Raw genomic sequence first — 230686 nt, forward strand, 5'->3', positions numbered from 1 at the left:
GGGACGTTGGGGAACTCCTGCTGGAGGGTGTTGATCACGCGCAGGTTCAGCTCGTCGGCCTTGGCCGGGTAGGTGGACGTGGCGTGGCAGAGCAGGATGTTGTCCGAGCCGAGCACCTCGACGGCGTGCCGGATCTGCTTGGGCGTGGACATCCCGGTGGAGAGGATCACGGTCCGCCCGGTGGCGCGCAGGGCGCGCAGCAGTTCGTCGTCGGTGAGGGACGCGGAGGCGACCTTGTGGGCGGGGAGGTCGAACCTCTCCAGGAACGCGACGGCCTCGGTGTCCCACGGGGAGGCGAACCAGTCGATGCCGCGCTTCTTGCAGTAGGCGTCGATCGTCCGGTACTCGTCCTCACCGAACTCGACGCGGTGGCGGTAGTCGATGTAGGTCATCCGGCCCCAGGGGGTGTCGCGTTCGATGTTCCACTGGTCGCGGGGGGTGCAGATCTCGGGGGTGCGCTTCTGGAACTTCACGGCGTCGCATCCGGCGTCGGCGGCGGCGTCGATGAGGGCGAGCGCGTTCTCCACGTCGCCGTTGTGGTTGATGCCGATCTCACCGGTGATGTAGACGGACCGGCCGGGGCCCGCGGTCCGGGAGCCGAGGGTGCGCAGACGGGAGGGGTTCGGGGACATGAGGGGTTCCTTTACCTTTCGGTGTGTACGTGGGTGGGTACTTGGGTCTGTACGTCGGTGGGTACGGACGGGACGGGGTGGTCGGGGGAGTCCCGGCGGCCCTGCGGGTGCCGGGGGGTGTGGGGGTCGAGGGACGGGCCGAGGAGCCAGGTGGCCAGCTCCCGGACCGCTCCGGCGCCGCCGGGCGCGGTGGTGACGGCGCGTGCGGCGCCGCGCACCACCTCGTGGGCGCTCGCGACGGCCACGGGCCAGCCGGCGACGGTGAAGCACGGGAGGTCGTTGACGTCGTTGCCCGCGTAGAGCACCCGCTGCGGGGCGATGCCCTGCTCGTCGCACCACTGCTTGAGCGCGAGGTCCTTGCGTTCGACGCCGTGCAGGACGGCGATCCCCAGCTTGCGGGCGCGTGCCGCGACGACCGGGTTGCGCTCCGAGGAGAGGATCAGCAGCGCCAGCCCGGCCTCGCGCAGGGCGGCGACACCGAGCCCGTCCCCCCGGTGGACGGAGACGAACTCCCGTCCGTCGGCGTCGATCAGCACCCGGTCGTCGGTCTGGGTGCCGTCGAAGTCGAGGACGACCGCGTCGATGTCCGCGCGGCCCGGCAGGGCGGCGGGGCGGTCCGCGTCGAGGAGCGGCGCGAGGGCGCGGGCCCGGGTGAGGTCGTGCGGGTCGTCGATCTCCAGGACCCGGGACGCGTCGGTGCGGACGAGTCGGGTGCGGCCGAAGAAGCGGTGGCGGTGCGCGCGGAAGCCGGGGGCGGTCATCGCGTAGGCGGCGCCGGTCTCCAGGAGGTCCTGGGGCCGGTCCTGGCGGCGCGGGCGGACGGACTTGTCGTGGTTGACGCCGTACCCGTCCCAGGCGGTGTCGCTGCCGCCGTCCCCGTCGCTGTCACGCCAGACGAAGCCGTGGAAGGGGGCGACGGTCACCGCGGTGTCGGCGCCCTCGTCGGTGACGGCGGCGGCGACCGCGTCCAGGTCCCCGGAGGTGAGGAAGGGGCTGGTGCACTGGACGAGCACGACCACGTCCACGGGGTGTCCGTGACGGGACTCATGGGCGTCCAGCGCGTGCAGTACCGCGGCCTCGCTGGTCGCGGTGTCGTCCGCGAGGGCGGCGGGGCGCAGGACGACCTCCGCGTCGGCCGCACGGGCGGCGGCGGCGATCGCCGGGTCGTCGGTGGAGACGACGACGTGGGTGACGCGGGGTGCCGTGCGGCAGGCGTGGACGGCCCTGGTGACCAGGGGGATACCGCCGACCGGGGCGAGGTTCTTGGCGGGGACGCCCTTGGAGCCGCCCCGCGCCGGGATCACGGCGAGGACGACCTGCGGCCTTCGCTGCGTGCGCTGCGTTCGCTGCGCGGGGGCTGTTGTCACGGTCATCGTCCGGTGCTCCTCGTCGTCCTCATATGCGTTTCCGGTGCCGGGCCCGTTTGTTCCCGTGCGGGTACTCGGTGGTGCGGCGCGGTCCCGTCCGGAGTGCGGTTCCGCAGCCGGAGAACCGGCGGCCAGGGGCGCCCCAAAGGGGCGCGGGGAACTGCGCACCCCCGGACAGCCCGCACAGGAACAAGTGCGCTCAGGTGCACAGACCTCAGGGGCGCGGGGAACTGCGCCCCCACGAACGACCCGCACAGGAACAAGTGCGCCGAGGTGTGGAACCCCGGACCCGCCAGCGAAGGCGAGGTGTGGAACCCCAGCGGCGCAAGCGAAGGCGACCCGCCGGGGGCTCACAGTTCCCCCATGCGACGGATCGCGGGCGCGACCCGCTGCACCCCGTGCCGGTAGGCACCCCGCGCGGCGCGCCGGACGACCCGCCGGACCGGCCCGGCGGACCCCGGGGACACCCGCGCCGCGCCGGGCAGCACCGCCCCGTCCACCGCGAGGTGGTACCGCCGCAGCACCCCGGGCAGATACCCGGGCGCGGTCGCGGCCGTGTAATAGGGCGCGATCCCCCCGGGCCCCGCCCCGCCCCCCAGCCGCGCGATCCGCTCCCGCGCCGCGTCGTACGCCGCCTCGTACGAGCCGTCCGCCGCGACCCCCTGCCGTGCCACCCAACCGGGGTCCGCGACGGGCACCGCCCCCGCGTCGAGCGCGTCCCACGACATCAGGCAGCCGGACCCCACGAAGTGGTGGTTGCCCAGCGCCTCACGCACCCCGAGATCCGTGAGCACCGCCGTCGGCACCCGCCGGTGCAACGCTTCGAGCGCCGCCGTGGAACTCACCGTGACCAGCAGGTCAGCGCCGTCCAGCACCTCGCCCATGTGCCCGTACACCAGCCGCAGGTTGGGCGGCAGCCGCAGCGGTCGCGCGAGCTTCTGGTACGGGGTCTCCTCGATGTGCGTGGTGTGTTCACCGGGGCGCGAGCGCAGCTTCAGCAGCACCTCGCGGTCCGGGTGGCGCCGGGCGTGCCGGACCAGCCGTTCCAGGAGGTACGCGCGGCCGGCCCGGTCACCCGGTACGGAGGGCTGCGCGGCGAACACCACCCGGTAGGGGTCGGCCGCCCGGTACGGTTCGCCGCCGAGGAACGGCAGCGCGACCTCGACCACCCCGGAGGCGTCCGCGCCGACGCCCTCGTACACCGCGCGGAACCGTTCCGCGTCCTGACGGGAGTTGGCGAGGACGAGATCGGCGCCGTGCCGCAGCAGGAGTCCGTCGGCCAGCTTCTCGTAGACCACCCCGACATAGCCGGTGACGACGACCGGGCGGCGTCCGGCGCCGCGCCAGGTGTGCGCGAGTCCGTGCAGCATCGCCTGGACCCCGCCGCCGACGAGCGCGAGGAGCACCACGTCGTACCGTTCCTCGGCCATCGTCCGCAGGAACCCCGCGGTGGTGACCTCGGTGAGGGAGTCCGCGGGGACGCCCACCTCCTGGAGCTGACGGGCCGTGGGCGTGGCGCGGCCCCGCAGCAGGAAGCCGTCGAGCCGGCCCCCGGGGACGAGGCGGCCCGCGGTGAGGGCGCCCCATTTCCATCGGGTGTCGGAATCGGCGAGTACGGCGACCCGCGGGGACTTCGGAGTACGTGAAGGCACATCGCAGACGCTAGGAAGCAATTCCGATGCGCGGCCCAACCGGAACGCAACAAAGGGTTAACAGCACACCGCCGAACGGGGAATCGGCCGCCGGGAAGCACAGGAACGCGTCCGGTTCACCGTTCCGCCGCGCGTCGTTCACCTGGTATCCGTTCCCGGGCCAAGACGAATGCCGGACCGGCGCCTAACGTCACTCGGGTGGTCAAGCTCTCCGTCATCGTGCCGTTCTACAACGTGCGGCAATACGCGCCCGACACCCTGCGGAGTCTGCGGGCGAACACCCGCGAGGACTTCGAATTCCTCCTGGTGGACGACTGTTCCCGGGACGGGACCCGCGACGTCCTGGAACGTGCCGCGCGGGACCTGCCCGGCGCGGTCGTCCTCGGGCACGAGCGGAACGGAGGTCTGGCCACCGCCCGCAACACCGGGATCGACGCGTCGCGCGGCACGTACCTCACGTTCCTCGACGGTGACGACTGGGTCGCCCCCGGCTACTACGCACAACTCGTCTCGTACATCGAGGCGTTGGGCTGCGACTTCGTACGGACCGATCATGTGCGGACGACCGGCCGCGCCCGCTCGGTGCAGCGGGTCCCCCACGGGCGGCGCGGGGAGGTGCTGCGGCCCCGGGACGTGATACTGCCCGCCGACCGGTCGACCCCGGTGGACTATCCGTACGCGTGGGCCGGGATCTACCACCGGCGGCTCGTGGACGGCGGACTCTTGCATTTCACCGACGGACTGCGCACCGCCGAGGACCGGCCCTGGATCTGGCGGCTGCACCGCGAAGCGGAATCCTTCGCGATAGCGGGACTTCTCGGGGTGTTCTACCGGCGCGGGGTCGCCTCCTCGCTCACCCAGATCGGCGATGTACGGCAACTCGACTTCATCCGGGCATTCGACCAGGTGGTGGCGGAAACCGCCGCGGACCCGGAGGCGGAGAAACTGCTCCCGAAAGCGGTCCGCACCTATTGCGCGATCATTTCCCATCACCTCGGCCGGCTGGACAAGTTCGAACCGCCGGTGGCGCGCGCCCTGAAGTCGATGAGCGCGGACGCGCTGCGCCGGATGCCCCAGCACGTCCTCGGCGCCACGCTGGACGGGATGGACCTCCAGCGCGCCACCCGGCTGCGCCGACTGCGCCGCCGCCCCCTGACCCCGGGAGCCGCCGCGTGACCACCCGAGTCCTCCTGGCGTCCACCCTGTACGGCGCCGCCACCCTCGCCGCCGCCCTCGACGCGGGGCGGCTGGCCCCGGCGGACCGCGATGTCCTGCTGGTCTGCAACAACGCGGCCGTCCCCGAGACCACCCCCGCGCTCAACGGGGCGCCCGGCTTCGGCCCGCTGCGCGACCGCTTCGACTCGGTGGTCTCGTGGAACGCGACGATCGCCCCGTTCCATCCGGGCGGCTGGTCCCCGCGCGCGGACGACCTCCCGCTGTGGGAGAGGTATCTGCGCCTCGCCTGGGACCTCGGGGACGACGACGTCGAACTCGTCGTGGAGTCCCTCCAGGTCAACCCGGCGCTCGCGGTGACCCGGATCTTCACCGGAGCCCCCGTGCACGTCTACGCGGACGGCCTGATGAGCTACGGCCCCACCCGCGACCGTATCGACCCCCTGGTCGGCACCCGGGTACGCCGGCTGCTGCATCTGGACCTGGTACCGGGCCTGGTGCCCCTGCTGCTCACCGAGTACGGCGTGCCCGCGGAGATCGTCCCGACGGACGCCTTCCTGAAGGTGCTCGCCGAACTGGACGACGCGGGCGGCCCCGGCGTCCTGAAGGCCCTCGCCGGACCGGACGGCGAGGACGGCACGAACGGCACGGACGGCAGGGGCAGCGCGGACGGCCCCGGCCAGGAACCGGCGGACGGCCCCGCGCCCGCGCTGCTGCTCGGGCAGTACCTGTCCGCGCTGGAGATCCTCACCCCCGACGAGGAGGAGGACCTGCATCTACGGATGCTGCGCGGCACGGTCGCGCTCGGGCACCGCCGGATCGTCTTCAAACCGCACCCCACCGCGCCCGCCGACCGGTCGCGCAGGCTGGAGGAGGAGGCCGAAGCGCTCGGCGCGCGGCTGACCGTGCTGGACACCCCGGTCCTCGCCGAGGTGCTGTACCGGCGGACCCGGCCCGCGCTCGTGGTCGGCTGCTTCTCGACGGCGCTGCTCACCGCGTCCGCGTTCCACGGTCTGCCGGTCGCCCGGGTGGGCACGGAGCTCCTGCTGGAGCGGCTCGCCCCGTACCAGAACAGCAACCGGGTCCCCGTCACCCTCGTGGACGCGCTGCTGCCGGAACTCGACGACCAGGACGCCGTCCGGGCCCAGGCCATGGACCGCTCCCCCGCGCGGACCGCGGAGCTGAACGACCTGGTGACGGCCGTCGGTTACGCGATGCAGCCGAAGCTGCACCCCGGCCGCCGCGCCGACGCCGAGCGGTATCTGAGCCGTCACCTCGACGAGCGGACCCGGCGCTACTTCAAGCGGCGCAGGCTCACCGCGCTCGGGCTGCCGGGCGCGCTCCCGGCCCAGTTCGCCTTCATCCCCCGCAGCGCGGCCGTGCGCCGGGTCGCCCGCCGCGCGCGGGCCGTCAAGCGCGCCACCCTCGGATGAGCGCCACGACCGGGACCGCTCCCGGGCCGGTGCCGGTGGAGGGGGCGGTGCCGGTGAAAGGGGCGGTGCAGGTGAAGGAGCCGGCCGGGCCGCGTCCCGCGCGGGTCCCCCGGCTCCGGGCGCTGGACGGACTGCGGCTGCTCGCCGCGCTGATGGTCGCCGCCTACCACTACGGAGGCCGTGACGGTGAGGTCTCCACGGCCTGGGGCACCTCCCCGAGGCTCCAGTTCCCCACCGCGTCCGAGTGGTTCGCCTACGGCTGCCTCGGGGTGCAGGTCTTCTTCGTGATCAGCGGGTTCGTGATCTGCATGAGCGGCTGGGGCCGCACCCCGCGCGCGTACCTCGCGTCCCGCGTGTCCCGGCTGATGCCCGCGTACTGGGCCGCGATCGTGCTGGTCACCGTCGTCTTCGCGCTGCCGCCCGTGGTGTACCGGGCGGTGTCCCCGAGCGACGCGCTGCTGAACCTGACCCTGCTCCAGCAGCCGCTCGGCGTCGACCGGGTGCTCGGGGTGTGCTGGACGCTGTGGGCCGAGGTCCGCTTCTACGCGCTGTTCGCGGTGGCCGTCGTCCTGCCCGGGGTGACCCGGCACCGGGTCGTGCTGTTCTGCGCGGTGTGGACGCTGGCGGCGGCGATGGCCCAGGCGTCCGGGGAACCGTTCCTGAAGACGCTGCTGATGCCGGAGTACGCGCCCTTCTTCATCGGCGGTATCGGTCTGTATCTGGTGCACCGCGACCGGCGGGACGCGACCGCCTGGGGCATCGTCGTGGTGAGCTGGCTGACCGGCCAGCACCACGCGGTGGCCGACCTGTGGCACGCCCCGGACCCGGACTTCTTCTCGTACCGTTCCGCCGGGGTGATCGTACTGATCGTGACGGCCGGGTTCGCGCTGGTCGCGGCGATCGCGCTGGGGTGGTTCTCCTGGGCCAACTGGCGCTGGCTGACGGTCGCGGGGGCGCTGACGTACCCGTTCTACCTGGTCCATGAACACCTCGGCTGGGTCGTGATCGGCGCATTGCACCGCACCCTCGGCGTCCCCGCGTACGCGACCCTGCCGCTGACGGTCACCGCGATGCTGGCACTGGCGTGGCTGCTCAACCGCTTCGTGGAGGACAGGGCCACCCCGTGGCTGCGGAACGCGCTGACCTCGGGGGCACGGGTACGGGGAACGGGCGCCGGGCAGGCTCCTTGACCTCAAGGTTGCTGGAGGTTCTACGGTCGCGGCATGGACTACTCGCACAACGACGAAGAACTCGCCACCCAGCCCATCGGTTACTGGGGCCGGGCGGCGTCCGACGCCGTGGTGGCCTATATCCGTGAGGGTCTGGCCACCCATGATCTGACCCAGCCGCAGTGGTGGGTCCTCAACCAGCTCGCGGAGTCACCGCAGGGCCGTGAACTCGCGGAACTCGCCCGGTTCCTCGGCGGCTACCTCGATGTCGGCGACCCGGCGATCGAGGAGGCGGTCGGGAACCTCGTACACCGCGGCCTCGTCACCACCGACGACCACGACCGGCTGCACATCACCCCCGAGGGGGAGGCCCTGAAGGCCGCGGCGGTGAAGACCCAGACCGCGCGCCGTGAGGTCATCCACGACGGCGTCACGGACGAGGAGTTCGTCCGGGCCCTGAAGGTGCTGCAACGCATGATCCACAACGTGGACGGCAAGGCCTGGCACCACTGACCCGGCCGCGCCGGACACCCGGCCCCCGTACCCGTACCCGTACCCGGCACCCGGTCCGGCGCCGCACCCGGCGCTTACACCCCGGCGGTGGACAGCTTCGCCGCGAACCCGAGGAACAGCGCGCCCGCCAGCGTGGTCGCCCCGGCGGACAGCTTGCGGCGGCTGCGGAAGACGGCGGCGAGCCGGGAACCGCCGAAGATCAGCGCCGACAGATACAGCGCGCTCGCGACCTGGAGACAGGTGCCGAGCACGACGAACGTCACGGCGGGGTACGCGTACGCGGGGTCCACGAACTGCACGAAGAAGGAAATGAGGAACAGGATCGCCTTCGGGTTAAGCACACTGATCACGAACGCCCGGCGGAACGGCCGCTCGGCGGACGCCCCGGGCGCCTGCGCAGGGTCGGCCGCGTCCGCCCGCTCGGTACGGGCGTCCCGCTCGCGCCACATCGTCCACGCGGCCCGCAGCAGCCCGATCGCGAGCCAGGCGAGATACCCGGCGCCCACGAACTTCACGATCCCGAACAGCACGGCGTTGCTCGTGAGCAGCGAGGCGGCACCCGCGGCGGCCAGGACCATCAGCACGATGTCCCCGGCCCAGACCCCGGCGGCCGCCACATACCCGCGCCGCACCCCCTGCCGTGCCGCGACCGACAGCACGTACAGCGAGTTCGGCCCCGGCAGCAGGATGATGAGGACGAGGCCCACGAGGTACGTGGGAAGGTCTGTGACACCAAGCATGAGCCGGAGTGTCGCATGAAATTACGACAATCAGACAGAGGCGCGGGGGGTCGGGTGGGACACATCCCGTCCGCCTCCGAAGCGGGTCCGGGGTCCCGCTCCGTACCCGAACGGCCACGCGTTGTCAGTGGGTGCGCCTAGGTTGGTGGGTGCGGGGGCGTGCGGGTCCCCGGGGGCGGGTTCACGGGGCGGGGGCGGACGTATGACGAGGGCCTTGGGGAGCGGGCGGGCGGCCGAGGAGAACTTCCTGGCGTCGGAGTTGATCCAGGAGAGCCGGGAGACGGGGAATCCGGACCTGGATCTGTCCGAGGCCGGGCTGACGGAGCTGCCGGAGTCGATACGAGAGCTGTCCCACGTCACCTCGCTGGTGCTGGACGACAACGATCTCGTCGAACTGCCCGACTGGCTCGGTGATCTGTCGCAGCTCACCAGCCTCTCCTTGGCGAACTGCGGGCTCACCACGGTCCCGGAGACCATCGGCGGCCTCACCGGGCTCACCGACCTGTTCCTCGATGGGAACCCGCTGGGCGTCATGCCCGCACAGGTCACGGATCTCACCGCGCTCGTCACCCTGTACCTCGCCGGCACCAGGCTCGTCGAACTCCCGGCCGGGATCGCCCATCTGCGGCACTTGCATCACCTTTCACTCAACGACAACTGCCTCACCGGTCTGCCCGCTGGACTGAGCCAACTGACCGACTTGGAGTTGTTGTACCTCGACTGCAATGACCTGGAGTCCCTGCCGGACTCCTTGGGCGGGCTCACCTCCCTGAAACTGCTGGCGCTGGAGGCGAACCGTCTCACCGAGGTACCCGGCTGTGTCACCCGGCTGCACGGTCTGGAGTACCTGTCCCTCCACAACAATGCCCTCGCCTCGTTGCCCGACGGCATCGGCGCACTGGAGCGGCTTATCGAGCTCCATCTAGGGGGAAACCGCCTCACCACTCTTCCGACCGCGCTGGGCCGACTGCGACGGCTGACCGTCCTGGGTCTGGAGGGCAACCCCCTGACCACCCCGCCGCCCGAAGTGGTCGCCGGTGGGACCAACGCCGTGCGTACCTTTCTGCGGGACCTCGGCCAGGACCCCGTCCGGCAGTGGGCGTCCAAGGTCGTCGTGGTCGGGGAAGGGCGGGTCGGGAAGACCTCGCTGCTGAAGGCGCTGCGCGGCGAGGCGCACGATCCGCAGGAGAGCACCACCCATGGGCTGACCGTCAGCGGGCTCGACCTCGCGCACCCCGATCCGCCGGACCCCGCCGAGCCGGTCACCATGCGGCTGGCGACCTGGGACTTCGGCGGGCAGGAGATCTACCACGCCACCCATCAGTTCTTCCTCACCGACCGGTCCCTGTTCCTGCTCCTGTGGGACGCGCAGATCGGCTGGGAGGCCAGCAAGCTCCACTACTGGCTCGACATGATCAAGGCACGGGCCCCGCACGCCCCGGTCCTGCTGGTGGCCACGCATCTGGGCCCGCGCCCGCCGGACCTCCCGCTGAGCGAGCTCCAGGAGACGTATCCGGGGCTGATCGCCGGCAGTCTGAGCGCGGACAGCGCGAGCGGGCGGGGCGTGGCCGAGGTCCTGGAGCGGGTCCGCCAGGAGGTCGCGCGGCTGCCGCTGATGGGGGTGGCCTGGCCGCGTACCTGGCTGCGCGCGGCGGAGGCGGTCCGCACGCACCCGGACGACCACGCCGCCCCCGAGGAGCTCGGCGAACTCCTCGCGGAGGCGGGCGTACGGGAGCCCTCGCACCAGTCCTCGCTGGTCGCCGCCCTGCACAGCCTCGGGGACCTGCTGCACTACCCGGACGACGAGGAGTTGTGCGATCTGGTGGTGCTGCGCCCGCAGTGGCTCACCGGGTACATCAGCCGGGTCCTGGACTCCGAGGAGGTGCTGAACGAGGGCGGGCTGTTCCGCCATACGTTCGGGAGCACGCTGTGGAGCGACGCGCCGCGTCCGCTGCGCCACCATTTCGTCCGGATGATGGAGAACTTCGACCTCTCGTACCGCACGGAGGACCGGACGGCGAGCCTGGTGGTGGAGCTGCTTCCGTGGAACCCGCCGCCGTTCCAGGAGGACTGGGACACCCACGGCGGGGCCGGGACCCGCGAACTGCGGCTGCGGTACCGGCTGCACACCGTCCCGCCGGGCATCCCGACCTGGTTCATCGCACGGGAGCACCGCTTCTCGACCCCGCTGCGCTGGCGTTCCGGCGCGCTGCTGAGGCACCCGGACGGCGCGCACGCCGCGCTGATCACGGTCGACCGGCACGCGAGGACGGCGGAGCTGCGGGTGCGCGGCCCCTATCCGCAGGACTTCTTCGCGGTGCTGAAGGACGGGTTCGAGCAGACGCTCCAGCGCTATCCGGGGCTCGACATCACCCGGCTGGTGCCCTGCCCCACCCGGGACGGCGAGGGGCGGGCGTGCAGGCACGAGTTCCGTCATGAGCAGTTGGTGAACCGGCTGGCGATGGACCCGCCCCGGGAGCGCATCGAGTGCCCGGAGCATCTGGAGGACGTCGAGGTGCCGTATCTCCTCCAGGGCATCGAACGGCCCGGCGGGAGACGGTCGGAGGAGCTGCTGCGGCAGCTTGTGTCCAAGGTGGACTCGCTGGAGGTGGCAGGGCGCCGCCGGCATGCCGAGCTGAGCGCGCGGGTCGCGGAGCAGCAGCGGGGCTTTCTGCATTCGCTGCGCCGCGAGCAGAGCCGTCAGGAGGTGCTGTGCCCGAGCCTGGTGTGGGTGCGGCGGCTCTCGCGACGGGCCGCGGGCCGCAAGCTGCTGCCCGGTGAGGTGTTCCAGCTCCATCTGTGCTGCGAGGCGCCCGGGGAGTGGCATCTCCTGGAGGGTGTGGAGCCGTACGAGCTCCCGGCGCGCAAGGAGTTCACGGAGACGGTCCTGCCGTATGTGCACCGCACGCTCCAGGTGCTGAAGTTCGTCGTCCCGGTGTTCGGCGCGTCCCTCGGGGTGGCGTCGGAGGGGCTGAGCAAGGCGATGAAGGACGACATGGATCTGATGAAGGCGCTGCTGGACGGGGCGCCGGGCGAAGCCGGGCGGCGGTTCGCGGACGGGGAGTCCCGTACGGCGGTCCGGGCCGCCGACCACGCGGAGTACCGCCGGATGCACGCGCTCCTCAAGGAACTCGACCCGGCGGAGGAGTGGGGCGGCCTGAGCAAGGTCACCACCCCGGAGGGCCCCACGTACTGGCTCTGCGCGGCCCACGCCCGCACCTACGAGCAGGGCTCCCGCGCGGTCCCGTACACCACCCCGGTACGGCTTCCCCATCAGCTGGCCGGTGAGCAAGCGAACGGAAGGCATTCGCGCGGTGGCGAGTTGGGCCCTGGTGAGGGGGACGGTGACGCGGGCCGGCGCGCCCCGGGGTGAGGGAACGGGGTGAGGGGCGGCGGGTCCCGGATGCGCTCGTCCCGGTCCGTACGTGTGTGCCATCGGGTGACGTACGCCTTCAGGACATCGTTGCCAGGCGGTTCGGGGAAGCCCGCCGCCGGGCGTGCCCCGCTCCCCGGGGACGGGTGGGCGATGTGGCAGCGGCGGGGCGGCCGGGGTGGGGGCCGTCGGCGGGGTGGGAGACCTGGTGGGGCGGGATGCCGTGGAACCGGACGCGTGTGTCCTCAGGGGTAGGCGCCCCCAGGTGTGCGGGGAGGTTCCCGGCGCCCGGGTCGGGTGTGCGGGGCGCGGTCCTTCGGTCCGGTGGGCCCGTACCCCCGTTCGGCCGTCGGCCAGGAGTCCGGTGCGCGGGCCGTTCCCGCACCTCCGGGGGGTCGCGGTGGCCGATCCGGAGCCCGGCCCCGGGTGCGCGGACTCCCGGTGGACCCCCTCGCCGTCAACATTCGGCGCATGGCGCGAAACCGCCTGCGCCCGCAACCAGTTGGGGATGCGAGGCCTCTTGGTGAGCAGCCGGGGGCAGTAGATCGGAAGGCGATGGCCGTACGGCGGACCGGCCGGGCCGGAAGGGCGAACGGGCGCACGGAACGGACAGGACGGGGACGACGAACCGGTGGTCCGACAGCCGGTGGGAGTGTGGTCATGCGTCAGTACAGGGGTGAGGGCCGAAGCGGCCGGACCGCGGCCGACGGCGGACGGGTCCCGCCACCGGGAACCGTGGCCGCCGGCGGTCGGGTCGCGCCGCCAGGCGCGCGTACGCGGGCCTGGCGGACGTCCCTCGCGGTGGTCACCGCGACGGCGTTGGCGGGCGGCTGTTCCGCGTACGTCGCGGACAGCGGGGAGACCACGGTCAGCGACCGGCGGGGGCCGGGCGCCGCACCGGTCAGCCGGGCTCCGGCGTACTCCCAGCCGAGGGGGGCGACGGCCGCGTCCCCGGGGAGCACCCCGTCCGGTACGGCGCACCCGGGCCGTACGGCGGCCCCCACCCGTCCCTCCGGCACCGCACCGGCCGACAACAAGCCGAGGCGCGGCACCCAGAGCCGGATACCGGAGGTGCGGGAATCCGGCACCGGGGACCCGGTGCCGGTCCCACCGCCACGGCCGCCCCGGACGACCCGGGTACCGGCGCCCCCGGCGAGGGTGCTGTGGCGGCCGGGCGACCGGGGGCCGAAGGTCCGGGAGATCCAGGCCCGGCTCCGCCGGATCGCCTGGCTCCTCGAAGGACCCAGCGGGACGTACGACGTGGCGACCACCACGGCGGTCCGGGGCTTCCAGGGCAAGCGGGGGCTGCCCCGCACCGGGACGGTCGACACCGTCACCTGGCAGCGGCTGACCGCGATGACACCGCGCCCGACGGACGACGAGCTGTACGCCGACGGGGGCCGCCCCGCCGACACCCCCGACCCGCGGTGCCTCACGGGCCGGGCCCTGTGCGTCAGCAAGACCTCGCGCACCCTGAGCTGGCTGATCGACGGCAAGGTCCGCACCACGATGGACGTCCGCTTCGGCGGCCGGGAGACCCCGACCCGCGAGGGCGCGTTCCGGGTGCTCTGGAAATCGCGTGACCATGTGTCGACGCTGTACGACACCCCGATGCCGTACGCGATGTTCTTCAGCGGCGGCCAGGCGGTCCACTACTCGTCGGACTTCGCGGCGACCGGCTACGGCAGCGCGTCGCACGGCTGCGTCAACGTCCGGGACAAGGCGGCGATCGCGGCCCTGTTCGAGCAGGTGCGCGACGGCGACAAGGTGATCGTCCATTGGTGACGGTGTACGTCACCGGGGGGATGTCACGGTGGCGCGGGCGGGACCGGGGGAACGTGTCCCGCCCGCGCCAGTGGCGACGAGCCGAAGGTACGGGGGGAACCCCGGCTCGTGCATGGCCGATGACCAGTCGGCCCACTTGATACTGCGCCATGCTTCGGCAAAACGTCACACCTGGCGGGAAAAACCTCTCCCATGACGGGAACAGTGCAGGTGGGAGGGGGGACAGTTGGGATATATGGGGCGAATGTGCGGGAGTGATGTGGCTGGTACTCGCCGTTACCGGGCGCGGGTCGCGTCCACGCGGACGGGATTGCGTCCCTGCGGAAGGGACTGCGCCCCCGCGGAAAGGGGTGGCCGTCGCGGGGACGGGTCGCGGCTACGCGGAAGGGGTGGCCGACGCGGGAGCGGTCGGCGCGGGAGGTGTCGGTCCGGGAGTGCCTGACGGGGTGACGCCGCCCGAGGGAGAGGCGCCAGGGCCGGGGACCGGCATCGGTACCGGGCCGGAGGTGGGCGCGGTGGCGGGCGCGGACGGCTCGTGGCTGATCAAGGGGTCGGGATCGGGCGACTGCCCCACCACGGGTCGTCCCCCCACGGGTGCGCCGCCCCCGCCATGACCGCCGCCCCGTCCCCGGCCCTCGCCGCGGCCTTCCCCCCTGCCGTCCCCCTCGCCCTTGCGGCCGTCGGTGCCGTGGCCGTGGTCGTGGCTGCCGCCGGCCCCCTTGCCGCCGGAACCGGGTTGATCGCCCCCGTCCCCGTCACCGTCCGTCTCGGAGGAGTCGTCCGAAGGGTCGTCCTCGCCGGGCCGGTCGTCCTCGCCGTGGCGGGCGAGCAGACGTTCGCAGAACCGGGCCACCCGGTCCGGGCCCCGGGCGGCGCTCTCCAGTCCGCGCCTGCCCTCGGCGTCCAGCTTTCCCCGCTCGTACGCGCGGCACGCGGTGACCTGACCGCTGCGCCAGTCCGTGGGGACCCGCATCCGCTTCTGGGTGCCCCCGGCGGTGCGGCTCGGCCCCGCGCTCAGGCCCGGGGGCGGTTCCGGTGAGAACTTCGGCACGCTCTTGCCCGTACCGGACGCGGGCGGGCGGGACGGGTCGGCGGCGGACTGCGAAGGGCTCGGGACCGGGGGCGACGGTGTCCGGGCGGGGGCGCCCTCCGCCGCGGCGGTGGGCCGCCGGTCGTCGCCGTCGAACGGCAGGGGGAGCACTCCGGTGCCCGCGGCGAACGCGGCCCCGCCGATCATGCCGACGGCCAGTGTGGCGGCGAGGGCGAAGCGGACCGGCTTCGCCCAGCGCGGCCGACGGCGGCCCGGCCCCGGCGCACCCGTGATCCGGATCGTCCCGGCGTCCGTGCCGAGCTCCGGGTCCGGGTCCAGGTCGGGGTTCGGATCGGGGTCCAGGTCGGGGCCTGCGTCCGAACCCCGCCCGGAGAACCCGTCGAGGGCGCCGGGTCCGATGATCCCGCCGGGTCCGCCGAGTGCGCCGGGCCCTTCGAACCCGGCGAATCCGCCGCGCGCACCGAGCGGGTCCCGGGCGCCGCGTCCCCCGCTGCCGCCGTCCCGACCGTGGATACCGCGTCCGCCCTGGGTACCGCGTCCACCACGAGCGCCACGCCGATCCCGCGTGCCGTGGGTGCCGTGGGTGCCGAACCCGCCCAGCGCGTCCCGGTCACCGACCCCGTCCCCCTCACCGGACCCGTCCCGGTCGCCGGACGTTCCCGGGGCCCCGCTCGGCCGCGGCGTTCCGTGCGGCACGGCACCGCCGCCCGTCCCGGCGGCGCGGAACCGGTCCGCGCCGGGGAGTCCCAGCCCGGTCCAGGAGTCGACGCGGGCCCCCGCGATCCCGGGCCGGCCGCCGTACCGGAAGGCGCGGGCCGCGCGGAACGCCGCCACCGCCGCCTCCTCGCCGGGCAGTTCACCGCCGGACGCCGAAGGGCCGGAGGGACGGGAGGAACCAGAGGGGCCGACGGAACCGGAGGAACCCGAGGAACCAGGAGAACCAGGAGAACCAGGAGAACCGAAGAGACCGGAAGGCGTGGAGGGGCTGGAAGGACTGGAGGGGCCGGAGTTGCGGGAGTGGCCGGACCGGAGTGGGGCGTTCGGGCCGGGGGGCCGGGCCGCCTCCGCCGCCAACGCGTCGAGAAGGCGGGCGAGCCGGTCGGCACGCTCTCGTGAGTGATCGCCGACGGCCTTCGGGGGCTCCCCGCGCAGCAGGCGTTCCGCCGCCTCCCGGTCCAGCCACCGGTCCTGCTCGTCGGGCATCACATGTCCTTCAGCGTCCGCGTTCGCGAATGCGTCACACCGGCGGGCGTGCCCGCGCGGGCCGGTGGGCGGCGGGGTGGGGGCACCGCGTCAAGGCGCCCCCCGAGGCGTCCGGTCGGCGCCGGATCATCCTCTTCGGGCTCGTCGCCGAGCAGTTCGGCGAGACGTTTCAGCCCGCGATGGGCGGCCGTGCGGACGGCGCCGGGACGTTTGCCGAGGGTCTGCGCGGCGGTCTTCGCGTCGAGCCCCACGACGACCCGCAGCACGACCGCCTCGGCCTGGTCCTGCGGAAGGCGCGCTATCAACGACAGGGTGCGGCTGGTGGCCAGTGCCTCCATCGCCTCACCGGCGGTGTCCGACTCCGCGGGCTTACCGGTCAGCTCCGTCTCGTCGGCACCTATCGCGGGTCTGCGTCCGCGCATGCGTATGTGGTCCAGGGCGCGGTTGCGCGCTATCCGCGCCGCCCAGCCCCGGAAGCGGTCCGCGTCGCCGCTGAACCGGTCGAGGTCGCGGGCGATCTGGAGCCACGCCTCGGAGGTCACGTCCTCCGCGTCCGGGTCACCGACCAGCGTGCGGACATAGCCCAGCAGCCGTGGGTGCACCGAGCGGTACACAGTACGGAACGCCCCGTCATCCCCCTGCTGAGCCGCCAGCACCGCGGCGGTCAACTCCGCGTCGTCCCCCAGCACTCAACGCACTCCCTCGTTGCGCCCGAACCGGCGCCGCTTCCGCGGAACCGGCTGTTCACCGTCGTGGTACTCCCCTCAATGGTCGCGGTCCCTGAATGACCGCGGCCCTTGATGGCCCGCACTCGGCGCGAAACGCACGCTACGGCCTGAAATGGGTTCGCGTCCATGTTTGTACAAGACGCAACTACCCCTCGGACGAGTGGGGTGTGACACAAATCGAGCCGTTGGCGCAGTACTAGATACGGGCCGCCGCGCGGCCCGTGCCGTGCGGCGACCGGGGCCTCTCCTGTGGGGGGTGGCGGCCCCGGTCGTCGTTACTAATTCTGCGGCCCTGACCTGCGGCTTTACTGGTCCCACGGGGGTGGCATGACCAGCAGCGTGACCAGCGCGTCAGGCGACTCACGTGACCTCCCCCAGGCCGATGCGCCGGGCCGTTCCTGACGCCAGTTTTCGGGCACCTGCGACGCGGGGCTTGCCATACTGGGCCATCGTGTATCCGGGTGAGTGGTGCCTCACATTTGCCGATACTTCCACCGGGTTCTCCCCGGCGTCCAGGTCGTTGGTCACCTTGCTGTGTCTCCAGTCGTGAACACGGAACCGCTCCGGCAGGCCCAGCCTCTTCCGAACCGTCCGCCACCGGGCGCTCACCTGGCCGGCGTCCTGCGGATCGCCGGGTCTCAGGCCGCCCTTGCGGGGCATGTACCCGTCGCGGGCGAAGACAAGGCCGTGGTCGGTCCAGAGCGGGCCAACCTTCTCCTTCCACATCTCCTGACGCTCGCGCTGAACCTTCAGCACACTCATCAGGGCTTGATCAACGTAGATGATCGCGTTGTCGTCGCCATCCTTGGTCAGGCGGCGCAAGACGCTCTGGTTGCCGACTTCGACGACGACCCACTCCAGCTCTATCGCGCACTCGTCCCAATGGACGAGGTCCCACATCATCCCCAGAGCCTCGCTACGCCGGACGCCGGTCGCGGTGTAGACGGTCCACAGCGGCGCGTCGCGCGTGCAGCCGTGCAGGGGGCCGCACCCCCGCCTTCCGCAGGGTGCCCAGATGTCGGTGAGGAAGCGGGAGGTGTCCGCATCGTCGAGCGTCTGGAATTTGCGTCCCTGCGACTTGATCTGCCGAAGCGTGGGCGGGTTGGCCGTGGCCGCCGGGTTCGCCGGGATCAACTTCTTTTGGACTGCGGCGTCGAAGGCACCCGAAAGGATGTTGTGAATGTGGCGAACCGACTTTGCCCCCAGGGGCTTTCCCCCGTTCGACGAGCAGGGCGCAGTTTCGAGCATTCGATAAAGGGCATCCAGATCGTCATCGGTAATGTCCCTGAGCTTCTTGGACCCGATGTGCGGCTTGATGTGGAGCCTGATCTTCGGCTCGTAACCGGAGCGAGTGGTGTCCTCAACTCGATGTCCGGCGAACCACTTGTCCAGCCAGTCGCCCAACTTCATGTCGGAGCGAGGTACGACAGCTCCGCTGTCGTGTTCTGCCATCCACTTGTTGAGGGCTCGGCTCGCCTCGGTCTTCGTCGAGTAGTCGCGGCCGATCCAGAAACGAATCTTCTTCCCCTGCACCGGATCGTAGTGGAGGGGCGTCCTCACCCCCCAGGTGTTCGGCCGGCCGCTCCTTATGATCTCGACCGGGGAGCCTCCCAGGCCGTTACCCTTTCTCGCCACCCATGGGCCTCCTTACTCTCGCGCCCGATTGCCTCGGACTGATTTACGCTCGACCGCTGCCTCTCTCTAGGGGCTTTGGCGGTCGAGCCACTCATCCAGGTCTGAAGGTCGGCAGCGAAGGGCATTCCCGACCTTCTTGAACGGGATTCCCCGCCCCTTCCAGTTGCCGTAGACCCAGCTCTTCGGTACTGCCAGGTACCTGGCAACCTCATCGAGCGACATAAGCCCGGAAGGTTCGGCAGTGCTCACGCGGTCTCCCCCCTTCCCTCCTGGAGGAGATGGTGTACGGCTGACCAAGCTTTCGCCGCTGATTCGAGAGCCCGCTTCCGATCCTGCTGAAGCTGACGGACGACGGCCGGAACTCGCGCCGGGTCGTCGACGCCGAGGAGTTCCGCGACCTGGGCAAGGGTCTGCACGGGGCTGGGGTCGGGGTGCCGCCGCACGCGACACTCCTCGCCCGACAAGCCGAGAACCCAGCTCCATCCGTTGTTGATGGCCTGGGGGGTGGGCTTCATGCGACTACTCCTCGGTGACGCCGGTTCTGCTTGGTGAGGTGGAAAAGGCCGTGTTCGCATCCGTAGATGCGGTGTTCGCGGGCGAGTCCTCGGCGGACGCCCAGGCGCTCGGCGTGCCGATCGCGCTTCGCCTGCGCTCTGCCAAGGGCCTTCTCGGCGGCGAAGAGGTCGGCAAAGCCGCGCTTCGGGCTGCACCCGCACGACCGCCACTCGACGGGCTTCATCAGGGGGCTCTCTGTTCTACGCGGGCTGGTACTTGTTACAGGGGCAGGTGGGGATCTGACAGGCGCCCCGGGCCGCCGTGGCGGCGGAGTGAGTGAACGGGGCGTGAGTGCACTGCTCGTTCTGGCAGTAGCCCTTCCACTTCTTGCCCTTGCCGTCGTGGTTGGCGAGCATCACCCCTGGGGAGTGGAGCGGCACCAGGCGGCCCGTGCCGCCGAACGCCATCTTGGAGGCGAAGGAGCGAGCCTCGGCCTCGGAGGCGAAGGGAGCGAAGTTCAGTCCGCGGTGGCCGCTTTCCCAGGTGTGGACCAGGGCGACCCAGTCCCTCATCTGGAGGATCTCGCCGACTTCCTTGATTACAGCCTTCGCCAGGTGGCCGGCGCTCTCGAAGGAGTCGTCCTCCAAGAGCGCCACCACGGCGGCCACCTCCTCCTTGCGGGGGGTGATTCTCACGCAGCCGCCAACGGATCGTCCGACTCCGGCTGCCAACGGGCATCTACGTCAGGTGACAGGTACACGGGTCTTCCTTCTTCAGCCGTCTCTGCTGGGGGTCGCTTTCACGACCCCTTCCTTCTTGTCACAGGTTAACACATCAGTCACAGGTTGACATGCTGGTGAGACTGATCACGGATCGACGGAGGCTTCCGATGTCGCCGCCGTTGATCACAGTGGCGTCGAAGGCCCAGCCCCCGAGTGCGTTCTCGCTGACATGGTCCGACCCGTCGATGAGCAACTGTCCCGGGCGGTGAAGGAGGACAACGAGCCCTCCCCTGCTCTTGATCGCCTCCGCCTCGTTGGGAAACCGCACGTCGGTGACCACAGTCGGCCGGCCCCGCCATGTGTCGAGGTCGCGGAAGAGCGCATCGACCCATACGTCCTGGCCGAGGACTTCCCGCCCTCCCTCGGTGCCGAGGCGCTGGTGGTAGCCGCGCACCTCCGGGTGGACCTGCTTGACCTTCTCCCAGCCGTACGCGTCCACCAGCTCACGCAGGCCGCGTCCGCCGAAGGCGTCATGCCGGTCAATAAGGACCGGGTCGAGGGCGTACAGCATGTCCCGCACTTTGTCCGCGAAGGCTCTCCGTTGCCAGCCGCGCTCGACGAGAACGGAGGCGGCGGTGTCCTTCCCTGAGCGGGCGGCGCCCGCGAAGCCGATGAGAGTGGGGGTGCCTGTGATCACGTTCATGTTCCCTACTTCTGCGTCCTTGCCTGCCGCGGCCGGGGATGGTTGCGGACGGCGAGCTGAGGGGCTCGATCCCCGCGCCGACCGATGATGAGGTCCCGGGAGGTGTATCCGTGCCGTGCCTTGTCTAGCGAGTCCGGCTCGAACAGCTCGGCCGCCTCCGGGAACGCGCCGCTGCGGCGGAGGCCGTCGAACCATTCGAGCGCTTCTTCGGGGCTGCTGAACGGCGGGAGGTGGAGGCGGTACTTCGGGGTGGGCATGGTGGTCCCTTTCGGTGTCAGACTTCGCGGCTGTCGATGAGCCGGTACAGGCCGGGGGCGGTGGCGCGGCCCTCGCACACGTCGCAGTCGCAGTCGTGCAGGCAGGTGCCGCAGGCGGTCTCGTCGCAGAACGGGTCGGGCCCGTGGAAGTCGTGGGCGGGGTCGGGGTCGGGGCAGCCCCAGGTTGAGCAGGAGCGGTCCTTCGACCAGGTCGGGTACACAACGTGCTCGCGCTGGCCAAGGAGTCCGTGCGCCAGCGCCTCATCGGGGCAGTCGAAGCGAGCCCGGCCGGCGCTCTCGCGGGTGACGAAAGCCGCCCGGCATCGGGTGCACTGAAGGCGGCCTTCGGGGCGCTTCCGCAGGTGATGACTCACTTGGCCTTCATTGCGCGGATGATCGAAGCGAAGTCATCAGCGTGCAGGCCGCAGCAGTCAGCCAGCCCGCACCTGCCGTCGTCGGTGTAGTCGAGGACACTCGCGGCCTTCTCAAGAATCGCGTTGCGAAAGTCCTTCATCAGCGTCTGGCGCTCGTCTTCGCTCAGGTGGTCCAGCGCCGCCGCGAGCTTCTCGTGCACGTTCACGATCTCTCTCTTCAGGGTGTAGGGGGTGCGGGGGGTGTCAGGCGGGAGCTGACTAGGAGGCTGCGTCACCGGGAGGGGACGCCTTGCCCGCTGACGGCTCGCGGGGCACCCTCTTCTGCACGGTGACGAGGTCGCACCAGAGGAAGGCGACGATCTCCCTCTCAGGTTCGTCGGTCGCGCTGGGACTGTCGTCAATCAGTGCGACTGCTATCCATCTGTTCCCGGCGCGGCTGATGATCCCGAAAACCTGCTGGAGCGCTGGGTCCCAATCGCAAAAGTCGTACGTGGGGTCGTCGTTCCAACGGTAGTGATAGAGCACCTCGCGCCATCGTCCAGCCAAGAGGGCCACATCGTTGGGCTGGAGGTCTTCGGCACGGATCTGTTCGGTGGTCCAGGTGTCGCGGTTCGGGCTCATGTAAACCTCGCGCTTGTTACAGGTTGACATAGTGGGCGTAGCAGTGCTCAACGGGGATGCCTTCGGCTCGGGCGTGCTGGATGCTGACCTCTGCGCACTCCGCGAAGAAGGCGATGGCCAGCTCTGCGGCGTCATCGGCGGTACCCGCAGTCTCGAAGCGAGGGTTCTTCATGGGGATGAGGGGGGTCTCGTCGCCCACCGCTAGGTGGAGCCTGCCGCCGCACCAGTAGATCCGGCTGCGGCCGGCCAGGTGGTATGGATTCCTCTCGTGAAGCATCACGTCCCCGGCAAGTCCCTGCTCGACGCGGACGCCGAGGAAGGCTCCGGTCGAGAGGGGGACGGTCTGATGAGATTCGCGATGGACGGTGATGGGCGGGCACTCGTAACCCCAGCATTCGCAGACTTGGAACTCACCCCATGTGCCGCCGTACGAGCAGGCGGCGCAGCGGGCCCACTCGCGGGGCTGGAGGGCAATGGCGGTTGATCGGCACTTCGGGCAGCCGAGGTGTGCAGTGGTGTTCATGCGGCCAGCTCCGGGGTGCCGGCGTGGCGCGCGAGGGTTCGCCGGGCTTCGGCGGACGCCCAGGTGTACCCGTAGTACCCCCAGGTGGAGTCGACTTCGGCCCAGGTGGTGAGGGCCCCGCTGCGGCCGTCCGTCCGCTGCCATTCGACGGACTGCTCGATGATGATGCCGAATGCCTCTCCTGCGGCCCATGCCTCGTACTCTTCGCGCTCGGCGTTGAGGTACGCCTCGGGCAAGAGCCCGAGGTCTTGAGCGTCTTCGGGCATCAGGTACCAGAGGGAGACGGCGCCCTGCGGGGGACGGGACTCAACAACGATGGCGCCGTGGAAGATCCGAGCCCAGCGAGTGAATATCTCGACTCCCTTCCACCGGTTCCAGCTCACCCGGCTCCAGCCGTGCGCCAGGGGGCCGCCTTCCTCGTCCACGGGGGCGTAGTGGCCAAGATGGGTGTCGATAGTGATCACGTAGCCCAGGTGGTCGTGGTTCTGCCGCGGGTTCGTGGCGTACTCGTCGGTGACGAGTCGGGCCCGGAGTCGGGCATCGCCAGAGGTGATGATCTCGGTCATGGCGTTCCTCTCGATCAGGGGGTGGGGTAGTGAACGACGCAGTTGTCCCTGCGGCACGGACGGCCGAGGGCGGCGACGTGCTCGCGGTGGGCGTCGTACGCGGCGGTCAGCCAGTCGTCCTCGACGAAGTCGGCGCGTATCCCGGTCCACTTATCGCGGGCCTCGGCGATGTCGCAGACCTCGTGGAACTCGCTGGCACCGTGCTGGCGTATGAGGTCGATCCAGGACTGCCGCGCACGCCGGTACGCGCTGTGGGAGTGGTTGTAGCCGGTGGTCGGGTCGATGGCGTCGATGGCGACGCCGGTCGCCGTACAGATCGCTGTACGGGCGTCGGCCATGGATGTGAGGCGGTCGGCCTCACACACAGCGCAGTCCAGCGGGGCTCGGGCGATGGACATGAGCAGCAGGTTCGGGCGGTGCCGGAAGCCGGACATGATCCCTCTTCGGTCATGCGGCGAGCGCGTGTCCACGCTCGCTGGGCGTGTGGTCATAGATGTCGGCGAGGTACTGACGGAGCCGGTCTTCCCACGGGCGTGAGAGGAGGCTGCCGACAACGACGGCGCCCATGGGCGGAGCGACCACGTCGCCGATCTGCTGGGTACAGCCGGACCGGGAGCCGGTCCACGGGTATCCAGGGCGGAAGCCGACGAGAAGGGCGGCCTCGTCAAGGCTGAACCTGCGTGCCGGGTCGTGCTCCCAGTACCAGCCCCTGATCTTGCTGGTGATGGCGGTGGCGGGCTTGTCCGCCGACCAGCAGTTCCCGCCAGCCGTCTTGCGCTCGCCCCTCGTGTTGACGCGGATGCCTTCGGGCCAGCCAAGGGCGCTGGCCGCGCTGGTGGTGGGGATGTCCGCGACGGGCTTGACGTGGTCAGGGTCGAGGAAGGTGTGCCGGGAGGCGAGCATGAACGCCCGCTTCCGGCGGCTGGCAAGCCCGTAGTCGACGGCGTCGAGGACGTGGAAGTCGGTGGAGAGCCACCCGGCGCAGACGAACTCGTCGCGGATGCCTTCGATGATCTCCTCGGGAAGGGCGCTGGACTGCTCCATGGCGATCCAGCGGAAGTCGTCGCTGGCGACGGAGAGGCCGAGGCCCCAGATGACCACTTCGGCGAGGAGGCCAATGCGAGCGTCGGTCAACTCGACTGCCATACCTCGTACTTCATCGAGCCCATAGATCGGGCCCGACCAGCCTTCAAAGCAGTCGAAGCAGGTGGTCGGGCAGTCTTCGGAGCACTCCTGGTCCTGCCAGACACCGATGGTCGCCTCCCATGCGCAGGTGAGCATGTCGAGGAAAATCTGCTGGTTGTGAGGGTCGAGTCCGGCGCGCTTGCCGGCCGGGGTCCAGCACTGGCACGGGGCAGTGAGCAGGAGTCCGGTAGTCCATCGGAGGGCCGGATGGTGGGGGTCAAGTGTCCGGATGTCCGCGACGATCCGCTGGAACCCGGCGCTGACGGCGGTGGCGGATGCGTCGGCCTTCAGTTCGATGCCGACGATGTCGAGGTCCATCCCAAGCACGTCCCTGATGCCGGTCTCCAGGCCGCCGGGTCCGCTGAAGGGGTACACGACCCGTGGCGGGTCGCCGGGATTCGGGGGGAAGAGCCAGCGCACGGGCCATGGTCCGGCGACGGCTTCGAGCTGCTTGGTGGTCCACTGTTCCGCCAGCCAGGGCGCGTCCGGGCAGGGGGCATTGACAAGGGTGAACATGAAGGGCTTCTCCAGCGCGGCCCGCCCCTCCATGCCTCCAACGCGGGAGGGGCGGGCCACGCGCGGTGTCGATCAGACGGGGTACATGGCAATCTGGACGCGGAGTCTGACAGCGCGAGACTCCGCCTTCACCACGGACTCTCGGGCGATGCTGATGGCGGCCTCGGCCTCACGGAGTTCGTTCTCGATCTCCAGGCGTTCGCTGGTGAGGCGCCATTCGGGGTGGTCGTTCTCGAAGCGCAGGGCGGCTTCTGCGGCAATCTCCGCCAAGCGCTCCCGGGCGGCGGTGTTCCAGCCCAGCTCCTTGCCGTCCCCGTTCGTCATCGACCAGCGCCGGAGGGAGTTGTCCCACTGGAACAGCTCGGGCTCGTCGCTCCGGGCTCGTAGCCAGACCTCTGCCTGGGCGGGAATTCGAGCGAAGGCGATACCGAGCTGGTAGCGGCGCCCGCGGATCTTGAGGGGCTCATCGTCCCGGCCGGACGAGCTGACAGACAGCCGGTGGTTTGTCACGCGCTGCCACTCGTCGCCCCAATGCTCCTTGCCGGACCTCGCAGGGAGGATGTTGATGTAGAGCTTCCCCTCGGGGAACTCGTACACGGCTTCGTACTCGGGGTCAGTCATGGGCGGGTCCTCGGTGTGGCGCTAGGGCAGGGCGCAGGCCGACGTGTAGCGACGCGGACAGTTCGGCGACGAGGCGCCTGTAGTGACCCAGGGCTTCTTGGGCCTTGGCCCAGTCCCCCGTGTCCCAGCGGGCGATGTCGTCCAGCGCGGCCAGGCAGGCATCTGGGTTGAGGTACTGCTGAAGCAGCATGGAATCGGACACGTCCCAGGTCGTGTCGGGGTTTTGGTAGAGGTCGCTGATGGCCGTCGTTCGCCTGCACTCGGTGCATTGGACTAGGCCGCCGGGGCGTACCAAGTACCCTCCGAGGTCACAGTCTCGGCAGGTCATCTCGCTCATGGGTATCCTTTCGGGCAGCCCTCGTCCTTCCCTCCTCCAACGGGAGGGACGAGGGCGTGTCGGTTTCAGGGGAAGAGCAGCCGGTGAAGCTCGCCGACTGTCGGCGTTTCGGCATCGGCATCGGCATCGGCATCGACATCGACATCGACGGAACGTTCCTGCGACTCGGTTTCCGGCTCGACGAACCATGACGACGGCCAGATGCCGGAGGGGAGGGCGAGGATCAGCGCCTCAGCCGCGTCGGCAACATTCAGCCCCGCCGCGTGCTCGTCCGCCCAGGACCAGGACTGCCCTTCTTCGGGCTCCTGGCGCATGGCCTTGATGGTCTCGTCCAGCTCGTTGACGAGATGCTTGATCTGTTCGGTCACGGGGATCGCCGGGCGCATCAGTAGACGTTGGCGATCTCGATGACTTCCTGGGACTGGATCTCCTCGAAAGCCGGGACGATGTCATGCCATGTGCTCGGGTTGTCGTTGAGCCAGTCGCGGAGGCCGTCTTCGTCGAAGACCTCGCCTTCCTCGGTGAGGAAGTCCTCGGGCACTGCGACGGTGATCTCGATCTCGCCGTGTGTGACGATCTCGACCGGGAACTTGACAGTCTTCTTCACAGGGATTCCCTCCAGATGGATGCGGGTGCGGCAAGGGGTGCAGGTCAGGTCTTCGTCAAGCAATTCGGGCGTGTGGCCGCACTCGACGCAGGGCTCGGTGATCATTCGCACCAGAAGACGTGGACGCCGCCGGCCGACGCCTCGGCGTGAAGGTCGGCAAAGAGGACTTCGGCAGCGCGGTCCCAGTCGATCTCGCTGAACGGCCAGGTGTTCATACGGGCCACCTCCTCCGGGCTGGCCATCTCCTCGGCCCACTCCTGGGCATATTCGGCCTCGCTCCGATGGAATCCGCGGTAGGCGTCGCGGAATTGATCCACCCACTCGTCTCGATCCGCGTACATGCCCCAATGGCGCATCCAGATGGCGAACGCCTCCGCATCCCCTTCGTCGAGTTCAGCCAGGGCCTCGGCGACCTCTGCGGCGTGCGAGGGAGAGCACTCGCCCGTGATCGCGCCGCAGTAGTTCTCGTGGTCCATGACCCACATCTCTTCGTGGGTGGTGGGGCGGCCATGGAGGTCTTCGGGCGTGACAAGACCGGCTACATCGCCGTCGTGCCAGTCGCCGACGAGTCGGCCCGCGTTGTAGCAGGCCAGACAGCCGATCCAGGCGCGGGGCCGGACGGTGGTGGTTGTGGACATCGCATGTTCCTCGCTTCGGTACAGGCCCGCCGAGCACGGCGGTATGCGGGCTGGCATCTTCAGGGGGGAGGAACCGCCTCCCGCCGACCCCCGAAGGGGGTTTCGCCTTTGCGCCTGTGATCAGTTGGCCGCGAGGTGGTTAGCCAGGTCGCGGCGGATTCCGCCCCAGGCTGCGATGGCGAAATCGGCCACCGTGCGGTCCTTCTCCGCGAGGCTGCGGGAGAAGGCGGTCCGGGCAGTGGAGAATCGATGCTCGGCCTCGGCGTGGGCGGCCTCCAGCTCGGCGGTGATGGCCGCCTCTGGCCTTCCGTTGATCCGAGCCACGGCGAATCCGTTCAAGATGATGGGCAAGCCGTCGCGGAGGAGGCGCGCTGCCTCGGCCCGGCGCATCCGGCCTTCACGGACGAGACGCTTGGTGACCTCGCGGGCGGCCTTCTCGGCCTCGGGGGCAGGGGGGTTCATGTTCTTCTCCTGGCTCTGTCGGGAAACAGCCCCTCCCTGCCTCCAACGCGGGAGGGGCTGTTGTTACAAGTTGACACCCTGGTCAGAGGTCGACCTTGCTCGTGCCCTCGACCATGAGGGGGGCGTATTTGCCGATGAGAAGTGCGTGGAAGAGGGGGTCCTCGACAAACGCCACTCGGCGGGCACGGGCGCTGGCGAGGACATGGGCCAGCAGCCCAGCCATGTCCTTCCGATCCACAAAGGACGCGCAGGTGGCGCAGGCCGCCCACAGACCGTCGTCAGCGGGCAGGGCGACGGCACTCGACTGGCCCTCCGCGACCAGGAGTGGGATGTTCTCCTCGGGCACGGTGTAGAGCAAGGTCGCGGACCGGGAGCCGCAGAAGTCGCAAGTGGTGACAGTCATCTCAGGCCGCCACGGCGTACTCGGCGGGCTCCTTGATGTGCAGGTCACCCTCGTCGGTGTCGCCTTCCGCGTGGCAGGTCAGCCAGAGATCGGCGATGTCCTCACGCCCGGCGGCAAGGAAGCCGTCGGCGAGCTGATCCACCTCGGCACAGGTGAGCCCTGCGGCAAGATGGCACGCGAGCATGGAGTCGTCAAAGAGGGCGGAGAGGGTGTCCGTCGCGGTGCGCAGGCTGCTGATCTCCCGCTCGTAGCTGTTGACGATCTCGCCGGAAGCGCGGACCAGCGCCATGATCGCCTTGCGCTGTCTGCGCAGCTCAGCCCAGGGGTTCAGGGTGAGGTTAGATCTAGCCGTGGCGGCCGACGCGATCCCCACCAGGTGCTTCAGCTTGGGGAAGAGCGAGTAGGACCAGGCGCGCTTGAAGTTGCGCACAGGTATGCCTTTCTTTCAGGGAGAGTTAGAGGCAGAGCAACGGCGGCGTGATCAGCGAGACCTCGCCGTCCACTTCTTGGACCGAGATGCCGTGCGGCTCCCACACGCCACACTCGGGGTCGCCTTCACACGGGCAGTCTCGGCGGGAGGTCTCGGCGAGCGCCTCCGCGCCGAAACGGGCGAAGTCCAGCGCGGCACCCTCGTCTTCGAACGGGGTCTCCTCGTGCCGATCGTCGGTGACGACGTACCGGCCGCGTCCGGCTCGCCGGATGTTCCACAGGCCGATGAGGTCCGAGGATTCGTTCCAGACGCGGACCTCGTAGGGGCGGGCGATGGTAGGCATATGTCCTCACATTCGTGGCTAGGGGCCGCCCCTCCCGACGGGGGCGGAAGGGGCGGCGGAACAGGGGAGTCAGGCGGGCATGAGGGCGGTCTGCCCGGGAATCTCGTTGCGCAGGACTGTGCGGCCCAGGTCGAGGAAGTGCTCCGAGCGACCCTGGTCATACGCGTCTCGCGCGGCGTCCCAGTCCACATAGCCGTCTGGCTCGTAGTGGTACAGCTCCCACAAGGCATCGGAGGCGTGCTCGACGATGCTCCGATGGTCGCCCTCGGTGTCGTACGGGTAGTGCAGCTTGACGTCTTCCAGCACCTCGTCGAGGTTCGCCTCAAATACGTCGCGCCGCTGCTCGTGGTAGTCGTCCTCACTGAGGAACGGATGATCGTTCTTGACGTACTCGGCGAGGGCAACGGCCGTGCGGAAGGCGGGGGTGAACGTCTGGGTTCCGTGGCAGTCCCCCTCGCATTCCTGCCCGTGGCAGAAGTCGACGTACGGGTCACACCCAGGCCGGCATTCCTCCGTGTGTGTCCCGGGGCATTCCGCGGGACACCCGCCCTCGTAGACCTGGACGTAGAGCTGTGCCACGTCCCATGCGGAGGAGCCTCCGCCGCATTCGTAGACCTGCTCGTCCGACAGCTCCGTATCGGTGCGGCGCTCATCGGCTACCCCGCGAATCAGGTCGCGGGCAGTCTCGAAGTTCGACTTGTCGCCGATCCACCCGGCCTCGTCGCCGCGCCAGAAGAACATCTCGACGTGCGTGGGCTCGTCTCCGGGGAGCGGTCCCGTGTAGTACGAAGGCCAGGAGCGGTTAGCGTCGCTGAGCAGCTCGGCGTATTGGGCCATCGCCTCGTCGGATGGCGGATCAGTCCTGAAGTACATGGGGTCGCAATCGTTCGGGGCCCGCCCCTCCATGCCTCCAACGCGGGAGGGGCGGGCCATGACGGCTAGGAGGAGGACGCGAGCGCCCGGTAGCACTCCAGCTCGTCGCGGAGTACCTGTTCCCGCTCGTCGCGGGTACGGCGGACCTCGACCAGGACATCCCGAAGGATCGCGATCACGCTCTCAGCCTCGGCCAGTGCGTCGCTGAGAGCCGCGACCTCGGCCTCCGCGTGCGTCAAGTTCGAGTCGGAACGGTCGAGTTCGGTGACCAGACACAAGCCCGCCAAGCGGTGCAGGTCGAGCAGTGCCTCGGCGCCCTCAAGCTCGCGGCGGGTGGCGTCCAGTTCCCGACCGAGCTGGAATGCACGCTCGCTGGTGTTGTGCGCGGACTCCATGGCCACGTCCAGCAGGGAACGACCGGAGTATGCGAGGGGGTTGTCCTTGATCAGGGAGACAGCCATGTGAACCAAGCCTTTCAGTTACAGGTTGACACTTTGAATCGAAGAAAAGGGGCCGCGAGGCCCGGCTCGAACCCCCGCCCGAAGGCGGAGGGAGCCCGTACCCCCCAGAGGTGTGACCCTGTGGGGGGCTATGCGGCCACTCGCCAGAGGCGAGCGACCCCGGCCGCTGTCGCTGACCGGTAGAACAGAGTGAGTGATTTCGCTTTTGGGACGGACGCCCACTCAGCGCCCGTCTCACCGTCCGCAGTCTTGCCGTTCACGTTCCTTCCAGGTGGTTTCCCTCCCGGTCGGTCCGTATCCGGCCGTCCGTTGGACGGTGAGCCCTGGATCGACAATCAGGCCCCTACCTCACGCACCCCTCGACCCCATACCGCGCCTGCATCGGGTGCCCTCCGCAGGTCAGCATGGGTTCAGCCAAAGAAGTACGCTCCCGTCGCGCCGGGATGGATAGTCCCGGCCGGTACGGCAGTTGCGTTCACTTGCGATCTGTACCCGAACCTCGTACCCGAACAGTCCAGCGCGCTTCCAGTCCGTACTACGCAGGGTCACCCCGCTAGACCTTCCACGCCCCTTGGCCGGGCGATGATTCCTCAGACCCCGAAGGGTCCGCGAGCTTGAGCTACACCCCCGGAGGGGTGCGGCTTTCAGCCCTTACGCTCGATCCACACCGGAGAGACCCGGTTGCGACATCCGGTGTCCCGCTTGCGGGACAGGGGCCGGATCGAGCGCCCATGCAACGTTGGTGCGCTGGGCTGTGAAGCCCGGCGATTTAATCAGTTACAGGTTAACACCTGCGGCCGATCGATACCCCCGAGGGGGCGGTTTCCCGTGGGACCAACCGGCGGCGACTCTCAGGAGCCCCGTTCTCAGCGGCCTTGCGGTGGTTCCGACTCTAGGCGGTCGGTCCGGCGAGTGTCAACCTGTGACTCCTGCCTGCCTTGGCTGACCAGCGTAAACGCGCTCCGGTTGCCCGTGGGTACTGGCTGCGTAGGACGCTCCCTGTGGGCGGTCTGCCTGCCGCTTCCCCCTGTCTGCCTTTCGGCCGGTCGGTGGTGGCGACATGGAGAACATTAGTCACATGTTGGCACTCTGTCCAAACGTGCAGGTCAGAGCTCCTTTTCGTTAGCTCGCTTGACCTCATTTCCACCCCTCGCGGAGCAAGAACGGGCCGCAAACGGCACTGCACCCCATCCCCGCCCCACGGTGCCCAGAGTGCGCGCGTTCCTCGGCACCGCGCGTCGCGTACGCGCACGCGTTCCCCCTGGGGGGTGTGGGGGGTGACCCCCGACGGCCGAAAGCCCGCACCGCCATGTCTTAGCAGCTCGAAAACTGCCACGGTTCCAAGGTCGCCGAATCACTCCGAACGCTACGCCCCGCACAGCGAAACGGCAGGTCAGGGGACCTTGGTGGCCTTTTGCACTGCCGCCATCACTGCACGGGAACGCTCACAGCCGGAGGCCGGCCGAAGGGCCACTCACTCGCCGGCCTCGCCATAGAAGCCATCCAGGCGAACATTCAGCTCGGCCAGGTCCGGATGCGCTGCCACCTGTTGAGCTTCGGCGGCGGTCTGAATGTCGACGACCTTTTTCATCGAGGCGGCCATGGCGATAGCCGTCGCTGAGAGGTCGTGTGCGGAGGCCGCCATGCGGTGCGCCGCCGCCCTCGTGCGATGGATTTGCGCATTGAGATTGGCGTCATCTTCCATGAGTTCCCTCTCCTTGATCCCCAGGGTGTCAGCGGGCCGCCGGCCGGGCGGTGGCGCCGAAGGGCCATCCTGCCCGAAGGACGGTCGCCGAAGCCTCAAGCACATATGTACGTTGGGCGACTTGCCTCTGCGCCGCCCTCCGGGCGGCCCTTCGTCTTCGCTGCTGGGCACCCTTCGGGTGCCACTGCTCTTCGCCGCTGCCTCACGTGAGTGTGAGCACGATCACGCACGTTCCCGTTTCCGAAATCAAGATCGTTTAGCGACTTATAAGTGTAAGTACGTTAGCCGCAAGGCTTGAGCCCCTGACGGGGCTCGCCCGATGAAGACGAAGTACGTATGTACGTACTTCGCAGGCTGGAGATCGTCATCCCAAACTGGGAGGGCTCCAGCAGGCGTGACGGACTTCCGCAGGACTGGCCGGAGAAACGCGTGCGCGTTCTGCGGCGAGACGGCCACCGTTGCACTCACCGCGATCAGTACGGGGACCGCTGCGAGGAGTTGGCCACGGACGTTGACCACATCGTGCCTGGTGATGACCATCGAGAGATCAACCTACGAGCGCTCTGCGGGCATCATCACCAGGCCAAGTCCTCTCGCGAGGGAGCCCTCGCACTCGCGGCGCGGCGGCGCCAGATGAACAAGCGCTTCAGGCGGACGGAAGCCCACCCGGGCCTGATATAGGGGGTGGCCGTGTTCACTGCCGCATGGGCCGGGTGGATCGTCGCGTTCTGCGTGATCGAGGGCATCGCCCTCTACCGGAAGCAGCCGGGCGACACCCTGTCCGAGCACGTCTGGCGCTGGTTCCACACCGCGAAGGACACTGCGCCGGACCGGACCACCCGACTGCGCCGCTTCGTCCTGGTCGCGTTCCTCGCTTGGCTCTCCGCGCACTTCCTGACGGGCGGGACGTTCTGATGTCAGTTCAGTGAGCGCGCCTCCGTGAGCCTAGACACAAGGTCTCGGCCCTTCTCGGTGATGGTGTAGAACTCCTGGGTCTTCCCCGTGAAGTCGATCGTTGCGCAAGCCCCGTTGGCGATCATGATGCCCAAGTTGGGCTTCAGCCCGCGCGCAAAAAGCCCGTCTTTCACCAGGTGCATCATTGCGATGTCGGAGGCAGCGGGCATCGGCACCGAGTTGATCTCTGGATTCTCGGCGAACAGCGCCAAGACACGGCGCTCGATCTCTCCGTACCGTCCGTTGATCACGCCGAGGTTCGCCTTGTACTGGAGCATCGCCTTGCGATCGATCTCTCCGCCGTCGAAGCGCGTGTGACACGTCGGGCAGAGCGCAATGAGGTTCTCGAACTTGTGCTCGCGCACGACGCGCCACGGCTTGATGTGCGCGATCTCCGTCGTACTGGTCTTGCACGTTGGGATCGCGCATCGGTGCCCCGCCTCAACGAGCACGGCCCGCTTCACTTCCGCGGGGACAGCCTTTCGAACTTGTGCCATGCCGTGAGGCTAACGCGCACCACTGACAACCAGGCCCCGGCCAGGACCGCTTGCACGCTTGGGGGTGAGGCTCATGCCCGGCCCCGTACCCAATCGCGAGGACGACCTCGCCCGCCCCCGCGAGCGCAAGGGTGGCGATGTCCAGTCGGTGTCGCGCGGGGTCGCCCGGCCCGCGAAGGTCCCGAACGGCGACCGCTCCTGGCACCCGATCGCGAAGCGCTTGTGGGACTCCCTGAAGGAGTCCGGTCAGGCGGATTTCTACCAGGCGAGCGACTGGGCCCTCGCCTACTCGCTGTGTGAAGACCTGTCCTACTACAAGGCGTCGGGGAAGCGCAGTGGTCAGATGCTTCAGACGATCTACTCCGCTTTCGAGCGGCTCCTCGTTGCCGAGGGCGACCGGCGCCGTGTGCGTATCGAACTGCACGAGCCTGTGCCCGACGAGCAATCTGCGGCGGTCCTCGCTATCGCTGACTACAAGAAGGATCTCGGACTCGCCGAGTAAGGCACCAGGTCAGAGCCCGAAGACGCTCTTGTCGTAGCGCGACTTGCACTTCGTGCACTGCAACTTGTTGGTGCTGACCCGCTGAACGGTGTTCGTACCGCACACGGGGCACTTGAATCCCTTAGGCATTTGGGCTCTCTCCAGCTCAAGGTCTGCGCCACCTCTCGTCACGCATTAGCTCCGAGCGTAGCGCCTGAGCTGCGGCTTACGGATGGAAATCGGCTAATGATTAATCGGGCAGTAGGTTGTGCGCCTGTGAGGGGGGAGGAGTCTCATCCCTACCCTCACCGACGAAGAGATCGAGGCCCTGGAGCCCGAGTTCCACGGGCCGACCTGGCGGAAGGATGCCTTCGGACAGTGGAAGTTGCCGGCGCGCACTCTCGGCTGGCAGGTCGCCGGCTGGTGCGCGGAGTACCTCGACGGCGAGGGCTCGACCGACGAGAAGCGTGTCCCCTGGCGCTTCACCCGCGAGCAGCTCCGCTTCCTCCTGTGGTGGTACGCCATCGGCGAGGACGGCGAGTTCGTCTACAGAACCGGCGTCTTGCAGAGACTCAAGGGCTGGGGCAAGGACCCGCTTCTCGCGGTGATCTCGCTCGTGGAGTTCGTCGGGCCGTCGCGCTTCTCCCACTGGGACGAGAACGGCGAGCCGGTAGCCAAGCCACACCCACAGGCGTGGGTGCAGGTGACGGCCGTCAGCCAAGAGCAGACGGTGAACACCATGGGCTACCTGCCGGTCCTGATGTCCGAGAAGCTGATCTCGACGTACGGCATCAAGCTTGGCGCCGAGCTGATCCGGGCGGACCGGGGGCGCAAGCGCCTCCAGGCCGTGACCAGCTCGTATCGCGCGATCGAGGGCAAGAGAACAACTTTCACCTTGCTCAATGAAACTCATCACTGGGTCTTGGGCAACGGCGGCGTCAAGATGTACGAGACCATCGACGGCAACGCCACAAAAATGGACTCCCGCTATCTCAGCATCACCAACGCCTTCATGCCGGGCGAGGACAGCGTCGCCGAGCGGATGCGCGAGGCGTACGAGAAGGTCCGGGAGGGCTTGGCGGCCGATGTCGGCGCGCTGTACGACTCGATCGAGGCTCACCCTGCGACGCCCCTGACGGCCGAGGCCCTGCGCATCGTCATCCCGAAAATCAGGGGTGACGCGGTGTGGCTCAAAGTCGAAACGATCATCAAGTCTGTCCTCAACCTGACGATCTCCGCCGCGCGTTCGCGGCGCATGTACTTGAATCAGATCGTCGCCGAAGAGGACGCGGTGCACGGTCCGGCCGAGTGGGATGTCCTACGGGACACCTCGCTTTCGCTGAAGCCCGGCGACGAGATCACAGTCGGCTTCGACGGCGGCCTCCGGGACGACGCGACCGCCTTGGTTGCCGTTCGCGTCTCCGACATGGCCGCCTTCCTGATCGGCCTGTGGGAGAAGCCAGACGGCCCGGCCGGGGCGAACTGGGAGGTTCCGAAGGCCGAGGTTGACTCGGCCGTGCACGACACCTTCCGTGTCTTCTCGGTGCAGGGCATGTATGCCGACGTTGCCCTCTGGGAGTCGTACATCTCCGAGTGGTCGGAGGCGTACGGCGAGGGCCTGGCCGTGAAGGCGCCCGGCAAGGACGCGATCGGCTGGGACATGCGGTCGAGCCTCAAGTCCTCGACCCTCGCGCACGAACGGCTCATGCGCTCCATCTTCGACAGGAAGCTCCGCCACGACGGCGACCTGAAGCTGCGTCGGCACGCGCTCAATGCGCGGCGCCGGGTGAACAACTACGGCGTCTCGTTCGGCAAGGAAAGCCGGGAGAGCCCGAAGAAGGTCGACGCGTACGCGGCGCTCATGTTGGCGCACGAGGCTCTCACCGATCTCCGTGCCCGCGGCAAGCGCGTCCGCAAGCGGACCGGCCGGGGCTTCTTCATTTGAACCAAGTGTCAACATGTAACTAGAGGTGGTGAACCGTGGCCGCTTCTTCCCCCATGTCGCTCGCTCGACAGCTTCTCGGCGTCCTTCATCGTGACGGTGACCGGCTGCGCCGGATCGACGACTATCTGCACGGTCGACATGGCGATCCGTACATGCCGCCCCAGGCGGACGACGAGTATCGGCTGCTGGCTCGCAGGTCGGTGTCAAATTGGATGCCCCTGCTCGTCTCGACCCCGGCGCAGGCCCTCTACGTGGATGGGCACCGGCCGGGTCGGAGCGGAGAGTCTGCGGTGCAGCCGGATTCGGCGACGCCGGAGTGGGAGCACTGGCAGCGGTCCCGGCTGGATGCTCGGCAGGCCGCTGTATATAGGGGTGCGCTCGCGTACGGGCACAGCTTCACCGTGACCGAGCGGTCCCGGGACGGCCAGGTGCGTACACGGGGTCTGTCCGCGTTGCGGACGAGCGCGCTGTATGAGGACCCGGCGAACGATGACGTGCCGGCCGCCGCACTGACGGTGACCGCCTGGCCGGTGGGTGAGTCGCTGGGCCGGGCCCGGCTGTGGGACGCCCGCCGGGTGTACGAGGTGGTCTTCCGGTCTGCGGCTGACGAGGACTCGGTGCGGGTCGACGGTGGGCTCGTCCACGGGGCGAGCGAGTGTCCGGTGACCCGGTTCGCGGCCTCCGTGGATCTGGAGGGTCGGACTGTCGGCGTGATCGAGCCGATGATCGCCACTCAAGATCGAATCAATCAAACGTCGTTCGACTTGCTCCTGGCGCAGAGTTACGGCTCCACCAAGGTCAGGACCGTTACGGGCATGGCGCCGCCAGTCCGGCGGGACCCCGAGACTGGTGAGCCGGTCCTCGACGAATCCGGCAACCCCATACCCCTGTCGATCAACCACAACGCCCGCCGATTCTTGTTCGCCGAAGATCCCGACACAAGATTCGGGAGCCTCGACGAGACGCCACTCGCTGGTTTCGTTGAGTCCCTGGAGATGAGCATCCGGCATCTCAGCGCGCTCGCGCAGGTGCCTCCCCACGCGATGCTGGGGCAGATCGCCAACTTGAGCGCCGAGGCGCTCCAAGCGGCCGAGACTTCGCTGTCCCGGATGATCGCGGAGTTCCGGACGGGCTTCGGCGAGTCGTGGGAAAGAGTTTTCAGGCTCGCGGGCGAGCTGTCCGGCAACACGGCGTCGGCCGAGGACCACCGGGGCGAGGTCGTGTGGCGGGACATGGAGTCCCGGTCGCTCGCCCAGGCCGCCGACGCCCTCGGCAAGTTGCGCGAACAGCTCGGCATCCCTGAGCGGGGCCTGTGGCGCCGCGTGCCGGGTGTGACCCAGACCGAACTTGAGGACTGGGAGGAGATGCGGGAGGACGACGACTCGGTGGGGCAGCTCGCGGGCGCGATCACCCGCGCGACCCCCGAGTCCCGCCCGGTTGAAGCGGTGGCGGCGTGACGGTGTCCGCCGCCCGGTCCACCGAGACGGACGAGGCCACCGCGGCTTTCCATGTGGCGCTGGCGCAGATCGGCGCGGAGACGGCCGTCGGGGCGATGGCCCTGTGGGCGGATGTGCCGACCGATCTGCGTGCGGCGACGGCCGGGGGCTGGCTGCGGCGGGCGATCACGCTCGTCATGGGTCAGCGGCGGCGGTCGAGGGATCTCGCCAGGGCGTTCTACCGTCTCGCCCGTGCTCTCCAGACCGGCCGTACGGTGGCCGATCCCTACCACCCCGAACCGACGCACGTCACCCTGGCCGATCTGCGCCGGGAGTTCGCGGCGCTGGCGGGGGCCGCTCGTCCCATGGCTCCGGCCGGGGGTGGGGCCGCGACCGGCGAGTCCGGGGAAGCCCCGCGTCCGGCCGTCGAGGACGAGCGGGTTCTTGTCGAAGAGCTGCCTGGTCTCCGGGAGGCCGAGGAGGCGATCGAGCGCCAGGCCGAGGAGGAACTCGCCACGGTCCTCGAAGCGCTCGGCATTCTGAACCTGCATCGCAAGGTGGCCGAGGTAGACGACGGGCAGCCCGCCCGGGTCGCCGACCGCGAGCGGGCCGAGGCCCATCGGCAGGCCGGTGCGCAGCAGGCCGCCGCCGCGTCCCGGGTCGCGATGAACGGTGCCCGGTCAGCGACGTGGAACCACATGCGGCGGGATGGGCGGGCCCTCGGCTACGTCCGGCTTTCCAAGTCGGGCACGCCGTGCGGCTGGTGCGCGATGTTGATCAGCCGGGGCGCCGTCTACAAGTCCCGCGAGTCCGCGACCTTCGCCGACGGTGACCGCTACCACGACAACTGCGTCTGCTACGCCGCCCCGGTCTTCAACCGGCAGCAGTTCCAGGGCTCCGAGCTGATGGCCCTGTCCCGCGAGTACGGGGCCCTGTGGCCCAAGGTCACCAAGGGTCTGTCCGGCAAGGCCGCCGTCTCGGCGTGGCGCCGGTTCATCCGCCAGAAGCACAGAGCCGCAGAAGCCCAGGAGGCCGAGCGGCAGTCCACGATCACAGCCCAGGAGGCGTGACCCCTGTCTGAACAGAACACCCCCGCGCCCGACGATGAGACCTCCCCGGCCGAGCAAGCGCCCGAGGCCGCCGCCATCCAGGATGAGCAGCCTGCGGCCGGCGCTCCGGAGGATGCCCTCCCGGAGTGGGCCCGCAAGGAGCTGACCAAGATTCGGTCGGAGGCCGCGTCGTACCGCACCCGGCTCCGTGACGCCGAGAACCGGCTGTCCGGCGCGAAGTCGGCCGAGGAGTTCGAGACCGCGCTCACCGAGGTCAAGGCGCAGAACGCCGCCCTGGAGCGTTCCCTCGTGGTCGCTTCGGTCGCTCGGCGCTTCGACCTCCCCGACGAGCTGGCCGGCCGTCTGCGCGGCGAGTCCGCCGAGGAGCTGGAGGCCGACGCGAAGGCGCTTCAGTCGCTTCTCGCTCCGGTCGCCCCTCCGGTCCTGTCTGGCGGGCTCGATCCCTCCGACGAGGACGACGGCGAGATGGACCCGCGCAAGCTCGCGCGTCTCACCCGCCGCTGACCCTTCCCCTTTCCATTAGCTCGCCTCCGGTATCCGGGGGCTTTTTTCATGCCCCCAGGAGGCTAAGTGACAGCCGAACACCAGGTAGTCAAGCCCGAAAAGCTCATTGCGACCGCCATCGGAATGCTTGAGCAGGAACTCACCGTTCCGAACCTGTTTATAAAGGAAGGCGTCGACCGGTTCAAGGGCGCCAAGAACGACACGGTGAATGTCACCGTGGAGGGTGTTCTTCCCTTTCACGACTACGAGTGGCGCTCCGGTTCGGCGGGCAGCTCGACCCCCGGTGTCCGTCAGCGGGTTGTGTTCGACGAGTACGCCGAGCGCACCATTCCCGTGAAGTTCGGCGGCAACGTCTACAACGGCGTCAAGCTGACGGACGAGCAGAACGATTTCGATATCACGCAGTGGGGCAAGCTCCTGCGCCCGCAGGTGAAGGCGGTGGCACGCGGCCTCCAGCGCAGGGCTGTGAAGACCCTGGTCGACCAGCCCTACGCGGTCACCATCGGCAACACTGCTCAGGCTATGCGGAAGGCACTCATCGAGGCCCGCCGTGTCCTGCGGAAGTTCAACGTCCCCGAGGGCGCCTGGTACATGGTCGTCGGCTCGGATTTCGAGACCGTGCTGCTTTCCGATCCGGATCTGAATCTGGCCTCGAACGTCGGCGACAACCAGGCCGAATCCGCTCTCGTGAACGCGACTCTCGGCAGCCGGTACGGCTTCAAGTTCATCGTGGACCAGACGATCCCGGCTGACTCGGCATTCGCGTTCGCGTCCTCGGCGTTCATTTTCGCGTCCGCCGCTCCTTCGGTGCCGCAGAGCGTTCCTTTCGGCGCTACCACATCCTTCGAGGGCCTGGCGCTGCGCTGGCTCCGGGACTACGACTCCGAGTATTTCCAGGACCGCAGCATCGTGAACTGCTACCAGGGTTTCCGCTCCGTCGAAGACATTCTCGTCGGCTGGGACCCGGTCGCGGAGAAGGAAATCATCTCCACGGACGAGCACTTCGTTCGCGGCATCAAGCTCACCCTCGACGGCAAGTCGGACTACCCGCCAGCCGCATCCGAGCTGGCGACGATCACCGGCATCAGTGACGCGAAGGTGTGGACCCCGACCGGCTCGAAGCCGGAGAACGACCCGGCCAACGCGTGACCTCCGCCCGGCAGGCCCGGCGCCCCTGGCGCCGGGCCGTAGCCGTCTGCTTGAAGGGAAGCTGCCGTGTACGCGACTCTCGATGAGCTGACGGATCGGATGGACTGGGAGCTGGACGCCGACGAGCTGCGGATCGCCGCCTCGGCGCTCCAGGACGCGTCCGACCTGGCAATGTCCTACGGCCGCGAGTGGCCGGCGCCCACCGTTCCCCGCCTGGTGAAGACTCTCGTCCTCAAGGCCGCTGCCCGCTACCTGCGCAATCCGAACGGATACGTCCAGTCGAGGGCCGGTGACGAGACGCTGGCCTGGGGCGACGCCCACGGCCGTGACGCCGGGTCGGTGTACTTCACCCGCGAGGAGATCCGCCTTCTGGAGGAGCTGGCTGGGCGTCGGCCGACCCTGGCGAGCGTCCCCGTGATGGCCTGGGGCACCGTCCTCGGCTCGGCCGTCGGCACCGGCCGCGTCCCCGTTGAGGGACCCGGGTCCTCGTTCCCGTTCTTCTCCGACGACCGGGGGCCGTGGTGAGCGTGCAGCGCCGCCGAGGCCAGAAGGCTCGCGTGTGGCGCACGGTCGAGGTCACCGATCAGCGCGGAAACACCGTCGCCATGGCCGATCCAGCCGGGCCCATCTCGGTGCGGGCCGCGTTCGTTCCCCAGCGGTCCGCCCGCGCGGAGGTCACCGGTCAGCAGCAGATCAACGTTGTCCGGATGATCGTCGACAGCCACCTGCCGGGCGTATCGCTGTGGTCCCGGGTCGAGTACGCGGGCCGCCAGTGGGACATCGTGTCCCCGCCCGCCTACCACCACGGGGACCGCCGCACCCGGCACTGGAGCATGGACCTGCGGGAGCGTCCCTGATGGCTGAGGTCTACGACCGAGTCCGCGGTGGACAGTTGGAGAAGGTTCTCGCCCTGCTGCCCGGCGTCCAAGACGCGCTCGACGCAGCGCGGTTCGAGATTGCCGCCCGCGCTGAGGAGCTACTCCTCCAGCACCGCAGGGAGGGCCACGCCTCCATCGACGTGGAGGACGGCCGGGTCGACAAGTACGTGGTCCTCGACGACGAACGCGGCAAGCGAGCCGCCCTGTCGATCGAGTTCGGCCGCGCTGAGTCGATCGTCGTTCGCCGCGCCCGTGACGGCTCCACCTACCTCGACGTGCTGCCGGCGAGCGAGGGCCTGTTCATCCTGGCCCGCGCCGCGAACCTGCCGAAGAAGCGGAAGGGGAAGGTGCACCTCTGATGGCCGGCATCCCCGACCACATCAAGGCCCTCGCCGAACTGTCCCCGGTCGAGGATCTTCTCCTGGCCGTGCTGAGGGATGGCCTGCCCGGCGTCCGCGTGAAGTCCCTGATCGACCGCCACGAGAAGTTCCCGCTGGTCCTGGTCCGCCGCGACCCCACCTGGGGCGAATGGGCCGGTGACCCCCGGTTCACCGACGCCGCCCGCGTGGTGATCAACGCGTTCGCGCCGGACCCCGACGGCGACCAGGACGCCGCGATCCTGAGCGAGGCCGTGCGGGTCGTCCTCCGCGACGCCTGGCTCAACCAGCAGGTCTATCCCCAGCTCGGCCACATCATCCGCGTGGACATGAACAGCGCTCCGCGCCGGTCGGCGGACTGGGCCTCGGCGACAGGTCCGGTGCAGTACGCGGACCTCCCGACCGGGGTCTGGCGCTACGAGGCCATCTTCGACGTACAGATCCGCAAGCCACGCCGCCGCCCCTACCCCCTCCCCTGAACGACTTACACAACACGAAGGGCCCGACGCTCCCCGTCGGGCCCTTTTTTGTGCCCGATTGAGGAAACGTTTCTTCTTGCCGATCAATGATTCTGCAACGCTCGTCGTTGGCAGTGGCAACTACCTTACGGCGCCCGTCGGGACGCCTATGCCCGCCGACCTTCTGACCCCCACTTCCCCCTGGCAGACCGTCGGCCATACCTCACTTGAGGACGTTTTCGGCATCACGTCAGAGGGCGGCGAAGCGACCACCATCGGATCGCTCCAGAACAAGTCTCTCCGCACGAAATATTCGGCGCGCACGGAGACCATGACTTTCACCCTCCAGCAGTTCGACACCGCCGCCCTTCGACTGTACTTCGGCGCCAACTCACCTATTCTCCCGGATGGTTCGGTGGGCGTTCCCACGAATCCGGAGCCGACACAGTCGGGGTTTCTCGCCATCTTCGTCGACGGCGAGAACCATTTCGCCTTCTACGCGCCGCGTTCGGAGATTTACCGGGCGGACGACATGGCAATCGCGGATACGGAGTCCCTTGCGGGCCTCCCCCTCGGCGTGAAGCCCATGGCTCACGGCTCGAATTCGTGGACGTATGCGATCACGCCGCTCGGCGGCGTCCTGGCGACCGGCGCGACCGCAGGGTCCCCGGGTGCATTCACCCCGGACGGGGCCACCGTTCCGGCCGATCTCGGAGCCCTCGCGTCCGTGATCGCCACCCCGACGGCGGCATGGGCCACCGGTCAGCACGTCGTTCTCGGCGACGCCGCGAAGGCCCACTGGACCGGCACTGCGTGGGCCGCCGGCCAGGCCGTCTGACAGCTCCCTGCGCGGACCCCTGCGGACCAGGGCCTGCGCGGACCCCTCCCCCACCAGGTCCGCAACACCTCACCCCCTTCCCCCAGCTCCCGGAGGTCTGCCCCCTTGGCTTCGTACACCCTCGACGACATCCGCTCCGCCGCCGACCGCAAGTACGGCTCCACCGACATCGAGGTGAGCGGGGAGACCGTCCGGCTCCTCAACCCCCTGCGGCTGACCAAGGCCAAGCGGGACTCGCTCCTCGGCCTCCAGGAGGAGATGGTCCGCGACGACGCCGACCAGGCCGCGCTTCTGTCGGAGGCGATCCGCACCGTGGCCCAGTCGGAGACGGCCGCGGATTCCCTCCTCACCGAGATCGGCGGCGATCTCGCCGTCCTCGCCGAGGTGTTCGGCCGATACGGGGAGAGCACCCAGGCGGGGGAAGCCTCGGCCTCGCACGGCTGATAGACGAATACGGGGAGGGGCTCTATCCGGACCTGCTCTTTCATTTCGGCGTCGATCTCCTCGAAGTGATAGCGGGCCGGGGCCCCACCCCCGCCCTCGTCCTCCTGCTCGTGCAGAGGCTCCCCGACACCTCTTTGACAACCGCCCTCGCGTCCGGGGGCCGTGAGCAATTCGGCTGGGGCCAGGACCGCCACCTGGCCGCCGACTTGTACGACGCAATCAACCAGAACACTCGGGCGACCGGGCAGTGGGAAAAGGGCAAGGCCCCGAAGATTCCCGCCTACCCGCGCCCGCAGGCAAAGACGGCTTCGGAGGAAACTCCGGCCAAGCCGCGCTCCGTTGCGGAGATTTACCAGCACTTCCAGCGGAGGTAGGCGCTTTTGTCGGACGCGAACATAGTCGGCCGGGTCGCGGTCAAGGTCATGCCGGACACCGCCGGGTTCAAGGACGACCTCAAGGACAAACTCAAGAGGATCGAGCGGGACCTTGATGTCACGGTGGACGCCCGCCTCGACGGCGAGGAACTCGGCCGGCAGGCCCGCTCCGCCCGGCGCGACGCCCAGCGGGAGATGAAGGATCTCCGACTGCGGGTCAACCTCGACAACCAGGACTCCGTCCGGGCTGCCATCGCCCGCACACGCCGGGCGCTCGACACCCTGCGCGAGACGACCATCGAGGTCGACCTGAACGAAGCCTCGTTGCAGGCAGCCGTCGACATGTTCGAGGAGCAGCTCGACGACATCGGGACGGTCTCCGTCCAGGTCGACCGCGCCTCCGAGTCGTCCGTCCGCAGCGCGGTCGCCCGTCTCGACCGCGAGCTGGAGCGGATCGCCGAGACCGAGCTGACCGTACGGCTCGACCGGGATTCGCTGGAGGAGGCCAGGCGGGATCTGCTGGCCGCTTCGCGGGCCGCCGCACAGCAGGCCGCCGACGAGATCCAGGCCGAGCTGGACGGCATCGACATCCGCCCCGAGCTGGACCACGCGCACGTCGCCAAGACCAAGCGCGAGCTGGAGGCGGCGTTCGCCCGGATGCGGGAGCTGCGCGCCAAGATCACGCCCGAGCTGGACGCGCTCGCGGTCCGCGCCGTCGAGCGGGACATGGAAGACCTCCAGGAGCGGATCGACGGGCTGCGGGCCGAGATCGAGCCCGAGGTGTCCCGCACCGGGATGATGGCGGCCTTCGCCCACATTGCCGCGCTCGCCCGGGACCGGATCGTTCATCTGGTCCCCCGGGTGCGGCTGTCGGCTGCGGCTACCGCGTCCTCCATGCTCCAGGCCCTCTCCGGCGCTCGGGTCATCAACAGCATGTTCGAGCGTCTCGGCCGGACGATCAGCAACCTCGACAAGAGTGTGCCGGTCATCGGGACGATGGCGACCGCCATCGCGGGCCTCGCCGGGTGGGGCATCGCCGCCGCGTCCAACCTGGCCGCCCTCTCCGCGTCGCTGGCGCAGATCGGCTACACCGCCCTCCTTCTCCCCGGTCTCCTCGGCGGTATCGCGGTCGGCCTGGGTGTCACGGTCGCCGCCCTCAAGGACTTCAACAAGGAGATCCCGGAGGCGAAGCAGGCGCTCGCCGGTCTCCAGGACGCGATCTCGGGCAACTTCTGGGAGAAGGCGCGGGAGCCGATCCGCTCCCTCGTCGAGGAGCTGCTCCCGAAGTTCCGGGACGGGGTCGAGCAGACCGCGACTCAGCTCGGCGGCTTTTTCGGCGGCCTCGCCACCGGCCTCGAAGGCGCACTCGTTCCCGCGCTCGGCCAGATGTTCTCGGACCTTTCCGAGTCCATCGGAATTGCGACGGCCGGGACGGATACTTTCGCGTCGGTCATCGCCATTCTGGGGAAGGTCGGCACTTCCTATCTTCCCGAGCTGGCGCAGTGGTTCGTCACCATTTCGGAGAAGTTCGACGCCTTCCTGAAGCGCAAGGGTGAGATCGGGCTCAAGAAGGAGATCGACGAGGGAATTAACGCCCTCAAGGATCTCGGCTCGGTCCTTTTCCACACGGGCGGAATCCTCGCCGGGTTCTCCCGGGCCGCGACTGCGGCCGGGGGTTCCACGCTCGACTCCATGGCGAGCGGGCTGGAGCGTGTCCACAGGACTGTGGACAGCCCGTCGTTCCAGTCCGGACTGACGCAGCTCTTTTACGCCGCCCATGAGGCGATGCGGGAAATCGCCACCGTTTCCGGCCCAGCGGTCGAAGAGTTCTTCAAGACGTTCGGCCGTCTGCTGCGGGACATCCTCCCGCAGGTCGGTGCGATCATCGGAACCGCGCTCGGCGCCATCGCCTCGGCGCTGTCCCAGCCCGCGGTGGTCGACGGGGTCAAGTCCCTGTTCGACGGGATTCAGTCCGCCGTCGAGGCGCTCGCCCCCGCGATGATGCCGGCCGGAGCCGCCCTCGGCACCCTGCTGGAGATCGCGGGCGCCCTCGCGGCCATCCTCGGCCCCCTCGCAGCCGCCGTTCTAACCCCCCTTGCAGAAACGTTCACTCTGCTCGGAGCTGCGGTTCTTCCGCTGATCGGGCTGCTCGGTGACGGGCTGATGGGGATCGTCGCGGCGCTGACCCCGCTTTTCATGACGGTGGTCGCGGCCGTCGTCCCGCTCGTCGAGGCCCTCGTCGCCGGGCTGGCCCCGATCATCCCGCTGATCACTGCCGCCTTCGCGGTGATGTCGGAGGCGCTTCAGCCCGTCGTCGAAATCCTGATGCAGATTTTGACGGCTGCGATTCTGCCGCTGATCCCGGTCGTCCAATCGCTCGCCGCCGAATATCTGCCTCAGATTTCGGCCGCTTTCTCGGCCGTCATGGAAGCGCTCCAGCCCTTCCTTGAGGCGCTGGAGGCGATAGTCGATTTCCTGATGCCGATCCTGGCTCCGGCGATCGAATTCATAGCCGGGCTCTTTCTGGACGTGCTGGTGACCGCCATCAACGGCGTAGCCAATGTCCTTGAGGGATTGCAGAAGATTTTCGTCGGCGTCTGGGACTACATCGTCGGCTACTTCAAGGTGGTCGTCGGATTCTTCAAGGGAACCCTGACCGGCGACTGGTCGATGTTCTCCGACGGCCTGAAGCAAATCTGGAACGGAATCAAGGGATTCCTCTCCGGCCTGTGGGACACCATCAAGGGTTTGTTCATGGTCTTCCTGAGCGTCGGAATCCTCGGCGTCGGGAAGAAGATCCTCTCCGGAGTGAAGTCCCTGTGGGACGACATCTGGAACGGAATCAAATCCTTCGCGATCGGCCTGTGGAACAGCATCAGGGGTGCGGCGGGCGTCTTCATGACGGGCGTCCGTGGCTACATCGACGACGGGCTGAATGCGATCAAGGGCATCTGGTCCTCGATCTGGAACTCGATCAAGAGCTTCTTCTCCAGCACCTGGGACTCGATCAAGTCCGTCGCCGGAACCGCGATGACCTCTCTGCGGACAGCAGTCTCGGACGGCATCGGCCGCGTGCTCACAGTCCTCAAGGAGCTGCCGGGCAAGGCGAAGTCGGCCCTCGGAAGTCTCGGCTCAACTCTCATCGACGCGGGCAAGAAGCTCATCCAGGGACTCATCGACGGCATCAAGTCGATGTTCGGGGCCGTCAAGGGCAAGCTCGGCGAACTCACCGACAAGCTGACCGACTGGAAGGGCCCTCCGAAAAAGGACGCCCGACTCCTCTACGACGCGGGACGGCTCATCATCTCCGGCCTCGTCAAGGGTCTGGAGTCGCAGTACGACAAGGTGAAGCAGTCCCTCGCCGAGCTGACGGCGAAGATCCCGAAGGACGCGTCCAAGGGGCTCAAGGACCGGGTGAACCGGGACCGCACCGAGCTGCTCAAGCTGGCCGCCCAGTGGGAGGCCGGAGCGAAGCGGCTGGAGGCCGCCCGCGACCAGCTTGACCGGCTGCGCGAGGAAGCCCGGGGCTACGCGGCCCAGGTCGCCGACCGGGTCCTAGCCACCGGGGACGTGACCAAGGTCAAGGACGCTTCCTTCTCCTCGATCACCGACTCGCTCAAGAACGCGGTCGAGCAGGCGAAGAAGTTCGCGGCCGTCCTGGCGAAGCTCAAGAAGCTCGGCCTCAACCAGGCCACCTTCGGCCAGATCGCCATGGCCGGGCCGGAGGCGGGTCTCGCCGCAGCCGACGCCATCGCCAACGCGGGCCACAGCGGCGTGAACGAGATCAACCAGCTCCAGAAGGAGTTGGAGAAGCACGCCAACGCTGCCGGGGCGACCGCCTCGAAGCACATGTACGAAGCGGGCCTCGCAGCCGCCGAGGGCCTGGTGAAGGGCCTCGAAGCCAAGCAGGCCGTCATCGAGAAGACCATGCTCAAGATCGCCACGAGCATGGTCGCAGCGATCAAGAAGGCCCTCGACATCCGCAGCCCATCCCGGCTGCTGCGCCGGATCGGCTCCTTCGCGGGGCGCGGGTTCGGCCTCGGTGTCGAGGACGAGACGCAGCGCGTCGAGCGTGCCGGCCGGGCACTGGCCCACGGCGCCGCGACCGGCGCGTCCGGCGAGATCACAGCGGCCGTGTCCACCGGTCTGGCCCGCCCCGGCGGCCAGCAGGCCCCGGTGTCGAAGGTACTCAACTACTACGCGGGCAACGCCAGTTCCTCTCTCTCGTCCGAGGAGGAGCTGTTCGCGGCTGCCTCGCGGGCAAGGATGGTCGGTTGGTAACGCTCTCACTCAACTCCCCCTCGGATTCGCTGGACCTGTCCGAGGGGGAGGCGGGCGGAGTGGGCTATCAGGCCCTTGCCGGGATCACCGGCATGGGTCTGCCCCAGCTCTCCGCGCAGTGGCTCGAAGGCGCCGGGGACGGCGCGTCTTACCGGGGCCGCAGGGTTCTGCCCCGGGACATCGATATCCCCCTCGACATCGTCGGCCGCGACCGGGCGCACCTCTCCGAGCTGGTGACCCGGCTGGTGCGCGTCCTGGCCGACGAGTGCACCCTCACGGTGACCGACAGCACCGGCACCCGCTGGAGCACCCCCGTGCGATGGACCGGTGGAGGAGCGATCGACCCGGGCGCCGGGCAGCGGGACACCCAGACCGTCATCACGCTCCGCGCCCCCAGCCCGTACTTCCTGGCGGAGGCCGGGCAGACGGTCACCATCGGCGGCGCCACCGCCGCCCCGTTCCTTTCCGCGCTCGCTGCCATGCCGCTCGCCGCCTCGCAGGCGATCGGCGACGTACAGCTCACCAACGATGGTGACGTGGCCGCCTACCCCGTGTTCCAGGTGTACGGGCCGGGCGACAACTTCAAGGCCATCGGGCCGGACGGCCAGGCCCTCCACTACACCGGGGCGATCACGTCGACCGGGAGCATCACCGTCGACATGGGCGCGGGCATCGTCCGTGACGGCTCCGGCGCCAACGTCTACCGCTACCTCGCCACCGCCCCCCGGTTCTGGTCGGTCCCACCGGGGACTTCGACAGCCTCTGTCGCTCTGCTGAACACGACGGCCGCCTCGCGGATCGTCGTCTCCTGGCGTCCCCGGAAGTGGGTGGTCATCTAATGAAGCAGGATGACCTCCTGGTCGAGGTGCGCGACAAGTCTCTGTCGCGCGTCGGGACCATCCCCGCGGATCTCCTGCTGCTCGAAGCGGAGAACATCCACAACAACGTCGGCACCTGGAAACTCCAGCTCGGCGCCGATCACCCCCTGGCCGACGTGCTGTCGACGCCCGGCGCGGGCCTGATCGTCACCGGCCCGACGGACGTGCTGTTCTCCGGACCGGTCACCCGCACCGAGAGCGCCGTCACCGCGACCGACCCGCTCGGCACCCTGACGGTTGAGGGCGTGGACGACACGGTGATCCTGGCCGACATGCTCGCCTGGCCCCAGCCGTCCAACGGCGACGCGGCCACGCAGACGGTCGGAACCGACGACAAGACGGACGCGGCCGAGACGCTGATGCACTACTACGTCTCGGCGAACTGCGGCCCCAACGCCCCGGCCGCCAGGCGCCGGGCCGGTCTGACCCTGGGGACCAACGGCAAGCGCGGCGGCATCGTCTCCAAGAGCCCGCGCTTCCAGCCGCTCGGCGAGCTGTGCAAGGAACTGGCCGAACCGAACAACCTCGGCTTCCGGATCGTCCAGCGGGGGCCGCAGCTCGTGTTCGAGACGTACGCGGTCGCCGACCGCACGAAGGACACCCGGCTCGGCGTCGTGAACAACACCCTCGCAGGACAGCGGACCTCCACCTCCACTCCGCAGAAGACGCGGGTGATCGTCGGTGGCGACGGAGACGGCTCTCACCGCGTCGTCGTCCCCGTCGACAACCCGGGCTCCATCGCCTCCGAGGCCGACTGGGGCCGCCGCATCGAGCGGTTCATCGACGAGCGCTCCTCCAAGGACACCGCCGAACTCACCCAGAAGGGCACCGAGGCCCTCGCCGACGGGGGCGCCACCCTGAGATCGGCGCAGGCCGTACCCATGGAGGACTCCGCGCTGACCTTCGGGAAGGACTGGGGTCTCGGGGACCGGGTGACGGTCATTGTCGGCGGCACCGAGATGGCAGCCGTCGTCACGGGCATGGTCCTGAAGGTCACCGAGGACGGATACCGGCTCGGCGCGGCCCTGGGGGACCCGGCGCCGCTGTCGGCCGACGCGGCAGCCGCCTCCGCTCACACGGGGCTGGAGTCGCGGGTCTCCTCGCTGGAGCGGACGGCGGAGGCCACTCCGCCCGGTCCGCGCGTGATCAGTCCGTCGTACACGGGCATCACCCAGGCCACTCCGCCCAGCGGCTACCCCCAGGGTGAGACCGTCCAGTTCTACTTGAGCGCGGAGGCGTCCACGGTCGGCGGATGGGACTTCGCCGGCAAGTGGGGCATCGTCGAGACCCAGGTGTGGGCAGGCGGCGACGCTCTCCAGACCTGGCGCCGCGTCCACTCCGGCAGCACGTCGCACGAAGTGTGGGTACGCGGTGGCCAAGCCTCCGGCTGGTCGCCCTGGCGGCAGACCGCCTTCGAGCACACGCTGACCCCGACATCCGTCACGCAGTCGTCCTTGCCGTCCGCGTACCCCTTCGGCACATCGACCCTCGTGCTGGAGTCCGCCGAAGCAGCGGCCGGGGGCTGGGCCTTCGGCACCGGCAGCCGGTACGGCGTCCTGCGCACCATCCGGCCCGCGAGCGCGACCTACGCCCACCAGACCTGGCTACGGCTCAGCCCCACCGTCACCGAGGAGTGGACCCGTTCCGGGAGCAGCGCCTCCGGCTGGACCGCGTGGCGCACCTCGGCCCACAACGAGAAGTCGGCCAAGGGCGTCGTCGCCATGCAGGAACTCGGTACCACCCCGTATGTCGGGGACTCCGCGACCGTCGTCTATACCCAGCAGTTCACCGCAGAGGCGGGCCGCTGCTACAAGGTCGCGCTCCGGGTCGCGTCCGTCGACACCGACGGCACCGGAGACCACGCCACGCTCCGGTACGCCAAGCAGACTGCCTACACGACTGTCCGATGGGCGTCCGGCACCTCCGTGACCACCAACAGCCGGATGGTCGGCGACTTCTACAGCACGACCTTCGACGACGACTCGCTCACGTCCACAGGTCTCGACATGGCCTGCTACATCAACAACCCCCCGCCCGGCCCCGTGACCATCGGAGTCACCCTCTACGCGCGCCGCCCGGCAGCCACCTACGGGCAGGTCCGTTTCCTACCGGGCGGCCTCTCCACCCTGGTCGTCGAGGACGCGGGCGCAGCCCTCTAAGGAGCCCCTCTTTGGCGATCACCGCCTACCCCTTCGACGGCCAGGCCGTCACCGAGACCGAGTTCAGCCGGTTGTTCCGGGAGTTCCAGGACTCCGGCGTAGTCGCCTCAGCCGACTCGGCCGGATTCCAGGTCGCCCCCGGTAGCGGGCTCGCGGTCACCGTCCAGTCCGGTACCGCCATCCTGCGCGGGCACATGGTGCACTCGACGGCGACCGAGACCCTCCCCGTCCCGGCGGCCGGCACCTCCAGCCGCGTCGACCGGGTCGTTCTGCGGCTCGACCCCGCCGCCAACTCGATCGGCCTCGCCGTGAAGACGGGTACGGCCGGGACATCGGCCCCGCCGTCCCTGACCCAGACCGACACCGCCGTCTTCGAGCTGCCGCTCGCCCAGTTCACCGTCGCCGCGAACGCCACCACGATCAGCGCCGGGGACATCGTCTCGACCCGTCCCGTCGTGGGACACCGGATCGGTACATGGACGACCGCGACCCGCCCGACCGGACCCCGCCGGGGACGCCTCGGCCTGAACACGGACAGCTCGACCTGGGAGTTCTGGACCGGCACCGCGTGGTCGCCGCTCGTCTCCACGGTCGACTGGGCCAGCCTCACCGGCAAGCCGAACAGTTTCGTCCCCACCGCCCATACACACAGGTGGGCGGACATCAGCGATGCCCCGTCGAGTCTTCCTCCCGCCGCGCACACCCACAGCTGGACCCAGGTCACCGGCAAGCCGTCGTCCTTTCCCCCGTCTTCGCACGGGCACGACTGGGACAACATCACCGGCCGTCCCTCCACTTTCGCCCCTTCCTCCCATGCGCACTCGTGGTCCAGCATCACCGGCAGGCCCGGCAGCTTTCCCCCGTCCTCGCACTCGCACGGCTCGTATCTGGAGTCCGGGGACACGATCGCGTGGGCCAACGGAACGAAGCGCGTTCACAACGACAGCGTGAGCGGCTCCGGGACGTATTACGCCGTCTGGGTCCAGGGGGACGGGACCTTCGCCCGCAACGTCAGCTCGCGAAAGTTCAAGCAGAACATCAGGGACTACGAGATCAGTCCCGACGCGGTTCTGTCCCTTCGTCCCGTGATCTACGACCGGAAGGACCAGACGGCCGAGGACGGCACGGTCGCCAAGGGCCGCGAGGGCGAGGTGGGACTCATCGCCGAGGAGGTCGAGACACATCTCCCCTGGCTCATCAACTACCTGGACGGGGAGGTCGACGGCCTGCGGTACGACCTCCTGTCTGTCGCCCTCGTGTCCGTCGTGAAGGCCCAGGAGGCCCGCATCGCGGCACTGGAGGCCCGCATCGGGGAGTCGTCCTGACCCTCGACCCCACCGTGCAGGTCGCCCTCGTCTCTGCCGGAGGAGTCGTCACCGCCGCACTCGTCGGCGTTCTCGTCGAGCTGGTGCGCCGCCAGGGCGCCGCCCTCGGCGAAGTCCGCGACCAGGTCTCCAACGACCACTCCAGCAACCTGCGGGACGACCTCGACCGCGTGATCGCCGGACTCGACCAAGTCCTCGAAGGCCAGGCCGAACACGGCCGGGACATCCGGCACCTGCGTACCGAGGTGGCCCACGAACGCGCCGAGCGGCTCGCGGTCGCCGAACGTCTCGACCAACACCTGACTTCTGTCCCACGGGACATCTAACCCCCGCCCCACCCCGCCAGGCCCCCGGATGCCCCGGGGGCCTTCTTCATGCCCGGAGGCACCCCTGACCATCAGCATCACGTCCCGAAAGACCTGGGGCGCAAAGCCCTGGACCAGCACCCCCGGCTCTGTCCCGCTCCAGGAACGACGCGAGTTCTTCATCCACTACGACGGCGCCCACTCCGTGGGCCGGACCGGACCGTCGGTGCCGAAGGCCATCGAGCGTGCCCACCTCGCCCAGAAGTGGTCCGGCATCGGCTACAACTTCGTGATCGACCAGAACGGGACCATTTACGAGGGGCGCGGCTGGGGCCATCAGGGCGCACACTGCCCCGGTCACAACCGGACCGGGATTGGTGTCCAGATCGCGATCGGAGGTGACCAGAAGCCGTCCGACGCGGCTCTCCGCTCGGCGCGGACCCTGTACGACGAGGCGTGCCGGCGCACCGGCCGGACCCTCGCCAAGCGCGGCCACAAGGACGGCATCCCCACGCTCTGCCCCGGCGGCCCCCTCTACGCCTGGGTCAAGGCCGGAATGCCCGCCCCGGGCGGAACGGTGAAGCCGAAGCCACCCGCCCCGAAGCCCTCCTCGAAGATCGTCGCTCTCCACAGCGGCGTACGGCCCGGGGCCCGGCACGCCCAGGTCCGCGACCTTCAACAGCTCCTCATCAAGACCGGCCACGGGCCGATCAAGGGCGCCGTCACCGACCTGTACGGCCCGGAGACCCAGCGTGCCGTCGCCCGCTGGCACGACCGAAACCCGAAGCACCGCTCGGCTGGCGTGGCCCACGACCCGCGGATCGGGCCGAAGGGCTTCGCCGCCCTCCAGAAGCAGGCGGGACGCCGATGAGTAAGCTGCGCGGTCCGATGGCCGCTCTCGTAGCCTCCTTGCCTGTCCGCTACCGCTCTCGCGTCGGAGCGGCTCTCGCCGCTCTCGGCGTGCTCGTCAGCGTCGCCGCCATCGTGTACGCAGACTCTCCGGAGGTGGCTGTCATCATTCAGCTCCTTACCGCCCTCGGTGTCGTGGCGCCGGACGAGAGCGAGCCCCAGGGGTAGAACCCTCAAAGCCCCCGCAGACCAGTCAACGGTCGGCGGGGGCTCTTCTTCTGTTTCAGTCGTCCGACGGCGCGGTCCCCTTCTTCATGGCCTCGATTTCCTCCAGGGTCATGACCGGGGCCCCGCCCGGCCCACGACGGCTCCCTCTCCGGCTTGCGTTGGCTGCCGTCTTCTTCGCGGCGGCCTTCCGTGGAGAGGTCTTCTCGGCCGCTGTCTTGCTGACTGCGGCCTTCCTCGCGGCGGCCTTCTTCGGGGCGGCGGGTGCTGGCTCTTCGTCATCGGCCGACGCTCCCTCCGTGTCGGTGATGTCAGGCTGGTCGTCTGGCAGCGCCGAGAGCGCAGCCTCCGAGATACGGAGGCCGAACACCGCCACGATGGGCTCGGCGTCCTGTGCGCAGAGGTCCCGCCGTACTGGTGGACTGTCTCCGACTGTGATCGTGTACCGGTAGGCGGGAGCATCGCGCCGTTCGCAGACGTCGCAGATGATCAGGGTCGTGGTCACTTCGATTTCCACTCGTGATGTCTCCTCGCCGTACGGATCGGGTCTGGATTGTCCCGTACGGCGAGGGGGCGTGCGGTCAGGCTGCCTTGTTGAGCTTTGTCAGGTATCGGGAGCCTTGGCGGCGGTCTCGGCCCATGAACTTCGCGAGGGCGGGGCCGGTGACCTTCTCCCCGGCCTCTGCGATGGCCTCGGCAGCCGCACGTAGTTCGTCAAGGCTCGGTCCGGGGCGGCCGGGGCGCCTCTTTCGTGCCCGCGTCACCTCGTCGGCTTCGCACTCGCCATCCAAGGTGGGCTGCACCGGCGCTTCGCCTGTCTCGTGGCTCTGGTCCTCCTGCTCTTCTGGTTCCTGGGGACGTGCGTCCCCCGGCACCCGGGCGCGGATGATCATGTGAGCGACATGGCCCGCGACTATGCCCGGAACGGTGGAGACTGCGGCCGTCAACGTCATGGACGAGTACATGTACCCAGCGGCTATCCAGTGGGCGACGATCTGCCCGACAACGACCATGGACAGGGCGCCTACCGCGCCCGCGACGGCGGTGCTGTGGCCCTTCTCGCCCTTCTTCCGGGTCTCGACGAACCAGACTGCGAAGCAGGCGTAGACGCTCATGCAGGCCGGCATTCCGGCAGCGGTCAGAGGCCCCCATCCGGCGGCGCGAGCGAGTTGGTACTCACCTGGCGCGGACATAGCGAGAGCGATAACGAGTACAAAGCGACCCACGGCGGGGGCGTAGCGGGGCAGGCGAGTACGTTCGGGCATGGCGCTGGTCCTGTCGAGCTGCGGGGCGTGCGGGGGGAGGCTCAGGCGCGTGCGGTCAGCGCTCGGCGGGCGCGGATGGACGCGACGAGTTGCGCCCCGGCTCCGGTGAGGTCGGCGGCGGAGCCCGGTGTGGGCGTCGGCTCAGGGGTGGGGGCGAGTCCGGCGCAGGCCGCACAGATGCCCTGGTCCTGGTTTGCGGGGAGGGGTCGACCGCAGTCACCTGCGCAATCGGCGTAGCTCTGCCACTGGCGGCGAGGGTCGGGCAGTTTTCTGTGCAGCCGGTCGCCGACGAGCCGTGCCGCGGAGTACACGCGGGTGGGAAGGCCCTGGCAGAGGGCGTCCGTCAGCTCCGCAACGGTGGCACCACGGCGCAGCCACTCAGCCGCAAAGGGTGCGAGGGCGGTCACCTGCTTGCCTGAGAGGCGGAGTCGGCTGTCGACCGCCGCGAGACGGGCGAGGAGTCGGGACGCCTGGGTCAGGTGCTCGTCTCCGCCCTCCCTCGGAGGGGAGGCGGGAGGGGTCTTGTCCTCGTTCTTTCCGGAGTTCTTGTCGACCGAAGGGAGCGTTCCTGCGGCCTGGGTTCCCGGATCACCGGTTCCCGGCTGGTGGTCGGATGCGGCGACGCGGACCTGCGGGGTGTCGGTCACGAAAGTCTCGGTGCGCAGACGGCCATGGTCATCCCGTCGGGTGCGCCGGACGTAGTAACCGGCCGCGATCAGCTCGTCCACGGCGGACTGCACTCCGCGTCGGCCAACGCGAGGGTGTCGGTCGGCCAGCTTGCGGACATCGATGTCAGCACCGTCCGGAAGGCTCAGCAGGTAGACCAGGATGCCCCGGGCGGTGAAGGACAGTCGGGAGTCGCGAAGCACGTCGTTTCCCAGGACCGTGAAGGATGCACGCCTGGGGGTACGCTTGATACGCACTGGGAGGTCTCATCTCCTACGTGTGGTGACCGGCCAGCGTTCCAGCGCAGGTCGGTCGGGGCCCCGGGTAGGCGTTTCCAGCGCTTCCGGGGCCTGCTCTGTTTCTCGCAGCGTGTTGTGCCGCTGACGATCTTGTGAGGTTACAGCTTGACACAGCCGTCAACTTTGCGCAACCATGAGTTGATCACAGGCTGACACCGAGGGAGGAGGGCCCGTGGGTGCCAAGAAGGTGCAAGACGACAACGAGGCTATGAAATGGCTGAGGTCGGGCGTCCCCTACGACGAGATTATCGAGCGATACAAGACGAAGTACAACGTAGAGACCACGCGATCCATGTGGTCGACCTATCGTCGGCGCAAGAAGATCCCCACCCGGAACGTACGCAACACCGACTTGATCCCGTGGAAGGTGCGGGAGGAGCACCGGTACGAGTACCCGGTGATGATGCTGAGGGCCGAGGGTCGACGCCTGGCAGGCAAGGAGCTGACCAAGGAGGACGAAAAGCGTCTGGCCAGCTGGAAGACTGAGTTGGAGCGGAAGGATCTCGTCGTCCATTACGACCCAGACACCGAGTCGGGTTGGTTCTACGTCCCCCGATCTGATGGGGATGACGAGCTGATCCACCCTCCCGAGTGACGCCTATCCCCCTCCCCCTCGCATCGTCCCCCCGTCGGAGCCCCGGCGGGGGGTTTTTCATTCTTGAGGCGGAGAAACGGAAGCTCATATTCCCCTTACGGTGGATCAGCTCAGCCGGATGCCGCCAGGCGATCCGTCAGAAGACTTGGAGCGAGGGGGTCAGGATCGTGCTACAGGTTGACACCTGACTAACGCAGGGCATAGAACGGTGTTAGTTACAGGTTTACAGAAAGACCACCACCTGATGAGCGCAACCGTGCCCCTGGCGGGCACCCTGCACATTGCACCTGTTCCGGGCGCAGTGCTGTATGTCGACGAGGACCAGTGGCACTACCACCTGACCCTCGACCGGGGCGTAAGGCCGAAGGCGGTGCGCTCAGCCCTCCAGGCCGCCCAAGCCCTCGGTCTGGCGCCACTGGAGGAAGGCGAGGGGGACCCGTACTTCCTTGACGACGGCCGCATCCGCATGGACCTGGCCCGCGTGTTCAACTTCGAAGGAGCCGCTTAACCTTGCTGCGCATTGTGAACATCGCACCGGCAGCGCCGGACATCCCCCGGGACGGATGGGGGCGCCCACTCGTCATACCGAAGCAGGGGGGCAAGCCGGTACCCCTCACCAGGACCACGACCTTCATCGACTGCATAGAGGACAAGGCCGCGTTGTCCGACTGGCGGTCCCGCATGACCCTGCTGGGGGCAGCCGCCCGGCCCGCCCTTTTGGATGCGGCGCGGCAGCTCGACCCGGCCGCCCCTGCGGACAAGCGCAGGCTGAACGCACTCGCCCAGCAGGCGCAGGACATCGCGGGAGCCAGCGTGAAGCGCGAACGAGGGACCCATCTGCACACCCTCTCCGAGCGTGTCGACAGGGGCGAGCCGTTGCCTCTCGACACTCCGGACAGTGATCTCAGCGACATGGCGGCATACCTGACGAAGACCTCCGTCTTCGAGGTGAAAGCTGTGGAGAAGTTCGTCGTCGTGCCCGAGCTGGGGACGGCCGGCACCCTCGACCGGGCCCTTGCATACGCAGGGCCGGGCCCGCACGGCGAGCACATCGAGGGCCTGTTCATCGGCGACATCAAGACCGGCAGCGTGGAGTACGGGAAGCTGAAGATGGCGATGCAGCTCGCCGTCTACAGCCGAGGCGAGGTCTACGACCACACCCTCTGGCCCGTCGACCCCGCAGATCCGAAAGCGTTCGCGACGTGGAAGAGGCGGATCGTCCCCCCGCAAGAGGCGGCGCGGGCGTACAGCGCACTCCCCAAGGTGTCGCAGCAGTGGGGTGTGATCATCCACCTGCCCGCAGGCTCCGGCCACTGCACACTGCACTGGGTCGACCTTCAGGTCGGATGGGCCGCCGCGCGCCTGGCCCTGGAGGTGCGGACCACCCGAAGCCGCAAGGATGCGATGCTCCCGTGGGTGACCGGCGTCACCGCGCCTGCCGCCGCATAGCCGCGCCACAAGTGTTAACATGTAACTAGCAGAGAGAGGGAGCGAGTGAGTCAGCAGCACCACGGCGTGAGCGTGACCATCAAGTACGGCCAGAGCTACCAGGACACGCAGGTCGCCTTTCATGGCCCACCGGCAGATGTGCGCGCCCAGATCATCGACTTCTTTGGCTTCGAATGTCAACATGTAACTAACCTGACACTCTCAGAGCTGATCGTCGAGGCAACCAGCATCGCGCACGGGACGGGGGATATCGCCGGCATTCTCGGCGGTCGGATCGTCCCGCCCGAAGCCCCCGCCGACCCGGAAGGGAAAGAGGACCCCTGGAACCAGGCCCAGGAGTCCGCGCCCTCCAGCGGAAGCGCCTGGATCGTCGCCGAGATCGAGCGTCAGAAGAGCGTCGCTGACCTCCAGCGACTCTGGGCCGCGAACCAGGCGGCGTTCGCAGAACCGTCGGTGATGGCCGCCTACAAGGCCAAGGGGCGAGCCCTCACGTGATCCGCCATCCCGCCCTGCCTGTGGCCTTCGCCGCGACCTGGCTCGCGGCCTCGATCTGGGCCCGGGGCGCGACCGTTCGCCAGCGCCATCTCGCCCCAGAGCGGGTTGCCGCCCGTCCCTCAAACGAATAACCCAAGGAGACAAACCTTTGACCCTCACCTTCAAGGACATCCCCACCGTCGGTGGCGGCTGGTTCAAGCCCGTCGACCACCAGGGCGCCCCGGCCATCCTGGTCGAGGTCGCCGACTTCGAGCGCCAGCGCCCCACCCCCAACGGCCCGAAGGACTCGGCGCTGTGCACGATCTCCGTGTTCAAGGACCGCGAGGCTCTCGACGCCCTCGCCCCCGAGATCAACGCGTCCACGCGAGTTGAGCAGACACTCCTCGCTCGTGACCTGGAAGGCATGGTCGGCGCCGCGACCATCGTTACGGTCGACCAGATTCCGCCGAAGCGTCCGGGGTCCCACCCCGCGTGGGTGTGGAGGCCCGTGAACGACGCAGCCGTGCGCCAGAAGGTCATCGACTACGCCACCCGTCGCGAGAGCGCTGTGACGCAGGCCGCGGCGACCGCGCCCGCCTTCGACTGAACGACTGGATAGACGGGGCGGGCCGCCGTCCGCGGCCCGCCCCTCCCTGTAAGGAGAATCCCCTGCTTACCCCAGCAAGATCGCTCACGATGAACGCGGAAAGCGGCAAGGAGCTGCCCCGGGTCCCCGCCTTCGAGGCGCTGTACGGCCTGGGCTGTCGCCCTCGCCATGGAGAGGTGGTGATGATCGCGGGGAGAAGCGGCACGCAGAAAAGCGGCTTCGCCCTCTACTGGGTCACTCAGATGCGCTTGCCCACGCTGTACCTCAGCGCGGACATGAGCGCATTCACAGCCAGCTCCCGACTCGCCTCAATGATGACAGGCGACACGACCGCGATGGTGGAGGCAGGGATGGCGGCCGGCGGCCGACACCGCGCCCACTACATCGACGCGCTCAGCGGCATCCCTTTGACGCTCGCGTTCGGCAGCCCGATCACCTGGGAGGCCATCGACGAGGAGCTGGAGGCCCACGTCGAGCTGTGGGACGCGTTCCCCCAGGTCGTTGTCTGCGACAACCTCATGGACTTCGCCGAGGCCGAGTCGGACTACACCGCACAGATGGCTGTGATGAGCGGACTGACCGAGCTGGCCCGCGCGACCGGTGCCACGGTGATCGTTCTGCATCACGCTTCCGACAAGTCGTGGGAGGCCAAGAGTGATCCGTGGGCTCCGCCATCCCGCGACCAGGTCAAAGGTGGGCTCAGCGAAAAGCCTGAGCTGAGCTTGAGCGTGGCCCTTGACCCGACCTCGCACGAGTACCGGGTGGCCGTGATCAAGCAAAGGATGGGCCCGTGCGACCCGACAGGGAAACGCTACGCGACCATGCGCTGTCACCCGGAGATCACTCAGTTCTCCAGGCTGGAGAAGCTGGTACCCGCCGCGTCGCCGACGCGGCCTTGGTCCCCCACGAAGATCCTCGACGCCGCTTAGCCTGTTAACATGTAACTCGCCCGCAAGTGCGGGCATTATTTCGAGACAAGGTGTCAACCTGTGACTAATGTGACAAGCCGCAACCGGTCGAACCGGCGCAAGGGCGCCCAGTGGGAGACGGACCTCCGGGAGGGGCTGCGGGCCGCTGGAGAGGACGTCGAGAGCCTGCGCCTGGCCGGGGCGGAAGACGAGGGAGACCTCGTCATTCGGGAAGCGGACGGCGCCTTCCTGCTCATCGAGGCCAAGAATGCGAAGTTCGAGCCGGGGCCTTTTCTTGACGAGGCAATGCGCGAGCGGGAAAACTTTTCCAAGCACCGTGGGATAGACCCTGAAATCGTAGAGTCCATCGTCGTGGTCAAGCGTCGCGGAAAGAGCTGGAGGAAGGCTTTCGTCCTCACTACGGTCGAAGAGTATTTCGACCTGGACCCCGAATGATCAGAATTCTCACACGAGACCGAAAGACCCCCTCGGTGACGAACATCGGGGGGTGTCAGCTAGACGCTCCCGATTGGGCTTTCGAGGCATTCCTCGACTGCCTCAATGACCCTGAATTCGACGGGCCGCTGATGATGGCTGTCGAGGAGCTATACCAGGTTCCCATTGCCGACCTGGATTGGATGCTCCCGTGAAGTACACCCGCGTTGACCACGACAGAGCGCCAGCCGACGAGAAGCCTCTGCTGGAGGCCGCCTACGAGCACTACGGGCTCGACTTCAACCCGGAACGAGCCATCGGGATGGCGTGCTGCCCCTTCCATGAGGACGGCACGCCGTCATTCTCGTACAACCTCAACCGACAGCTCTGGAAATGTCACTCCTGTGGCGCCGGAGGGGACGTGTACGAGTTCATCATCCGCTATGAAACCGTCGTGAACCAGAAAGAGATCACCTTTGTCGGAGCGAAGTCCCTTGCAGCCTCTCTCGGACTCGCAGCGCGAGATGATGGAGGAAGCAACGGCGAGCTATCAGGAAGCTCTTACGCGGGAAGCCGCACGGTATCTGCTCGACCGAGGAATAGGCCGCGATCAGGCGGCTATACACCGGCTTGGCGTCGTCGCTGACATCCCCTTCCCCGGCCATGAGCGTTTCCGCGGAATGCTTGCCATCCCATACATCGGTCACGACGGCCGAGTCCTCACGCTGCGATTTCGCTGCCTGGAGGACCACGACCACCGGGCGCACTTCCACGGCAAGTACAACTCCATCAAGGACGATCCGCCAAGGCTCTACGGCATCGCCGACGTACACCGCGCCGGAGACACCATCGACGTGACCGAGGGCGAACTCGACGCCGTCGTCCTGCGAATGATCGGCCTCCATGCCGTCGCCGTCCCCGGCGCCGCTCTGTGGCTCGGCCGGCATCGCCGAATGCTCGCCGGGTTCTCCCGCGTGCGCGTCTGGGGAGATCCCGACGACGCGGGTGCCGAGTTCGCCTCGAAGGTGTGCCGGTCGCTTCCACGATCGTCTCGCAGTATCCGGCTGCGGCTCGGCGATGTGTCCGAGACCTACCAGCAAGAGGGTGCTCCGGCCCTCCTCGCCCTGGCCGAGGCGGGAGCGCTCACCACCACCTCGGGCGCCAACCGCCTCGACAGGGAGGTGGCATGAGCACGGCCCTGACCTGCCCTGACTTCATGGACGGCCGAGGGTGCGGCCACATTCAGCCGATCGACGGCGACCTCGCAGCCGCACGGGCCGCCCTACGGAATCACCTGCAAGGTAGGCACGGCGGTTACATGTGGACGAGGGAGCAAGCCGAACGAGCTGCCCGCCAAGCCAAACCGAGATCGCTGGACACCGCCCGGCGGCTTCTCGCCAAGGCGCACCGCGATCACCTCGCCAAATGGGGCCGATGAGTGCCGCGCTGCCGGGAAGCCCCGGCCCCCGCCTCCTCGGCATATGGGAATCGCTCGACCCTGACGAGCGCGCCGTCTTCGAGCGGCACCTCCTCGAAGGCACTGCGGCCGAGGATCTCGTCTGGATTCTCGCCCGCTACGGACACCGCGTGTCCGCATCCACGATCCGTACGTACCGGCGCCGACTGCGCCAGGAAGAGAGCAAGCAAGCTTGAGTGACACCCTCCTCGACGACCTGCTCGCGAAGCCCGTGGGCCCCTCCACGCCAACTCGCCAGACCGACCCCGAGCGCGACTTCACTCGACAGATCGAGGTCACCGAGGACGCGGCCGAGGTCACCGTTCGAGGCCCTGCCGAGATGGACCCCAAGGGCACTGCGGCCACCGTCCTGCGATCGCAGGGCCTCGACCCGGAGCACTGGGAGGTGAAGGGCTTCCGCTCCTCGGAGTGGACCATGCCGAACGGCGAGATCGGCCTGAGCACACGCTTCTCCTTCACTCGCCGCCCACTCACCCTGGAAGGAGACCGGGAGGACATCTCGGAGCTGATCAGCGCGGTGGAGGCGTACATACCCCGCTGGCCAGTTGGAGGCCCTCCCGACGGCGACCACACCTTCGTGATCGCGCTCGGAGACATGCAGTTCGGCAAGGCGGACGGCGACGGCCCGGCCGGCACTCTCCGGCGCACGATCGACTGCCTGAACCGCGCGGCTGACCTCTTGGAGGTCTACCGCGACCGGTTCTCCATCGGCCACGTGCACGTCGCCTGGCTCGGAGATCACATCGAAGGGTTCGTGTCCCAGGGGGGCGCGCAGAGCTGGCGTACCTCGCTCACCCTCACCGAACAGATCCGCCTCGCCCGCAGGGTCATGCTGCACGCAGCCATGACCCTGGCCCCCCTTGCCCGGCGAGTCACGATGGCCGCCGTACCCGGCAACCACGGCGAAGCCGTGCGCTTCAACGGCCGGGGCATCACCCGCTACGACGACTCTCACGACACGGAAGCCCTTGTCGCGGTTCGCGACGCTCTCGCCCTGGCCCCGGAGGTGTACGGGCACGTCGAGTGCTTCGTGCCGGACTCCGACGAACTGACCGTCGTCGTCGACTGCTCTGGCACCGTCGTGGCCCATGCCCACGGCCATCAGTGGCGGCCTGGCAAGCACTGGGAGTGGTGGCGCGGCCAGGCATTCAACAAGCAGTCCGCGATGCACCAGGCCGACGTGCTCCTCGCAGGACATCTGCACCACGAACACGTCGACACCGACGGCCCGCGGACCTTCATCCAGCCCCCGGCCATGGAGTCCGAGTCGACGTGGTGGCGGCACGCGAAGGGCACCACGGGCGCCCCCGGCCTGGTGGTTGCCGTGACGAAGGACGGCTCGGTCCCTGTCAAGGAGGTGGTCCGATGACCGATGTCGCGGACTGGACGGTTCTCACGCCCGAGGTGACGGCGCTCGCGGGCCGGGCCGCCCGCCGAATCGCGGATGGCTACGAGGACACGCTCACCATGGAGTACGAGGACGCCCGGCAGGAGGCGCTCATCATCCTGGCAACGAAGCCGCACATGGTGAGCCAGTGCCTCACCGAACCCTCCCTCGGGCTCGGCGTCCTCTACCACCGCCTGGTCCTCGACCTCGTCGACCGCGTGAAGACCGAGGCCACACGCCGTATCTGGCACACCTCGTACGAAGCGGCCTGCGACGCAGCCGAGCGCGGTCGCCTGTGAGCGGGTACGATCGTCGGCTCGTCGAGACCCTGCTGCCGGCCGTCTGGAGCACGGAGACCGCGTACGGACTCCGCTCCCCCACTGCCCCGGACGCCGACATGCCGAAAGGGACGACCGACCCACGAAGCGCAGATGCCCTCTTCGCGCACCTTGCAGATATCCGGCGAGCGTGGAAGTCCTGTCCCCTGTCGCGCGGCGAACGTCGCGCCCTGTTCCTGCGGTACGCGCTCGACTGGCCGGACGAGCTGATCGCCGCCCGCGACCGCATCACGGGGCGAGCGGTCCGGTACCGACTGGAGCGGGGAATCGGGAAGATGGCCTGCTGGCTGTCCGGGCGGGACTACGTGGACGGGTACGAGTCGCTGGAGCAGGAAGGAGACTGAGCCCCTGAAGCCCTACCGTCGACGGCGCCCCGCGGACCATCGGGCGAGTCGTCGGCGGTAGGCACTAAGACGCCAACCGGCGACGCCCACTCTCCTACGGAAAGTGGGCGCTTGCGCAGTTCCAGTAGCGCGGTCAGGGAAGAAGGGTCGCCTGCCCCGCCCGCACACTCGTCGTAAAGAGCCGGTAGTCCTCCATGGACACGATCAGGACCTTTGCATCGGGGTCCCCGACGTCCTTGGAGTCACGCAGCGCCACAACGCCATCGACGAAGGCGACTTCCAGGCAATTGTTGCCGCCGTTGCTCAGTTCACTCTTGGCCCAGTCGGCAGAGGTCAGGTCAACCTGCTTTTTCATGAGTAGCAATCCTTGATCAAGTCGCTGATGAAGCGACGGGTCTGGTCCGCAGGGAGCGTCTGTTCAGTCAGAGAGTCGAGGGCAGACCGATACCGGTCCACGTCTCCCGCCTCCTCCAGGTAGACCGATCTCGTCTTGCCTTCGATCACGACGACCGGTGGTCCCGCAGAGAAGTGTAGAAGCTGGAATGGGCCGTCCGAACTGGCGTGGGCGCCAACATCGAACGGCAGGACGCGCACATCCACATTGTTGCGCTGTTCGGTCACTTCGAGGAGTCGTTCGAGTTGGGCTTTCATGACTGCCCGTCCTCCGACGACCCTCCGAAGGGCGGCTTCATCCAGAATGCAGGCGAAGGTGAGCGGCGTCTCGCGAGTAAGCGCGGCCTGGCGCGCCATCCTCAGCTCGACGAAGCGGGCCACCTCGCGCCGCGAAGGCCACACCTGACTCCGTTCCACGATCGAGAGCGCGTAGTCCTCGGTCTGGAGCAGGCCAGGGACAACCGTGAGGTAGCCCTCGGTCGCACAAGCCAGCTCCTCCAGGTGCAGATACTCCTCAAACCCTTCGGTCACGACGGCTTCGCGGTACTCGTCGAGCAGGCTCGTGCGCCGACCGCTGGCCGCGAGAGTGGCCATGGCCTTGATCGCCTGCCGGGTCGCTTCCTCCCGCACCCCGTAGACCTCAAGGAACGCGGTCAGGGCGAGCCCCTGAACCCTCTGCTTGCCATTCTCGATCTTGCTGAGAGTGGGTTTGCCCGAGAGTGCCAGACGATCTGCGGCTTCTTCCATCGAAAGCCCGGCGGCGCGGCGTAGAGACCGCAGGGCCGAGCCGAGCCTCCTGCGGTGGACGTTCGGTCTCGCTTCGGGCATGGCGCACCTCCTCGCGAGGCAGCGTACCGCCACGCCCGACCCTGCCCCACGTCAGGTCTTCGCTTTGAGCAACGTTTCGAATACTGGGGGGTTGCGCGCAACGTTTCTAATAGAGCATCGTTGCCCAAGTCGAGACAACGTCCCTGAGCCGCAGGGCAGTTGTCGCCGGTCCCGCCTGCCCTGCCCCCAGGGCTTCGGCATGACCTTCGGAGGCCCCGTGAGTACGACGGCGATCCGCAAAACCGCCATAGGAGAGCCCAGCTACAGGCAAGTCGTGGCGTGCAGCCCCGAGGCCGCTTCCACTGCACGACGCCTCGTTGCCACCGCCCTGGAGATGTGGGGCATACAGGATCTGTGCAGCGACGCGGCGCAGATCGCCTCTGAGCTGGCTACGAACGCCGTCGTTCACACGAAATGCCAGACGTTCCGGTTCTCCGTGGAGCTGCAAGAGGGTGGGGTCCGCATCAGCGCCGAGGACTCTGCGCTCGATGTTCTTCCCGCCCGCCGTGCCGCTGACGACAGCTCGTTGGGCGGACGGGGCCTCCACCTCGTCGACGCCCTATGCGCCCGCTGGGGATACGAACTACACCCCCAGAGCAAGACGGTGTGGGCTGAGCTGTGCGTCCCGGAGGCGGAGGGCTGATGGGGCAACAAGGCCAACGGTTCTTCCTGATCGGCCAGCCCGCCCGCCGCGGAATCGCCCCTCCGTTGGAGCAGCGGCCGACAGGCGAAGGCTGGACGCACCGACTCCCCGAGCCGGGCTTCGCGGTAGCTCCCGGGGTCGCTGCGGAAACAGGGATGTTACGCACGTTCCTGGAAGCGATGCGGCGAGACCTGACAGCCGGTAGGACACCGGTCCGTGTGACCGTCGTCGCGATCGAGGAAAGCGTTGAGTACCTGTTGAGCAGCCACCTCGACGAGGTGAAGGAGGGCGACCTCGACGCTGCGGTGGTCACACTCCGGGGATACCTGGGAGCGCTGGTCGAAGAGGCCGATGCAGTTCTGGACTTCGGCCGGGTGGTCGTGCGGGCCATGGTCGACCGGGCCCGGGGCGTCGCGGGCCGGGAGGGGGGTCGCAACAGCGCGGAGGTGCGCGAAGCGGCGAAGACGGCCCGCGATCTCTTGACCCTCATGAAGCAGGAGGGGTGGGAGGGCCCTAGAGCAGTCGACCCGGGGAGCAGTCCGTGATCAGCATCGTCGTCCCTGGAGCCGCGCCCAATGCTGTACTCGCAAAACGGGAGAGACCGTGTCCACTTTGTACCGCCAGGAACCGTCGGCCTACGACGGGGAGGACCCGAGCCGGGACGTCCCGGCCCTCCTCGCCTACCAGTTTGACCAACTGGGCATCGGGGATCACCTGACTCTCGTGGGCACCACGTACGGGTTGCCCATGGTGGACAACTTGGTACCTCCTGGGCTGGGCTGCTGCCGGGCCCGCGCGGTCGATGAGGCCCTGTGGCCGAAAGGTGCCGATCTGTGCGCCGTGGTCACCTGGAGCCCCGACCACGCCATCTCCCGGCGAGGCAATGCGGAGGAGTTGGCGGAGCACCGTCAGAAACGGACACCCGCCGTCTTGGAGGCTCTGGAGTCGCTGGGCTACACGGTGCGAATCCCGGGGCCACTCCAGGAGCACGAGACGCCGTGGGCTCCATCCAAGTTCTTCATCTATCGCTTGATGGAGGGCGCGGACCCAATTGAGTGGCCTGATGACGGGTGGGACCACCATGCGAAGCCAGGTGTCCGGCGGAGGATTTGGGAGCCGGATGAGTCGTCCCTGTGGCACCTGGAAAGCCTGATGGAGAAGGCCGGCCTCGCCGGACGGGACACCTACCTGCGGCGCTGGACGCCGATCTCCGGGGGGACGTACGGCTGCGCGGAGGTGGACCGTATCGAGTGGCCGCCGTACGCCTTCGTGTGCCTGCGTGTGTTCTGGAGGGCCTCGCAGGATGCCACCGCCAAGGACTGGGCTGCGGCCATGGTGAAGATCAAGCACTTCCTGCACGAACACGGCTACCTGACCAAAGAGCGGGCCCGACCGTGGAATCTGACCTTCGACCGGGACAGGCCGGAGGTCTTCGCCTACCGCACCGTCAAGCAGTCCAAGGAGGCAGGATGAGCCGCCAGCGGGCTCGCTGCCCCATCCATGGCCGGGCTCAGTCCAACGTGCAGAGGAACATCTGCCTGATCTGGTGCGAGCCGCCCCCGGTCCCCCTGGCCGAACGCATCCGACGCACCGCGTGGCGCTTGGAACAGTTCTGGGCTCGGCACGTCACGGACAGGGAAGCGTGCCGTCGGCTCGACCGCCTGCGTCTCCTGGCGCCTGAGCATCCCTGGTCCCCCGAAGAGGGCCTGGGGCGGGCTCGAAGGAACACCTCCGCCCGCGCGGAGGGCCTCCCCAGCGAGCCGCCTGCCGACTGAAAGGACTTCCGCTGCTGGGGGAAGTCCCGGGCGTGGGGGCCACACTCACACCTCGCGCCACCGGCAGCGGATGCCCGACCTGGCGTGACGGCCAGAGTCGGGCGCACGTCAGAGAAACCGATTACGAAGGAAAAGCGCAGTGATAGGCAGGACATCACTCTCCCAAGAAGGGCGCGCTGAAGGATGCCGCCAGCGCGGGCAGAGCTAGAGCAGAGGTGCGGAGGCCGGTCGTGCTCACCAACTTGATCCCGTTTCCGTCGCGACGCCGCAGCCCGCGCGAGTCTGAAGGCCCCCTGGCTGAAGGGGCAAGGCGGCGTCTGTTCTCCGTCTCGTCCGAGTCGGCCATCGTCGGCCGGGAAACCGGCCGGATGTGCGGCGCGCTCCGGAAGCTCTCACCGGCTCAGATCGAGTGCGCGCGGAAGCTCTTTCCGGTCTTCAGCAATACGGAGCACGGCGACATCACCACAGCCGCGCTCTGCGAACTGGAGGAGCACGACGGCCCGCACCGCGGCTTCGTCGTACCCCTCATGCACGCCGCCGCCGTCTGGGCGGAGTGGACCGACACGTCCACCAGGACCATGTTGCGCGCCCGGCCGGACTGCGGCTCACGCATCTGGGTCGACGGGCAGCCCGACGACTGCGTCCTGTTCGCCAGCCACCCCGGCTTGTGCACCCACAGCTACGCCTCACTGGACATGACGGCGTATTGACCGCCCGGCCCACCGTGGGCCGAGTCGAGAATGGATGGAAGGAAGACAACTTCGTGGAACTCATCGCACAGTTACCCCTTCAGACCGTACTTCCCATGGATGCCGCCCCCACGGGCGCGCGCCCGTACGCGCTGGGTGGCGCACGCTTCACCGCAGCCTCCCCCGCGTCGGCGTCGAGCCTGGGTCTGCCGGCATACGATCCCGTACGGCAGACGGCCGCCTACCAGGACGGCACTCCGCTGACCACGATGGCGACCTCCAAGAAGACGAACCCGGACGGGGACATCAAGAACCCTCCGCCGCATGACGAAGGCGCGGACCCTGGCTGCTTCGAGTGAACTCAACAGTCCTGATCGTGGACGGCCCCTTCGAGGCGGGTACCGACCTCGTCGCGGAGGGGCTGTCCGCAGCCAACGTTCCGGTTTTCCGGATGGACACGGCTGACTTCCCGCACGCACTGGAGCTGAGCGCCTCGTTCACGGACGGCGAATGGTCGGGGCGCCTTAGCAACCCCCACCGCCGAGTCGATCTGGCCGAGGTGCGGGCGGTGTACTGGAATCGGCCGCGCCTGTTCGAGTTCCCCGAGTTGTCAGCCTCGGACGCCCACTGGGCGCGAGGGGCTGCCCGGATCGGGCTGGGCGGAGTGCTGACAAGCCTGGAGGCCCGGTGGATGAATCATCCGGCCAGAGCGTCGGCCGCCGAGTTCAAGCCCCGGCAGCTCAAGGTGGCCCGCGCGTCCGGGCTGTCCGTGCCACGCACCCTGATCACCAACTCAACCGACCAAGTCCGGGCATTCGCGGCCGGGCTTGGCGGGGCCCCGGTCATCACCAAACCGCTCGGAATGCCGACAGTTGTTCACCAGACCGGATTGGAGACGATGTATACCCGGGCCGTCGACTTGGGCGACTTGAAGGGAATCCACCTGACCGCGCACCTGTTCCAGGAACAGGTCCCCAAGGAATTCGAAGTTCGCACCGTCGTCATTGACGGGGCATGTCACAGCGTGCGGATCGACACCGACAGCGCCGCCGCCGAGCACGATTGGCGAGCGGATTACGACTCGCTGAAGTACACCCCCATCAGAACCCCGTGCGCCGTCCAGGAAGGCGTCCGCCGGTACATGGACGCGATGGGCCTCGCCTATGCGTCACTGGACTTCATCGTTCGACCGGACCGGGCTTGGATCTTCCTGGAGGCGAACGCCTCGGGCCAGTGGGCCTGGCTACACAACGAACTGCCCCTCACTTCCATGTTCGTACACACACTGGAGAAATGGTGCAAGACATGAGCTGGCGAACTCTCGCCAATGCGCTCGCCGACTCCCTGGAGGCGAGTGGCGATCTCTCCTCTGCCCACTGGCGCCGGGCTGTGGAGGAAACCCCACGGCACTACTTCGTCCCCTCGTACTACCTCCCCGATGCCGGCACGCTCACCACCTGGCGGAAGCTCACCGAGGCGGATGGTGACGAGTGGCTGACGACGGCCTACAAAACCCGCACGCTGGTCACCCAGTTCAGCGAGCCGGGCAGCGGAGTACCGACTTCGTCGAGCACCACTCCGAGCCTTGTAGTGAGGATGCTCGAACTCCTGAATGTCCGGACCACCGACGATGTCTTGGACCTGGGAACGGGAACCGGCTATCAGACCGCGTTGCTCGCTCACCGGCTCACCGGCTCCCAGCAGCTCGTGTCGGCGGACATCGACCCCGCGCTGACGAGCGCCGCCGCCGAGGTGCTCTCGCGGCTCGGACACACTCCGCAGCTCCGGACCGTGGACGCGATGGTGGAGGAGTGGGGGTGCACCTTCGACAGGGTCATCGCGTCCTGCGCGCTCCCCCGGATCAACGGCTCGCTCCGGAACGCGGTCCGGGACGGGGGGCGCCTGATCGCCAACCTCTTCCCTCCACTGAACAACACACTCGTCGTTCTGGACCGCCAGCCGAACGGCTGCCTGGAGGGACGCTTCCACGGGGACGGCGGCTCATTCATGGCCGCCCGCTCTCGCGGCGGCCCCCCAGCCCCCAACGCTGGGCAGTCGTCGTACGCCAGTGGCACGACGAACGTTCCGATCGCGGCGTTCGACAACTACCACTTCCAGTTCCTCTTGGCGGCCCATCTTCCCGGAGCGGAACTTCAGTACGGCTACGAAGGGGACGTCGCCACGAGGCGGGTAGTCCTGCCCGGTGACAATTGGGCCGAGGTGACGTACGACGGCGCGAAGCCCTCGACGTGGTCGGAGGCCGGAGGGCAAGGCGTCTGGGAATCCGTCGAACGCTGGTGGAGGTGGTTCACCGACCACGGCCAGCCGACATGGGACCGGTTCGGCCTGACCGTGACACCTGAAGATGCCCACGTGCTGTGGTTCGAGGACCCTGCGGGAGCGGACGTCTGGGCACTGGTCTGACGGTCCCAGCGGGCCACGCTGCAACCACTGCGAAGGGGCCTAGGCGGGGCCATGCGCACTCGTGACACCGCCATGAGCCGCCGCCCCAGCCTCGGCCTCCTGGACACCCCCGGGCGCTCCACCTTCCACCGGTACCGCGTCCGGGGGTGCGGCGGTCAAGCCCGCTGGTGCCGAGCTTCCGATTCCGGCCTGGCCTGAATCCTTGGACGCCCGCATCACTGCATTCGGGTCTGGAAAGGAGCGCCTGGTGGTGGCGGGCGGCTCGGTCTCAACGAACAGGTCAGGAAGCACCGCGTCTATGAGTGCAGAGAGCGTGGAGCCCGACGAGTGATCTTCTGCTGCGGGGCGATGCCCGCCCCGCTCATTCGACTCGCCCGAATCGGAACCGGCCGAATTGCCGTGCGATAGGGCGTCCTCGCCGGGCGCCATTTCTCGATAGGTCACCTTGGAGGTCGCGTCATCTCTATGAAGAAGCTTTGGCACCTTTGGCTGTGGGCGGGGTGGGTGTATTGGGTACACAAGGCGAGTCGGGGGGTCGCTCTCCCCATACGCGAGGAGGCGAGCCTCCTGCTCTGAGGCTCCTCTGCGATCCGCCTCGGCCATCACAGCTCGCCGCTGTTCGTCGGTGAGCGGGACTCCGGCGATTCCGCCCGCGCCGTCAAAGTAGGTCGGCACATACCCTGCGGCCGAGTCATTACGGTATACGCCAGCCTCGGCAGCTTCCTCGGGTCGAGGGCTCGGAGACCCTTCTTCCGTTCGAGCCTGGGCGAATCCGAAAGTACCGACGTAAAGGATCACTGCGCCTAGCGCCCCCCAGGCCGCAGTTCTGCCCCTCCCTTTTTTCTTGCACTCGTCCACCGTGCGGTCCTCTGCGGGTAGGGGGGTGTGCGAACGTGACACGGGAGAGCCTTTCAAGCGGATTTCGTAGCTCCACTTCTAGCACCCGGGGGCGGCTTTAAAAAGGGCCTTCCGATATTTGATCTTTCGCTTCGCCTTAAGGGGTCCCTCAGCTTTACTGAACGCCAAGTGAGTCCGTCGCGACTTGCGAGGACTCCAGTTGGGCACCGTGACCAACGCATGACCAGCAGCGGTCACGAGCGGCCGAAAAGACCCAGAAACAGGCCGCACCCGCAACGGTTGAAGCCCCCCGACCAGGGCGCAAAATGCCTGCTCAGGGGGCCTCTAGGGGACTACTCAGGCCGGGGGTGGCGGCCCCGGTCGTTGCCACAGCGGCGGTAGGACGGGCTTCGGAGCGCATGAGCGCACGGCCCCCACCAGCGGTTATTCCTCTTCCGACCGGCCGCGCGCCGGTGCGCGCCACCCGCGCGATCCAGTCGGCGCCGTGCCCGGCGGAGCAGGTCGCACGGGTCGGAACCCACCGCTCAGTTCCGGCCACGGGCCCGCCGTGAGACCACGGCACGCAGTATGCGCCGCCCCTCGGTCGTCGCCCCGTGCACCTGACGCAGCCCGGCGGCACCCCGGCCCGCGAGCAGCTCCAGGATCACGATCTGTCTTCGCAGTTCGGCGGCGGCCAGCGGGGACAGTCCGTCGGCCCCGCCGGCGCGGGACGCGGTGAGCCGGTCGTCGGCCGGGTCCGCGCCGTCCCCGGAGGCTTCCCCCCGGTCCCCGACCGGATCGAGGAGCCGGTGCACACGGAGCGCGGACAGCGAGCAGAGGTCGGCCCACTCCCGCAGCCGCGCGTCCGGCGGGCCGCCGCCCTGGAGCTTGTCGGGGAGGTCGGCGGGCGCGGCGGCCAGCATCCGCAGCGCGAGCACGGCCGCCCCGTCCGCGACGGGCGCCGCTTCGCCGGGGCCGGGCTCCGGGACCAGCACGGCCCGCGCCCGTTCCAGCCGGTCACCCCACTCGACGGCGTCCCCGCCCTCGCCGAGGCTCGCCCACAGCGGGCGGAGCACCTCGTCGTCACCGCCGAGCAGCGGGACGCAGCGGTCCAGGCAGCCGAGGCCGCTCGCGGCGAGCCCCCGCTCGTCCGCTCCTGAGATCAGTTCGACCAGGCTCATCACGCCTCCAGTGGCACCGGAGCGGCGCCCTCGGGCGGAGGCCGCACTTGTCCTTTCTGCGTGCGACGCACCGGTAGCGTCACAGGCGTACCACTCCGAGGCGGTCCAGGAACCGGAAGAAGAGTTGCTCGGCGGACGGATCGGCGGGCGCGCCCAGCACCTCCGCGATCGGTCCGGCCGGTACGGTCGCGCCTCCCTCGGCGGCCCAGACGACCGCGCGTCGCGCCGCGTCGGCGGGGACCAGGAAATAGTCCTCCAGCGCGCGCTCGTCGCGTCCGAGGTGGTCGGCCATCGCGTTCCGGTCGAGACAGGTGGTCCAGCCGCCGCTGTCCGGGGCCGCCGCCTCCACCACGACACAGGCGCTGTCCATGACGTACCCGAACAGTGCGGGCGACCCGGTCTCCAGCGCGAGGGCGTTCATACTGCCGATGGTCGTGCCGTCCTCGCCGCCCCGGCACTCCCACACCTGCCAGCCGTCGGCGCGCCGTTCGAGGAGCGCCAGTTCGTCACGTACGGAGGCGAGCGCGTCCGCGCTGTCGAGCGCCTGCCCGCTCCGGCCCACGACGTAGTAGCCCCAGTGACCCATCCGATCCGTCCCCCGTCGCCGTGCTCGGTGCGCCGTACCGTCGGCGCGGTGTTCCGCCCGGTGCGTGTTCCGTCGGCCGCTCGTTCCGTGGCCGCGGTGCTCCGCCCGGTGCAGCGACCAGACCACCACAGCGGCGGGGCGTACGCCACCCGAAGTGCGCTTCCGGTGGATCGGACGTGTGAACGTCACCGTTCCTTGTGCGCTCCCGGCGCCCGGTGGCGGGATTCGTACGTTCCCGGGGGGAGCGCGGCTGCGGAGAACCACGTCACCGGGGGTACGACGATGATCGCGAGCGGGACGGGCCGTCCGCCGTAGCCGGATGTCGTCGTCCCGGGGGTGGCGGCCGGACGGCGTGCGGGGCGGACGGTGCCATCCGTGCGGCGGCCGGTGGACGGCATCCCGCGTGGCGACGCCCGGGGGCCGGTCCCGCCGGAGACCGGCCGTACGGGGAGCGGTCTCAGTCGACGCGGTCCGCGAGGGCCACGAAACCGTCCCAGGGCAGGGGCGGCTCGTCCGGCTCCCACAGCTTCTGCGCCGTCGCGCGCAGCGGCATCCGGACCCCGGCCGCCACCTGTCCCTGGCTCTGGGCGTTCGCGAGGTCGCACCAGACGGCGAACACCCCGCCGAGGATCTGCCCGGCGTAGCGCTGCTCGACCGGCCGGGTGCCCCGCAGCACCAGCGGCGTCCACTCCTCGTAGATCCGCCGTCCGGTCGGGTACGTGAAGTCGTTGGGCTCGCCGAGCACGTAGTAGAGGTACTCGTCGTTGTAGTTGATCACCTCACGGCCCTCGGCCAGATACTCGGCGGGCGGCCGGGCGCCGATCTCCTTGCCCGTCCAGTACGCGGTCACGATGTCCTCGGCGGGCTGGACCGTGCCACCCCGGTAGAAGCCGTCGTTCCAGGCGCGCGGCACCCGCTCGCGGTCGCGCACCACGTCCGCGCGGTCGTCGAGCCAGCCCGTGGCGAGGTCCTCGACGGTGGCGTCCGGCCCGTACTTCTCCCGGGCCGCCGCCGCGAGCGCGGGATAGCGGGCGGCCGGGTCGCCCGCGAACAGCGCGGGGTACTCGTCACCGCCGACATGCCAGTACGGACCGGGGAACAGTTCGGTGTACTCGGCCAGCAGCTCGTCCACGATCCGCGCGGCGGCGGGGTTCGCGATGTCGACCGCGCCCTTCGGGGCGGCCCCGCCCGTGCCGCGGAGCTGGAGCTCGGGGTAGGCGGCGATCACCGCGCCGAGATGTCCCGGTGAGTCGATCTCCGGGACGACCGCGATGTGCCGGGCGGCGGCGAGCGCGAGGATACGGCGCACCTCCGCCTTGGTCAGATGGTCCCGGGACACCACCTCGGGATGGGAGTCCGACGCGATACGGAAGCCCTGGTCGTCGGAGAAGTGCAGCCCCAGCTCGTTGTACTTGAGGTCGCCCAGCTCCTTTATCCGGTCCTCGATCCAGTCCGCGGTGAACGGTTTGCGGGCGATGTCGAGCATGAAGCCGCGGCGCGGCTTGGCGGGCTCGTCCCGCACTACCCCCTCCGGGGCGGCGCCCGTGGCGCGGACCTCCTGCTTGAGGGTGCGGGTGCCGTAGAAGACACCGCGTTCGGTGGACGCGGCTATCCGGACCCGGTCGTCCCGCACGGTCAGGGTGTACGCCTCGGCGCCGTCCGTGCCGCCGGTGTCCTCGGTGCTCCCGGTGTCCCCGGTGAGCGCCAGTTCCACGTCACCGGCGCGGGCCGGGGCCCGTCCGGCGTACGTCAGCCCCAGTTCGGAGGCGGTGAGCCTGCCCTCGTCCGCGAGGGACTGCCCGCCCACGACGAGCCGCGCCCCGTCCCTCGGCCGCCACCCCGGACCACGGGCCGCGGAGTGCTCACGGACGGACGGTATGACCTGCGGCGCCTTGGAGAGCGGGTACGTGGGGGCGGGCGAGGTGGTGCCGGAACGCTGCGGAGCCGTCGTCCCGGACGAGCGGGCCGGGGTGGGACCGCTCCCGCCGGTGGACCACAGGGCGACCAGGGTGCCGCCCCCGGCGACGAGCACGGCCAGCACCAGGGCGACGACGAGCACCCGGCGCGAACGCCACCGGGGGCGGCCGGGACCGCCCGGCCCACCGTGTCCGCCCCCGCCACCGGGGCCGCCTGGGCCATCGGGACCGCCGGGAGCACCTGGCCCGCCGGGGTCACGCGGACCGCCGGTACCGCCCGGACCGCCAGGGGCACCGGGACCGCCGGGAGCACCCGGGTCACCTGGACCGCCACGGCTGCCCGCTCCCGTACCCGTACCGGCTCCCGTACCCGTACCCGCTCCTGTTCCCGATCCCCCGTCCGTGCCGGAACCTCCGTGGTCCACCTCGTTCATGCGTACGACCCTCTCCCGCCCCCGGGTGAACCGCACTTCGGGGGCGTCCCTATCATCGGCAGGTGGCCACGATCCACGAGCGTCCACACGGCAAGGGCAAACTCTTCCGTTCGGGTGAAATTCGCGCACCCGTCGGACACCCCGGGCCCCGGCTCGCTAGCGTTGCCGCACCGAACCCGCGTCGCCCGTGCTTCTTCCCGTACCCGGTGCACGCCCCGCTCCTCGCGTTCGTTCGCTTCCCCGAGTCGCCGCGTTCCCCGCATTCCCCGTATCCGCAGTCCCCGCACATCCCGCAGTTCCCGTAGGTCCCGCAGTTCCCGTACGTCCCGTACGTCCCGCAGTTCCCGTACGTTTCGCGACACCCCCGCCGACACCAGGCACCGCCGAACCCGGCACCGCCGCCTCGCGCCTAGGAGCAACACTGCCCTCCCAAGGGTTTCCACGACCGCCCGGTCGCGCCGCCGTACCGTCCCAGCAGCGGACCCCCGCGCCCGCTCCGCCGCCCGTCACGCCCGCCGGACTCGTGCGGCTGAACACCGCCGCCCCGGCCGACGCGCTGACCGCCTTCCTCGGCTGCTGCGCCAGCCACCGCTGGGCCCAGCGGCTCACCGCGCACCGGCCCTACCGCGATCTGGAGACCCTGCTGGCCGCGGCCGACGAGGCGGCGTACGACCTCGCCCACGCCGACCTCACGGAAGCGCTCGCGCGCGAGTCCCGCACGCATCCCGCGGGCGGGCCCGGCCAGGGGTACTCGGCCGCCGACACCGCGCTGAGCGCCGCGCACGCCGCGTACGAGAGCCGGTTCGGACACGCGTTCGTGCTCTGTCTCGACGACTGCCCGCCCGAGGAAACCCTCGACCGGGTCCTCGCGGCCATCCGCACCCGGCTCGGCCACGACCCCGACGACGAGCGGGCGGTGACCGCGGAGGAACTGCGGCGGCTCGCCCGGGGCCGGCTCACCCGGCTGTCGCGTACGGGTCCGGTGGACGACGACAGGGTCTTTTCGGACACCGGCCCGGCGGACCCGGCGATTCCGGAGGGGACGGGGTCCGGCCAGGAAGGCCGGAAATCGACCGGTTCGGGCCGTCCCGATAGCCCGTACGCATCAGTTTGATTGCCTGTTTGATCACACCGCCGGGCCCCGCGTGAACGTTCCGACAACACGTCGCTACGATGGCCGGGGCCGGTGGACCGTACCCGGCCGGGCCAGACCGACACCCCAAGCCGGCAGGCCCTGATCCCCGCTCCCGGAGGGTTCTTCCGTGCCGGCTGGAACGCTGTACCGCGGCCGGGAAGGAATGTGGTCCTGGGTGGCTCATCGAGTCACCGGCGTCCTCATCTTCTTCTTCCTGTTCGTACATGTGCTGGACACCGCCCTCGTGCGGGTCTCCCCCGAGGCGTACGACGAAGTCGTCGCCACCTACAAGACGCCGCTCGTCGCGCTGCTGGAATACGGCCTCGTCGCCGCAGTCCTCTTCCACGCGCTCAACGGCCTGCGGGTCATCGCCGTCGACTTCTGGTCGAAGGGTCCCCGCTACCAGAAGCAGATGCTGTGGACCGTGGTCGGCATCTGGGCCGTGCTGATGGTCGGGGCCCTGTACCCCGTGCTCGGCCACGCCGTACGTGAAGTCTTCGGGAGCTGACGCGCATGTCGACCGATCTCTCCGCACAGTCCCCCGGCACCGCCGGGGTGGGCGCCGTCGAGGGCGCGCCGCTCTACGACGCCGACAACCCGGCGCCGCTGATCGAGGCCCCGCGCAAGCGCACCGGCCGCACCCCCAAGTCGACCCGCGGCAACTTCGAGCTGTACGGGTGGCTGTTCATGCGCCTGTCCGGCATCGTGCTCGTCGTGCTGGTCCTCGGACACCTGCTGATCCAGCTGGTGCTCGACGGCGGTGTGTCCAAGATCGGCTTCGCCTTCGTGGCGGGCCGCTGGGCCTCCCCGTGGTGGCAGACCTGGGACCTGGTGATGCTGTGGCTCGCCATGCTGCACGGCGGCAACGGCCTGCGCACGGTCATCAACGACTACGCCGAGCGCGCCGGCACCCGGCTGTGGCTGAAGGGCCTGCTCTACACCGCGACGGTGTTCACGATCCTGCTGGGCACGCTGGTGATCTTCACCTTCGACCCGAACATCCGCTAGGCACGGGGCTGAGGCAACCGCTATGAAGATCCACAAGTACGACACCGTCATCGTCGGCGCCGGCGGCGCCGGCATGCGCGCCGCCATCGAGGCGACGAAGCGCAGCCGCACCGCCGTGCTGACGAAGCTCTACCCCACCCGCTCCCACACGGGCGCCGCGCAGGGCGGTATGGCCGCCGCGCTCGCCAATGTGGAGGAGGACAACTGGGAGTGGCACACCTTCGACACGATCAAGGGCGGTGACTACCTGGTCGACCAGGACGCCGCCGAGATCCTCGCGAAGGAGGCCATCGACGCCGTCCTCGACCTGGAGAAGATGGGTCTGCCGTTCAACCGGACCCCGAACGGCACCATCGACCAGCGCCGGTTCGGCGGGCACTCCCGCAACCACGGCGAGGCCCCGGTGCGCCGCTCCTGCTACGCGGCCGACCGCACCGGCCACATGATCCTCCAGACGCTGTACCAGAACTGCGTCAAGGAGGGCGTCGAGTTCTTCAACGAGTTCTACGTCCTCGACCAGCTGATCACCGAGGTCGACGGCGTCAAGCACTCGTCGGGCGTCGTCGCCTACGAGCTGGCGACCGGTGAGATCCATGTCTTCCAGGCGAAGGCCGTGATCTACGCCTCCGGCGGCACCGGCAAGTTCTTCAAGGTGACCTCCAACGCGCACACCCTCACCGGTGACGGCCAGGCCGCCGTGTACCGGCGCGGGCTGCCGCTGGAGGACATGGAGTTCTTCCAGTTCCACCCGACCGGCATCTGGCGCATGGGCATCCTGCTGACGGAGGGCGCCCGCGGTGAGGGCGGCATCCTGCGCAACAAGGACGGCGAGCGCTTCATGGAGAAGTACGCGCCGGTCATGAAGGACCTCGCGTCCCGTGACGTCGTCTCCCGGTCCATCTACACGGAGATCCGTGAGGGCCGCGGCTGCGGTCCCGAGGGCGACCATGTGTACCTGGACCTCACGCACCTCCCGCCGGAGCAGCTGGACGCCAAGCTCCCGGACATCACGGAGTTCGCGCGTACCTACCTGGGCATCGAGCCGTACACGGACCCGATCCCGATCCAGCCGACCGCGCACTACGCCATGGGCGGCATCCCGACGAACGTCGAGGGTGAGGTCCTCTCGGACAACACCACCGTCGTCCCGGGCCTGTACGCGGCCGGCGAGGTCGCCTGTGTCTCCGTGCACGGCGCCAACCGTCTCGGCACCAACTCGCTCCTGGACATCAACGTCTTCGGGCGCCGCGCGGGCATCGCCGCCGCCGAGTACTCGGCGAAGAGCGGTTACGTGGAGCTGCCGGAGGACCCGGCGCGTCTGGTCGTCGACCAGGTCGAGCACCTGCGGGCGTCGACCGGCACCGAGCGGGTCGCGGAGCTGCGCCGGGAGCTCCAGGACACGATGGACGCCAATGTGATGGTGTTCCGTACGGAGCAGACCATCAAGACGGCCGTCGACAAGATCGCCGAGCTGCGCGCGCGGTACCGGAACGTGTCCGTCCAGGACAAGGGCAAGCGGTTCAACACGGACCTGCTGGAGGCCATCGAGCTGGGCAACCTGCTCGACCTGGCCGAGGTCATGGCCGTCTCCGCGCTGGCCCGCAAGGAGTCCCGGGGCGGCCACTACCGCGAGGACTACCCCAACCGCGACGACGTCAACTTCATGCGCCACACCATGGCGTACCGCGAGGTCGGCGCCGATGGCTCCGAGACCATCCGTCTCGACTACAAGCCGGTCGTCCAGACCCGCTACCAGCCGATGGAGCGTACGTACTGATGGCTACTCCCGTACTCGACAAGGTGGAGGCCGAGTCCGCCGCCTCGCACCTGATCACGGTCACCTTCCGCATCCGCCGCTTCAACCCCGAGGTCGCCGCGGAAGCCGTGTGGGAGGACTTCCAGTTCGAGATCGACCCCAAGGAGCGGGTCCTCGACGGGCTGCACAAGATCAAGTGGGACCTGGACGGCACCCTGACGTTCCGCCGTTCCTGCGCCCACGGCATCTGCGGCTCGGACGCGATGCGGATCAACGGCCGCAACCGGCTGGCGTGCAAGACGCTGATCAAGGACATCAACCCCGACAAGCCGATCATGGTCGAGCCCATCAAGGGTCTGACGGTCCTCAAGGACCTGATCGTCGACATGGACCCGTTCTTCCAGGCGTACCGCGACGTCATGCCGTTCCTGATCACCAAGGGCAACGAGCCGACCCGTGAGCGCCTCCAGAGCGCGGAGGACCGCGAGCGGTTCGACGACACCACCAAGTGCATCCTGTGCGCGGCGTGCACGTCGTCCTGCCCGGTGTTCTGGAACGACGGCCAGTACTTCGGCCCCGCCGCGATCGTGAACGCCCACCGCTTCATCTTCGACTCGCGCGACGAGGCCGGCGAGCAGCGGCTGGAGATCCTCAACGACAAGGACGGCGTGTGGCGCTGCCGCACCACGTTCAACTGCACGGACGCGTGCCCGCGCGGTATCGAGGTCACGAAGGCGATCCAGGAGGTGAAGCGGGCGTTGATCACGCGCCGCTTCTGACCTGACCGGTCGGGCCTCAGGACGTATGCGAGGGCCGCCGTATCCCCGGGTGGGGGTGCGGCGGCTTTCGTGTGGGGCGGCACGCCCGTAGTCATCGCCGTCGGGGTTCGGCCCACGGGGTTGGCACCGCCTTCACCGCTGGGCGCGCCGGGCCACCGTGTACGCGGTCGGGCCGGTGAGCCCCGCCCCTGTGCCGTCGGACATGTCCAGGACCTCGAAGCCGGACGCTTCCGCACAGCGTTCCAGCTCCTGCGGGAACAGGACCCGCCGGGGGATCTCGTCCTGGGCCTCGTCGCCCGAGGGGAGCACCCAGTGCCGATGCGTGGTGTTGATGCGGGTCCGCGGGTCCCACGAGTGCCGGACGGTGACCGTGGCCGGTCCCCCCGGGGTGTCGACGGTGGCCGTGGTCGGCCCGGCCCGGGTGATCGGAGCGATGGGAGAGCACAGCACGAGCAGCGCGCCCGGTCCGGCGTGGGCCGCGAAGGTGTCGAAGACCTGACCGATCCCCTTGTCGTCACGCACATGGGCGAGGCTGTTGCCGATACAGGTCACCACGTCCATGAGCATCCGGAGCCGTACCGTGCGCATGTCCCCGGTGCGGACGTCCAGCCCCGGCCGGATGTGGCGGGCGTGGCCGACCATGCCGGGCTGGAGGTCCACGCCGACGCATGCGAAGTGCTGGGCGAAGACCTCCAGGTCCCGTCCGGTACCGCATCCGAAGTCGATCAGAGTCCGGGCGTCCGGCCGGTACCGCCGGATCAGCTCGTGGACTCTCTCGGCGCTCGTACTGTCGGACTGGACGAAGTCGTAGAGGGCCGGGTCCCGGTACAGGAGGTTGGTGACTTCCAAGGTGTTCGGCTTCCCTGCGGGGGGGGCTGGTCACATGAGGCTTCTCAGTCCGATCTCCAGGGCGAGTACGTCGCACAACAGGTCGGGGACGAGCGGGACGGCATCGGCCCTCCGTGCGTGCCCGGGCGAGAGTCTTGCCGTCAACGTAGCCGAGGTCCACCAGGACCGATTCCTTCAGCATCTCGTCCAGTGCGGGCAGACCGTGGCAGCGCAGGCCCTTCTCCAGCACGGCGAGGAAGTTCTCCGGCTCGGCCGGACTCGCCACCCATGCGGGCAGGCCGACCCGTCGCATCCGCTCACGGAACAGGGACTTTCGACGTTTGTGCTCATGTGGCAGTTGCTCCATGAACCGAACGATCCGAGGGTGGACCAGCGGGCTCACCGGCCAGACTCCGGCCCGGAGGTATCCGGGGTTGTGCATTACGAACGCCATCAGGTCGGCACGGGCAGCACGGGGATGGGCGCAAGGTGTTCATCGACAGGCTGGACAGACAACGGGCTCGTCTTCACCACCCCACCGGTAGACCTCTCGATCCCACCAACCTCACCCGCCGCTTCCGCCGTCTCCTCCACCGCGCGCAGCTCCGGACCATCCGCTTCCACGACCTTCGACACTCGACCGCGACCCTGCTTCTGGAACAGGGCATCGACCTCGTCGTCATCAAGGAACTCCTCGGCCACGCCCACATCGGCGTCACCACCGGCGTCTACGCCCACGTCCGACTCCGCCTCCAGCGCCAGGCCATCGACACCCTGAGCGACGCACTGGCTGAGGGCGACGACTCCGAAGAGCCGCCGCCCTCAGCGGTGGTCGTCCGCTGACGTTGCCGTCAGCGTTGCCGTCAAACGGCGTTACGCGGGACTCTGGCCATCTGCTTCCACAGGAATATGGGCCACAGTCACTACGCCAGAGAACGAACTTTCCACCACAATGCGGTCACCTGGAGAATAGACCCAGAATTCCGGTACGGATTCTGCGATATCCGGCAGGTGAGAGATGGAGAATTCAAGCCCCATCTCTACACTCGGAACCGCCAAGCTCTCCCAGAAAAAGATTAGGCTACCAGCCTTCGGGGCGAACTGTTGGATTACGGTGCTCAGCTCGATGGAACCCGACTCCATCGAGCTGAGCACCAAACCATCAGCCACCGCGCCCCACGCGATCGCACCGTCGGAGCTGCGCGGGTAATGACTGAGGCTTTCGCGCTCGTACTGGAGATGCCGATCCAGGTTCAGCAGCTGCACACCCGGCCGGCCAACCCACGTTAGCCGTCGGTCACCCTGCTGATCTGCACGAACCACTCGAACCATAGATTTGGGCAGGAGGTCCGGCCTGGTTCCGTATACATCGTCGAGCGTCACGAATTACCGCCAAGCATTCTCGCGAAATCGTCTTCTGTCCCATTCCATGGCACTGCCCACTTACGCGCCGAGTCCCCCTTGCCGACTTCCACGTTGACATGGGGACCCTTCACTGGATCGTAATCCATCCTGAACCTCTTGAATTCACCGTTAACCCGAGTAGTGAATCCCACTACCTTGCCGTAGGTCGTCGGCGCAGATTCGAGACGTCCGATGTACGGCTGCCGAGTAGCTGGATCAACCTCACCCAACAGATCAAGCGCTTTGTTGCGGGCTTGTTCGAAGCTGTCAAAGCTAGGCAGGGTTACTTCCTTGCACGCCCCTCCGGAATTGTGAACCAGGACCGGAGTCTGCCCCGCCAGTACATAGTACGAGTGCAGGTCCTCGACCGTCAGGTTGTACGTGCGTGCGTGGCGGGTGTACTCGTGGTTGCCCGTGACGATGACCGTGTCGCCGTCGTCCGTGCTCAGGGTCATGCCGGGCTTGAGCTGGCGGGCCTCCAGCCAGGCGTCCTCCGAGGGGGACCAGAAGGGGTGGTCATGGGTGGCGGCAAGTTTCCGGACGCCATCCTCGGTGGCTATCGACAGGTCGTTGAAGAACTTTTCGCCCTGAGTGCGGATCAGTGCCGTGACTTCCCTGGGCCCTGCCTCCCCGGTCTCGGGGTCCGCGGCCAGGACCTGGTCGCCGATCTCTATTTCCTCGATGTTCTTGGCCGATGCATCGGCCAAGAGAACCGCGGTTCCGGCCAGAAAACACTTGCTGCACGGAGGGTTCGGTTTGCCCTTGAAGAACTTGGAGACCCTACTGCCTCCCTCTGTCGCGATCTTTACACCCTTGAGTGCAGGGATCGGGAGTTCAAGAGTGGCGTCAATGCAGTTCCCCAGACCTGGGTTGCTGAAGCACTCCCCTATGGTGTCGAAGTCGGGAACAAATACATCGACGGCCATATCTTTGGTGCCGCCCAGGAAGGAGACGCCCATGTTCCACAACTTGTTGGTCTGCTTCTTGGCCGGCGCTGACGTTCCGCCACCGCCCCCTTGATTACCCAGGTGCCCGCTGCTGTTCCCGTATCCACGGCCCGAGCCTCCACCACCGGTCGCGCCGCCACCAGCGCCGCCAGTGGCTCCGCCACCGGCGTTGCCGATTGAACTGCCACCGGATGGCCTGCCGCAGGTGTGATAGCAGCCTCCGGGACCTGTTCCGCCGCGCGGGATGCCTATGTTGGAGCGCTTCTCGCCTTTCTCCTTGGGGTGCGGCTCGCTCTTGCCTGCGCCGTCGTCCGTCCACAGCCCGGTGGGGTCGCTGGAGGTTACGGGGGTGTTGTTGGCGTACGCGTAGCCGTTCATCTGGAGCGGGTCGGCGAAGTCGATGATCGGGTCGGCGGAGAGGAAGCGGCCGGTGGACTGGTCGTACTCGCGGGCGCCGATATGGGTCAGGCCCGTGACCTTGTCGTCGATGCCGACGCCGAGGTAGCCGCGCTTGTTGGGCCAGCTCGTGGGCTGGGGGCCGCGGGCCTCGCCGTACGGCTTCGACGCGCGGCGGGTGACCGGCTGGTTGCCGGTGAGTTCGACGGTGGTGTTGGCCGTCCCGAGGTGGTCGGTGATCAGGGCGCTGCGGATGTGGGCCGTGGTGGAGCCGTTGTTGGTGGTGCGGGTGACCGACGGGGCGCCCGGGTGGGCGTAGGTGCGTGAGGCGCGGGTGATGGAGCCGGTCGCGTTGGTGGTGAGTTCGGTCTCGCCGAGGTACAGGGTGGAGCCCGCGGAGGAGTTCTCCAGGAGACGGTTGCCGGACGCGTCGTAGACGTAGCGGGTCGTCGTCCCGGAGACGGTGTCCGTGACGGAGTCGAGCTTGTTCTCCTGGGTCCAGTCCAACTGCTGTGTCGTGGCGGGCAGATCACGTGTCGTGGTGCTGCCGAGGGCGTCGTACGCGTAGGTGCTGCCGTCGCCGGTGGACCGGGTGACCGAGGTGAGGGTGTGCGGCTGGACCCACGTGGCGGGGGCCGTGCCGTTGCCGGGGACCTGCTTGCCGTACCGGTAGGTGTGGGTGACGCCGCTGGTCGCGTCTGCCGGGGTGTGTTCGACCATGGTGGCGCGGTTGCCGATGGCGTCGAAGGTGAACGACTGCCGGTAGCCGTTGGCGCCGCCCGCCACCGTGCCCGTGGCGGGTGCGGCGGCGGCCAGGGACGTGGTGAGGGTGCTGCCCGGGGCGGCGGGCTTGCCGAGGGCCTCGGCGACCGGGCCGCTGGAGGGCGCGCCGTCCGTGCGGTGGCCCCAGGTGGAGCCGTTCTGGGCCGCGCAGCCCTTCCCGGTGCCGGTCGGCTCGGTCTTGGAGGTCCAGGCGTGGGTGACCTGGCGCATCGTGTCGTACGTGAAGCACTGGTTGTCCCAGGGACCTGTCGAGTCACCGAGTTTGCGGGCGTGCGAGGTGATCGCGCCGGTGACGTCGTAGGAGTAGTAGCCGTCGGACACCCGGTGCGGTCCGGCGGTCTCGCGGTCGGTGACGGTGCGCTGGAGGCGTCCGGTGGCCCGGTCCAGGAAGTTGGTGGTCCACAGCCGGTCGGGCTGGGAGCCGCTGACCACCCGCATCACCTCTCCGTACGGGGAGTAGGTGACGTCGGAGGTGTACCAGTTGGCGCCGGACGTGGTCTCGGGGAGCCCGTCCTCGTTGTAGCGGGTGACGACCTTCTCGGCGGCGAGGCCGCCCTTGGCGGGCAGCGTCACGGAGTGGGGCTTGCCGGTCGGCGTGTACGCGTACCCGTACGTGTAGGTGCCGTGCAGGCCTGTCGTCATCGGGTTCGACGGGATCACCGTCTGCCGGCCGGTGGGCCGGTACTCGGTGTCGTAGCCGGTGACCCGGTCGATGTAGTCGCCGGCCGAGGTGTGGCGGATCGAGGCGACGGGCAGCCCGAGGGCGCCGGCCCCGTCGAAGGTGAACTCCTTGGCGGGATCGGCCGTGGCGGAACCGTGGCGGATCTTCGTGACGCGGCTCAGCTCGTCGTACTCGGTGTGGGTCGTGCGCTGCTTCGCGTCCCGGACGGACACGGGCCGGTCCGCGTCGTCGTACTCGGTGTGCGTGGTGCCGCTGTCGGGGTCGACGGTGTCGGTGAGGCGTCCTCGGGTGTCGTGGGTGAACGCCCAGACATTGCCCTCGGGGTCGGTGACCTTGCTGCGGTTGCCGCGCGGGTCGTAGGTGTAGCTGGTGGCGCGCCAGGTGGACTCGCCGGAGCCGGTGTGGTGCCGGACGGCCTCCACCCGGCCGAGCGGGTCGGTGTAGGTGCGGATGGCGGGGGTGGAGCTGCCGGGCGGGTCGACGTAGGTGCTGGTGTCGGCGTACTTGGTGGTGGTCGAGTACTTCTGGCTGCGGCCGTGCTCGACGGTCTGCCGGGTCACCCGGTTCCGGGCGTCGTAGGTGTACTTCACCGTGCTGGGGATCAGCGTCGGGGACCTGACCTGGAAGGGATCCGTGCTGGGTTCGCCCTTGGCGACATAGCCGCCGGTCTGTTCGGAGACGAGGCCCCGCTGGTCGTACTTGGTGTCGGTGATGATCCGGCCGGGGCCGTGTGCCTCGGTCTGGGTCTGGATCTGGCGCAGGAGGCCGTCGTAGAGGGTGACCTGCCGGCCGTATCCGCCGTCGTCCTTGAGGGTGCGCACGGTGACGGCGGCCGGTGAGGTCTTGCTCGCGGTGGCGGTGGCGTTCTGGTAGGAGACCTCGACATTCGCGTTCTGGGCGCCGGCTGATCGGGAGGCGGACCAGCCCTTGGTCAGCCGGCCCAGGTCGTCGTACTCGGTGCGGGTGACGCGGCCGTTGGGGTCGGTGACGGTGAGCGGGAGTCCGCGGGCCGGGTCCAGCGTGGTGACGGTGGTGTGGCCCTTGGCGTTGATCGTCCTGGTGGAGGTGACGGGGCCGCCCGCGTCGCCAGGGGTGTACTGGGTCTCGGTGGTTCCCACCAGCGGGTTGGTGACCTTGCGGGGTCGGCCGAGCGGGTCGTAGGTGAGCGTGGAGGTGACGGAGTGGGCGGTGCCGTCGCCGTTGATGCCGGCGACGGAGGTGGGGGAGCCCTTGGTGGGGGTCGCCCCGTGGGCGAGGCCGTCGTAGCTGGTGCGGACCGAACCCGTCAGTTCGGTGGCCGGGTCGGCGCCCGCGAAGCCGGCGCACGGCGTGGCGGTGCTGCGGACCTCCTTGGCCAGTCCGATGAGCCAGTCCGTGGTGTTGTGGACGTAGGAGGTCCTGGCGCAGCGCTGGTCGGACAGGGTCTCGCCGCCGCCCGCGGTGGGCTTGACGACCGAGGTCTCGGTCTCGACGGGCAGCCCATAGGTGTCGTCGACCTCGCTGGTCTCGCGCACCGCCTGCCAGCTCCCGTTGTCCAGGTTCTGGATGGTGTCGTTGCGCCGGATGCCGGTGCGGTGGGCCTTCAGATCGGTCAGCGCGGTGCCGCCGTCGGCCTCGCGTGCGCGGGACGCCGTCTCCTTGGACCACAGACGGTTGACCGAACGCTGTACCACCTTGCCCTGGGAGTGTTCGTGGACGATGGTCTCCGCGGTCATTCCGGCGTACTGGCGCTCGTCCTTGCCCAGCGGGGCGTCCTTGGAGTCCTTGAGATCCTCGCCGGTGCCGAGGTAGTAGCGGCTGCGGGTCAGGGAGTGGGACTTGGGCTCGTCATCCGCGGCCGGGGTGATGCTCTTCATGCCCTTGGTGGTGCTGACCTGCCGGTAGCCGCGCCAGTCGCTGTAGGTGCGCAGGGCGAGGGGCTGGAACTCGTCGTCGGCCCGGGACCAGGCGGGCCCCTCGTAGGTGTACTTCGTGTGGACGGGGTTGCCGTGGGTGGTCACCTTGTCGAGCTCGGTGACGGCGGCGACCACGTACTTGTTGAACCACGCCTTCGCGGGCTTGTCGACCTCGCCGTCCGGGGACCAGCGGACGGGGTAGCAGGTGTCGTTGCCGCGGCCCTTGTCCGTGGTGGGTTCGGTCCGGCAGCCGCCGGTGTACTCGACGGATATCTCGCCGCCCGCCTCGGTGGCGACGGAGCCGATGCGGGGCCGGGTGAACGACGGCCGTTCGTCGCGGCCCGGCTTCTTCACCAGATTGGGCAGTTGCCGGTCCCTGAGCCACTTGTTGAGGGGGGAGCCCGAGCCGACGGTGTAGCGGGCGAAGTTGACGCCGTCCTTGGACTGGGGGGTGCCCTCGGTGTCCCCGGGGCCGAAGCCCTTACGGGAGATCGAGTCCAGCCACAGGCCCGGCGCCATGCTGTACCAGTCCTGCGGGAACGACTGGCCGAGGGTGTACGTGTCGGTCTTCTGGAGGGCCGCCGATCCGGGGCGCTGGCCGTACGTGGTGATCTCGGACAGCCGGACCCGGCTCCAGAACGACGGGAAGGAGGGGCAGAGGTCGGAGGTGGCCTTGCAGTTCAGATTGCCCGGGGTGTCCCACCAGGCCAGGTACGCACCCGGGTCACCGGTCTGGTCGAACTTCGACGGGGCGCACACGGTCGCCGAGGCGAGACAGCGTTCGGCGACCACGAAGTCGACCTTGGCGGACGGCTTGGTGAGGTTGTCGGCCCGCATGCCGTACTCGATGTGATCGGGGTAGGCGCCGCGGTCGTATGCCTCGGGGGTCTTGAACTTCTTCTTCACCGCGTAGTGGTTGGTGGCCTGCTGCCAGTCGATCACCATGGCGTTGCCGTGGACGTCGACGACCTTGTCCAGGCCCCAGCGCCAGGCCTGCTGCTTGCCGGTGCCGCAGCGGGACGCGGCGAAGGTGGCCTCGTGGCAGGGCTCGCCGGGGTGGTTGCCGAAGACCGGCACGGTGGAGACGGAGTCGGTGACGGCGTGGCCGCCGCCGACCTCGTGCAGGCCGTAGTAATGGACCGTGCCGTCGGTCGTGGTGACCACCCAGTACTCGCCGTTGTTGTCACCGTTGGTGGCGCCGACACGCCGCTCGACGCGGGTGCCGTCGTCGTTCTGCGGACGGTAGATCTCGGTGGCGGTCTCCGGGTCGCTGCCCGCGGGGGCGTCCCGGACGAGTTCGGTGGTCTTGCCGCCGAACGACATCACGGCGTTGTACGAGACCCAGCACAGGTCGCTGGTCTTGTCCTTCTTGGCCGTGTTGTTGGGCGCCTTGGGATTCGTGGTGCCCGGGTCGAGGGGCTTGCGGTCGTCCTCGCAGGGGCGGTACCGGCGTTCGATGTGGCCCGGGTCGTAGTCCCAGCCGTCGCCGATCCAGGACGCCTGCGGGGAGGTCACCGAGGTACGCCCGTCCACGGACTGCGAGTTGTAGCCGAGGGCGATGGACGGGGCGGGACCGGCGGGTGCGGCCGGGACGGTGACCGGGTAGGTCCAGGCGAAGCCGCCCGAGGAACCACCCGCCTCCCACTTGCCGCTGGAGGCGAGGGGGGTGGCCTTGAAGGAGCCGCCCGCGCCGCTTCCCGAGTCGACGGCGCCGATGACGGTCCGGTCCCCGGTGGCGGCGGCCCGGGTGGCCCCGGCGCTGCCGGTCTTCCGGTACAGGGCGGGTACGGCGCCCGCGGCGTCGCCGGAGCGGGCAGAGGCGCCCGAGAGCGGCGGGGCGGGGGTACCGCTGCCGTCGGCCGTGGTGTCGACCGTGGCCGTGAGCGACCGGGCCAGCGAGTCGTTGGCCGTCTCCAGCGGCTCGTACTGCTGGCACTCCTCTTCGGCGGGCGTCGTCAGATAGCACTCGGGGAACTGGACGAGGCGCAGCCGGGACGACCAGTCGGCGCCGTACAGGTTGGTGAACTTGGTGTAGTCCAGCTTCACGCGGACGGGCACCGAACCGGTGGCCGGGGCCTGGATCGTGAGGACCGTCCCGTCGATGCCCGCCGACACGGGAGCGGTGCGGTCGGCGATGGCGACCTGCCAGGTGCCGGTGGGCGCGGGCTGGTCGGGTGCCTGTCCGAGGCTGACCGGCAGGGTGCCCACGGGGACCGGAGGTGGCGGTTCGGCCGCCGCGCTCCGGGCGGCCCCGCCGACGGGCGCCTGCCGTGGGGCCGTGGCGGGGCCGGCCGGGGAGCCGAAGGAGACCGAGGCACCGGCCGCGGGCGGTGGTGTGGCGGTGCCTGCCGGCACCTGCTGCTGGTCGGCGGGCGCCGCGTCGGCCCGGAGGGTCTCGATGTCCCGGTTGCTGGTCGCGCCCGAAAGCGGGACTTCCTTGGTGAGGCTTTCGAGGCTCAGGGTGTCGCGGCCCACCACCTCGCCCGTGGCCGGAACGGGCGGCACCGCGAACGCGGTGGCGGGCAGCAGCCCCACGAGCAGTGCGGCGCTGACGGCCGGGACGACGGCCAGGCGGTAGCGGCGGGCCGGGCGCGGGACAGACGAAAGAGGACGACCGAACACGGCGAGATCCCTCCGGACCGTTCGGAGCGGGCCGGAGAGGACCACGCGTGATGGCGGTAGCAATGGCGCAGATTGTGTGTCCGTCGTGTGGAGGTACGCCAGAGATGTCGAGACTCTGTGATCATCATCACGGTGCGTAAGGATTCGAACACACACTGACGGTTCATCAGGTGATATACGCCATGAAAGTCAGGTGTAGCCGACTGATCGTGCATGTACGACTGATGACTGCATAGCTGGACCAACAGCCCGTCAGTTCGTCACGAATACGCCCACTTCACAGTGTTTCGTTCGCCCGTCGCCCCAGGTCGGCCGAGCGTCGTTCCCCGCCCTCAGGAGTGAAGGGAGGCCCGCTCGGTTCCCGCACGGAGCGCGCTCCGCCGATGACCGGAGGGTGACGGGGGGCCCGGATTGAGCCATCATCGGCTCGCCTCGCCACGCCCAGTTCACGGATCGGGGAGATCCAGGGGTGCGGCCGGTCCACAGCTCCGGCCGCCCCGCGCTCCGGACTCCAGGGGGAAGAGGAACCCATGACGCGTACGACGCGCACACCTCGCGCATGGCTCCGCCCGCGCGACCGGCCCGGCACACCCGGCGCCCGGGCCCCGGGCCGGGCCACCACCGCCGCCGTGCTGGCGGCCGCGGTCGTCGCGAGCGGTCTCGCGTACACCGCTCTGCGCCCCGACGATTCCCCGCCGGACCGTGACGGCCCCGGCACCGCCGCGCGCAAGCCCGCCGCCGCCCCGGTGACGGAGCCCGACGCGGCGGCCGAGGCCGCGCGCACGGGACGGAAGACCGAGGCCACCGCGGCGCGGACGGCCAACTCCCGTACATGGGCCCGGCCGGACGGGCTGATGGCCACGCAGTTCCACTCGGCAGCCGTGCACGCCAGATCGGGCGACAGCTGGCTCCCGATCGACCTCGATCTGCGGCGCACCGGCCACGGCTGGGAGCCCACCCTCTCCAACACGCGACTCGTCTTCTCGGCGGGTTCACGGTCCGGAGGCTCACCGGCCGCGGGCCCACCGGTCGCAGGTTCACCGGCTGCGGGCTCACCGGCCGCGGGCTCTTCTGCCATAGGCTCTTCTGCCACAGGCGGACAGCGGAGCGGGTCCGCCGACCGGGCGTCCAGGACCGCGCCGCGCGGCCCGCTCCAGCACGCCGTCCCCCGGCAGGGCCCCGGGCAGGCGCCCGCGAACACCGCCTCCGCCAACCCGCTCGCCACGATGTACGTCGGGACGCACACGATCCAACTCACCTGGCCCGGCACCGTGCCCGTGCCCGTCATCGACGGCAACCGCGCCCTGTACCCGGAGATCTTCCCGGGCGCCGATCTGGTGCTGACCGCCGACGACATCGGCTTCGCCCCCGTCCTGGTGCTCAAGAACCGCCAGGCCGCGGCCCATCCGCTCGCGCAACGACTCGACTACGGACTCAGCTCGGAGACGCTCTCGTTCCGGCTCGACCCCCTGTCGGGCGTCGTCAGCGCACACGACGCGGACGGCGAGGAAACCGCCCTCTCCCCCTCCCCCCTGATGTGGGACAGCAGCGGACTGCCCGCGGTCACCGACGGCGAGGTGGGGGCCAGCGCCCAGCCGACCGAAGCGGAGACGTCCGGACCGGCGGACCCCGGCCCCACCGTGCCGGAGCAGAGCCCGAGCCCCTCGGAACTGCCGCCCGAATCCGACGAGCAGGCCGACCCTGAAGGGGAGGTCCTGCCGACCGCGACGGACGGTCCGCAGACCGAGCCCGCAGAGCCGGTACTGCCGACCGCCCCGGCCGAGCCGACCCCCGAACCCTCCCGGACGGGCACCACCGAGACCCTCGGTCTGCCGTCCCTGAACGGACCCGCGCCCGACTCCCGCGGCGAGGTGATCGAGTCGGACCTCGGCGAAGCGTCCTGGACCCTGACACCGGACCAGGAGTTCCTTGCGGACCCGGCCACGACCTATCCCGTCTTCGTCGACCCGGCCTTCACCAAGCCGACCGTGAGCTGGACCACCGCCTACAGCAGGCACCCCAACGCCACGTTCTACAACGGCAAGGGATTCAACAAGGGCGGCACGCACGAGGCCCGCGTCGGCTACGAATCCGACACCTGGGGCACCTCCCGCTCGTTCTTCAACATCGGCCTGGGCGGCCGGCTGGACGGCGTCCAGATCAAGAGCGCCGTGCTGATCACCCTGTCGACCTACTCCTGGTCGTGCAGCCCACGGTCGATGAGCGTCCATCTCACGAGCGAGGTCAACGGCCGCACCAACTGGCGCAACGCCCCGAAACTGCACGACGGCAACAAACAGGTGACCCGCAGCTTCGCGAACGGATACAAGGCCGCCTGCCCGGACAAGCATGTGAACTTCAGTCTGCGCGCCGCCGTGCAGAAGCGCGTCGACGCCGGCGACGACGACACCATCACGTTCGGGATGCGGGCCCGTGACGAGAACTCCCAGTACGCCTGGAAGAAATTCCGGGCCGTCAACGGCGGGCCGGTTCTGGAGATCGTCTACAACCGCCGGCCCGACACCCCCACCCACCTCGACCTGGGCCCCGAGGCCAAGTGCACCACCACAAAGCCGTACGTCGCGGTCGGCGCGGACGCCGTGACCCTCACCGCCAGGGCATCCGACAAGGACGGCAATCTCGACTACCTCGACTTCGACCTCTGGCCCACGGGCAGCTGGGACAACGGCGGTGACCGCCTCGGCTCGGCCGGCAGGATCGACGTCGGCGGTGACCGCGACGCGGCGCTGCGCACCACCAGCGCCCACTCCATCAAGAACTTCGCCAGCGGCACCGTGTTCTCCTGGCGTGTGCGGGCCGTCGACGACGCGAAGGCGACCTCTTCCTACACACCCGCACAGACCCCGTGCCGGTTCGTCTACGACAAGAACGCGCCCAAGCCTCCCCGGGTGAGCTCCACCGACTTCCCGAACGCGGACAGCGCGGAGAACGGGTTCGGCAACGACGGCGAGGACAGCAACTGGTCGGTGAAGAAGTTCGGCACGCCCGGCACGTTCACCGTCCGCGCCCTCAACAGCGACGTCGTGCGCTACGAGTACGGGTTCAACTCGGAGGTCTACACCGGATCGGTGAACCGGACCGCCGGGTCCAGCACCAGCACCGGCGCGACCATCTCCAACGCCAAGCCACCGGCCGCCGGCCCGAACGTCCTCTATGTCCGGGTGATCGACCAGGCGGGCAACGTCTCCCAGCCCACGAAGTACTTCTTCTATGTGACACCCCGCGACCAGGCCGACGCCGCCGGGGACTTCTCCGGTGACAGGCTGCCCGACATGATGGTCGTCACCGAAGGAGGCAACCTCGCGCTCTACCCGTCCCAGGGACACAGCGACCAGGTCGAGCGCGGCACCGGGGACCTCGACTACTCGATGTCCGGGGCCTACCGGGCCAACCCGGACAAGGACCCCAACGGGGACGACAAGCCGCCCTACGTCCCCGCCGCGTCAGGACACTTCAAGGGTGCGCTGATCACCCACAACGGGGACCTGTACGGCGGGGACGGTCTCCAGGACCTGGTGGTGAGGGTCGGGGGCCGCCTGTGGGTCTACCCGGGCGACGGGTACGGCGCCGTCAACATCGACCGGCGGCGCGAGATCCTGCTCCCGGGAAACGCGCCCTCACCCGCGTCGTTCACCCAGATCGTGGCCGCCGGTGATGTGACGGGAGACGGCCGGACCGACTTCTTCGTCACCGTCGGCGACGCCCTGTGGGTGTTCACCGGGTACCACGGAGCGACCGTCGAGCAGGCGACCCGACTGACCTCCGCGCCCTGGCTGGAACGGGACATCGTCTCCGGGCACGACGTCAGCGGCGACGGGGTCGCGGACCTGGTCTACCGGTCCGACGTCGGCAAGCTGCGGCTCCGCAAGGGCAAACCCGCCACCGGCGGCGGGACGGACCTCGTCTCCCTCGCCAGCGAGGCGAACTCCCTGGGCGGGGTGGACACGGTCTATGGCTCGGCCAACTGGACGGTCGCGAGTGTGCCGTTCGTGATGGGCACACCGGACGCCGACGGGGACTCCGTCCCGGACATCTGGGCGGTGCGCTCCGACGGGTCCGTGCGGTTCCACCCCGGCTCGCGGACGGCGCTGACCGGGGACGGAGGAATGATGATCGTGCCCAACAGCCGCTGGAGGACACGGATCGCCGTGGGATGACGGACGAAGGGTGACCGAGGGGCGGTCGGCCGTACGCCGACCGCCCCTCGGTCACCCGGCGAAGCACCCCGTACCGAGGACCGCCCGGACACACACCGTCCGGGCGGTCCTTCGCGTTCCCGGGCACTCCGCGTCCCCGGACGCCCTGGGCACTCCGCGCTCCCCGCGCTCCCCGGACTCCCCGGGCTCTCCGGACTCCCCGGACTCCCAGGGCACGCCGGGCACGCCGGGCACGCCGGGCACTTGGCGCTCCCCAGACCCCCCGCACAGCTCACTTGAACGTGTTCAAAAACGGGTCTACAGTCTCCACTGTCAGCGTTTTTGAACGTGTTCAAGATGCGCCATGGCCTGGCATGGGCATGGCCTTGAAGGGGTGGGGACCGTGGAACAGGGACAAGACCTCACGTGGATCGCGTATCTCGTCTACATCGTCGTCAGCATCGGACTGACGGTGTGGGTCGCGCGCACCCTGAGCCGGAACGGGCGGATCTTCCTGTCCGACGTGCTGCGGGGCAACGAGAGGCTCGCGGACGCCGTCAACCATCTGCTGGTGGTCGGGTTCTATCTGATCAACCTCGGTTTCGTCGCGCTGTATCTGACGCAGGAGGAGCGGATCACCGAGGCCCGGGAGGTGTTCGAGGCGCTCTCGACGAAACTCGGCGTCGTCCTGCTGGTCCTCGGGGTGCTGCACCTCGGCAATGTGTGGGTGCTGAACAAGATCCGGCGGCGGGGCATCATGGAGCGGGAGCAGCTTCCGCCGGTGCCTCCGCAGGAGTACACCGGGAACCAGGGTCCGTGGGCCCCGCCCACCGCCAAGGCGTGACGGCCGTGTCCACGGACGCGCGACCGCCCACCGACCCGCGTACGCCGCACACGCCCGGACGGGCAGATGCACCGCGCACACCCGGACCGCCCGACTCACCGCACGCGCCAGGAACGTCGGACTCACCGCACGCACCCGGACGGGCAGACGTACCGCTCACGCCCGGAACGCCGCTCGCACAGACAGGCGTACCGCACACGCCCCGCCGGGCAGGCGTACCGCAAAGGCCCGCACCGCCGGCCCCACCCCAGCCGGACGCACCGCCGGCCTCACCCCCGCCGGACGCGCCGCCGAGCGCACCCGCGCCCGGCGGGTACCAGCGGCCACCCGCCGTCCGGGGGCTGACCGTCCTCTACGACGCCGGGTGCCCGCTCTGCGGGTTCCTGCGTGACTGGCTGGCGCGCCAGCCGCAGCTGGTCCGGCTGGACTTCGTACCGGCCGGGTCGCCGGAGGCGCGGCGGAGGTTCCCCCGGCTGAACCACGCGTCGACCCTGGTCGACATCACCGTCGTCGCGGACGGTGGCCAGGTCTACCGGGGCGCCAACGCCTGGGTGGTCTGCCTCTGGGCCCTCGCCGAGTACCGGCCGATGGCCCACCGGCTCAGCACCCCGCAGGGCGCCAAGCTCGCCAAGGGCGCGGTGGTCGCGGCCTCGAAGTACCGGGAGGCCCTGTTCGCCCAGCGCAAGCGCAACGCGGGGAGCGCTTCCGGCGGAAGGAGGGGAGCGGGTCCCGTCGGGGGGCGGGACCCCCTCGCCAGGGGCCAGGCCCCCTACCGGACCACCGACGGCTGGCAGTACCGGCCCGACGAGGGGTGGGTGTTCATGGGGCAGCCGCCGCGGAGCACTCCGGCGCGGGCCAGGGCCGACACACGGGGTGGCTCCCCGGCCGACGTCCGGCACGGGCCCTCGGCCGGCGCGTGGGACCCCGGTGGCACGGGTGCGCAGGGGGGCGGGGTCCGGCCGGGTCCCTCCTGTGCCGACGGTTCCTGTGCGACTGACTAGGCTCTGACACCGTGCCCGCACGAAACGATCCCCCGGCGAAGCCCACGAATCCCCCGAAGCCGACGCAGCAGCCGTCCGCCGCACCCGCACCCGCACCCGCACCCGCACCCGCCGGGGAGCGTCCCGGGACGGGTACCCCAGCGGCTCCGGGTGCTCCGGGTGCTCCGGGTGCTCCGGCTACAGGTACAACAGGTACAGGTGGGGGCGCGGGCACAGGTACCAGTGCGGGCGCGGGTGCGGAGAAGTCCGCGAAGAGCGAGCAGACCCGCACCCTCATCCTGGAGACCGCGCTCCGGCTGTTCCAGGAGCGCGGCTACGACAAGACGACGATGCGGGCCATCGCCAAGGAGGCGGGCGTCTCCGTCGGCAACGCGTACTACTACTTCGACGGCAAGGAACACCTGATCCAGGGGGTCTACGACCGGATCTCCGTCGAGCACGCGAGAGCGGTGCGCCCGATCCTCGACAGGGAGACGGACTTCGAGGCCCGGCTGGCCGGGGTGCTCACCGCCTGGGTGGACATCTCGGAGCCATACCACGAGTTCGCCGCGCAGTTCTTCAAGAACGCGGCCGACCCCGAGAGCCCGCTCAGCCCCTTCTCACCGGAGTCCGAGGGCGCCCGGGACGCGGCGATCGACGTGCACCGGGAGGTACTCGCCGGATCGAAGGCGAAGGTGCCGGACGACCTCGCCGACATCGTCCCCGAGATGTTGTGGCTCGCCCAGATGGGACTGGTCCTGTACTGGGTCTTCGACCGCTCCGAGGGGCACGAGCGGAGCCGCAAGCTGGCCCGGCGCGGGGCCAGGCTCACCGCCCGGGGCGTGTCGCTGGCCCGGTTCCGGGTACTGCGCCCACTGGTCCGCGAGGTGTACGAACTGTTCGCCGACTTCCGTCCCGAGGCCGAGCGCGACACGCGGCCCGAGCCCGGGGAGCCGGAGCCCGCGGACGGGACCGGCAGCCGATAGCCAGCAGACGGGAGTCGGAGCTTCGGGCAGTCGGGCAGTCGGGCAGTCGGGGAAACGGGTTCGGGGGATCGAGGCTCGGGGGACCCAGCAGTCGCGAGGGGTAGGACGATCGGCGGCCCGCCATGGCGCGGGCCCGTCCGGGCAGGAGGCGCGGGCATCGCCACACGCACCGACCCGGACAGGCCGCCGCGACACCTCCCCCACGGCCCCGCACCGACCCGGACAGGCGACCGCCCACCTCCCCGACGGCCCCGCACCGACCCGGACGGGCCGCCGCCCGCCTCCCCGACGGCCGCACCACCCGCACCACCCGCACAAGTCCGCCCACCTCCCCCACGCCCCCGCACCTCACCCGGCCGCGCGGCTCACCCCCGTACCCCCTCCCCCGCCAGTTCCACGTCGTGGACCATCGGGGCTGCGGGCACCATGACCCGCAGGGTCCGTTCCCCGAGTCCCTCCGCGCCCGTGACCAGCAGATACGGGCCGGGGGCCGGGGCCGCGAGGATGTACGAGCCGTCCGCCGGCGAGGTCACCCGGTCCAGCCGGTCGCCCTCGACCGAGCGGAGGGTCACCGTCGCCCCCGCGACGGGTCCGCCCTCCGTCGTACGGATGAACCCGTGGAGCACCGCGCCGCCCTTCGCGAGCGCTCCGGCCGCCTCACGCCCCGCCTCCCGTACGGGGGCCTCCGGCGCTTCGACCGCCAGATGCGGAAGGCGCCGTTCCAGCCACGCGGGCAGCCACCAGTTGGCCCGGCCCAGCAGATGCATCACGGCCGGGACCAGCGCCGTCCGCAGGACGAACGCGTCCACGGCGACCGCCACCGCGAGCCCCACGCCCGCGACCGCACCCTCCATGTCCCCGCTCAGCACGAACGCGGAGAAGACGCAGATCATGATGAGCGCGGCGCAGTTGATGACGCGGCTGGTCTCGGCGAGCCCCACCCGGACCGCTCGCGCGTTGTCCCCGGTGTGCACCCACTCCTCGTGCATCCGGCTGACCAGGAACACCTGGTAGTCCATCGACAGCCCGAACAGCAGCGACAGCATGATGACGGGCAGGAACGCGCTGATCGGGCCCTCCTTGCCGACCCCGATCAGCTCGGTGCCCCAGCCCCACTGGAAGATCGCGACCAGCACCCCGAACGAGGCCGCCGCCGCGACGAGGTTCATCAGGGCCGCCGTCAGCGGGACGACGAGCGAACGGAACGCGATCATCAGCAGGACGAAGCCCAGGCCGATGATCGTCCCGACGAAGTACGGCAGCCGGTCGGCCGTCTGCGCGGCGAAGTCCTTGAACACCGCCGTGACCCCGCCGACATGGCCCTCCACACCCGCGTCGGGCAGCAGATCCCCGCGCAGCCGGTCGATCAGCCGGTCGGTCTCCACGGACTGCGGTGACGTGGTGGGGACGATCCGGACGACGGACACCCCGTTCGCGGGCGGCGCGAGAGCGGCCCGCGCCACCCCTTCGTCGGCCTGGACACCGCTCACCAGCCGTTCCAGCGCGGCCGGTTCGGCGCCCTGCGCGACAACGACCAGCGGACCGTTGAAGCCCGGCCCGAAACCGTCCGCCAGGATGTCGTACGCCTGCCGGGTGGTCAGATCCTCCTGGTGGTTGCCCTGGTCGGTGGCGCCGAGCCGCATCGACAGGACCGGTACGGCCAGCGCGGCCATCACCACCAGTGCGACCGCCGCGATGGCCTTCGGCCGCCGCTCCACCCGCACCGACCAGCGCGCGGCGAGTCCGCTCGGCTCCGACCGCTCCGGACCGTCCACCGCGAGCGCGCGCCGCTGACGGCGGCCGAGCACGCGTGTGCCGATGAACCCGAGCAGCGCGGGCAGCAGCGTCACCGCGGCGAGCACGCTGAGGACCACCGTCAGGGACGCGGCGATGACGACCCCGTCGAGGAACCGCAGATTCGTGACGAGCATGCCCGCGAGCGCGATGCAGACCGTGGCGCCCGCGAAGACGACGGCCCGCCCCGAGGTGTCCAGCGCCGCGACGGCCGACTCCTCGGTCGCGTCGCCGCGCAGCAGACCCCGCCGGTGCCGGGTCACGATGAACAGCGCGTAGTCGATACCCACCCCGAGCCCGATCAGCGAGCCCAGCAGCGGGGCCAGGTCCGGGATCGGGGTGCCGTGGCTCAGCAGCATCGTGCCGAGCATCCCCGTACCGACACCGAACACGGCGACGACGATGGGCAGCAGCATCGCGAACAGCGAGCCGAACGCGAGGAACAGCACGACGGCGGCTGCCACGATGCCGACGAGTTCCGAGGTCCCGGCGTGCGGCTGCTGGATACGGGCGATGGCCTGGCCGCCGACCTCGACCTCCAGCCCGTCGACGCCCGCGCCCCGCGCCGTGTCCACCACGTTCTGCGCGGTGTCCACCACGTTCTGCGCGAGTTCCGTCGGCACGGAGTTCGCCTGCTCGGTGAAGCTGACCTCCGCGAAGGCCGTCCGGCCGTCGTCGCTGATCCGCGCGACGGCCGCGGGATCGTCCCCGTACGGACCGGCTACCGCGCCGATGCCCTTCATCGCGGCGATCTCACGCAGCGCGGGTTCGATCCGCGACCGTACGCCGTCGTCGCGCACCGAGCCGTCGTCGACCCGCCACACCACCGTGCCCGCGTCCCCGGCACTGTCCGGGAACGCCTTCTCCAACAGGTCGTACGCCTGCGCGGAGTCGGTACCGGGCAGGGAGAAGTCGTTGGAATAGTCGGTTCCGGCGGAGGAACCCGCCGTACCGAGGCCGAACAGCACCCCCACCCACAGCACCAGGACCACCAGCCGGTGCCGGTAGCACCAGCGCGCCAATGCCGCCACGTCGTCCGCTCCTTCTGTTCACGCGGCACGGCGGACACCGGCGGCCCAGGTCGCCGCCGATCACCGCCGCGCCGCACTCGGGCCCCCGGGTCGGACCCAGCATCGGACGGTGAGGAGGCACGCGGGACGCCCCGGACGGGACTCCCAACCGACTCCCAGGGTTCCCAACCGGCTCACAGGCTTCCCAGCGGACTCCCAGGCTTCCCAACGGACTCCCAGGGTTCTCCACCGCTCGGGGGCGACGGCGCCAGGACGACAGCTCGCGTGGGCGCCGGTACGACGGGCAGCCATGACTGTCCCCGGCCGTCCGGTGTCGTCCCCCGTGCCGTCCGGTGCCATTCGCGCCGCCAACTCCCCCTATTTCTCAGGGAACTCCCAAGCTCTGAACAGTCACCGGGACGGTCACGGGACCGATACTGAGGGCATGAGCGAGCCCGGTCAGCAGCGCGGCGCCGGTGCGGTGGAGGGACGGGACCCGGGCGGTTCCGGCGGCTCCGCCGCGGCCGGTGCCACGAGCGAGGGCCCGCCAAGGAACGCCGGAGGCACAGGCGACACCCGGCCGGGGAGCCCCGGAGGTACGAGCGACGCCCGGCCAGGGAACCCCGGGGGCAACAGCGACGCCCCGCCAGGGAACGCCGGGCCCACAGGCGGCGACCCGACAGGGCTCCCGGGCGCCGGGGTGCTCGTCGTCGAGGACGAGCCGAGCATCGCCGACGTCCTGTCCATCGCCCTGCGCTACCACGGCTTCGAGGTGTCCACCGCGGCCACCGTCCGCCAGGCCCGGTACCTCGTCGAGCGGGTCCGCCCGGACGCCGTGCTCCTCGATGTGATGCTCCCCGACGGCGACGGCCGCGAGCTCGGACGGGAACTGCGCACCGCGCAACCGGAGACGGCGATCGTCTTCCTCACCGCCCGGGACGCGCCCGCCGAGATCGTCGGTGCCCTCGGCGTCGGCGACGACTACATCACCAAACCGTTCCACATCGACGAGGTGGTCGCCCGGATCACCGCCGTCCTGCGCCGCACCCGCCCCGCCGACGTCCTCCCCCGCCGCCCGCCGCTGCGCCACGGCGACCTGGAGCTCGACGAGACGACATACAGCGTCCGCCGCGCCGGCCGCAGCACTCAGCTCACCCCCACCGAGTACGCGCTGCTGCGCTTCCTCGTCCGCAACGCCGGGCAGATCGTCCCGAAGGAACAGCTCCTGCGTCATGTGTGGCAGTACGAGCACGCGGCCGAGTCGACCGTGGTGGAGACGTACATCAGCTATCTGCGCCGCAAACTCAACGCGCTGGGGCCGCCGTTGATCACGACCCGGCGCGGGGTCGGCTACGGGCTCGTCTGACGGCCATGGTCTCTCGCGCGTACCGGCGCCACCGGCCGCACCGCGGGGCACGGTCCCTGCGCGCCAAGCTGACCCTGCTCAACGTCGGACTGCTCGCCCTCGGGATCGTCGTCGCGAGCGCCGTGAGCATGATGGGGATGCGGCACTTCTTCCTCGACAGCATCGACGACCAGCTGCACGCCACCCGCTCCGCCCTCCAGCACTCCCGGCTCACCCTCCAGCAGATCGAGACCCTCAGCGAACTGGGCATCGCCCTCGACCAGCTCTCCCCGAAGGGCGACCAGCCGGGTGCGCTGCCCCACTCGAACTCCCTGTTCGTGGCACTGGACACGACCGGCGGACCCATCCGGGTGGCGGCCCTGGAGCCCACCGGGCGCCAACGCGCCCTCGCCGCCGCGGTCGACGACGCCGCGGGCCTCGCCCGCGAAGCCCGGGTCCAGGACGTGACACTGGACGGCGAGCCGCACCGCGCGGTCGCCGCCATGCTCGACGACGGGACGACGGTGCTGCTGGCCGCGTCGACCGAGGCCGTGCACGCCAACATCCGCAAGGCCCTACGGGCCGATCTCGGGCTCAGCGCGGTGCTGCTGGGTCTGCTCGCGGTGCTCACGATGATCGGCGCGCGCCACCGGCTGCGTCCGCTGGAGGACATGGTCGAGACCGCGTCCGCGATCGCCGACGGCGATCTGACCCGCCGGGTCCCGTCCAGCAAGCATCCGGCCACGGAGGTCGAACAGCTGCGGCTCGCGCTCAACTCCATGCTCCAGCAGGTCGAGACCGCGTATCTGACCCGGGAGCGCAGCGCGGAGCAGCTGCGACGGTTCGTCGCGGACGCCTCGCACGAGCTGCGCACCCCGCTGTCCGCGATCCGCGGCTATCTCCAGCTCTACGAGAAGGGGATGCTGATCGCCCCCGGTGAACGCGCCCGGGCCTGGACCAGGATCAACTCCGAGGTGGACCGGATGCACCACCTGGTGGACGAACTGCTCACCCTCGCCCGCCTGGACCAGCGGCCCGAGCTACGGCTGCGCAACGTCGACCTGTGCGCCCTGGCCCGCGAGGCCGCGGCGGACCTCCGGGTGCAGCAACCCGAGCGGCCCGTGACGGTAGCGGCCGACGGGGTGCTGCTGGTGTACGCGGACGAGTCCGGGTTGCGTCAGGTGCTGGGGAACCTGGTCGGGAACGTCCGCGTGCACACGCCCGCCTCCACGGCGGTCACGCTGACGGTGGAACGGGTGGACTCCGTGGTCCGGCTCTCGGTGGCGGACCGTGGCCCGGGGCTGGCCGAGGAGGACGTGTCCCGGGTGTTCGACCGCTTCTTCCGCGCGGGCGGTGGCGCGGGCGGTGGCAGTGGCAGTGGCACGGGCGGAGGCGCGGGCAGCGGCCTGGGCGGAGGCACGGGCGGAGGCGCGGGCAGCGGCCTGGGAATGGCCATCGTCCGCGGGGTCGTCGAGGCACACGGAGGCCACGTGACGGTACAGCCCCGCCCGAACGGCGGCCTCACGGTACTGGTGTCCCTCCCGGTGCAAGGCGCGGCCCGGTAGGGGGGTACATCAGCGCGGCCCGAGGCTGGGGTGTCACGAGGCTGGGGTGTCACGGAGGGGGCGTGTCACGGGGCGGGGGTGCCCCCTGGCAGAGGTGTGGGCGTCACGGGCACCAGGGCCCACACCGTCGTGCCACCGCATCCCCGATGCCAGACGCCCCACGCCTCGGTAAGCGTCTCCACCAGCCGCAGCCCGCGCCCACCCTCCTCGTACCAGGTGCCCGCCCCCCGTATTCGAGGACTCTGCCCACTCGCATCGGTGACCTCGATGAAGCACGCGCCGTCCGCGAGAACCGTGACGGCGACCTCGAACTCCCCCTCAGAACCAGGTCCGTATCGAACCGAGTTGGTGGCGAGCTCCGAGATCAGCAACACCGTGTCGTCCAGCGAACCGTCACCCTCGGTACGTCCCCACGCGATCAGATGGTCATGCACGCGCCGCCGGGCGAGGGCCACGGACGCGGGATGACGCGGGAGGCGGAAGACATTGCGACGCGACACCGTCCCCTCCTCCACCGCTCGAAACACAGCACCCACACGACGCACACGGGTGCGACACATGATGCAGGCTCCGACGGCCGTACGGTGTCCCGGAAGTGTCGCGAACCCATGGAGATTCGGCCACGTCCGACCGCGCGACCCCCTGCCTGAAGCAGGCCCGCCCCGACCCGGACCGGGCGAACAGGGACAGAGCACACCTCAACCCCCGGCAATCACACCAGCCGACCACCAACGCGGCCACAGGCCACTCGGACAGATACGCGAACCCCGCGCAACCCCGTGTCACGCCGCCCGTACGGTCCCGGCCCACCGGCACCCCACGCTGCTCAGCTTGCCTGTCGCCACACCTTCCTCGCACAGCTGGTACGAGCCCGGACCCACGTCGCCGACCCCGACCGACCCCACCGACCGCAGGACCTCCAACACCCGGCCGCGCCCCATGAACCAATCCGTGGCCTGAACCCGCCGGTCGCACCACCGCGTCCACGGACACACGCCATCACCGCACCGCACCGCAGACCCGCCAACCCCGCCGGCCCACCGGCTCACACGCTCCACCGCGGACCGTGAAGTCGTAAGGGCCACGAGGGGGCCGAACTCACGCCTGTTTCGAAGCGAGTTCCACCACGGTGATGTCCGACTCCGCCCCGACCCGCACGGGCGGCCCCCAGGCCCCGGCACCCCGAGTGACATAGAGCTGGGTGTCCCCGTAACGCTCCAGCCCCGCCAGGGTCGGATTCTGGAGTCCGGCGAGATAGCTCACCGGCCACAGCTGTCCGCCGTGCGTATGCCCGGAGAGCTGGAGGTCCACCCCGTGACGTACGGCGTCATGGATCACGATCGGCTGATGCGCGAGCAGGACCGAGGCCCGTGCGGTGTCGCGGCCCCCGAGAGCCCGCTCGAAGTCGGGCCCGTCCCCCTCGCCCTCCCCCGCCAGGTCGTTGACCCCTGCGAGATCGAACCCGGGCAGCTCCGTACGGACGTTCTCCATCGGGTGAAGGCCCAGGTCCCGGACCTCGTCCACCCACTGCTCCGCACCCGAGAAGTACTCATGGTTTCCCGTGACGAAGTACGTCCCATGTCTGGCCCGCAACCGCGCCAGCGGCTCGGCGGCCGGCCCCAGGTCCGCCACATCCCCGTCGACCAGGTCCCCGACAATGGCGATGAGATCGGGCTGCGTGGAGTTGATCGTCCGCACCACCCGCTCGGCGAAGGAACGGCCCAGGATCGGACCGAGGTGGATGTCGCTGACCACGGCTATCCGGAAGCCGTGCGCGGACCGCGGCAGCTTGGCGAGCGGCACGGTCACCCGCTTCACCTTGGGCCCGTTGAGCACCCCGTACGCGCCCGCACCCACGGTGGCCGTCGCCGCGGCGAGCGCGGTACCCGCGACCAGCCGCGAGACGAACAACCGCCGCGACGGCCCCGCCGTCGCGGTCCCGCCGACCCCAGCGGCCCGGTCTGCCCCGACGAGCTGGGTCACCTCCACCGGCTGGACCCCCTCGGCGGCCCGGCTCCGGCCAACAGTCTCGGCGCGGTCAGAACCCTCGATCAGCTCGGTGGACCCGGTCGGCCCGGCCGACCCGACTGACCCGGTCGGCCCGTCGCGGCCGACATGTCCGGTGCCATCAGCGGATCCGGTGAGCTCGGTGGGCTCTGTACCCGAGGCAGAACCGGCGACCGAGGCAGGTCCAGTAGCCGAGGCGTGGCCGGTGGACGGGGCGTGGCCGGTGGACGGGGCGTGGCCGACGAGAGTGACGCCGGCCGTATCGGGGTGAGCGACGGAGAGATTCCCGTCCGAAGAGGTCACGGCCTCCGCCGTACGCAGGGACCCCGTACCGGCGGAGGCACCCGCTCCGGTCCTGGCCTCGGCCACCACGGCCGAACCCGCACCGACCCCGCTCAGCGCACCCGAGGCACCCGTATCCGCGCCCACACCCGCATCCGCCCCAGCGGGCTCAGCCCCAGTAGGAACCCCCACAGCGGTCCCCACCAAGGTCTGCGCCCCGGCGCCCCCAGGACCAATACCTCCGGGCGCGTCACCTTCGGGACCGGCAGTGCCAGGACCGGCAGGGCCAGAACCGATGTCCCCGGGTTCAACGACCCCAGATCCGGCCCCCCGGCCCGTCCCCGCACCCTGCGCTGTCCGCGGTCCACGACCGCTGGCTCGCCCGGCGTCCCGGCGATCGAGGAAACGTCTCAACAGCGGCCGGACCCCCTCGCCCACAAGCAGCGCGAGCATCAGGTACAGCATCAGAGCCACCCAGAAGTAGCCCGGCCAGGCGAGTGTCTGCTGCAACCAGAAGGGCGCCCCGAGCCGCCCGCTCGCCAGCGCGCCGAGCATCAACAGCGGGCCGGCCACGAACACCGCCGAGCCCAGACGACGGGCCACCGTGCCCTTGACCGTGGTGTCACGCACCATGCGCCGCCACACGTACCACTGGAGACCGGTGATCACCGTGAAGACGGTCAGGCCGATCAGAAGCACGACCAGCATCGGACCCCCCATTTTTCCTGTGCTGACTCACTCTGTGTAACTACCGCTCCCGGTCCCTGAGTTCCCTGGACCCGGAAGAGACCCCGGACGGGTGCTGTGACGCGGATTACCCTCCCGCGCGCGAGCGACCGGCGCCCGAACCTCCGAATCTATGAACCGGCCCGCAGTGCACGCACCCCACGCAACCCGATGGCCCCCACCACCGTCCCCAGAACAAAGGACACAACGGCGAGCAGCAGGTGAACCCAGAAGTATCCGGTCGGGTCGCCCGCGTCGTCGAAGGCGAGGCCGCTGCCGTCCTTCCACAGATTCTTGGCGAAAGTGATCCAGATGACCCAGCTCCACACCCCGAAGGCGAGCAGGAACCAGGAGACGGGGCGGCTGAGCTTCATGACCTCAGTATCGCGACCGCTCCGGCGTGCCCGCTCACAGGGTGGCGCCGGGTCCGTGGCCGACCGGACCGACCGCCCCGGCCCACTCCCTCCTCACAGCCCCGCCGCTGCCACCCGAGCAGGGTCTTCCCGCCATCTTCACGGCCACTTCCGGACAGCGACCCCGGTACCGCAGCGGGCAGGGAGCACCTCGCGCGAAGCGCTCCCAGGAAGTGCCGGTACCTTCTCGACCGTGTCTGCCATCCTCGCCCCCACGAAGAGGGTGACCGCGTTGCTGGTCGCCTCCGCCTTGTCCTGGTCCGCCCTGGCCCCCGTCGCCTACGCGGACGAGAAGCCCAAGGACAAGAAGGAGACGATCAAGCCACCGAGCATGATGTCCTCGGTGGGCGGGGTACGGCTCGGCAAGCCCGGCACCCAGGTCGATCTCGGGACGGGCGCCCCTGTCCTGCCGAAGGATCTGACCGGCCGGTCCTGGATCGTCGCCGACGCCGAATCCGGCGCGGTCCTCGCCGCACACAACGCCCACTGGCGGCTGCCGCCCGCCAGCACTCTGAAGATGCTGTTCGCGGACACCGTCCTGCCCAAGTTCCCGAAGACGCAGAACCACAAGGTCGCGCCTTCCGACCTCGCCGGTCTCGGGGCCGGCTCCAGCCTGGTCGGCATCAAGGAGGAGCAGACGTACTCGGTCCACGATCTGTGGCTCGGCGTCTTCCTCCGCTCCGGCAACGACGCCGTGCGTGTCCTCTCCGCGATGAACGGCGGCATCCCGCAGACCGTCGCCGATATGCAGAAGCACGCTGAAGAACTCCAGGCACTCGACACCAAGGTCGTCTCCCCCGACGGGTACGACGAGGCAGAGCAGGTCTCCTCCGCGTACGACCTGACCCTGATCGCCCGGTCGGGGCTCCAGAAGAAGGACTTCCGGGAGTACTCCGCGACCCTGCGAGCCCAGTTCCCCGCGGAGGCGAAGAAGGGCAAGAAGCGGCCGTCCTTCGAGATCCAGAACACCAATCGCCTCCTCAGCGGTTCCTACGGCCTCAGCCCGTACAAGGGCATCGCCGGGGTCAAGAACGGCAACACGACCAACGCGGGAGCCACCTTCACCGGTGTCGCGGAACGGGGCGGCCGGGTCCTTCTCGTCACGGTCATGAACCCTTCCGGCAAGGAACGCGACGCCGTCTACAAGGAGACCGCCCGTCTCCTCGACTGGGGTTTCCAGTCCGCCGGCAAGGTCACCCCGGTGGGCGAGCTGGTGCCCCCGAAGAGCGCGGACACCGGGGGCGGCGAGAGCGAGGGCTCAGGTTCACAGGCCCAGGCGGGCGGCGCCGCCGACACCTCGGGCAAGGACTCCACCACCACGAAGGCCTCCTCGCAGGAGTCCTCCGGAGGGATGGGCATCGCCCTCGGCGTCATGGGCGGCGCGCTGATCGTCCTGGCGGCCGGCGTCTTCGTGATCAACCGCCGCTGGCCCACCCAGGCCCGCCGCCCCTGAATCCGCCCTGACTCGGGCCTGACAGCCCCCATGCCGCGGTGTGGTGGCGTCCGGCCTCACATGGGCCCGCCGCCGCTCCCAGCCGTAGGTGGGGCGCTCTCCTAGGCACCGCTCGGCCGTGCGTCCCTCCCGGCACCCGCCGCCCCGCCGTTCCCGTGCCCGGTGGGCTCCGCCCCGTCAGGCTCTCCGTCGTCGGGCCCCTTGCCGACCCCGGGTCTCTCCGCCTCGGACGGTGTCGACTGGCGTCGGGTAGCGGTCCATGAGGCGCAGTACAACAGCAGCTTCGCCGTGAAGTTGATCCACAACATCAGCGCCACCGGAACCCCGAAGGCGCCGTACATACTGCGCCCCGCGATGTCCCTGATGTAGCTGCCGATCAGCAGCTTCAGCAGCTCGAACCCAGCCGCTCCCATCAACCCCGCGATCACCAGGTCCCGCCTCGCGGGCTGCACTCCCGGCAACAGGGTCAGTACGTACAGCAGGACCAGGAAGTCCGCCAGCACGGCCACCGTGAACGCGATGACCTGCAACAGCGCCCCGCTCGAACCCGTGTCGTCCACTCCGAGCAGCCGGGCCCCCCAGCCGACCGCCGACGACGCGAGCGCCGACGCGGCTAGGGACACCAGCCCCGCCCCACCGAGTCCGCCCAGCACTACCGCGTCCTTGACCTTGCGCAGAACCGGGTTCTCCTCGATGTCGGGCAACTTCCACACCGCCCGCAGGCAGTCCCGCATCGACCCGACCCACCCGATGCCCGTGAACAGCAGCAGCGCGCCCGCGACCAGTCCGACGGTGCCCGCGTTGGCCACCAGGCTGCTGATGTCGAGCTGATCGGAGATACCGGGCACCTGCTCGGAGAGCTTCTCCTCCAGCTTCTTCTGTCCCTGGGTGTCCAGGGTCGCCGCTGCCACTGCCGCCGCCACCGTGATCAACGGGAACAGCGCGAGGAAGCTCAGGAACGTCATCGCCGCCGCGAGCTGCGTCCACTTCACGTCCTCAAGCCGCTCGTAGGCGCGCCAACCGTGTGTGTCCATCAGCCGCCCGATATACGGACCGATCCCGGGGATCTTCTTCAGCCAGTCCATGACCTGCCACCTCCTCCTGCCGTCGTCCGACGCCCGTCCACGGGCCGCCGCTGCTCCCGTAGCCCCATCACGTCACCCGTACCGCTCTCCGCCACTGTCCGGGACACACAGGTCCGCATACCCCACGATCCCGGCACCCCACCTGCTGTCCACCCACTTCTCCCACGGCCGGGCGGCTCCACTGACAGCCGCCCGGCACTCACCCATAAGCACCGGGGCTCCGGCGCCCTACCTCACAGCCGCTCCGCCGTGCCGCTGCCGGATCGCGGCACCCCGGACACACCGCCGGCCCATCGCTCAGCAACGGGACCGCTCCCGGTCCCCGACCCCGCCGTCCCACCAGGACCGAGCACCGAGCCGCCCATCTGACCGAGCAGCATTCCGAGCACGGGCCTCAGCACGGGCCCCACGACCGGCCGGGGGACGAGCGGCAGCACAGGCCGAGGAACATGCCGCGCACCGGACCGGGGAGCATGCCGCCCGGCATGCCGGGGGACGACTCGCGCGACCGGCCGGGGAGTCGGCAACCAAGTCCTCGCCTCGTCCCCCGTCGCGTCGCGGCCCTCCCACAGCCCCGTCCCCACGCCGACGGAAGGCCCGGGGCCCTGCCATCGGTCCCCAGCGGCCGCAGGAGTGGTCATCACCGTCGAGGTCCGTGCGGCTTCCTGGACTCGTGACACCAATCGCCCCGCCCGCTCGGCGACCGTCGCCCCGGCCTGCGAAACAGCCGCCGCTCGGCCATTCGAAACAGCCGCCAGCGCGGCCGAGATCCGCCCTGCCGTGAACGCCGTCGAAACAGGCCCGGCCGCCGCCAAGGCCCTGAACATCCACGGCGCCCCCAACTTCGCCGTGATCGCCCCCAGAGCAGCGCCGGCCACCACATCCGTCGGATAGTGGACCCCCACCACCATGCGCGACACGCACATCGCCGCCGCCAAGGGTGGCAGGACGAGCGCCCCGGTAGGTGACAATGCCCCGAAAGCCACCGCTGCCGCAGCCGCAGCCGTGGCGTGCGAACTGGGGAAGGAGTGCCGCCCCGACGTCCACACCAACGGTGCCGCCTCACCCGGCCGTGGCCTACGCACCACGAGCTTGATCCCCATGCTCACCGCATGCGCTCCGAACGTCACCGCCGTCCCTCGCAACCACGCGGTCTTCCGCTCCTCGTCCACAGCGGCGCCCACCAATCCGGCGGCGAGCCACATCGCACCGTGTTCTCCACTCCACGAGAGCAACCGCGCGGTCGCCAACACCCTTGGAAACTGTCCGCAATCACGCAGCGCCGTCAGCAAGCGCTGATCCAACTCGTGCACAGGTCCCCCAGCTTCGATCCGTATCTGTCGCCCCTACGCAACATCCAAACGAAGCAACCTGATTGGATGACACTCCCCCAATCCCCCATTTCAGTGATCATCCCTCAAAATTTGCGCAATACGTCCAATCGATACCGATACGGTCGCCCTCATGCCCGTCGACTCATGTCCGGCCGGAACCGCCCATGACGGCACGTCCGCGCCACTCATCAGGACACCCCCGGAACCGGCGCCGCCTGCCCATACCCGCGCGCCTTCTGCTCGCGTGCCATCTGCTCGCGGGCGCCACCGTCTGACAGCCGTCCGCGCGACCGGTCGTCGCCCCGGCGCCAACCCTGGCCAGCCGGTCCCCTCTTATGGAGAACCGCGCACCCGCACCCGCGTACCCGAGCTCGCCTGACCGTCGAATTGCCGCTCCGCTGTGCGCGATCGTCCGTTCACCCCGAGCCCCGGGGCGGCTGGGCACCCCGGTGGACCGGCCGTCGCCGCCGGCGCGACGCCGATCGGTCCACCGACCGCCCACCCACAGCCAACTCCCCCTACAACCAGCCATTTCGATCTCCTTGCCCCGCAGTCGACGGCGTCCCGACCTTCACTTCTGGTACACCGACCGCCCTGGATCGGTTCCCGCCCAGGCCCTGCTTTCTTCGCCGAGCCGAGTCGGCCCGGACCGGGCCAATCCGACCCGGCCGACCCGACCCGACCCGACCCGCCCCACCGCCGGCCGGACCCCGAGGCCCCGCTCCGCTCCCGGACCGACGTCCCGATCTCCCGTGCCCCGACCGGCCCGTTCCGCTCCCCTCCCACCGTCCGGCCTCCGCTTCCCCTCCCCCTCCCCCGTCCGGCCTCCGCCGCCCGACTTCCGCTCGCCCGCCCGGCTCCCGTTCAGCCTCTGCCCCCCGCATCGGAGTGTGGTTCCCATGAAGGACGCCTTCGGCCTTCCCAATTCCCTGCTCGTCCTCGGTGGTACTTCCGAGATCGCGCTCGCCACAGCGCGCCGACTGGTGGCCCGCAGCACCCGGACCGTATGGCTGGCGGGGCGCCCGTCACCCGGGTTGGAGTCCGCCGCCGACCAGCTGCGCGCGCTGGGGCCGGACGTGCGCACGGTGACGTTCGACGCGCTCGAACCCGGAACGCACGAAGCTGCCCTCGGCAAGGTCTTCGCCGAGGGCAGCATCGACATGGTGCTGATGGCGTTCGGTGTGCCCGGGGACCAGGCACGCGACGAGAGCGACCCGGTGGCCGCGGTCAACGTCGCCCGGACGAACTACATCGGCGCGGTGTCAGCGGGGCTCGTATGCGCCCAGGCACTCCAGAATCAGGGCCACGGCACCCTGGCCGTCCTGTCCTCCGTCGCGGGCGAACGGGCCCGTAGAAGTGACTTCATCTACGGCTCCAGCAAAGCCGGTCTGGACACCTTCGCACAGGGCCTCGGCGACGCGCTGCACGGCACCGGTGTGCACGTCATGGTCGTGCGTCCTGGATTCGTGCGGACGCAGAAGGGCGTCGCTCCGCAGAGGATCACCTTGTCCACGACGCCGGAAGCAGTGGCGACAGCGATCGAGGCCGGGCTGCGGCGGCGTTCGGAGTCGGTGTGGGTACCCGGCGCACTGCGGGTGGTGATGTCGGCGCTGCGGCACACTCCGCGCGCGGTCTTCCGCCGTCTCCCCTGGTGATCCACCGAACCCCGCAAGGGACCGCTGCCCAGGTCCGCGACCAGCAGTCGTGAACAATGCCGACCCGCGCGCGGGTCGGCTGTCAGCGAGCCGGGAGCGTTCCGCGTTCGGCGGGGGCCGTGACCTGCTGCGGCACGGTGGGACCGCCGAACGCGAAGTCCCGGATCTTGCGCCACACCTGGTCTGCGCCCTGCTCGTACAGGGAGAAGTCGGTGACGGGCCACTCGGCCTCGTAGGAGGCCAGCTCCTCGTACGCCCGGTCCATGGCCGCCTCGTCGATGCCGTGCGCGATGGTGACATGCGGGTGGTACGGGAACTGGAGCTCACGCGCGAGGGGCCCGGACGAGTCACGCACCCGCTTCTGGAGCCAGGCGCAAGCAGCGGCACCCTCGACGATCTGCACGAAGACGACGGGTGACAGCGGCCGGAAGGTACCCGTCCCGGAGAGCCTCATCGGGAAGGGGCGCGCGGCGCATGCCACCTCCCTGAGATGCACCTCGATCGAGGCCAGCGCCGCGGCATCGACCTCGGTCGGCGGGAGCAAGGTGACGTGGGTGGGAATGCCGTGCGCCGCGGGGTCACCGAAGCCCGCGCGCCGCTCCTGGAGCAGGCTGCCATGTGGCTCCGGGACCGCGATCGACACACCGATCGTTACGGTCCCCACGTCAGTCTCCCGTCGTCGTGGATGGGCATGGCTGGTCACTGATGCGATCCGATACCGGATACGACTGTACGACTCCCTACGACCGGCGGAACATCACCGCAGGTCCGGGCCGGTACTCAGTGTTTGGCGGGAAGGAACCCCACCTTTTCGTACGCGTGCGACAGGGTCTCCGCCGCGACGGCGCGGGCCTTCTCCGCCCCCTTGGCCAGGATCGAGTCCAGCGTCTCCGGGTCGTCCAGGTACCCCTGGGTGCGCTCTCGGAAGGGGGTCACGAACCCGACCATGATCTCGGCGAGGTCCGTCTTCAGCGCGCCGTAGCCCTTGCCCTCGTACCGCTGCTCCAGCTCCGCGATGCTCTCACCGGTCAGGGTCGAGTGGATCGTCAGCAGGTTGCTGATGCCGGGCTTGGCCACGGCGTCGTAGCGGATGACCGTGTCCGTGTCCGTGACCGCGCTCTTGAGCTTCTTGGCCGTCGCCTTGGGATCGTCGAGGAGATTCACGAGCCCCTTCGGCGTCGACGCCGACTTGCTCATCTTGATCGCCGGGTCCTGGAGATCGTAGATCTTCGCGGTCTCTTTGAGGATGTAGGGCGTCGGGACGGTGAAGGTCTCACCGAAGCGGTTGTTGAAGCGCTCGGCGAGATCACGTGTCAGCTCGATGTGCTGCCGCTGGTCCTCGCCGACGGGAACCTGGTTGGCCTGGTAGAGCAGGATGTCCGCGACCTGGAGGATCGGGTAGGTGAAGAGTCCGACACTTGCGCGGTCGGCACCCTGCTTGGCGGACTTGTCCTTGAACTGGGTCATGCGCGACGCCTCGCCGAAGCCGGTGAGGCAGTTCATGATCCAGGCCAGCTGCGCGTGCTCGGGCACATGGCTCTGGACGAAGAGCGTGCAGCGCTCGGGGTCGAGCCCGGCGGCGAGCAGCTGCGCCACGGCCAGCCGGGTGTTGGCGCGCAGATCCTTCGGCTCCTGCGGAATCGTGATCGCGTGCAGGTCGACCACCATGTAGAACGCGTCGTGGGACTCCTGGAGGGCCACCCACTGGCGGACGGCGCCGAGGTAGTTGCCGAGGTGGAACGAGCCCGCGGTGGGCTGGATTCCAGAGAGCACGCGAGGACGGTCTGAAGCCATGCCCAGCATTCTCTCAGGTGTGTACGACAGCTGGGGAACCTATCCACGAGACCTTCGCCATCCGATCTTCCCCGGCCGATCTTCGGCGAAGTGGGAACCGATCGGTCACCTTCGGTGTACCAAGAATGTGAAGACGACGCGGGAGGGGGACCGCATCGCCGTCGACGAGAGCGCGGTGATCGCGCGTGTGCGATCCGGGGAGCCGGAGGCATACGCCGAGCTCGTGCGCGCCCACACGCCGATCGCGATGCGCGCGGCCCTGGCGCTCGGTGCGGGAGCGGACGCGGAGGACATGGTGCAGCAAGCGTTCCTCAAAGCGTTCTACTCCTTGGGGCAGTTCCGGGACGGTTCGGCTTTCCGTCCTTGGCTGCTGAGCATCGTCGCCAATGAGACAAGGAACACAGTGCGCTCGGCCGCTCGTCGGCGCTTGGTCGCCGACGGCGAGTCGGCCTTGTTGGAGGCCCAGCCGCCGATACCGGAATCGTCGGACCCAGCGATAGCGGCATTGGCGATAGAGCGGAAGAAAGCCCTGGTCAAAGCCATGGAGAAGCTCAGCGACGACCATCGCATGGTGGTCACCTACCGCTATCTCCTGGAGATGGACGAGGGCGAGACGGCCCAGGCCCTCGGCTGGCCGAAGGGCACGGTCAAGTCCCGGCTCAACCGTGCTCTGCGCAAGCTCGGCAATCTGCTGCCACCGGGGCTGGCCGAGCGCTGCGTACGGGAAGGAGGAGACGGGCGTGGGTGAGCGAGGCACCGGACGCGACGAGGGCGACAACGCCGGACATGCGTCCCGACCGGATCTGCGGCACGAGCTGCGGGACCTGGGCAGGTCGTACCACCGGCCGGGCCCCGATCAGGCCGAGACCATGGTCGAGCGGGTGCTGGCGCAGATCCTCGCGGAAGGGGCACCGGTACTCGTGGCGGAGCCGCCACCGGGAAAGGTGCGCCTGAGGCGTTGGCTCCGGATGCGGTGGAGGATGTTCAGCGCCGCCTTCTGCGGTCTGCTCACGGTTGCCGTCCTGACACCGCCGGTACGGGCCACGGTCGGGGACTGGTTCGGGTTCAGTGGTGTGCGGATACAGCAGGTTCCCTCCGCACGACCGCCCCAGGAAGGGCAGGTCCCCCCTTGCGAGGGGACCATGTCGCTGAGCACCGCCGCGCAGCGCGCCGGATTTGCTCCGGTGGTCCCGGCGGCCCTGGGTGTGCCGGACGGTGTCCAGGTCACCTCGGAGCCTGGTGGCCGCTTCCTGATCAGTCTGTGCTGGGACGACGGCGGGAGCCCGATCCGACTGGACGAGTTCCCCGCCCGGCTCGACACGGCATTCACCAAGACGGTCACCCACACCCCTGATTGGCTTGAGGTCCGTGGAGGAGCCGACCGGGGGCACAAGGAGTCCGCTCTGTGGTTCTCGGAGCCGCACCGTCTGACCTTCTGGATGGAGGACGCCACCGGAGCCAGCTGGAGCCGGTCGGAGCGGACTTCAGGGCCCACTCTGCTGTGGGCCCTGGACCAGGAGTCGGACCGCTCCGACCGTCCCTCGGGCCCTTCCGGGCAGGAGAGCGTGGCTCGTCTGACACTCAGGTTGGAAGGGGTCGCTTCACAGGATCAGGCGGTGAGGATCGCCGAATCAGTGGCGCCCCGGAAGTAAAGGGAGCGGCACCCGACGCAGAGGACAGATCTCACCCGCAGCCAGGCAAGGCCGGCCCGGCGCGGCGGCAAGGCCGATCGAGGCCAGATGCGGCGCGGCGGCCAAGGTGAGCACATCGGCGACGCGTTCCAGCAGCCTCTTCCTCCTCCCTGGGCACCGGGAACCGCATGCACCGAACACGCAGTTCTGTGAGCCTGGTTCACGGAATCCCGAGCTCCGGATCCCGTTGCCGAATGGTGGGAACCTCAGCCCGCCGGGCGGTGTACCAGAAGTGACCGGTACGGACGTGCCGCACCGGGAGCGGCTGGAGGAATCGCATGGAAGAGGTTCGGAGGTCGTACGGAATCCGCCTCGGCATACATCCTGTTGGGGCACGGGCACGGGGCCTGGTCGCGACGGCGGTTGCGGCACTGGTGCTGGTCTCCTCGGTCATGGCGTCACCAGCGGTCGCGGGAGGGGCGACCAGCGTGCTGCTGGTGTCCCCCGGGAGCGCGGAGGCCACAGCGCTCCACCACTTGGACAAGAGGTATCGAGAGTTGGAGCTGCTGCTCCCCGACCTGGCCGAGGCCGGTCGTGCGGAGCCGGACGCCGGGGCAGAGCTTTATGACCGACGTCACATCAACATCGCTTGGATGGCGCATGACGAGCATCCCTGGCGGCTGGACAAGATCTATCCGAATTCCGGCAGCACGGGGCTGTGGATACAGATGACTGTAGATCCGCCCTCGACGAAGAGTCGTTGGCACAAGGCGGAGTCCCCGGCGGCTCTCCTGAGGTTGCTCAAGTCCCTTGGGTTGATGGGCCCTCTATCGAGAGATGCCACGGGTGGGACGCATCCCGAGGCCGTGGAGGACAGCTCCGCCACGCAGAAGGAACTGACCAGCGGTGCCCCGAATGGTGAATCCGCCGCTACGGGCAAGGACGGCACACACATAGCCCCCGTGTCGTCGGCCGGGCCGGGTCTCACGGAGAACTGGTGGTGGGCCATGCCAGGGCTCGTGGCAGGAGCACTCCTGGCCTTGCTGCTGCGCCCCTTGGCCCCGCGGCTGCGCACCTCGACATCTTCCAGAATGCCTGAAGCGATGCTCTTCCGGCGACGCCCCGGTGAGGAAGGCCCCCGCCAGGAGTTGCGTGACCTGTGATCGCGAGTTGCGCGGATCGGCGTCAGCCGCGCCGTGCGGCTGACGCGTAGGCCGGTGTGAGCGACCAGGCGGGATGCGGCCAGCTGTCAGCGGGCGCATCCCGAGGGGGTCAGCCGGTGGGCAGACCTGGTGCCGGATGGGCGGCCATCAGCTCGGCGACCTCGGCACGGATCTTGGCGAGGGCGGGTTCATCGCCGGTTCGTGAGGCGGTGATGGCGCGGTCGATCCATGCGGCCACGGCGGGCATCTGGTCCGGCGTGAGGCCGCGGGAGGTGAGGGAGGGGGTTCCGATGCGGATACCGGAGGGGTCGAAGGGCTTCCGCGGGTCGTAGGGGACGGTGTTGTAGTTCACGACGATCCCGGCGCGGTCGAGGGCCTTGGCCGCGATCTTGCCGGGGACATCCTTGGAGGTGAGGTCGATCAGGATCAGATGGTTGTCGGTGCCGCCGGAGACAAGGTCGTAGCCGTGGCCCAGCAGCGCGGACGCAAGGGCCTTGGCGTTGGCGACGACGGCGTGGGAGTAGTCACGGAAGGAGGGCTGAGCCGCCTCGTGGAGGGCGACCGCGATGGCCGCGGTGGTCTGGTTGTGGGGCCCGCCCTGGAGGCCGGGGAAGATCGCCTTGTCGATGGCCTTGGCGTGTTCCGCACGGGACATGAGCATCGCGCCACGGGGACCACGGAGGGTCTTGTGCGTGGTCGTCGAGATGATGTCGGCGTAGGGCACGGGTGAGGGGTGCGCGCCACCCGCGATGAGGCCGGCGATATGGGCGATATCGGCGACGAGAAGGGCTCCGGCCTCCTGGGCGATCTCCGCGAACGCGGCGAAGTCGATGGTCCGCGGCAGAGCGGTTCCGCCGCAGAAGATCAGCTTGGGGCGTTCCTTGAGGGCGAGGTCGCGGACCTGGTCGAGGTCGATGAGGCCGGTGTCGCGGTGGACGCCGTACTGGATGCCACGGAACCAGCTGCCGGTGGCGGAGACGCCCCAGCCGTGGGTGAGATGGCCTCCCATGGGCAGGGCCATGCCCATCACGGGGTCGCCGGGCTGGGCGAAGGCGAGGTACACGGCAAGGTTGGCCGGGGAACCCGAGTAGGGCTGGACGTTGGCGTGGTCGACACCGAAGAGGGAACGGGCGCGCGTGACGGCCAGGCGTTCGACCTGGTCGATGATCTGCTGACCCTCGTAGTAGCGGCGGCCGGGGTAGCCCTCGCTGTACTTGTTCTGGAGGACGGTTCCGCTCGCTTCGAGGACGGCGGTGGAGACGTAGTTCTCGCTGGGGATCAGCCGCAAGGTGTCGGCCTGAAGTTGTTCCTCCGCGGCGACGAGAGCGGCGAGGTCGGGGTCCGCGGCGCGGAGCGCGGGATGGGACAAGGGCAGCGACATGGTGTCCTCCGGGGCGAGCGGGCAGTCCGGTCGTGGTCCCGGGGTGCCCAGGCGGACGACACCTCGTGCGGCGGGGCGTGTTGCCCGGCCAGGCAGGGCTCCCCCAGGGTTGGTTCCCTGCGCGCCAGTCGCCGTGCCTGAGGCAAGCCTAGCGGGAGGGGCGAGTGTCAGCGGGGAAGGTTTCACCGTCCCGCTTCCGAGCGACGATAGAAAGACGTCCGGTGGACGAGAGGAAAGCGGTAAGAAGGGGCGTCACCCCGCCCGCACACCGAAGGATGAACGGAGACCCCGTGTCCAGGACCGAAAATCTGACCGCAGAGGTCATCGCGTCGGCAGATGCGCACAGTGCTCACAATTACCACCCGTTGCCCGTCGTGGTCGCCACGGCGGAGGGCGCCTGGATGACGGACATCGAGGGCCGGCGCTACCTCGACATGCTCGCCGGGTACTCGGCGCTGAACTTCGGCCACGGGAATCGGCGGCTCATCGACGCAGCGAAGGCGCAATTGGAGCGGGTGACGCTGACGTCCAGGGCGTTCCACCATGACAGGTTCGCGGAGTTCTGCGCGCGGTTGGCGGAGCTGTGCGGGATGGAGATGGTGCTGCCGATGAACACGGGCGCGGAGGCCGTGGAGACGGCGGTGAAGACAGCGCGGAAGTGGGGCTACCGGGTCAAGGGGGTGCCCGACAACAGGGCGAAGATCGTCGTGGCGGGGGGCAACTTCCACGGCCGGACGACGACGATCGTGAGCTTCTCGACGGACCCGGAGGCCCGTGCGGACTTCGGGCCGTACACGCCGGGCTTCGAGATCGTTCCTTACGGGGACGCGACGGCGATGCGGAACGCGCTGACGGAGAACACGGTCGCCGTGCTCATCGAGCCGATCCAGGGAGAGGCCGGGGTCCTGGTCCCGCCGTCGGGGTATCTGGCCACCGTGCGGGAGCTGACGCGGGAACGGAACATCCTGTTCATCGCGGATGAGATCCAGTCGGGCCTGGGGCGGACGGGCCGGACGTTCGCGTGCGAGCACGAGGGCGTGGTGCCGGACATGTATGTCCTGGGGAAGGCGCTGGGCGGCGGTGTGGTGCCCGTGTCGGCAGTGGTGTCGAGCGAGGCGGTGCTCGGGGTTTTCGGGCCGGGTGAGCACGGGTCGACGTTCGGGGGAAATCCACTGGCCTGCGCGGTGGCGCTGGAAGTCATCGACATGCTGCGGACGGGTGAGTACCAGCAGCGGGCGACGGAACTGGGGGAACACCTGCATCGGGAGCTGGCGCTGCTGGCGGGTTCGCCGGGCAGCGGTGTACGCGAGGTCCGGGGGCGGGGCTTGTGGGCGGGGGTGGACATCGACCCGACGCGCGGTACGGGGCGGGAGATCAGCGAGCGGCTGGTGGACAAGGGCGTGCTGGTCAAGGACACCCATGGGTCGACCATCCGGATCGCTCCGCCCTTGGTGATCAGCAAGGAGGATCTCGACTGGGGGCTGGAGCGGCTGCGGGAAGTGGTGGGGTAAGCGCGGCGACGCTCCCGGACGCGCCGGGGGAGGGCGAAGCGTGGTCGACGGCTCCGGATCCGGACAAGGTCGGCGGCCTGGCGGCGAGCGGTGGGCGGGATGCCCTCGGGTCTGGCCAAGAGGGGGCCATGATCCGCCCGCCGGGAGTCTGAGCGGATGGGTGTGTGGATGAATGCGTGGATGGACGCACGGACCGTGACTGTCGCCTCAGGCACTCGTCGGACGGCGCCGCCGCAGGTCAGGGCGGTCAGGGCGGTCAGGGCGGTCAGGGCGGTCAGGGCGGTCAGGGCGGTCAGGGCGGTCAGGGAATGATGTGGGGGATGAATCGGGCGTACTCGTCGGTGATCAGGCCTGCTGACTCCCTGATGCCGAGGCCCGCCGACTCGGCGCCGACGACCCACGCCCCCAAAACCACCCGGTTGCCCTCGAAAACGGGCAGGGGGGCGAGGGCCTGGAAGCAGCAGGGCTCGTCGCGGAGGACCGGCGGCTGTCCCGGTTCGTGGATCGTGACTCCGGCGCCTTCCCGCCCCAGCAGAGGTTTGGCGACATAGCCCGAGGTGGCGGCCAGTTCGCGGGGGCCGTCGAGATAGGTGGGAAGGAGGTTCGGGTGGTCGGGGTAGAGCTCCCAGAGGATCGCCAGGAGGGCCTTGTTGGAAAGGAGCATCTTCCAGGCGGGTTCGATCCAGAGGGTGGTGCCGGTGCCGCCACCGTTGTCGAGGGTGTCCAGGGCATGGGAGGAGAAGCGGTCGGTGGTGAGCCACTCCCAGGGGTAGAGCTTGAAACAGCTCCGGATGAACCGTAGTTGCTTGTCCACGAAGCGGCCGGAGAGGCTGTCCCAGCCGATGTCCTCCATGGAGATCGCCTCGGTCGCGAGTCCGGCCTGGTGGGCGGTCTCCCGGAGGTAGGCGACGGTCATGAGGTCCTCGCCGGCTTCATCGGCGGCGGAGTGGGCGAAGTACAGGGGTGGGCCCGGTGGCAGGAGGGGGGCCTGAGCCTTCCAGGCGGCGACGAGTCGTTCATGCAGGGAGTTCCACTGGTCCGCGCCGGGGAAACGGTCCTCCATCCAGAACCACTGGGCACTGGCCGCCTCGACGAGGGAGGTCGGGGTGTCGGCGTTGTACTCCAGCATCTTCGCGGGAGCCGTGCCGTCGTAGTGAAGGTCGAAGCGACCGTAGAGGGAGGGAAGTTCAGCGCGGCGTTGCCATCCCTCAGCCACCAGGGAAGCGAGTCGGGGGTCGATGATACCGAGGTCGGCGAAGCGGTCGGTGTCGACGATATGGGCGGCGGCCGCGAGACACATACGGTGCAGTTCCTCGACCACTTCCTCCAGGGCTTCGACCTCGGCGAGGGAGAAGGAATAGTAGGCGGACTCGTCCCAGTAGGGGCGCAGGGAGTTGTCCGGATAGCGGGTGAGCGGATAGATCAGGCCCTGTTCCTCGACGATCCGTTGCCAGTCGGGGCGCGGGGCGATGCTGCGGCGTTCCATGGCGGGCTTCCTAGCGACTCGCGGTGAAGGGTCGACGGGACTGGACCGGGAGATGGTGAGGTGACCCGGATACCCAGGGCGGATGGAGTGCGGAGCGGACCGGGCCGCCCGAGGTGGCTGGTGACGGACGGGGCGCAGGCTGCCGGGCGAGGCAGCGGGGGCACGGACTGGACGGCGGATGCCGGACGGGGTGGGTCAGCCGCCCGAGCTGCCACCACTGGTGCTGCTGCCGAATCCGCCCCGGTCCACACCGTCCGACCCGGTGGAGCTGCCGATGCTCGTGGAACCGGTCGAGCCGCCGGAATTGAGGTCGCTGTCCGTCCCGCCGGAGGACACACCCGTGGACGCCCCGACGGAAGTGCCCACGGAGGTGCCGGTGGAGGTGTCGGGGGCAGATCCGCCGGATGATGATCCGCCCGAGACCAAGGGGCGTCCGAGTGAACCCTCACGGACCCAGCCGTCCTTCTGGGTGCCGCCGGTGTACCAGGACACGTTGGTACGGACCGTGTTGTCCGAGCAGGCGGACTTCTTGACGACCTTGTAGCCACGGGTCGACTCGTAGCTGTCGCGGTCGACGCATCGCTTGTCCGGTTCGGACGAGCACCCTGTCAGCGCGGCCGCCAGCAGCCCCATCCCGCCCAGCACCACCGTGGCCGACCGGAACTGCCGTCGGGACCTGCCGGTGCTCACTGTTTCCCCCATGATGGTGTTCCCCCGTGATGTAGGTGAGTGGACGGCCCACGCGTACTCGGACGCTTGGTCGGTCGCGTCCGGTTGCCGAGCAAGTCCTGGACTCGGCAACCGTGTTCCCGTACCCGTCGCGGGCAGGCTGCTGAACTACATTCACGATGCGTCTTTTGGAATGGTTTGCGCGCTCGCTTCGGCCGTGTGCTTCGGTACGGCGTCGGTGTTGCAGGCGCTGGCGGCGCGGGCGGCGCCACCGGGCACCGGTCGGGCGTCGATCACGCACTGTTGTTGCGGGCGTTGCGTGAGTGGCGGTACATCGCGGGCCTCGGACTCGACCCGGTGGGGTTCGTCCTCCAGGTCGTGGCGCTGCGGACCATCCCGATCTACGCGGTGGGCGGCGCGGTGGGCGCGACGGTTGCGGCGAGTCTCGCCGTCACAGCAGTCGTCGCGTCCCGGCTGCTGGGGGCTCGGCTGAGCGCACGCGAGTGGGGCGCGGTCGCGCTGGTGTGCGCCGGGCTCGCGCTGCTCGCCCTTTCGTCGGGTGCGGAGGGAAACCGCGTCGGTCCTGCGGTGCTGCCCTACGTGATGCTCCACGCTGCTCAAGCGGCTGCGTTCCGGGTCGCGAAAGAACGCCACCTACGCGGCCTTCCGCGAGGTCGGCCGCGTGATCCACACCGTCCAGCTCCTGCGCTACCTCTCCGACGCGCCGTTGCGGCGGCGGGTGACCGCAGCCACCAACAAGGTCGAGTCGTTCAACCGGTTCCCGCAGTGGGTCGGCTTCGGCAACCGCGGCGTCATCGCGGACAACGACCCCGTAGAGCAGGAGAAGGTGATGAAGTTCAACGCCCTGCTCACGAACGCGGTGATCTTCCACAACGCCCTGGACATCGCGGAGATCGTCCGCCAGCTGCTGGAGGAGGGATGGGAGATCGACCCGGGAAACCTGGCGCACATCTCGCCGTATCTGACCGAACGCATCAACCGGTTCGGCGGGTACAGCACCCACGAAGTCGGCATCCAGCCGGAAGCGTACGACCCGAAGCTTGACGTCGACTTCGCCCCGCTGCGTGAGCAGGGTCTGATCGCCGCCGGCCTCGATCGGGCCGATTGACCAAACGTTCTCGCCTATGCGGCCGACCTTTTGGGATCGGGATGCGGGTCGGCTATGTGGTGGGCCGCAGAAAGCCGACGACGGCCGCCTTTTCCATGTCGATCCCCTGCTCGATCTGAGGCGGGACAGGTTCGAACGCATTCACCTGGATGGAGCGCGAGCCGGGGCCACGGGTCCAGGTGGCGATGGCCAGGCCGTCGGCGATGACGGTGGGGCGGATGAGGCCGCCTCCTGGCCAGACGCGGGCCTGGTGGAGAGCGGGCACGGACGCATCGCGGGTGCGGTATCCGATCAGGTAGTTGTCGTAGGCGGGCAGCATGCGAACGTCCGGGGTGTCGGACGAGCGTGGGAGTTCTTTCACCCGCCCGGCGAGCATGGTCAATGCGTCGTACTCGGTGATCACGCCGGATTCCGCCAGCATTTTCCAGGCCCTGCGGGCCCAGGTGATCGGCAGTCCGGACCACGCGGCGAAGTCCTCCAAGGTGGCGGGGGCATGCGCGGCCAGGTACCGGCGGGCCAGCTCGGCGAGGGCGTCGTCGCCCTCCCACCGGAGGCGCCCGGTGGAGGGCAGCCAGTCGTCGAGCAGCACATACGTGGCCTCACCGGCGCGCTGCGGACCATGGCAGAGGGTACCGGTGAGTGCCGCGTGGCGGATCAGGTAGAACGGCGCCTGCCCGTCCGGCGGAACACCGAGGGTGGTGAGGCGCTCGGTCAGCTCGGCCCGGGTGAGTGCGCCGTGCGCGGCGAGAGCACGCCGGATGAGATGGTCGGCGCGCCGGCGCAGATCGTCGTCCAGGCCCAGCTGCTGGTAGCGGCGGCTGGTCGCGGCAAGGATCCGCGGGGACAGCAACTGCGACACCCAGCGGGCATCGCCGCTGGGGATGGTGTGCAGGGTGCCGCGCATGTACCAGTTGCGGACGATGCTCCGCTCGTCCTCGTACGCCGCGCGGATGGCCTGGGCGGTGATGTCCCGGCCGCGTACCCGGATGCCCAGGTCGGCGGCCGTGGCGTCCTGCGCCTGGATGGCGAAGACCCGTCGGACGACCGCCTCGGCAGAGTCCTCCCGTACTCCGCCGGCCAGGGCCTGCGCACAGGCCCGCAGCCTGCGGATGCTCTCCTGGTCAGGCATCGGGCTGTGCCTCTCGGCCGACGCGGTCAGGAGACGGCCTTGTCGAGGAGGCGGGCGAGTTCGGCGGGCGCGGACAGCATCGGCCAGTGCCCGGTGGGCAGGTCGAAGCGCCACCACGGCGGCTGGTTCAGGTAGGCCAGCATCGGCACCCCGGCATCCAGCAGCCCCGTGAAGTCACGGCAGGCGATCAGGACACGGTCCACGCCGGGACCGGGCTCGGCCGGGCCGGCGAGCCGCTGGGTGAAAGTGCCGAACGGCTGAGGGGTGGCACGCGTGCGCAGAGCGTCCCGCCGGCCCTCATCGAGCCCGTCGAGGCTGCTGGACAAGCCCAGGACCTCAAAGGGCGGCATCGGTAGCCGCCACCCGTCGCCGGAAGCGTCGACCTGCTGGCGCAGTTGGTCCGCTGCCTGCGGTGGCATGAGGTCGAGCATGCACATGCCTGCGGCGAACGGGGCGCTGTCCACGTAGATCACGCGCTCCAGCCGGTCGCCGAGACGTCCGGCTGCCCCGGTGACCGGGGCGGCCGCGTAGCTGTGGGCGACCAGCGTGACGTCGCGCAGACCGTGCTCTTCGACGAATCCCGTGATGTCCGCGATGTGCGTGTCCAGGTCCGTCTCGGGTCCGCCCTGGTCCGCGCGCTCGGCCAGGCCCGTCAGGGTCAGCGGCAGCGCCGTGTGGCCGCGCTCGCGCAGAGCGCGGGCGGTGTCCTCCCAGGCCCATGCCCCGAGCCAGGCGCCGGGAACGAGTACGAAGGTGGCCATGTGATCTCCCTGAAGTTAGGTGCTGCGGGGAGCGTAAAGTCGATACAGGACAGAATCCGCCCTGAAATGCCGAGGGATCCATGTCGCATCCCCTGACCCGTGTGCTGACCCTGCTGGAACTCCTCCAGTCCAACGCCCGGCTCACCGGGGCAGAGCTGGCCGACCGCCTGGACACCGACGTCCGCACGGTGCGCCGGTACATCGCCCACCTGCGGGAACTGGGCATCCCCGTGGAGGCCGAACGCGGCCGCCACGGCGGCTACCGACTGGCCCGCGGCTACCGCATGCCACCTCTGGTCCTCACCAACGACGAGGCTCTCGCCGTGGTTCTTGGCCTGCTCGCGGCAGAACGTCTGGGCATGGGGACGGCCGCGCCGGCCAGTGCCGGTGCCCTGGCCAAGATCGAGCGGGTGCTTCCGCACGCCCTGCGTGAACCGCTCGCCGCCATGCGGGAGACCCTGTCGTTCACCGCCAACGCCGTGATCGGTCAGGCACCCGGAACCGGCGTCCTGCTGGCACTGGCCCATGCCTCCCGCGCCCGCACGACCGTCGGTATCAGCCACCAGTCCTGGCGCCAGGAACACACCGAACGCGACATCGACCCCTACGGCGTGGTCTTCCACACCGGCCGCTGGTACGTCGTCGGCCACGACCACCTCCGCGACAGCCTGCGCACCTTCCGCATCGACCGCATCGCCTCCGTCATCTCCAGAGCCGACCGCTTCACCGCACCCGTCGGTTTCGACCCCGTGGCCCACCTGACCTCGACCCTGGCCCAGGGGCCCTACCGCTGGCAGGTCGAGGTGACGATCCACGGCCCCCTCGATGAGATCGCCCGCCGACTGCCGCGTTCAGCGGTGACCCTCACCGCCCAGCCCACCGGCGTCCTGATGCACGCACGGGCAGAACGGCTGGACGGCATGGCCCACATGCTCGCCTCCCTGGAATGGCCCTTCACCATCCACCATCCCGACGAACTGCGGCAGGCGCTCAAGGATCTGGCCGCCCAGCTCACCGCAGCCGCTCAGCGGGGGCTGGAAGAACTACCGCAGTAAATGCCGCATTTACTGCGGCGGTGCCCTACCGCGATCACCGTGACCTGCGGCGGGCCATTCCGGCCGCGGGGCGAGGTGTACGCATTTACTGCGGCAGTTCCGGAGGGGTGGGCGGGCGTGGCGATCGAACCAGTGACCGAACTCGGGGTCGGGGGCGCGTTGCGTGTGCCGCGCGCCCGGGCAGTGCCCCTGTCCATCTCTCCGGCCACGTACACCGCGGCGGTCGAGCGGTACCTCACCGGCGCCGGGATCGCGAAGTCCTCCGCACGGATCTACCGGATCTCGCTGACGACGTGGGGATGGATGTTCGCCGGCGCGGCGGCGCCGACCGGTCCGGCCCGCCGGGGCGCGAAGCCGCCCATCTTCCCCGTCACAGCGATCGACGACCCGGTGCTGCCGGAGGCCCTGGCCGAGCCGGCGGCGGCGCGGGCCGACGGGATGGACGCCGACACCGTCAACCGTGAACTGTCCATCACCCGCGGGGCGATCGGCTGGTGGCAAGCGCCAGGGCTGGGCCAGGGCTGGATCGAAGGCGACCCGACGATCGGCTGCTGGCCCGCTCCCGCCACGCCTCCGTCCGCTCCCTGGAGAGATACGCCCGCCCCGACATCGACTCGGTCGCCCGGCACGTCGCCGAACGCGACCCCGCTGCAACCCGCTGCAACCCGCTTCACGCCGCTTCACGTAGATCAGGGCAGATCAGGGCTCCAAGAGCATCCCGTTGCCCCTTTGGCGAGTACCCCGGTCACACCCCCCGTACAGCCGCAGGGCGTACCCGGGAGAGCAGGCCGTCTGGCCGGAACGGGACCGGAGGCAGGTCGGGTGGGCGAGGGGTACCGGTTGGCGAGGGAATCGGCCGACCGACCTCGCCCGCCGGTCGGCCGACACCCGCGCCGGGCCACCATCCTGCGCCGCCGCCCACGGCCACCCCGCTGAGGCACCGCTGGGCACCGCTCAGGTCCGCCGCTCAGGGCAGCGCCCTGCACAACGCGTCCAACGTTCCCGGCCACGCGCTCTCGGACGGAGCCGCGTACCCCACGACCAGCGCGTCCCGACGCTCGGTGAGTATCGCGTCCGGCCGGGTGAACTCCGCCAGGCCGTGCACCGAAAGGCCCTGCCAGTTGGCGGCCCGGATGACGGACTGCTCGGTTCCGGCAGGGAGTTCGAGCACGGCGTGCAGTCCGGCCGCGATACCGGTGGCCCTGACCTGCGGTGCACGCTCGGCCAGGGCGGCGACCAGTTGGTCACGGCGTCGGCGGTAGCGCGTGCGCATCAGGCGGATGTGCCGGTCGTACGCGCCCGAGGTGATGAACTCCGCGAGCGTGAGCTGGTCCAAGGCCCCGCATCCCCATCCGGGCCCCTTGTCCCGCATGATCTCCGGGACGAGTCGGCGGGGCAGGACCATCCACCCCAACCGCAGGCCGGGGGCAAGCGACTTGCTGGCGGTGCCGAGGTAGACGACACGTTCCGGGTCGAGGTCCTGAAGCGCGCCGACGGGCTGCCGGTCGTAGCGGAACTCCCCGTCGTAGTCGTCCTCCACGATCAGCCCGCCGGTGCGCCGTGCCCAGTCGACGGCGGCGGACCGGCGCTCGGGGCGCAGCGGCACCCCCATCGGGAACTGATGCCCCGGCGTGAGCAGGACCGCGCCCGGCGCGAGGAGCTCCAGCGCCTCGGTGTCCGAGCCCCGCGCGCCCCACGGCAAGGCGGGTGTGCCGAGTCCGCTGTCCCGCAGCAGACCTCGGTGGAAGTCGAGTCCGTACGACTCGACGGCGACGTCACGGACACCGAGCCGCCGCAGGGTCCGCCCCAGGACGAGCAGGCCCTGGGCGAAGCCCGAGCAGACGACGATCCGCTCGGGGTCGGCGCGTACACCCCGGGCACGGGCCAGATACTCGGCGAGAGCCTGGCGCAGTTCGCGGCGTCCGCGCGGGTCGTCGTAGCCGAGGGCCTCGTCGGGGGCGTCGGTCAGGGCGCGGCGGGCGGCCTTGAGCCACTCCGCGCGTGGGAAGGCGGACAGGTCGGGGGTGCCGGGCCGCAGGCTGTACACGGGCGCGCCCGGTTCGCGGCGCCCGCGTGCGGGAGGCTCGGGCAGGGGAACGGCGCGCTCCGCGACACGGGTGCCCGAGCCCTGCCGGGAGGTGAGCCAGCCCTCGGCGACGAGGTCGGCGTACGCGTCGGCGACGGTGTTGCGGGCGATACCGAGGTCGACGGCGAGGGTGCGGGAGGAGGGCAGCCGGGTCCCGGGCGGGAGACGGCCGCCGCGGACGGCTTCCCGCAGGGCGTTCATCAGGCCCTTGCGCAGCCCGCCGGGACCGGCGGGGTCGACATGCAGATCGATACCGAGCCCCGCGCGCGCCGTGGTGGGGTCGTCGCCGGCCCTCTCACTGTCGTCAGCGGCCGTCCGGGGGCGCCTCGCCCGGCCCGCTCCGGTTCGCGTATCCATCCCCGCATCCATCCCCGAGTCTCAGAATCCCGAAAGTGGCCCACGATCCCACCGCTCAAGTGGACCATAGCCCTGGGTCACTCCGGTCATAGAGTCATCCGTATGACGACGACACAGAGCACGACGAACCCCACCGCCCCGACCGCCGACCCCACCGCCGCCCCGCACCCGCAGTACGCCCATGAGGAGGCCGCGCGGCTCCAGTGGGCCAAGCACGCGCCCGATGTCTACAAGGCGATGGTCCGGCTGGATGTCGCCGCCCGGCAGGGGCTGGACCCGGTGCTGCTGGAGCTGGTGAAGATCCGCGCCTCGCAGCTCAATCAGTGCGCCCTCTGCCTCGACATGCACAGCAAGGACGCTCTGGCGGCCGGGGAGACGCCCGAGCGCCTCATCCAGCTGAGCGCCTGGCAGGAGTCGCGGCACTTCTACACGGAGAAGGAACTCGTCGCCCTGGAACTCACGGAGGCGATCACGGTTCTCCAGAACGGCTTCGTCCCCGATGAGGTGTTCGCGAAGGCCGCAGGGCACTTCCCGGAGGCGGAACTGGCGCAGCTCATCTCTGCCATCACCGTGATCAACGCGTGGAACCGGTTCGGGGTCGCGACCCGCGCGGTCCCGGGCCACTACACGCCCGGCCAGTACAAGGGACTGTGAGGTACGGGGATGGCGCGCACACCCGACAGCGCGGAGAGTCACCCGACCGGACGCGGGACCGCCCGCCCGATGAACAGCACCGCACACGGGCGCGTGGAGCCGACCTGGGGCGGGGACGCGACGGACAACGCGCACCCCACACCTCAGGCCAACGCGGCCAACGCGGCCAACGCGGCCAACGCGGCCAACGCGGCGGAGGATGACACCACGGGTGCGGGGAACGCGAACGGGGGCGGGCCCCGCCCCGTGGATGCCTTCCGCGCCCTGCACCACGGCCGCTCCCCCGACGACCCGCTGGTCCTTCCCGGCCCGTGGGACGCGGCCAGCGCGCGGGCCTTCGTGGCCGCCGGGTTCCCGGCTCTGGCCACGCCCGGCGCGGGGGTCGCGGCCTCGCTCGGGTACGAGGACGGCCGTACGCCGCCCGCCGAGATGTTCGCGGCGGTGGCCCGGATCGTCAGGGCCGTGCGGCCCCTCGGGGTACCCGTGTCGGCGGACATCGACGACGGGTACGGGCTACCGGCGGCCGAACTCGTCGAACGGCTCCTGGAGACCGGGGCCATCGGCTGCAACCTGGACGACTCCGGACCCGGCAAGGTCCTCAAGGACCCCCGGCGGCATGCCGACTGGTTGGCCGAGATCCGCGCGTCGGCGGGCGACCGGTTGTTTCTCAACGCCCGGGTGGACACCTTCGTCCGAGGCGTGCCGGATGTGGCAGCGGCGATCGAACGCGCACTGCTGTACGAGGCGGCCGGTGCGGACTGCGTCTACCCGATCGGCGCGCCACCAGCGGCCTTGCCCGTCATGCGGGCGGGCGGCGTCAAGGGGCCTGTGAACATGGTCGCGTCGGCGGCCGGCCCCGCCGATGTCCTACGGAACGGCTTCCGCGAGCTGGGCGAACTCGGAGCCACCAGGATCACGTTCGGGCCGGGCCTACTGCTCAGGACGACCACCGCGCTCACCGATCTGGGCCGTTCACTGCTCTGAACGCGGCCACCATCAGGACACAAGAGGCCACCATCAGGTCATGCGGCCGCGTAGAGGACAAGCGGTCAGCATGAGGTCATGCGGCCACGTGGAGGACAAGCGGCCACCATCAGGTCATGCGGCCACCAAGAGGGCAAGCGGTCAGCAAGGGGACAGACGGCCTACCGGGGAGGCGCGGCCACCGCGAGGACAACGAGCGCCCTCCAGTAGTACCGGACACCATCAGGACAGCCGCCGTCCTCTCCCTGGCACGGCACCCGACACCGCCGAACCGCCGGGCACCGCCCCGCACCCCCCGGCCACCATTGGGTCAGCGGCCAAGGGAAGTAGGCCACGCGGCGGCAGATGGGGGCGGGGAGGCGGCGGGGGTGATCTGTATCGTCGGCGGTACGGCGACCAGGGACCCGGAGGGGCCCGGAGAGGACCCCATGAGCACCACCACCCTCATCACCCGTATCGGTTCCCTCGTCACCAACGACCCCGGGGTCGGGGACGGGTCACCTCTCGGGCTGATCCAGGACGCGGCCGTGGTCGTCGAGGGCGACCGGGTGGCGTGGGTCGGCCCCGCCGACCGGGCTCCGGACGCGGACCTGATGCACGACGCCGAGGGGCGGGCCCTCATCCCCGGTTTCGTGGACTCGCACTCGCACCTGGTGTTCGCCGGGGACCGGACCGCCGAGTTCAACGCGCGTATGTCGGGGCACCCGTACCAGGCGGGAGGCATCCGGACCACGGTCGCGGCGACCCGGGCGGCCGGTGACGAGGAGCTGGAGGCGAACCTCGTTCGGTATGTGCGGGAGGCACTGCGGCAGGGGACGACGACGGTCGAGACCAAGTCGGGGTACGGGCTGACCGTCGACGACGAGGCACGGGCGCTGCGGATCGCCGCGCGGCACACCGACGAGGTGACCTTTCTCGGCGCGCACATCGTGTCCCCCGACTTCGCCGACGACCCAGCCGCGTACGTCGACCTCGTCACCGGGCCGATGCTCGACGCCTGCGCCCCGTACGCCCGCTGGGTGGACGTGTTCTGCGAGAAGGGCGCCTTCGACGGGGACCAGGCGCGGGCCGTGCTCACGGCGGGCATGGCCAAGGGTCTCGTACCGCGGGTGCACGCCAATCAGCTCTCCTACGGGCCCGGGGTGCAGCTCGCGGTGGAGCTGGGGGCCGCCAGCGCGGATCACTGCACGCTGCTGACCGACGAAGACGTGGCCGCGCTCGCGGCCGGGACCACGGTCGCGACCCTGCTGCCCGGTGCGGAGTTCTCCACTCGCGCGCAATGGCCCGACGCGCGACGGCTGCTCGACGCCGGGGTCACCGTGGCGTTGTCGACGGACTGCAACCCGGGGTCGTCGTTCACCTCGTCCATGCCGTTCTGCATCGCTCTCGCCGTACGGGACATGGGGATGACGCCGGACGAGGCGCTCTGGTCGGCGACGGCCGGGGGCGCGAGGGCGCTGCGGAGGGACGACGTGGGCCGGATCGTCCCCGGCGCCTACGCGGACCTCGCGTTGCTCGACGCGCCGAGCCACGTGCACTTGTCATACCGGCCAGGCGTGCCCCTGGTCTCGGAGGTGTGGCGGCACGGGGTACGGGCGTAGGTCGGGGGATGTGCGAGGGACGTCCTGGGACGTGTGCGGGGCCGGGGCGGGTATGGGGGCCGGGCAGGGGGGCACGGGCTTACGGGCTTCCCTGGCGCGGGGCCGGTGTCACACGGGGGCCTCGCCCGCTCGCCATCGCTGCGCGGTCGCGTCGCCCAGCGGGAGATGTCCCACATCACCGCCCGCGCGCTTGGAGGTCGGCGTGACGGCGTGACCGGAGGCGATGGCTGGGAGGACGCGGCCCTTGGGGTCCACGTCGAACCGGAGGTCACGGTCGTCGCGGCCGTCCGTCGGCGCGCATCTTCGGATGCCGACGCCCTTGTCGACGCTGCCCCGGCTGTCCAGGCAGAACTCGTCGTTCGCCCATGACCTGACGAGGCCCCGGGAGATGTCGAATCGCCAGCGCTGGGTGTCCGAGGTGTTGCACGCGGACATCACCACGTCGTTGCCGGTGAAGAAGTCCCCGTCACGGACGTCCAGGCAGAGGTCGGTGGACGCGTTCACGAACTGGGTGTACGCGCCGCCGGGTGGGCGGACCCCCGTGGTCGGCGCGGACGTGGACGGTGAGGGGGTCGGGGTCGCCCGGGCAGCCGACGGGGTGAGGGTGGACGGTGCGGAGGCGGACCGGGTCGGGGTGCCGGGGACCGTGGCCGGAGGTGACGCGCCTGGCCGCCGCCCCTCGTCGGGGTCGGTGGACGGTTCCTCGCCCGTGCCACCCCCGAACAGCACCACGAACAGCGGGGCGAGGGCGACGGTCAACGCGGCGAGGACGAAAGCGCGGGTGGGCCGCCAGGGGCGGTCCCTGTCGTCGGCCGGGTGCCAGCCGTCACCCTGGCCACCGCCGTACGGGTCCGGTGGGGCGGTCTCCCGCCGCACGTCGGCCGAGCCGTACGAACCGTTCGCCGAGTACGGGGTGCCCGTACCACTCCCGGCGAGCCGCCCGCTTGCGGCCACGGCACTGGCCGCCGCGACCTCTATGGCCTCCGTGTCCTGAATGGCCATGCTGTCCTCATTGGCCACGGTGACCTCGTTGACCTCGTTGGCCTCGTTGGCCACGTTGTCCTCATTGGCCACGTTGTCCCCATTGGCCGCGGTGACCTGATTAGCCATGGTCACCTCATTGGCCGCGGTGACCTGATTGGCCACGTTGACCTCATTGGCCTGATTGGCCGCCGTGTCCTGATTGGCCTCTATGGCCGCAGGGTGTCCGCGTGGGAGGGCATGCCGACGGCGTCGCCGGTGACGACGGGAAGCGGTCGACGGGCTCCGCCACCTGTCCGCATCGGCCTCGCCACCAGCGTGTGCGCCGCCGGTCACACCACTGGCCGCACCGCCGCCCGCACCACCACCGCCCGCACCAACCGCACCACCACCACCGCCCGCACCGCCCGCACCCCGGGCCGCCGCCGACCCGACCGCTCCTACGCCATCCACCCCACCCTCACCTGCACCCGCACCTACGTCTTGCGGCCCGACCGCGAAGCGCACGCCTACGGTCTCCGACTCGCCCGTACGCCGGGCCGCGCCGCCGATCAGCGGGATCACCGGGCTCTCCGTGCCGGGCGGAAGGTAGGCGCCGCCGTTCCACGGGAGGAGTCCGGTGGCGAGGACCGTACGGGGGGTGCGGTGGAGGTCGAGCAGTACGTTGTGGGCCCGCCGGCAGCACGGGCACTGCGCGAGGTGGTCGTCCAGGTCGTGGTTCCGGCGTGGCTCGCGGGGCCGGACGGCCTCCTCGATCAGGCGGCGGTAGGCCTGGCAGTTCTGGTCGCCGTGGCGGGCCAGTTGGGCCTTGAGGTAGGCGCGGCCGAGCACGTCGAGCGAGGGGCCCTTCGCCCAGGCGACCTCGTCGGCCTTCAGTCCGAGGTAGAGCGCGGTCTCCGGGTCGGGCACGGCGTCCACGATCCCGTACCAGAGCACGCCCTGGGTGCGGGTGGGCAGGCTGTGGAACGCGGCCGGCATGGGGAGTTCGGCGGGCGGGCGCCGGACGAAGGCGGGCAGGTCGGCGCGGCACTCCTCTTCGGCGTCGAGGAACGCGGCGAACTCCGGGCGCAACCGGACCCGTCGGCCGTCGGCCGTCCAGCCGGCGGCGATCCGGCGGACGAGCAGCGCCGCGTGGTGGCGCCAGGGGCCGGTGGGGTCGACGCCCCGCCCGGTGTCCCGCGCACCGAGGGCGAACGCCTGCGCGGTGAGCTGTTTGGCCGCGGCCTCGTCCACACCGAGGAGCCGGGCGTAGGCCAGGGTGGGCGCGTGATGACGGCGGCGCAGTTCCCGCAGGGCCGGGTAGGCCGTCGCGGCGTCCCCGCGCAGCAGTTCGGTGAGGCGGGCGTCCGCCTCACCGGAGTGGACACCGCCACCGGCAGCCTCGGCAGCGCGGTCCGAACGGCTGCGCCGTGGCATCCGCACTCCTCCTCGGCCGGACGGCCCGCGGCCTGCCGGCGATCACTCACTCTGCGACGGCATACCGGTGAGTATGCGAAGGGGAGACCATAGTGAACGAAGAGGGTTCGCGGGGAAAGGCGTTTCCCCGGGTAAGTCAGCAAAGTGCGGAGGATAAATGCGTCCTGCGCGCGGACATTGTCGCGCCTTTACACGCCTACGCGCGGTCCGGGCTTGGTCCAGTCCATTCAGCCCGGCTCGGTCCGCCGCGGAGTTCCCGATCCATCGGGGTCCACCAATCCATGGCGCTACCCGTACCGCCTCATCTCCCGACAAGCCGCGGACGGAGCCCACTCGGCCGGACGGGACCCCGGCGGCGAACGGAACAGCGACACGGCCGGGGAGCGGCCGGGCAATGCAGCACGCGGGACGGAACCAGCGGCACAGAAGTGGGGCGGGTCCGTACGGACCCGCCCCACCGGACACCCTGCCGGACTTCCTGCCGGAAGCCTCACCAGAACCGGACTCCCCGCAGCCGACACCGACGGCGATACCGGCGGTGATACCGGCAGCGATACCGACCCCGGCACCGACCGCGACTTCCCGGAGTCGGCACGTGCGCATCGAGTCGGCACGGACGCATTCACCGAATCGGCCACTGGCCCGGGCCGATGCGGGAATGGTCTATGCCTATTCCTCGACGGTGAGTCCTTTACGCAGCTTGACCAGGGTCCGGGAGAGCAGCCGGGAGACATGCATCTGGGAAATTCCCAGTTCTTCCCCGATCTCGGACTGGGTCATGTTCGCCACGAAACGCAGCGAGAGGATCTGCCGGTCACGTGACGGAAGTCCCGCGATCAGCGGCTTGAGGGACTCGACGTACTCGACACCTTCGAGCCCGTGGTCCTCGTAGCCGATGCGGTCCGCCAGCGCGCCCTCGGAGTCGTCCTCCTCGGGCTGGGCGTCCAGCGAGCTGGCCGTGTAGGCGTTGGACGCGGCCATGCCCTCCACGACCTCGTCGTGGGACAGCTCCAGATGCGTGGCCAGTTCGGCGACGGTGGGCGCGCGGTCGAGGCGCTGCGCCAGCAGGTCGCCCGCCTTGGCGAGGTCGAGCCGCAGTTCCTGGAGCCTGCGGGGCACCCGGACCGACCAGCTCGTGTCGCGGAAGAAGCGCTTGATCTCGCCGACGATCGTCGGCATCGCGAACGTGGGGAACTCCACACCACGGCTGAGCTCGAAGCGGTCGATCGCCTTGATCAGCCCGATCGTGCCCACCTGGATGATGTCCTCCATCGGCTCGCTCCGGGTGCGGAAGCGCGATGCGGCGAACTTCACCAGGGCGAGGTTGAGCTCGACCAGGGTGTTGCGGACGTAGGCGTGCTCGTAGGTGCCCTCCTCCAGATCCGCCAGCCGGGCGAAGAGGGTCTTGGACAACGCGCGGGCGTCGGCCGGGGCGACCTGGGCGAACGGGGGGATCGGCGGGAGATCCGCGAGGGCTTCCGGCCGGGCCTCGGCGGGCCGGGTGTCCACGCCGCCGCGGGGCGCGGGCAGGGGGACGGAAGCGTCGGTGGGTGCTGCGGGACGGGATGCCGACGTCGCTTCGAGGGTCCGCGATTCGTCGAGCCGGGGTGACATGTCGTCCTCCATCGTGTCCAGGCGTCAGGCTGCCGGTGCCATGGTGATCCTGCGGTGTGCGGCGACTCCAATGCCGGCCGTGGTGAGTGCGGTCTCTACTAGCCCTACCCGCTTTCCCGAATCCCTTGCAAGTTTCTTTGAATCGCAAATGTCCGTTTTAGTAGGGTTGTTCGGGTACCCGGGGGCGTACGGAAGGCGTAGGGTTCACTGAAGTCACACCCTTTTCCACCTCCATACATCCACCCCTTCCACGAGGGCCCGAGGCATTGCGGGACGGCCCGAAAGAGAGAGACGGCATGGACCGCGGGACGGTCGGCAGCGCACATCAAAACCGCCTCCTGGTGGAGGTGCGTCAGCAGGGTTCGAGTGCCGTAGTGACACCGGCGGGTGAGCTCGATCACCACACCGCCGAACTGCTCCAGGAACCGCTGGACGCATGTCTGGACAACGGCCTCACCAGGCTCGTCGTGGACTGCGCGCGGCTGGATTTCTGTGACTCGACGGGGTTGAACGTGCTCCTCGGGGCCCGCCTCAAGGCGGAGGCAGCGGGCGGCGGGGTCCATCTCGCCGGTATGCAGCCGGTGGTGGCCCGGGTGTTCGAGATCACCGGGGCGGACGCCGTCTTCACGGTGCACGAGACGCTCGACGCCGCGCTCGTGGAGTGATCCGCGCAGGCCGGGGCCCGGCCGGGCATGCCTCCATCTCCTCCGTGACATCCCGGAGTAACCAGCGTCACAGGAAGCATGACCCTTTTGGCCGTGAGAAGTGGGTGTTCTCACGGATGTGCCGGGCAGGAGAACCCTGGATCGGACACGGGCCCCGACACGGCCCGGACATCGTCGGACAGAGTCGGAACCCGGCGCGGTCGGCGACCTGAGTGGTACGCCCGGCATGCGTCTGGATCATGTGGGAACTTGGGAACTTGATAGATGCTGGAACTGGTGAACCGGTGAATCGGTGAGGTGAAGCGCTGATGAGCACCACCCGGCCCCGCTCGCCGGGCGATCGCGGCCCGGAGCCTCGGGATGCCGACCCCATGGGACGGCCGGCCGACGCGGGCCCGCCCGGAGCGGACCCGTCGCGGTCCGGACCGGGATCGGGCGCGGACCCGTCGCCCGCGCCGGTGCCGCCCGCCCACGGCCCGCCCGCGCGGGAGTCCGCCGTCGCGGACCCGGGCGGCGGACCGGACACGGCCGCCCCCGTGGTGGCCGCGCCCGGCACGTCCGAGGCGAGCCGTACCGTCGCGGCGGGCACCGTCACGGCGAGTACCGCGACGAGCCCTGCCGCCACGGACACGGCCGCCGCGAACGGCCCGGACGCAGGCCCCCCGGCCGCACCGCCATCGTCAAGCCGACCACCGGCCACCCCGGACCCGGCCGACGCACGGCCGACCGGGGCACAGCCTGGCGACACGAGGCCAGGGGACATGAGGTCGGGCGATCCACGGCCAGGGGATACCCGGCCTGGGGATACCCGGCCTGGGGATACGCGGTCGGGCGACGCACAGGCGTCCGGCGCAAGGCCGTCCGGGACAGGGCGATCCGGCACAGGGCCCTCCGACGCGGGGCCGTCCGACGCGCAGGCGCAGGCCGCCGACGCGATCGGCTCCGCGCCGGTCGCCGCCGGACCCGGCACCGTACGGCGGATCTCGCTGCGGGACGCGCCCGGAGTGGTGCCCCTCGCCCGGGACTTCGCCCGGCAGGCACTCCATGACTGGGGCTGGCTGCCCGCGCAGGGCGCCGACCGGCGGGCCGCGGCCGAGGACGTCCTGCTCGTCGTCTCCGAACTGGTCACCAACGCGTGTCTGCACGCCGAGGGACCGGAGGACATGACGATCGGCTTCGGCGGCAAGGTGCTGCGCGTCGAGGTCACCGACCGGGGCGCCGGATCACCGGCGCCGCGCACCCCGCACCGGGCCGGACGGCCGGGCGGGCACGGGATGTTCATCGTCCAGCGTCTCTGTCTGGACTGGGGGGTCGTACGGACCCCCGGGGTCTCCGGGAAGACCGTCTGGGCGGAGCTCGGCGCCCCGGGTTGAAGCCCGCCGCCGCACCGCGGCAGCCGAGCCCGGCGGGGCGCGGACCGTCCCTCCCCCACCCGCTCGCCACGCGCCGGATCACCACGATCCGGCGCGTTCTTGGTTCTCCCCGGTTCCCCGTAGCCCGGTTCGCCGGTTCGCCGGTTCGCCGGTTCGCCGCAGTCCGGTTCCCCGCCGCCCGCCCGTCCGGTCCCCCGCCGCACGGGATTTCCGCCTTCCGGTCCTGTTCCCCGCCGTCAAGGCCGGTTCGCCTTCCGGTCCGGTTCCCCGCCAGGTGCGGTCCCCGCCGTCAAGGCCGGTTCGCCGTCGCGCGGTTCGTCATCGCCTGGATTCCCGTCGCCCCGGTTCGCCCTTCCGCACGGTTCGTCGTCGGCGACTGACGTACGAGAGCGGGAGCGCGTAACGGCGGCGTGCGACGGGAGCGCCCCTCCGGGAACCCGGGGGCGGGTCCTGGAGGGGCGCGAATCCGCTGCCGAGCAACGCGGCCACGGCTACGTACGGGTACGGGTACGGGTTACCGGACGCCGCTCATCAAGGCCTTGACCTTCTTGCGGTACATGAAGATGGCCACGGCGGCGAGGATGGCCATGGCCGCCTCCAGCCCGACGACCCCGGTCTTGTTGAGGTCGACCCCGGCGATGGACAGCAGTCCGGTGGTGCAGTCGCCCGCGGTCACCGCGAGGAACCACACACCCATCATCTGGGAGCCGTACTTCTCGGGCGCCATCTTCGTGGTGACCGACAGACCGACCGGCGACAGGCAGAGCTCACCGAGCGTCTGCGCGAAGTAGATCGCGACCATCCACCAGACGGCGACCTTCGAACCGTCGCCCGACATGGTGAGCGGGATCAGGAAGACCAGGAAGGAGACACCGATCAGCAGCAGGGCGGACGAGAACTTGACGACCGTGCTGGGCTCCTTGCCGCGCCGGTTCAGCGCGAGCCAGAGCCAGGCGAGGACGGGAGCCAGCGCCATCACGAGGACCGGGTTGATCGACTGGAACCACGAGACGGGGAAGTCGAAACCGAGGACCGTCGTGTTGGTGGAGTTCTTCGCGAACAGGGCCAGCGTCGAGCCGCCCTGGTCGTAGATCATCCAGAACGCGGCGGCGGCGACGAAGAACCAGATGAAGCCGGTCATCCGCGTCTGCTCGGTCGCGGACAGTTCCTTGTCCCGCTTTATCCGGGTGAGGACCATGATCGGGATGATCAGTCCGGCGAGGGTGATCGGGACCAGCGCCCAGTTCAGGGTGTAGAGCCCGGCACCGCCCACGACGCTGTAGAACACAACGGCGACGGCGAGCCAGATCAGGCCCTTGCGCAGGGTGGAACGGCGCTCCGCGTCGGTCAGCGGCTTGGGCACCACGCTGGAACGCTCGCTGAGGTGACGGGTGCCGAGCAGGAACTGGACCAGGCCCAGCGCCATACCGAGCGCGGCGAGCGCGAAGCCGAGGTGCCAGTTCACGCTCTCGCCGACGGTACCGATGATCAGCGGGGCGGCGAAGGCACCGAGGTTGATGCCCATGTAGAAGATCGTGAAGCCGCCGTCACGGCGCGGGTCGTCCGGACCGTTGTAGAGGTGGCCGACCATCGTGGAGATGTTGGCCTTCAGCAGCCCGGACCCGAGCGCCACGAGCGCCAGGCCGGCGAAGAAGGGCGCCTCGCCGGGCAGGGCCAGGGTGACATGGCCCGCCATGATCACGGAGGCGGCGATGGCGACGGTCTTGCGGGGGCCCCAGACGCGGTCACCGAACCAGCCGCCGGGCATGGCGAGGAGGTACACCATCGCCAGGTAGATCGAGTAGATCGCCGTGGCCGTGGTCGGCTTGAGGTCCAGACCTCCGGGCGCGACCAGGTACAGCGGGAGCAGGGCCCTCATACCGTAGAAGCTGAAACGCTCCCACATCTCGGTCATGAAGAGGGTGGCCAGGCCACGGGGGTGGCCGAAGAAGGTCTTCCCGCCGCCGGAGGTACGGGGCGGGTCCTTCGTCAGGCTGGACGCCATGGGTCGATCCTTGCAGTTCGGGACGCGCGGCGTGAGCGGGTGCGCGCCCGGTGGGGGGCTGGCCGGCACCGGCACCGCGCCGTCCGTCCCTTACGCCCAAGGGAGTCCCGCTCCAGGCTCTGGGGGGAGCGCGCGGAGGCGGGGAACGGCGGGCACCGGGAGCCACGCCCCGCACGCGTCGGCGCGCCGGGGCCCGGCCACAGGTCATTCCTTTCAAGGCCGACCGCGGTCGGCCCGCACAGACGAGAAGACCCCTGGCGCGCGAGCGGGCCAAAGGTCTTCGGGTGGTGCTTCAGGCGTTCTCACACCATACGACACGTATTGCGGGAGAAAAGAAGACCTTGCCCCGTGATGAGAGATGGAACACAGGGGCGCATGCCCTGTCGACACGTAATCAAAGGTCTTCCTCAGGATGCCACCGCACACTCCCAGGGCCGAAATCGTGCCTCGCGCGCCCCTCAGGACCTGCTGCCGATCGCCTCCCGAGGCGGGCCCCCGCCGGACTACCATCAGGTCATGACCCGTGTACTGCTCGCCGAGGACGACGCGTCCATCTCGGAGCCGCTGGCCCGCGCCCTGCGCAGGGAGGGTTACGAGGTCGAAGTGCGTGAGGACGGACCGACCGCGCTGGAAGCCGGGATGCGGGGCGGGGTGGACCTGGTCGTCCTCGACCTGGGGCTGCCAGGGATGGACGGGCTGGAGGTCGCCCGCCGACTGCGCGCCGAGGGGCATACGGTGCCGATCCTGATCCTGACCGCGCGGGCCGACGAGGTCGACACGGTCGTGGGGCTCGACGCGGGGGCCGACGACTATGTGACGAAGCCGTTCCGGCTGGCCGAGCTGCTGGCCCGGGTACGGGCGCTGCTGCGGCGCGGGGCGGCGGAGCCGCAGCAGCCGCCGGCGACGCACGGGGTGCGGATCGACGTCGAGTCGCACCGGGCGTGGATGGGGGAGGAGGAGCTCCAGCTCACGGCCAAGGAGTTCGATCTGCTGCGGGTGCTGGTGCGGGACGCGGGGCGCGTGGTCACGCGGGATCAGCTGATGCGGGAGGTGTGGGACACGACGTGGTGGTCGTCCACCAAGACGTTGGACATGCATATCTCCTGGCTGCGGAAGAAGTTGGGGGATGACGCGGCGAATCCCCGCTATATCGCGACGGTGCGGGGGGTCGGGTTCCGCTTCGAGAAGTCCTGACGGCCGTCCGTTCGCTCGCGCTTCCCAGGTCCGTCCGGCGGGACGTTTTCCGTTCCTGTGCCGTCGCTCGTGGGTTTCGCGCAGTTCCCCGCGGGTCGCCTTCGCTTGCGCTTCCCAGGTCCGTCCGGCTGGGCGTACTTCGTTCCTGTGCCGTCGCTCGTGGGGTGCGCAGTTACCCGGGCCCCTGGGTGCTGCCCCTTCGGGTCTGTTCGTCGGGTGCGGGGCGGTCCTCGTCTTCGCGCAGTTCCCCGCGCCCCTTTGGGGCGCGTTCTGTCGGTTCTTCGGGTCGGGGCCGGTCGGGATTCTCCGTCCTCGCTCCAACGCGCTCGGTCGGACATCCCCCGTACTCGACTGAAGAGCATCGGAGTCTGCGGGCAGAGATTCCCGCCCACCCCCTCCCGCAGCAGCGCGAGTGCGGGAGGAGGAGGTTTTCCACAAGCGAAGGACCCGCAGCCTGACGACAGCCCCAGGTGGGCGCCCCTTCAGGGGCGCGGGGAACTGCGCAAAAGACGAGGGCGGACCCGCACCCGGAGAACAACCGATCGGGGCAGCATCCAGGGGCGCGGGGAACTGCGCACCCACGAACGGCCTGTGCCGGAACAAGTACGCCCGCCCGGACAGACCTGGGAAGCGCGAGCGAAGGCGACCCGCGGGGGAACAAGTACGCCCCGCACAGGTAACCCGGAAGCGCAAGCGAAGGCGCCCCGTGGGACCGTGGACCCATGCGTCGCAGGCTGATCAACTCCACCCTCGCGGTGGTCCTCGTCGTCATCGCGGTGTTCGGCGTCTCCCTCGTGATCGTCGAGACCCGCACCATCAGCGAAAGCGCCCAGGAACGCGTCCAGTCGGAAGCCGTCAAACTCGCCAGCATCGTGGACGGCCGTCTGATGGGCGACAACCACGTGACCGCCGATTACGTGCGCCCCCACGTCGGCGATGACCGCTACGCCCTCATCGAGATGCCCGACCAGGGCCGGGTCGTCGTCGGCACCGCACCGTCCGGCGATGTCATCCGCGGACAGGCGAAGGGCGAGAAGGGCGAGACGGTGACCGTCCTGGAGTCCCGCTCGGCCGTCACCCGCGAGGTGGGCCGCACCCTCCTGATCATCGCCCTGGTCGCCCTGCTCGCGATCATCGCGGCCGTCCTGCTCGCCGTCCGGCAGGCCAACCGGCTCGCCTCCCCCCTCACCGACCTCGCGGAGACCGCGGAACGCCTCGGTTCCGGCGACCCCCGCCCCCGGCACCGCCGCTACGGCGTCCCGGAACTGGACCGGGTCGCGGACGTCCTCGACTCCAGCGCCGAACGCATCGGCCGGATGCTCACCGCCGAGCGCCGGCTGGCCGCCGACGCGTCCCACCAGCTGCGCACCCCGCTGACCGCGCTGTCGATGCGGCTGGAGGAGATCACCGTCACGGACGACCTGACCACGGTCCGCGACGAGGCGACGATCGCCCTGGCCCAGGTGGAACGTCTCACGGACGTGGTCGAACGGCTGCTGACGAACTCACGGGACCCCCGTACCGGCTCCGCCGTCTCCTTCGATCTGGACGAGGTCATCAAGCAGCAGCTGGAGGAGTGGCGCCCCGCGTACCGCAGCTCGGGGCGGGCCATCGTCAGCTCGGGGAAACGGCATCTGCGGGCGGTCGGCACCCCCGGCGCGGTCGCCCAGGTGCTCGCCGCGCTGATCGAGAACTCCCTGATGCACGGGGGCGGGACCGTCGCCCTGCGTACCCGGGTCACCGGCAACCAGGCGGTGATCGAGGTGACGGACGAGGGCCCCGGGGTACCGGCGCACCTGGGCTCACGGATCTTCGAGCGGACCATCAGCGGCCGCAACTCCACGGGCATCGGGCTCGCCGTGGCCCGCGACCTCGCTGAGGCGGACGGCGGACGGCTGGAGATGCTCCAGCTCAAGCCGCCGGTCTTCGGGCTGTTCCTGTCACGGACAGCGGTGAACCGGGATTCGGAGGAGAGCGGCGCGAGGCAGGTCAGATAGCCGTCCCCCGCGCCGGGACCGGGGCGGGGCCGAGCGGGAGCGGTCCCGTCCGGGCATGTGCCCGGAGCCCGCCGGGGCTCACGTCAGCGCGTCCCGCGCCCGGAGGCCCCCGTACCGCTGCCCGTGCCCGTGGCGCCCGCGTCCCGCGGTCCCCGTTCCTCCAGGAACCGCTCCGCCGCCGCGACCGTCGCCTCGGCCGGGACGGTACGGAAGACCCAGGTGCGGTACGACCAGAATCGGAACAGGGTCGCCACCCCGATCCCGAAGAACTTGAAGAAGTTGCTCTGCAACGGGCTGTCCCAGCCGAAGCCGTAGGTCGCCGCGTAGAGGATGCCGTTCTCGATGACCAGCCCCACCGCGCTGAACAGCAGGAACAGGCCCATCTCGCGGGTCTGTCCGCTCTTGTCGCGGTCGCGGTACGTGAAGTAGCGGAATCCGATGTAGTTGAAGACGATCGCGACGATCGTCGCGATGACACTGGCCCGGACGACAGGCAGCTCGGTGGTCTCGCGGACGAGGTTGAAGACGGCCAGATTGACCAGCAGCCCCGCCCCGCCCACCGCCCCGAACTTGATCACTTCGCGCCACAGCTGCTCCATCTGCCGCCGCAGCGCCCCGCCCGAAAACGATGAGGAACCCCCTGTACGACCCTTGGTCATGGTGCCGCCCAGTCCCCGCTCGTTCGGTCCGGTCATGAATTCGTCAACCCCACCATGCTAACCAGCACCCCCGCACCCCGCCCGTGGGCATCCGATCCGGCCACGCCGATACCCTGGGGGCGTGACATTCCCGGTAGTCGGCATGGTCGGCGGGGGCCAGCTCGCGCGTATGACCCACGAGGCAGGCATCCCGCTCGGCATCAGGTTCAAGCTCCTCAGTGACACCCCGCAGGATTCCGCGGCCCAGGTGGTCGGTGATGTCGTCGTCGGCGACTACCGCGACCTGGACACGCTGCGTGACTTCGCGCGGGGCTGTGACGTGATCACCTTCGATCACGAGCATGTCCCCACCGCGCATCTGCGCGCCCTGGAGGCGGACGGCATCCCCGTCCGCCCCGGGCCGGACGCGCTGGTGCACGCGCAGGACAAGGGGGTGATGCGGGCGAAGCTGACGGAGATCGGCGTGCCCTGCCCCCGGCACCGGATCGTGACGGACCCCGCCGATGTGGTGGCCTTCGCGGCCGAGGGCGCGGCGGACGCCTCGTCCGACGGGTTCCCCGTGGTCCTCAAGACCGTGCGCGGCGGCTACGACGGCAAGGGCGTCTGGGTCGTGCGGTCGGCCGAGGAGGCGGCGGAGCCGTTCCGCGCGGGCGTCCCGGTGCTCGCGGAGGAGAAGGTCGACTTCGTACGGGAACTCGCGGCGAACGTCGTCCGCTCCCCGCACGGGCAGGCCGTGGCGTACCCGGTCGTGGAGTCCCAGCAGGTCGACGGGGTCTGCGACACGGTGATCGCCCCGGCCCCCGGACTCGCCCCCGGACTCGCGCTGCACGCGGAGGAGATGGCGCTGCGGATCGCGAAGGAGCTCGGTGTGGTCGGGCATCTCGCGGTCGAGCTGTTCGAGACCGCCGACGGCCGGGTCCTCGTCAACGAGCTGGCGATGCGCCCGCACAACAGCGGCCACTGGACCCAGGACGGCGCGATCACCTCGCAGTTCGCCAACCATGTCCGCGCGGTGCTCGATCTGCCGCTCGGTGATCCGCGCCCGCGCGCCCCGTGGACGGTGATGTGCAACGTCCTCGGCGGTGACTACCCCGACATGTACTCCGCGTATCTGCACTGCATGGCCCGGGACCCCGGTCTGAAGATCCATATGTACGGCAAGGACGTGAAGCCCGGCCGCAAGGTCGGCCATGTCAACACCTACGGCGACGACTTGGCCGACGTACTGGAGCGCGCCCGTCACGCAGCCGGCTACCTCAAGGGAACGATCACCGAATGAGCACGTCGTCGCCCAGCCCCACCCTCAGCCGTCCGGCCGCCGCCCCGCTCGTGGGCATCGTCATGGGCTCCGACTCGGACTGGCCCGTGATGGAGGCCGCCGCCCAGGCCCTCGACGAGTTCGAGATCCCCTACGAGGTCGGTGTCGTCTCCGCGCACCGGATGCCCCGCGAGATGATCGCGTACGGCGAGCAGGCCGCCGACCGCGGCCTCAAGGTGATCATCGCGGGCGCGGGCGGCGCGGCGCATCTGCCGGGCATGCTGGCGTCCGTCACCCCGCTGCCGGTCATCGGGGTCCCGGTGCCGCTGAAGTACCTCGACGGCATGGACAGTCTGCTGTCCATCGTCCAGATGCCGGCCGGGGTGCCCGTCGCGGCGGTCTCCGTGGGCGGCGCCCGCAACGCGGGACTGCTCGCGGCCCGTACCCTCGCCGCGTTCGACGAGGAACTCCTGGCCCGGATGCGGGAGTTCCAGCAGGAGCTCAACGACCAGGCCACCGAGAAGGGCAAGCGGCTGCGGTCCAAGGTCGAGGGCTCGGGCAGTTTCGGCTTCGCCTCGGGAGCGTGACGGTGACCTCCGTGAGGAACGTTCCGGACGCGTCGAGCGACCCGTCGGGCGCGCCGGACGGCCCGTCGGACGCCTCGGGCTCCCCGTCGGACGCCGAGGTCCGGGCGCGCGCCCTGCTGGCGGAGTTCCCTGTCATCGACGGGCACAACGATCTGCCGTGGGCGCTGCGCCAGCAGGTCGGCTACGACCTGGACGCCCGTGACATCGCCACCGACCAGAGCGCCTATCTGCACACCGACCTGCCACGGCTGCGGGCCGGCGGGGTCGGCGCGCAGTACTGGTCCGTGTACGTCCGCACCGACCTCGCGGGCGACGAGGCGGTCCGGGCCACCCTCGAACAGATCGACTGCGTCCAGCGGTTGCTGGAGCGGTATCCGGCGGACCTGGCTCCCGCGACCGGCGCGGCGGACCTGGAACGGGCCCGCCGGGAGGGCCGGGTCGCCTCGCTGATGGGGGCGGAGGGCGGCCACTCCATCAACAGCTCGCTGGCGGTGCTGCGGACCTTCCACGCGCTCGGTGTGCGCTACATGACGCTGACCCACAACGACAACGTGCCGTGGGCGGACTCCGCGACGGATGTGCCGGGGGTGGGCGGGCTGTCCCCGTTCGGCCATGAGGTCGTCCGGGAGATGAACCGGCTGGGCATGCTGGTCGACCTCTCGCATGTCGCGGCGACGACCATGCGGGACGCGCTGGACACGTCCACCGCGCCGGTGATCTTCTCGCACTCGTCGTCGCGGGCGGTCTGCGACCATCCCCGCAACATCCCCGACGACGTGCTGGAACGGCTGCCCGCGAACGGCGGGGTCGCGATGGTCACCTTCGTCCCGAAGTTCGTCCTCCAGGCGGCCGTCGACTGGACCGCGGCGGCCGACGAGAACCTGCGGGAGCGGGGGTTCCACCACCTCGACACCGGCACGGAGGCGATGGCGGCGCACGCGGCCTTCGAGGAGCGCTACCCGCGGCCGAGGGCGACGGTGTCGACGGTCGCGGACCATCTGGACCATATGCGGGAGGTCGCGGGCATCGACCATCTGGGCATCGGCGGCGACTACGACGGTACGGCGTTCACGCCCGACGGCCTGTCGGACGTGTCCTGCTACCCCCGGCTGATCGCCGAACTGCTCACCCGGGGCTGGTCCCCCGCCGACCTGGCGAAGCTGACATGGTCCAACTCGGTCCGGGTCCTCGGCGACGCGGAGTCGGTGGCGTCCGGGGCTTCCGCGTAGTCCCTGTTCCGTGGCATCCGCGCAGTCCCTGTACGGACACGGTTACGGGTTACGGGTTACGGGTACCGGTGTCCCCCGCCGGGTGGGGGGTGCGGGCGGGGGCGCTCCGGGGGAACCCGCTTCCGGCGCCTCCCGCCGCTGCGTAGGGTGCGGGGATGGCCAAGGCTTCCCTTCCATCGGTGTCCCTGAGCGGCAGCAAGGGTTCGATCCGTCTGGACCCCACCGGGCTGCTCCTGGAACAGGACGGCACCCGACGACGGATACCCCTGCCCGCGGTGGCGGAGGTGCGGGTGGACCCTTCGGGGCGGGCCGCCAGTGTGGTCCTGACCGCCCCCGACGGGACCGAGGCCACGAGGTACCGGATAGCGGGGCCCAATGTCGCCTCCGTCACGGCGTTCGCCCGTGCCGTCAACGCCGCGCTTCCTGAACGCGCCCCGGGCGCCCGGCTCGGGGACGGTGCCGACCTGGTGGAGGTCCTGGACGCCCCCGCCGCCGCACGGATACCGGCCCGCCAGGGCGTCGAACCGCTCCTCGTCCTGATCGTCGTGGCCTGCGCGGTCCCGGTCATCGGCTATCTCGCCGGGCTCGTCCAACTGATCGTCGTCGGCCGGTGGTTCGGCCTGGTGCTCTACGTACTCGGGGTGAAGCCCCTGGTGTTCGGCGCGGCCGGGATCGCCATGGGGGCCCACGCGCTGTACATCCGGGCCGTACTGCTCCGCCGGGGCGTGTCCGTCGTCGCGAATCCCGGGAGCAAGAGCGCGGGCAAGCTGCGGTGCCACTTCACCGACGCGGAGGGCGTGACCCGGAGCGTCGAGGTGAACGACGCGTCGGTCGTCGTCGACCGGAAGGTCCACCTCGCGTACGACCCCCGCAACCCCTCCCGCGCCGTGGGCCGGCTGCCCGTCCACAAGAGGATCCTGTACGCACTGGGCGTGGCCCTCGCGTTCCCCTTGCTGGCCCTGGGCCTGTTCATGGTCCCGTACCAGGTCTACCTCTCGCTCCGGTGACGAGGCCCGCGGTCGAACGCCGACCGCGGGGGGCGCCCCGAAGGGGCACGGGGAACCGCGCACCCCCGGAGTACGGCACGGGAACAGGTTCGCCCACCGATACGGACCTAGGGGCACGGGGAACCGCGCACCCACCGAGCGACCCGGCGGGGGCAGGTGCGTCCACCCGGACAGACCCCGGGGACGCGAGGACGAACCCGCGGCGGCGCACGCTCACGGGCCCCGGGGACCCGGGGACCCGCCAGGGTCAGGCCGTCGGGCGCCCCATCGCCCGGTACGTCCACCCGGCCGCACGCCACACCGCAGGGTCGAGCGCGTTGCGCCCGTCCAGCACCACCCGCCGCGCGGCCACAGCGCCCAGCTCGGCGGGGTCCAGCTCGCGGAACTCCCGCCACTCGGTCAGGTGGAGCACGACATCCGCGCCCCGCACCGCCTCCACCGCGGAGTCCGCGTACACCAGCGTCGGGAAGAGGCGCCGCGCGTTGTCCATCCCCTTCGGGTCGTACACCGTCACCTGGCCGCCCTGGAGATGGATCTGCCCGGCGACGTTCAGCGCGGGCGAGTCCCGTACGTCGTCCGAGTCCGGCTTGAACGCCGCGCCGAGCACCGCGACGCGCGTACCGAGGAACGAGCGCCCGCCCAGCGCCTCGCGGGCCATCTCCACCATCTGGCCGCGCCGCCGCATGTTGATGGAGTCGATCTCGCGGAGGAACGTGAGTGCCTGGTCGGCGCCCAGCTCACCGGCGCGTGCCATGAACGCGCGGATGTCCTTGGGCAGACAGCCCCCGCCGAAGCCGATCCCGGCCCGCAGGAACTTCGACCCGATCCGCTCGTCGTAGCCGATGGCCTCGGCCAGCCGGACGACGTCCCCGCCGCCCGCCTCGCAGACCTCGGCCATCGCGTTGATGAAGGAGATCTTGGTCGCCAGGAACGAGTTGGCGGAGGTCTTCACCAGTTCGGCGGTGGGGAAGTCCGTCACCACGAGCGGGGTCCCCGCGCCGAGCGGCCCGGCGTACACCTCGCGCAGCAGCTTCTCGGCGGTGGGTCCCGCGACCCCGACCACGATCCGGTCCGGGTGCAGGGTGTCCTGCACGGCGAACCCCTCGCGCAGGAACTCCGGGTTCCACGCCAGCTCGACCGCGTCCCCGGCGGGCGCCAGTTCCACGATCCGGGCGGCGAGCCGTTCCGCGCTGCCGACGGGAACGGTCGACTTGCCGACGACGAGGCACGGCCGGCGCAGATGCCGCGCGAGGGACTCCATCGCGCTGTCGACGTAGCTCATGTCGCACGCGTACTCGCCGCGCTTCTGCGGGGTGTTCACACAGACGAAGTGGACGTCCCCGAACTCGGCGGCCTCCGCCCAGTCCAGGGTGAACCGCAGCCGTCCGGTGGACCCCTCGATCCCGGCGACATGCTTGCGCAACAACTCTTCGAGCCCCGGTTCGTACATGGGGACCCGGCCCTGCGAGAGGAGTTCGATCTTCTCGGGGACGACATCGAGCCCCAGCACCTCGAACCCCAGCTCCGCCATCGCGGCGGCATGGGTGGCACCGAGATACCCGGTGCCGATCACGGTGAGCTTGAGGGGGGCCATGGGTTCTCCAGTGCTCCGGCGCGGTCGGTCGTGGTGTCGCGGTGACACCCCCGGCGAGCATAGTCGGGCCTGGTGCGGGGCCTGGGGGGGCGCATACGGGGGCGTGGCCGGAACCGTGCGCCCCAGGCGCCCGGCCGCGCGCACATGTCGCCCAGCTCACCTGGCCCCCGCCCTTCCCCGCCCCTAAAATTCGGGGTACTCATTAGGGTTACTTAACGGTAATTAGCATCTGGGAGCGTGAGATCCGTGGCTGGCTCGGCAGACAACCCGGCATTCGACCTGTACCGGACCTCCGAGGAGCACGACCTGCTCCGGGAGACGGTCCGCGCCCTGTCGGAGGCGAAGATCGCGCCCTTCGCGGCGGCCGTGGACGACGAGTCCCGCTTCCCGCAGGAGGCCCTGGACGCGCTCGTCGCCTCCGACCTGCACGCGGTGCACGTACCCGAGAGCTACGGCGGCGCCGGGGCGGACGCCCTGGCCACGGTCATCGTCATCGAGGAGGTGGCCCGCGCCTGCGTGTCGTCCTCCCTGATCCCGGCCGTCAACAAACTGGGCTCCCTCCCGGTGATCCTCTCCGGCTCGGAGGAGCTGAAGCGCAAGTACCTCGGCCCGCTGGCCAAGGGCGACGCGATGTTCTCCTACTGTCTGTCCGAGCCGGAGGCCGGTTCGGACGCGGCCGGCATGAAGACCCGGGCCGTACGGGACGGCGACCACTGGGTGCTCAACGGCGTGAAGCGGTGGATCACCAACGCGGGCGTCTCCGAGTTCTACACGGTGATGGCGGTGACCGATCCCGAGAAGCGCTCGCGCGGGATCTCCGCGTTCGTCGTGGAGAAGTCCGACGAAGGTGTCTCGTTCGGTGCTCCCGAGCGGAAGCTCGGCATCAAGGGCTCCCCCACACGCGAGGTGTACCTCGACAACGTCCGTATCCCCGCCGACCGCATGATCGGCGAGGAGGGCACGGGCTTCGGCACGGCCATGAAGACCCTCGACCACACCCGCATCACGATCGCCGCCCAGGCCCTCGGTGTCGCCCAGGGCGCCCTGGACTACGCCAAGGGCTACGTCCAGGAGCGCAAGCAGTTCGGCAAGCCGATCGGTGACTTCCAGGGCGTCCAGTTCATGCTCGCCGACATGGCGATGAAGCTGGAGGCGGCCCGCCAGCTCACCTACGCGGCGGCGGCCAGGTCGGAACGGGTCTCCGCCGGGGGCACCGAGCCCGATCTGACGTTCTTCGGCGCGGCGGCGAAGTGCTTCGCCTCGGACGCGGCGATGGACATCACCACCGACGCCGTCCAGCTCCTCGGCGGCTACGGCTACACCAAGGACTACCCGCTGGAGCGCATGATGCGGGACGCGAAGATCACCCAGATCTACGAGGGCACCAACCAGATCCAGCGCATCGTGATGGCCCGCAACCTGCCGTAGCGCGCCCCGGGGCCGCGCTATCGTTGCCGGTCGAACAGAAGTGCGTGCCCGGTCGCCGCGCGCTGCCCCGGACCCGGACCACCAGGACTCGCCGATGCCGCACCCCGATCCCCCGCCGCCACCGCCGGCGGGCCGTTCGGCGGCGCGTGAGTCGGTGGGGGGTCGTTCGGCGGCGGGTCGTTCGGCGGCGGGGGGCCGGTCGGTGGGTCTGCCGGTGGTTGGGCGGCCGACAGCAGGGCGGCTCGGCTCCCGTGCGCTGGCGGCGCTCCGGCACGCGGGCCCCGCCCTCCTCGTCTACACCGCCGTCCGCGTCGTCTGCCTGGTCGCGCTGGCCGTCCGGTCCGCCGCCGAGGGCAGCAGCCCGCTGACGCTGCTCTCCGCCCGCTGGGACTCCCTCTGGTACGCACGGGTGGTCGAGCACGGGTACGACTTCACCCTGACGGCACCGGACGGACGCGTCCTGTCGGACATGGCGTTCTTCCCGCTGCTGCCCTGGCTGGAGCGGGCCGTCGGCGCGGTCACCCCGCTGGGCCCCGGTCACGCGGGCCTCGCGATCAGCGCGGTGGCGTCCCTCGCCGCCGCGTGGGGCATCCACCGGGTCGTCGGCACGCTGTACGGTGCCCGTCCCGCGTTCTTCGCGGTCGTGGTGTGGGCCGCGCTGCCCGTCGGCATCGTCCAGTCCATGGCGTACAGCGAGTCCTTGTTCACCGCCCTCGCCGCCTGGTCCCTGTACGGGGTGCTGCGCGGCGACTGGGTACGCGCCGGACTCCTCGCGTCCCTCGCCGGACTGACCCGGCCGGTCGGCCTCGCGGTCGCGGCGGCGGTGTGGGCGGGGATGTGGCTCGCGTGGCGCCGGGGCGTGGTGACGGCCGCGCGGTCGGGGACGGACGCGGGTCCCGACACCGACACCGGTGGGGATGGGGGCGCGGGTACGAACGCCGTTACGGGTCCGCCTCCATGGGCCCGAACCCGTAGCCCCACCCGTGCCGGTCACCGGCGGATGCTGCTGGGCGCGCTGCTCGCCCCGGTCGGCGCGGCCTCGTACGTCCTGTGGGTCGGGGTGCGCGAGGGCGCCCTGTTCGGGTACCTCGATGTGCAGGCCGCCTGGGGCAACGGTTTCGACGGCGGCGTGGCCTTCGCCCGGTTCGTCACCGGACTGCCACTGCCCGCCGCCCTGGGCCTGACCGCCGGGGTCGCCGCACTGCTGTGGCTGTACTGGACCGGGGTCCGGCGGGGACAGCCGCTCCCCCTCCTTGTGTACAGCGGCGTCGTGCTGGCCCTCGCACTCGGCTCATCCGGCTACTTCGGTTCCAAACCGCGTTTACTGATGCCCGCGTTCCCGTTGCTGATCCCGCTCGCCGTGGCCCTGGCACGGGCCCGGCCCCGTACGTCCGCCACGGTCGCCGTCCTCGCGACGGCCGTCGCCGCCTGGTACGGGGCGGTGTGGCTGAACGGTTCGGGCCCTCCGTAACCCCTCCCCCGGGGTCAACGCCCGCCCGCGCCCTTCCGCGACCCGAGCGGTACGCGGCTCAGGTGCCGACCGGCGGAGTACACCAGCAGGGCCGCGGCGAACGACACACCCGCCCCCTTCGCACCGTCCGACAGCAGCCCCTCCGCGACCTGCGTCCAGGGGGCGTTCTCCCGGCGGGCGGGATACGTGGTGCCGATGACGCCGTCGGCGTCCACGCGGGTGATCGGGCGGTCGGAGTCGTACACGGTCACATGCCGATATGCGTCGATGCCCTGGGTACGGGCGGCACCGCCCAGCAGCGCGGCCAGGGCCAGTCCCCCGATCACGGCCCACCGGACGCCCGGCGCCATCCCCGTTCCCGTACGCGTCCCCATGCGTGTCCTGGTAAGTAGGCCAGTACCTGTCCTGGTGAGTGGGCCGGTGCGTGTCCTCATACGTGCCCCCGCGCCCGCGTCACCAAAGCGGTCATCCTCGCGGCCACGTCGTCCGCTTGTACGGCCACGCCGACGCCAGAGGTGGACGGCGAGCAGCGCCAGCCCCGCCACCGTGCTGAGCTGCTGGAGCAGCCGGGCCACCGTCGTCCCGCCCGGCCCGGACTCGCGCAGGAACGCCACCCGGGTGACCGCATAACCGTCGAGGTGGGTGAACGAGTCCCACAGCAGATGCGTGGCGACACCGATCAACGCGGACAGCAGCAGCCACCCACCACGGCGGACGACATCAGCGACGCGGCGAACCTGCGGGCCGGACGCGGACTCGGCCACGGACACGGAGGCTGTCGATTCGGGCACGGAGGCTGTCGGCGCGGGGGTGAGGGCGGGGGCGGGGGGTGTCGGCGCGGGGGCCGGGTGCGGTGCGGAAGCCGGGCGTGGGGCGGGGCGCGGGAGCAGTTCGGTGACCGGTCCGCGCAGCAGCAGCCATCCGGCGGCCAGGACGAGGGTGACGGGAAGCGAGACGGTCAGGGCCCCGAGAGGCGAGTGGGACGTCGTGGCGTTGAGGAACGGCTCGTACCAGTCGCCCGCGCTCAGCGGTATGCCCAGGGTCCCGAGGAAGTACGGCATGTCCGGTGCCATCGCGCCCGCGACCAGGGCCACCGGCACGAACGGCGGGCGCAGCAGCGGAAGGACCGCGGCGGGGTGGGAGAGGGTGAACGGCACGTCGGAGCGCCCTTTCGCTCGGGACGGGGACGGGGACGGGTCACGAACGGGCCCATGGCTCCACCGCCCCCATAGAACGCTCAGGAGACTATTCCGTTGAAGTGACTATGTCCAGACAGGGCAGCCGGAGGGGGCAGCAGAGGACAGCCGGACAGGACACAAGGGGCAGCCGTGCCGGATGGGACAGGGGTCAGCGCGGGCGGCGCGCGTTCCGGGCCGCCCGGACAGCCGCCACGCACCCCGCCGCGACCGGCAGCATCAGGAACATCGCGGCCACGGGCCGCGCGTCGTGCCAGGCGAAGGTGTACGCGTTCGCGGCCAGGGGCGCCGAGGCCACGGCCATCGCGCCCAGTTCCCGCAGCCCCGACGACCGCGCGCGCAGCGCGAGGACGACCCCCGCGCCGGTGAGGACAAGCAGCGGCCAGGCCCCGTACTCCGTGCTCACCCCGTCGACCAGGTCGGCGTCCACCACGACCACCGGCAGCCAGGCGCCCGCCGCCACGGCCCCTGCCGCCGCCGACATCCGCTCACCGGGGCGCAGATCGGGCGGGCACGCCAGTATCACGGCGACGGTGACCAGGGACATCAACGGGAGGAACACCCGGTCCCCGTACATCCACTCCGCGTACATCGCGAGCCCGGCCGTACCCGCCAGCCCGCACACCGCGACGGCGACCCCCGCCGCCCATCGGCCGGTCAGGGCGACGACCGCGCCGAGGCAGACCAGCAATGAGGACAGCAGACCGAATGCCTGGACGCCATCCAGGGTCCGCAGCCACGACCACTCCGGGGTCGGGGAACGGACGACCCCCTCGCACCAGCGCGTCAGCCGGACAGCGGACACGGCCGCCGCCGAGGCCAGCGCGAACGGCGCGGCCGTCGCGAGGAAGCGGCCCAGCGGGTCCGCCGACCGCAGCCCGAACCGCACCCGCAGCGCGTGCGCGGCCAGATCCGCGCCCTCCCGTACTCGGGCCCCGCGCGACGCCCCCGCCGTCATGTCCCGGTAGGTCCCGGCGATCTCCGGCCCGTACGCCGTCCGGTAGCGGGTGGGGTAGAGCCACAGGAGGCGGTCGATCACGCGGTCACCGGGGCACCGTCGATCCCGAGCCGCCGCCTGGCCTCCCGGACCGCCGCGGCCAGCCGCTCGGTCTCCAGGGCGAGCCGCTCGCGGCCGGCGGGCGCGAGCGCGAAGACACGGCGGGCGCGGCCGTCCACGATCTCCTCCTGCCTGACCTCGATCAGCCCCTCCGCCACGAGCCGGTCCAGCGCCCCGTACAGCGCTCCGGTACGCGGCACCACCCGGCCGTCGGTGATGCCCTTGACCTCCTGGGCGATCGCGTACCCGTGCCGGGGCGCGTCCGCCAGGGCCGTCAGCACCAGCAGCGCCAGTTCCTGCATCGCCCGCTCACTCATCCCCCCAGAGTATTCCGCCCACCGGACACCCGGGGCGCGACGGAGGGCCCTGAGGCAGGGCCGGTAGGCCGGTGGGGGGAGCGAGGTGACGGGACGGGGGAACGAGGACAGGTCGGGGCCGGGCGTGGCCGCAGCGAAAGCGGACGGTCAGTGTCCGAGCGCTGTCCGGTTGTGGCGGGCCACCGCGAAGAACGACCGCTTCGGCTCCCAGCGGTACGGGGACGCGGGGTCGGCGTGGTCGCGCCTGATCACCTTCACCACGGAGAAAGGCCGCGCGCTGCTGGCGTCGGTCTGCGTCACCGTGTCTCCCTGATTGCCGGAATCCTGTTTCACGCACACCAGGATGGTCCGGCCGGGACGCGCCCTTCATCCGTCCACAGCCCTCGCACGAGCAACTTAAGTCCCCTGCACAGACGGCTCGTTCATACACCGGACGCACCCCGGCCCGACTTGCGCCACCCCCGACGACGTGCCCCCGGGACGGACGCGGGCCCGACAACGAGACCCACGCCCGCCTCGCGCATCAGGCTCAGCGGTACGCCAGTTCCCCATCGTGCAGCGCGGTGACGAAGCAGGCCCAGGCAGCCGGCGCTATCGCCAGCACCGCCCGGTCGGGCGCCTTGCTGTCACGCACGGGGACGACCCCGTGAGACGCCGCTTGGGACGGTGCCCACTCGACGCAGTTGGCAGTCTCCGTGTCGCTGTAACTGGACTTGATCCAGTGAATGACTCTCCTCGACTTCATTGCTCCTCCTTGATTCCGGCGATGAAGGAACGCCAGGCGGAAGCCTGGAACAGCAGGCCGACCCTCTCAGCTGTCTTGCTGTCGCGTACAGGAACGGTGCCGTGTGTCCGTCCGTGCGAGGGCAGCCACTCCAGGCAGTTCCCTCCCTCTCCGTCGCTGCAACTGGATTTGGCCCAGCCGGCGAGGCCGTTCGGCTTCACAGCGCCTCCATGACGTTGAGGATCAGCTCCGCAGACGCCTCCGGCGGAAGTGCCGATGCGGTCAGAACATCGCATGACCGTGCCAAGGCCCGCACATCAGCCGGATCTTCGACGATTCCGCCAAGCCTGATGCCTTCCGTGTACGCGAGGGGGCCCCGGACTGCCGGGTCAGGAGCGAGAGAGTGCCGCCCATGAGCCCATGGGCGCCCGCGTCGAGAGGCAGGATCTGCACGACGCTGGTGGCCTCTTGCCGTGGGACAGCAGCAGACTCAGCTGCTCGCGCATGAATTGCGCCCCACCCACCCCGCGCCTGATGACGGACTCGCACAGCACCGTCGAGAAGTCAGGAGGGCATGCCCTCCGGAAGAGCTCCTGGTGGGTCATCCGAGCACGGATCAGCGCGCGAATCTCGTCGGCAGCGGCCCTGGGGTTCGCTACGCGAAAGATCTCACGCGCGTACGAGGCATTTGAAGCAACCCGGGCACGACAGTCGGCGACCACTCCGAGAGGGCGAGGGCGTCGGGCTCGAACGTCGTCCACCGCTTGAACTTCGCGGCGAAGCCTTCGGAACGGACAAGTTCATACAGCCTCTTGAACCTGCCGTCGGTACCGAATACGTGATCGAAGAGAATCGGAAGGCCGCCGGGGAGGGACTGCGGCGGCTGACCTCCGAGCGGCAGTCGCGGAGGTCAATTCCCTGAGCCGACGGGGACCGGGAAATGAGCAAACATATGTGCCGCGCGACGGCGGGACTTCCGCTGGAGCTGATCGTCCTGGCATTGGACATCACGCCGGAGCGGCCCGGTCACCCCATGGAGGTCGCGACCGGACTGCGATGCCCACTGGAGGCGCACACCACGGGTCAGCATCACGAACTGGTGCGGGAACTGGGAGTCCCGGAGCGCGGCGAGGTATGGGCCCGGTGGTCGGACGGACAGGTGCCGGACGGGCTCGACGTACTGGCGGACTGTCCGGCCGACAACGGGCTTCAAGGCCCTGACCACGACATCTGCACCTGGTACACGGGTCAACCGGGGCGCCACAGCTGGGAGTTCCCTGATCCGGAGTACGAGGCGATCGTCCACAGCCCGGCCTACGAACGGCTCCAGGCGGAGGTCGACCGCTATCTGGGCCGCGACCGGAACACCACGGACAACCGGGCCGCCGCCATCCCAGGAACAACCGCTCCCGCACACAGATCGCCTCGTGAATGAGGACACCGCAGAACTCCCTATGTCCTCATTCACGGTCCAGCGGGGCAAATCACCGCACCGCGCCCCACCAGCACTGAACACCGCTGGCGACAACCCTTCCGCGCGCACACTTTGGCCTAATTACGCGGAGCGTTGGTCAATTCTGTTTGTATCGTGAATGAGAACTGTTGTGGCCCAGGGGAGGGAAGTTAGTGGAAGAGAACGTCATCGACCCGATTACCCGTAGGAACGTCTTCCGTTGGGGAGGCGGCGTGGCCGCGGGCCTGGCGCTGGGGGGCGCCGCGGGTGCCATGGGCCCCGGAGCCGTCGCCGCGCCGCGGCAGAACGGAATGGGAGCGCTCTCTCTGCCCGTCTCGCAGTCGTTCGACCTGAACGACCCCGGCGGCATCGTCATCCAGAACCGGGCGCCCTGGTGCGAGACGATCATGCAGAGCGCGGGATACGACCATCTCAACGAGCACTGGTACGTGGCCCAGGTCATGTACAACCCCGACGACGGGGTGCCGTTCTCGACGCGCCAGCGTGAAGGCGACATCGCCATCACCAAACTCAGCGCGAACGGCAGCGTCAAGCTGGGGCGTATGTATCTGCGCGGATTCGGGCACGCCGCGCAGATCGGGATCGAGACGACCGTGGCGGGCTCACCCCCGTACATCTGGATCGAGTACGACTCGGTGGCCAACGCCGACAACGTCGGCTTCGGCACCAAGCTGTGCCGGATCAAGTACATGGGCCCGGCCACCGGCCAGCCCCCGCGCAGCTTCCATTGGGACAACGCGGCGGACCGTACGGCCATGAACTTCCGTGACCGGACGCCCAACCCGGCCCAGCTGCCGGGCGCGGGCAGCACCATCAGCGCGCCCCGGCCCTTCGTCGACATGCACAACCGACGGGTGATGGTGCGCTTCGGCCGCAACGGGACCACGCAGACGGCGGTCTGGGGCCTCGACGCGGCGGTCGCGAACCCCTTGGGCACGCCGCTGCACCACGTGGCGAGCCTACCGAAGCCGACCCCGGCCTACACCTCCCAGGGCTTCAGCTTCTACGGCTCGTTCATGTACATGTACGAGGGGTCGAAGTACGCGTCCGGCGGCCCGACCGACCCCACGGATCTCGGCAACACCCACATCACCAAGGTCGACCTGAACACCGGTGCCTGGGAGCGGAAGCACATCCGCGCGATGCCGAGCCTCACCATCCGGGAGCCGGAGGGCATGTCCATCAGGCTCGTCCCCGACGCGACGGGCGTCGGAGGCTACCGACCGCAGCTCTGCTTCGGGTTCGGCTCCGGCCCGAGCAACGACCACCGGGTGAACATCGCGTACAAGGACATCATGATCTGAGCGCGGCCCCATTGAGCCGCTGCTGAGCCGCTGCTGAGCCGCTGTTCCCGGGGTCGGTCCGGGGGCGGGGGCTCAGCTGTCCTCACGGTGCGTCCGTCGTCGTGTTCGTGCGTCCGCCACCACGTCCGCCACCACGTCCGCCACCAGGTCCGTAAGCGATCCGGTCACCCGCTGTCCTCAATGGCCGCATGGCCGCAATGCGCCCACTCAGGAATGCGGACAACTACGCACGCCACGTGTCCTAATCGGCCTCACGGTTCAGCGCGGCGACCGCCCGCGTGAGCGCGCCGGCCACATCCGGGACCAGGGTGTGCGCACCGTCCCGCACCACATGCCGCCCCCCGACCACCGTGTGCCGGACGTCCGCCGCCGACCCGGCGAACACGGCCGCCTCCGCCGCGAGCCGCACCGGCGGACCGGCTGTGCGCACCGTGTCCAGGGCGACGGTGGTGAAGTCCGCCGGTCCACCCGCGACAAGGGCACCGCCCTCGGGCCACCCCAGGGCCTCGTACCCGTTCGACGTAGCCGCGCGGAGCAGCGCGCCGGTCGTCCAATGTCCACGGATACGTGTCCGCAGGCGCTCGTTCAGCTCCAGGGCGCGGGCCTCCTCCAGCAGGTCGATCACGGCGTGGCTGTCGGAGCCCAGGGACAGCGGTGAACCCGCCGACTGAAGCTCCTTCGCCGGTCCGATGCCGTCCGCGAGATCCCGTTCCGTAGTAGGACACATACAGGTCCCGGTACCGGAGGCCCCGATCAGGGCGATGTCCTCGGCGGTGAGGTGCGTGTTGTGGACGCCCGTGGTCGCGGGACCCAGGACCCCGTGGTCCGCGAGCAGCTGGGCCGGGGTGCGGCCGTGGGCGCGGAGGCAGGCCTCGTTCTCAGCGGGCTGCTCCGACAGATGGACATGCAGACGGGCCCGCCGGGCCCGCGCCCAGTCCGCGACGGTACCGAGCTGGTCGGCGGGGACCGCCCGTACCGAATGGACCGCCGCGCCGATCCGTACCCGTGGCCCGTCGCGCAGCGCCTCTGCCCGCTCCGCCCAGCTGTCCGCCGTACCGTCGGAGAAGCGGAGCTGGTGGTGGTCGGGCGCGGCCCCGAAGCCGGAGGACATGTACGCCGTGTCCAGCAACGTCAGCCGCACTCCCGCCTCCCCGGCCGCCGCGATCAGCGCCTCACCCATCGCGTTGGGGTCCGTGTATCGCGCACCGCCCGGGGCGTGATGCAGATAGTGGAACTCCCCCACGACGGTGATCCCCGCGAGCGCCATCTCCGCGTACACCGCGCGCGCAAGGTCGTGATAGGTCTGCGGGTTCAACCGGTCCGCGACCGAGTACATCAGGTCACGCCACGTCCAGAACGTGCCTGTCCCCGCCTGGACCGTGCCCCGCAGCGCCCGGTGGAAGGCGTGCGAGTGCGTGTTCGCGAGTCCCGGCAGGGTCAGCCCCCGCAGCACCTCCGCCCCGGGGGGAGGTGAGTCCACCCCGGTCCGTACCGCCCCGATCCGGCCGTCCGCCGGGTGCACCTCCAGCAGCACACCCGGTTCCACCGTCGGCTCCAGCCACGCGTGCTCAAGCCAGTAGGTGTCGGTCGGGCCCGGGTGTCCTGCTGCCGCGTCCGCTGTCCTGGTGGTGGCCGTGGTGTTCGTCGATCTGGTGCTGGACGCTGTCCTGATCGACCTGGTCGACCTATTGGTGTCCGACGTTGTCCTCTTGGTGGCCGCGAGGCGAGGCGCGTCGGGTGGATCGGACGGGCCGGGGGTGTCGGGCGTGTCGGGTGACCTATTGGTGGCCGCTGTCCTCTTCGTGGCCGCCGTGGCCCTCATGGCCGTCATGGCCGCTGTGTCGTCCGTCATCGGCACGCCAGTCCCTCCAGTACGTCGGCGAGCGCGGCCACCCCCGTCAGGCAGTCGTCCTCGGTCGCGTGCTCGGCCGGGGAATGGGACACGCCCGTGGGGTTCCGTACGAACAGCATCGCCGTCGGTACCGAAGCGGACAGGATTCCGGCGTCGTGTCCCGCCCCGGTACCGAGGACGGGGATCGGGCGGCGGCTGCCGTCGCGGGTGAGGATATGGGACAACTCGTCACGCAAGGCGTCCTCGAAGTCCACGACCGGGGTGAAGGACTCACGGACGACGGCGAGGTCCACGCCATGGCGGACCGCGTGGTCACGAGCCGCCTCCTCGATCGCCCCGACCACGGTGTCCAGCGTGGACTGGTCGGCGGCGCGGGAGTCGAGCCAGCCCCTGACCAGGGACGGGATGGCGTTGACGCCGTTGGGCTCGACGGTCACCTTGCCGAAGGTGGCGACCGCGCCCGCGAGCCGCGCGGATCTGCGGGCGGCGAGAACGGTCTCCGCGTAGGGGAGCATCGGGTCCCGGCGGTCGGCGAGCCGGGTGGTCCCCGCGTGGTTGGCCTCGCCGCGGAAGTCGAAGCGCCAGCGGCCGTGCGGCCAGATGGCGGACGCGACGCCGACGGGGTCACCGGACAGGTCGAGCGACCGGCCCTGTTCCACATGGAGTTCGACGAAGGCGCCGATACCGGCCAGCCGGTCCGGGTCGGCGCCGATCGCCTCGGGGTCGTGTCCGGCGGCCTCCATGGCCGCGGGGAGGGACACGCCGTCCGGGTCGCGCAGTGCGAACGCCTGCTCGCGGGTGAGCCGCCCCGCGGTGAGGCGTGAGCCGACGCACGCCAGCCCGAAACGGGCGCCCTCCTCGTCGCCGAAGTTGACGATCGCCAGCGGTCGGGAGAACTCCGCCCCCCTGCGGCGGAGTTCGTCCAGCGCGGCGAACGCCGACACGACGCCGAGGGGGCCGTCGAAGGGGCCTCCGTCGGGGACGGAGTCCAGATGGGAGCCGGTCACGACGGCGTCCCCGCGCGCGGGGTCACCGAGCCAGGCCCACTGGTTGCCGTTGCGGTCGGTCTCGTGGGTGAGACCGCGTGCCGCGGCCTGGGCGCGGAACCACGCGCGGCACTCGGCGTCGGCGGAGGTCCAGGCGTAGCGGCGGTAGCCGCCGGTGCGGGGGTCCCGGCCGAGCGGGGCGAGGTCCCGCCACATCTCCTGGAGGGTCACTGGCCTTCCTCCATCGGCACCCGTACACCGCGTTCGTCGGCGACCTGCCGTGCCTTCTCGTACCCGGCGTCCACATGGCGGATCACGCCCATACCGGGGTCGTTGGTGAGGACACGGCGGATCTTCTCGCCCGCGAGGGGCGTGCCGTCGGCGACGGTGACCTGGCCGGCGTGGATCGAGCGGCCCATGCCGACGCCGCCGCCGTGATGCAGGGAGACCCAGGAGGCGCCGGAGGCGACGTTGACCATGGCGTTGAGCAGCGGCCAGTCGGCGATGGCGTCGGAGCCGTCGAGCATGGCCTCGGTCTCGCGGTAGGGGGAGGCCACGGAGCCGCAGTCGAGATGGTCGCGTCCGATGGCGAGCGGGGCGGCGAGTTCGCCGCTCGCGACCATGTCGTTGAACCGTTCGCCCGCGCGGTCACGTTCGCCGTAGCCGAGCCAGCAGATGCGGGCGGGCAGTCCCTGGAAGTGGACGCGTTCACCCGCGAGGGTGATCCAGCGGCGCAGTGACTCGTTCTCGGGAAAGAGGTCGAGGATGGCTCGGTCGGTGGCCGCGATGTCCTTGGGGTCACCGGACAGGGCCGCCCACCGGAAGGGCCCCTTGCCCTCGTTGAACAGCGGCCGAATATAGGCCGGGACGAAGCCGGGGAACGCGAACGCGCGCTCGTATCCCGCGAGCTTGGCCTCGCCGCGGATGCTGTTGCCGTAGTCGAACACCTCGGCGCCCGCGTCCATGAAGCCGACCATCGCCTCCACATGGCGGGCCATCGACTCCCGCGCGCGGGCGGTGAACTCGGCGGGCTTCTGCTCCGCGTACGTCGCCATGTCCGCGAGGTCGACGCCCTGCGGGAGGTAGGCGAGGGGGTCGTGGGCGGAGGTCTGGTCGGTGACGATGTCGATCGGGGCGCCTTCGGCGAGCAGCCGGGGCAGCAGGTCGGCCGCGTTGCCGAGCAGGCCGATGGAGAGCGGGCGGCGGGCGTCCCTGGCCTCGACGGCGAGCTGGAGGGCGTGTTCCGGGGAGTCGGCGCGGACATCGAGGTAGCGGTGCTCGATGCGTCGCTCGATGGCACGCGGGTCGCAGTCGACGCAGATGGCCACGCCGTCGTTCATGGTGACCGCGAGGGGCTGGGCGCCGCCCATGCCGCCGAGGCCGGCGGTGAGGGTGATGGTCCCGGCGAGTGTGCCGCCGAACCGTTTGGCCGCGACGGCCGCGAAGGTCTCGTACGTGCCCTGGAGGATGCCCTGGGTGCCGATGTAGATCCAGGATCCCGCCGTCATCTGGCCGTACATGGTGAGTCCGAGGGCTTCGAGGCGGCGGAACTCCTCCCAGTTGGCCCAGTCGCCGACGAGGTTGGAGTTGGCGATGAGGACACGTGGTGCCCATTCGTGGGTCGTCATGACCCCGACGGGACGGCCGGACTGGACGAGCATGGTCTCGTCCTGTTTGAGGGTCCGCAGGGTGCGGACCATCGCATCGAAGGAGTTCCAGTCCCTGGCCGCTTTACCGGTGCCGCCATAGACGACGAGCTCGTCTGGGTGTTCGGCCACTTCCGGGTCGAGGTTGTTCTGGAGCATCCGCAGAGCGGCTTCCTGCGGCCATCCCAGGGCACTCAGTTCCGTACCTCGTGGTGCTCGTACGGGGCGGGGTCCTGACATGGTCTGCCTCCTCGGGGGCGGTGCCGCCGGATGTCGCGAGCCCTGTGTTGTCGATTCCATTCACATCCTGATCTTATGAATAGAGCCAGTCAATAGGTCGGCCCGTTCAGGACACCGTGCCGGTCCCGCTGTCCGCATGGTTCGCTGGAACGCATGACGGAACGCGAAGCGCACCCGTACACCGACCGCCCCTCCGGCCGCCCCTCCGGTCACCCCGACGAGAACCCCTCCGCCGCCGACGGACCGGCCTCCGCCGCCCGCAGGGACACCGCCGTACGGGCGGCCGTGGCGCGGGGGCTGGTGAGTGCCCAGGAGCCGATCGCGGCTCTGCTGGACGTGGTGGGCATCCGGGCGGGGGTCAGAGACCTGCGGAACGCCTTCGCCGAGGTCGTCGCCCCGGGCACCCCCGTCCTGCACACGTTCGCGGTGAAGGCCGCGCCCCTGGTCCCGGTCCTGCGGCTGCTGCGGGACGAAGGCGTCGGCGCGGAGGTCGCCAGCCCCGGCGAGCTGGCCCTGGCGCGGGCCGCCGGGGTCACCGCCCGGCACACGGTCCTCGACTCCCCCGCGAAGACCGAGGCCGAACTCCGTGAGGCGCTGACCCTCGGTATCGCGGTCAACGCGGACAACTTCCAGGAACTCGCCCGGCTCGACGCCCTGGTCGCGGCCCTGACCGGTATGACGATCGCAGCGGACACCCCCGAAGCGGACGGGGAGCCCGACGGCGCGCGGCGGCTGCCGCCGCTGGGGCTCCGGGTGAACCCGCAGATCGGCGGCGGCTCGATCGACGCGCTGTCCACCGCGACCCCGACCTCCAAGTTCGGGGTCGCGCTGAAGGACCCGGGCGCACGGGAGCGCGTCGTGCGCGCCTTCCTCGCCCGGCCGTGGCTCACCCGGCTGCACACCCATACGGGCTCCCAGGGCGTGCCGCTCGCTCTCATGGTCCAGGGCGTGGCGGAGACATACGCGCTCGCCGAGGAGATCAACGCGCGCGCGGGACACCGGCGGGTCGACACGATCGACATCGGTGGCGGGCTGCCCGTCGACTTCACGTCGGACACGCAGACGCCGACGTTCGCGCGCTACGCGCGGCTGCTCGCCCGCGAAGTGCCGGAGCTGTTCGACGGCCGGTACGGACTGGTCACGGAGTTCGGGCGGTCCCTGCTGGCCAAGCACGGCTTCGTACTGGCCAGGGTCGAGTACACCAAGTCGGCGGGCGGACGGCGGATCGCGGTCACCCACGCGGGGGCGCAGATCGCCGCCCGTACGGTCTACGCGCCCGCGCAGTGGCCGTTGCGGATCGCCGCGTACGACGAGCGGGGACGGCCACGCACCACGCCCGTCGAGCCCCAGGACATCGCGGGCCCCGCGTGTTTCGCGGGCGACCTGCTGGCCGAGGGGCGCCCGCTCCCCCGCCTGGCCCCGGGTGACCACATCGCCGCCCTGGACACCGGGGCGTACTACTTCGCGCATCACTACGCGTACAACTCGCTCGCGCGGCCCGCCGTCCATGGCTTCCTGACCGATTCGGACCGTCCGGGACCGGATCGGATCACCACGCCCTCGGACGCCGATGACGACGCGTCACCCTTGGGGGTGAGTTTCGCGACGGTACGGACCGCGCAGACGATCGCCGAGGTCGTCGCGGAGGCGGGCGGGGCGCACACGAAGGCGCTCGACTTCTAGCGAGCGCCGGGCGCGGGAGTCACCCACGCCACCCACGCACCACTTCACCCCTCCCATACGAAGCTTTCCTTTCACCATTCGACCGGACTCCCTCTTTCCGTGATCAGAATCAATCATTCTCGTGCAGGTTGCTCTGGAAAACGTCGGACCGCCCCACAGATGTGGATGCGTTGCGTAGCGTCCCGGCCACCGGGACGGGCGACACCCTGAACTGATGGACGAACGCCCGCACGGACCGAGCGGAGGGAAGCGGCGTGCCCGGAATCGACGCGTGCCTGCTGGAAGCGATGACACTGCCCGGCGCGCGGGGCGCGGCCATCGTCGACTGGACCAGCGGTCTCGCCCTCGGTTCCGTCGGGGAGTCCGCAGGCGGCGACCACGAGGCGACAGCGGTGGAAACCGCCGAGATGGCACGCGCCGCGGCCGAGTACAGCGTGTTCACCCCGGACGACCACGGGACGCCTCTCGGGGACCTGCCCGAGCCCGCCGGGCTCCCCGCCGTCGAGGACCTGATGGTCACCACGAGAACGGCCTTCCATCTGATCCATTTCGTGGAGACGACATTCGACTCCAGTGTCTTCCTGTACCTGTGGCTGGACCGCGAGACCGGCAATCTGGCGCTGGCCCGTATCCGGCTGCGCGGTCTCGCGGAACGTCTGGTGCTGGGATGAGGACCGCCACCATGAAGCGGCCGACAGAACCCGTCCCGGTGGACCCCGCGCCCCCGCCGGAGCGCGGCACGACGGACGAACCGGACGCGCCCCGGGCCCCACGGCCACCGCGCACCGCACAGGAGGACAACACCACGCACGAGTCCGCCCGGGACACCGCCGCCACCCCGTCCGCCATGCTCACGCGACTGGCGCGGGAAGCGGCCACCGGTGTCCTCATTCGTGACCACGGTGTCCTCTATCTGCATGACGGCCAGGTCGTCCACGCCGAGAGTCCCGCCGCCCCTGGCCTCGATGTCCTCCTCACCGCGAGCGGCGCCCTCGCACCCGAACGCTGGCAGGAGGCCGTCGACCGGGCGGGCGCCCTCGGCCAGGTGGCCCGGTACCTGGTCGACAGCGGCGGACTCACGGAGGGCGCCCTCCAGTTGTGCCATCTCGGAGCGCTCTTCGACGCGGCCTATTTCGCGCTCGGGCCGACGACCGGCCCGACCCGGTTCCGCCCGGGCGCCGGGCACTGGCTGGGCCACGTCCAGCGGGTCCCCGTACAGGCCGTCGCACGGGAGTCCCGGCGGCGGCGCGCGCTGCTGGCCTGCGCAGGGGTCTGGCCCGGGGCCGACACGGCCCCGACGGTCCGGCGACGCCCCCCAGCGGATCAGCGGGTCCCGTCAAGGCTGCGGGCCGTGCTGCTGCTCGCTGACGGCGTCCGCACCCCGTCCGCCATCGCGTGGACGCTCGGCCGCCCGGCGTTCCACACCCTGATCGAGATACACCGGCTGGCCGCCGCAGGCCTCGTCGAACCCGCGCCCTCCCCGTACGACGGGCCGACCGGCCCTGGCACGGCCACCGCGACCCCGCCACACCGGGGCCGACCGGCCGCGCACCCACTGCCCGCGGTACGACCGCTCTCCCCCGTGCTCCCCCGGGACGGCCGCTCGTCGCGGCCCGCCGACGACGACCCCGACATCGTCTTTCTCCGCCGGCTCCGTGATGCCTTGGAGGCCCAGCTGTGAACGCCCGCCCCATGGACCTCCGTTGCCCGGCCTCATGAGGCTCTTCCCGCTCCGGCAACGCGCCGAGAGGAGACAACTGATGATCGCCGAAGCCGAACTGCTCGGTGAGCTGCGGCGCCTGCGGAGCCGGGTTCCCCAGGTCACCGGCGTCCTGGCCGCCAGCGTCGACGGACTCGTACTCGCGCAGGACGCCGCCGAGAACGAGGCCGAGGCGGTCGCCGCGCTCACGGCCGCCGCGCTCGGCGTGGGCAGCCGACTCACCGAGACCACCGGGCAGGGCCACTTCCGCGAACTGCTGGTACGCGGCGCCGACGGATATGTGGCCACCTACGCGGCGGGCGCCCACGCGGTGCTCACCGTGCTCGCCGAACCCCGTGTGAACGTCGGGCGGCTCCATCTGGAGGCACGCCGGTCCAGCACCGTGATCGGTGAACTCGTCGACGCGTCCGCCGCGGCGACGCCTCCCGTCCCTGCCATCCCGCCCCGCCCGGTCGGCCCGCCGGCGCCGGTGCCGATTCCGGTCAGACGGCCAGGAGCGAGCGGCGCCCGGGGCGGCACATGACGGCGCCCAACTAGGTCGACTAGGTCAACTAGGTCAACTAGGTCAACTAGGTCAACTAGGTCAACTAGGTCAACTAGGTCAACTAGGTCAACTAGGTCACGGAGTCTAGCCGGGCAATTGGGTCATTTAGGTCACCGGGGCCGCCTTTGAGGACAACCGGGGACCGGGACACCCAAGCCCCGGACGACACCAGCACACCACAGCGCCGAGTGCGCACACCGAACCCGCCGAACCCCCCGGAAACAAGGAGCAACGTCCCCATGAGCAACACCGAGACCGCACTCAAGGACGCGACGACCTCGATCGCGGGAGTGATCGGCGCGGCCCTGGTCGATTACACCAGCGGTATGGCGCTCGGCACGATAGGCGGCAGCAAGGAGTTCGACCTCGCGGTCGCCGCCGCCGGGAACACCGATGTCGTCCGGTCCAAGCTGCGCACCATGGAACTCCTGGGCCTGAAGGACGAGATCGAGGACATCCTGATCACCCTCGGCACCCAGTACCACCTGATCCGCCTTATCAAGACGCGCGGCCACACGGGACTGTTCCTGTACCTGGCCCTCGACAAGGACCGCTCCAACCTGGCGATGGCACGCCACCAGCTGCGCCGTATCGAGGCGGAGCTGGAGGTCTGATCCGGCGCTGATCCGGCGGGGCCACCCTGACGGACGGCCTGACCGGCCCGACCGGCCCGACCGGCCGATCTGACGGGTCGGCCGATGCCCGCACGGTGGTTCAGACGGTGACGCGGCGTCGCGCCCCGCCCGGGGAGGCGTCGCCCGCCGCCGGGCCCGTGGTGCGGTACTCCGTCACGGCCGGTCCGGCGGGCCGTCCGCCCCGGGCGTTCAGCTGATCGGCGCGCACCCAGAGCAACGCGCCGTCGTCGCTCTCGCGGCGTCCGATCGATGCCGCCTTGAGCCGGAGTCCGACGCCGATCCCGGCGAGCACCATCCCGGGGGCGGCCGGCACCGCGAAGGACGCGCCGACCGCGACGAGGAACGCGAGGGCGAGCCACCAGCGGTGGCCGCGCCGCCAGACCCGGAGAGTCACGGCCCGGTCCTGGAGCACATCGTGGCGTCCCGCGCGTGTGGCGCTCCCGGCCGATGCCCTGTGGCGTGCGAGGCCGGTCCGGCCGACGGCCGCGGCGGTGATCAGGAACAGGGCGATCCCCGCGAGGACCCCGATACGGCGTCCGGTCAGGCCGGGCACGAGAAGTCCGACAGAGGCGGCGAGCACACCGGCCCACCACATCGGCGCGGCACCCGCCCGTACGACCACGGCCACCCTGGCGAGGCCGTACCCGCCATGGGCGCGCTGACCGCCCTGGCCGCGTTGGGCGCCTTGGCCACGCTGACCGCCGCGACCGCGTCGACCGCTTTGGCCGCGGCTACCGCCCTGGGTTCCCGGGCCGCCTTGCTCTCCCTCGTCCTGTCTGCCGTTCCGTCCGCTGTTCGCCTCGCGCGCCATGTCCGCCTCCCGATCCGCGGCTGTCCTCAGGTGTCCGCTTGAGCGATTCGCGCAGGTGACGGTGGTCCGGGGAGCGCCCACAGGTGTCCGGCACCCTCCGTGCCGACGGCCACCGACCGCTCACGCACCACCCTCCTGGCGGACAGGGAGGCTACCCGCGGTTTCTGAGTACGTCATGAGGACATGCGGAACGGATTCCCTTCGGCTGGATCCGGTTGAGCTGGTTTCCCTTGAGCTGAATCCCGGTGGACTGGATTCCCGGCTCCGTGACCTATTCCGCGAAGAGGCCGCGGGACGCCGCGCGTGAGTCGAAGTCCTCCAGGCTGGCCTGGGCGTCGGGCAGGGCGTCGCACATCGCCTCCAGCAGTACTCGGCCGAGGAGCATCGGGGCGCAGGCCGTGTCGAAGGCCAGGCCAGTACCGACCGCGGCGGGCAGCAGTACGTCGGACAAAGCGGCCACGGGAGCGAAGGCGCTGTCCGCGACGGTGACGACGGACAGGCCCGCGCCCCGCGCGTACTCAAGGGCGTCGACGGTCTCACGGGGATGCCGGGGCAGTGCGAAGCAGAGCAAGGTGGTGGCCCCGGCCCGCACAGCGCGGTCGAGTCGGTCGGGAAGCATCGAGCCGCCCTCGTCCAGGAGCCGGACATCGGGGTGCACCTTCGCCGCGAAGTAGGCGAAGCCGTACGCCTGGGCGGCCGCGGCGCGGAGTCCGAGGACGGGCAGCGGACGGGAGGTGGCGAGCAGGTTCCCGGCCCGGCGGACCGGTGCGGGGTCGGCGAGCAGGTCGGCGAGCTGTCGCAGGTTCTCGATCTCGGCGGCCACGGCCTGCTGGTAGGCGTTGTGGTCGGACGCGTCGGGCCGGGCGTCCGGCGGGGCGATCTCGCGCAGCCGGCGCCGGAGGGCGGGGTAGCCGTCGAAGCCGAGGGCGACCGCGAAGCGGGTGACCGACGGTTGGCTGACCCCGGCGAGTTCGGCCAGTTCCACACTGGACAGGAAGGGCGCTTCGGCGGACCTGCGGACCAGGCAGTGGGCGATGCGCCGCTGCGTCGGTGTGAGCCGGTGCCCCTCGAAGAGCTGCCGCAATCGCGTCGCCGTGCTCTCGCCCATGCCCTCGTCCCCCTTCACCGGCGTCCGCGCCGCTCACGTCCGCTCAATCTATTCAGGATCGCCGGTCTCTGCATGGCGGTATGCACGGGGTGGTGGCGTCGGCGCGTGGTCGGCAATAGGGCCAAAGGGCGGCTGGCGCAATTGCGCCACCTAGACCGCCCCTTTACTTACCTTTGGTGGAAATTGTGGGCCTGCCAAGAGGGATGCGTGGTTCTTAGAGTGGATTGCGGCTATCGCTGACCATCGATCGTCACACGGGGAGCAGAGTGACCGTCATACAAGAAGCAACCGAAACGGAGATCCGCATCCTGCGCCTGCTGCACGAAGGACTGGACGACGCCGCTGTCGCGCGTCGTCTGTGTGTGGGGCACCGCACGGTCCAGCGCAGGGTGCACGACCTGATGAAACGTTGGGAGGTCAACGGCAGGGTGGCCCTCGGGGCCCGCGCCCAGGAACTGGGCGTGTACGAAGTGGTCGACACACATCAGGTGCCGGTGTGACAGCAGGCTTCGGACCGTGGGGGAACGGGCCGGCCGAGCGGACACCGGGTGATCCACGGAGATCACTGTCCGACCGAATAAGCAGTACGAAGCAGTAGCGCAGCCCGCAGTACCGCAGGAAAGCAGTGAAGCAACACAGCAACACAGCAACACCGCAGTACCGCAGTACCGCAGTACCGGATTCAGAGGGAGTGGGCCGAGGGGGTACGGCCCAGTCCATGAACCGCGTGGCTGGTCACCACGCATCCGGGACCGGCGGTCGGACGGTCAGCAACGACGGTAGCCACCGCACACCGCACGTGCCTCTCTCCCGCATGTCCTCACCCACCGCCCTGCGGGGAACCTCACCTGCGGGAAACCTCACCTGCGGAGAACCTCAACGGAAGAGTGGGGTTGTCCCCAGTGTGCGGGCACGGTCCGCTCCGTACCGTTGAGGCATGGACGCCCGCGATGCCGACTTCAAGAAGGAACTCGACGCCACCCTGCAGGCAGGAAGGGACCTCGGCGCCGAGTACGAATCCGCTTTCGTGGACTCGTTCCTGGAAAAGATCGAGCAACGAGTCGACTCCGCCGTGGACCGCAGGGTCCGGCGGCAGCTCGCCGAGCAGCAGATGGTCGTGGCCCGGGGCCCGAGCAGCCCGAGCGGTCCGGACACCTGGGGCGACCGCTTCGGGTTCGCCATGGTGACGCTCATCCTCGCGATACCCCTGTCCGCGATAGGCGTGGTCAACGCCGGACTGCCGGGGCTCATCGTCACCTGGGCGGGGATCGCCGGGGTCAACGCGGTCCACTCGACCTGGCCGTGGCGCCTGCGGGGCCGCGAGGAGAAGACAGCGACGGACTGGGAGGCGTAGCGGCCCCGGAGGCGCCGACCGTCCGGAAGGCGTGGCGGGAGCGGCGCGACGGGACACCCCAGGACAGGGCACGGGGTACGGGGACGAGGTACGGGGGCGAGCCGGGGACGAGCGTTGCGCGGGGACCGCCGGCACCCCCGTGAAGGGGGGCGGGACGACGGCGGTCCCCGCGGGGGACGCGGGGCCGGGTCAGGGCCGGGCCGCACGTCCTTGGCGTCCAGGGAGGTCCGGGAGCCGCTCCGGAGGTCCAAGGCGCCGTTCGCTGCCGGTTCGGGGTGGGGAGCCGCTCCCACCCCTCCGGCACCCACCAATCTGCCGCACCGGTGTTAAGCACGTGCTGCGCCGACGTGTCGTACGCGTACCACTTGCACGAACTCCGGCCCACGGCACACAGCACACCGCTGCGGCACTGCGGCTACTGCTTGCCGCCCGCCTTGGCGAGGAAGGTGAGGAGGTCCTGACGGCTGACGACACCCGTGGGCTTGCCCTCGACGAGAACGATCGCGGCGTCGGCGGTACCGAGGACGGACATCAGGTCGGCGACCGGCTCGCCGGAGCCGACCTGCGGCAGCGGCGCGGACATGTGCTTCTCCAGCGGGTCGGTGAGGGAAGCGCGCTGGGTGAAGAGCGCGTCCAGCAGTTCGCGTTCGACGACCGAGCCGACGACCTCGGCGGCCATCACGTCGGGGTGACCGGCGCCGGGCTTCACGATCGGCATCTGGGAGACGCCGTACTCCCGCAGGACCTCGATGGCCTCGCCGACCGTCTCGTCGGGGTGCATGTGCACGAGCGAGGGCAGGGCGCCCTCCTTGTCGCGCAGGACGTCCGCGACCCGGGCGGAGGGGCCGGTGTCCTCCAGGAAGCCGTAGTCCGCCATCCACTCGTCGTTGAAGATCTTGGAGAGGTATCCCCGGCCGCTGTCGGGCAGCAGCACGACCACGACGTCGTCGGGGCCGAGCCGCTCGGCGACCCGCAGCGCGGCCACGACCGCCATCCCGCACGAGCCGCCCACCAGGAGACCCTCCTCCTTGGCGAGGCGGCGGGTCATCTGGAAGGAGTCCTTGTCGGACACGGGCACGATCTCGTCGGCGACCGTCCGGTCGTACGCCGTGGGCCAGAAGTCCTCGCCGACGCCCTCCACCAGGTACGGGCGCCCGGAGCCGCCGGAGTAGACGGAGCCCTCGGGGTCCGCGCCGATGACCTTGACCCGGCCGTCGCTGGCGTCCTTGAGGTAGCGGCCCGTACCGGAGATCGTCCCGCCGGTGCCGACCCCGGTGACGAAGTGCGTGATCCGCCCCTCGGTCTGCTCCCAGAGCTCAGGGCCCGTGGAGTGGTAGTGGGAGAGGGGGTTCTGCGGGTTGCTGTACTGGTCGGGCTTCCAGGCACCGGGGGTCTCACGGACCAGCCGGTCGGAGACGTTGTAGTACGAGTCCGGGTGCTCGGGGTCGACGGCGGTGGGGCAGACCACGACCTCGGCGCCGTATGCGCGCAGTACGTTGATCTTGTCCGTGGAGACCTTGTCAGGGCAGACGAAGACGCACTTGTAGCCCTTCTGCTGGGCCACGATCGCCAGGCCGACGCCGGTGTTCCCGCTGGTCGGCTCCACGATGGTGCCGCCCGGCTGAAGGGCGCCGCTCTCCTCGGCGGCCTCGATCATGCGCAGGGCGATGCGGTCCTTCACGGAACCGCCGGGGTTGAAGTACTCGACCTTCGCCAGCACCGTCGCCTGGATTCCGTCGGAGACGTTGTTGAGACGTACCAGCGGGGTGTTGCCGACGAGGCTGATCATCGAGTCGTGGAAGTGCACCGTTGTCTCCGGGCTGCGAAGTAAGGATTGAGGGTTGACCTCAGCCTACGGCCCCCTACCGGCCCGTAGCCCCTCACGGGTCTCCCGTGCGTGCGACGCGCCGGGAAGATCCCGGACGGCCCCGGGCGGGCCGGGAGCGCGGCGGGTACCGCCGCCGTTCGGCCCCCGCGCGTTCACCCGCGACCGGCGATTGACCGACCGCCCCGACGGGGCAAGGAGTGGATGTACGGCTCGAAGGAGGTGGCTGCGACGTATGTCGAGGGCGAGGGTGGCACGGCGGATCGCCGCGGGCGCCGCGTACGGCGGTGGCGGTATCGGCCTGCTGGGTGTGGCGACGGTCGGTGTGGTGCTGGCCGAGGTGCGGCTGGCGAAGCGGCGGGTGGGCAACAGCGGGGGTGACCACGCGCCCGCGCCGCCGCGTGCCGACGGCCTGTACGGGGCGGGGCTCGCGGGCGGGGCCGAGCCGCTGCGGTTCGCGATGCTCGGGGACTCCACGGCGGCCGGGCAGGGCGTGCACCGGGCCCGTGAGACGCCCGGCGCGCTGATGGCGTCGGGGCTCGCGGCGGTGGCCGAACGGCCGGTCGAGCTGCGGACGGTGGCGCTGCCGGGGGCGCGGTCGGACGATCTGGAGCGCCAGGTCGGGCTGGTCGTCGGTGATCCGTCCTGGGTCCCGGACGTCTGCGTGATCATGATCGGGGCGAACGACGTCACCCATCGCATCCCGCCCACCAGGTCCGTCCGCTGTCTGTCGACGGCGGTGCGCAGGCTGCGGACCGCGGGGGCGGAGGTGGTCGTCGGGACGTGCCCCGACCTCGGGACGATCGAGCCGGTGTACCAGCCGCTGAGCTGGATCGCGCGGCGCACCTCACGCCAGCTCGCCGCCGCGCAGACCATCGGGGCCGTGGAGCAGGGCGGGCGGACGGTGTCGCTGGGGGATCTGCTGGGGCCGGAGTTCGCGGCGAACCCCAGGGAGCTCTTCGGGCCCGACAACTTCCACCCCTCCGCCGAGGGGTACGCCACCGCCGCGATGGCCGTGCTGCCCACGCTGTGCGCGGCGCTCGGGGTGTGGCCGGAGGAGGAGCGGCCGGACGCCTCCCGCGACGAGGGGTTCCTGCCGGTCGCGCGGGCCGCGGTGCGGGCCGCGGCGGAGGGCGGTACGGAGGTGACGGCGGCGCCGCAGGGCGGCCCGCGGGGCCCCTGGGCACTGCTCAAGCGGAGGCGTCGCCGGCGGATCCACACCCACGGCACCGCCCCGGACCACTCGACCCCGGCGGCGTCCTGACCCTTGGGCCCTGACCTCTGGGCCCTGGCCGCTGGATCCCTTGCCCCAGGCGCACTGAGCCCGGTTCCCCGGCCTGACGGCACCGGGCTCAGTGCGCCTGACGGCACCGGGCTCAGTGGTCCCGGTGCGCCCGGTGCGCCTCGTCAGGCCCCCGTGCCGCCGGAGGGCCCGGATGGGGAGACCCGGCAGGGCGCCAAGGCTGCCGGGCGGTCCGCACGGACACGCGGTGCCGCCGCCCCGCGGGGGTGGGGCGGCGGCCCGGCGTCAGAGGTTCTCGCGCTTCCACACGTTGACGTTCTGCCGCTTGGGCACGTCCACTGTCTTGTTGCTGTACGCGGTCCGCCAGGTGCACCGGCCCGTGTTGAAGGTCTTCTTGGTGACCTTGACCTTCTTGGAGGCGTGGTACATCCGGATGCGCTGCGTCTTGCCCCGGGCGATGTCCAGCGAGTACGACCAGGTCGACGCCTTGCTCCAGCCCCTGGTGTAGGAGCCTTCGAGGGAGGCGGTCATCTTGGCGACGATCGGACCGATGTCACCGCCGATGCCCACGGACCCGCTCCAGCTCGCCTCGGCCGTCTTGGTCTTGGAGTACGTGATCCGGCCCGGACCCTGGATGAAGTCGCTGGCGATGTTGGTCGGGCGGTAGCTGGCCTTCGCGCCCGACAGGGTGAATCTGGGCTTCTCCGGAGCACAGGCCGCCGAGCTGGGCTGCGCGACGACGATGGTGCCCGCCGAGGCCAGTGACAGGACGAGTGCACCCCGCACGATTCTTCTCATGATTCCCCGCTTCCGTGATGGGTCGAACGCCGAGGGGGCGGGGACACCCCCCACCGGGGCGGCGTCCCGTGTTCCTCGCCGTGGGCCGTGACACTGTCAGCAGCGGGCGGCGGGACACCCGGACTTCAGCAAGATCTGAGGTGGCCGCCCCATATCCCCGTATTTCCGCCCGGAATCCGGCGGGCTCCTGGTCGGGCGCGGAGGTGGTCCCGGTCCGCCATCGGGCGGGAATCGCGTACGGAGGGCCCGATACGGGCCGACCGCCACAGCCACAACCACAACCACGGACGAGGGCCGACCGCCGCGGACGAGAGCCGCCCCAGCCGCGGCGGAAGGGAGCACCCCGTCCACGGCCGGCACAAGCAACACGGGACATGGGACACGGGAGCAAGCCACAAGCCACAAGCCACAGAACGAACGAAGCGCGCCGGAGTAGGGTGAGCAAGCGCTTGGAAAGTGCGGCCCGGGTCACAGTCCCGGACCCGTGACCACCGCGCTACGTGACGGTAGCTTCACGAGCACAGCCACCCGAGGAACCGGACCCGCGCCCGCACGGCCGGGAACCGGACCCCGCGCCCCCCGGCAAGGAGAACCCCCGATGCCCGAAGCCGTGATCGTCTCCGCAGCCCGTTCCCCCATCGGCCGTGCCTTCAAGGGCTCGCTGAAGGATCTGCGTCCCGACGACCTGACCGCCACGATCATCGGGGCGGCCCTCGCGAAGGTCCCCGAGCTGGACCCGGGGGACATCGACGACCTGATGCTCGGCTGCGGTCTGCCCGGCGGCGAGCAGGGCAACAACCTGGGGCGGATCGTCGCCGTACAGATGGGTCTGGACCGGCTGCCGGGCTGTACGGTCACCCGCTACTGCTCCTCGTCGCTCCAGACCAGCCGGATGGCGCTGCACGCGATCAAGGCGGGCGAGGGCGATGTCTTCATCTCGGCGGGTGTCGAGATGGTGTCCCGGTTCGTCAAGGGCAGCTCCGACAGCCTGCCGGACACGCACAACCCGTTCTTCGCCGAGGCCGAGGCGCGGACGGCGGCGGTCGCGGAGTCGACCGGTTCCGGCTGGCACGACCCCCGCGAGGACGGCGTGGTCCCGGACGCCTATATCGCGATGGGGCAGACCGCCGAGAACCTGGCGCGCTGGAAGGGCGTCACCCGGCGCGACATGGACGAGTTCGGCGTGCGTTCCCAGAACCTCGCGGAACAGGCGCTCGCCAAGGGCTTCTGGGAGCGGGAGATCACCCCGGTCACCACACCGGACGGCACGGTCGTCGCCAAGGACGACGGGCCCCGCGCGGGGGTCACCCTGGAGGGCGTCGAGGGGCTGAAGCCGGTGTTCCGCCCGGACGGGCTGGTCACGGCCGGGAACTGCTGCCCGCTGAACGACGGCGCCGCCGCGCTGGTCGTCATGAGCGACACCAAGGCCCGGGAGCTGGGGCTCACCCCGCTCGCCCGGATCGTCTCCACCGGGGTCTCCGCGCTCTCCCCCGAGGTCATGGGCCTCGGCCCGGTCGAGGCGTCGAGGCAGGCCCTCACCCGCGCGGGACTCACGGTCGACGACATCGACCTGTTCGAGATCAACGAGGCGTTCGCCGCCCAGGTGATCCCCTCGTACCGTGAGCTCGGGATCGACCTGGACAAGCTGAACGTGAACGGTGGCGCCATCGCCGTCGGGCACCCCTTCGGGATGACCGGCGCCCGGATCACCGGCACGCTGATCAACAGCCTCCGGTTCCACGACAAGCAGTTCGGCCTGGAGACGATGTGCGTGGGCGGCGGCCAGGGCATGGCGATGGTCATCGAGCGTCTGAGCTGAGCGACCGCCCCGGCGCACGCGCCGGAGCGGGGCGCGCACCCGAGCCGGGGCACGAGGCGTGACACGAGGGCGGGACACGGGCGGGCGCGGGAACGGGGCGGGCGACAGGCGCGGTGACGGGCGGGGCGCGCGTCGGGCACCCGCCCCGTCACGGAACGCGCCCCGGGGCGCACGGATCGAATCGTGACCCAATCTCCCTCAGGATGTGATGTATCTCCCGCGAGAGGGGCGCGCGCGCAGCTCACACTTGGGACTCGGGTAAACCCGACCTCGGAAACCTGTCCATTTCGTGACGTAATGCACTGACAGATGGCGGGTCCGCACCTCAAGCTGAGGTAGGAAGTCGGGGGTCGACTGACACCGGGAGTACTTCGTGAGCGCCATTCCCCTTGTTCTGCTGGTCACCACTGCCGCCGCCACGGCCGTGGGAGCCGCCGCCCTGCACGCCGTGCACGGGCTGCGCCGACAGATCACCGCCCTGCGCGCCGAGCTGGCCCAGCGGCCGGCCGCGGACGCGCGGGCGCTGGTGCCCGCGGCCCGGACCACCGCCGACACCGAGGAGATACGCGCGGCGGTCACCGCCGCCCTCGCCGAGGAACGGGAGCGCGAGATGGCCGAGGCGCGGGCCTTCTGGGCCGCGCAGGAGGCCCGGGACGCCTCCGAGGCCCCGTCCCTGCTCGGACTGCCGACCGACGAGCTGTTCCTGCCCCGGCAGACCGACTTCGTGGGTCTGACCCCCGTCACCGAGTCCGACGGGCCCGACCTCCTCGCCGAGTCCGGCACGGAGTTCGCCGAGGGCCCCGAGGCCGAGATCCCCGACGGACTGACCGAGACCGCGACCCTCACCGGCCCCGAGCCCGCGCCCGACAGCCACCCCGGCGACTCCCCCGAACTCGCCGCGGCCCGCCGCCGTCACCCCTCGCACCCCGATTTCGTGCCCTCGCAGGCCACCCAGCCGCCGTTCACGGCGGGCGGCGACCATGAGCACACGGTGCTGTGCCTGGAGGAACTGGCGGCCACCCGCGCGGCGCTCGCCGATGTGCGGCCCGGCCCGCTCGGCACCCTCGACGTATACGTCTTCGAGGACGGCACCACCCTGTGCATGACCCCCGGCCACCGGGAGACCGCCGAGCGCCTCGCGCAGGCGCTGCGCGCCGGTGACGCGCCGTTCCTGCTGGGCGGCTCCGGGATCGCCGGCGCGTACGCGCTGACCTTCTCCTGCGGCACCGAGACCGTCTACGTCCTCGCGGACCGCGTCATCGCGTCCCTCTGAGCGCCGCCCGCGCCGGGCCCGTCCCTCCGGGCCCGTGGCCCGTGCCCTGGACCGCGCACCGGGGGTCCCTCCGGACCCCCGTGCTCAAGCCCCGCGCCGAGCGTCGCCCCTGCGCTCTCCGCCCTCCGCGTGCCGCGTGCCGCGCGCCCGCGTGGCGACGGGCGCGCACGGCGGCCCGTTCACACCCCGGCGCGCTTCTGCGCCTCCTCCACCAGCGCGACCGCCTCCGCGAGTTCCCCGGGTTCCCGGAGCACCACCGCGAGGTCCCGTCCGGCGACGGTGATCTGGTCGGCGACGGCGAACATCCCGGCGTCCGGCATCCGGCGCGGCTCGCGTTCCGGGTCCTCGGCGTGCTGCGCGCGGGCGGAGAGTTCCCTGGCCAGACCCAGTGCCTCGGCCGCCGCACCGCGCTGGAGGCGGCTCTGCGGGGCGGCCCGCAGATGGTCGGCGAAGCGGTCCACGGCGGCGGTCAGCGGCGTCGTATCAAGCACGGTGCGACCTTATGCGATCCGGGCGGCACTGTTGCCAACGCCGGGGCTCTCAGGCACGGTGACGGGACAGGACGGACCATTCCGCACGCGTCCGGAGGCGCCGATGCCACCAGTCTTCTCCGAGGAGACCCACCGCAACCTGCTCGCCCGAATCCCGCACTGCACCGGCCGTGAAGTCTCCGAGTGGCTTCGCACGGTCGAGGACGGCCCCGCTTTCTTCCGCTTCGACGAGAAGGTGAGCTGGCTGCGTTCGGAGCACGACCTCGCGCACGGCCACGCGAAGGCGATCATCCACGAGTACGACCTGAGAAGGGCCGCACGCAAACTGCGCTGACGGCGCCGTCGCGCTGTCGCGGCCACCGGCCCGGGACACATCGGCCGGCGGCCGGTGGGCCACCGAACGGGGAACGGCCCCGCGAACCGAGGTTCGCGGGGCCGTCGCCGGGCTCCACCGCCGAAGCGGCTCGCGTACGACCTGTCGGTCGCCGCGCTACCGGTCGCCGCCGGTCAGTCGCTGCTCTGGAGGATCGCGATCAGTCGCAGGAACTCCATGTAGATCCAGACGAGCGTCAGCGTCATACCGAACGCCGCCAGCCACGCCTCCTCGCGGGGGGCGCCGTAGGCGATGCCGTCCTCGACCTGCTTGAAGTCCAGGGCGAGGAAGCAGGCGCCGAGCAGGACACCGACGATGCCCATGATGATGCCGAGCGTGCCGCTGCGGAAGCCGAGGCCGTCACCGCCGCCGATCACCGCGAACAGCAGGTTCACGGCCATCAGCAGGACGAAGCCGAGCGCCGCGGCCATCACGAAGCCGTAGAACCGGCGGTTGACGCGGATCCAGCCCGCCTTGTAGGCGATGAGCACGCCCGCGAAGACGGCCATGGTGCCGATGACGGCCTGCATCGCGGCGCCACCGGCGATGCGGTTGTCCACGAAGCTGGAGATGACGCCGAGGAAGACACCTTCCAGGGCGGCGTACGTCACGATCAGCGCGGGCGACGCCTTGCGCTTGAAGGACTGCACCAGGCCGAGCACCATCGCGGCGAGACCCGCGACGACGGCGACACCGATGGAGCGCGCGATGTTCGCGTCGTCGACCGGCAGCAGCGCCCACGCGAGCGCGGCCGTGACGATGAGGATGCCGAGGGTGGTCCCCGTGCGCATGATGACGTCGTCCATCGTCATGCGCGCGGCGCCGGCCGGGGCCTGCGGGCCCGAGCCCTGGAGGCCGTCCGGCTGGGCGTAAGGGTTCTGGGCGTAGGGGTTCGTCGGCGCGGTCTGCGCGGGCGCCCCCTGCGCGTACGGGTTGCCCTGGGTCTGGACGGCGGGTCCCCCGGCCTGCGGCGCGGCACTGTTGCCCGCGTAGCCGTTGTCGCGGCTGAACCCCCGACGCGAGAAGACCGGGTTACTGCTCCTCATCTCACTCCTCCGTGGCCGCCGTGCGCGGCCTTGACCCAAGAGTAATGTGCGGGCAAAGCATCCCTCCTAGTGCCTAGGGAGGATCTTTCCCCTTCCGTTACGGAGGAACGTACGGCCGTCGCCGTGTGTTCCCGCGTCCTTCCGTGGGGTTCCCGGGTTCCGCCGGGTTCACACGGGGGAACGGGACCGGGTCACCCTCGGGAGGTGTCATCCCCGTCACACGGGGCCCGCTCCGCCGTTCGGGCGGGCGGCACGGCCGGGCGGGTGAGCGGTACGGCCGAGCCGGGGAGCGGTACGGCGGTGACCCGACCTGATCGCGCCCGGGCACGCGCTCGCACGGCGGGGGTCCGCACACGGCGGGGGCCACGCACGACGAGCGGAGGCGGCGACACACAGGGACCGCGACGAGGAGCGGCACCACAGCGTCACGAAGCCTCCGCCAGCCCCGCCGACACCGCACCGCACCGCACCGCACCGCACCGCACCGCACCGGGCACCATCCCCGACACCCACCGGCGCCACGACAATCCCGACACCGCCGACATCACGCACGCCGCAGACATCACACACATAACTGATACGGGTACCGGAGAATCAGGCATCTCACGCCTCGTCACGTCACGAACAGTCACACTCACCAGCCGTCACCCGGCCTCGTCCCGGGCGGTGATGAGCCCTGCCCGCGACGGGCGCGCGGCCCGTGCGCTGCGACGGCGGGCGCGTGGGCCTCCGTGCCGGTGGATACCGGGCGGCCCCTCCTGATGAGGAGGGACTGTGAAGGAGTGTGCCCGGAACCGGACTTGAACCGGTACGCCCGCGTGGGGCAGCGAGGTTTAAGCTCGCCGTGTCTGCATTCCACCATCCGGGCAGGCCATGGCTGCGCTTCGAGTGGTCTGAGCCTATCCGGACGGGTAGCCCGAACAGCCGACGCCCAGCCCGATGTTGTCTGATTTTATTGAGGTCTGAGGGAGCATCAGACACGCGCGGCGGCCGTACCCGCTCAGAACACCGCCCTCCCCGAGGGGTCCCAAGACCCGTACGGAATGACGGAATTTCACCGTCCGCGCGGTGAAACGCCGAGCCGCGCGCATGATATTTCAGCCACGGGGGCGCGCGGAACGGCTCATGATCGCCCCCCACACGCCCCCGCGAACCCTTCGCGTGATCTTCACCAGCTCCCCGCACCCGCCGTCCGGCGGGTCACCAGTCGCGGGCGGCGATCAGTTTCTCCGGGTCCGCGTCCTGGTAGCCGTGCGCCAGCGCCAGCATGTGGAACGCCTCGCCGATCTCCTCCCGGGCCACCGTCTCCAGCTCGCTGCCGGCCTCGTCGAACGCGGTCTCCAGCGCGTTGAACTCCTCGGTCGCCGCCGCCGTGAGCGCGTACAGGGCGGTGAGGTCCGCGGGCGGCGCGGCGGCGATACGTGTCGACAAGCGGTGCAGGATCGCCTTGCCGCGGTCGACGAGGTGGTCCGGGAAGAACGGGTCGTCGTACATCCCGCCCAGTGGCTCGTACCCGTCGATCGTCCAGTCGGTGACCGGCATCGTGGCTCCTTGTCGCGCTGCGGACGGACGGCCCGGACGGCGCGTCCATCGGTCACCCTGCACCACCCCACTGACAGGGCCGCCGCCCGGGCACCGCGCCCACCAGGGGAAACGGCTCCCGGCCGACCGCCGCCCCCCGCCGGAAGGCGTAGCGGGTCGGGGTCGGGGGTCATCCCCAGGTATGACAGCACGGCGCGGGGTCCGACCGAAGGCTGTCCCCGGAACCGGAACAACGGCTGACTACAGACGGCGGGACGGCCGCGACGATGGAGTCATCACCCGCCGATCCGACAGGAGCGTCCTCCCGTGACCACCACCCCCATCGCCGACCGGGCCACCGCCGTGGCCGCTCGGGCCGCGGATCTGAGCAAGGTCTACGGCCAGGGCGAGACCAAGGTGGTCGCACTGGACCGGGTGTCCATCGACTTCCACCAGGGGCAGTTCACCGCGATCATGGGCCCGTCGGGCTCGGGCAAGTCGACCCTGATGCACTGTGTGGCCGGGCTGGACAGCTTCAGCGGCGGCTCGGTGCGGATCGGTGACACCGAGCTGGGGACGCTGAAGGACAAGCAGCTCACCCAGCTCCGCCGGGACAAGATCGGCTTCATCTTCCAGGCGTTCAACCTGCTGCCGACGCTGACGGCGCTGGAGAACATCACACTGCCGATGGACATCGCGGGCCGCAAGCCGGACAAGCTGTGGCTCCAGTCCGTGATCGACATGGTCGGTCTGCGGGACCGGCTCGGCCACCGGCCCACCGAGCTGTCCGGCGGCCAGCAGCAGCGCGTCGCCGTCGCCCGCGCCCTGGCCTCCCGGCCGGAGATCATCTTCGGTGACGAGCCCACCGGGAACCTCGACTCGCGCTCCGGCGCCGAGGTCCTCGGCTTCCTGCGCAACTCGGTGCGCGAGCTGGGCCAGACCGTCGTCATGGTGACCCATGACCCGGTCGCCGCCTCCTACGCGGACCGCGTGGTGTTCCTCGCCGACGGCCGCATCGTCGACCAGCTGCTCAGCCCCAGCGCCGACGCCGTCCTCGACCGGATGAAGGCGTTCGACGCCAAGGGCCGCACCAGCTGATCCCCGACGCCCCGTAGCCAGCCGGCCCCCCGGCTCCCACCACAGGACACACACCACATGTTCCGTACCGCCTTGCGCAACGTACTCGCGCACAAGGCCAGGCTGCTGATGACCGTGCTCGCCGTCATGCTCGGCGTCGCGTTCGTCTCCGGCACCCTGGTCTTCACCGACACCCTCGGCAACGCCTTCCGCAACCAGTCCGCCAAGAGCTACGACAACATCGCCGTCGCCGTCGAGTCACCCGCCCGCGACGGGCAGGAGGCCGGCATACCGGCGTCCGCCCTGAAGAAGATCGAGGGCCTGGACGGGGTCACCGGGGTCACCGGCCGGGCCTCCGGCTTCGCCGGGGTCGCCGACGAGGACGGCAAGCTGATCGGGGTGGGCTGGTCCAACAGGGGCAGCAACTTCGCCCCGGGCAAGGACGGCAAGGACACCGCCTACGACTTCACCGAGGGCGACGGCCCCGTGAAGGGCAGCCAGATCGCCCTGGACAAGGCGACCGCCGACAAGGGGAACTACCAGGTCGGTGACACCGTGCGGGTCGCGACCACCGGACCGGTGCGCGAGTTCGCCCTCGCCGGGATCTTCACCACCGAGGACGGCGCGGTCAACGCGGGCGGCAGCCTCGTCCTCTTCGACACCGCCGTCGCGCAGGAGCAGTACCTGCGGCCCGGCTACTTCCACTCCCTCAGCGTCGCCGCCGCGTCCGGTGCGTCCGCCGACCGCATCCTCGACGGTGTCGAGCCGCTGATGCCGAAGGACTCGGTCGCCAAGACCGCCGACGAGTGGGCGGCCGACGAGGCGAGGGACATCGAGTCCGGCATGAGCAGCATGAACACCATGCTGCTGGCCTTCGCCGGTATCGCGCTGTTCGTCGGGGTCTTCCTCATCGCCAACACCTTCACCATGCTGGTCGCCCAGCGGACCCGTGAGCTGGCCCTGATGCGGGCCGTGGGCGCCTCCCGGCCGCAGGTCAAGCGGTCGGTCATCATGGAGGCGCTGGTCGTCGGGGTGCTCGCCTCGATCGTCGGCTTCGGGGTGGGCCTCGGTCTGGCCACGGGCCTGCGCTCCGTCATGAACTCCTTCGACCTCAAGATCCCGGCCGGCCCGCTCGTCATCAGCCCGACCGCCGTGCTCGCCGCGCTCGGTGTCGGGGTCGCGGTCACCGTCCTCGCCGCCTGGCTGCCCGCCCGCCGCGCCGCGAAGATCCCGCCGGTCGCCGCGATGAGCAGCGTCCACGCGACGGCGTCCGCCAAGTCCCTGCTGGTCCGCAACATCATCGGCGCCGTCCTCACCGCGGCCGGTGCCGTGGCGATCACCGCCGGTGCCGCCGCCGAGGACGGCGGGTCCGGACGCATGATCATCGGGTTGGGCGCGTTCCTGGCCCTGATCGGTGTCATCGTCCTCATCCCGCAGCTGGCCCACCCGGTCATCGCGGTGATCCGTCCGTTCCTCACGAGGGGCTTCGGGGTCGCCGGCAAGCTCGCCGCGCAGAACGCGGTCCGCAACCCGCGCCGTACCGGAGCCACCGCTTCCGCGCTCGCCATCGGACTGACCCTGGTCACCGGTCTGACCGTGCTCGGTGCCACCATCGGCCAGGCCATCGACCGGACGACCACCGACAACATGCGCGCCGACTACTCCGTCACCATGTCCAGCGGCCATGCGCTGGACGAGTCGGCGCTCACCGCGATGAAGAAGGCCAAGGGCGTCAAGGCCATCTCCCCGCAGCAGGCGTCCTTCGTGAAGGTCGACGGCGAGGACGTCGCCGCGTCCGGGGTGTCCGGTGACGCGGTGGACAAGGTCTTCAACCTGCCGGTCGTCTCCGGTTCCATGGGCAACCTCGCCAAGGGGCAGATCGCGGTCGCCGAGAAGACGGCCGACAGCAACGGCTGGAAGGCCGGGGACACGGTCCCCGTCACCTTCGACGGGCTGGGCAAGAAGGACACCAAGAAGCTGACGATCGGCGCGATCGTCGAGGAGAACGAGTTCGTCTCCCCGTACGTCCTGCCCCGCGAGATGCTCGCTCCCTACGAGGAGAAGCCCGACATCCGCGAGATCTGGGTCAAGATGGACGGCGGTGAGACCGCGGCCAACGAGCAGGCCCTGGTCGACGCCCTCGGCAACAACCCGGGGATCACCGTCTCCGACAAGCAGGACATCCGCGAGATGCTCAGCGGCATCATCAACATGATGCTGAACATCATGTACGGCCTGCTCGGGATGGCCCTGATCATCGCGGTCCTCGGGGTCGTCAACACCCTCGCGATGTCCGTGTTCGAGCGTCAGCAGGAGATCGGCATGCTGCGGGCCATCGGTCTGGACCGGGCCCGGGTGAAGCGGATGATCCGGCTGGAGGCGATCGTGATCTCGCTGTTCGGCGCGCTCGTCGGGATCGTGCTCGGCGCCTTCCTCGGCTGGGCCATCGGCGAGACGATCAGGGGCAGCATCCCCGACTACGAGCTGATCCTGCCGTGGGGCCGGATCGGACTGTTCCTGCTGCTGGCCGGACTGGTGGGCGTCCTCGCCGCCATGTGGCCCGCGCGCAGCGCCGCCAGGCTGAACATGCTGACGGCCATCAAGACGGAGTAGCCGCCTCGGGACACCCCCCCCTCCCGGCAGGCCGCTCCCAGGGCCCCGGCACCGGACATCCCGGCGCCGGGGCCCTGTCGTACGGCCCGACCGTCTCCGCGCGCGGGTCGCGGTTCAGCCGGTCGCGGGCAGCGGGCCCTCCTCGGTCCACACCCGGGGGCGGCGCGGCAGACCCGAGGCGCCCGACTCCGGGGTGCGGACGGCGAGGATCTGGTTGACGCCGATCCGGTTGCGTTCGAAGGCCAGCGCGGACGCGGCCATGTAGAGCCGCCACACCCGCGCCCGGCCCGGTGAGGTGAGGCGGACCGCCGCGGCCCAGTGGGCCTCCAGCTGGGCGACCCAGCCGCGCAGGGTGAGGGCGTAGTGCTCCCGGATCGACTCCAGGTCCCGGACCTCGAACCCGGCCCGCTCCAGCAGCCCGACGGTCGTCCCGACGGGGGCGAGTTCCCCGCCGGGGAAGACGTACGCGTCGATGAACTCGTCCACGTGGTAAGCCGTCTCGTCGGTGCGCGGCGGACGGGCGATCTGGTGGTTCAGGAGCCGTCCGCCGGGCCGCAGCAGGCCGTGCAGATGCCGGGAGTACTCCAGGTACCGCTCCGCGCCGACATGCTCCGCCATCCCGATCGAGGAGATCGCGTCGTACGGCCCGTCCCTGACGTCCCGGTAGTCCTGGACCCGGATCTCCACCCGGTCCGTCAGCCCCTCGTCGGCGACCCGCTTACGGGCGTATGCGGCCTGCTCCTGCGACAGGGTGATCCCGACGACCTGGGCGCCGTGCTCACGGGCCGCGTGGATCGCCATGGAGCCCCAGCCGCAGCCCACGTCCAGCAGACGCGCGCCTGGGCGCAGGGCGAGCTTGCGCGCGACGAGTTCGAGCTTGTCGCGCTGGGCGTCCTCCAGGGTGCCGCCGCCCCGGCCGGGGGTGTCCCAATAGGCGCACGAGTAGACCATCGACGGGCCGAGGACGAGTTCGTAGAAGTCGTTGCCGACGTCGTAGTGGTGGCTGACGGCCTGCTTGTCGCTGCGGCGGGTGTGCAGATGCAGCCGACCGCGGCCGCGGCGTTCCTCACGAGGTGGAGGTGGCGGCGGGAAGGGCCCCGCGAGGGCGGCGAAGCCGCGGACCGCGGTGCGGAACCCGGGGTCCCGCAGGGCGTGGGTGAGGCCCGGGGCGCCTTCCGGGCGCTCCCAGAGGATACCGGCGAGCCGGTTCAGGGCCTCGTACAGATCACCGTCGAGGTCGAGGTCACCCGCGACCCAGCCGCGGGCCAGGCCCAGCTCCCCCGGCTTCCACAACAGTCTGCGCAGTGCGCGGCGGTGACGGATCACCAGGACGGGGGCGGGGGCCGGGGGGCCCGCCTCCGTGCCGTCCCAGGCGCGGATACGGAGCGGGAGCGGGGCGCCCAGGAGGCGCTCCGTGAGGTTCTTCAGTCTGAGGGCGGTGTCCTGCATCGGTGTGCCTCCGTGGTGCGGGGCCGTCGAACGGCTCTTCACCACGTAAACACCGGTGTGCGGGGGTTTCAGTCCCGTTGATTCCTCGTGGCGCACAAATCCCGCCAGCACCGTCCGGGTGGCGGAACGGGTCGCCTTCGCAGGTCGCCTTCGCTCGCGCTTCCGAGTTCCCTGTGCTGGGCGGACTTGTCCCTGTGCGGGTCGTCCGTGGGTGCGCAGTTCCCCGCGCCCCTGGGTCACCTGTGCTGGGCGGACTTGTCCCTGTGCCGTCGCTCGTGGGGTGCGCAGTTCCCCGCGCCCCTGGATGCTGCCCCTTCGGGTAGTTCGTCGGGGGCGGGCCGGTCCTCGTTTTCGCGCAGTTCCCCGCGCCCCTGAAGGGGCACCCACCTGGGGCTGTCCTCAGGCTGCGGGTGTCGCTGGCTGCGGGCTGGCATCAACCGGGGCCGGGGTTGAACCCTCCTCCTCGCGCAGCCTCTTGGAGCGAGGACGGAGAATCCCGACCGGCACCGACCCGAAGAACAGACAGAACGCGCCCCAAAGGGGCGCGGGGAACTGCGCGAAACCACTGAGCGTCGGCACGGGAACGGAGTACGCCCAGCACAGGAAACGCGGGGTGGCGGGACGCGAAGGGGGCCGTCCGCACCACGGATGGCGGACGGCCCCAGACGATGACGCAAGGATCAGGCGCTGAGCTTCTCTTCCTTCTTCGCCGCAGGCGGAGGCGTCGGCTTGGCCGCCTCGTAGAACTCCTCACGAGGAGTCTCCATCGCACCGAGCGAGACGACCTCACGCTTGAGGAACATACCGAGCGTCCAGTCCGCGAAGACGCGGATCTTACGGTTCCAGGTCGGCATGGCCAGCCCGTGGTAGCCACGGTGCATGTACCACGCGAGACGGCCACGGAGCTTGATCTTGAACTTGCCCATGACGATCATCGCGACGCCCTTGTGCAGACCGAGGCCCGCGACAGCACCCTTGTTGGCGTGGCTGTACTCCTTCTGCGGGAAGCCGCGCATCCCGGAGATGACGTTGTCACCGAGGAGCTTGGCCTGCCGCAGCGCGTGCTGCGCGTTCGGCGGGCACCAGGCGTTCTCGACGCCGGCCTTGCGGGCGGCGAGGTCCGGCACCTGGGCGTTGTCGCCCGCGGCCCAGATGTAGTCGCTGCCCTGCACCTGGAGCGTGGTCCCGGTGTCGACGTGACCGCGCGGGCCGAGCGGCAGACCGAAGCGGGCGAGCGCCGGGTTCGGCTTCACACCGGCGGTCCACACGATGGTGTTGGAGTCGACCTCCAGGCCGTTCTTGAGCACCACGTGGCCGTCGACGCAGGAGTCCATGGAGGTGCTGAGGTAGATCTCCACCCCACGGCCCTCCAGGTGCTCCTTGCCGTACTTGCCGAGCTTGGGACCCACCTCGGGGAGGATCTTGTCCGCGGCGTCGACCAGGACGAAGCGCATGTCCTCGCGGGAGACGCTGGTGTAGTACTTGGCCGCGTCCCGGGCCATGTCCTCGACCTCGCCGATGGTCTCCGCGCCCGCGAAGCCGCCGCCGACGAAGACGAATGTGAGCGCCTTGCGGCGGACGTCCTCGTCGGTCGTGGAGTCGGCCTTGTCGAGCTGCTCCAGGACGTGGTTGCGCAGGCCGATGGCCTCCTCGATGCCCTTCATACCGATGCCCTGCTCGGCGAGGCCGGGGATCGGGAAGGTCCGGGAGACGGCGCCCATCGCGATGATCAGGTAGTCGAAGGGCAGCTCGTACGCCTCGCCGACGAGCGGCGCGACGGTGGCGACCTTGCGGTCCTGGTCGATGGTGGTGACCCGGCCGGTGAGGACCTCCGCCTTGGGCAGCACACGTCGCAGCGGCACGACGACATGCCGCGGAGAGATGCTGCCGGCGGCGGCTTCGGGAAGGAAGGGCTGGTACGTCATGTACGAGCGCGGGTCGACGACCGTGACCGTCGCCTCGCCGTACCGCATCTTCTTCAGAATGCGGCGCGCCGCATACAGACCTACGTACCCACCGCCTACTACGAGAATCCTGGGACGCTCCGTGGTGCTCATGGCATCGAGTATCCACCGGACAGGGAGGGGTACTTAGTGCGCCCCTTCACAAGCATGCCCGGACCCTCTGCTACACTACGCGCCCCACGTGACGGAGGTCATGCGGAGCCGGGGGAACCCCGGCCGCCGGCGGTACGTTGTGAAGCCCTTGTCAACACCGTCTGAGCTGCACCGCAGGCCCTCGGGGCCACCCCCGCGAAACCTCTCGCGCATACGCGTGTCACACGCCCGGAACACCCCACGACGCCCCGACTCGGGACCTTGGACCCACCCCGGCGTCCACCCGGCCCGAATATGGCGCTCAGCAGGGGTCTTTTCCTTGTGAAGAACTTCACGAACTTTCCTGACGGACCCCCGCCGAGCACCCCCGGAAGGGGCCGCGGGGCCGCTCGAACGGCACCCGCGCGCGCTCACATGCTCACGACAAGACACCCCTTCCCGGACCTGCCCGGACCTCTCCGAACACCTCCGGGCCGCGCCGCGTGAAGTACGCCGAGCCTCTGACCCCGTCCGACCCCCGGCCGCCCGGGTGCCGTGGTTACGCGCGGCTCCAGGCGATGCCGTCCAGGATGTCGTGTTCGCTGACCACGACCTCCGTCGCGCCGACGCGTTCCATGACGGCCAGCAGCACCAGGGCGCCGGAGGCGATCACGTCCACGCGGCCCGGGTGCATCACCGGGATCGCCGCGCGTTCGGCGTGGGTCGACGTCAGCATGCGGTGGGTGATCCGGGCGACGCGGTGGTAGGGGATGCGCGCGTGGTGGATCGCCGCCGGGTCGTACTCCAGCAGGTCCAGGGCGATCGCGGCGACCGTGGTCACCGAACCCGCGAGCCCGACCAGGGTGCGGGCCTCCCGCAGCGGCACGGTGCGCTCGGCGAGGTCCAGGGCCGCCTCGATGTCCGCGCGGATCGCCGCGATCTGCGCCTCGGACGGCGGGTCGCTGACCGTACCGTCGTGGACGAGGTGGCGTTCCGTCATCCGGACGCAGCCGATGTCCACCGAGCGCGCCGCGCGGACATGGTCCGCGCCGACGACGAACTCCGTGGAACCGCCACCGATGTCGACCACCAGATACGGCTTCGCGAGGTCGTCGCGGCCCGTCAGCTCACGGGTCGCCCCGGTGAACGAGAACTCGGCCTCCTGGTCGCCGGTGATGACCTCGGGCTCCACGCCCAGGATGTCCACCACCCCGCGGACGAACTCGTCGCGGTTCTCCGCGTCCCGGCTCGCGGAGGTCGCCACGAAACGGAGCCGCTCCACGCCGTGTTCCTCGATCACCGCCGCGTACTCCCGGCACGCCGCGAACGTCCGCTCCAGCGCCTCGGGCGCCAGCCGGCCCGTACGGTCCACACCCTGGCCGAGCCGGACGATCGTCATCCGCCGTTCCAGATCGACCAGTTCACCCGTCGCCGGGTCGGCGTCCGCGACCAGCAGCCGGATCGAGTTGGTGCCGCAGTCGATCGCGGCGACCCTGGTCACGCCTGCCCCCCGGCGGCCGGCGCGGCCGACGGCTCGGGCGCGGGCACCACGCACGGGCCCTTGCTCCACCACTCGGGCAGCATCGCGATGGCCTCGTCGCCGAGCGGGTTGACGCCCGGTCCCGCGGCCAGCGAGTGGGCGACCAGCACATGCAGGCACTTCACACGGTCGGGCATACCGCCCGCGCTCGGGAAGCCCGTCAGCTCCTCGATCTCGTCGCGGCGCCGGATGTAGTCCTCGTGCGCCGACCGGTACGCGGCGGCCAGCTCCGGGTCCGTGGCGAGCCGGTCCGTCATCTCCTTCATGACCCCGTTCGCCTCCAGCGTGCCGATCGCGGACGACGCCCGCGGACACGTCAGGTAGTACAGCGTCGGGAAGGGGGTGCCGTCCGGCAGCCGCGGCGCCGTCTCCACGACGTCCGGCTGACCGCAGGGGCAGCGGTGCGCGATGGCGCGCAGCCCGCGCGGCGGCCGTCCGAGCTGCTGCTGGAAGGCGGCCACATCGGCGTCGGTCGGCTCGGTGCGCGCGGTGGTCGGCGGAGAGGTTCGCATGCGGGGAGGTGTGTCTTTCCTGGTCGGCCCCGCCCGCCGGGGTACGGGGGCGGGGCTGCTGGTCGGAGGTGCTGAGGCCGGCCGGTGGCCGGGAGTGGTACGGACCCGGCCCTCAGCGGGCGGCGGGCGCCGGACGGGGCGACGTACCGGACGGGCGGTCCGCGGCGGGCGCCGGGGGCTCGGGCGGCTCCGGACGGGTCCGGGCGGAGAGCTCCTCCTGGTCGGCCCGGTCCAGGGCGTCCCACAGATTGGCGTACCAGGCCCGGTCCGCCGCGCCGCGGTCGGCGCGCCGCTCCTCGGTGCCCCGGGGATCGACCACGGTGTAACCGGTCTCGCCCGGCAGCACGTAGTGCAGCCGCTCCCTTATCCGCTGCTCGGCGTACGCGTCGTCCTGCCAGCGGGCCTTGGAGTCCCGCAGCTGTTCGACCCGGGCGCGGGCCTCCTCGCGCTCACGGAGCTGGTCCGCGATGTCGGCGCGCTGGGACACGTACTGCCGTATCGGGAAGGCGAGGGCGACGATCAGGGAGCACAGGACCAGGGTCAGCAGGGCCGCGCGGCCGGTGAGACGGGAACGGCGGGCCTGGCGCCTGGTCTGGGAGCGGTAGACCCGGGCGGCGGTCTGCTCGCCGAGCAGGCGCAGCCGGGTCGTGGTGGAGAACCGGTCCCGGTCCTTGACGGCCATCTGTCCCGCCTCCCCGTGAGTACGTACGTCCCCGCACACGGTACGGGACCGGGTGCGGGGACGGACGCAACTGGGTCGGCCGAGGGGGTCAGCCCTTGAACCGGGGGAAGGCGCTGCGGCCCGCGTACACGGCGGCGTCGTCGAGGATCTCCTCGATACGCAGCAGCTGGTTGTACTTGGCGACACGCTCGGACCGGGCCGGGGCGCCGGTCTTGATCTGGCCGCAGTTGGTGGCGACGGCGAGGTCCGCGATGGTGACGTCCTCGGTCTCGCCGGAGCGGTGGCTCATCATGCACTTGAAGCCGCTGCGCTGGGCCAGCTCGACGGCGTCCAGCGTCTCGGTGAGCGAGCCGATCTGGTTGACCTTGACGAGCAGGGCGTTCGCGGAGTTCTCCTCGATGCCCCGGGCCAGGCGCTCCGGGTTGGTGACGAACAGGTCGTCGCCGACGAGCTGGACCTTGTCGCCGAGGCGCTCGGTGATGACGTTCCAGCCGGCCCAGTCGTCCTCGAACAGCGGGTCCTCGATGGAGACGAACGGGTACGCCGCCACGAGCTCCTCGTAGTACTCCGTCATCTCGGCGGCGGAGCGCTCCTTGCCCTCGAAGAGGTACTTGCCGTCCTTGTGGAACTCGGAGGCGGCGACGTCGAGCGCGAGGGCGATCTGCTGGCCGGGGACGTAACCGGCTTCCTTGATCGCTTCGATGATCAGGTCGAGCGCCTCGCGGTTGGAGCCGAGGTTCGGGGCGAAGCCGCCCTCGTCGCCGAGGCCGGTGGCCAGGCCCTTCGACTTCAGGACCTTCTTCAGCGTGTGGTAGACCTCGGTGCCCCAGCGCAGGGCCTCGGAGAAGGACTCCGCGCCGATCGGGGCGATCATGAACTCCTGGATGTCGACGTTGGAGTCGGCGTGCGACCCACCGTTCAGGATGTTCATCATCGGCACCGGCAGGAGGTGCGCGTTGGGGCCGCCCAGGTAGCGGAACAGCGGCAGGTCGCTGGCCTCGGAGGCGGCGTGCGCGACGGCGAGCGAGACGCCGAGGATGGCGTTGGCGCCGAGCGACGACTTGTCCGGGGTGGCGTCCAGGTCGAACATGGCCTGGTCGATCAGGCGCTGCTCGGTCGCGTCGTAGCCGACGAGCTCCGGGCCGATCTGCTCGATGACCGCGAGGACTGCCTTCTCGACGCCCTTGCCGCCGTAGCGGTTGGGGTCGCCGTCACGCAGCTCCAGGGCCTCGAAGGCGCCCGTGGACGCACCGGACGGGACGGCGGCCCGGCCGGTGCTGCCGTCATCGAGGCCCACCTCGACCTCGACCGTGGGGTTGCCTCGGGAGTCCAGGATTTCCCGGGCTACGACGACGTCGATGGACGGCACGAGCATCTCCTTCTGGGATGTGACGCGGGTACGCGGGGCCGGTGGTCCCGCCGCACCTGAGCCTAACGGCCTGCGGGGCGTCGGCCACTCAGCGGGCCGCCCTGTGGACAAACGGAAACCAAATTGTTCCGTGATCAAACAAATGGGGGGACGGAGGATCATCCGAGCGGGTCGCCTTCGCTTGCGCTTCCGAGGATTTCCTGTGCTGGGCGTACTTGTTCCCGTGCGGGTACGTCCGGGGGTGCGCGGTTCCCTGCGGGTCGCCTTCGCTCGCGCTTGCGAGGTCTGCCCGGGTGGGCGCACTTGTTCCCGTGCGGGCCGCCCGTGGGTGCGCAGTTCCCCGCGCCCCTGGGTGCTGCCCCCTTGCGGTCGCTCTTCGGGTGCGGGTCCGCCCTCGTCTTTGCGCAGTTCCCCGCGGGTCGCCTTCGCTCGCGCTTGCGAGGTCTGTCCGGGTGGGCGCACTTGTTCCCGTGCGGGCCGCCCGTGGGTGCGCAGTTCCCCGCGCCCCTGGATGGTGCCCCCTTGCGGTCGCTCTTCGGGTGCGGGTCCGCCCTCGTCTTTTGCGCGGTTCCCTGCGGGTCGCCTTCGCTCGCGCTTGTGAGGTCTGTCCGGGTGGGCGCACTTGTTCCTGTGCGGGCCGTCCGGGGGTGCGCAGTTCCCCGCGCCCCTGGGTGGTGCCCCCTTGCGGTCGCTCTTCGGGTGCGGGTCCGCCCTCGTCTTTGCGCAGTTCCCCGCGGGTCGCCTTCGCTCGCGCTTGCGAGGTCTGTCCGGGTGGGCGCACTTGTTCCCGTGCGGGCCGCCCGGGGGTGCGCAGTTCCCCGCGCCCCTGGGTGCTGCCCCCTTGCGGTCGCTCTTCGGGTGCGGGTCCGCCCTCGTCTTTTGCGCAGTTCCCCGCGCCCCTGGGTTTCTTGTGCTGGGCGTACTTTTCCCGCACAGGTCGTTCGTGGGTGCGCAGTTCCCCGCGCCCCTTTGGGGGCGCCCAGTTGGGGCCGGCGATCAGGGTGCGGGCTGTCAGCGACCGGGGCCGGGGTTCAAACCACCCTCCTCGCGGACTCGCTCGGCTACGGGAGGGGGTGGGCGGGAATCTCTGCTCGCAGACTCCGATGCTCTTCAGTCCGGCAAGGACACGTCGTACCGAGCGTGTCGGATCGAGGACGGAGAATCCCGACCGGCACCGACCCGAAGAACCGACCGGACGCGCCCCCAAGGGGCGCGGGGAACTGCGCGAAACCCACGGACGACGGCACAGGAACGAAGTGCGCCCAGCCGGACAGACCTCGGGCCCGGCCAGCGGGGGGGGGAGCTCCGGAAAGGGGGCCGCCCCGACGCGGGCGGGTGCGTCGGGGCGGGCTTCCCGGCCGGGGCGGGGTGCGGCCCGGCCGGGTGGGGGATGGTTCAGGGAACCGGGGGTCCTGGGATCAGGACAGGTGGAGCTGCTGACCGGGGAAGATGAAGTCCGCGTCGTCGACGATGTCGTCGTTCAGCTCGAACAGCTTCTGCCAGCCACCCTTGACACCCTCGGCGTCGGCGATCGCGCTCAGCGTGTCACCGGTCTTGACCTTGTACTCGCCGTCGCCCTTCTCGACCTTCTTGCCGGTCGGGGTCTCGATCTTCTCGGCGGGCGCGGCGGGCTTCGGCGCCTGGCTCGGCGCGGCGGCCGGAGCGCGGTCCTGCGAACGCGAGGCGCGCTGCTCGGTCTCCTGCTGCGGCTGCGGCGCGGGAGCGCTCTGCTGCGGCTGCTGCTGGGGCTGGGTCTGCTGCGGCTGCGGCTTCGGCTGCTCGGCGGCGCCGCCACCGTACGCGGCACCGGACAGGCCGACACCACAGCTCGGCCAGGCACCCTTGCCCTGACCGGCGAGGACCTTCTCGGCGATCTCGATCTGCTGGGACTTGGTGGCCTGGTTGGCGGTGGCCGCGTACGCGGTGCCGCCGAAGGCCGCCCAGGTGGAGGCGGAGAACTGGAGGCCGCCGTAGTAACCGTTGCCGGTGTTGATCGACCAGTTGCCGCCGGACTCGCACTGGGCGACGGTGTCCCACTCGGACGCGGTGGCGGCGGAAGCGGTGCCCGCGGCCATCAGCGGGGCGGCGACGGCCGCGCCGGTCACACCGGCGAGGGCGACGATACGGGTGGCCTTGCTGGGCTTGCGGTGCTTGCCCTTGCCGGAAAGCAGCATGAAGTCATCCCCTCACCGACGCCTACGAGGTGAGCTGTCGGGTTCGGGCCGAATGAGTTGCCCGGCCGCGCGTCTGGCGCGCGGCTCCACCCCTAGCCGGTCGGCTTCCGTGTCCCGCAGTCCTGTCGACTCCGTGAACGGTCGCGCCCGGCGCTTACCTTGGGTCCCCCGCTCCTGCCTACGGCGCTTTACGCGTCGAGTGTTCCCGAGCCTCCGTCGGCAGGATTCGGCGTGACGGCGATCGGTGCCCGCAGTGGCGAGCGGTCCTGACCGTACGCATGGGCGCGGCCGGAATTCAAAGCTCACCCCGGCCGGTGAGACTCATGTCTCACTTCCGCCCCATGCGCCAAAAGCGGACATTCAGTGCGAACTACAGCTTCTTCTTGGCTGTTTCGGGCACCAGATCAAGGCTCTGGCCAGGCAGGATCAGGTCGGGGTCGGTCCCGACGGTCCCCTTGTTGCCGTCATAGAGGGCGCTCCAACCACCCTCGACACCCTGGGAGTCGGCGATGTCCCACAGGTTGTCGCCCGACTGCACCGTGTACGACTTGTCCAGTTCGTCACGGGTTGTCCCGCCGCGTGAGGCATGTCGTCCGGCCGGGTCACCGGCACGGGAGTCGACGGCCTCCTCGGTCGCCGGGCCGCCGCGGTGGCGGCCCGCGCCGGTGTCCTCACCCGTGGCCGGGTCGGCGGTCGCGCTCGGCGAAGCACCGTCCGTCGACTCCGACTTGGGGGACTCGTCCGGCGAGGTCTCGGCACCGGTCGGCGCGGTCGTCCCGTCGGTGCTGCCCGTACCGCCCGTGCTCTTGCCGGCCTCCGGCTCGTCCGTGGCCGTGGCCGTGGCGTCGCCCGCCCCGGTCGTCGGGGCGGCGGACGGGGACGCGTCCGTAGCCGCCTCCGTGGCCGTACCGGTCTTCGCGGCGCGCTCCTTGTCGCGGGCGTCGCCCTTGGCGCCGAGCCCGCGGGGCGTCGTGTTCGTGGCGGAGCCCGACGTGTCGGACGACTGACTCGGCGAAGGCGATGTCCCCTTCTTCCCGGACGTACCGGACGAAGGGGCCGGGGTGGCGGCCTTGCCGTCCGAACCGCCGGGCTTCGCCGCGGCGGACGGCAGGACACCCGGGTCGACGTCCGCGGGCGGGGCGTCCTTGGTGAGGCCGACGGAGACACCGCAGCCGGGCCAGGCACCGGGACCCTGTGCGGCGAGGACCCGCTCCCCGACGGTGATCTGCTGGGAGCGGCTGGCCTGGTCCGGCCCGGTGGCGTAGGCGAGCCCGCCGTACTCCGTCCAGGTCTCCTGGGACAGCTGGAGCCCGCCGTAGAAGCCGTTGCCGTCGTCGGCGCTCCAGGCGCCGCCGCTCTCGCACTCGGCGAGCCGGTCCCAGGTTCCCGCCTCAGCGGCGGTGGCACCGGTCGCGCCGAGCAGTGGAATGGCGATCGCCGAGCCGGTGACCCCGGCTGCGACGACCAGAGCGGGTGCCTGACGAGGGCGACGGTGACGACCGTTCCCGGAGCGCATACGGGGGCCTTTCGTGGGACGTCAGGGGCAACGCGGCGGGTGGGGACCGCCGGGTCGACGTGAACGTAGCGGCTCTCGAACGTTTGTCACAAGTCGATGCAGCGCAGATCACGTGGAAGTCACGGAGCTGACATACCGTCAACAGCTGCGTTCCGGACAACCGGTGAGAAGCTGACGGGCAGGGTCCGCAGGCCCCGCATGATGAGCCCGCCGCGCCATCTCAACTCCTCGGGCGCCGCCGCGAGTTCGAGGTCCGGAAGCCGTGTCAGCAGGGCCGCCAGCGCGATCTGTCCCTCCATCCGGGCGAGGGGCGCGCCCAGGCAGTAGTGGATGCCGTGGCCGTAGCCGAGATGCGGATTCTCGCGGCGCGTCAGATCGAGGGTGTCGGGGCGGTCGAATCGCGCCGGATCGCGGTCGGCGGCGGCGAGGACGACGAGTACGGGGTCCCCGCGCCCGATGTCCTGCCCGCCGAGCCGCAGCGGCTCGGTGGCGAAGCGCCAGGTGGCCATCTCCACCGGCCCGTCGAAGCGCAGCAGTTCCTCCACCGCGGTGGCGAGGAGAACCCCGTCCCCGCTCCCGTTCCCGTGTCCCCCGCCGGCGCCGCCGGCGCCTTCGCCGCCGGTGAGCGAGCGCTGGAGCAGGGCGCGCTGCTCGGGGTGGGTGAGCAGGGCGAACGTACCGTTCCCGATGAGGTTCACGGTCGTCTCGAACCCGGCGAACAGCAGGATGAACGCCATCGCCGCGGCCTCGTTCCCGCTGAGGTGCTCACCGTGGTCGGAGGCCCGGATGAGACCGGAGATCAGATCGTCGCCGGGGTCGGCCCGCTTGCGCTCGATCAGGTCCACGAGATAGCCGCGCATCTTCTTCACCGACCGGGCGACCCCGCCGCGCGGACCGCCGCCGTGCCGGATCATCATGCCCGCCCAGTCCCGGAAGTCGTCCTGGTCCTCGGCCGGTACGCCGAGCAGGTCGCAGATCGCGTAGATGGGCAGCGGGAACGCGAAGTCGTGGATGAGGTCGGCCTCGCCCTTCGCGGCGAATCCGTCGACGAGGCGGTCCGTCAGCTCCCGCACCCGCGGCTCGAAGGCGGCGATCCGGCGCGGGGTGAACGCCTTCGAGACGAGCCGGCGCAGCCGGGTGTGGTCCGGCGGGTCGATGTTGAGCAGATGCGTCATCAGCTCGGCCTTGCGTTCGCCCGGGATGCCCGTTCTGCCCCGGGCGTCGGCGGGCTCGTCGTGATGCGCCGGATTCTTGCTGAGCCGCGCGTCCGCGAGGACCTGGCGGGCATCCGCGTAACGGGTCACCAGCCAGGCCTCGACGCCGCTGGGCAGCCGGGTGCGGTGCACGGGGGCGTGCTCACGGAGCCAGGCGTACGCGGGGTACGGATCGGTGGCGAACTCCCAGGTGAAGAGGTCGGGGGCGGGCGGCGGGGCGGTCATCGTCAGCGGGTCCCGCCGGGTGCGGTACGGCCGGTGTCCGCCGGGTCCACGGGGTCCGTCCCCCGGGTGTCCGCAGGGTCCGTTCCCCCGGTGCCCGGGTCCTCGGCGGCCGGGGTGTCCCTGTCCTCGGTGTCCGTGATGTCCGGGTCCTCGGCGGCCGGGTGGCCGGGGTGGGTCTCGGCGGTTCGGATGGCGTCGCGGTAGGCGCGGGCCGCGGCGCGCAGGGCGGCCTCCGGGTCGACGCCCTCCGCCTCGGCCCGGACGGCCATCGCCAGCAGGTCGTAGCCGATGCCGGGACCGGACGGCACGGGCACCGGCAGACCGGCCTTCCTGGCCCGGAAGGCCAGCTTGGCGGCGAGCGCGAGGCCCGGCTGGCCCAGCGGGACGCCGTCGGTGACGGAGTCCCGGTCCTTCTCCTCGGCCTTGGTGCTCAGCCACAGCGCCCTGACCTCCTCCGGGGTCCGCGCGACGGCGTCCCCGAAGACATGGGGGTGGCGGTTGATGAGCTTGGTCACGATCCCCGCGGCGATGTCGTCCACGGAGAACGGGGCCTCCTCGTCGTCCTCCGCGATCCGCGCGTGGAAGATCACCTGGAGCAGTACGTCGCCGAGTTCCTCGCGCAGTTCGTCGCGGTCGCCGTCCTCGATGGCCTCGACCAGTTCGTAGGACTCCTCGATGGCGTACTTGGCGAGGCCCTCGTGGGTCTGGAGCGACGACCAGGGGCAGACGGCGCGGATCCGGTCCATGACCTGGACGAGGTCCAGCAGCCGGGCGCCCGGGAGGTCGTACGAGCCGGGGAGGAGTTCCAGGTCGGGCATCTGCACCCGGCCGGAACCGGCGAGGCGGGCGAGGCCGTCGGTGAGCCGGGACTCGCCCTCGCCCACCGCGAGGACGGCGACGGTCCGGCCGCCCTGGGTCGCGTCGACCAGTTCGTGGGCGTCGGGCGCCGCGATCTCCACGGTGACGCCGGCTTCGCGGAGGTACGGGAGCTGGGGGTGGCCGGGGTCCGCGCAGACGACTCGGTCGGCGTCGTGGAGGGTGCGCCAGGCGGGCCAGGAGAGGAGGCCCGGGGCGACGCGGTGGGTGGTGGTCACCATCACGACCCGGCCTTGGGGTGTGGGTGTGTTTGTCTCGCTCACGGATTGAACCTAACCCGTCGCCCCACCTTCGCCCGCGCCCCGGGGTCTGTCCGGCGGGACGCCTTCGCTTGCGCTTCCGAGGTCTGTCCGGCTGGGCGCACCTGTTCCTGTGCGGGCCGTTCGTGGGTGCGCAGTTCCCCGCGGGTCGCCTTCGCTTGCGCTTCCCAGGTCTGTCCGGGTGGGCGCACCTGTTCCTGTGCGGGCCGTTCGTGGGTGCGCAGTTCCCCGCGGGTCGCCTTCGCTCGCGCTTCCCAGGTCTGTCCGGCTGGGCGCACTTGTCCCCGCACAGGTCATTCGTGGGTGCGCAGTTCCCCGCGCCCCTGGATGCTGCCCCATTGCGGCTGCTCTTCGGGTGCGGGTCCGCCCTCGTCTTTTGCGCAGTTCCCCGCGCCCCTGGGTTGCGCCCCTTGCGGTTTCCGTCCGGCTGCGGGTGGTCCTTGGTTGCTCGCGCAGTTCCCCGCGCCCCTGGGTTTCCTGTGCTGGGCCTGCTTGTGCCCGTGCGGGTCGGACGGGGGTGCGCAGTTCCCCGCGCCCCTTAAGGGGCACCCCCTTCCTCCCGCAGTCGCGCTGCTGCGGGAGGGGGTGGGCGGGAATCTCTGCCCGCAGACTCCGATGCTCTTCAGTGGAGCAACTGCACGACTTACCGAGCGTGTCGGATCGAGGACGGAGAATCCCGACCGGCACCGACCCGAAGAACCGACCGGATGCGCCCCAAAGGGGCGCGGGGAACTGCGCACCCCACGAGCGACCCGCACAGGACCGAAGTACGTCCCGCCGGACAGACCTGGGAAGCGCAAGCGAAGGCGCCCCGCAGGGAACCGCGAAACCCACGAAGCGCGAGTGCTACGTCTCCGTGGGGGTGTCCGGCTTGGTGACGACGTGGAGCCAAGGCGTGCCCGCGTCCGTACGGCCGACCCGGCCGTCACCGCTGACGCCCCACTTCCCGTAGCGGGGGTTCACGCTGACGTCGAGCTTCTTGGACGCGGTCGACAGCGCCTTCCAGAAGGCCCGCTGCCCCGCCTCCGTGTCCATCCCGACCCCGAGGGACTCCGCCAGCTTCTGCGCCGCGACCTCCGTACGGAGACTCGCGTCGAGCTGCGACGGCGGGACGTTGTACTGCTGGAGCCACGCGGCGCGCAGCCCCTCCGCGCCCCCGGCCTGCTGTTCGAGGCCGAGGCGCATCTGCTGGACGTCCTTGCGGGTCACGCTCACCCCGGCGTCCTTGACGGCCTGGTCGAGGACCTTGTCGAGGACCATGGTGTGCAGGGTGTTGCGGGCGAGCCCCCCGGAGCGGGTGAGGGACGCCTCGTACTGCTCGGAGTCCCCGAGGATGTCCCGCTGCGCGGTCCGGACCGCGTTGACCCGGTTCTCCAGCTGCGCGACCGTGATGCGCTGGTCCCCCACGACGGCCGCCGCGCCCGGCCGCGCGTCGTTGCCGCACGCGGTGAGCAAGGGGGTCGCCGCGAGGAGCGCGGCGGTGGAGACAGTGACTGCGATGCGACGGCGGCGGTGCAAAGGAGCCTCCCGGCAGCGAGATTGTGCATTGGTGCACAAAGTCTTGCGGTGATCGATGGTAGGCAGTGACAGGAGGTTCGGCCACTGATTCGACCGAGCTGATCCGAGCGGGTCGCGGCGCGGTCCGCGGCGACCGGCCGGTTCCCGCCGTCCGCTCCAACGATCCGGGCGCGGCCGCGGGTACGCCCGTCAGCCCCCGACCTGGCCCAGCCACTGGAGCGTGCGCCGGACCTCGGCGGGGAAGGGGTGGGCGGGTCCGTGGCGTCCCTGGGCGTCGTGCAGCAGCCGTACCAGGGTGTCGTGGGCGGCGGCCCGGTCGCCGAGGGCGAGCAGCAGATGCCCGATCCGGCGGCGGATCTCGAAGGGCAGGTCGGGGTCGTCCTGGGTGTACGGGTTCCCCGTGTACCGGCTCTCGTAGTAGGGGAGCAGCGCGCGGTACTCGGCCAGCGCGGCGGCGGTCTCCCCGAGTTGTTCGAGGCATTGGGCGGCGTCGTAGCGGAAGCGCAGCGAGCGGGGGTCGGCGGGGCCGGACCCGGCGGCGTGCTCGTCGGCGAGGCGGCGCAGTTCGGGCAGTGCGCGGCGGTACTGGCCGTCGTCCATGAGGGTGGCCGCGTACTGCTTGCGCAGGGTGCGTACGACGGGTGACTGTTCGCCGTGCCGCTCGGCGGCGGTGGGCAGGATCGCGCCGAGGATGTCGACGGCCTGGGTGATCCGGCCTTCCCCGAGGAGCCGTTTGACCTCGTCGACGGCGGCGGCCACGTCGGGCTGTCCGGTCGGCGCGGTGGCCGCGGTGGGCACCGGCGCCTCGGGGCGCGGCGCGGGGGTGACCGCGCGGTCGGGCCAGGGGGCGTGCGGGCGCAGGAAGGGGCGGGTGGGGTCGAGGGGGCCGCCGGTGGGGGTGCCGCGCGCGGGCAGCAGCGGCAGCAGGTGCTCGTAGACCTCCTGGGCGCTGGCGGGCCGGTGCTGGGGGTCCTTGGCGAGGAGCCGCAGCACGAGGCTCTCCAGGGCCTCGGGGACCTCGGGGCGCCGCCGCCGGACGGGCAGTGGCGGTTCGTAGAGGTGGCGGTGGAGCACCCCGAGGGCGGTGGAACCCGCGAACGGGACGTCGCCGCTGAGGAGTTCGTGCAGGAGGACCCCGAGGGCGTAGAGGTCGGTGTACGGGCCGACCGCGCCGCCCATGGCCTGTTCGGGGGCCATGTAGGCGGGGCTGCCGATGGGTGAGCCGGTGTGGGTGAGGCGGGTGGTGTCGGAGTCCATGACGGAGGCGACGCCGAGGTCGAGGACGGTCACCGAGCCGTCCTGGCGGACCATGACGTTGCGGGGCTTGAGGTCGCGGTGCACGATCGGCACGGCGTGCACGGCGGAGAGCACGGCGCACAGTTGCGCGGCGACGGCGACGGACCACTGCCAGGGGTAGGGGTCGTGCTCGGCGAGGTGGTCGGAGAGGTCGGCCCCGTCGACGTACTGCATGACGAGGTAGAGCTCCTCGCCCTCGCTGCCCGCGTCGTGGACGGTGACCAGTCCGGGGTGGTCGACCTGTGCGGTGACCCGGCATTCGCGCACGAAGCGGCGGCGCAGTTCCTCGGTCTCGGGGCCGCCGGGCCCGGTGACCTTGTCGGGGCGCAGGAGTTTGACGGCGACCCGGCGGTCGAGCCGCTGGTCGTAGGCCGTCCATACCTGGCCCATGCCGCCCTGCCCGATGAGGGTGGACAGCGCGTAGCGGTCGGCCACGACACGCGGGGTCACCAGCCGTCCTCCCTGTTCTGACGCTGGTCGGCGCCCCGGTGGCCGGGGGGGCCGGACTCGGGGCCGGGGGCGGTGTCCTGGCTCCGCAGGAAGTCGCTCAGCTCGTCGAGTTCGGCGCGGACCTGGTCGATCCGGGCGGGCGCGGGCCGCGTCTGCGGCGGGGGCGCGGCGGGCGGCGACGCGGGGGCGGGTGGCTGCGGCGCCGGGGTTCCCGGGCCGGGGGGCTGGGAGTACACGGTCGGGGTGTACGGGCCCGGGGGCGGGGTGCGGTCCGGGTAGGGGCTCGCGGGCGGGGTGTGTCCGCCGTACGGCTGGGGTCCCGGGTGCGGGGCGGTGGGGTGGGCTGCCGGGTGCGGGTAGCCGTAGCCGGGGGCCGGGTGGACCGGGCCGCCGTAAGCGGCGGGCGGCCGGGGCGGGGTGCGGGGCACCGACTGGAAGTGGCGGATGTCGGCGTAGAGGAAGTAGGCGGCCCCGGCGATGCCCATGATGAGCAGGACGGCGGCGCCGGTGTTGCCGCGCCACGTGGTCAGTTCGTCGGTTCCGTCGGCGATGAGCAGGGCGAACGAACCGATGAGCAGTCCGAGCGAGACGAAGAAGAACGTCCAGTCGCGCTGGGTACGGGTCACGATCGCGACGCGCAGCATGACGCCCCAGGTGAGGAATCCGCAACTGGCCACCGACAGGACCACGAACACCACCCGGAGCAGCACCAGCATCCCCTCCGTGGGCCGCTGGGACTGCTGCGGCGCGGGGCCGTGGCCGTGCATGGCTGCTCCTGATGGGCCGGGGCCGCCTGGTGGGGCGCCTGTTGGGGACGGTGGTCGGTGCGGGTTTCGAGCGTATAGGCCGGGTCCGGCGCCCGGTCCGCCGATGTACCGATCAGTTGCCCTTCCGGCACCCGACTCCGCCCCCTTACCGGCACTTTGCCGTTTTCGTACGGGCGGGGCGGACCGGTCATGACACCCGTGCGGGGCGTGACGTGGCGGACGCGTGCGGCAGGTGCGGCGGTGGCCGGGGGTGCCGGGTGACCGGGGGTGCCGGGAACGGCGGGTGACCGGGTACGGCGGGTGGGTGCGGCGGTTCCGGGTGGGGAACCGGTTGGTCAGGCGGCCGGGGCGGGGGCGGACGGGGGTCCGGTGCCCGGCGGCGGGGGCGGGGTACCGGGCGCGGGCGGGCGGGTGTCCGGCGCGGTGGGTGGGCCGGGTTCCGGGTCGGTCCCGGGCGGGACGCTGCCGTCGGTGAGTCCGTCGTGCATCCCGCGTACGAGCTGCTCGCCGAGGCGTCCGGCGAGCCGCAGCGCGTCCTCGAACGCGGCGAGGGTGCGGAAACGGTCCCCGTAGCGCCGTTGCTGCTCCAGCGGGATACGGGGGAGCTGCATCCGGCGGACGTCGAGCCGGGTGGCGGTGGACGCGTAGCTGCTGGCCTGGCGGTTGTTGGCGGTGCCGCGCAGGAATCCGGCGAGGAACCAGGGGTCGAGGGCGGCCGGGTCGGGGCGCAGCAGGGTGAGGTTGCGGCCGAGGGCGGCCCCGGCGTCGGCGGGGCCGACGACCCGGGCGACCGCGCCGCCGCCGAGCACCGGGACGACCACGTCCCCGGGTTCGGTGAGCACGGTGTCCTCGGCCGGTTCGCCGTCGGGGAGTTCGCCGGTGGGCGGGGACCCGCTGACCACGTCGTGGTCGGTGAGGACGGGGGTGCGGGGGCCGGGGGCGGCCGGGGCGGCGGGCGCGGTGGCGTTCGCGGGGACGGCGGTGGCGGTGCGCAGGACGAGGGCGCCCGCGCGGGCGAGTTCGCCGATCGTGGTGAGGGGCCAGCGGGCCCGGGGGGCGCTCTCCGGGCCGGGCGGCGGCGGGGTGAGGTCGGCGGTGAGCCGCAGGGTGTCGCCGAGGCGGCTGCGTACGGCGGTGAGTTCGGCGGTGCCGCCGCCCGCCGCGGGCGGCGGGAGATGGCGGGCGGGGGCCAGGTCCACATCGTCGTCGAGGAGTTCGATGACGGGCACGGACCGGCTGAGTCCGGGGCGTTCCTCGGCGGTGCCCGTGCGGTCGTAGGGGCGCCAGGCGTCGAGGACGGCGTCCCGTACGGTCTGCCAGCCGGCGCGGGCGCGGCCGTCGGCGCCGGCCCCGGCGGTGTCGACCAGCAGGACCTCGGGCTGGGCGGGGTGGTGGTCCGGGGCGGGACGGCGCAGCACCCACAGGTGCAGGGGGATGTTGTACGGGGGCGCGGACCCGGCGGGCAGGGCGATCACGGCGCGCAGCGCGCCGCGGCGCAGCAGATCGGCGCGGATACGGCGGCCGGAGCGGCGGGAGGCGGCGGCGGGCGGCATCAGCAGGACGGCGGTGCCGCCGTCGCGCAGATGGGCGAGGGCGTGTTGCACCCAGGCCAGCTCGGATTCGGTGCGGGCCGGGAAGCCGTACTCCCAGCGGGGGTCGTAGGCGAGTTCGTCGTGGCCCCAGTTGCGTTCGTTGAACGGCGGGTGGCACAGGACCGCGTCGACCCGCAGTCCGGGATAGGCGTCGGCGCGCAGGGTGTCACCGGCGCGCGCGTGGACCTCGGCGTCGCCCTGGAGGGCGAGCCGCAGGGCGGTGAGCGCGGCGAGTTCGGGTGCGGCGTCCTGGGCGTGCACGACGGCGGGTTCCCGGACGGCGCGCAGCAGGGTGCCGGTGCCGGAGGCGGGGTCGAGGACGGTACGGGCGTCCCCGGCGAGTTCCGCCATGAGTTCGGCGGGTCCGGCGGGGGTCAGTGTGTACTGGCGGGGGTTGGCGTCGAGGTGGCGGCCGAGCAGGAACTCGTAGGTCTGGCGGGCGCCGCGTTCGGCGGCGAGTTCGGCGACCCCGCGCAGCAGCGGCACCGAGAGGGCGAGTTCGGCGGGGGCCGGGACGCCGACGGCGGGTGCGGGGGTCTGTGAACCGAGGCTCGGGTGCGGGGGCGCGGCGGGCGGGGTGGCGCCGAAGCGGGTGGTGACGACCCTGGCGAGCGCGTCGGGGAGGAGCTCCGCCATCCGGCGGTCGGAGACAGCGGTGATTTCCAGCCAGTCGGTGGGCCGGTCACGGACCAGGAGCAGGGCGCAGCCCGCGTGCACCAGTGCGGTGACGGGGCCCGCCGGGTGCCCGGCGAGCTGCTGCCAGACCCGCTCACGCAGCGGGACCTCGGCGAGCTTGCCCTGGCGGCGCAGCCATTCCTCGATATCGGCGAGGGCGAAGGACGGACTGGTCTCGGTGCCTCCGACCGGCCTCGGGAAGTCGGGGTGTCTGCGGCGCCAGTTGCTGACGGCGGCGCGCCCGACCCCCGCGAGCCGTGCGATCCCGGCAGCGGTCACTTCCGTGGCGTTGTCCTGCACCGCACGACCTCCTTCGTCCCCGTGTCCCGTGTGGCGTCGATCATACCCAGCCAGCCACGACCGACCTATTCACGCCGTGAATCTCTTTTTCAAACAGCATCATGTTGACTCGGTTCACAGCTTCTGTTGTGATTGACCCATCGAACGAACGGCACCTCGGGTTCGGGGGCCTTCACCTTGTGGGAGGGGACCCTTCATGGGCATGAAGAGCAAGCTCGCGGTCGGCGTGGTCATCGGCATCACCGCACTCGGCGGCATCGCCGCGTGCACACCCGAGGACGACGGCGCGGGCGGCAAGAAGAAGAGCTCCAGCACGTCGTCCAGCTCCAGCGGCAAGGGCGAGGCGGCCAAGGGCACCAAGAAGGACGGCAAGGCCAAGGACTCCGACAAGGACGCGGAGGGCTCCCAGGCCACCCAGTTCAAGGCGTTCGTCAACAAGAACGGCACCCCCAAGGAGAAGGACGCCGTCAGCCACGTCACCAAGGTGCAGGGCGCCGAGGACGTCGACGGACTGCTGAACACCGCCGACATCTACACCGACTACACGGGCGGCCTCATGGGCCAGGGCATGGGCCCCTCCAAGCTGCTCGCCTCCGCGTTCGCGGACTGGCGGAAGACCGACGACGGCGGCGGCCTCGTCACCGTCTACGACGCCGACGGCGAGATGATCGGCAACGGCAACTACTGACCCGCCCGGCCGGTACGGTGACGCCCCCGGGACACCTGCGCGGTCCCCCGGCCGGATACCTGTGCGGGCTTCGGGCCGGTTCGCCACCCGGAGTCCCGGGCGAACCGTCCTGGGGACGGTGAACCCGGCCCGGAGCACGGGCCCTTGCCACGCGTGCCGGCCGGGCCCGGCCGACCCGGGACCTCCACGAGGCGAGGGCATGGACAACGCGAGTCCTGGGAGCCGTCGGCGGAACGCCGCAGTGCCCCCCGTCCGGGGGCACGCACGCAGACGCTCACCCCCGGCCCGGCATGTACACGGGGTTCACATAATCTGACCCGCGTCCACACGCCCCAGTCGGAAGAGCACCCCATGCGCCGCACGACCCTGGTCACCCTGTGCCTTGCCTCCACCGCCGTGCTGACCGCCTGTGGTTCCCCAGCGGGCGAGGACACGGAGTCCGCGGGGACGGGCTCCGCCACAGCGCGGGCCGGTTCCCCGCGCGCCGCCGGGTCCGGCGAGCCCTTCCCCGGTATGTCGGCGCGACAGATCCTCATGAAGGCGCAGGAAGCGACCCTGGGCGCTCCCTCGCTGCACTTCAAGGGCACCATGACCGAAGGCGGTCAGCACATCGGTCTCGACATCACACGCGACGACCGGAGGAACTGCGTCGGCTCCATGACCATGGAAGGAATAGGGACGACGGAGTTCATCATGAACTCGCAGGCTCTCTACCGGAAGTACGACGACAAGATGCTGAGAGCGCAGGCGGAGAAGGAGCCGGAGAACGCCAGGACGGCCGACGCCCTACGGGGGAACTGGGTCAAGTCCAGGGCGAAGGGTGACGACGGCAAGAAGCTGAGGGTCGTCTGCGACTTCCCCCTCACCTTCTCCGACCTGGCCGGGGAATCACCACGCAGAGGTACGAAGACCTCGGTCGGAGGGAAGCCCGCCTACTCGCTCACCATCCTCGACGGCGTCAACCGGGCGACGTTCCACGTGAGCAGCGAAGGCGAGCCGGGTCTGCTCAGGGTGGAGACAGCGGTGACCGGCGTCGGCGAGTTCGACCTGGCCTTCGCCGTGTCCGACCGGCCCGTCCGGGCCGGTGCCCCCGCCGACCAGAAGATCATCGACGTCAGCAGGTCGGGCAGTTGAACCGGCGGTCACGGCTCCTGGCCGTTCCCGAGGTCTCCCCCGCACGGCCGCTCCCCCGGGGAACCCCGGTCCGCTCCGTGACCCGCGCGGGTGTCCGGCTCACCGCCCTGTCCGTCGTCGTGCTCAGCGCCTGCTCCACCACGGCCCCGGGACCCGGCCCGGGGGACCAGCGAGACCGAGCGGCCACGGGCAGCGACAGGGCCGCCGGATCATCCGCGTCCCCGTCCACCACCCAGGCCGAGGGCCCGCTCACATCGCTGTCGGCGCGCGCCATCGCCGACAGGGCGATCGCGGCGAACCGTGACGCGGGCTCGCTCAGCGTGCGAGGAAGGACCGTGCAGGAGGGCGCCGACACGAGCTTCGACATCGCCTTCGACATCCGGGGCCGCTGCGAGGGCACCCTCATCACGAAGGGCCAGGGCAACGTCGACTTCATCATCGACAACGGGACGACCCACCTTCGTCTTGACGAGCAGGCCACGCGCGGTCGATTCGAAGGCGAGCCGGCCACCGAGGTGGAGCGCGCGGTCGAGCAGGAGGCGAACCGCTGGCTGGAGCTCGCTGCCGATGACACCGGGAGCGAGCAGTTCAGGGACTTCTGTGACATCAACGCCTTCATCAGCCGTATCGAGGACAGGACGGCCGGCGCCCGCAAGGGTGAGAAGACCGTTGTCGCCGGCCGCCCCGCGCTCTCGCTCGTCATGGAGGATGTCGACAAGAAGCCCGTCGTCCTCCATGTCGCCACCCAAGGCCCTCCGTATCTGCTGAAGGTGGAGAAGACATCAGGCCGGTCGCCAGGTGTCTTCACCTTCGGCGGCTTCGGCCGGCCCGTACCCACCGGACCTCCCGCCGACGAGGGCCCCCCGGACACGACGGACGGCGGCTGAGTCCGCCCCGCCCCCCGGTGGACGGCTCCTGACCAAGTGGAGCCTCGCCAGATCCTGCACACCTGTGGGTGTCCGCGGGCACGCACGAGCGCCCACAGGTCGGAAACCCGGTGTCCCGTACGGCCCGGTGCGGCGATCATGGGCACGGAAACGTCCACCCATGCCGACGCGAGGACCGCCCGATGCCCGTGCCCGTGCCCGCCGATCCGACGGTGCTCCATCCGATGCCCGGACAGCCGCGCGTCGTGCTGCTGAAGCCGCTGGTCACGTCCCCGCTGATCGAGGTCGGGGAGTTCTCCTACTACGACGATCCCGACGACCCCACCGCGTTCGAGACCCGCAATGTGCTCTACCACTACGGGCCGGAGAAGCTCGTCATCGGGAAGTACTGCGCCCTGGGCACCGGCACCCGGTTCCTCATGAACGGCGCCAACCACCGGATGGACGGCCCGTCGACATTCCCCTTCCCCACCATGGGCGGCTCCTGGGCCGAGCACTTCGACCTGCTCACCGGGCTGCCCGGCCGGGGTGACACCGTCGTCGGCAACGACGTCTGGTTCGGCCATGGCTCGACCGTGCTGCCCGGGGTGCGGATCGGGCACGGCGCGATCATCGCCGCCGGTTCCGTGGTCACCTCCGACGTACCCGACTACGGCATCGTCGGCGGCAACCCCGCCCGCCTCATCCGCACCCGCTACGACGCCGGGGACATCGCCCGGCTGCTGGCCGTGGCCTGGTGGGACTGGCCCGCCGCGCACCTCACCCGGCATGTGCGGACGGTGATGTCGGGCAGCGTCGCGGACCTCGAAGCGGCGGCACCCGGCGACTGACCCCGGCCCGGCCCCGGCGGTGAGCACCCGCACGCCGCCCGAAGGGCGTACCGCACCCGTGCCCCGCGAGGGCCGTACCGCACCGTGCCGCCCGGACCCCGTACCGCGCCCGGACCAGCCTCTACCGCCCCGGACCCCGTACCGCTCAGCGCGCGTACCGCTGGGGCGCCTTCGTCGGGTTGCCGCCCTTCGGCAGGGACTCGGACGGGCAGCCGTCCAGCACCCGGCGCATCGCGGACCGCTCCGGGGCCGTCACCCACAGCCGGTACTTGCGCTTCACCGCCACCTGCCGGGCCACGTACGCGCAGCGGTACGCCTTGTTCGGCGGCAGCCACGTCGCCGTGTCACCGTCGCCCTTGGCCCGGTTGGGGCGGGAACCCACGGCCAGCAGGTTCAGCGGATCGTTCGCGAACGCGACCCGCTTGCCCCGGTCCCACTTCGCCGCGCCCTTCTGCCAGGCGTCGGACAGGGCGACCACATGGTCGATGTCGACCCGGCTCGCACCCCGGCGGAACGCCACGTCCCGGCCCGAGTACGGGTCCCGCGCGAGCGTCCCCGACATCACCCGGCACCGGTCACCGCCGCCCGAGCGCACCTCGGTGAGATCCCGGCGCAGTATGTCGTCACGGGTGCCGCAGCCGTTGGAGTCGGTGTCCACCCATGGGCTGCCGAACCGGTCCCGGTCGTAGCCGGTACGCGGCGCACGGCCCTTCACCGCCAGCTCGTCCACCGCCGCGACCGCGCTGCCCGGCGCACCCCGCGCACCGCCGTCCGGACCGCCGCCGCTGTCCCCGCCCCCGCCGCCACCGCCGTCCAGCTCCAGTGAGCAACCGGTGGCCGCGACGGCCACCGCCAGCACGAACCCCGCCAGCCGCACGGGCACCGCACCCGACCTCATCCGACTCCCCTCCCCGTACCGGACCACAGCGGTCCGGCACCGCACCCCGCCGCCGTACCGGTACCTCGGTACGGCGGTCCGGCGGTGCACCGATGTGCCGATGTGCCGGTACGGCGCGATGTACCGACGTACCGGTGTACGCCGCTACGAGCCCAGGATCGACGCCAGGAACTCGCCCGTCCACGCCAGCAGCTCACGGCCCATCAGCGGCTTGCCGCCGACCTTCGCCGTCTTCGGGCGCGGTACGAGGACCTGCCGGGTACCGGGCTTGATCACCGAACCCGGGTACAGCCGCTTCAGCCGCAGCTCCTGCGACTCCCGCAGCTCCACCGGCGCGAAGCGGATGTTCGTGCCCTGAAGGACCACCTCACCCACCCCGCACGCCCGCGCCAGCATCCGCAGCCCGGCCACCAGCAGCAGGTTCTCCACGGGCTCCGGCAGCTTGCCGTAACGGTCGGTCAGCTCCTCACGGACCGCGGTGACATCCGCCTCCGTGTTCGCGGACGCGATCGAACGGTACGCCTGGAGCCGCAGCCGCTCCCCCGGCGCGTAGTCGTGCGGGACGTGCGCGTCGACCGGCAGCTCGATCTTGACCTCCAGCCACGGCTCCTCCTCCACCCCGCCCTCCAGCGACGCCCGGTAGTCCGCGACGGCCTCGCCCACCATCCGTACGTACAGATCGAAGCCGACGCCCGCGATATGACCGGACTGCTCGCCGCCGAGGAGATTGCCCGCGCCCCGGATCTCCAGGTCCTTCATCGCCACATACATACCGGCGCCCATCTCGGTGTGCTGGGCGATCGTCGCGAGCCGCTCGTGCGCGGTCTCCGTCAGCGGCTTCTCCGGCGGGTACAGGAAGTACGCGTACCCCCGCTCCCGGCCCCGCCCGACCCGGCCGCGCAACTGGTGCAGCTGCGACAGGCCGAAGTTGTCACCGCGCTCCACGATCAGCGTGTTCGCGTTGGAGATGTCGATACCGGACTCCACGATCGTCGTCGACACCAGCACGTCGTACTTCTTCTCCCAGAAGTCCACGACGACCTGCTCCAGCGCCTGCTCCGACATCTGGCCGTGCGCCGTCGCGATCCGCGCCTCCGGGACGATCTCCCGCAGCCGCGCCGCCGCCCGGTCGATCGACTCCACCCGGTTGTGGATGTAGAAGACCTGGCCCTCGCGCAGCAGCTCCCGCCGGATCGCCGCGCCGATCTGCCGCTCCTCGTACGGACCGACGAACGTGAGCACCGGATGGCGCTCCTCCGGCGGGGTGGTGATCGTCGACATCTCGCGGATGCCCGTCACCGCCATCTCCAGCGTGCGGGGGATCGGCGTCGCCGACATCGTCAGGACATCGACATTGGCCCGCAGCTTCTTCAGCTGCTCCTTGTGCTCGACACCGAACCGCTGCTCCTCGTCCACCACGACCAGGCCGAGGTCCTTGAACTTCGTCTCCGACGAGAACAGCCGGTGCGTACCGATCACGATGTCGACGGAGCCGTCCCGCAACCCCTCCAGGGTCGCCTTGGCCTCGGAATCGCTCTGGAACCGGCTGAGCGCGCGGACGTTCACCGGGAACTGCCCGTACCGCTCGCTGAACGTGCCGAAGTGCTGCTGCACCAGCAGCGTCGTGGGGACGAGGACGGCGACCTGCTTGCCGTCCTGGACCGCCTTGAACGCGGCCCGCACCGCGATCTCCGTCTTGCCGTACCCCACGTCGCCGCAGACGAGACGGTCCATCGGGACCGTCTTCTCCATGTCCTCCTTGACCTCGGCGATCGTGGTGAGCTGATCGGGGGTCTCCGCGTACGGGAACGCGTCCTCCAGCTCCCGCTGCCAGGGGGTGTCCGGGCCGAAGGCGTGGCCGGGCGCCGCCATCCGGGCGCTGTACAGCTTGATCAGGTCCGCCGCGATCTCCTTGACCGCCTTCTTCGCGCGGGCCTTCGTCTTCGTCCAGTCGGCACCGCCGAGCCGGTGCAGGGTGGGCGCCTCGCCGCCGACGTACTTGGTGATCTGCTCCAGCTGGTCGGTCGGGATGTACAGCCGGTCACCGGGCTGGCCGCGCTTGGCGGGCGCGTACTCCACCACCAGGTACTCACGGGTCGCGCCCTGCACGGTCCGCTGGACCATCTCGATGTAGCGGCCCACGCCGTGCTGCTCGTGGACGATGTAGTCGCCCGTCTCCAGGGTCAGCGGATCGATCGTCTTACGGCGGCGGGCCGGCATCCGCTGGCCGTCCTTGCCCGTGGACCGCTGGCCGGACAGATCGGTCTCGGTGAGGACGGCGAGCCTCAGGACCGGGTCCACGAAGCCGTACTCGATGGAGCCGCAGGCCACGTGCACGAGTGCGGGGGTCAGGCCGGCGCCGGAGGTGTCCACCCCTGGCTCGGTCACGCCCGCCTTGGCTGCCCCTGTCTTGGCGGCCCCTGTCCTGGTGGCGTCAGCCTTGCCGGGGGCTGCCTTGCCTGTGGGTGCTTCGTCCGGGGTGCCGAGGGTGGTGAGGCGGGCCGGGATGCCCTCCCCGCCGAGCACCTCGACGGTACGGACCGCCGGGCCGTGCCCCTGGGTGACGAACACCGTGCGCCAGCCGTCCGCGAGCCAGCCCTTGGTGTCGGCGAGGGCCCGCGCGGTGTCGCCCCGGTACGACTCCGGTGCGTGCATCCCCAGCTTGAGGGTGTCCGACCCGTCGGGGGTGGCACTGCCGTCCGCGGCGAACGGGGACACCGTCCACCACATCATGTCCAGCTCACGGGCCCGCTCCCGCACGTCCGCGATGGACCACAGGGAGGCCGCGCCGACGTCGATGGGGGCCTCGCCGCCGCCCGCGCTCGCCGCCCAGGACGCCTGGAGGAACTCCTGCGAGGTCGCCACCAGGTCCGCCGCCCGGGTCCGTACCCGCTCCGGGTCGCACACCACGGCCATACTGCCCGCCGGGAGCACGTCGAGCAGCAGCTCCATGTCGTCCACGAGGACCGGCGCCAGGGACTCCATGCCCTCCACCGCGATGCCCTCGGCGATCTTCCCGAGGAGTTCGCCCAGCTCCGGGTGGGCCTCGGCGAGGGCCGCGGCACGGGCCCGCACCTCGTCGGTGAGCAGCAGCTCCCGGCACGGCGGCGCCCACAGACCGTGCTCCGCGACCTCCAGCGACCGCTGGTCCGCGACCTTGAAGTAGCGGATCTCCTCGATGTCGTCGCCCCAGAACTCCACCCGCAGCGGGTGTTCCTCCGTCGGCGGGAACACATCCAGGATGCCGCCCCGTACGGCGAACTCGCCGCGCTTCTCCACCAGCTCCACCCGGGCGTACGCGGCGGCGGCCAGTGCCTCGACCGTCGCGCCGAGATCCGCCTGGCGCCCGGTGCGCAGCGCCACCGGCTCCAGCTCGCCCAGGCCCTTGACCTGCGGCTGGAGCACGGAACGGATCGGGGCGACCACCACCGAGACGGGACCCGTCTCGGGGTCGTCGTCGGTGGGGTGCGACAGGCGGCGCAGTACGGCGAGGCGGCGGCCCATCGTGTCGGAGCGGGGGGACAGCCGCTCGTGCGGCAGCGTCTCCCAGGAGGGGTACTCGACGACGCGGTCGGCGGGGAGCAGGGAGCGCAGGGCCGCCGCGAGGTCCTCGGCCTCGCGGCCGGTGGCGGTCACCGCGAGGACCGTGCGGGACGCGCTTCTCGCGAGGGCGGCCACCGCGAAGGGGCGGGCCGCCGGGGGGCCCACCAGGTCGATGTGCGGGCGTCGGGCGTCCCGGGCGGCCTGCACCGCCTCGGTGAGTGCCGCGTCCTCGGCAACGGCGTTCAGCAGAGCGTGCAGGCTCATGAAGGGTTTCCGTCCCGGGTGGGTGGGGCAACACGAACGCCCCGATTCTGGTCGGACCGGGGGCTTCCCAGCGTACGCCGTGCGCCTTCGCTTGCGCTTCCTAGGTCTGTCCGGCCTTGCGCACTCGTTCCTGTGCCGTCGCTCGGTGGTTTCGCGCAGTTCCCCGCGGGTCGCCTTCGCTTGCGCTTCCCAGGTCTGTCCGGCCTTGCGCACTCGTTCCTGTGCCGTCGCTCGGTGGGTTCGCGCAGTTCCCCGCGGGTCGCCTTCGCTTGCGCTTCCCAGGTCTGTCCGGCCTTGCGCACTCGTTCCTGTGCCGTCGCTCGGTGGGTTCGCGCAGTTCCCCGCAGGTCGCCTTCGCTTGCGCTTCCCAGGTCTGTCCGGCCTTGCGCACTCGTTCCTGTGCCGTCGCTCGGTGGGTTCGCGCAGTTCCCCGCAGGTCGCCTTCGCTTGCGCTTCCCAGGTCTGTCCGGCCTTGCGCACTCGTTCCCGTGCCGTCGCTCGGTGGGTTCGCGCAGTTCCCCGCGCCCCTTTGGGGCGCCATCTGCTTGTTCTTCGGGTCGGGGCCGGTCGGGATTCTCCGTCCTCGATCCGACACGCTCGGTACGACGTCCAGCGGATCTACTGAAGAGCATCGGAGTCTGCGAGCAGAGATTCCCGCCCACCCCCTCCCGCAGCAGGGCGCCTGCGCGGGGAGAGGGGTGCCCCTTCAGAGGCGCGGGGAACTGCGCGAAAACGAGGGACCGGGCCGCACCCGAAGGGCGACCGTAAGGGGGCAGCATCCAGGGGCGCGGGGAACTGCGCACCCACGAACGACCTGTGCGGGGACAAGTACGCCCAGCCGGACAGACCTCAGAAGCGCGAGCGAAGGCGACCCGCACGGGGACAGGTACGTCCAGGTGGGGGACCCCAGGGGTGACGGGGGAAACGGGATCGCCCGGTACCGAGGTGTCTCGGTACCGGGCGCCCCCCGTTCGCCGCCGCGAGGTCAGTCCGTGGCGATCGCCGTGAGCACGTTCATCCGGCCCGCCCGGAACGCGGGCACCAGCGCCGCGAAGAGTCCCACGAACGCGGAACCGACGAAGACGGTGATGATCGTCGGCCAGGGGATCTCCAGCACCCCGAGACCCTCCAGCGCGAGCAGCTTCTGCGCGGTCGTGCCCCAGCCCATCCCCAGGCCCAGCCCGAGCAGCGCGCCGAACAGCGCGATGACGACCGACTCCAGCCTGATCATCCGGCGCAGCTGGCGGCGGGACAGCCCGATCGCCCGCATCAGACCTATCTCCCGGGTCCGCTCCACCACCGACAGCGCCAGGGTGTTCACCACACCGAGCACCGCGACGATGATCGCCAGCGCCAGCAGCCCGTACACGATGTTCAGGAGCTGACCGATCTGGTTCTGGAGCTCTTCCTTGTAGTCGGTCTGGTCCCGCACCGCGTACTGCGGGTACTCCTTCATGGCGTCCTTGAGCGCCGCGTACGCCGCTTCCTCCTTGCCGTCCTCGGCCTTGGCGAAGAGCATCGAGCTCTGCGGCATCCGCTCGGCCGGCAGGTAGCGCTCGACGGTGCTGATGTTGACGTAGCGGCTGTCCATGTCGACGGTCACATCGGCGGAGGTGATCGCGGCGACCTTCAGCTTCGCCGTGTCGCCGCCCTTGAACGCGACGCTCAGCGTGTCGCCGAGCTTCACCTTGTGCTTCTTCGCGTACTCGGTGTCCACCGACATCGCGTCCTTGCCGTACGCGGCGGCCAGGTCGCCCTCGACGGTCTCGCGGCGCAGGTCCTTCGCGTACGTCGGGTCGGCCGCGGACAGTTCCTTGCTCTCGGTCTTCCCGTCCGGCGTGGTGATCTTCGCGTCGACCAGCTTGTAGCGGGTGACGTGCGACAGGTCGGAGCTGCCCCGCATCGTCTTCTCGGCCTGCGGGACGATGCCCTGGCCGGTGTTCGACTGGACGATGAAGTCCGCGCCGACCGACTTGTCCAGCTCGTCCGTCGCGGAGGCGACCATGGAGGAGCCGACGACCGACAGACACGCCACCAGCGCGAGGCCGATCATCAGGGCCGCGCCGGTCGCTCCCGTACGCCGCGGATTGCGCAGCGCGTTACGCTCCGCCATCCGGCCCACCGGGCCGAACGCCCGCAGCACCACGACACTCAGCATCCGGACCAGACCGCCCGCGAGCAGCGGACCGATCACGACGAACCCGATGAGGGTGAGGACGACCCCGACCCCGAGGAACATCGAGCCGTCGCTCGCCTTGTCGGCGGTCGCCGTCATGTACAGCGCCACGGCGCCGCCACCGGTGAGCAGCAGACCGATCCCGCCCCGGATCAGACCGGCCTTGCCGTCGGCGGGGGTACCCGCGTCCCGCAGGGCGGCCATCGGGGACACCTTGCCCGCGCGGCGGGCCGGGAGGTACGCGGCGAGGACGGTGACGACGACACCGAGGACCATGCCGATCACGGGGGTCGCCGTCTTGACGGTGAGGTCCTCCGTGGACAGCTCCATCCCCATGGAGCCCATCAGCTCCATCAGGCCCACGGCCAGTCCGACACCCGCGCCGATGCCGAGCAGGGAGCCGACGATCCCCAGCAGGGTCGCCTCCAGCAGCACGGACCGGTTGATCTGCTTGCGGGACGAACCGATCGCCCGCATCAGACCTATCTCCCGGGTGCGCTGGGCGACCAGCATGGAGAAGGTGTTGACGATGAGGAAGATGCCGACGAGCAGAGCGATCCCGGCGAAGCCGAGCATCGCGTACTTCATCACGTCGAGGAAGGAACCGACCTCCTCGCGGCCCGCGTCCGCGGACTCCTTCTGCGTCTGGATCTTGAAGGTGCCGGCGCCCAGGGCGTCGCCGACGTTCCGCTTGAGCTGGGCGTCGCTGACCCCGTCGGCGGCGGTCACACTGATCTGGGTGAACGCGTCCGTGCCGCCGAGGAGCCTGCGCTGGGCGGTCTCCGTGTCGAAGTAGACGATCGCCGCGCCCGGGTTGGTGACCTTGAAGGAGGCGATGCCGGAGATCTTCGCGGTGAAGTCGCCGGTGGCCGTGATGGTCCGCAGCTCCTCACCGAGCTCCAGCCCGTGCTTGTCGGCGGTGTCCGCGTCGACCATCACCTCGGTGGGCCCGCGCGGGGCGTTCCCGGAGCTGATCTCCATGGAACGCTCGTCGTTGCGCGTCCAGTTGCCCGCGATGGTGGGGGCGCCGGACGTGGGTCCGACGTTCTTGTCCTTCGCGTCGACCACCGTGACCCCGGTGGAGGCGATCGAGCCCTCGGCGTCCGCCGCGCCCCGCGCCTTCGCCGCCTTGCCCACGACCGACGCGGGCACCGTCTCGGGACGGCCGTTGGCGGGGGCATCCCCCGCGGCCCCGCCGGACGACTTGGCGGAGACCGTGACATCGGAGCCCGTCGCCGCGAACAGCTTGTCGAAGGTGGTGTTCATGGTGTCCGTGAACACCAGGGTGCCGCAGACGAACGCGACCGACAGCAGCACCGCCACCGCCGACAGCACCATCCGTCCCTTGTGCGCGGCGAAGTTGCGCAGGGACGTCTTGAGGACCGTCATGACGTGCGCCCCCGGGCGTCGAAGTCCTTCATCCGGTCCAGCACGGCCTCGGCGGTGGGCCGCAGCATCTCGTCCACGATGCGGCCGTCGGCGAGGTACAGCACGCGGTCCGCGTACGACGCGGCCACCGGGTCGTGGGTCACCATCACGATCGTCTGCCCCAGCTCGTCCACCGAGCGGCGCAGGAAGCCGAGGACCTCGGCGCCGGCCCGGGAGTCGAGGTTCCCCGTCGGCTCGTCACCGAAGATGATCTCCGGGCGGGCGGCCAGGGCCCGCGCCACGGCGACCCGCTGCTGCTGACCGCCGGAGAGCTGCGTCGGCCGGTGCTTCAGCCGGCCCGCGAGACCGACCGTCTCCACGACACGGTCCAGCCAGGCGCGGTCCGGCTTGCGGCCCGCTATGTCCATGGGGAGCGTGATGTTCTCCAGGGCGTTCAGCGTCGGCAGCAGGTTGAACGACTGGAAGATGAAGCCGATCCGGTCCCTGCGCAGCTTGGTCAGCTTCTTGTCCTTGAGGCCGGTGATCTCGGTCTCGTCCAGATAGATCTGACCGCCCGACACCGTGTCCAGCCCGGCGAGGCAGTGCATGAGCGTGGACTTGCCGGACCCCGAGGGGCCCATGATCGCGGTGAACCGGCCCCGCGCGATGTCCACGTCGACGTGGTCCAGCGCGACGACCCGGGTCTCCCCCGAGCCGTACGCCTTCACCACCTGCCGAGCCCGAGCGGCTACGGCCGTACGCTCTCCAGTACCCCCGTGCCTGGGGATGGTCACAGCCGATGTCACGGTATGTCTCCTATATCGGTCAGCTTCAGGCGAAGGGTGTCCGCCGGGAACAGCAGGCAGGATCGGCGGACACCAGGTCTCGTTCTCGTACGGCGACCAGTCTCGGACCCGGAGGGTGTCCCGCGCCCTGGTGCGCAGCGCAGTCTTTCCCTGGGGAAAACCCCACCCCCGGCCCTGTGGCCCACAGGAAGGAACCGGCCGCCCGATCCGGCAGCCCGCCCCCTCACCGCATAAAGCCAATCTAAGGAACCACCCCGGGCGTTCACGTCCTCCGGTGGTACGAAGCCTCCCCGGTCCCCGATACCGAGGTACCCCTAGGGGTTCTCCGCCCCACGAGGGAGACATCTCAGGGTCGGCTCCACCCTTGTACGCAGCCGACCCTCCCCCCTCCCCCCACGGAAGGGTCAAGTCCGTCACCCGCAAGAACCACCGACACCGCCCGGATCCGGGGTCCCCGCACCCCTCAAAACCCACCCCCTCCCGCAGTCGCCCGGCTACGGGAGGGGGTGGGCGGGAATCTCTGCCCGCAGACTCCGATGCTCTTCAGTCCGACCACTGGACGTCGTACCGAGCGCGTTGGAGCGAGGACGGAGAATCCCGACCGGCACCGACCCGAAGAACCGGCCGGACGCGCCCCAAAGGGGCGCGGGGAACTGCGCACCCCACGAACGACGGCACAGCAAACAAGCACGTCCCGCCGGACAGACCTCAGAGGCGCAAGCGAAGGCGACCCGCGGGGAACTGCGCACCCACCGAGCGACAGCACAGGAACGGAGTACCCCCCGCCGGACAGACCTCGAAAGCCCAAGCGAAGGCGACCCGCGGGGAACCGCGCAACCCCCGAGCGACGACTCAGGAACGAAGTGCGTCCCGCCGGACAGACCTGGGAAGCGCAAGCGAAGGCGACCCGCGACCCCCTACTCCTCCCCCGCCGCCCTACCGGTCAGCGCCGCCAGGCTGTTGCGCACATGCGCCATATGCGCACGGACCTCGTCCCACCGCTCCCCGTGCTCCCTGAGCACCCGCTCGGTCTCACGGGCGATCAGCTCCTCCCGCGAGGCCGCCCCGGCCAACGCCTCGGCCGCCTTGGCATCCGCGTCCTCCTGCCCGTGCCGCGCCGCCTCCTCGGCGCGCGCGTGCACACGCCGCGCCTCCTCCAGCCGCGCCTCGGCCGCGGACAGCAGCTCGGCACGTGCCGCGTCGGCAGCCGCCTCCTGCCCGGCGAGGGCCTGACCGGTCACCTCCCGGCGCTCCGCCAGCTCCCGCTCCTGCTCGGCGAGCAACGCGTCCGTCCGCTGCCGGGTGTCCGCCAGCGTCTCCTCCGCCGCGCCCCGCAGCTCCCGGGCCGCACGCTCCGCGGCCTCCCGCGCCTCCGCCGCCCCGGCCCGCGCCGCGTCGAGCCGCTCCTCGGCCGCCGTGTCCGCCGCGTCCCGCACCGCACGCGCGTGCTCCGCCGCCGACGCGGCCAGCAGCCGGCCGGCCTCCTGCGCCTCCGCGACCGCCCGCGCCGCAGCGTCCCGGGCGGCCTCCGCCACCGCCGCGACCTCCTCCTCGGCCGTCGTCAGCAGGCCCGCCGCCCGCTCGCCCAGTGACACATAGGTCTGCGGGGGAAGCGCGGCCGCCTCCTCACGCAGCCGCGCGGCCCGCGCCGCCAGTTCCTCGGCCAGGGCCTCCAGCCGTGCCACGCGCTCCCATGCCTCGTCCCCCAGCCGGGACAACTCGGACACCTGCCGGTCGACCTGCTCGGGCCGGTAGCCACGGCCCCGCTGGGTGTCGAAGCCATGGGGCGACGCCGACGCACTGCTCACCTGTCATTCCTCTCCACGACATGGCCGGAACCGACCCGGAACGGATCAAACACCGACACTCCACCCCTCCACTCGCTCAAGGATGCGCCCGAACCCGTCAAAAGTCGGAATCGGGGTACCGCCCCCGCTCACTCCCCCTACCTCCCCCTCTCCCTACCCGTCCCTACCCACCGGACCGCGCCCCCGCCCCGACACGGCGAAAGGCGCCCGGCCCCTGCCGGGCCGAGCGCCTTCCCACCGAACAAACCGAACAAGCAGGACGAACTAGACGAACTAGACGAACTGAACGAACCGAACGGCCGACCCACGCCCGACGGGCTACAGCAGGCCGTCCCACATCTGTTCCAGCAGCACCGACCACCAGTTCTCCGGCGAACCCAGCGCCGCCCCGTCGAGCGCGGCGAGCTGCGCCTGGAAGTCCACCGTCCAGCGTCCCGCCTGCTCCTGGTTCAGCCCGTACCGCAGCCGCCACATCCGGCCCAGCAACGCCAGGCAGCGGACGAACTCCGGCAGCCCCGTGTTCACGAACTGCGGCGCGACGGACGTCCCGCCCGGCCCCGCCTCCACCGGGACCGCGACGATGTTCGCCGTCCCGTACTGGACACAGATCGCCTTGCCGAAGTCGCTGCCCATCACCAGGTACGAACCGGCGTCCGGCGCGGGCTGCACCCCGCGCTCCTGTGCGAGCTCCGCCAGCGTCGGCACCGGACGGCCCGGCTGGGCCTGCGCCCAGAAGAACGGCCCGAGGTCGACCGGCAGCCCCGCCCATACGAGCGTCACCGCGACCGCCTCCGGCACCCCCTGCCGCGACACCGCCCGCTGGTCAAACCGGAACACACCCGGCCCGAACACCGCCGCGAGCTCCTGCGCGACGGCCTCCGGCCCCACCGGCGCCGCGGGCTGCACATGAGGCAGCGGCGCCCGTACCGGACCCGGCCGCGCGGGTCCGTCCGCGACCTGGTGCAACTCGCCCTGATGGGCCAGCAGTTGTCTCATGCCCTGCTGCCGCGACGCGTGGTCACGGCCGTACGGGGCGATGCTGGTGATACGGGCCTGCGGCCAGCTCTCGCGGATCATCCGCGCGCAGTACGCGCCCGGCAGCTCGCACGACTCCAGCTCCGTGTGCAGTTCAAGCACCTGCTGCGGCGGCACGTTCATCGCCCGCAGCTCGTGCAGGATCTGCCACTCCGGATGCGGGGTACCCGGCGCCGAACGCCGGATCACCTGCTGCTCGGAGCCGTCCGCCGCCCGGAACCGCAGCACCGCCTGGTACCCGGGCCCGACCGTCGGCTGACCCGCACCCTGCGGATACCCGTACCCGCCCCCCGGCGCACCGGGCGCCGGCGGCGGCATCCCGGGACCGGACCCACCCGGAACACCCGGCCCACCGGGGGCACCATGGCCACCAGGACCACCAGGACCACCGGCGATGCCGTGGGCGCCCGGAACGCCAGGGGCGCCGGGCGGAGGCGGCGGCGCCCCGGGACCCGGCACCGCCGGACCCGCGAGCATCGTCGCCGCGAGATGCACCCCGCCCCCCGGCCCGCCGGGAGCACCCGGCGCGGCAGGCGGCGGAGGAGTCCCCGGCACACCGGGCGGACCCGGAGGAGCCGGGTGCCCCGGCTGACCGGGCTGACCGGGCTGACCGGGCTGGTTCGACTGACCGGGCTGGTTCGGCTGGTTCGGCGCGCCGGGGCCCTCCGGCCCCAGTGACGAGATGAGCTGGGTCGGTACGTAACCGCCCGCCGGGGTCCCCGGAGCACCCGGCCCCGACGACGGCGGCGCGGGCGGCGTGGCAGGAGGCGGCGTCCCCGGCCGCGCACCCGGGACACCGGGCGGCGGCGGAGGCGGCGGCGGCACGGACGCACCCGTACCCGCCCGCGCACCACGCGACGGACGGCGTGCCTTGCTCGTGGCCGCCTCCGCGATGTCCCGCGCGCCCTGCGAGGAATCAGCGGCACCCGGTCCCCCGGACCCGCCCGTGCCACCCGGAGGAACGGCGCCGTGCGGCGCGCCACCCGGACCGGCGACGCCCTGACCGGCACCACCCGGCCCCGGACCCGCGTACGGCGGCGGGGTGCCCGTACCGGCGGAACCCTGCGGATGCCCGTACCCGGAAGCCCCCTGCTGCGGCGTACCGAACGGCGGGCCCTGCGGCGGCGTACCGAACGGCGCACCGTGCGGCGGGGTCCCGTGCGGCGGAGGCAGCGGAACACCCCCCGCACCACCCGACGACCCCTGCGCGGGACCCGACGGCCCCTGCGCGGGCGGATAACCACCCGGCGGCGGGGTCGACGGCACACCCGGCGGAGGCGTGGCCGGTACCGGCGGGGACGGGCTCATCGTCTGCGTCACCGCCGTCGGCGGCAGCCCGCTGCCGCCCGACATCAGCGCCGTCGGCGCGTCCGGCAGGACCAACGGCGGCTTCTCGCCCGCCACCGGCGCCGCGAACACCGTCTCGGGCAGCGGCACCGAACCGTCCGCACCGCGCCCGGCCGTGTCCGTCCCCGCCCATGGCGTCGGGTCGCCCGTCACGGGCTCCCGCGCCGTCGGCTCCCGGACCTCGTCAGACGCGGCACCGGGCCACGCACCCGCCGGGTCCCCCGTACCCCCGCCGGGCCCGGCGGTCGTCCTCGGCGACAGCACCGGCCCCGGCAACGTCTCCGCGGGACCCTCGGCACCCCCCTGAGCGGGCACACCCGGAACACCAGGCGCACCAGGCACAACCTGGGGACCAGCGGCAGCCGAACCGCCGGGCGCAGCCGGAACACCCGACCCGCCCGACGAGCCCTCCGGCGATGCCCCGGACGCCGCGGCACCACCCGGCACCCCGGCACCGGCACCACCGGCCGCACCAGCGGAACCGCCCCCGGACACACCCGCACCCGAACCCGCGTCCACCGCACGCCCGGCACCCGACGCACCCGACGCACCCGAGCCACCCGAACCGGAGGCACCCGACGTGCCCCGGCCGGACGAACCGGAACCCGACGTTCCGTCCCCCCGGCGGTCCGGGATCCCCAGCTTGTCCGCCGCCTCCTGCAACCACTCCGGAGGACTCAGCAGGAACGATGTCTGATGCAGATCGATCCGCTCCGGAACCGACGACACCGGCTCCACCGCCGCCTGCGCCCCGTACTCCTCCTCGAACCGGCGGATCACCTCACCCACCGGCAGCCCCGGCCACAGCGTGACCTCACCGCCGTCCCGGGCGATCACCAACCGCTGGGCGCCACCGTCCGAACGCGGCCCCTCCGCACGGTCCTCCGCCCACACCACGAAACCCAGGGCGAACTCCCGCACCCGCACCTCCCGGTGCTGGTACGCCGGGACCTCGGCGTTCACCCACTCCTCGCCACGCTCCTGCGCCTGCGCGAACGTCACCATCGAGAACTCACTCCCCCGCCGCCGGGCCCACGCCCTGGCCGCCCACCGGGACCGACCGCGCGAACCCGCCGTCCACCATCAGATTCGCCACCGTCTCCAACTCCGGCGGACTCCCCGCCAACCGCGACAGGAACCCGTCGAAGTCGTCACCGCACGGCAGCAGCAACCGCCGCACCCGCTCCTCCACCGACCAGCCGTCCCGGTCCCGGGCATCGTCGTACGGGCAGAACCACACCGAACCCGGCGCCTCGCCCCGCACCTTCACCGCCAGCAGACCACCCTGCACGAAACCGACCCCGAGGAAATCCTTCGTCAGGTGATCCCGCAGACACTTGTTCACATACGCGAGATCATTGACCGCCGCCTCGTCACGCACCGTGAAGAACGGCTGGTCCACCAGCAGCCCCAGCTCCGCGTCCAGCGCCGCCCCCACCGGAGCGCACCCGCCCGCGGCCTTCAGGAACGAACGGTACGAACCCGGCAACCGGTACCCCAGGTCCTCCTCCACCGCGAGCACCTGCGACTCCGACACCGCCGCCGCGCCCCGCGGCAGCGCGAAATGCGCCGGACGCGTCTCCTGCAACGGCCGCGTGCCGCGCTTGCCCTGATCCACCGGCGCCGTCGCCAGCCCGCCGTGATGCCGGAGCAACGCCTTCACCTCGACCGGCACCAGCTCCAGCCGCCGCGTCCCCGGCACGTGATGCCACGTCCACCCGTGCGGTGTCGCCACCGGCGCCACCGACTCCCACAACGGATGGCCCTCCGCCGCGAGCACCGCGTTCGCCGACACGTAGTCCGTCAAGCGCAACTCGTCGACGCCGAAACCCTCGGGCGGTTCCGCGATCTCCGCCGCCGCCCGCGCGAACGCCGAGAAATCCGGGAAACCGCTCTCGTCCACCCGCACCCCCCGAGGATGCCGCGCCGCCCGGACCGGGTCCGGGAAATGCACGACCTGCCCGGCGTACGCCGCGTTCGGCGGCGCGGTCTGCTGCCCGAGCCGACCTGTCGTCATGGCGGTTGCCCCCCTGCGGCACTGGGATGGATCGATACGTGATCATGTACGTGATCGATGCGGACGGAACTCGGTCGGCAACAGCCTATGCCGAACCGCAACACCGGTCACCGACCCGTCGATCCGGTGACCTCCAGTCACAACGACGTGACCCAAAGACGAACGACACGCGTGTCACACCACCGCGACTTCCGCACCGGTAGCCCCGTTTGGCAGGCTGACACCGCACGCGGGGGCGGCGACGACCAAGCCGGCACCCTCCCGCGGGGAGGGAAACCGCATCACGATGAGCACCACACCCAGCACATCCACCACACCCACCGACCCCGGTGGCGACCCCCGCGTAGGCTGGAGCACCGACCACACCCCCCACACACCCACCCTCGCGCACCGCCGCGACGGCATCCTCCCCACCGTCGCCGCCGCACTCTCCGTCCGCGGCGCCACCCTCACCGGCACCGCCGCCCGCGGCGACCGGCCCCCCGCCCTGCACCCCCTCGTACAGGACTATCTCGACACCCTCACGAGCGAACGCCGGGACCGGTACACCGGACGCTGCGCCGAGACGCTGCTCATCTCGCGCCACCTCACCACCGCCGACGGCGAACGCTCCAAACGCGCCCGCCGCAGACCCATGACCAACGGCGAAGGGCGCAAAGCCCTCAAGAACGCCAAACTCACCACCCGCCGCATCCGCGAGGACGACGACCCCCTCCACGGCACCTTCGCCCACCCCTGCCGCGCCTGCACCGCCCTCACCGCCCACTTCGGCGTACGCGTCGTCGACCCCACCACCGGATGACCCGCCACCGGACGCACGGGCAGCCGGCCCACCCGCCACCGGCCCGCCCCTGGGCATGAACCGGACGGCCCCGAACGGAGCGGAACACCCGCGCGCGCGAGCGCACACCCGTACCCGCCCCCGTACCCGCACGCCCTGACCCGCCACCCGCACCCACGCACCCGCAATCCCCCGCACCAAGGCACCCGCCGGAGACACCAGATGCACCCCGACCGGACCTCCACCACCCGCTTCCCCGTCCCCGTCGACGTCGCCCTGCGCGCGGCGGGATGGGAACCCGGACGCTGGGACATCAAACAAGCCGAATACTGGGCCGACACCCTCCGCGCCCACACCTCACCCGGCGGACACCAGCACGCCGTCTTCCCCGCCGCCGTCGAGGCCTGGGCCGAGTTCGGCGGCCTCCACCTCACCCCCGGACCCATGCCCCCCGGACCCGGCCGCCCCGTCGCCCCCACCGCCGCACGCCTCGACCCCCTGCACGGCCTCCACCTCGCCCGCACCCTCGCCGACCTCGGCCGCGCCCTCGGCACCCAGGTCAGCCCGCTCGGCGAGGAACTCACCGCAGGAACCCCCGACGACCACCAGGCCCTGCTCGCCATCGACACCGAAGGACGCGTCTACGGACTCGACCACACCGGCGACTGGTACCTCGGCGCCACCATCGACGCCGCCCTCGCCACCCTCGTCACCGGCACCCACCCCCCACGCCTCAGCACCTGACACCCCCACCGGCACCGGCACCGGCACCGGGCACCGGGCACCGGCAGCAGGGGTGACACGAGCGGCCCCACGGACACCAAAGGCGGCACAGGCGACACCGCCCGCACCGCCCACGCCGCGCCCCGCACCCGGCAGGCCGCCCGTCGCATCCCTCAAGCGCCCGTCACACCCCGCATGGGATGACCGCCGACACCCGGAAACCCCCCGCGTCCGTCGGACCCGACACGAACACACCGCCCAGCGCGCCCACCCGCTCCCGCATCCCCACCAGACCGTTCCCGCCACTCGGCAACCCGGCCCCCACACCGTCCACCGCCACCGGCGCCTCGTTCTCCACCTGCATCGCGATCTCGGCGCCCCGGTGCGCCAACCGCACATACGTCTTCGCGCCCGCCGCGTGCTTGTGCACGTTCGTCAACGCCTCCTGCACCACCCGGTACGCCGTCTGCTCCACCTCTGCCGCGTACCGCCGCAAATCCCCCTCCACCGACAGCACCACCGACATCCCCGCCACCCGCGACTGCCCCACCAACTCGTCCAGATCCGCCAACGACGGACCCTCCGAAACCTGACCCGCCGCCCGCGAAGCGGCGGCAGCCGCCGCCACCCCCACCGACGCCAGCGGCACCGAACCACCCGAACCCGCGCCCACCGCCACCGGCTTCACCCCGTCGGCCGTCCGCAGCACACCCAGCATCTCCCGCAGCTCACTCAACGCCTGGCGCCCCATGTCCCCCACCAGAGCCGCGTTGCGCACCGCCTTCTCCGGGTCCTTCCGCGCCACCGCCTGCAACGCCGCCGCGTGCACCACCATCAGACTCACCCGGTGCGCCACCACATCGTGCATCTCCCGCGCGATCCGCGTCCGCTCCTCGCTCCGCGCCCACTCCGCACGCTCCTCCGCACGCTCCGCGAGCAGCATCAGCTCCCGCTCCAGCGAATCCGCGCGCTCCCGCAGACTCTCCATCAGCCGCCGCCGCGCCCCCACATACAGACCCAGCAGCACCGGCGGAGCCGTCAGCCCCAACGACATCGTCACGGCCACGAACGGCACCAGACCGTCACCCAGCGTCGACGCCCCCGACGCCACGTCCTGCGTGGTCCGCACATACGAGACGATCAGCACGCCCAGCAACGACATCGACGCCAGCCCCGCGATGATCCGACGCGGCAGCTCCGACGCCGCCAGCGAGTACAGACCCACCACGCTCAGCAGGAAACCCATCTCCGCCGGCGTCACCGCGATCGCCACCAGCACCACCGCGACCGGCCACCGCCGCCGCACCAGCAGCACCGTCCCCGCCGCACCCCCCAGCAGCAGCCCCAGCGCCTCCGGCAGACCCACCCCCCGCGCGAAATCCGCCCCCCGCTCCGCACACTCCGTCGCCGACGCCGCCGCGAGCGTCGCGTCCAGCACGGCACTACGCCGCCGCGCCCACCACCACGGCCCGGTCAAGGCCGTGTGCTGGTCTTCCCCCGTCGTGGTCATGTCCCCCAGCGTACGGGCGCGCGGCACCGCGTTTCCGGGGAGTTTTCCGCGCCCGACTCCTCACAGCACGTAACGAAAAGGAAGAGGTCATCGACCACATCACTCGAACTGGTGAACCAGTCGAGAACCGGTCCCGGACGTCCGCATTCCGGACGATCGTGGAGCCATGACCCACCCCCACGCCAAACCCGTCCTGCGCGCACGCGCCCGCGAACTGCGCCGCCAGGGCCTCACATACGACGAGATCCAGTCGGAGCTGAAGTGCTCCAAGAGCTCGATATCCCTCTGGGTGAGCGACCTGCCGAAGCCGGTACGGCGCCCCGCCGACCCGGCACTGGCGTCCGCCGCCGCGAAGCGCCGCTGGGAGCCGACCATGCGGCTGCGCGAAGCCGAACGACAACGGACCCGGAGCGCGGCCACGGCGGAGATCGGCGCGCTCACCGATCAGCAGCTGCTCATCGCCGGCGTCTGTCTGTACTGGGCGGAGGGCACGAAGAGCAAGCCGTACCGCCCCCAGGCGCGGGTCACCTTCATGAACAGCGACCCGACGATGATCGAGGTGTTCACCGCCTGGCTGCGGCACGTCGGGGTGGAACCCGGGCGGGTCAGGTTCTCCTTGTACATCCACGAGTCCGCCGACATCCCCACCGCCGAGAGGTTCTGGGCCGACCTGGTCGGCATCACCGTCGAGGAGCTCGGCAAGACGACGCTCAAGAGGCACAAGCCCACGACCGACCGGAAGAACACCGAGGACGGCTATCGCGGCTGTCTGCGCGTCGACGTCAGGAACGGGGCTGACCTATACCGTCGCATCGAAGGCTGGTGGTGCGGCATAGTGTTGGCTGCGCGTTCGACCGGCACCGATCACGGAACTCGGACATAGCGCGCAAACTATCCCGGATCGTCTAAAGGTAGGACAAACGGTTTTGGTCCGTTGAATGAGGGTTCGAGTCCTTCTCCGGGAGCTGCGAAGTTCGGGTCCTGACCGCATGGTCGGGACCCGTCCCCATTTCTGGTGACCTACGCCCCGGTATCCTGCGGTGGTCCAACCCACGCACCGAAGCCGAAGGGCATACCGTGAGCACCATTCGCCCGGCCGCCGTCGTCGTACTCGCAGCGGGTGAGGGCACCCGTATGAGGTCGGCCACACCCAAGGTCCTGCACGACATCTGTGGCCGTTCCCTGGTCGGCCATGTGCTGGCCGCCTCCCGCGAGCTGGAGCCGGAGCGGCTGGTGGTCGTGGTGGGTCACGCGCGGGAGCAGGTGACGGAGCACCTCGCGGCGATCGACCCGCAGACGCGTACGGCCGTGCAGCACGAGCAGAACGGCACGGGGCACGCGGTCCGGATGGGTCTGGAGGAGCTGGGCGGGGCCGTCGGGGGCACGGTGATCGTGGTCTGTGGTGACACCCCGCTGCTGACCGGGCGGACGCTGCGGGAGCTGGCGGACGCGCACGCGGCCGAGGGCAACGCGGTGACGGTGCTGACGGCCGTGGTGCCGGACGCGACGGGTTACGGGCGGATCGTGCGGGACGCGTCGACGGGCGCGGTGACGGCGATCGTGGAGCACAAGGACGCGTCGGAGGAGCAGCGGGCGGTCCGGGAGATCAATTCGGGGGTGTTCGCGTTCGACGGCGCGTTGCTGGCGGAGGCGCTGGGGCGGGTGCGGACGGACAACAGTCAGGGTGAGGAGTACCTGACGGATGTGCTGGGGATCCTGCGGGGCGCGGGGCACCGGGTGGGTGCGTCGGTGGCGGGGGATCACCGGGAGATCGCGGGGATCAACAACCGGGTGCAGTTGGCGCAGGCGCGTCGGATCCTGAACGACCGGTTGCTGGAGCGGGCGATGCTGGCGGGGGTGACGGTGGTGGATCCGTTGTCGACGTGGGTGGATGTGTCGGTGTCGTTCGGGCGGGACGCGGTGGTGCATCCGGGGACGCAGTTGCTGGGTGCGTCGTCGGTGGGTGAGGGTGCCGAGGTGGGTCCGAACGCGCGGCTGACGGACACGGAGGTCGGCGCGGGGGCGCGGGTGGACAATTCGGTGGCCGTGGGCGCTGTGGTGGGTGCGGGGGCTTCGGTGGGGCCGTTCGCGTATCTGCGGCCGGGTTCGGTGCTGGGTCCGCGGTCGAAGGCGGGTACGTATGTGGAGTTGAAGAACGCGTCGTTGGGTGAGGGGACGAAGGTGCCCCATTTGTCGTATGTGGGTGATGCGACGATCGGTGACTTCACGAACATCGGTGCGGCGAGCGTGTTCGTGAACTACGACGGGCGGGACAAACACCACACGACTGTGGGGTCCCATTGCCGTACGGGTTCGGACAACATGTTTGTGGCGCCTGTCACGGTCGGGGACGGGGCTTATACGGCCGCGGGGTCGGTGATCACGAAGGATGTGCCGCCCGGTTCACTGGCGGTGGCCCGTGGCCAGCAGCGGAATATCGAGGGTTGGGTGGCGCGGAAGCGTCCGGGGAGCGCGGCGGCGAAGGCCGCGGAGTCGGCTGCCCGGGAGGCCGGTGGCGAAAGCTGACCGGAAACGGGTGCGTCCGACACGGCGTACCGTGATAGGTGCACTCATTCCGCTGGATTGGGTCATTGATTCGGCTGACTCGTCGCTGAGGGACGCTGACGGGTGCGGCAGCCGCGAAACACGTCGAGGAGACTGTGCTGTGACCGGGATCAAGACGACCGGCGAGAAGAAATTGATGCTCTTCTCCGGCCGCGCTCACCCTGAGTTGGCGGAGCAGGTCGCTCATCAGCTGGGGGTCGGGATCGTTCCGACGAAGGCTTTTGATTTTGCCAATGGTGAGATCTATGTGCGGTATCAGGAGTCGGCGCGTGGTGCGGACGCGTTCCTGATCCAGAGCCACACGGCTCCGATCAACAAGTGGGTCATGGAGCAGTTGATCATGATCGACGCGTTGAAGCGGGCGTCGGCGCGGAGCATCACCGTGATCGTGCCGTTCTACGGGTATGCGCGGCAGGACAAGAAGCACCGCGGGCGGGAGCCGATCTCGGCGCGGCTGATCGCGGATCTGATGAAGACGGCGGGTGCGGACCGCATTCTGGCGGTGGATCTGCACACGGATCAGATCCAGGGGTTCTTCGACGGTCCGGTGGATCATCTGTTCGCGCTGCCGATCCTGGCGGACTACGTGGGTGCGAAGGTGGACCGGTCGAAGCTGACCGTGGTGTCGCCGGACGCGGGCCGGGTGCGGGTGGCGGATCGCTGGTGCGACCGGTTGGGCGCGCCGCTGGCGATCGTGCACAAGCGTCGTGACAAGGACGTGGCGAATCAGATCACCGTGCACGAGGTCGTCGGTGATGTGAAGGGCCGGGTGTGTGTCCTGGTGGACGACATGATCGACACGGGTGGCACGATCTGTGCGGCGGCGGACGCGTTGTACGCGCATGGCGCGGAGGACGTGATCGTGACGGCGACGCATGGTGTGCTGTCGGGTCCGGCGGCGGACCGGTTGAAGAATTCGAAGGTGAGCGAGTTCGTGCTGACGGACACGCTGCCGACGCCGAACGAGCTGGAGCTGGACAAGATCACGGTGCTGTCGATCGCGCCGACGATCGCGCGTGCGGTGCGTGAGGTGTTCCAGGACGGTTCGGTGACGAGCCTGTTCGACGAGCAGTCGTAGTCGTGGTGCCCGGTGGGGTGGCCGTGGTGGTGGCCGTCCCCGGGTGATCCTTTTGGAGTGCGGCCTTCCCGCCGAGTAAGCTGGTGAAGTTGCTCGGCGAGGGAGGCCGCATTCTTGTGCGGCGGTCCGTTATCGACGCGCTCTTTCGTAGCAGGCCAGTCGTGTGGCCGGGTGACGGCCGTTTGTCTGTTTCTTCTACGAGGAGTGCTGATGTCCGAGGTCAAGCTTGTCGCCGAGACCCGTTCCGAGTTCGGCAAGGGTGCCGCCCGCCGTATCCGCCGTGAGGACAAGGTCCCCGGTGTGCTGTACGGGCACGGTACGGACCCGGTTCACGTGACGCTGCCGGGCCATGAGCTGCTGCTGGCGCTGCGTACGCCGAACGTCCTGATCTCGCTGGACGTGGACGGCGCGACCGAGCTGGCGATCCCGAAGGCTGTTCAGCGTGACGCGGTGCGCGGTCACCTGGAGCACGTGGACCTGCTGCTGGTGAAGCGCGGCGAGAAGGTCAACGTCGAGGTCATGGTGCTGACCGAGGGCGACCTGGCCCCGGGCAACTTCCTGCTGGAGCACGTGCTGAACACGCTGCCCGTGCTGGCCGAGGCGACGCACATCCCCGAGTCGTTCACCGTGTCGGTGGCGGGTCTTGAGGCGGGCGCGTCGATCCTGGCGAAGGATGTCACCCTGCCGGCCGGTGTGACGCTGGACGTCGAGGACGACGCCGTGGTCATCCAGGTGCTCTCCGCGCAGGCGGAAGAGGCTCCGGCCGAGGGCTCCGGCGACGAGGCCGCTTCCGAGGCGTGAGTCCGGTCCTCGTGGTGGGCGGTGTGTCCGTCCGTCGCGGTTTCTGACAGCCGCCGCCCTGCCGGGCGGCGGCTGTTTTGTCGTTGCCGGTCGTCGCCGACTGCTGTCGGTCGTCGTCGGTCGTTGTCGTGAGTGGTTCCCGGTGAGGGTGGAGGTTCGGCGGTATGTCGGCTGATGTGGGTGCGCCGTGGCTGGTGGTGGGGCTGGGGAATCCCGGGCCGGGGTATGCGATGAACCGGCACAACGTGGGGTTCATGGTGGCGGATCTGCTGGCGGCGCGGATCGGGGGGAGTTTCAAGCGGTCGGCGAAGGGCCAGGCGCAGGTGCTGGAGGGGCGGGTGGGTCCGCCGGGTCCGGGGAGCCGCCGGGTGGTGCTGGCGAAGCCGATGTCGTTCATGAATGTGTCGGGGGGTCCGGTGACGGCGCTGCGGGACTTCTACAAGGTGCCGACGGCGAACATCGTGGCGGTCCATGACGAGCTGGACATCGACTACGGGGTGCTGCGGCTGAAGCTGGGCGGCGGGGACAACGGGCACAACGGGCTGAAGTCGATGACGAAGGCGATGGGCCCGGACTATCACCGGGTGCGGTTCGGGATCGGGCGTCCGCCGGGGCGTATGCAGGTGGCGGATTTCGTGCTGAAGGACTTCTCGTCGGTGGAGCGCAAGGAGCTGGACTTCTTCGTGGACCGGGCGGCGGACGCGGTGGAGTGTCTGCTGGCGGAGGGGCTGGAGCGGGCGCAGGGCACGTACAACGGGTGAGGGTGGTGCTCGTCACAGGGCGCTCGTACATCTTGTGACATGTCGCTGGGATCGGTTGACCGGGTGTGGGGC

Annotated in this window: 205 protein-coding genes, 2 tRNA genes, 5 pseudogenes and 1 riboswitch (1 of these 213 only partly in view); of the genes and pseudogenes, 107 read left to right on the top strand and 105 right to left on the bottom strand. The window is 70.4% G+C overall.

Annotated features, from left to right (window positions below):
* From OG711_RS15255 to OG711_RS15265, 3 genes are all read right to left on the bottom strand, one after another.
* On the bottom strand, positions 1-632 hold the 5' portion of the coding sequence (locus OG711_RS15255; protein ID WP_266508677.1) for an N-acetylneuraminate synthase family protein. 310 nt of this gene lie to the left of the window's left edge; only the first 632 of its 942 coding nucleotides appear in the window; its start codon is at positions 630-632; its stop codon lies off the left edge, out of view.
* 11 nt (positions 633-643) lie between these two features.
* Positions 644-2005 carry an acylneuraminate cytidylyltransferase gene (locus OG711_RS15260; protein ID WP_329559504.1) on the bottom strand — a complete coding sequence of 454 codons (1362 nt, stop codon included), beginning with the start codon at positions 2003-2005 and terminating at the stop codon, positions 644-646.
* Between the two features lie 344 nt (positions 2006-2349).
* Complete coding sequence (locus OG711_RS15265) at positions 2350-3651, bottom strand: DUF6716 putative glycosyltransferase (RefSeq protein ID WP_329559505.1); 1302 nt, start codon at positions 3649-3651, stop codon at positions 2350-2352.
* A gap of 198 nt (positions 3652-3849) precedes the next feature.
* On the opposite strand from OG711_RS15265, the gene OG711_RS15270 reads away from it, so the two are divergent.
* From OG711_RS15270 to OG711_RS15285, 4 genes are read left to right on the top strand one after another with little or no spacing between them, the layout of a single operon-like run.
* Positions 3850-4827, top strand: a complete 978-nt coding sequence (locus tag OG711_RS15270) for a glycosyltransferase family 2 protein (protein WP_329559506.1) — start codon at positions 3850-3852, stop codon at positions 4825-4827.
* Positions 4824-6257: a polysialyltransferase family glycosyltransferase gene (locus tag OG711_RS15275; RefSeq protein WP_329559507.1), complete on the top strand. Its 1434-nt coding sequence runs from the start codon at positions 4824-4826 to the stop codon at positions 6255-6257. The genes OG711_RS15270 and OG711_RS15275 overlap by 4 nt, the downstream gene beginning before the upstream one ends.
* Complete coding sequence (locus OG711_RS15280) at positions 6254-7447, top strand: acyltransferase family protein (protein WP_329559508.1); 1194 nt, start codon at positions 6254-6256, stop codon at positions 7445-7447. The genes OG711_RS15275 and OG711_RS15280 overlap by 4 nt, the downstream gene beginning before the upstream one ends.
* A gap of 33 nt (positions 7448-7480) precedes the next feature.
* Positions 7481-7939, top strand: a complete 459-nt coding sequence (locus tag OG711_RS15285) for a MarR family winged helix-turn-helix transcriptional regulator (protein ID WP_073784067.1) — start codon at positions 7481-7483, stop codon at positions 7937-7939.
* A 74-nt stretch (positions 7940-8013) separates the two neighbouring features.
* On the opposite strand, the gene leuE is transcribed toward OG711_RS15285, so the two are convergent.
* On the bottom strand, positions 8014-8679 hold the full coding sequence (gene leuE / locus OG711_RS15290; protein ID WP_073784065.1) for a leucine efflux protein LeuE: 666 nt from the start codon (positions 8677-8679) through the stop codon (positions 8014-8016).
* Positions 8680-8881: 202 nt separating this feature from the next.
* Here leuE and OG711_RS15295 point away from each other — a divergent pair, with 202 nt between their 5' ends.
* Together OG711_RS15295 and OG711_RS15300 are read left to right on the top strand one after the other, a co-directional pair.
* The gene (locus OG711_RS15295; protein ID WP_329559509.1) at positions 8882-12052 is read left to right on the top strand and encodes a COR domain-containing protein; all 3171 of its coding nucleotides are present in this window, start codon (positions 8882-8884) and stop codon (positions 12050-12052) included.
* Positions 12053-12787: 735 nt separating this feature from the next.
* Entirely contained in the window at positions 12788-13837 is a 1050-nt protein-coding gene (locus OG711_RS15300; protein ID WP_073784060.1) for a L,D-transpeptidase family protein, read from the top strand.
* 376 nt (positions 13838-14213) lie between these two features.
* Here the strand turns inward: OG711_RS15300 and OG711_RS15305 are convergent, their stop codons facing one another.
* The 27 genes from OG711_RS15305 to OG711_RS15435 all read right to left on the bottom strand — a co-directional run bounded on the left by OG711_RS15305 (position 14214) and on the right by OG711_RS15435 (position 31296).
* The gene (locus tag OG711_RS15305; RefSeq protein WP_329559510.1) at positions 14214-16091 is read right to left on the bottom strand and encodes a hypothetical protein; all 1878 of its coding nucleotides are present in this window, start codon (positions 16089-16091) and stop codon (positions 14214-14216) included.
* Positions 16091-16780 (bottom strand): RNA polymerase sigma factor, encoded by a 690-nt coding sequence (locus tag OG711_RS15310; RefSeq protein WP_073784058.1) that lies wholly within the window; start codon positions 16778-16780, stop codon positions 16091-16093. The genes OG711_RS15305 and OG711_RS15310 overlap by 1 nt, the downstream gene beginning before the upstream one ends.
* Before the next feature lie 399 nt (positions 16781-17179).
* Entirely contained in the window at positions 17180-18454 is a 1275-nt protein-coding gene (locus OG711_RS15315; protein WP_329022585.1) for a tyrosine-type recombinase/integrase, read from the bottom strand.
* Between the two features lie 66 nt (positions 18455-18520).
* Positions 18521-18676, bottom strand: coding sequence for a helix-turn-helix domain-containing protein (locus tag OG711_RS15320; protein WP_329027736.1), 156 nt, complete (start codon positions 18674-18676; stop codon positions 18521-18523).
* 23 nt (positions 18677-18699) lie between these two features.
* Entirely contained in the window at positions 18700-18969 is a 270-nt protein-coding gene (locus OG711_RS15325) for a hypothetical protein (RefSeq protein WP_329022583.1), read from the bottom strand.
* Between the two features lie 240 nt (positions 18970-19209).
* Positions 19210-19644, bottom strand: a complete 435-nt coding sequence (locus OG711_RS15330; RefSeq protein ID WP_329022579.1) for a hypothetical protein — start codon at positions 19642-19644, stop codon at positions 19210-19212.
* 139 nt (positions 19645-19783) lie between these two features.
* Positions 19784-20374, bottom strand: coding sequence for a deoxynucleotide monophosphate kinase family protein (locus OG711_RS15335; protein WP_329022577.1), 591 nt, complete (start codon positions 20372-20374; stop codon positions 19784-19786).
* A 5-nt stretch (positions 20375-20379) separates the two neighbouring features.
* The gene (locus tag OG711_RS15340; protein ID WP_329022575.1) at positions 20380-20631 is read right to left on the bottom strand and encodes a hypothetical protein; all 252 of its coding nucleotides are present in this window, start codon (positions 20629-20631) and stop codon (positions 20380-20382) included.
* Between the two features lie 17 nt (positions 20632-20648).
* The gene (locus OG711_RS15345) at positions 20649-21005 is read right to left on the bottom strand and encodes a hypothetical protein (protein WP_329022573.1); all 357 of its coding nucleotides are present in this window, start codon (positions 21003-21005) and stop codon (positions 20649-20651) included.
* Complete coding sequence (locus OG711_RS15350) at positions 21002-21211, bottom strand: hypothetical protein (protein ID WP_329022570.1); 210 nt, start codon at positions 21209-21211, stop codon at positions 21002-21004. Before OG711_RS15350 ends, OG711_RS15345 begins: the two co-directional genes overlap by 4 nt.
* Before the next feature lie 52 nt (positions 21212-21263).
* Positions 21264-21626 (bottom strand): hypothetical protein, encoded by a 363-nt coding sequence (locus OG711_RS15355; RefSeq protein ID WP_329022568.1) that lies wholly within the window; start codon positions 21624-21626, stop codon positions 21264-21266.
* Between the two features lie 16 nt (positions 21627-21642).
* Positions 21643-22149, bottom strand: coding sequence for a hypothetical protein (locus tag OG711_RS15360; RefSeq protein ID WP_329022566.1), 507 nt, complete (start codon positions 22147-22149; stop codon positions 21643-21645).
* A complete protein-coding gene (locus OG711_RS15365) occupies positions 22146-22715 on the bottom strand; it encodes a hypothetical protein (protein ID WP_329022564.1) in 570 nt (189 codons plus the stop codon). Before OG711_RS15365 ends, OG711_RS15360 begins: the two co-directional genes overlap by 4 nt.
* Positions 22716-22729: 14 nt before the next feature.
* On the bottom strand, positions 22730-23113 hold the full coding sequence (locus OG711_RS15370; protein WP_329559511.1) for a hypothetical protein: 384 nt from the start codon (positions 23111-23113) through the stop codon (positions 22730-22732).
* Between the two features lie 49 nt (positions 23114-23162).
* Positions 23163-24416, bottom strand: a complete 1254-nt coding sequence (locus tag OG711_RS15375) for a DNA cytosine methyltransferase (protein WP_329022560.1) — start codon at positions 24414-24416, stop codon at positions 23163-23165.
* A 72-nt stretch (positions 24417-24488) separates the two neighbouring features.
* On the bottom strand, positions 24489-25037 hold the full coding sequence (locus OG711_RS15380; RefSeq protein WP_329022558.1) for a hypothetical protein: 549 nt from the start codon (positions 25035-25037) through the stop codon (positions 24489-24491).
* Entirely contained in the window at positions 25030-25374 is a 345-nt protein-coding gene (locus tag OG711_RS15385; protein ID WP_329022556.1) for a hypothetical protein, read from the bottom strand. Before OG711_RS15385 ends, OG711_RS15380 begins: the two co-directional genes overlap by 8 nt.
* 65 nt (positions 25375-25439) lie before the next feature.
* A complete protein-coding gene (locus OG711_RS15390) occupies positions 25440-25760 on the bottom strand; it encodes a hypothetical protein (protein WP_329559512.1) in 321 nt (106 codons plus the stop codon).
* A complete protein-coding gene (locus OG711_RS15395) occupies positions 25760-25981 on the bottom strand; it encodes a hypothetical protein (protein WP_329022553.1) in 222 nt (73 codons plus the stop codon). The genes OG711_RS15390 and OG711_RS15395 overlap by 1 nt, the downstream gene beginning before the upstream one ends.
* A 101-nt stretch (positions 25982-26082) precedes the next feature.
* Positions 26083-26619, bottom strand: coding sequence for an antirestriction protein ArdA (locus OG711_RS15400; RefSeq protein WP_329022551.1), 537 nt, complete (start codon positions 26617-26619; stop codon positions 26083-26085).
* 120 nt (positions 26620-26739) lie between these two features.
* Positions 26740-27081, bottom strand: coding sequence for a hypothetical protein (locus OG711_RS15405; protein ID WP_329022550.1), 342 nt, complete (start codon positions 27079-27081; stop codon positions 26740-26742).
* 82 nt (positions 27082-27163) lie between these two features.
* Positions 27164-27484: a hypothetical protein gene (locus OG711_RS15410; RefSeq protein WP_329022548.1), complete on the bottom strand. Its 321-nt coding sequence runs from the start codon at positions 27482-27484 to the stop codon at positions 27164-27166.
* A 1-nt stretch (position 27485) separates the two neighbouring features.
* Entirely contained in the window at positions 27486-27914 is a 429-nt protein-coding gene (locus OG711_RS15415) for a hypothetical protein (RefSeq protein WP_329022546.1), read from the bottom strand.
* Between the two features lie 25 nt (positions 27915-27939).
* Positions 27940-28257 carry a hypothetical protein gene (locus tag OG711_RS15420; RefSeq protein WP_329022545.1) on the bottom strand — a complete coding sequence of 106 codons (318 nt, stop codon included), beginning with the start codon at positions 28255-28257 and terminating at the stop codon, positions 27940-27942.
* A 69-nt stretch (positions 28258-28326) separates the two neighbouring features.
* Positions 28327-29094 (bottom strand): hypothetical protein, encoded by a 768-nt coding sequence (locus OG711_RS15425; protein WP_329559513.1) that lies wholly within the window; start codon positions 29092-29094, stop codon positions 28327-28329.
* 101 nt (positions 29095-29195) lie between these two features.
* On the bottom strand, positions 29196-29591 hold the full coding sequence (locus OG711_RS15430) for a hypothetical protein (protein WP_329022541.1): 396 nt from the start codon (positions 29589-29591) through the stop codon (positions 29196-29198).
* Between the two features lie 1474 nt (positions 29592-31065).
* Complete coding sequence (locus tag OG711_RS15435) at positions 31066-31296, bottom strand: hypothetical protein (protein WP_329022539.1); 231 nt, start codon at positions 31294-31296, stop codon at positions 31066-31068.
* Between the two features lie 690 nt (positions 31297-31986).
* Between OG711_RS15435 and OG711_RS15440 the strand changes: the two genes are divergently transcribed.
* Complete coding sequence (locus OG711_RS15440) at positions 31987-32211, top strand: hypothetical protein (RefSeq protein ID WP_329022537.1); 225 nt, start codon at positions 31987-31989, stop codon at positions 32209-32211.
* Between the two features lie 2 nt (positions 32212-32213).
* Here OG711_RS15440 and OG711_RS15445 read toward each other — a convergent pair whose 3' ends face one another.
* Positions 32214-32747, bottom strand: coding sequence for an HNH endonuclease (locus OG711_RS15445; protein ID WP_329022535.1), 534 nt, complete (start codon positions 32745-32747; stop codon positions 32214-32216).
* A 73-nt stretch (positions 32748-32820) separates the two neighbouring features.
* On the opposite strand from OG711_RS15445, the gene OG711_RS15450 reads away from it, so the two are divergent.
* The gene (locus OG711_RS15450) at positions 32821-33249 is read left to right on the top strand and encodes a phage terminase small subunit (RefSeq protein WP_329022533.1); all 429 of its coding nucleotides are present in this window, start codon (positions 32821-32823) and stop codon (positions 33247-33249) included.
* 9 nt (positions 33250-33258) lie between these two features.
* Here OG711_RS15450 and OG711_RS15455 read toward each other — a convergent pair whose 3' ends face one another.
* A complete protein-coding gene (locus OG711_RS15455) occupies positions 33259-33420 on the bottom strand; it encodes a transposase (protein ID WP_329559514.1) in 162 nt (53 codons plus the stop codon).
* A gap of 193 nt (positions 33421-33613) precedes the next feature.
* Between OG711_RS15455 and OG711_RS15460 the strand changes: the two genes are divergently transcribed.
* From OG711_RS15460 to OG711_RS15545, 18 genes are all read left to right on the top strand, one after another.
* A complete protein-coding gene (locus tag OG711_RS15460) occupies positions 33614-35173 on the top strand; it encodes a terminase (protein WP_329022531.1) in 1560 nt (519 codons plus the stop codon).
* 35 nt (positions 35174-35208) lie between these two features.
* Entirely contained in the window at positions 35209-36630 is a 1422-nt protein-coding gene (locus tag OG711_RS15465) for a phage portal protein (RefSeq protein ID WP_329022529.1), read from the top strand.
* Entirely contained in the window at positions 36627-37679 is a 1053-nt protein-coding gene (locus tag OG711_RS15470; RefSeq protein ID WP_329022528.1) for a VG15 protein, read from the top strand. The genes OG711_RS15465 and OG711_RS15470 overlap by 4 nt, the downstream gene beginning before the upstream one ends.
* Positions 37680-37967: 288 nt before the next feature.
* Entirely contained in the window at positions 37968-38183 is a 216-nt protein-coding gene (locus OG711_RS15475) for a hypothetical protein (RefSeq protein ID WP_329022526.1), read from the top strand.
* A gap of 66 nt (positions 38184-38249) precedes the next feature.
* On the top strand, positions 38250-39332 hold the full coding sequence (locus tag OG711_RS15480) for a hypothetical protein (protein ID WP_329022525.1): 1083 nt from the start codon (positions 38250-38252) through the stop codon (positions 39330-39332).
* A 66-nt stretch (positions 39333-39398) separates the two neighbouring features.
* Entirely contained in the window at positions 39399-39857 is a 459-nt protein-coding gene (locus tag OG711_RS15485) for a hypothetical protein (protein ID WP_329022523.1), read from the top strand.
* Between the two features lie 32 nt (positions 39858-39889).
* Entirely contained in the window at positions 39890-40189 is a 300-nt protein-coding gene (locus OG711_RS15490; RefSeq protein WP_329022521.1) for a phage head completion protein, read from the top strand.
* Positions 40189-40569, top strand: a complete 381-nt coding sequence (locus tag OG711_RS15495) for a DUF5403 family protein (RefSeq protein WP_329022519.1) — start codon at positions 40189-40191, stop codon at positions 40567-40569. Before OG711_RS15490 ends, OG711_RS15495 begins: the two co-directional genes overlap by 1 nt.
* Positions 40569-41066: a hypothetical protein gene (locus OG711_RS15500; RefSeq protein ID WP_329559515.1), complete on the top strand. Its 498-nt coding sequence runs from the start codon at positions 40569-40571 to the stop codon at positions 41064-41066. Before OG711_RS15495 ends, OG711_RS15500 begins: the two co-directional genes overlap by 1 nt.
* Positions 41067-41142: 76 nt before the next feature.
* The gene (locus tag OG711_RS15505; protein WP_329559516.1) at positions 41143-41883 is read left to right on the top strand and encodes a phage tail tube protein; all 741 of its coding nucleotides are present in this window, start codon (positions 41143-41145) and stop codon (positions 41881-41883) included.
* Between the two features lie 105 nt (positions 41884-41988).
* Positions 41989-42327, top strand: coding sequence for a phage tail assembly protein (locus OG711_RS15510; RefSeq protein WP_329022513.1), 339 nt, complete (start codon positions 41989-41991; stop codon positions 42325-42327).
* 380 nt (positions 42328-42707) lie between these two features.
* Positions 42708-46982 (top strand): hypothetical protein, encoded by a 4275-nt coding sequence (locus tag OG711_RS15515; protein ID WP_329559517.1) that lies wholly within the window; start codon positions 42708-42710, stop codon positions 46980-46982.
* The gene (locus tag OG711_RS15520; protein ID WP_329022509.1) at positions 46976-47821 is read left to right on the top strand and encodes a phage tail family protein; all 846 of its coding nucleotides are present in this window, start codon (positions 46976-46978) and stop codon (positions 47819-47821) included. Before OG711_RS15515 ends, OG711_RS15520 begins: the two co-directional genes overlap by 7 nt.
* On the top strand, positions 47821-50019 hold the full coding sequence (locus OG711_RS15525; RefSeq protein WP_329022507.1) for a siphovirus ReqiPepy6 Gp37-like family protein: 2199 nt from the start codon (positions 47821-47823) through the stop codon (positions 50017-50019). The genes OG711_RS15520 and OG711_RS15525 overlap by 1 nt, the downstream gene beginning before the upstream one ends.
* Positions 50020-50030: 11 nt before the next feature.
* Positions 50031-51344 carry a tail fiber domain-containing protein gene (locus OG711_RS15530; protein ID WP_329022505.1) on the top strand — a complete coding sequence of 438 codons (1314 nt, stop codon included), beginning with the start codon at positions 50031-50033 and terminating at the stop codon, positions 51342-51344.
* A 14-nt stretch (positions 51345-51358) separates the two neighbouring features.
* Positions 51359-51670 carry a DUF2746 domain-containing protein gene (locus OG711_RS15535; protein WP_329022503.1) on the top strand — a complete coding sequence of 104 codons (312 nt, stop codon included), beginning with the start codon at positions 51359-51361 and terminating at the stop codon, positions 51668-51670.
* Positions 51671-51698: 28 nt separating this feature from the next.
* Positions 51699-52520 (top strand): peptidoglycan recognition protein family protein, encoded by an 822-nt coding sequence (locus OG711_RS15540; RefSeq protein WP_329022502.1) that lies wholly within the window; start codon positions 51699-51701, stop codon positions 52518-52520.
* Positions 52521-52537: 17 nt separating this feature from the next.
* Positions 52538-52726, top strand: coding sequence for a DUF7439 family protein (locus OG711_RS15545; protein ID WP_329559518.1), 189 nt, complete (start codon positions 52538-52540; stop codon positions 52724-52726).
* 55 nt (positions 52727-52781) lie between these two features.
* On the opposite strand, the gene OG711_RS15550 is transcribed toward OG711_RS15545, so the two are convergent.
* The 3 genes from OG711_RS15550 to OG711_RS15560 form a co-directional block, all read right to left on the bottom strand.
* Complete coding sequence (locus OG711_RS15550; RefSeq protein WP_329022498.1) at positions 52782-53240, bottom strand: hypothetical protein; 459 nt, start codon at positions 53238-53240, stop codon at positions 52782-52784.
* Between the two features lie 64 nt (positions 53241-53304).
* Entirely contained in the window at positions 53305-53838 is a 534-nt protein-coding gene (locus tag OG711_RS15555; RefSeq protein WP_329559519.1) for a hypothetical protein, read from the bottom strand.
* Positions 53839-54029: 191 nt separating this feature from the next.
* The gene (locus OG711_RS15560) at positions 54030-54857 is read right to left on the bottom strand and encodes a hypothetical protein (RefSeq protein ID WP_329022494.1); all 828 of its coding nucleotides are present in this window, start codon (positions 54855-54857) and stop codon (positions 54030-54032) included.
* A gap of 268 nt (positions 54858-55125) precedes the next feature.
* Between OG711_RS15560 and OG711_RS15565 the strand changes: the two genes are divergently transcribed.
* The 13 genes from OG711_RS15565 to OG711_RS15625 all read left to right on the top strand — a co-directional run bounded on the left by OG711_RS15565 (position 55126) and on the right by OG711_RS15625 (position 62967).
* On the top strand, positions 55126-55548 hold the full coding sequence (locus OG711_RS15565; RefSeq protein ID WP_329022492.1) for a hypothetical protein: 423 nt from the start codon (positions 55126-55128) through the stop codon (positions 55546-55548).
* A gap of 244 nt (positions 55549-55792) precedes the next feature.
* Complete coding sequence (locus OG711_RS15570; protein WP_329022490.1) at positions 55793-56056, top strand: hypothetical protein; 264 nt, start codon at positions 55793-55795, stop codon at positions 56054-56056.
* A 2-nt stretch (positions 56057-56058) separates the two neighbouring features.
* On the top strand, positions 56059-56997 hold the full coding sequence (locus OG711_RS15575) for a hypothetical protein (RefSeq protein WP_329022488.1): 939 nt from the start codon (positions 56059-56061) through the stop codon (positions 56995-56997).
* Between the two features lie 45 nt (positions 56998-57042).
* Entirely contained in the window at positions 57043-57492 is a 450-nt protein-coding gene (locus OG711_RS15580) for a hypothetical protein (RefSeq protein WP_329559520.1), read from the top strand.
* A gap of 148 nt (positions 57493-57640) precedes the next feature.
* Positions 57641-58078, top strand: a complete 438-nt coding sequence (locus tag OG711_RS15585; RefSeq protein ID WP_329022484.1) for a hypothetical protein — start codon at positions 57641-57643, stop codon at positions 58076-58078.
* An 89-nt stretch (positions 58079-58167) separates the two neighbouring features.
* On the top strand, positions 58168-59007 hold the full coding sequence (locus OG711_RS15590; protein ID WP_329022482.1) for an AAA family ATPase: 840 nt from the start codon (positions 58168-58170) through the stop codon (positions 59005-59007).
* A gap of 60 nt (positions 59008-59067) precedes the next feature.
* A complete protein-coding gene (locus OG711_RS15595) occupies positions 59068-59442 on the top strand; it encodes a hypothetical protein (protein WP_329022480.1) in 375 nt (124 codons plus the stop codon).
* Between the two features lie 190 nt (positions 59443-59632).
* Entirely contained in the window at positions 59633-60067 is a 435-nt protein-coding gene (locus OG711_RS15600; RefSeq protein WP_329022479.1) for a CHC2 zinc finger domain-containing protein, read from the top strand.
* A 34-nt stretch (positions 60068-60101) separates the two neighbouring features.
* Positions 60102-60611, top strand: a complete 510-nt coding sequence (locus tag OG711_RS15605) for a toprim domain-containing protein (protein WP_329022477.1) — start codon at positions 60102-60104, stop codon at positions 60609-60611.
* 235 nt (positions 60612-60846) lie between these two features.
* Positions 60847-61074 (top strand): hypothetical protein, encoded by a 228-nt coding sequence (locus OG711_RS15610; RefSeq protein ID WP_329559521.1) that lies wholly within the window; start codon positions 60847-60849, stop codon positions 61072-61074.
* Complete coding sequence (locus OG711_RS15615; protein ID WP_329022471.1) at positions 61071-62267, top strand: hypothetical protein; 1197 nt, start codon at positions 61071-61073, stop codon at positions 62265-62267. Before OG711_RS15610 ends, OG711_RS15615 begins: the two co-directional genes overlap by 4 nt.
* Entirely contained in the window at positions 62264-62584 is a 321-nt protein-coding gene (locus OG711_RS15620) for a hypothetical protein (protein WP_329022470.1), read from the top strand. The genes OG711_RS15615 and OG711_RS15620 overlap by 4 nt, the downstream gene beginning before the upstream one ends.
* Positions 62581-62967 (top strand): hypothetical protein, encoded by a 387-nt coding sequence (locus OG711_RS15625; RefSeq protein ID WP_329022468.1) that lies wholly within the window; start codon positions 62581-62583, stop codon positions 62965-62967. The genes OG711_RS15620 and OG711_RS15625 overlap by 4 nt, the downstream gene beginning before the upstream one ends.
* Positions 62968-63100: 133 nt before the next feature.
* Here the strand turns inward: OG711_RS15625 and OG711_RS15630 are convergent, their stop codons facing one another.
* Positions 63101-63322 carry a DUF397 domain-containing protein gene (locus tag OG711_RS15630; protein WP_329022465.1) on the bottom strand — a complete coding sequence of 74 codons (222 nt, stop codon included), beginning with the start codon at positions 63320-63322 and terminating at the stop codon, positions 63101-63103.
* Positions 63319-64188 (bottom strand): helix-turn-helix domain-containing protein, encoded by an 870-nt coding sequence (locus OG711_RS15635; protein WP_329022463.1) that lies wholly within the window; start codon positions 64186-64188, stop codon positions 63319-63321. The genes OG711_RS15630 and OG711_RS15635 overlap by 4 nt, the downstream gene beginning before the upstream one ends.
* A 217-nt stretch (positions 64189-64405) precedes the next feature.
* On the opposite strand from OG711_RS15635, the gene OG711_RS15640 reads away from it, so the two are divergent.
* From OG711_RS15640 to OG711_RS15670, 7 genes are all read left to right on the top strand, one after another.
* The gene (locus OG711_RS15640) at positions 64406-64831 is read left to right on the top strand and encodes an ATP-binding protein (RefSeq protein WP_329022461.1); all 426 of its coding nucleotides are present in this window, start codon (positions 64406-64408) and stop codon (positions 64829-64831) included.
* Positions 64832-65049: 218 nt separating this feature from the next.
* On the top strand, positions 65050-65376 hold the full coding sequence (locus OG711_RS15645) for a DUF6415 family natural product biosynthesis protein (RefSeq protein WP_329559522.1): 327 nt from the start codon (positions 65050-65052) through the stop codon (positions 65374-65376).
* Between the two features lie 58 nt (positions 65377-65434).
* Entirely contained in the window at positions 65435-66304 is an 870-nt protein-coding gene (locus tag OG711_RS15650; protein ID WP_329022456.1) for a hypothetical protein, read from the top strand.
* 670 nt (positions 66305-66974) lie between these two features.
* Entirely contained in the window at positions 66975-67316 is a 342-nt protein-coding gene (locus OG711_RS15655) for a hypothetical protein (protein WP_329559523.1), read from the top strand.
* Between the two features lie 95 nt (positions 67317-67411).
* Positions 67412-67654 carry a putative ATP-grasp-modified RiPP gene (gene tgmA, locus OG711_RS15660; protein WP_329559524.1) on the top strand — a complete coding sequence of 81 codons (243 nt, stop codon included), beginning with the start codon at positions 67412-67414 and terminating at the stop codon, positions 67652-67654.
* 17 nt (positions 67655-67671) lie between these two features.
* Entirely contained in the window at positions 67672-68604 is a 933-nt protein-coding gene (locus tag OG711_RS15665) for an MvdC/MvdD family ATP grasp protein (protein ID WP_329559525.1), read from the top strand.
* Positions 68601-69719 (top strand): methyltransferase domain-containing protein, encoded by a 1119-nt coding sequence (locus tag OG711_RS15670; protein WP_329022447.1) that lies wholly within the window; start codon positions 68601-68603, stop codon positions 69717-69719. The genes OG711_RS15665 and OG711_RS15670 overlap by 4 nt, the downstream gene beginning before the upstream one ends.
* A 1382-nt stretch (positions 69720-71101) precedes the next feature.
* On the opposite strand, the gene OG711_RS15675 is transcribed toward OG711_RS15670, so the two are convergent.
* The 3 genes from OG711_RS15675 to OG711_RS15685 all read right to left on the bottom strand — a co-directional run bounded on the left by OG711_RS15675 (position 71102) and on the right by OG711_RS15685 (position 74382).
* Positions 71102-71737 (bottom strand): hypothetical protein, encoded by a 636-nt coding sequence (locus tag OG711_RS15675; protein ID WP_266508692.1) that lies wholly within the window; start codon positions 71735-71737, stop codon positions 71102-71104.
* 79 nt (positions 71738-71816) lie between these two features.
* Positions 71817-72323: a hypothetical protein gene (locus tag OG711_RS15680; protein ID WP_073784054.1), complete on the bottom strand. Its 507-nt coding sequence runs from the start codon at positions 72321-72323 to the stop codon at positions 71817-71819.
* Between the two features lie 457 nt (positions 72324-72780).
* A complete protein-coding gene (locus tag OG711_RS15685; protein WP_266508695.1) occupies positions 72781-74382 on the bottom strand; it encodes a beta-N-acetylhexosaminidase in 1602 nt (533 codons plus the stop codon).
* Positions 74383-75196: 814 nt separating this feature from the next.
* On the opposite strand from OG711_RS15685, the gene OG711_RS15690 reads away from it, so the two are divergent.
* The 5 genes from OG711_RS15690 (at position 75197) to OG711_RS15710 (ending at position 79351) form a co-directional block, all read left to right on the top strand.
* Complete coding sequence (locus tag OG711_RS15690) at positions 75197-75787, top strand: 2-oxo-4-hydroxy-4-carboxy-5-ureidoimidazoline decarboxylase (protein WP_399546229.1); 591 nt, start codon at positions 75197-75199, stop codon at positions 75785-75787.
* 148 nt (positions 75788-75935) lie between these two features.
* Positions 75936-76316, top strand: a complete 381-nt coding sequence (gene sdhC, locus OG711_RS15695; protein ID WP_073784048.1) for a succinate dehydrogenase, cytochrome b556 subunit — start codon at positions 75936-75938, stop codon at positions 76314-76316.
* A 5-nt stretch (positions 76317-76321) separates the two neighbouring features.
* Entirely contained in the window at positions 76322-76816 is a 495-nt protein-coding gene (locus OG711_RS15700; protein ID WP_073783999.1) for a succinate dehydrogenase hydrophobic membrane anchor subunit, read from the top strand.
* 22 nt (positions 76817-76838) lie between these two features.
* Complete coding sequence (gene sdhA, locus OG711_RS15705) at positions 76839-78593, top strand: succinate dehydrogenase flavoprotein subunit (RefSeq protein ID WP_073783997.1); 1755 nt, start codon at positions 76839-76841, stop codon at positions 78591-78593.
* Entirely contained in the window at positions 78593-79351 is a 759-nt protein-coding gene (locus OG711_RS15710; RefSeq protein ID WP_073783995.1) for a succinate dehydrogenase iron-sulfur subunit, read from the top strand. Before sdhA ends, OG711_RS15710 begins: the two co-directional genes overlap by 1 nt.
* A 132-nt stretch (positions 79352-79483) precedes the next feature.
* Here the strand turns inward: OG711_RS15710 and OG711_RS15715 are convergent, their stop codons facing one another.
* Positions 79484-80200, bottom strand: a complete 717-nt coding sequence (locus OG711_RS15715; RefSeq protein WP_329559526.1) for a class I SAM-dependent methyltransferase — start codon at positions 80198-80200, stop codon at positions 79484-79486.
* Between the two features lie 466 nt (positions 80201-80666).
* Here OG711_RS15715 and OG711_RS15720 point away from each other — a divergent pair.
* Positions 80667-81022: pseudogene (locus OG711_RS15720) on the top strand (tyrosine-type recombinase/integrase); the annotation flags it as partial.
* Positions 81023-81052: 30 nt separating this feature from the next.
* On the opposite strand, the gene OG711_RS15725 reads toward OG711_RS15720, so the two are convergent.
* Both OG711_RS15725 and OG711_RS15730 read right to left on the bottom strand, forming a co-directional pair.
* Positions 81053-81445: a hypothetical protein gene (locus OG711_RS15725; RefSeq protein WP_329559527.1), complete on the bottom strand. Its 393-nt coding sequence runs from the start codon at positions 81443-81445 to the stop codon at positions 81053-81055.
* A 113-nt stretch (positions 81446-81558) separates the two neighbouring features.
* Complete coding sequence (locus OG711_RS15730; RefSeq protein WP_329559528.1) at positions 81559-88908, bottom strand: polymorphic toxin-type HINT domain-containing protein; 7350 nt, start codon at positions 88906-88908, stop codon at positions 81559-81561.
* Positions 88909-89438: 530 nt separating this feature from the next.
* Between OG711_RS15730 and OG711_RS15735 the strand changes: the two genes are divergently transcribed.
* The 4 genes and pseudogenes from OG711_RS15735 to OG711_RS15750 all read left to right on the top strand — a co-directional run bounded on the left by OG711_RS15735 (position 89439) and on the right by OG711_RS15750 (position 95875).
* Positions 89439-93086, top strand: a complete 3648-nt coding sequence (locus OG711_RS15735; protein ID WP_329559529.1) for an FG-GAP repeat domain-containing protein — start codon at positions 89439-89441, stop codon at positions 93084-93086.
* Between the two features lie 382 nt (positions 93087-93468).
* Positions 93469-93909, top strand: a complete 441-nt coding sequence (locus OG711_RS15740) for a hypothetical protein (protein WP_241561978.1) — start codon at positions 93469-93471, stop codon at positions 93907-93909.
* Between the two features lie 341 nt (positions 93910-94250).
* Positions 94251-94730: pseudogene (locus OG711_RS15745) on the top strand (thiol-disulfide oxidoreductase DCC family protein); the annotation flags it as partial.
* A gap of 455 nt (positions 94731-95185) precedes the next feature.
* Positions 95186-95875, top strand: coding sequence for a TetR family transcriptional regulator (locus OG711_RS15750; protein ID WP_079184408.1), 690 nt, complete (start codon positions 95186-95188; stop codon positions 95873-95875).
* Positions 95876-96240: 365 nt separating this feature from the next.
* Here the strand turns inward: OG711_RS15750 and OG711_RS15755 are convergent, their stop codons facing one another.
* The gene (locus OG711_RS15755) at positions 96241-98691 is read right to left on the bottom strand and encodes an MMPL family transporter (RefSeq protein WP_329563821.1); all 2451 of its coding nucleotides are present in this window, start codon (positions 98689-98691) and stop codon (positions 96241-96243) included.
* 688 nt (positions 98692-99379) lie between these two features.
* On the opposite strand from OG711_RS15755, the gene OG711_RS15760 reads away from it, so the two are divergent.
* Both OG711_RS15760 and OG711_RS15765 read left to right on the top strand, forming a co-directional pair.
* On the top strand, positions 99380-100045 hold the full coding sequence (locus tag OG711_RS15760; RefSeq protein ID WP_329563823.1) for a response regulator transcription factor: 666 nt from the start codon (positions 99380-99382) through the stop codon (positions 100043-100045).
* Positions 100046-100050: 5 nt separating this feature from the next.
* Complete coding sequence (locus tag OG711_RS15765) at positions 100051-101589, top strand: sensor histidine kinase (RefSeq protein WP_329559531.1); 1539 nt, start codon at positions 100051-100053, stop codon at positions 101587-101589.
* Between the two features lie 65 nt (positions 101590-101654).
* Here OG711_RS15765 and OG711_RS15770 read toward each other — a convergent pair whose 3' ends face one another.
* The 3 genes from OG711_RS15770 to OG711_RS15780 all read right to left on the bottom strand — a co-directional run bounded on the left by OG711_RS15770 (position 101655) and on the right by OG711_RS15780 (position 104978).
* A complete protein-coding gene (locus tag OG711_RS15770; RefSeq protein ID WP_073783981.1) occupies positions 101655-102089 on the bottom strand; it encodes an ATP-binding protein in 435 nt (144 codons plus the stop codon).
* A gap of 598 nt (positions 102090-102687) precedes the next feature.
* Positions 102688-103968 (bottom strand): metallophosphoesterase, encoded by a 1281-nt coding sequence (locus OG711_RS15775; RefSeq protein ID WP_405674877.1) that lies wholly within the window; start codon positions 103966-103968, stop codon positions 102688-102690.
* Between the two features lie 767 nt (positions 103969-104735).
* The gene (locus tag OG711_RS15780; RefSeq protein WP_073783979.1) at positions 104736-104978 is read right to left on the bottom strand and encodes an SCO4848 family membrane protein; all 243 of its coding nucleotides are present in this window, start codon (positions 104976-104978) and stop codon (positions 104736-104738) included.
* Here OG711_RS15780 and OG711_RS15785 point away from each other — a divergent pair.
* On the top strand, positions 104917-106470 hold the full coding sequence (locus OG711_RS15785) for a D-alanyl-D-alanine carboxypeptidase (RefSeq protein WP_266508710.1): 1554 nt from the start codon (positions 104917-104919) through the stop codon (positions 106468-106470). The genes OG711_RS15780 and OG711_RS15785 overlap by 62 nt on opposite strands.
* Before the next feature lie 101 nt (positions 106471-106571).
* On the opposite strand, the gene OG711_RS15790 is transcribed toward OG711_RS15785, so the two are convergent.
* Together OG711_RS15790 and OG711_RS15795 are read right to left on the bottom strand one after the other, a co-directional pair.
* Positions 106572-107555: a YihY/virulence factor BrkB family protein gene (locus OG711_RS15790; protein WP_266508711.1), complete on the bottom strand. Its 984-nt coding sequence runs from the start codon at positions 107553-107555 to the stop codon at positions 106572-106574.
* An 824-nt stretch (positions 107556-108379) separates the two neighbouring features.
* Positions 108380-108868 (bottom strand): annotated as a pseudogene (locus tag OG711_RS15795) (phosphatase PAP2 family protein); the annotation flags it as partial.
* A 920-nt stretch (positions 108869-109788) separates the two neighbouring features.
* Between OG711_RS15795 and OG711_RS15800 the strand changes: the two are divergent.
* A complete protein-coding gene (locus OG711_RS15800) occupies positions 109789-110544 on the top strand; it encodes an SDR family NAD(P)-dependent oxidoreductase (protein ID WP_329559532.1) in 756 nt (251 codons plus the stop codon).
* An 82-nt stretch (positions 110545-110626) separates the two neighbouring features.
* On the opposite strand, the gene OG711_RS15805 is transcribed toward OG711_RS15800, so the two are convergent.
* Positions 110627-111208: a 2'-5' RNA ligase family protein gene (locus OG711_RS15805; RefSeq protein WP_073783971.1), complete on the bottom strand. Its 582-nt coding sequence runs from the start codon at positions 111206-111208 to the stop codon at positions 110627-110629.
* A gap of 116 nt (positions 111209-111324) precedes the next feature.
* The gene (trpS, locus tag OG711_RS15810; RefSeq protein WP_099285151.1) at positions 111325-112338 is read right to left on the bottom strand and encodes a tryptophan--tRNA ligase; all 1014 of its coding nucleotides are present in this window, start codon (positions 112336-112338) and stop codon (positions 111325-111327) included.
* On the opposite strand from trpS, the gene OG711_RS15815 reads away from it, so the two are divergent.
* The 3 genes from OG711_RS15815 (at position 112337) to OG711_RS15825 (ending at position 115132) form a co-directional block, all read left to right on the top strand.
* Positions 112337-113086 (top strand): RNA polymerase sigma factor, encoded by a 750-nt coding sequence (locus tag OG711_RS15815; protein ID WP_329559533.1) that lies wholly within the window; start codon positions 112337-112339, stop codon positions 113084-113086. The two genes, trpS and OG711_RS15815, sit on opposite strands and share 2 nt — an antisense overlap.
* Entirely contained in the window at positions 113079-113990 is a 912-nt protein-coding gene (locus tag OG711_RS15820) for a hypothetical protein (RefSeq protein WP_329559534.1), read from the top strand. The genes OG711_RS15815 and OG711_RS15820 overlap by 8 nt, the downstream gene beginning before the upstream one ends.
* A 536-nt stretch (positions 113991-114526) precedes the next feature.
* A complete protein-coding gene (locus OG711_RS15825; protein WP_329559535.1) occupies positions 114527-115132 on the top strand; it encodes a hypothetical protein in 606 nt (201 codons plus the stop codon).
* Positions 115133-115241: 109 nt separating this feature from the next.
* Here OG711_RS15825 and OG711_RS15830 read toward each other — a convergent pair whose 3' ends face one another.
* Positions 115242-116513 carry a serine hydroxymethyltransferase gene (locus OG711_RS15830; protein ID WP_329559536.1) on the bottom strand — a complete coding sequence of 424 codons (1272 nt, stop codon included), beginning with the start codon at positions 116511-116513 and terminating at the stop codon, positions 115242-115244.
* Positions 116514-116788: 275 nt separating this feature from the next.
* Between OG711_RS15830 and rocD the strand changes: the two genes are divergently transcribed.
* Positions 116789-118024 (top strand): ornithine--oxo-acid transaminase, encoded by a 1236-nt coding sequence (rocD, locus tag OG711_RS15835; protein WP_099285143.1) that lies wholly within the window; start codon positions 116789-116791, stop codon positions 118022-118024.
* 301 nt (positions 118025-118325) lie between these two features.
* On the opposite strand, the gene OG711_RS15840 is transcribed toward rocD, so the two are convergent.
* Both OG711_RS15840 and OG711_RS15845 read right to left on the bottom strand, forming a co-directional pair.
* On the bottom strand, positions 118326-119510 hold the full coding sequence (locus OG711_RS15840) for a glutathionylspermidine synthase family protein (RefSeq protein WP_329559537.1): 1185 nt from the start codon (positions 119508-119510) through the stop codon (positions 118326-118328).
* Positions 119511-119705: 195 nt separating this feature from the next.
* Positions 119706-120212: a hypothetical protein gene (locus tag OG711_RS15845; RefSeq protein WP_329559538.1), complete on the bottom strand. Its 507-nt coding sequence runs from the start codon at positions 120210-120212 to the stop codon at positions 119706-119708.
* A 160-nt stretch (positions 120213-120372) separates the two neighbouring features.
* On the opposite strand from OG711_RS15845, the pseudogene OG711_RS15850 reads away from it, so the two are divergent.
* Positions 120373-120797, top strand: a pseudogene (locus OG711_RS15850) (hypothetical protein); the annotation flags it as partial.
* Positions 120798-120804: 7 nt separating this feature from the next.
* Positions 120805-121308 carry a Tn3 family transposase gene (locus OG711_RS15855; RefSeq protein ID WP_329563828.1) on the top strand — a complete coding sequence of 168 codons (504 nt, stop codon included), beginning with the start codon at positions 120805-120807 and terminating at the stop codon, positions 121306-121308.
* 52 nt (positions 121309-121360) lie between these two features.
* On the opposite strand, the gene OG711_RS15860 is transcribed toward OG711_RS15855, so the two are convergent.
* Both OG711_RS15860 and OG711_RS15865 read right to left on the bottom strand, forming a co-directional pair.
* Complete coding sequence (locus tag OG711_RS15860) at positions 121361-122437, bottom strand: winged helix DNA-binding domain-containing protein (RefSeq protein WP_329559539.1); 1077 nt, start codon at positions 122435-122437, stop codon at positions 121361-121363.
* 26 nt (positions 122438-122463) lie between these two features.
* Positions 122464-123198 (bottom strand): alpha/beta fold hydrolase, encoded by a 735-nt coding sequence (locus OG711_RS15865; RefSeq protein ID WP_266508736.1) that lies wholly within the window; start codon positions 123196-123198, stop codon positions 122464-122466.
* Between the two features lie 80 nt (positions 123199-123278).
* On the opposite strand from OG711_RS15865, the gene OG711_RS15870 reads away from it, so the two are divergent.
* The gene (locus OG711_RS15870; protein ID WP_329559540.1) at positions 123279-124253 is read left to right on the top strand and encodes a helix-turn-helix transcriptional regulator; all 975 of its coding nucleotides are present in this window, start codon (positions 123279-123281) and stop codon (positions 124251-124253) included.
* Positions 124254-124525: 272 nt separating this feature from the next.
* Here the strand turns inward: OG711_RS15870 and OG711_RS15875 are convergent, their stop codons facing one another.
* Together OG711_RS15875 and pdxR are read right to left on the bottom strand one after the other, a co-directional pair.
* Entirely contained in the window at positions 124526-124711 is a 186-nt protein-coding gene (locus tag OG711_RS15875; RefSeq protein ID WP_329559541.1) for a hypothetical protein, read from the bottom strand.
* A 509-nt stretch (positions 124712-125220) separates the two neighbouring features.
* Positions 125221-126696, bottom strand: a complete 1476-nt coding sequence (pdxR, locus tag OG711_RS15880) for a MocR-like pyridoxine biosynthesis transcription factor PdxR (RefSeq protein WP_405673561.1) — start codon at positions 126694-126696, stop codon at positions 125221-125223.
* Positions 126697-126798: 102 nt separating this feature from the next.
* On the opposite strand from pdxR, the gene OG711_RS15885 reads away from it, so the two are divergent.
* The 3 genes from OG711_RS15885 to hutI all read left to right on the top strand — a co-directional run bounded on the left by OG711_RS15885 (position 126799) and on the right by hutI (position 129935).
* Complete coding sequence (locus OG711_RS15885) at positions 126799-127350, top strand: carboxymuconolactone decarboxylase family protein (RefSeq protein ID WP_099285128.1); 552 nt, start codon at positions 126799-126801, stop codon at positions 127348-127350.
* A gap of 69 nt (positions 127351-127419) precedes the next feature.
* Positions 127420-128334, top strand: a complete 915-nt coding sequence (locus tag OG711_RS15890) for an isocitrate lyase/PEP mutase family protein (RefSeq protein ID WP_329559542.1) — start codon at positions 127420-127422, stop codon at positions 128332-128334.
* A gap of 428 nt (positions 128335-128762) precedes the next feature.
* A complete protein-coding gene (hutI, locus tag OG711_RS15895; RefSeq protein WP_073785464.1) occupies positions 128763-129935 on the top strand; it encodes an imidazolonepropionase in 1173 nt (390 codons plus the stop codon).
* 108 nt (positions 129936-130043) lie between these two features.
* Here the strand turns inward: hutI and OG711_RS15900 are convergent, their stop codons facing one another.
* Both OG711_RS15900 and OG711_RS15905 read right to left on the bottom strand, forming a co-directional pair.
* Entirely contained in the window at positions 130044-132332 is a 2289-nt protein-coding gene (locus tag OG711_RS15900; RefSeq protein ID WP_329559543.1) for an RICIN domain-containing protein, read from the bottom strand.
* Between the two features lie 669 nt (positions 132333-133001).
* A complete protein-coding gene (locus OG711_RS15905) occupies positions 133002-133946 on the bottom strand; it encodes an RNA polymerase sigma factor SigF (protein WP_107499171.1) in 945 nt (314 codons plus the stop codon).
* 296 nt (positions 133947-134242) lie between these two features.
* On the opposite strand from OG711_RS15905, the gene OG711_RS15910 reads away from it, so the two are divergent.
* Together OG711_RS15910 and OG711_RS15915 are read left to right on the top strand one after the other, a co-directional pair.
* Positions 134243-134611, top strand: coding sequence for an STAS domain-containing protein (locus OG711_RS15910; RefSeq protein ID WP_073783940.1), 369 nt, complete (start codon positions 134243-134245; stop codon positions 134609-134611).
* Positions 134612-135372: 761 nt separating this feature from the next.
* Positions 135373-135984 (top strand): ATP-binding protein, encoded by a 612-nt coding sequence (locus tag OG711_RS15915; protein WP_405674882.1) that lies wholly within the window; start codon positions 135373-135375, stop codon positions 135982-135984.
* 514 nt (positions 135985-136498) lie between these two features.
* Here the strand turns inward: OG711_RS15915 and OG711_RS15920 are convergent.
* The gene (locus OG711_RS15920; protein WP_073783938.1) at positions 136499-137989 is read right to left on the bottom strand and encodes a peptide MFS transporter; all 1491 of its coding nucleotides are present in this window, start codon (positions 137987-137989) and stop codon (positions 136499-136501) included.
* 516 nt (positions 137990-138505) lie between these two features.
* Between OG711_RS15920 and OG711_RS15925 the strand changes: the two genes are divergently transcribed.
* Positions 138506-139183 (top strand): response regulator transcription factor, encoded by a 678-nt coding sequence (locus tag OG711_RS15925; protein ID WP_073783936.1) that lies wholly within the window; start codon positions 138506-138508, stop codon positions 139181-139183.
* Positions 139184-139905: 722 nt separating this feature from the next.
* Positions 139906-141180 (top strand): ATP-binding protein, encoded by a 1275-nt coding sequence (locus OG711_RS15930; protein WP_073783934.1) that lies wholly within the window; start codon positions 139906-139908, stop codon positions 141178-141180.
* Between the two features lie 83 nt (positions 141181-141263).
* Here the strand turns inward: OG711_RS15930 and OG711_RS15935 are convergent, their stop codons facing one another.
* Positions 141264-141839, bottom strand: a complete 576-nt coding sequence (locus OG711_RS15935) for a GtrA family protein (protein WP_073785447.1) — start codon at positions 141837-141839, stop codon at positions 141264-141266.
* A 142-nt stretch (positions 141840-141981) separates the two neighbouring features.
* Here OG711_RS15935 and OG711_RS15940 point away from each other — a divergent pair, with 142 nt between their 5' ends.
* From OG711_RS15940 to OG711_RS15955, 4 genes are all read left to right on the top strand, one after another.
* Entirely contained in the window at positions 141982-143118 is a 1137-nt protein-coding gene (locus OG711_RS15940; protein WP_399504192.1) for a 5-(carboxyamino)imidazole ribonucleotide synthase, read from the top strand.
* A 62-nt stretch (positions 143119-143180) separates the two neighbouring features.
* The gene (purE, locus tag OG711_RS15945; protein ID WP_073785445.1) at positions 143181-143684 is read left to right on the top strand and encodes a 5-(carboxyamino)imidazole ribonucleotide mutase; all 504 of its coding nucleotides are present in this window, start codon (positions 143181-143183) and stop codon (positions 143682-143684) included.
* A gap of 113 nt (positions 143685-143797) precedes the next feature.
* Entirely contained in the window at positions 143798-144913 is a 1116-nt protein-coding gene (locus OG711_RS15950) for a dipeptidase (protein WP_329563834.1), read from the top strand.
* A gap of 155 nt (positions 144914-145068) precedes the next feature.
* Positions 145069-145920, top strand: coding sequence for a hypothetical protein (locus tag OG711_RS15955; RefSeq protein ID WP_329559545.1), 852 nt, complete (start codon positions 145069-145071; stop codon positions 145918-145920).
* Positions 145921-146167: 247 nt separating this feature from the next.
* Here OG711_RS15955 and OG711_RS15960 read toward each other — a convergent pair whose 3' ends face one another.
* Entirely contained in the window at positions 146168-147514 is a 1347-nt protein-coding gene (locus tag OG711_RS15960; protein WP_329559546.1) for a UDP-glucose dehydrogenase family protein, read from the bottom strand.
* 246 nt (positions 147515-147760) lie between these two features.
* Between OG711_RS15960 and OG711_RS15965 the strand changes: the two genes are divergently transcribed.
* Positions 147761-148942, top strand: coding sequence for an acyl-CoA dehydrogenase family protein (locus OG711_RS15965; RefSeq protein ID WP_099285104.1), 1182 nt, complete (start codon positions 147761-147763; stop codon positions 148940-148942).
* Between the two features lie 202 nt (positions 148943-149144).
* A complete protein-coding gene (locus tag OG711_RS15970; RefSeq protein ID WP_329559547.1) occupies positions 149145-150413 on the top strand; it encodes a hypothetical protein in 1269 nt (422 codons plus the stop codon).
* A gap of 14 nt (positions 150414-150427) precedes the next feature.
* Here the strand turns inward: OG711_RS15970 and OG711_RS15975 are convergent, their stop codons facing one another.
* The 8 genes and pseudogenes from OG711_RS15975 to OG711_RS39145 form a co-directional block, all read right to left on the bottom strand.
* Complete coding sequence (locus tag OG711_RS15975; protein WP_329559548.1) at positions 150428-151570, bottom strand: DUF4184 family protein; 1143 nt, start codon at positions 151568-151570, stop codon at positions 150428-150430.
* Between the two features lie 190 nt (positions 151571-151760).
* Positions 151761-152648 carry a hypothetical protein gene (locus OG711_RS15980; RefSeq protein ID WP_266508764.1) on the bottom strand — a complete coding sequence of 296 codons (888 nt, stop codon included), beginning with the start codon at positions 152646-152648 and terminating at the stop codon, positions 151761-151763.
* Positions 152645-152983, bottom strand: coding sequence for a PadR family transcriptional regulator (locus OG711_RS15985; RefSeq protein ID WP_073783919.1), 339 nt, complete (start codon positions 152981-152983; stop codon positions 152645-152647). The genes OG711_RS15980 and OG711_RS15985 overlap by 4 nt, the downstream gene beginning before the upstream one ends.
* A gap of 147 nt (positions 152984-153130) precedes the next feature.
* Entirely contained in the window at positions 153131-153283 is a 153-nt protein-coding gene (locus OG711_RS15990; protein ID WP_329559549.1) for a hypothetical protein, read from the bottom strand.
* 229 nt (positions 153284-153512) lie between these two features.
* Positions 153513-153728 carry a DUF397 domain-containing protein gene (locus OG711_RS15995; protein WP_329559550.1) on the bottom strand — a complete coding sequence of 72 codons (216 nt, stop codon included), beginning with the start codon at positions 153726-153728 and terminating at the stop codon, positions 153513-153515.
* The gene (locus OG711_RS16000) at positions 153725-153928 is read right to left on the bottom strand and encodes a DUF397 domain-containing protein (protein WP_329559551.1); all 204 of its coding nucleotides are present in this window, start codon (positions 153926-153928) and stop codon (positions 153725-153727) included. Before OG711_RS16000 ends, OG711_RS15995 begins: the two co-directional genes overlap by 4 nt.
* Positions 153925-154080: pseudogene (locus tag OG711_RS39140) on the bottom strand (DNA-binding protein); the annotation flags it as partial. The pseudogene OG711_RS39140 and the gene OG711_RS16000, both read right to left, overlap by 4 nt.
* 16 nt (positions 154081-154096) lie before the next feature.
* The gene (locus OG711_RS39145) at positions 154097-154468 is read right to left on the bottom strand and encodes a Scr1 family TA system antitoxin-like transcriptional regulator (RefSeq protein WP_399504083.1); all 372 of its coding nucleotides are present in this window, start codon (positions 154466-154468) and stop codon (positions 154097-154099) included.
* 179 nt (positions 154469-154647) lie between these two features.
* Between OG711_RS39145 and OG711_RS16005 the strand changes: the two genes are divergently transcribed.
* Together OG711_RS16005 and OG711_RS16010 are read left to right on the top strand one after the other, a co-directional pair.
* The gene (locus tag OG711_RS16005; protein ID WP_329559552.1) at positions 154648-155142 is read left to right on the top strand and encodes a hypothetical protein; all 495 of its coding nucleotides are present in this window, start codon (positions 154648-154650) and stop codon (positions 155140-155142) included.
* Positions 155143-155393: 251 nt separating this feature from the next.
* On the top strand, positions 155394-156485 hold the full coding sequence (locus tag OG711_RS16010) for a hypothetical protein (RefSeq protein WP_329559553.1): 1092 nt from the start codon (positions 155394-155396) through the stop codon (positions 156483-156485).
* 241 nt (positions 156486-156726) lie between these two features.
* Here the strand turns inward: OG711_RS16010 and OG711_RS16015 are convergent, their stop codons facing one another.
* From OG711_RS16015 to hutU, 3 genes are read right to left on the bottom strand one after another with little or no spacing between them, the layout of a single operon-like run.
* Positions 156727-158337 carry a formimidoylglutamate deiminase gene (locus tag OG711_RS16015; RefSeq protein ID WP_329559554.1) on the bottom strand — a complete coding sequence of 537 codons (1611 nt, stop codon included), beginning with the start codon at positions 158335-158337 and terminating at the stop codon, positions 156727-156729.
* Positions 158334-159539: an allantoate amidohydrolase gene (locus OG711_RS16020; protein WP_329563836.1), complete on the bottom strand. Its 1206-nt coding sequence runs from the start codon at positions 159537-159539 to the stop codon at positions 158334-158336. The genes OG711_RS16015 and OG711_RS16020 overlap by 4 nt, the downstream gene beginning before the upstream one ends.
* An 11-nt stretch (positions 159540-159550) precedes the next feature.
* A complete protein-coding gene (gene hutU / locus OG711_RS16025) occupies positions 159551-161209 on the bottom strand; it encodes a urocanate hydratase (protein WP_329559555.1) in 1659 nt (552 codons plus the stop codon).
* A 153-nt stretch (positions 161210-161362) separates the two neighbouring features.
* Between hutU and OG711_RS16030 the strand changes: the two genes are divergently transcribed.
* The 5 genes from OG711_RS16030 to OG711_RS16050 all read left to right on the top strand — a co-directional run bounded on the left by OG711_RS16030 (position 161363) and on the right by OG711_RS16050 (position 165770).
* Complete coding sequence (locus tag OG711_RS16030; protein WP_329559556.1) at positions 161363-162892, top strand: type III PLP-dependent enzyme domain-containing protein; 1530 nt, start codon at positions 161363-161365, stop codon at positions 162890-162892.
* Positions 162893-163146: 254 nt separating this feature from the next.
* Positions 163147-163563 (top strand): hypothetical protein, encoded by a 417-nt coding sequence (locus tag OG711_RS16035; protein WP_329559557.1) that lies wholly within the window; start codon positions 163147-163149, stop codon positions 163561-163563.
* A 176-nt stretch (positions 163564-163739) separates the two neighbouring features.
* Positions 163740-164573, top strand: a complete 834-nt coding sequence (locus OG711_RS16040) for a transcriptional regulator (protein WP_329563838.1) — start codon at positions 163740-163742, stop codon at positions 164571-164573.
* A gap of 34 nt (positions 164574-164607) precedes the next feature.
* Entirely contained in the window at positions 164608-165135 is a 528-nt protein-coding gene (locus OG711_RS16045; protein ID WP_329563840.1) for a roadblock/LC7 domain-containing protein, read from the top strand.
* 260 nt (positions 165136-165395) lie between these two features.
* Complete coding sequence (locus OG711_RS16050; protein ID WP_073783898.1) at positions 165396-165770, top strand: hypothetical protein; 375 nt, start codon at positions 165396-165398, stop codon at positions 165768-165770.
* 100 nt (positions 165771-165870) lie between these two features.
* Here OG711_RS16050 and OG711_RS16055 read toward each other — a convergent pair whose 3' ends face one another.
* Positions 165871-166419, bottom strand: a complete 549-nt coding sequence (locus OG711_RS16055; RefSeq protein WP_073783896.1) for a hypothetical protein — start codon at positions 166417-166419, stop codon at positions 165871-165873.
* Between the two features lie 454 nt (positions 166420-166873).
* Positions 166874-167710 carry a MurR/RpiR family transcriptional regulator gene (locus OG711_RS16060; RefSeq protein ID WP_266508788.1) on the bottom strand — a complete coding sequence of 279 codons (837 nt, stop codon included), beginning with the start codon at positions 167708-167710 and terminating at the stop codon, positions 166874-166876.
* 266 nt (positions 167711-167976) lie between these two features.
* On the opposite strand from OG711_RS16060, the gene OG711_RS16065 reads away from it, so the two are divergent.
* Positions 167977-168210 carry a helix-turn-helix domain-containing protein gene (locus tag OG711_RS16065; RefSeq protein ID WP_073783892.1) on the top strand — a complete coding sequence of 78 codons (234 nt, stop codon included), beginning with the start codon at positions 167977-167979 and terminating at the stop codon, positions 168208-168210.
* A 437-nt stretch (positions 168211-168647) separates the two neighbouring features.
* Complete coding sequence (locus OG711_RS16070; RefSeq protein WP_329559558.1) at positions 168648-169064, top strand: hypothetical protein; 417 nt, start codon at positions 168648-168650, stop codon at positions 169062-169064.
* A 415-nt stretch (positions 169065-169479) separates the two neighbouring features.
* Here the strand turns inward: OG711_RS16070 and OG711_RS16075 are convergent, their stop codons facing one another.
* Positions 169480-170871, bottom strand: coding sequence for a cystathionine beta-synthase (locus OG711_RS16075; RefSeq protein ID WP_073783888.1), 1392 nt, complete (start codon positions 170869-170871; stop codon positions 169480-169482).
* Between the two features lie 253 nt (positions 170872-171124).
* Here OG711_RS16075 and OG711_RS16080 point away from each other — a divergent pair, with 253 nt between their 5' ends.
* A complete protein-coding gene (locus tag OG711_RS16080) occupies positions 171125-172153 on the top strand; it encodes an SGNH/GDSL hydrolase family protein (RefSeq protein WP_073783886.1) in 1029 nt (342 codons plus the stop codon).
* Positions 172154-172417: 264 nt separating this feature from the next.
* Here OG711_RS16080 and OG711_RS16085 read toward each other — a convergent pair whose 3' ends face one another.
* Complete coding sequence (locus OG711_RS16085) at positions 172418-172930, bottom strand: hypothetical protein (RefSeq protein WP_143201176.1); 513 nt, start codon at positions 172928-172930, stop codon at positions 172418-172420.
* A 598-nt stretch (positions 172931-173528) separates the two neighbouring features.
* On the opposite strand from OG711_RS16085, the gene OG711_RS16090 reads away from it, so the two are divergent.
* The gene (locus OG711_RS16090; protein ID WP_073783882.1) at positions 173529-174749 is read left to right on the top strand and encodes an acetyl-CoA C-acetyltransferase; all 1221 of its coding nucleotides are present in this window, start codon (positions 173529-173531) and stop codon (positions 174747-174749) included.
* A gap of 373 nt (positions 174750-175122) precedes the next feature.
* Positions 175123-176022: a hypothetical protein gene (locus OG711_RS16095; RefSeq protein ID WP_073783880.1), complete on the top strand. Its 900-nt coding sequence runs from the start codon at positions 175123-175125 to the stop codon at positions 176020-176022.
* A gap of 179 nt (positions 176023-176201) precedes the next feature.
* Here OG711_RS16095 and OG711_RS16100 read toward each other — a convergent pair whose 3' ends face one another.
* Positions 176202-176513: a hypothetical protein gene (locus OG711_RS16100; protein ID WP_266508797.1), complete on the bottom strand. Its 312-nt coding sequence runs from the start codon at positions 176511-176513 to the stop codon at positions 176202-176204.
* A gap of 103 nt (positions 176514-176616) precedes the next feature.
* On the opposite strand from OG711_RS16100, the gene OG711_RS16105 reads away from it, so the two are divergent.
* Entirely contained in the window at positions 176617-176847 is a 231-nt protein-coding gene (locus tag OG711_RS16105; RefSeq protein WP_073783876.1) for a DUF4287 domain-containing protein, read from the top strand.
* Between the two features lie 173 nt (positions 176848-177020).
* Here the strand turns inward: OG711_RS16105 and OG711_RS16110 are convergent, their stop codons facing one another.
* The 3 genes from OG711_RS16110 to OG711_RS16120 all read right to left on the bottom strand — a co-directional run bounded on the left by OG711_RS16110 (position 177021) and on the right by OG711_RS16120 (position 179474).
* Positions 177021-177932, bottom strand: coding sequence for a Bax inhibitor-1/YccA family protein (locus OG711_RS16110; RefSeq protein WP_099285060.1), 912 nt, complete (start codon positions 177930-177932; stop codon positions 177021-177023).
* Positions 177933-178717: 785 nt separating this feature from the next.
* Positions 178718-178800, bottom strand: a tRNA-Leu gene (locus OG711_RS16115).
* Between the two features lie 332 nt (positions 178801-179132).
* Positions 179133-179474, bottom strand: a complete 342-nt coding sequence (locus tag OG711_RS16120) for a DUF5713 family protein (RefSeq protein ID WP_329559559.1) — start codon at positions 179472-179474, stop codon at positions 179133-179135.
* Positions 179475-179780: 306 nt separating this feature from the next.
* Between OG711_RS16120 and OG711_RS16125 the strand changes: the two genes are divergently transcribed.
* Positions 179781-180551 carry an ABC transporter ATP-binding protein gene (locus tag OG711_RS16125; RefSeq protein WP_073783870.1) on the top strand — a complete coding sequence of 257 codons (771 nt, stop codon included), beginning with the start codon at positions 179781-179783 and terminating at the stop codon, positions 180549-180551.
* Between the two features lie 57 nt (positions 180552-180608).
* Positions 180609-183143 (top strand): ABC transporter permease, encoded by a 2535-nt coding sequence (locus tag OG711_RS16130; RefSeq protein WP_329559560.1) that lies wholly within the window; start codon positions 180609-180611, stop codon positions 183141-183143.
* Positions 183144-183257: 114 nt separating this feature from the next.
* Here OG711_RS16130 and OG711_RS16135 read toward each other — a convergent pair whose 3' ends face one another.
* The 14 genes from OG711_RS16135 to OG711_RS16200 form a co-directional block, all read right to left on the bottom strand.
* The gene (locus tag OG711_RS16135) at positions 183258-184592 is read right to left on the bottom strand and encodes a cyclopropane-fatty-acyl-phospholipid synthase family protein (protein WP_329559561.1); all 1335 of its coding nucleotides are present in this window, start codon (positions 184590-184592) and stop codon (positions 183258-183260) included.
* Positions 184593-185272: 680 nt separating this feature from the next.
* A complete protein-coding gene (locus OG711_RS16140) occupies positions 185273-186649 on the bottom strand; it encodes an NAD(P)/FAD-dependent oxidoreductase (protein WP_073783864.1) in 1377 nt (458 codons plus the stop codon).
* A gap of 538 nt (positions 186650-187187) precedes the next feature.
* Positions 187188-188129: a Ppx/GppA phosphatase family protein gene (locus OG711_RS16145; RefSeq protein ID WP_266508807.1), complete on the bottom strand. Its 942-nt coding sequence runs from the start codon at positions 188127-188129 to the stop codon at positions 187188-187190.
* Positions 188126-188680 (bottom strand): DUF501 domain-containing protein, encoded by a 555-nt coding sequence (locus tag OG711_RS16150; protein ID WP_329559562.1) that lies wholly within the window; start codon positions 188678-188680, stop codon positions 188126-188128. Before OG711_RS16150 ends, OG711_RS16145 begins: the two co-directional genes overlap by 4 nt.
* A gap of 112 nt (positions 188681-188792) precedes the next feature.
* A complete protein-coding gene (locus tag OG711_RS16155; protein ID WP_404051768.1) occupies positions 188793-189362 on the bottom strand; it encodes an FtsB family cell division protein in 570 nt (189 codons plus the stop codon).
* An 88-nt stretch (positions 189363-189450) separates the two neighbouring features.
* Positions 189451-190731 carry a phosphopyruvate hydratase gene (gene eno, locus OG711_RS16160; protein WP_107420614.1) on the bottom strand — a complete coding sequence of 427 codons (1281 nt, stop codon included), beginning with the start codon at positions 190729-190731 and terminating at the stop codon, positions 189451-189453.
* Between the two features lie 1418 nt (positions 190732-192149).
* A complete protein-coding gene (locus OG711_RS16165) occupies positions 192150-192905 on the bottom strand; it encodes a transglycosylase family protein (RefSeq protein ID WP_329559563.1) in 756 nt (251 codons plus the stop codon).
* A 4-nt stretch (positions 192906-192909) separates the two neighbouring features.
* Positions 192910-193101, bottom strand: a riboswitch (cyclic di-AMP (ydaO/yuaA leader).
* A gap of 174 nt (positions 193102-193275) precedes the next feature.
* On the bottom strand, positions 193276-194421 hold the full coding sequence (locus tag OG711_RS16170; RefSeq protein WP_329559564.1) for a transglycosylase family protein: 1146 nt from the start codon (positions 194419-194421) through the stop codon (positions 193276-193278).
* A 119-nt stretch (positions 194422-194540) separates the two neighbouring features.
* Entirely contained in the window at positions 194541-195860 is a 1320-nt protein-coding gene (locus OG711_RS16175) for a cytochrome P450 family protein (RefSeq protein WP_329559565.1), read from the bottom strand.
* 2 nt (positions 195861-195862) lie between these two features.
* On the bottom strand, positions 195863-196999 hold the full coding sequence (locus OG711_RS16180) for a nucleoside triphosphate pyrophosphohydrolase (protein ID WP_405673582.1): 1137 nt from the start codon (positions 196997-196999) through the stop codon (positions 195863-195865).
* An 843-nt stretch (positions 197000-197842) separates the two neighbouring features.
* Positions 197843-198514: a SurA N-terminal domain-containing protein gene (locus tag OG711_RS16185; protein WP_073783839.1), complete on the bottom strand. Its 672-nt coding sequence runs from the start codon at positions 198512-198514 to the stop codon at positions 197843-197845.
* A 189-nt stretch (positions 198515-198703) separates the two neighbouring features.
* On the bottom strand, positions 198704-200227 hold the full coding sequence (locus tag OG711_RS16190) for a serine/threonine-protein kinase (RefSeq protein ID WP_266510456.1): 1524 nt from the start codon (positions 200225-200227) through the stop codon (positions 198704-198706).
* A 29-nt stretch (positions 200228-200256) separates the two neighbouring features.
* The gene (locus OG711_RS16195; RefSeq protein WP_073783837.1) at positions 200257-201027 is read right to left on the bottom strand and encodes a hypothetical protein; all 771 of its coding nucleotides are present in this window, start codon (positions 201025-201027) and stop codon (positions 200257-200259) included.
* A gap of 335 nt (positions 201028-201362) precedes the next feature.
* Positions 201363-203594: an N-6 DNA methylase gene (locus tag OG711_RS16200; protein WP_329559566.1), complete on the bottom strand. Its 2232-nt coding sequence runs from the start codon at positions 203592-203594 to the stop codon at positions 201363-201365.
* A 202-nt stretch (positions 203595-203796) separates the two neighbouring features.
* Between OG711_RS16200 and OG711_RS16205 the strand changes: the two genes are divergently transcribed.
* From OG711_RS16205 to OG711_RS16220, 4 genes are all read left to right on the top strand, one after another.
* Positions 203797-204282 carry a hypothetical protein gene (locus OG711_RS16205; RefSeq protein WP_323181385.1) on the top strand — a complete coding sequence of 162 codons (486 nt, stop codon included), beginning with the start codon at positions 203797-203799 and terminating at the stop codon, positions 204280-204282.
* A gap of 351 nt (positions 204283-204633) precedes the next feature.
* Complete coding sequence (locus OG711_RS16210; RefSeq protein WP_329559567.1) at positions 204634-205416, top strand: hypothetical protein; 783 nt, start codon at positions 204634-204636, stop codon at positions 205414-205416.
* Between the two features lie 77 nt (positions 205417-205493).
* Positions 205494-206303 carry a hypothetical protein gene (locus OG711_RS16215; RefSeq protein ID WP_329559568.1) on the top strand — a complete coding sequence of 270 codons (810 nt, stop codon included), beginning with the start codon at positions 205494-205496 and terminating at the stop codon, positions 206301-206303.
* 182 nt (positions 206304-206485) lie between these two features.
* Positions 206486-207133: a CatB-related O-acetyltransferase gene (locus OG711_RS16220; protein WP_079184295.1), complete on the top strand. Its 648-nt coding sequence runs from the start codon at positions 206486-206488 to the stop codon at positions 207131-207133.
* 145 nt (positions 207134-207278) lie between these two features.
* Here the strand turns inward: OG711_RS16220 and OG711_RS16225 are convergent, their stop codons facing one another.
* The 7 genes from OG711_RS16225 to OG711_RS16255 form a co-directional block, all read right to left on the bottom strand.
* Entirely contained in the window at positions 207279-208031 is a 753-nt protein-coding gene (locus tag OG711_RS16225; protein WP_073783833.1) for an HNH endonuclease family protein, read from the bottom strand.
* A gap of 144 nt (positions 208032-208175) precedes the next feature.
* Positions 208176-211838 (bottom strand): transcription-repair coupling factor, encoded by a 3663-nt coding sequence (gene mfd / locus OG711_RS16230; RefSeq protein WP_329559569.1) that lies wholly within the window; start codon positions 211836-211838, stop codon positions 208176-208178.
* Between the two features lie 985 nt (positions 211839-212823).
* Complete coding sequence (locus tag OG711_RS16235; RefSeq protein ID WP_329559570.1) at positions 212824-215403, bottom strand: ABC transporter permease; 2580 nt, start codon at positions 215401-215403, stop codon at positions 212824-212826.
* Entirely contained in the window at positions 215400-216188 is a 789-nt protein-coding gene (locus tag OG711_RS16240; protein ID WP_073783827.1) for an ABC transporter ATP-binding protein, read from the bottom strand. The genes OG711_RS16235 and OG711_RS16240 overlap by 4 nt, the downstream gene beginning before the upstream one ends.
* A gap of 917 nt (positions 216189-217105) precedes the next feature.
* Entirely contained in the window at positions 217106-217996 is an 891-nt protein-coding gene (locus tag OG711_RS16245) for a cellulose-binding protein (RefSeq protein WP_329559571.1), read from the bottom strand.
* Between the two features lie 318 nt (positions 217997-218314).
* Entirely contained in the window at positions 218315-221383 is a 3069-nt protein-coding gene (locus OG711_RS16250) for an SUKH-4 family immunity protein (RefSeq protein ID WP_329559572.1), read from the bottom strand.
* Between the two features lie 7 nt (positions 221384-221390).
* The gene (locus OG711_RS16255) at positions 221391-222395 is read right to left on the bottom strand and encodes an HNH endonuclease (RefSeq protein ID WP_073783820.1); all 1005 of its coding nucleotides are present in this window, start codon (positions 222393-222395) and stop codon (positions 221391-221393) included.
* Between the two features lie 286 nt (positions 222396-222681).
* Between OG711_RS16255 and OG711_RS16260 the strand changes: the two genes are divergently transcribed.
* Positions 222682-223197 carry a YwqJ-related putative deaminase gene (locus OG711_RS16260; protein ID WP_073783818.1) on the top strand — a complete coding sequence of 172 codons (516 nt, stop codon included), beginning with the start codon at positions 222682-222684 and terminating at the stop codon, positions 223195-223197.
* Positions 223198-223398: 201 nt separating this feature from the next.
* Complete coding sequence (locus OG711_RS16265; RefSeq protein ID WP_073783816.1) at positions 223399-223920, top strand: SUKH-3 domain-containing protein; 522 nt, start codon at positions 223399-223401, stop codon at positions 223918-223920.
* Between the two features lie 163 nt (positions 223921-224083).
* Here OG711_RS16265 and OG711_RS16270 read toward each other — a convergent pair whose 3' ends face one another.
* On the bottom strand, positions 224084-225409 hold the full coding sequence (locus OG711_RS16270) for a sensor histidine kinase (protein ID WP_073785425.1): 1326 nt from the start codon (positions 225407-225409) through the stop codon (positions 224084-224086).
* Positions 225410-225575: 166 nt separating this feature from the next.
* Between OG711_RS16270 and OG711_RS16275 the strand changes: the two genes are divergently transcribed.
* The 6 genes from OG711_RS16275 (at position 225576) to pth (ending at position 230614) form a co-directional block, all read left to right on the top strand.
* A complete protein-coding gene (locus OG711_RS16275; RefSeq protein WP_329559573.1) occupies positions 225576-226292 on the top strand; it encodes a hypothetical protein in 717 nt (238 codons plus the stop codon).
* Between the two features lie 11 nt (positions 226293-226303).
* A tRNA-Gln gene (locus tag OG711_RS16280) sits at positions 226304-226374 on the top strand.
* 112 nt (positions 226375-226486) lie between these two features.
* Positions 226487-227935 (top strand): bifunctional UDP-N-acetylglucosamine diphosphorylase/glucosamine-1-phosphate N-acetyltransferase GlmU, encoded by a 1449-nt coding sequence (gene glmU, locus OG711_RS16285; RefSeq protein ID WP_329559574.1) that lies wholly within the window; start codon positions 226487-226489, stop codon positions 227933-227935.
* Positions 227936-228074: 139 nt separating this feature from the next.
* Positions 228075-229052 (top strand): ribose-phosphate diphosphokinase, encoded by a 978-nt coding sequence (locus OG711_RS16290; protein ID WP_073783810.1) that lies wholly within the window; start codon positions 228075-228077, stop codon positions 229050-229052.
* A 210-nt stretch (positions 229053-229262) separates the two neighbouring features.
* On the top strand, positions 229263-229853 hold the full coding sequence (locus OG711_RS16295; RefSeq protein ID WP_073783808.1) for a 50S ribosomal protein L25/general stress protein Ctc: 591 nt from the start codon (positions 229263-229265) through the stop codon (positions 229851-229853).
* 164 nt (positions 229854-230017) lie between these two features.
* Positions 230018-230614, top strand: a complete 597-nt coding sequence (pth, locus tag OG711_RS16300; RefSeq protein WP_073783806.1) for an aminoacyl-tRNA hydrolase — start codon at positions 230018-230020, stop codon at positions 230612-230614.
* Positions 230615-230686 lie beyond the last annotated feature (72 nt).

Origin of the sequence: Streptomyces uncialis (assembly GCF_036250755.1) — a bacterium.
Classification (GTDB): Bacteria; Actinomycetota; Actinomycetes; order Streptomycetales; family Streptomycetaceae; genus Streptomyces; species Streptomyces uncialis.

Bases quoted from the DNA above. Each gene is read 5' to 3' on its own strand.
- OG711_RS15260 (WP_329559504.1), bottom strand. From the start codon at position 2,005: ATGACCGTGACAACAGCCCCCGCGCAGCGAACGCAGCGCACGCAGCGA.
- OG711_RS15280 (WP_329559508.1), top strand. From the start codon at position 6,254: ATGAGCGCCACGACCGGGACCGCTCCCGGGCCGGTGCCGGTGGAGGGG.
- OG711_RS15285 (WP_073784067.1), top strand. From the start codon at position 7,481: ATGGACTACTCGCACAACGACGAAGAACTCGCCACCCAGCCCATCGGT.
- leuE (WP_073784065.1), bottom strand. From the start codon at position 8,679: ATGCTTGGTGTCACAGACCTTCCCACGTACCTCGTGGGCCTCGTCCTC.
- OG711_RS15295 (WP_329559509.1), top strand. From the start codon at position 8,882: ATGACGAGGGCCTTGGGGAGCGGGCGGGCGGCCGAGGAGAACTTCCTG.
- OG711_RS15305 (WP_329559510.1), bottom strand. From the start codon at position 16,091: ATGCCCGACGAGCAGGACCGGTGGCTGGACCGGGAGGCGGCGGAACGC.
- OG711_RS15320 (WP_329027736.1), bottom strand. From the start codon at position 18,676: ATGTCGCTCGATGAGGTTGCCAGGTACCTGGCAGTACCGAAGAGCTGG.
- OG711_RS15325 (WP_329022583.1), bottom strand. From the start codon at position 18,969: ATGAAGCCCACCCCCCAGGCCATCAACAACGGATGGAGCTGGGTTCTC.
- OG711_RS15335 (WP_329022577.1), bottom strand. From the start codon at position 20,374: ATGAACGTGATCACAGGCACCCCCACTCTCATCGGCTTCGCGGGCGCC.
- OG711_RS15340 (WP_329022575.1), bottom strand. From the start codon at position 20,631: ATGCCCACCCCGAAGTACCGCCTCCACCTCCCGCCGTTCAGCAGCCCC.
- OG711_RS15355 (WP_329022568.1), bottom strand. From the start codon at position 21,626: ATGAGCCCGAACCGCGACACCTGGACCACCGAACAGATCCGTGCCGAA.
- OG711_RS15360 (WP_329022566.1), bottom strand. From the start codon at position 22,149: ATGAACACCACTGCACACCTCGGCTGCCCGAAGTGCCGATCAACCGCC.
- OG711_RS15365 (WP_329022564.1), bottom strand. From the start codon at position 22,715: ATGACCGAGATCATCACCTCTGGCGATGCCCGACTCCGGGCCCGACTC.
- OG711_RS15370 (WP_329559511.1), bottom strand. From the start codon at position 23,113: ATGTCCATCGCCCGAGCCCCGCTGGACTGCGCTGTGTGTGAGGCCGAC.
- OG711_RS15375 (WP_329022560.1), bottom strand. From the start codon at position 24,416: ATGTTCACCCTTGTCAATGCCCCCTGCCCGGACGCGCCCTGGCTGGCG.
- OG711_RS15380 (WP_329022558.1), bottom strand. From the start codon at position 25,037: ATGACTGACCCCGAGTACGAAGCCGTGTACGAGTTCCCCGAGGGGAAG.
- OG711_RS15385 (WP_329022556.1), bottom strand. From the start codon at position 25,374: ATGAGCGAGATGACCTGCCGAGACTGTGACCTCGGAGGGTACTTGGTA.
- OG711_RS15390 (WP_329559512.1), bottom strand. From the start codon at position 25,760: ATGCGCCCGGCGATCCCCGTGACCGAACAGATCAAGCATCTCGTCAAC.
- OG711_RS15400 (WP_329022551.1), bottom strand. From the start codon at position 26,619: ATGTCCACAACCACCACCGTCCGGCCCCGCGCCTGGATCGGCTGTCTG.
- OG711_RS15405 (WP_329022550.1), bottom strand. From the start codon at position 27,081: ATGAACCCCCCTGCCCCCGAGGCCGAGAAGGCCGCCCGCGAGGTCACC.
- OG711_RS15410 (WP_329022548.1), bottom strand. From the start codon at position 27,484: ATGACTGTCACCACTTGCGACTTCTGCGGCTCCCGGTCCGCGACCTTG.
- OG711_RS15420 (WP_329022545.1), bottom strand. From the start codon at position 28,257: ATGCCTACCATCGCCCGCCCCTACGAGGTCCGCGTCTGGAACGAATCC.
- OG711_RS15425 (WP_329559513.1), bottom strand. From the start codon at position 29,094: ATGGCCCAATACGCCGAGCTGCTCAGCGACGCTAACCGCTCCTGGCCT.
- OG711_RS15430 (WP_329022541.1), bottom strand. From the start codon at position 29,591: ATGGCTGTCTCCCTGATCAAGGACAACCCCCTCGCATACTCCGGTCGT.
- OG711_RS15435 (WP_329022539.1), bottom strand. From the start codon at position 31,296: ATGGAAGATGACGCCAATCTCAATGCGCAAATCCATCGCACGAGGGCG.
- OG711_RS15445 (WP_329022535.1), bottom strand. From the start codon at position 32,747: ATGGCACAAGTTCGAAAGGCTGTCCCCGCGGAAGTGAAGCGGGCCGTG.
- OG711_RS15450 (WP_329022533.1), top strand. From the start codon at position 32,821: ATGCCCGGCCCCGTACCCAATCGCGAGGACGACCTCGCCCGCCCCCGC.
- OG711_RS15495 (WP_329022519.1), top strand. From the start codon at position 40,189: ATGGCTGAGGTCTACGACCGAGTCCGCGGTGGACAGTTGGAGAAGGTT.
- OG711_RS15500 (WP_329559515.1), top strand. From the start codon at position 40,569: ATGGCCGGCATCCCCGACCACATCAAGGCCCTCGCCGAACTGTCCCCG.
- OG711_RS15525 (WP_329022507.1), top strand. From the start codon at position 47,821: ATGAAGCAGGATGACCTCCTGGTCGAGGTGCGCGACAAGTCTCTGTCG.
- OG711_RS15540 (WP_329022502.1), top strand. From the start codon at position 51,699: ATGCCCCGGGGGCCTTCTTCATGCCCGGAGGCACCCCTGACCATCAGC.
- OG711_RS15545 (WP_329559518.1), top strand. From the start codon at position 52,538: ATGGCCGCTCTCGTAGCCTCCTTGCCTGTCCGCTACCGCTCTCGCGTC.
- OG711_RS15555 (WP_329559519.1), bottom strand. From the start codon at position 53,838: ATGAGCGTCTACGCCTGCTTCGCAGTCTGGTTCGTCGAGACCCGGAAG.
- OG711_RS15570 (WP_329022490.1), top strand. From the start codon at position 55,793: ATGAGCGCAACCGTGCCCCTGGCGGGCACCCTGCACATTGCACCTGTT.
- OG711_RS15590 (WP_329022482.1), top strand. From the start codon at position 58,168: ATGAACGCGGAAAGCGGCAAGGAGCTGCCCCGGGTCCCCGCCTTCGAG.
- OG711_RS15605 (WP_329022477.1), top strand. From the start codon at position 60,102: ATGCTTGCCATCCCATACATCGGTCACGACGGCCGAGTCCTCACGCTG.
- OG711_RS15610 (WP_329559521.1), top strand. From the start codon at position 60,847: ATGGGGCCGATGAGTGCCGCGCTGCCGGGAAGCCCCGGCCCCCGCCTC.
- OG711_RS15620 (WP_329022470.1), top strand. From the start codon at position 62,264: ATGACCGATGTCGCGGACTGGACGGTTCTCACGCCCGAGGTGACGGCG.
- OG711_RS15630 (WP_329022465.1), bottom strand. From the start codon at position 63,322: ATGAAAAAGCAGGTTGACCTGACCTCTGCCGACTGGGCCAAGAGTGAA.
- OG711_RS15635 (WP_329022463.1), bottom strand. From the start codon at position 64,188: ATGCCCGAAGCGAGACCGAACGTCCACCGCAGGAGGCTCGGCTCGGCC.
- OG711_RS15655 (WP_329559523.1), top strand. From the start codon at position 66,975: ATGTGCGGCGCGCTCCGGAAGCTCTCACCGGCTCAGATCGAGTGCGCG.
- tgmA (WP_329559524.1), top strand. From the start codon at position 67,412: ATGGATGCCGCCCCCACGGGCGCGCGCCCGTACGCGCTGGGTGGCGCA.
- OG711_RS15670 (WP_329022447.1), top strand. From the start codon at position 68,601: ATGAGCTGGCGAACTCTCGCCAATGCGCTCGCCGACTCCCTGGAGGCG.
- OG711_RS15675 (WP_266508692.1), bottom strand. From the start codon at position 71,737: ATGAGCCTGGTCGAACTGATCTCAGGAGCGGACGAGCGGGGGCTCGCC.
- OG711_RS15680 (WP_073784054.1), bottom strand. From the start codon at position 72,323: ATGGGTCACTGGGGCTACTACGTCGTGGGCCGGAGCGGGCAGGCGCTC.
- OG711_RS15700 (WP_073783999.1), top strand. From the start codon at position 76,322: ATGTCGACCGATCTCTCCGCACAGTCCCCCGGCACCGCCGGGGTGGGC.
- sdhA (WP_073783997.1), top strand. From the start codon at position 76,839: ATGAAGATCCACAAGTACGACACCGTCATCGTCGGCGCCGGCGGCGCC.
- OG711_RS15710 (WP_073783995.1), top strand. From the start codon at position 78,593: ATGGCTACTCCCGTACTCGACAAGGTGGAGGCCGAGTCCGCCGCCTCG.
- OG711_RS15735 (WP_329559529.1), top strand. From the start codon at position 89,439: ATGACGCGTACGACGCGCACACCTCGCGCATGGCTCCGCCCGCGCGAC.
- OG711_RS15765 (WP_329559531.1), top strand. From the start codon at position 100,051: ATGGTCTCTCGCGCGTACCGGCGCCACCGGCCGCACCGCGGGGCACGG.
- OG711_RS15785 (WP_266508710.1), top strand. From the start codon at position 104,917: ATGACCCAGCTCCACACCCCGAAGGCGAGCAGGAACCAGGAGACGGGG.
- OG711_RS15780 (WP_073783979.1), bottom strand. From the start codon at position 104,978: ATGAAGCTCAGCCGCCCCGTCTCCTGGTTCCTGCTCGCCTTCGGGGTG.
- OG711_RS15790 (WP_266508711.1), bottom strand. From the start codon at position 107,555: ATGGACTGGCTGAAGAAGATCCCCGGGATCGGTCCGTATATCGGGCGG.
- OG711_RS15800 (WP_329559532.1), top strand. From the start codon at position 109,789: ATGAAGGACGCCTTCGGCCTTCCCAATTCCCTGCTCGTCCTCGGTGGT.
- OG711_RS15815 (WP_329559533.1), top strand. From the start codon at position 112,337: ATGCCCAGCATTCTCTCAGGTGTGTACGACAGCTGGGGAACCTATCCA.
- trpS (WP_099285151.1), bottom strand. From the start codon at position 112,338: ATGGCTTCAGACCGTCCTCGCGTGCTCTCTGGAATCCAGCCCACCGCG.
- OG711_RS15830 (WP_329559536.1), bottom strand. From the start codon at position 116,513: ATGTCGCTGCCCTTGTCCCATCCCGCGCTCCGCGCCGCGGACCCCGAC.
- rocD (WP_099285143.1), top strand. From the start codon at position 116,789: ATGAACGGAGACCCCGTGTCCAGGACCGAAAATCTGACCGCAGAGGTC.
- OG711_RS15840 (WP_329559537.1), bottom strand. From the start codon at position 119,510: ATGGAACGCCGCAGCATCGCCCCGCGCCCCGACTGGCAACGGATCGTC.
- OG711_RS15845 (WP_329559538.1), bottom strand. From the start codon at position 120,212: ATGGGGGAAACAGTGAGCACCGGCAGGTCCCGACGGCAGTTCCGGTCG.
- OG711_RS15860 (WP_329559539.1), bottom strand. From the start codon at position 122,437: ATGCCTGACCAGGAGAGCATCCGCAGGCTGCGGGCCTGTGCGCAGGCC.
- OG711_RS15865 (WP_266508736.1), bottom strand. From the start codon at position 123,198: ATGGCCACCTTCGTACTCGTTCCCGGCGCCTGGCTCGGGGCATGGGCC.
- OG711_RS15870 (WP_329559540.1), top strand. From the start codon at position 123,279: ATGTCGCATCCCCTGACCCGTGTGCTGACCCTGCTGGAACTCCTCCAG.
- pdxR (WP_405673561.1), bottom strand. From the start codon at position 126,696: ATGGATACGCGAACCGGAGCGGGCCGGGCGAGGCGCCCCCGGACGGCC.
- OG711_RS15885 (WP_099285128.1), top strand. From the start codon at position 126,799: ATGACGACGACACAGAGCACGACGAACCCCACCGCCCCGACCGCCGAC.
- OG711_RS15890 (WP_329559542.1), top strand. From the start codon at position 127,420: ATGAACAGCACCGCACACGGGCGCGTGGAGCCGACCTGGGGCGGGGAC.
- hutI (WP_073785464.1), top strand. From the start codon at position 128,763: ATGAGCACCACCACCCTCATCACCCGTATCGGTTCCCTCGTCACCAAC.
- OG711_RS15900 (WP_329559543.1), bottom strand. From the start codon at position 132,332: ATGCCACGGCGCAGCCGTTCGGACCGCGCTGCCGAGGCTGCCGGTGGC.
- OG711_RS15905 (WP_107499171.1), bottom strand. From the start codon at position 133,946: ATGTCACCCCGGCTCGACGAATCGCGGACCCTCGAAGCGACGTCGGCA.
- OG711_RS15910 (WP_073783940.1), top strand. From the start codon at position 134,243: ATGGACCGCGGGACGGTCGGCAGCGCACATCAAAACCGCCTCCTGGTG.
- OG711_RS15915 (WP_405674882.1), top strand. From the start codon at position 135,373: ATGAGGTCGGGCGATCCACGGCCAGGGGATACCCGGCCTGGGGATACC.
- OG711_RS15920 (WP_073783938.1), bottom strand. From the start codon at position 137,989: ATGGCGTCCAGCCTGACGAAGGACCCGCCCCGTACCTCCGGCGGCGGG.
- OG711_RS15925 (WP_073783936.1), top strand. From the start codon at position 138,506: ATGACCCGTGTACTGCTCGCCGAGGACGACGCGTCCATCTCGGAGCCG.
- OG711_RS15930 (WP_073783934.1), top strand. From the start codon at position 139,906: ATGCGTCGCAGGCTGATCAACTCCACCCTCGCGGTGGTCCTCGTCGTC.
- OG711_RS15935 (WP_073785447.1), bottom strand. From the start codon at position 141,839: ATGACCAAGGGTCGTACAGGGGGTTCCTCATCGTTTTCGGGCGGGGCG.
- OG711_RS15940 (WP_399504192.1), top strand. From the start codon at position 141,982: ATGGTCGGCGGGGGCCAGCTCGCGCGTATGACCCACGAGGCAGGCATC.
- purE (WP_073785445.1), top strand. From the start codon at position 143,181: ATGGGCTCCGACTCGGACTGGCCCGTGATGGAGGCCGCCGCCCAGGCC.
- OG711_RS15955 (WP_329559545.1), top strand. From the start codon at position 145,069: ATGGCCAAGGCTTCCCTTCCATCGGTGTCCCTGAGCGGCAGCAAGGGT.
- OG711_RS15960 (WP_329559546.1), bottom strand. From the start codon at position 147,514: ATGGCCCCCCTCAAGCTCACCGTGATCGGCACCGGGTATCTCGGTGCC.
- OG711_RS15985 (WP_073783919.1), bottom strand. From the start codon at position 152,983: ATGAGTGAGCGGGCGATGCAGGAACTGGCGCTGCTGGTGCTGACGGCC.
- OG711_RS15995 (WP_329559550.1), bottom strand. From the start codon at position 153,728: ATGAAGTCGAGGAGAGTCATTCACTGGATCAAGTCCAGTTACAGCGAC.
- OG711_RS16005 (WP_329559552.1), top strand. From the start codon at position 154,648: ATGAGCAAACATATGTGCCGCGCGACGGCGGGACTTCCGCTGGAGCTG.
- OG711_RS16015 (WP_329559554.1), bottom strand. From the start codon at position 158,337: ATGACGGACGACACAGCGGCCATGACGGCCATGAGGGCCACGGCGGCC.
- OG711_RS16020 (WP_329563836.1), bottom strand. From the start codon at position 159,539: ATGTGGCGGGACCTCGCCCCGCTCGGCCGGGACCCCCGCACCGGCGGC.
- hutU (WP_329559555.1), bottom strand. From the start codon at position 161,209: ATGTCAGGACCCCGCCCCGTACGAGCACCACGAGGTACGGAACTGAGT.
- OG711_RS16030 (WP_329559556.1), top strand. From the start codon at position 161,363: ATGACGGAACGCGAAGCGCACCCGTACACCGACCGCCCCTCCGGCCGC.
- OG711_RS16040 (WP_329563838.1), top strand. From the start codon at position 163,740: ATGCTCACGCGACTGGCGCGGGAAGCGGCCACCGGTGTCCTCATTCGT.
- OG711_RS16045 (WP_329563840.1), top strand. From the start codon at position 164,608: ATGAGGCTCTTCCCGCTCCGGCAACGCGCCGAGAGGAGACAACTGATG.
- OG711_RS16050 (WP_073783898.1), top strand. From the start codon at position 165,396: ATGAGCAACACCGAGACCGCACTCAAGGACGCGACGACCTCGATCGCG.
- OG711_RS16060 (WP_266508788.1), bottom strand. From the start codon at position 167,710: ATGGGCGAGAGCACGGCGACGCGATTGCGGCAGCTCTTCGAGGGGCAC.
- OG711_RS16070 (WP_329559558.1), top strand. From the start codon at position 168,648: ATGGACGCCCGCGATGCCGACTTCAAGAAGGAACTCGACGCCACCCTG.
- OG711_RS16080 (WP_073783886.1), top strand. From the start codon at position 171,125: ATGTCGAGGGCGAGGGTGGCACGGCGGATCGCCGCGGGCGCCGCGTAC.
- OG711_RS16085 (WP_143201176.1), bottom strand. From the start codon at position 172,930: ATGAGAAGAATCGTGCGGGGTGCACTCGTCCTGTCACTGGCCTCGGCG.
- OG711_RS16090 (WP_073783882.1), top strand. From the start codon at position 173,529: ATGCCCGAAGCCGTGATCGTCTCCGCAGCCCGTTCCCCCATCGGCCGT.
- OG711_RS16105 (WP_073783876.1), top strand. From the start codon at position 176,617: ATGCCACCAGTCTTCTCCGAGGAGACCCACCGCAACCTGCTCGCCCGA.
- OG711_RS16110 (WP_099285060.1), bottom strand. From the start codon at position 177,932: ATGAGGAGCAGTAACCCGGTCTTCTCGCGTCGGGGGTTCAGCCGCGAC.
- OG711_RS16120 (WP_329559559.1), bottom strand. From the start codon at position 179,474: ATGCCGGTCACCGACTGGACGATCGACGGGTACGAGCCACTGGGCGGG.
- OG711_RS16130 (WP_329559560.1), top strand. From the start codon at position 180,609: ATGTTCCGTACCGCCTTGCGCAACGTACTCGCGCACAAGGCCAGGCTG.
- OG711_RS16135 (WP_329559561.1), bottom strand. From the start codon at position 184,592: ATGCAGGACACCGCCCTCAGACTGAAGAACCTCACGGAGCGCCTCCTG.
- OG711_RS16140 (WP_073783864.1), bottom strand. From the start codon at position 186,649: ATGAGCACCACGGAGCGTCCCAGGATTCTCGTAGTAGGCGGTGGGTAC.
- OG711_RS16150 (WP_329559562.1), bottom strand. From the start codon at position 188,680: ATGCGAACCTCTCCGCCGACCACCGCGCGCACCGAGCCGACCGACGCC.
- OG711_RS16155 (WP_404051768.1), bottom strand. From the start codon at position 189,362: ATGGCCGTCAAGGACCGGGACCGGTTCTCCACCACGACCCGGCTGCGC.
- OG711_RS16165 (WP_329559563.1), bottom strand. From the start codon at position 192,905: ATGCTGCTTTCCGGCAAGGGCAAGCACCGCAAGCCCAGCAAGGCCACC.
- OG711_RS16170 (WP_329559564.1), bottom strand. From the start codon at position 194,421: ATGCGCTCCGGGAACGGTCGTCACCGTCGCCCTCGTCAGGCACCCGCT.
- OG711_RS16175 (WP_329559565.1), bottom strand. From the start codon at position 195,860: ATGACCGCCCCGCCGCCCGCCCCCGACCTCTTCACCTGGGAGTTCGCC.
- OG711_RS16195 (WP_073783837.1), bottom strand. From the start codon at position 201,027: ATGCACGGCCACGGCCCCGCGCCGCAGCAGTCCCAGCGGCCCACGGAG.
- OG711_RS16205 (WP_323181385.1), top strand. From the start codon at position 203,797: ATGAAGAGCAAGCTCGCGGTCGGCGTGGTCATCGGCATCACCGCACTC.
- OG711_RS16210 (WP_329559567.1), top strand. From the start codon at position 204,634: ATGCGCCGCACGACCCTGGTCACCCTGTGCCTTGCCTCCACCGCCGTG.
- OG711_RS16220 (WP_079184295.1), top strand. From the start codon at position 206,486: ATGCCCGTGCCCGTGCCCGCCGATCCGACGGTGCTCCATCCGATGCCC.
- OG711_RS16225 (WP_073783833.1), bottom strand. From the start codon at position 208,031: ATGAGGTCGGGTGCGGTGCCCGTGCGGCTGGCGGGGTTCGTGCTGGCG.
- mfd (WP_329559569.1), bottom strand. From the start codon at position 211,838: ATGAGCCTGCACGCTCTGCTGAACGCCGTTGCCGAGGACGCGGCACTC.
- OG711_RS16235 (WP_329559570.1), bottom strand. From the start codon at position 215,403: ATGACGGTCCTCAAGACGTCCCTGCGCAACTTCGCCGCGCACAAGGGA.
- OG711_RS16250 (WP_329559572.1), bottom strand. From the start codon at position 221,383: ATGGTGACGTTCGCGCAGGCGCAGGAGCGTGGCGAGGAGTGGGTGAAC.
- OG711_RS16255 (WP_073783820.1), bottom strand. From the start codon at position 222,395: ATGACGACAGGTCGGCTCGGGCAGCAGACCGCGCCGCCGAACGCGGCG.
- OG711_RS16260 (WP_073783818.1), top strand. From the start codon at position 222,682: ATGAGCACCACACCCAGCACATCCACCACACCCACCGACCCCGGTGGC.
- OG711_RS16265 (WP_073783816.1), top strand. From the start codon at position 223,399: ATGCACCCCGACCGGACCTCCACCACCCGCTTCCCCGTCCCCGTCGAC.
- OG711_RS16270 (WP_073785425.1), bottom strand. From the start codon at position 225,409: ATGACCACGACGGGGGAAGACCAGCACACGGCCTTGACCGGGCCGTGG.
- OG711_RS16275 (WP_329559573.1), top strand. From the start codon at position 225,576: ATGACCCACCCCCACGCCAAACCCGTCCTGCGCGCACGCGCCCGCGAA.
- OG711_RS16295 (WP_073783808.1), top strand. From the start codon at position 229,263: ATGTCCGAGGTCAAGCTTGTCGCCGAGACCCGTTCCGAGTTCGGCAAG.
- pth (WP_073783806.1), top strand. From the start codon at position 230,018: ATGTCGGCTGATGTGGGTGCGCCGTGGCTGGTGGTGGGGCTGGGGAAT.